General features: G+C 46.4%; 205 protein-coding genes, 6 tRNA genes, 1 pseudogene, 2 riboswitches and 1 other annotated feature (2 of these 215 running past the window's edge). Of the genes and pseudogenes, 158 read left to right on the forward strand and 54 right to left on the reverse strand.

Going from position 1 to position 230,686, the window contains the following annotated elements; all coding sequences use genetic code 11:
* The 7 genes from nikC to AC4PM4_RS08130 all read left to right on the forward strand — a co-directional run.
* Nucleotides 1–301, forward strand: partial view of a nickel transporter permease gene (gene nikC, locus AC4PM4_RS08100; RefSeq protein WP_491613310.1) — the final stretch only. Its footprint begins 599 nt before the window's first position; the window shows 301 of its 900 coding nt (coding positions 600–900); its start codon lies beyond the left edge, outside the window; it ends in the stop codon at nucleotides 299–301.
* Nucleotides 302–1,179: 878 nt separating this feature from the next.
* Nucleotides 1,180–3,060 (forward strand): molecular chaperone HtpG, encoded by a 1,881-nt coding sequence (htpG, locus tag AC4PM4_RS08105; RefSeq protein WP_063564526.1) that lies wholly within the window; start codon nucleotides 1,180–1,182, stop codon nucleotides 3,058–3,060.
* A 692-nt stretch (nucleotides 3,061–3,752) separates the two neighbouring features.
* Nucleotides 3,753–5,003, forward strand: a complete 1,251-nt coding sequence (locus AC4PM4_RS08110) for a hypothetical protein (RefSeq protein WP_491613311.1) — start codon at nucleotides 3,753–3,755, stop codon at nucleotides 5,001–5,003.
* A 609-nt stretch (nucleotides 5,004–5,612) separates the two neighbouring features.
* A complete protein-coding gene (locus tag AC4PM4_RS08115; protein WP_063564524.1) occupies nucleotides 5,613–7,028 on the forward strand; it encodes a deoxyguanosinetriphosphate triphosphohydrolase family protein in 1,416 nt (471 codons plus the stop codon).
* Nucleotides 7,029–7,058: 30 nt separating this feature from the next.
* Nucleotides 7,059–8,054, forward strand: coding sequence for an LLM class flavin-dependent oxidoreductase (locus tag AC4PM4_RS08120; RefSeq protein WP_491613313.1), 996 nt, complete (start codon nucleotides 7,059–7,061; stop codon nucleotides 8,052–8,054).
* A 362-nt stretch (nucleotides 8,055–8,416) separates the two neighbouring features.
* Entirely contained in the window at nucleotides 8,417–10,129 is a 1,713-nt protein-coding gene (locus tag AC4PM4_RS08125; protein ID WP_491613314.1) for a methyl-accepting chemotaxis protein, read from the forward strand.
* A gap of 44 nt (nucleotides 10,130–10,173) precedes the next feature.
* A complete protein-coding gene (locus tag AC4PM4_RS08130) occupies nucleotides 10,174–11,148 on the forward strand; it encodes a TRM11 family SAM-dependent methyltransferase (protein ID WP_491613315.1) in 975 nt (324 codons plus the stop codon).
* 137 nt (nucleotides 11,149–11,285) lie between these two features.
* Here the strand turns inward: AC4PM4_RS08130 and AC4PM4_RS08135 are convergent, their stop codons facing one another.
* The gene (locus AC4PM4_RS08135; RefSeq protein ID WP_488731201.1) at nucleotides 11,286–12,242 is read right to left on the reverse strand and encodes a D-2-hydroxyacid dehydrogenase; all 957 of its coding nucleotides are present in this window, start codon (nucleotides 12,240–12,242) and stop codon (nucleotides 11,286–11,288) included.
* A 189-nt stretch (nucleotides 12,243–12,431) separates the two neighbouring features.
* Between AC4PM4_RS08135 and thpR the strand changes: the two genes are divergently transcribed.
* On the forward strand, nucleotides 12,432–13,040 hold the full coding sequence (gene thpR / locus AC4PM4_RS08140; RefSeq protein WP_063564520.1) for an RNA 2',3'-cyclic phosphodiesterase: 609 nt from the start codon (nucleotides 12,432–12,434) through the stop codon (nucleotides 13,038–13,040).
* A gap of 130 nt (nucleotides 13,041–13,170) precedes the next feature.
* Nucleotides 13,171–14,028 carry a cell wall hydrolase gene (locus tag AC4PM4_RS08145; protein WP_063564519.1) on the forward strand — a complete coding sequence of 286 codons (858 nt, stop codon included), beginning with the start codon at nucleotides 13,171–13,173 and terminating at the stop codon, nucleotides 14,026–14,028.
* A 277-nt stretch (nucleotides 14,029–14,305) separates the two neighbouring features.
* Here the strand turns inward: AC4PM4_RS08145 and AC4PM4_RS08150 are convergent, their stop codons facing one another.
* Nucleotides 14,306–15,526 carry an MGDG synthase family glycosyltransferase gene (locus AC4PM4_RS08150; protein ID WP_063564518.1) on the reverse strand — a complete coding sequence of 407 codons (1,221 nt, stop codon included), beginning with the start codon at nucleotides 15,524–15,526 and terminating at the stop codon, nucleotides 14,306–14,308.
* A gap of 357 nt (nucleotides 15,527–15,883) precedes the next feature.
* On the opposite strand from AC4PM4_RS08150, the gene AC4PM4_RS08155 reads away from it, so the two are divergent.
* The 4 genes from AC4PM4_RS08155 (at nucleotide 15,884) to AC4PM4_RS08170 (ending at nucleotide 24,608) form a co-directional block, all read left to right on the forward strand.
* A complete protein-coding gene (locus tag AC4PM4_RS08155; RefSeq protein WP_063564517.1) occupies nucleotides 15,884–16,465 on the forward strand; it encodes a TetR/AcrR family transcriptional regulator in 582 nt (193 codons plus the stop codon).
* A gap of 209 nt (nucleotides 16,466–16,674) precedes the next feature.
* Nucleotides 16,675–18,957, forward strand: a complete 2,283-nt coding sequence (locus AC4PM4_RS08160; RefSeq protein ID WP_491613317.1) for a YhgE/Pip family protein — start codon at nucleotides 16,675–16,677, stop codon at nucleotides 18,955–18,957.
* Nucleotides 18,958–19,632: 675 nt separating this feature from the next.
* Nucleotides 19,633–24,231, forward strand: coding sequence for a glutamate synthase large subunit (gene gltB, locus AC4PM4_RS08165; RefSeq protein ID WP_491613319.1), 4,599 nt, complete (start codon nucleotides 19,633–19,635; stop codon nucleotides 24,229–24,231).
* Between the two features lie 221 nt (nucleotides 24,232–24,452).
* On the forward strand, nucleotides 24,453–24,608 hold the full coding sequence (locus AC4PM4_RS08170; protein ID WP_157258495.1) for a hypothetical protein: 156 nt from the start codon (nucleotides 24,453–24,455) through the stop codon (nucleotides 24,606–24,608).
* Between the two features lie 102 nt (nucleotides 24,609–24,710).
* On the opposite strand, the gene AC4PM4_RS08175 is transcribed toward AC4PM4_RS08170, so the two are convergent.
* Nucleotides 24,711–25,079 carry a helix-turn-helix domain-containing protein gene (locus AC4PM4_RS08175; protein WP_491613320.1) on the reverse strand — a complete coding sequence of 123 codons (369 nt, stop codon included), beginning with the start codon at nucleotides 25,077–25,079 and terminating at the stop codon, nucleotides 24,711–24,713.
* A gap of 332 nt (nucleotides 25,080–25,411) precedes the next feature.
* Between AC4PM4_RS08175 and AC4PM4_RS08180 the strand changes: the two genes are divergently transcribed.
* The 23 genes from AC4PM4_RS08180 (at nucleotide 25,412) to AC4PM4_RS08290 (ending at nucleotide 47,872) form a co-directional block, all read left to right on the forward strand.
* A complete protein-coding gene (locus AC4PM4_RS08180) occupies nucleotides 25,412–25,846 on the forward strand; it encodes a hypothetical protein (protein WP_063564513.1) in 435 nt (144 codons plus the stop codon).
* Between the two features lie 160 nt (nucleotides 25,847–26,006).
* Complete coding sequence (locus tag AC4PM4_RS08185) at nucleotides 26,007–26,756, forward strand: tyrosine-protein phosphatase (RefSeq protein ID WP_491613321.1); 750 nt, start codon at nucleotides 26,007–26,009, stop codon at nucleotides 26,754–26,756.
* A 66-nt stretch (nucleotides 26,757–26,822) separates the two neighbouring features.
* Nucleotides 26,823–27,575: a YveK family protein gene (locus AC4PM4_RS08190; RefSeq protein ID WP_063564511.1), complete on the forward strand. Its 753-nt coding sequence runs from the start codon at nucleotides 26,823–26,825 to the stop codon at nucleotides 27,573–27,575.
* Nucleotides 27,553–28,236 carry a CpsD/CapB family tyrosine-protein kinase gene (locus AC4PM4_RS08195; protein WP_063564510.1) on the forward strand — a complete coding sequence of 228 codons (684 nt, stop codon included), beginning with the start codon at nucleotides 27,553–27,555 and terminating at the stop codon, nucleotides 28,234–28,236. The genes AC4PM4_RS08190 and AC4PM4_RS08195 overlap by 23 nt, the downstream gene beginning before the upstream one ends.
* Before the next feature lie 260 nt (nucleotides 28,237–28,496).
* The gene (gene galU, locus AC4PM4_RS08200; protein ID WP_063564639.1) at nucleotides 28,497–29,405 is read left to right on the forward strand and encodes a UTP--glucose-1-phosphate uridylyltransferase GalU; all 909 of its coding nucleotides are present in this window, start codon (nucleotides 28,497–28,499) and stop codon (nucleotides 29,403–29,405) included.
* Nucleotides 29,402–30,070 (forward strand): sugar transferase, encoded by a 669-nt coding sequence (locus AC4PM4_RS08205; protein ID WP_205412004.1) that lies wholly within the window; start codon nucleotides 29,402–29,404, stop codon nucleotides 30,068–30,070. Before galU ends, AC4PM4_RS08205 begins: the two co-directional genes overlap by 4 nt.
* A gap of 33 nt (nucleotides 30,071–30,103) precedes the next feature.
* Nucleotides 30,104–31,066 (forward strand): SDR family NAD(P)-dependent oxidoreductase, encoded by a 963-nt coding sequence (locus AC4PM4_RS08210; RefSeq protein ID WP_063564509.1) that lies wholly within the window; start codon nucleotides 30,104–30,106, stop codon nucleotides 31,064–31,066.
* 25 nt (nucleotides 31,067–31,091) lie between these two features.
* Nucleotides 31,092–32,285 (forward strand): glycosyltransferase, encoded by a 1,194-nt coding sequence (locus tag AC4PM4_RS08215; protein ID WP_072734353.1) that lies wholly within the window; start codon nucleotides 31,092–31,094, stop codon nucleotides 32,283–32,285.
* A gap of 113 nt (nucleotides 32,286–32,398) precedes the next feature.
* Complete coding sequence (locus AC4PM4_RS08220; RefSeq protein ID WP_090953118.1) at nucleotides 32,399–32,725, forward strand: hypothetical protein; 327 nt, start codon at nucleotides 32,399–32,401, stop codon at nucleotides 32,723–32,725.
* A gap of 5 nt (nucleotides 32,726–32,730) precedes the next feature.
* Nucleotides 32,731–33,885: a glycosyltransferase gene (locus AC4PM4_RS08225; RefSeq protein ID WP_491613323.1), complete on the forward strand. Its 1,155-nt coding sequence runs from the start codon at nucleotides 32,731–32,733 to the stop codon at nucleotides 33,883–33,885.
* Entirely contained in the window at nucleotides 33,800–34,960 is a 1,161-nt protein-coding gene (locus AC4PM4_RS08230; protein ID WP_491613325.1) for a glycosyltransferase family 4 protein, read from the forward strand. Before AC4PM4_RS08225 ends, AC4PM4_RS08230 begins: the two co-directional genes overlap by 86 nt.
* A 39-nt stretch (nucleotides 34,961–34,999) precedes the next feature.
* Nucleotides 35,000–36,145 carry a glycosyltransferase family 4 protein gene (locus AC4PM4_RS08235; protein ID WP_063564505.1) on the forward strand — a complete coding sequence of 382 codons (1,146 nt, stop codon included), beginning with the start codon at nucleotides 35,000–35,002 and terminating at the stop codon, nucleotides 36,143–36,145.
* A 31-nt stretch (nucleotides 36,146–36,176) separates the two neighbouring features.
* Entirely contained in the window at nucleotides 36,177–37,073 is an 897-nt protein-coding gene (locus AC4PM4_RS08240; protein ID WP_063564504.1) for a glycosyltransferase, read from the forward strand.
* Nucleotides 37,073–38,458 carry a lipopolysaccharide biosynthesis protein gene (locus AC4PM4_RS08245; protein WP_090953120.1) on the forward strand — a complete coding sequence of 462 codons (1,386 nt, stop codon included), beginning with the start codon at nucleotides 37,073–37,075 and terminating at the stop codon, nucleotides 38,456–38,458. Before AC4PM4_RS08240 ends, AC4PM4_RS08245 begins: the two co-directional genes overlap by 1 nt.
* On the forward strand, nucleotides 38,451–39,416 hold the full coding sequence (locus AC4PM4_RS08250; protein WP_491613326.1) for a polysaccharide pyruvyl transferase family protein: 966 nt from the start codon (nucleotides 38,451–38,453) through the stop codon (nucleotides 39,414–39,416). Before AC4PM4_RS08245 ends, AC4PM4_RS08250 begins: the two co-directional genes overlap by 8 nt.
* 47 nt (nucleotides 39,417–39,463) lie before the next feature.
* Nucleotides 39,464–40,852, forward strand: coding sequence for a sugar phosphate nucleotidyltransferase (locus AC4PM4_RS08255; protein ID WP_063564502.1), 1,389 nt, complete (start codon nucleotides 39,464–39,466; stop codon nucleotides 40,850–40,852).
* Nucleotides 40,849–42,180 (forward strand): UDP-glucose dehydrogenase family protein, encoded by a 1,332-nt coding sequence (locus AC4PM4_RS08260; RefSeq protein WP_079695232.1) that lies wholly within the window; start codon nucleotides 40,849–40,851, stop codon nucleotides 42,178–42,180. The genes AC4PM4_RS08255 and AC4PM4_RS08260 overlap by 4 nt, the downstream gene beginning before the upstream one ends.
* Before the next feature lie 39 nt (nucleotides 42,181–42,219).
* Nucleotides 42,220–43,137, forward strand: a complete 918-nt coding sequence (locus AC4PM4_RS08265; RefSeq protein ID WP_269053630.1) for an LCP family glycopolymer transferase — start codon at nucleotides 42,220–42,222, stop codon at nucleotides 43,135–43,137.
* 38 nt (nucleotides 43,138–43,175) lie between these two features.
* Nucleotides 43,176–43,742 carry a VanZ family protein gene (locus AC4PM4_RS08270; protein ID WP_491613327.1) on the forward strand — a complete coding sequence of 189 codons (567 nt, stop codon included), beginning with the start codon at nucleotides 43,176–43,178 and terminating at the stop codon, nucleotides 43,740–43,742.
* 87 nt (nucleotides 43,743–43,829) lie between these two features.
* Nucleotides 43,830–44,348, forward strand: coding sequence for a hypothetical protein (locus AC4PM4_RS08275; RefSeq protein ID WP_491613328.1), 519 nt, complete (start codon nucleotides 43,830–43,832; stop codon nucleotides 44,346–44,348).
* A gap of 528 nt (nucleotides 44,349–44,876) precedes the next feature.
* Nucleotides 44,877–45,785: an ABC transporter ATP-binding protein gene (locus tag AC4PM4_RS08280; RefSeq protein WP_064640101.1), complete on the forward strand. Its 909-nt coding sequence runs from the start codon at nucleotides 44,877–44,879 to the stop codon at nucleotides 45,783–45,785.
* Nucleotides 45,778–46,572, forward strand: a complete 795-nt coding sequence (locus tag AC4PM4_RS08285) for an ABC transporter permease (protein ID WP_488731215.1) — start codon at nucleotides 45,778–45,780, stop codon at nucleotides 46,570–46,572. Before AC4PM4_RS08280 ends, AC4PM4_RS08285 begins: the two co-directional genes overlap by 8 nt.
* A gap of 202 nt (nucleotides 46,573–46,774) precedes the next feature.
* The gene (locus AC4PM4_RS08290; RefSeq protein ID WP_063564495.1) at nucleotides 46,775–47,872 is read left to right on the forward strand and encodes an AI-2E family transporter; all 1,098 of its coding nucleotides are present in this window, start codon (nucleotides 46,775–46,777) and stop codon (nucleotides 47,870–47,872) included.
* Between the two features lie 352 nt (nucleotides 47,873–48,224).
* On the opposite strand, the gene AC4PM4_RS08295 is transcribed toward AC4PM4_RS08290, so the two are convergent.
* Nucleotides 48,225–49,568 (reverse strand): hemolysin family protein, encoded by a 1,344-nt coding sequence (locus tag AC4PM4_RS08295; RefSeq protein WP_063564494.1) that lies wholly within the window; start codon nucleotides 49,566–49,568, stop codon nucleotides 48,225–48,227.
* A 376-nt stretch (nucleotides 49,569–49,944) separates the two neighbouring features.
* Between AC4PM4_RS08295 and cls the strand changes: the two genes are divergently transcribed.
* Together cls and AC4PM4_RS08305 are read left to right on the forward strand one after the other, a co-directional pair.
* On the forward strand, nucleotides 49,945–51,384 hold the full coding sequence (gene cls, locus AC4PM4_RS08300; protein ID WP_063564493.1) for a cardiolipin synthase: 1,440 nt from the start codon (nucleotides 49,945–49,947) through the stop codon (nucleotides 51,382–51,384).
* 347 nt (nucleotides 51,385–51,731) lie between these two features.
* Complete coding sequence (locus tag AC4PM4_RS08305; protein ID WP_053783466.1) at nucleotides 51,732–52,640, forward strand: YitT family protein; 909 nt, start codon at nucleotides 51,732–51,734, stop codon at nucleotides 52,638–52,640.
* Between the two features lie 59 nt (nucleotides 52,641–52,699).
* On the opposite strand, the gene ligD is transcribed toward AC4PM4_RS08305, so the two are convergent.
* The 5 genes from ligD to ku all read right to left on the reverse strand — a co-directional run bounded on the left by ligD (nucleotide 52,700) and on the right by ku (nucleotide 58,107).
* Nucleotides 52,700–53,590: a non-homologous end-joining DNA ligase gene (ligD, locus tag AC4PM4_RS08310; RefSeq protein WP_491613330.1), complete on the reverse strand. Its 891-nt coding sequence runs from the start codon at nucleotides 53,588–53,590 to the stop codon at nucleotides 52,700–52,702.
* 79 nt (nucleotides 53,591–53,669) lie between these two features.
* Nucleotides 53,670–54,635 carry an ATP-dependent DNA ligase gene (locus AC4PM4_RS08315; protein ID WP_491613331.1) on the reverse strand — a complete coding sequence of 322 codons (966 nt, stop codon included), beginning with the start codon at nucleotides 54,633–54,635 and terminating at the stop codon, nucleotides 53,670–53,672.
* Nucleotides 54,636–54,703: 68 nt separating this feature from the next.
* Entirely contained in the window at nucleotides 54,704–55,801 is a 1,098-nt protein-coding gene (locus AC4PM4_RS08320) for a GerAB/ArcD/ProY family transporter (protein ID WP_063564490.1), read from the reverse strand.
* 218 nt (nucleotides 55,802–56,019) lie between these two features.
* Nucleotides 56,020–56,889 (reverse strand): VOC family protein, encoded by an 870-nt coding sequence (locus AC4PM4_RS08325; RefSeq protein ID WP_090808093.1) that lies wholly within the window; start codon nucleotides 56,887–56,889, stop codon nucleotides 56,020–56,022.
* A gap of 306 nt (nucleotides 56,890–57,195) precedes the next feature.
* Nucleotides 57,196–58,107: a non-homologous end joining protein Ku gene (ku, locus tag AC4PM4_RS08330; protein ID WP_072734330.1), complete on the reverse strand. Its 912-nt coding sequence runs from the start codon at nucleotides 58,105–58,107 to the stop codon at nucleotides 57,196–57,198.
* A gap of 196 nt (nucleotides 58,108–58,303) precedes the next feature.
* Between ku and AC4PM4_RS08335 the strand changes: the two genes are divergently transcribed.
* The 8 genes from AC4PM4_RS08335 (at nucleotide 58,304) to AC4PM4_RS08370 (ending at nucleotide 64,524) form a co-directional block, all read left to right on the forward strand.
* A complete protein-coding gene (locus AC4PM4_RS08335; protein WP_063564487.1) occupies nucleotides 58,304–58,600 on the forward strand; it encodes a hypothetical protein in 297 nt (98 codons plus the stop codon).
* A gap of 2 nt (nucleotides 58,601–58,602) precedes the next feature.
* Nucleotides 58,603–58,779 carry an H-type small acid-soluble spore protein gene (locus tag AC4PM4_RS08340; RefSeq protein ID WP_053783520.1) on the forward strand — a complete coding sequence of 59 codons (177 nt, stop codon included), beginning with the start codon at nucleotides 58,603–58,605 and terminating at the stop codon, nucleotides 58,777–58,779.
* Between the two features lie 193 nt (nucleotides 58,780–58,972).
* Nucleotides 58,973–59,455 carry a tRNA (adenosine(37)-N6)-threonylcarbamoyltransferase complex ATPase subunit type 1 TsaE gene (gene tsaE, locus AC4PM4_RS08345; RefSeq protein ID WP_063564486.1) on the forward strand — a complete coding sequence of 161 codons (483 nt, stop codon included), beginning with the start codon at nucleotides 58,973–58,975 and terminating at the stop codon, nucleotides 59,453–59,455.
* 2 nt (nucleotides 59,456–59,457) lie between these two features.
* The gene (tsaB, locus tag AC4PM4_RS08350; RefSeq protein ID WP_491613415.1) at nucleotides 59,458–60,306 is read left to right on the forward strand and encodes a tRNA (adenosine(37)-N6)-threonylcarbamoyltransferase complex dimerization subunit type 1 TsaB; all 849 of its coding nucleotides are present in this window, start codon (nucleotides 59,458–59,460) and stop codon (nucleotides 60,304–60,306) included.
* Nucleotides 60,307–60,323: 17 nt separating this feature from the next.
* Nucleotides 60,324–60,845 (forward strand): ribosomal protein S18-alanine N-acetyltransferase, encoded by a 522-nt coding sequence (gene rimI, locus AC4PM4_RS08355; protein ID WP_063564485.1) that lies wholly within the window; start codon nucleotides 60,324–60,326, stop codon nucleotides 60,843–60,845.
* Nucleotides 60,842–61,897, forward strand: a complete 1,056-nt coding sequence (gene tsaD / locus AC4PM4_RS08360) for a tRNA (adenosine(37)-N6)-threonylcarbamoyltransferase complex transferase subunit TsaD (protein WP_491613333.1) — start codon at nucleotides 60,842–60,844, stop codon at nucleotides 61,895–61,897. Before rimI ends, tsaD begins: the two co-directional genes overlap by 4 nt.
* Nucleotides 61,898–62,241: 344 nt before the next feature.
* Nucleotides 62,242–62,391 (forward strand): hypothetical protein, encoded by a 150-nt coding sequence (locus tag AC4PM4_RS08365; RefSeq protein ID WP_170867863.1) that lies wholly within the window; start codon nucleotides 62,242–62,244, stop codon nucleotides 62,389–62,391.
* A 17-nt stretch (nucleotides 62,392–62,408) separates the two neighbouring features.
* Nucleotides 62,409–62,753, forward strand: a binding site (T-box leader).
* 214 nt (nucleotides 62,754–62,967) lie between these two features.
* Nucleotides 62,968–64,524: a 2-isopropylmalate synthase gene (locus tag AC4PM4_RS08370; protein WP_491613334.1), complete on the forward strand. Its 1,557-nt coding sequence runs from the start codon at nucleotides 62,968–62,970 to the stop codon at nucleotides 64,522–64,524.
* Between the two features lie 523 nt (nucleotides 64,525–65,047).
* Here AC4PM4_RS08370 and AC4PM4_RS08375 read toward each other — a convergent pair.
* Nucleotides 65,048–67,006: an ABC-F family ATP-binding cassette domain-containing protein gene (locus AC4PM4_RS08375; RefSeq protein WP_491613416.1), complete on the reverse strand. Its 1,959-nt coding sequence runs from the start codon at nucleotides 67,004–67,006 to the stop codon at nucleotides 65,048–65,050.
* Nucleotides 67,007–67,284: 278 nt separating this feature from the next.
* Here AC4PM4_RS08375 and AC4PM4_RS08380 point away from each other — a divergent pair, with 278 nt between their 5' ends.
* The 10 genes from AC4PM4_RS08380 (at nucleotide 67,285) to AC4PM4_RS08425 (ending at nucleotide 74,293) form a co-directional block, all read left to right on the forward strand.
* Nucleotides 67,285–67,923, forward strand: coding sequence for a 5-formyltetrahydrofolate cyclo-ligase (locus AC4PM4_RS08380; RefSeq protein WP_072734326.1), 639 nt, complete (start codon nucleotides 67,285–67,287; stop codon nucleotides 67,921–67,923).
* A gap of 15 nt (nucleotides 67,924–67,938) precedes the next feature.
* Nucleotides 67,939–68,442, forward strand: coding sequence for a cyclic pyranopterin monophosphate synthase MoaC (gene moaC, locus AC4PM4_RS08385; protein ID WP_082935190.1), 504 nt, complete (start codon nucleotides 67,939–67,941; stop codon nucleotides 68,440–68,442).
* A gap of 36 nt (nucleotides 68,443–68,478) precedes the next feature.
* Nucleotides 68,479–68,964, forward strand: a complete 486-nt coding sequence (locus tag AC4PM4_RS08390; protein WP_024630749.1) for a MogA/MoaB family molybdenum cofactor biosynthesis protein — start codon at nucleotides 68,479–68,481, stop codon at nucleotides 68,962–68,964.
* Between the two features lie 202 nt (nucleotides 68,965–69,166).
* Complete coding sequence (locus AC4PM4_RS08395; protein WP_111620477.1) at nucleotides 69,167–69,415, forward strand: twin-arginine translocase TatA/TatE family subunit; 249 nt, start codon at nucleotides 69,167–69,169, stop codon at nucleotides 69,413–69,415.
* A 78-nt stretch (nucleotides 69,416–69,493) separates the two neighbouring features.
* The gene (gene tatC / locus AC4PM4_RS08400; protein WP_063564478.1) at nucleotides 69,494–70,276 is read left to right on the forward strand and encodes a twin-arginine translocase subunit TatC; all 783 of its coding nucleotides are present in this window, start codon (nucleotides 69,494–69,496) and stop codon (nucleotides 70,274–70,276) included.
* 87 nt (nucleotides 70,277–70,363) lie between these two features.
* The gene (locus AC4PM4_RS08405) at nucleotides 70,364–70,498 is read left to right on the forward strand and encodes a hypothetical protein (protein WP_256336542.1); all 135 of its coding nucleotides are present in this window, start codon (nucleotides 70,364–70,366) and stop codon (nucleotides 70,496–70,498) included.
* A gap of 228 nt (nucleotides 70,499–70,726) precedes the next feature.
* A complete protein-coding gene (gene groES / locus AC4PM4_RS08410) occupies nucleotides 70,727–71,008 on the forward strand; it encodes a co-chaperone GroES (RefSeq protein ID WP_024630746.1) in 282 nt (93 codons plus the stop codon).
* A 73-nt stretch (nucleotides 71,009–71,081) separates the two neighbouring features.
* Nucleotides 71,082–72,713, forward strand: a complete 1,632-nt coding sequence (gene groL / locus AC4PM4_RS08415) for a chaperonin GroEL (protein WP_063564477.1) — start codon at nucleotides 71,082–71,084, stop codon at nucleotides 72,711–72,713.
* 91 nt (nucleotides 72,714–72,804) lie between these two features.
* Nucleotides 72,805–73,041 (forward strand): hypothetical protein, encoded by a 237-nt coding sequence (locus AC4PM4_RS08420; RefSeq protein WP_063564476.1) that lies wholly within the window; start codon nucleotides 72,805–72,807, stop codon nucleotides 73,039–73,041.
* Between the two features lie 199 nt (nucleotides 73,042–73,240).
* Nucleotides 73,241–74,293 carry a flavin-containing monooxygenase gene (locus tag AC4PM4_RS08425; RefSeq protein WP_491613417.1) on the forward strand — a complete coding sequence of 351 codons (1,053 nt, stop codon included), beginning with the start codon at nucleotides 73,241–73,243 and terminating at the stop codon, nucleotides 74,291–74,293.
* A 172-nt stretch (nucleotides 74,294–74,465) separates the two neighbouring features.
* Here AC4PM4_RS08425 and AC4PM4_RS08430 read toward each other — a convergent pair whose 3' ends face one another.
* The 3 genes from AC4PM4_RS08430 to AC4PM4_RS08440 form a co-directional block, all read right to left on the reverse strand.
* Nucleotides 74,466–75,038: a hypothetical protein gene (locus AC4PM4_RS08430; RefSeq protein ID WP_090953139.1), complete on the reverse strand. Its 573-nt coding sequence runs from the start codon at nucleotides 75,036–75,038 to the stop codon at nucleotides 74,466–74,468.
* Nucleotides 75,039–75,412: 374 nt separating this feature from the next.
* Complete coding sequence (locus tag AC4PM4_RS08435) at nucleotides 75,413–75,676, reverse strand: DUF2642 domain-containing protein (RefSeq protein ID WP_064640066.1); 264 nt, start codon at nucleotides 75,674–75,676, stop codon at nucleotides 75,413–75,415.
* Nucleotides 75,677–75,885: 209 nt separating this feature from the next.
* Nucleotides 75,886–76,470, reverse strand: a complete 585-nt coding sequence (locus AC4PM4_RS08440) for a TetR/AcrR family transcriptional regulator (RefSeq protein ID WP_072734318.1) — start codon at nucleotides 76,468–76,470, stop codon at nucleotides 75,886–75,888.
* Nucleotides 76,471–76,735: 265 nt separating this feature from the next.
* Here AC4PM4_RS08440 and AC4PM4_RS08445 point away from each other — a divergent pair, with 265 nt between their 5' ends.
* The 13 genes from AC4PM4_RS08445 to AC4PM4_RS08505 all read left to right on the forward strand — a co-directional run bounded on the left by AC4PM4_RS08445 (nucleotide 76,736) and on the right by AC4PM4_RS08505 (nucleotide 95,271).
* Complete coding sequence (locus AC4PM4_RS08445) at nucleotides 76,736–77,800, forward strand: LLM class flavin-dependent oxidoreductase (protein WP_072734317.1); 1,065 nt, start codon at nucleotides 76,736–76,738, stop codon at nucleotides 77,798–77,800.
* Nucleotides 77,801–77,828: 28 nt separating this feature from the next.
* A complete protein-coding gene (locus AC4PM4_RS08450; RefSeq protein ID WP_491613335.1) occupies nucleotides 77,829–78,797 on the forward strand; it encodes an alpha/beta hydrolase in 969 nt (322 codons plus the stop codon).
* Nucleotides 78,798–79,018: 221 nt separating this feature from the next.
* Nucleotides 79,019–79,930 (forward strand): helix-turn-helix domain-containing protein, encoded by a 912-nt coding sequence (locus tag AC4PM4_RS08455; RefSeq protein ID WP_491613336.1) that lies wholly within the window; start codon nucleotides 79,019–79,021, stop codon nucleotides 79,928–79,930.
* Between the two features lie 26 nt (nucleotides 79,931–79,956).
* Nucleotides 79,957–80,445 carry a DinB family protein gene (locus AC4PM4_RS08460; RefSeq protein WP_491613337.1) on the forward strand — a complete coding sequence of 163 codons (489 nt, stop codon included), beginning with the start codon at nucleotides 79,957–79,959 and terminating at the stop codon, nucleotides 80,443–80,445.
* Between the two features lie 178 nt (nucleotides 80,446–80,623).
* Nucleotides 80,624–80,911, forward strand: a complete 288-nt coding sequence (locus AC4PM4_RS08465) for a hypothetical protein (protein WP_090808113.1) — start codon at nucleotides 80,624–80,626, stop codon at nucleotides 80,909–80,911.
* 234 nt (nucleotides 80,912–81,145) lie between these two features.
* Nucleotides 81,146–81,667 (forward strand): GNAT family N-acetyltransferase, encoded by a 522-nt coding sequence (locus AC4PM4_RS08470; protein WP_491613339.1) that lies wholly within the window; start codon nucleotides 81,146–81,148, stop codon nucleotides 81,665–81,667.
* Nucleotides 81,668–82,056: 389 nt separating this feature from the next.
* Nucleotides 82,057–82,908 (forward strand): rhamnulose-1-phosphate aldolase, encoded by an 852-nt coding sequence (gene rhaD, locus AC4PM4_RS08475; protein ID WP_063564465.1) that lies wholly within the window; start codon nucleotides 82,057–82,059, stop codon nucleotides 82,906–82,908.
* A gap of 284 nt (nucleotides 82,909–83,192) precedes the next feature.
* Nucleotides 83,193–85,010 carry an APC family permease gene (locus AC4PM4_RS08480; RefSeq protein WP_491613340.1) on the forward strand — a complete coding sequence of 606 codons (1,818 nt, stop codon included), beginning with the start codon at nucleotides 83,193–83,195 and terminating at the stop codon, nucleotides 85,008–85,010.
* A gap of 498 nt (nucleotides 85,011–85,508) precedes the next feature.
* Nucleotides 85,509–86,375, forward strand: coding sequence for a carbohydrate ABC transporter permease (locus tag AC4PM4_RS08485; RefSeq protein WP_371129256.1), 867 nt, complete (start codon nucleotides 85,509–85,511; stop codon nucleotides 86,373–86,375).
* Nucleotides 86,372–87,193 (forward strand): carbohydrate ABC transporter permease, encoded by an 822-nt coding sequence (locus tag AC4PM4_RS08490; RefSeq protein ID WP_064640050.1) that lies wholly within the window; start codon nucleotides 86,372–86,374, stop codon nucleotides 87,191–87,193. The genes AC4PM4_RS08485 and AC4PM4_RS08490 overlap by 4 nt, the downstream gene beginning before the upstream one ends.
* A gap of 293 nt (nucleotides 87,194–87,486) precedes the next feature.
* Nucleotides 87,487–88,860, forward strand: a complete 1,374-nt coding sequence (locus AC4PM4_RS08495) for an ABC transporter substrate-binding protein (RefSeq protein ID WP_063564461.1) — start codon at nucleotides 87,487–87,489, stop codon at nucleotides 88,858–88,860.
* A 487-nt stretch (nucleotides 88,861–89,347) separates the two neighbouring features.
* Nucleotides 89,348–94,903, forward strand: a complete 5,556-nt coding sequence (locus AC4PM4_RS08500; RefSeq protein ID WP_491613342.1) for an S-layer homology domain-containing protein — start codon at nucleotides 89,348–89,350, stop codon at nucleotides 94,901–94,903.
* 155 nt (nucleotides 94,904–95,058) lie between these two features.
* Nucleotides 95,059–95,271, forward strand: a complete 213-nt coding sequence (locus AC4PM4_RS08505; RefSeq protein WP_064640044.1) for an immunity 17 family protein — start codon at nucleotides 95,059–95,061, stop codon at nucleotides 95,269–95,271.
* Between the two features lie 168 nt (nucleotides 95,272–95,439).
* Here the strand turns inward: AC4PM4_RS08505 and AC4PM4_RS08510 are convergent.
* The 3 genes from AC4PM4_RS08510 to AC4PM4_RS08520 all read right to left on the reverse strand — a co-directional run bounded on the left by AC4PM4_RS08510 (nucleotide 95,440) and on the right by AC4PM4_RS08520 (nucleotide 100,688).
* Nucleotides 95,440–96,797, reverse strand: a protein-coding gene (locus AC4PM4_RS08510) for an IS3 family transposase (RefSeq protein WP_269053646.1) whose coding sequence is annotated in 2 segments (ribosomal slippage) — nucleotides 95,440–96,344 and nucleotides 96,344–96,797 — 1,359 coding nt in all. Because the reading frame shifts where the segments join, the coding sequence is not laid out codon by codon here.
* A gap of 104 nt (nucleotides 96,798–96,901) precedes the next feature.
* Nucleotides 96,902–99,493, reverse strand: coding sequence for a glycine betaine ABC transporter substrate-binding protein (locus AC4PM4_RS08515; protein ID WP_090953153.1), 2,592 nt, complete (start codon nucleotides 99,491–99,493; stop codon nucleotides 96,902–96,904).
* Nucleotides 99,459–100,688, reverse strand: a complete 1,230-nt coding sequence (locus AC4PM4_RS08520; protein ID WP_063564457.1) for a quaternary amine ABC transporter ATP-binding protein — start codon at nucleotides 100,686–100,688, stop codon at nucleotides 99,459–99,461. Before AC4PM4_RS08520 ends, AC4PM4_RS08515 begins: the two co-directional genes overlap by 35 nt.
* A gap of 497 nt (nucleotides 100,689–101,185) precedes the next feature.
* Between AC4PM4_RS08520 and AC4PM4_RS08525 the strand changes: the two genes are divergently transcribed.
* Nucleotides 101,186–101,758 (forward strand): GbsR/MarR family transcriptional regulator, encoded by a 573-nt coding sequence (locus AC4PM4_RS08525; protein ID WP_063564456.1) that lies wholly within the window; start codon nucleotides 101,186–101,188, stop codon nucleotides 101,756–101,758.
* Nucleotides 101,759–101,855: 97 nt separating this feature from the next.
* Here the strand turns inward: AC4PM4_RS08525 and AC4PM4_RS08530 are convergent, their stop codons facing one another.
* The 4 genes from AC4PM4_RS08530 to AC4PM4_RS08545 all read right to left on the reverse strand — a co-directional run bounded on the left by AC4PM4_RS08530 (nucleotide 101,856) and on the right by AC4PM4_RS08545 (nucleotide 106,853).
* The gene (locus AC4PM4_RS08530; protein ID WP_176854586.1) at nucleotides 101,856–103,484 is read right to left on the reverse strand and encodes a helix-turn-helix domain-containing protein; all 1,629 of its coding nucleotides are present in this window, start codon (nucleotides 103,482–103,484) and stop codon (nucleotides 101,856–101,858) included.
* Between the two features lie 198 nt (nucleotides 103,485–103,682).
* A complete protein-coding gene (locus AC4PM4_RS08535; protein ID WP_063564454.1) occupies nucleotides 103,683–104,969 on the reverse strand; it encodes a hypothetical protein in 1,287 nt (428 codons plus the stop codon).
* Nucleotides 104,970–105,121: 152 nt separating this feature from the next.
* The gene (locus tag AC4PM4_RS08540) at nucleotides 105,122–105,955 is read right to left on the reverse strand and encodes an ABC transporter permease subunit (RefSeq protein ID WP_491613343.1); all 834 of its coding nucleotides are present in this window, start codon (nucleotides 105,953–105,955) and stop codon (nucleotides 105,122–105,124) included.
* Nucleotides 105,948–106,853: an ABC transporter ATP-binding protein gene (locus AC4PM4_RS08545; RefSeq protein WP_491613345.1), complete on the reverse strand. Its 906-nt coding sequence runs from the start codon at nucleotides 106,851–106,853 to the stop codon at nucleotides 105,948–105,950. Before AC4PM4_RS08545 ends, AC4PM4_RS08540 begins: the two co-directional genes overlap by 8 nt.
* Nucleotides 106,854–107,301: 448 nt before the next feature.
* Here AC4PM4_RS08545 and AC4PM4_RS08550 point away from each other — a divergent pair, with 448 nt between their 5' ends.
* Both AC4PM4_RS08550 and AC4PM4_RS08555 read left to right on the forward strand, forming a co-directional pair.
* Nucleotides 107,302–109,137 carry an HSP90 family protein gene (locus AC4PM4_RS08550; protein ID WP_491613346.1) on the forward strand — a complete coding sequence of 612 codons (1,836 nt, stop codon included), beginning with the start codon at nucleotides 107,302–107,304 and terminating at the stop codon, nucleotides 109,135–109,137.
* Complete coding sequence (locus AC4PM4_RS08555) at nucleotides 109,137–110,201, forward strand: hypothetical protein (RefSeq protein WP_488731226.1); 1,065 nt, start codon at nucleotides 109,137–109,139, stop codon at nucleotides 110,199–110,201. Before AC4PM4_RS08550 ends, AC4PM4_RS08555 begins: the two co-directional genes overlap by 1 nt.
* A 156-nt stretch (nucleotides 110,202–110,357) precedes the next feature.
* Here the strand turns inward: AC4PM4_RS08555 and AC4PM4_RS08560 are convergent, their stop codons facing one another.
* Nucleotides 110,358–112,532 carry a serine hydrolase domain-containing protein gene (locus AC4PM4_RS08560; RefSeq protein WP_491613347.1) on the reverse strand — a complete coding sequence of 725 codons (2,175 nt, stop codon included), beginning with the start codon at nucleotides 112,530–112,532 and terminating at the stop codon, nucleotides 110,358–110,360.
* A 154-nt stretch (nucleotides 112,533–112,686) separates the two neighbouring features.
* A complete protein-coding gene (locus AC4PM4_RS08565; protein WP_491613348.1) occupies nucleotides 112,687–113,937 on the reverse strand; it encodes an MDR family MFS transporter in 1,251 nt (416 codons plus the stop codon).
* Between the two features lie 140 nt (nucleotides 113,938–114,077).
* Here AC4PM4_RS08565 and AC4PM4_RS08570 point away from each other — a divergent pair, with 140 nt between their 5' ends.
* Nucleotides 114,078–115,907 carry an ABC transporter substrate-binding protein gene (locus AC4PM4_RS08570; RefSeq protein WP_491613349.1) on the forward strand — a complete coding sequence of 610 codons (1,830 nt, stop codon included), beginning with the start codon at nucleotides 114,078–114,080 and terminating at the stop codon, nucleotides 115,905–115,907.
* Between the two features lie 42 nt (nucleotides 115,908–115,949).
* On the opposite strand, the gene AC4PM4_RS08575 is transcribed toward AC4PM4_RS08570, so the two are convergent.
* Nucleotides 115,950–117,443, reverse strand: a complete 1,494-nt coding sequence (locus tag AC4PM4_RS08575; RefSeq protein ID WP_491613350.1) for a serine hydrolase — start codon at nucleotides 117,441–117,443, stop codon at nucleotides 115,950–115,952.
* A gap of 295 nt (nucleotides 117,444–117,738) precedes the next feature.
* On the opposite strand from AC4PM4_RS08575, the gene AC4PM4_RS08580 reads away from it, so the two are divergent.
* The 6 genes from AC4PM4_RS08580 to AC4PM4_RS08605 all read left to right on the forward strand — a co-directional run bounded on the left by AC4PM4_RS08580 (nucleotide 117,739) and on the right by AC4PM4_RS08605 (nucleotide 126,407).
* Nucleotides 117,739–118,941: a DUF4367 domain-containing protein gene (locus AC4PM4_RS08580; protein ID WP_400347025.1), complete on the forward strand. Its 1,203-nt coding sequence runs from the start codon at nucleotides 117,739–117,741 to the stop codon at nucleotides 118,939–118,941.
* Between the two features lie 460 nt (nucleotides 118,942–119,401).
* Entirely contained in the window at nucleotides 119,402–120,589 is a 1,188-nt protein-coding gene (gene alr, locus AC4PM4_RS08585; protein WP_491613351.1) for an alanine racemase, read from the forward strand.
* A gap of 261 nt (nucleotides 120,590–120,850) precedes the next feature.
* The gene (locus AC4PM4_RS08590) at nucleotides 120,851–121,132 is read left to right on the forward strand and encodes a CopG family ribbon-helix-helix protein (RefSeq protein ID WP_024630715.1); all 282 of its coding nucleotides are present in this window, start codon (nucleotides 120,851–120,853) and stop codon (nucleotides 121,130–121,132) included.
* Nucleotides 121,133–121,135: 3 nt separating this feature from the next.
* Nucleotides 121,136–121,486, forward strand: coding sequence for a type II toxin-antitoxin system PemK/MazF family toxin (locus AC4PM4_RS08595; RefSeq protein ID WP_024630714.1), 351 nt, complete (start codon nucleotides 121,136–121,138; stop codon nucleotides 121,484–121,486).
* A 234-nt stretch (nucleotides 121,487–121,720) separates the two neighbouring features.
* Nucleotides 121,721–123,910: an alpha-galactosidase gene (locus AC4PM4_RS08600; RefSeq protein ID WP_491613353.1), complete on the forward strand. Its 2,190-nt coding sequence runs from the start codon at nucleotides 121,721–121,723 to the stop codon at nucleotides 123,908–123,910.
* Nucleotides 123,911–124,184: 274 nt separating this feature from the next.
* Nucleotides 124,185–126,407, forward strand: coding sequence for a Tex family protein (locus tag AC4PM4_RS08605; protein WP_090808140.1), 2,223 nt, complete (start codon nucleotides 124,185–124,187; stop codon nucleotides 126,405–126,407).
* 152 nt (nucleotides 126,408–126,559) lie between these two features.
* Here AC4PM4_RS08605 and cmpA read toward each other — a convergent pair whose 3' ends face one another.
* Together cmpA and AC4PM4_RS08615 are read right to left on the reverse strand one after the other, a co-directional pair.
* Nucleotides 126,560–126,703, reverse strand: a complete 144-nt coding sequence (gene cmpA / locus AC4PM4_RS08610) for a cortex morphogenetic protein CmpA (RefSeq protein ID WP_090808144.1) — start codon at nucleotides 126,701–126,703, stop codon at nucleotides 126,560–126,562.
* Between the two features lie 233 nt (nucleotides 126,704–126,936).
* Nucleotides 126,937–127,293 (reverse strand): hypothetical protein, encoded by a 357-nt coding sequence (locus tag AC4PM4_RS08615; protein WP_024630711.1) that lies wholly within the window; start codon nucleotides 127,291–127,293, stop codon nucleotides 126,937–126,939.
* A 120-nt stretch (nucleotides 127,294–127,413) separates the two neighbouring features.
* Between AC4PM4_RS08615 and AC4PM4_RS08620 the strand changes: the two genes are divergently transcribed.
* From AC4PM4_RS08620 to AC4PM4_RS08630, 3 genes are all read left to right on the forward strand, one after another.
* Complete coding sequence (locus AC4PM4_RS08620) at nucleotides 127,414–127,875, forward strand: SprT family protein (RefSeq protein WP_491613356.1); 462 nt, start codon at nucleotides 127,414–127,416, stop codon at nucleotides 127,873–127,875.
* Nucleotides 127,876–128,046: 171 nt separating this feature from the next.
* Nucleotides 128,047–128,122: transfer RNA gene (locus tag AC4PM4_RS08625), tRNA-Asn, on the forward strand.
* 5 nt (nucleotides 128,123–128,127) lie between these two features.
* Nucleotides 128,128–128,216 (forward strand) — tRNA-Ser (locus AC4PM4_RS08630).
* 114 nt (nucleotides 128,217–128,330) lie between these two features.
* On the opposite strand, the gene AC4PM4_RS08635 is transcribed toward AC4PM4_RS08630, so the two are convergent.
* Nucleotides 128,331–129,029, reverse strand: a complete 699-nt coding sequence (locus tag AC4PM4_RS08635) for an ArsR/SmtB family transcription factor (RefSeq protein WP_072734299.1) — start codon at nucleotides 129,027–129,029, stop codon at nucleotides 128,331–128,333.
* 101 nt (nucleotides 129,030–129,130) lie between these two features.
* Between AC4PM4_RS08635 and AC4PM4_RS08640 the strand changes: the two genes are divergently transcribed.
* Nucleotides 129,131–129,799: a flavin reductase family protein gene (locus AC4PM4_RS08640; protein ID WP_083584741.1), complete on the forward strand. Its 669-nt coding sequence runs from the start codon at nucleotides 129,131–129,133 to the stop codon at nucleotides 129,797–129,799.
* Nucleotides 129,800–130,009: 210 nt separating this feature from the next.
* A complete protein-coding gene (locus tag AC4PM4_RS08645) occupies nucleotides 130,010–130,681 on the forward strand; it encodes an MgtC/SapB family protein (RefSeq protein WP_079695276.1) in 672 nt (223 codons plus the stop codon).
* 57 nt (nucleotides 130,682–130,738) lie between these two features.
* Here AC4PM4_RS08645 and AC4PM4_RS08650 read toward each other — a convergent pair whose 3' ends face one another.
* Nucleotides 130,739–131,635: a Cof-type HAD-IIB family hydrolase gene (locus AC4PM4_RS08650; protein ID WP_063564437.1), complete on the reverse strand. Its 897-nt coding sequence runs from the start codon at nucleotides 131,633–131,635 to the stop codon at nucleotides 130,739–130,741.
* A 3-nt stretch (nucleotides 131,636–131,638) separates the two neighbouring features.
* Nucleotides 131,639–132,415: a DeoR/GlpR family DNA-binding transcription regulator gene (locus AC4PM4_RS08655; RefSeq protein WP_063564436.1), complete on the reverse strand. Its 777-nt coding sequence runs from the start codon at nucleotides 132,413–132,415 to the stop codon at nucleotides 131,639–131,641.
* A 307-nt stretch (nucleotides 132,416–132,722) separates the two neighbouring features.
* Here AC4PM4_RS08655 and AC4PM4_RS08660 point away from each other — a divergent pair.
* From AC4PM4_RS08660 to AC4PM4_RS08675, 4 genes are all read left to right on the forward strand, one after another.
* Nucleotides 132,723–132,794 (forward strand) — tRNA-Glu (locus AC4PM4_RS08660).
* Between the two features lie 113 nt (nucleotides 132,795–132,907).
* Nucleotides 132,908–132,983: transfer RNA gene (locus AC4PM4_RS08665), tRNA-Lys, on the forward strand.
* A gap of 17 nt (nucleotides 132,984–133,000) precedes the next feature.
* Nucleotides 133,001–133,083: transfer RNA gene (locus AC4PM4_RS08670), tRNA-Leu, on the forward strand.
* A 172-nt stretch (nucleotides 133,084–133,255) separates the two neighbouring features.
* On the forward strand, nucleotides 133,256–133,672 hold the full coding sequence (locus AC4PM4_RS08675) for a helix-turn-helix domain-containing protein (RefSeq protein ID WP_063564435.1): 417 nt from the start codon (nucleotides 133,256–133,258) through the stop codon (nucleotides 133,670–133,672).
* 168 nt (nucleotides 133,673–133,840) lie between these two features.
* Here AC4PM4_RS08675 and AC4PM4_RS08680 read toward each other — a convergent pair whose 3' ends face one another.
* The 6 genes from AC4PM4_RS08680 to AC4PM4_RS08705 are packed head-to-tail and all read right to left on the reverse strand — an operon-like array spanning nucleotide 133,841 to nucleotide 138,613.
* Nucleotides 133,841–134,746 (reverse strand): urease accessory protein UreD, encoded by a 906-nt coding sequence (locus AC4PM4_RS08680; protein ID WP_491613357.1) that lies wholly within the window; start codon nucleotides 134,744–134,746, stop codon nucleotides 133,841–133,843.
* Nucleotides 134,718–135,440 (reverse strand): urease accessory protein UreG, encoded by a 723-nt coding sequence (gene ureG / locus AC4PM4_RS08685; RefSeq protein ID WP_053781689.1) that lies wholly within the window; start codon nucleotides 135,438–135,440, stop codon nucleotides 134,718–134,720. The genes AC4PM4_RS08680 and ureG overlap by 29 nt, the downstream gene beginning before the upstream one ends.
* A gap of 33 nt (nucleotides 135,441–135,473) precedes the next feature.
* Nucleotides 135,474–136,172 (reverse strand): urease accessory protein UreF, encoded by a 699-nt coding sequence (locus AC4PM4_RS08690; protein ID WP_063564433.1) that lies wholly within the window; start codon nucleotides 136,170–136,172, stop codon nucleotides 135,474–135,476.
* A gap of 15 nt (nucleotides 136,173–136,187) precedes the next feature.
* The gene (ureC, locus tag AC4PM4_RS08695) at nucleotides 136,188–137,906 is read right to left on the reverse strand and encodes an urease subunit alpha (RefSeq protein ID WP_072734295.1); all 1,719 of its coding nucleotides are present in this window, start codon (nucleotides 137,904–137,906) and stop codon (nucleotides 136,188–136,190) included.
* Nucleotides 137,903–138,292 (reverse strand): urease subunit beta, encoded by a 390-nt coding sequence (locus AC4PM4_RS08700; protein ID WP_063564431.1) that lies wholly within the window; start codon nucleotides 138,290–138,292, stop codon nucleotides 137,903–137,905. Before AC4PM4_RS08700 ends, ureC begins: the two co-directional genes overlap by 4 nt.
* A gap of 18 nt (nucleotides 138,293–138,310) precedes the next feature.
* A complete protein-coding gene (locus tag AC4PM4_RS08705) occupies nucleotides 138,311–138,613 on the reverse strand; it encodes an urease subunit gamma (RefSeq protein WP_063564430.1) in 303 nt (100 codons plus the stop codon).
* A 260-nt stretch (nucleotides 138,614–138,873) separates the two neighbouring features.
* On the opposite strand from AC4PM4_RS08705, the gene urtA reads away from it, so the two are divergent.
* The 5 genes from urtA to urtE all read left to right on the forward strand — a co-directional run bounded on the left by urtA (nucleotide 138,874) and on the right by urtE (nucleotide 143,737).
* Nucleotides 138,874–140,124, forward strand: a complete 1,251-nt coding sequence (urtA, locus tag AC4PM4_RS08710; RefSeq protein ID WP_491613359.1) for an urea ABC transporter substrate-binding protein — start codon at nucleotides 138,874–138,876, stop codon at nucleotides 140,122–140,124.
* 149 nt (nucleotides 140,125–140,273) lie between these two features.
* The gene (urtB, locus tag AC4PM4_RS08715) at nucleotides 140,274–141,179 is read left to right on the forward strand and encodes an urea ABC transporter permease subunit UrtB (RefSeq protein ID WP_090808159.1); all 906 of its coding nucleotides are present in this window, start codon (nucleotides 140,274–140,276) and stop codon (nucleotides 141,177–141,179) included.
* A gap of 18 nt (nucleotides 141,180–141,197) precedes the next feature.
* On the forward strand, nucleotides 141,198–142,292 hold the full coding sequence (gene urtC / locus AC4PM4_RS08720; RefSeq protein WP_063564427.1) for an urea ABC transporter permease subunit UrtC: 1,095 nt from the start codon (nucleotides 141,198–141,200) through the stop codon (nucleotides 142,290–142,292).
* Nucleotides 142,255–143,064 carry an urea ABC transporter ATP-binding protein UrtD gene (gene urtD / locus AC4PM4_RS08725; RefSeq protein ID WP_090953183.1) on the forward strand — a complete coding sequence of 270 codons (810 nt, stop codon included), beginning with the start codon at nucleotides 142,255–142,257 and terminating at the stop codon, nucleotides 143,062–143,064. The genes urtC and urtD overlap by 38 nt, the downstream gene beginning before the upstream one ends.
* Nucleotides 143,042–143,737, forward strand: coding sequence for an urea ABC transporter ATP-binding subunit UrtE (gene urtE, locus AC4PM4_RS08730; RefSeq protein ID WP_090953185.1), 696 nt, complete (start codon nucleotides 143,042–143,044; stop codon nucleotides 143,735–143,737). Before urtD ends, urtE begins: the two co-directional genes overlap by 23 nt.
* 25 nt (nucleotides 143,738–143,762) lie before the next feature.
* Here the strand turns inward: urtE and AC4PM4_RS08735 are convergent, their stop codons facing one another.
* From AC4PM4_RS08735 to AC4PM4_RS08745, 3 genes are all read right to left on the reverse strand, one after another.
* Nucleotides 143,763–144,416 carry a nitrogen regulation protein NR(II) gene (locus AC4PM4_RS08735; RefSeq protein WP_063564424.1) on the reverse strand — a complete coding sequence of 218 codons (654 nt, stop codon included), beginning with the start codon at nucleotides 144,414–144,416 and terminating at the stop codon, nucleotides 143,763–143,765.
* Nucleotides 144,417–144,443: 27 nt separating this feature from the next.
* On the reverse strand, nucleotides 144,444–144,647 hold the full coding sequence (locus AC4PM4_RS08740) for a hypothetical protein (protein WP_063564423.1): 204 nt from the start codon (nucleotides 144,645–144,647) through the stop codon (nucleotides 144,444–144,446).
* 277 nt (nucleotides 144,648–144,924) lie between these two features.
* On the reverse strand, nucleotides 144,925–145,626 hold the full coding sequence (locus AC4PM4_RS08745) for an urease accessory protein UreF (RefSeq protein ID WP_269053667.1): 702 nt from the start codon (nucleotides 145,624–145,626) through the stop codon (nucleotides 144,925–144,927).
* A gap of 421 nt (nucleotides 145,627–146,047) precedes the next feature.
* Between AC4PM4_RS08745 and AC4PM4_RS08750 the strand changes: the two genes are divergently transcribed.
* Together AC4PM4_RS08750 and AC4PM4_RS08755 are read left to right on the forward strand one after the other, a co-directional pair.
* Nucleotides 146,048–146,130, forward strand: a tRNA-Leu gene (locus AC4PM4_RS08750).
* 71 nt (nucleotides 146,131–146,201) lie between these two features.
* A pseudogene (locus AC4PM4_RS08755) lies at nucleotides 146,202–146,300 on the forward strand (hypothetical protein); the annotation flags it as partial.
* Here AC4PM4_RS08755 and AC4PM4_RS08760 read toward each other — a convergent pair.
* Nucleotides 146,282–146,758: a glutathione peroxidase gene (locus AC4PM4_RS08760; protein ID WP_024629320.1), complete on the reverse strand. Its 477-nt coding sequence runs from the start codon at nucleotides 146,756–146,758 to the stop codon at nucleotides 146,282–146,284. The pseudogene AC4PM4_RS08755 and the gene AC4PM4_RS08760 sit on opposite strands and share 19 nt — an antisense overlap.
* Before the next feature lie 367 nt (nucleotides 146,759–147,125).
* Nucleotides 147,126–147,301, forward strand: a riboswitch (cyclic di-AMP (ydaO/yuaA leader).
* Between the two features lie 120 nt (nucleotides 147,302–147,421).
* Here AC4PM4_RS08760 and AC4PM4_RS08765 point away from each other — a divergent pair.
* Nucleotides 147,422–147,817: an HAD family hydrolase gene (locus tag AC4PM4_RS08765; protein ID WP_024629322.1), complete on the forward strand. Its 396-nt coding sequence runs from the start codon at nucleotides 147,422–147,424 to the stop codon at nucleotides 147,815–147,817.
* Between the two features lie 165 nt (nucleotides 147,818–147,982).
* Entirely contained in the window at nucleotides 147,983–148,675 is a 693-nt protein-coding gene (locus AC4PM4_RS08770) for an HAD family hydrolase (RefSeq protein ID WP_269053668.1), read from the forward strand.
* Between the two features lie 140 nt (nucleotides 148,676–148,815).
* Here the strand turns inward: AC4PM4_RS08770 and AC4PM4_RS08775 are convergent, their stop codons facing one another.
* Entirely contained in the window at nucleotides 148,816–150,111 is a 1,296-nt protein-coding gene (locus AC4PM4_RS08775; RefSeq protein ID WP_063564630.1) for an Nramp family divalent metal transporter, read from the reverse strand.
* 446 nt (nucleotides 150,112–150,557) lie between these two features.
* Here AC4PM4_RS08775 and AC4PM4_RS08780 point away from each other — a divergent pair, with 446 nt between their 5' ends.
* The 16 genes from AC4PM4_RS08780 to AC4PM4_RS08855 all read left to right on the forward strand — a co-directional run bounded on the left by AC4PM4_RS08780 (nucleotide 150,558) and on the right by AC4PM4_RS08855 (nucleotide 164,969).
* Nucleotides 150,558–150,977 (forward strand): organic hydroperoxide resistance protein, encoded by a 420-nt coding sequence (locus AC4PM4_RS08780; protein WP_063564421.1) that lies wholly within the window; start codon nucleotides 150,558–150,560, stop codon nucleotides 150,975–150,977.
* Between the two features lie 205 nt (nucleotides 150,978–151,182).
* Complete coding sequence (locus AC4PM4_RS08785) at nucleotides 151,183–151,428, forward strand: zinc ribbon domain-containing protein (RefSeq protein ID WP_024629326.1); 246 nt, start codon at nucleotides 151,183–151,185, stop codon at nucleotides 151,426–151,428.
* Between the two features lie 98 nt (nucleotides 151,429–151,526).
* Nucleotides 151,527–151,805: a hypothetical protein gene (locus tag AC4PM4_RS08790; RefSeq protein ID WP_024629327.1), complete on the forward strand. Its 279-nt coding sequence runs from the start codon at nucleotides 151,527–151,529 to the stop codon at nucleotides 151,803–151,805.
* 143 nt (nucleotides 151,806–151,948) lie between these two features.
* Nucleotides 151,949–152,371 (forward strand): thiol-disulfide oxidoreductase DCC family protein, encoded by a 423-nt coding sequence (locus tag AC4PM4_RS08795; RefSeq protein ID WP_063564420.1) that lies wholly within the window; start codon nucleotides 151,949–151,951, stop codon nucleotides 152,369–152,371.
* A 99-nt stretch (nucleotides 152,372–152,470) separates the two neighbouring features.
* On the forward strand, nucleotides 152,471–153,334 hold the full coding sequence (locus tag AC4PM4_RS08800) for a DUF6612 family protein (RefSeq protein ID WP_491613360.1): 864 nt from the start codon (nucleotides 152,471–152,473) through the stop codon (nucleotides 153,332–153,334).
* A 266-nt stretch (nucleotides 153,335–153,600) separates the two neighbouring features.
* Complete coding sequence (locus AC4PM4_RS08805) at nucleotides 153,601–153,984, forward strand: VOC family protein (RefSeq protein WP_063564418.1); 384 nt, start codon at nucleotides 153,601–153,603, stop codon at nucleotides 153,982–153,984.
* Between the two features lie 161 nt (nucleotides 153,985–154,145).
* A complete protein-coding gene (locus AC4PM4_RS08810) occupies nucleotides 154,146–155,369 on the forward strand; it encodes a nucleotide-binding protein (RefSeq protein ID WP_491613362.1) in 1,224 nt (407 codons plus the stop codon).
* Nucleotides 155,366–156,670 (forward strand): TadA family conjugal transfer-associated ATPase, encoded by a 1,305-nt coding sequence (locus tag AC4PM4_RS08815; protein ID WP_491613364.1) that lies wholly within the window; start codon nucleotides 155,366–155,368, stop codon nucleotides 156,668–156,670. The genes AC4PM4_RS08810 and AC4PM4_RS08815 overlap by 4 nt, the downstream gene beginning before the upstream one ends.
* 19 nt (nucleotides 156,671–156,689) lie before the next feature.
* Nucleotides 156,690–157,457: a type II secretion system F family protein gene (locus AC4PM4_RS08820; protein ID WP_491613419.1), complete on the forward strand. Its 768-nt coding sequence runs from the start codon at nucleotides 156,690–156,692 to the stop codon at nucleotides 157,455–157,457.
* Between the two features lie 12 nt (nucleotides 157,458–157,469).
* Nucleotides 157,470–158,339 carry a type II secretion system F family protein gene (locus AC4PM4_RS08825; protein WP_491613365.1) on the forward strand — a complete coding sequence of 290 codons (870 nt, stop codon included), beginning with the start codon at nucleotides 157,470–157,472 and terminating at the stop codon, nucleotides 158,337–158,339.
* 11 nt (nucleotides 158,340–158,350) lie between these two features.
* Nucleotides 158,351–158,545 carry a Flp1 family type IVb pilin gene (locus AC4PM4_RS08830; RefSeq protein ID WP_063564414.1) on the forward strand — a complete coding sequence of 65 codons (195 nt, stop codon included), beginning with the start codon at nucleotides 158,351–158,353 and terminating at the stop codon, nucleotides 158,543–158,545.
* Entirely contained in the window at nucleotides 158,523–159,200 is a 678-nt protein-coding gene (locus tag AC4PM4_RS08835) for a TadE family protein (protein ID WP_491613367.1), read from the forward strand. Before AC4PM4_RS08830 ends, AC4PM4_RS08835 begins: the two co-directional genes overlap by 23 nt.
* A 57-nt stretch (nucleotides 159,201–159,257) precedes the next feature.
* Nucleotides 159,258–161,408 carry a hypothetical protein gene (locus AC4PM4_RS08840; RefSeq protein ID WP_491613368.1) on the forward strand — a complete coding sequence of 717 codons (2,151 nt, stop codon included), beginning with the start codon at nucleotides 159,258–159,260 and terminating at the stop codon, nucleotides 161,406–161,408.
* Between the two features lie 185 nt (nucleotides 161,409–161,593).
* The gene (locus AC4PM4_RS08845; RefSeq protein WP_491613420.1) at nucleotides 161,594–162,505 is read left to right on the forward strand and encodes a TadE/TadG family type IV pilus assembly protein; all 912 of its coding nucleotides are present in this window, start codon (nucleotides 161,594–161,596) and stop codon (nucleotides 162,503–162,505) included.
* 8 nt (nucleotides 162,506–162,513) lie between these two features.
* Nucleotides 162,514–163,026 (forward strand): A24 family peptidase, encoded by a 513-nt coding sequence (locus tag AC4PM4_RS08850; protein WP_491613369.1) that lies wholly within the window; start codon nucleotides 162,514–162,516, stop codon nucleotides 163,024–163,026.
* A 26-nt stretch (nucleotides 163,027–163,052) separates the two neighbouring features.
* Nucleotides 163,053–164,969: a DUF6382 domain-containing protein gene (locus tag AC4PM4_RS08855; RefSeq protein WP_491613370.1), complete on the forward strand. Its 1,917-nt coding sequence runs from the start codon at nucleotides 163,053–163,055 to the stop codon at nucleotides 164,967–164,969.
* Here the strand turns inward: AC4PM4_RS08855 and AC4PM4_RS08860 are convergent.
* Both AC4PM4_RS08860 and AC4PM4_RS08865 read right to left on the reverse strand, forming a co-directional pair.
* Nucleotides 164,958–165,869, reverse strand: coding sequence for a TIGR01777 family oxidoreductase (locus AC4PM4_RS08860; protein WP_400346982.1), 912 nt, complete (start codon nucleotides 165,867–165,869; stop codon nucleotides 164,958–164,960). The two genes, AC4PM4_RS08855 and AC4PM4_RS08860, sit on opposite strands and share 12 nt — an antisense overlap.
* Nucleotides 165,870–166,026: 157 nt before the next feature.
* A complete protein-coding gene (locus AC4PM4_RS08865; RefSeq protein WP_063564408.1) occupies nucleotides 166,027–166,497 on the reverse strand; it encodes a DUF2621 domain-containing protein in 471 nt (156 codons plus the stop codon).
* A gap of 170 nt (nucleotides 166,498–166,667) precedes the next feature.
* On the opposite strand from AC4PM4_RS08865, the gene AC4PM4_RS08870 reads away from it, so the two are divergent.
* Entirely contained in the window at nucleotides 166,668–167,795 is a 1,128-nt protein-coding gene (locus tag AC4PM4_RS08870; RefSeq protein ID WP_491613371.1) for a deoxyribonuclease IV, read from the forward strand.
* 22 nt (nucleotides 167,796–167,817) lie between these two features.
* Nucleotides 167,818–168,711, forward strand: a complete 894-nt coding sequence (gene purU, locus AC4PM4_RS08875) for a formyltetrahydrofolate deformylase (protein WP_063564406.1) — start codon at nucleotides 167,818–167,820, stop codon at nucleotides 168,709–168,711.
* 79 nt (nucleotides 168,712–168,790) lie between these two features.
* On the opposite strand, the gene AC4PM4_RS08880 is transcribed toward purU, so the two are convergent.
* Nucleotides 168,791–169,291 carry a hypothetical protein gene (locus tag AC4PM4_RS08880; RefSeq protein WP_063564405.1) on the reverse strand — a complete coding sequence of 167 codons (501 nt, stop codon included), beginning with the start codon at nucleotides 169,289–169,291 and terminating at the stop codon, nucleotides 168,791–168,793.
* 433 nt (nucleotides 169,292–169,724) lie between these two features.
* On the opposite strand from AC4PM4_RS08880, the gene tkt reads away from it, so the two are divergent.
* The 5 genes from tkt to AC4PM4_RS08905 all read left to right on the forward strand — a co-directional run bounded on the left by tkt (nucleotide 169,725) and on the right by AC4PM4_RS08905 (nucleotide 175,173).
* The gene (tkt, locus tag AC4PM4_RS08885) at nucleotides 169,725–171,767 is read left to right on the forward strand and encodes a transketolase (RefSeq protein WP_063564404.1); all 2,043 of its coding nucleotides are present in this window, start codon (nucleotides 169,725–169,727) and stop codon (nucleotides 171,765–171,767) included.
* A gap of 141 nt (nucleotides 171,768–171,908) precedes the next feature.
* On the forward strand, nucleotides 171,909–172,226 hold the full coding sequence (gene ppnP, locus AC4PM4_RS08890) for a pyrimidine/purine nucleoside phosphorylase (protein WP_053781719.1): 318 nt from the start codon (nucleotides 171,909–171,911) through the stop codon (nucleotides 172,224–172,226).
* A 186-nt stretch (nucleotides 172,227–172,412) separates the two neighbouring features.
* Entirely contained in the window at nucleotides 172,413–173,768 is a 1,356-nt protein-coding gene (locus AC4PM4_RS08895; RefSeq protein WP_063564402.1) for a glucose-6-phosphate isomerase, read from the forward strand.
* A gap of 164 nt (nucleotides 173,769–173,932) precedes the next feature.
* Nucleotides 173,933–174,565, forward strand: a complete 633-nt coding sequence (locus AC4PM4_RS08900; RefSeq protein WP_072734274.1) for a YigZ family protein — start codon at nucleotides 173,933–173,935, stop codon at nucleotides 174,563–174,565.
* Nucleotides 174,566–174,570: 5 nt separating this feature from the next.
* A complete protein-coding gene (locus tag AC4PM4_RS08905; protein WP_063564400.1) occupies nucleotides 174,571–175,173 on the forward strand; it encodes a TetR/AcrR family transcriptional regulator in 603 nt (200 codons plus the stop codon).
* A gap of 193 nt (nucleotides 175,174–175,366) precedes the next feature.
* Here AC4PM4_RS08905 and AC4PM4_RS08910 read toward each other — a convergent pair whose 3' ends face one another.
* Nucleotides 175,367–175,768 (reverse strand): secondary thiamine-phosphate synthase enzyme YjbQ, encoded by a 402-nt coding sequence (locus AC4PM4_RS08910; protein WP_090808196.1) that lies wholly within the window; start codon nucleotides 175,766–175,768, stop codon nucleotides 175,367–175,369.
* A 363-nt stretch (nucleotides 175,769–176,131) separates the two neighbouring features.
* Here AC4PM4_RS08910 and cysT point away from each other — a divergent pair, with 363 nt between their 5' ends.
* The 16 genes from cysT (at nucleotide 176,132) to AC4PM4_RS08990 (ending at nucleotide 191,009) form a co-directional block, all read left to right on the forward strand.
* Nucleotides 176,132–176,947: a sulfate ABC transporter permease subunit CysT gene (cysT, locus tag AC4PM4_RS08915; RefSeq protein ID WP_063564398.1), complete on the forward strand. Its 816-nt coding sequence runs from the start codon at nucleotides 176,132–176,134 to the stop codon at nucleotides 176,945–176,947.
* Nucleotides 176,944–177,741: a sulfate ABC transporter permease subunit gene (locus AC4PM4_RS08920; protein WP_063564397.1), complete on the forward strand. Its 798-nt coding sequence runs from the start codon at nucleotides 176,944–176,946 to the stop codon at nucleotides 177,739–177,741. The genes cysT and AC4PM4_RS08920 overlap by 4 nt, the downstream gene beginning before the upstream one ends.
* Nucleotide 177,742: 1 nt before the next feature.
* Complete coding sequence (locus AC4PM4_RS08925) at nucleotides 177,743–178,807, forward strand: sulfate/molybdate ABC transporter ATP-binding protein (protein ID WP_063564396.1); 1,065 nt, start codon at nucleotides 177,743–177,745, stop codon at nucleotides 178,805–178,807.
* A gap of 56 nt (nucleotides 178,808–178,863) precedes the next feature.
* On the forward strand, nucleotides 178,864–179,928 hold the full coding sequence (locus AC4PM4_RS08930) for a sulfate ABC transporter substrate-binding protein (protein ID WP_072734270.1): 1,065 nt from the start codon (nucleotides 178,864–178,866) through the stop codon (nucleotides 179,926–179,928).
* 223 nt (nucleotides 179,929–180,151) lie between these two features.
* Nucleotides 180,152–181,759, forward strand: a complete 1,608-nt coding sequence (locus AC4PM4_RS08935; protein WP_491613372.1) for an ABC transporter substrate-binding protein — start codon at nucleotides 180,152–180,154, stop codon at nucleotides 181,757–181,759.
* 262 nt (nucleotides 181,760–182,021) lie between these two features.
* Nucleotides 182,022–182,972, forward strand: coding sequence for an ABC transporter permease (locus AC4PM4_RS08940; protein WP_064639956.1), 951 nt, complete (start codon nucleotides 182,022–182,024; stop codon nucleotides 182,970–182,972).
* A gap of 7 nt (nucleotides 182,973–182,979) precedes the next feature.
* Nucleotides 182,980–183,825, forward strand: a complete 846-nt coding sequence (locus AC4PM4_RS08945) for an ABC transporter permease (protein WP_053781729.1) — start codon at nucleotides 182,980–182,982, stop codon at nucleotides 183,823–183,825.
* Between the two features lie 101 nt (nucleotides 183,826–183,926).
* Complete coding sequence (locus AC4PM4_RS08950; RefSeq protein ID WP_090953217.1) at nucleotides 183,927–184,952, forward strand: ABC transporter ATP-binding protein; 1,026 nt, start codon at nucleotides 183,927–183,929, stop codon at nucleotides 184,950–184,952.
* Nucleotides 184,949–185,884: an ABC transporter ATP-binding protein gene (locus AC4PM4_RS08955; RefSeq protein WP_063564391.1), complete on the forward strand. Its 936-nt coding sequence runs from the start codon at nucleotides 184,949–184,951 to the stop codon at nucleotides 185,882–185,884. The genes AC4PM4_RS08950 and AC4PM4_RS08955 overlap by 4 nt, the downstream gene beginning before the upstream one ends.
* Before the next feature lie 55 nt (nucleotides 185,885–185,939).
* Complete coding sequence (locus AC4PM4_RS08960) at nucleotides 185,940–186,386, forward strand: hypothetical protein (RefSeq protein ID WP_064639948.1); 447 nt, start codon at nucleotides 185,940–185,942, stop codon at nucleotides 186,384–186,386.
* A 157-nt stretch (nucleotides 186,387–186,543) separates the two neighbouring features.
* Nucleotides 186,544–187,323 carry an MBL fold metallo-hydrolase gene (locus tag AC4PM4_RS08965; protein ID WP_491613374.1) on the forward strand — a complete coding sequence of 260 codons (780 nt, stop codon included), beginning with the start codon at nucleotides 186,544–186,546 and terminating at the stop codon, nucleotides 187,321–187,323.
* A gap of 133 nt (nucleotides 187,324–187,456) precedes the next feature.
* Nucleotides 187,457–188,323 carry an RNA polymerase sigma factor gene (locus AC4PM4_RS08970; protein ID WP_491613375.1) on the forward strand — a complete coding sequence of 289 codons (867 nt, stop codon included), beginning with the start codon at nucleotides 187,457–187,459 and terminating at the stop codon, nucleotides 188,321–188,323.
* An 18-nt stretch (nucleotides 188,324–188,341) separates the two neighbouring features.
* Nucleotides 188,342–188,923 (forward strand): ATP-dependent Clp endopeptidase proteolytic subunit ClpP, encoded by a 582-nt coding sequence (gene clpP, locus AC4PM4_RS08975; protein ID WP_062326868.1) that lies wholly within the window; start codon nucleotides 188,342–188,344, stop codon nucleotides 188,921–188,923.
* A gap of 220 nt (nucleotides 188,924–189,143) precedes the next feature.
* Nucleotides 189,144–189,524: a GntR family transcriptional regulator gene (locus AC4PM4_RS08980; protein WP_063564387.1), complete on the forward strand. Its 381-nt coding sequence runs from the start codon at nucleotides 189,144–189,146 to the stop codon at nucleotides 189,522–189,524.
* The gene (locus tag AC4PM4_RS08985) at nucleotides 189,524–190,390 is read left to right on the forward strand and encodes an ABC transporter ATP-binding protein (RefSeq protein WP_063564627.1); all 867 of its coding nucleotides are present in this window, start codon (nucleotides 189,524–189,526) and stop codon (nucleotides 190,388–190,390) included. The genes AC4PM4_RS08980 and AC4PM4_RS08985 overlap by 1 nt, the downstream gene beginning before the upstream one ends.
* Entirely contained in the window at nucleotides 190,383–191,009 is a 627-nt protein-coding gene (locus AC4PM4_RS08990; protein WP_072734264.1) for an ABC-2 transporter permease, read from the forward strand. The genes AC4PM4_RS08985 and AC4PM4_RS08990 overlap by 8 nt, the downstream gene beginning before the upstream one ends.
* Nucleotides 191,010–191,195: 186 nt before the next feature.
* On the opposite strand, the gene AC4PM4_RS08995 is transcribed toward AC4PM4_RS08990, so the two are convergent.
* Nucleotides 191,196–192,617 (reverse strand): aminotransferase-like domain-containing protein, encoded by a 1,422-nt coding sequence (locus tag AC4PM4_RS08995; RefSeq protein ID WP_491613376.1) that lies wholly within the window; start codon nucleotides 192,615–192,617, stop codon nucleotides 191,196–191,198.
* A 120-nt stretch (nucleotides 192,618–192,737) separates the two neighbouring features.
* Here AC4PM4_RS08995 and AC4PM4_RS09000 point away from each other — a divergent pair, with 120 nt between their 5' ends.
* Nucleotides 192,738–193,676 (forward strand): DMT family transporter, encoded by a 939-nt coding sequence (locus tag AC4PM4_RS09000; RefSeq protein WP_491613377.1) that lies wholly within the window; start codon nucleotides 192,738–192,740, stop codon nucleotides 193,674–193,676.
* A gap of 22 nt (nucleotides 193,677–193,698) precedes the next feature.
* The gene (locus AC4PM4_RS09005; protein ID WP_161490569.1) at nucleotides 193,699–194,022 is read left to right on the forward strand and encodes a hypothetical protein; all 324 of its coding nucleotides are present in this window, start codon (nucleotides 193,699–193,701) and stop codon (nucleotides 194,020–194,022) included.
* A gap of 111 nt (nucleotides 194,023–194,133) precedes the next feature.
* On the opposite strand, the gene AC4PM4_RS09010 is transcribed toward AC4PM4_RS09005, so the two are convergent.
* Nucleotides 194,134–194,937 carry a Cof-type HAD-IIB family hydrolase gene (locus AC4PM4_RS09010; RefSeq protein ID WP_491613378.1) on the reverse strand — a complete coding sequence of 268 codons (804 nt, stop codon included), beginning with the start codon at nucleotides 194,935–194,937 and terminating at the stop codon, nucleotides 194,134–194,136.
* Nucleotides 194,938–195,170: 233 nt separating this feature from the next.
* A complete protein-coding gene (gene lplA / locus AC4PM4_RS09015; protein WP_064639935.1) occupies nucleotides 195,171–196,172 on the reverse strand; it encodes a lipoate--protein ligase in 1,002 nt (333 codons plus the stop codon).
* A gap of 210 nt (nucleotides 196,173–196,382) precedes the next feature.
* On the opposite strand from lplA, the gene cobD reads away from it, so the two are divergent.
* From cobD to AC4PM4_RS09070, 11 genes are all read left to right on the forward strand, one after another.
* Nucleotides 196,383–197,531, forward strand: a complete 1,149-nt coding sequence (gene cobD / locus AC4PM4_RS09020; RefSeq protein ID WP_491613380.1) for a threonine-phosphate decarboxylase CobD — start codon at nucleotides 196,383–196,385, stop codon at nucleotides 197,529–197,531.
* Entirely contained in the window at nucleotides 197,512–198,339 is an 828-nt protein-coding gene (locus AC4PM4_RS09025) for an adenosylcobinamide amidohydrolase (protein WP_491613381.1), read from the forward strand. Before cobD ends, AC4PM4_RS09025 begins: the two co-directional genes overlap by 20 nt.
* Nucleotides 198,340–198,383: 44 nt before the next feature.
* A complete protein-coding gene (gene cbiB / locus AC4PM4_RS09030) occupies nucleotides 198,384–199,364 on the forward strand; it encodes an adenosylcobinamide-phosphate synthase CbiB (RefSeq protein ID WP_090953395.1) in 981 nt (326 codons plus the stop codon).
* Nucleotides 199,355–200,002: a histidine phosphatase family protein gene (locus AC4PM4_RS09035; RefSeq protein ID WP_176854597.1), complete on the forward strand. Its 648-nt coding sequence runs from the start codon at nucleotides 199,355–199,357 to the stop codon at nucleotides 200,000–200,002. The genes cbiB and AC4PM4_RS09035 overlap by 10 nt, the downstream gene beginning before the upstream one ends.
* Before the next feature lie 166 nt (nucleotides 200,003–200,168).
* Nucleotides 200,169–200,305: riboswitch (cobalamin riboswitch) on the forward strand.
* 394 nt (nucleotides 200,306–200,699) lie between these two features.
* Nucleotides 200,700–201,704, forward strand: coding sequence for an ABC transporter substrate-binding protein (locus AC4PM4_RS09040; RefSeq protein WP_371121646.1), 1,005 nt, complete (start codon nucleotides 200,700–200,702; stop codon nucleotides 201,702–201,704).
* Nucleotides 201,701–202,747 carry a FecCD family ABC transporter permease gene (locus AC4PM4_RS09045; RefSeq protein ID WP_090808224.1) on the forward strand — a complete coding sequence of 349 codons (1,047 nt, stop codon included), beginning with the start codon at nucleotides 201,701–201,703 and terminating at the stop codon, nucleotides 202,745–202,747. The genes AC4PM4_RS09040 and AC4PM4_RS09045 overlap by 4 nt, the downstream gene beginning before the upstream one ends.
* Before the next feature lie 8 nt (nucleotides 202,748–202,755).
* Nucleotides 202,756–203,565 carry an ABC transporter ATP-binding protein gene (locus AC4PM4_RS09050; RefSeq protein ID WP_072734441.1) on the forward strand — a complete coding sequence of 270 codons (810 nt, stop codon included), beginning with the start codon at nucleotides 202,756–202,758 and terminating at the stop codon, nucleotides 203,563–203,565.
* A gap of 47 nt (nucleotides 203,566–203,612) precedes the next feature.
* On the forward strand, nucleotides 203,613–204,743 hold the full coding sequence (gene cobT / locus AC4PM4_RS09055; RefSeq protein WP_274570074.1) for a nicotinate-nucleotide--dimethylbenzimidazole phosphoribosyltransferase: 1,131 nt from the start codon (nucleotides 203,613–203,615) through the stop codon (nucleotides 204,741–204,743).
* Complete coding sequence (gene cobU / locus AC4PM4_RS09060; protein ID WP_063564374.1) at nucleotides 204,740–205,300, forward strand: bifunctional adenosylcobinamide kinase/adenosylcobinamide-phosphate guanylyltransferase; 561 nt, start codon at nucleotides 204,740–204,742, stop codon at nucleotides 205,298–205,300. Before cobT ends, cobU begins: the two co-directional genes overlap by 4 nt.
* Complete coding sequence (gene cobS, locus AC4PM4_RS09065) at nucleotides 205,297–206,187, forward strand: adenosylcobinamide-GDP ribazoletransferase (protein ID WP_063564373.1); 891 nt, start codon at nucleotides 205,297–205,299, stop codon at nucleotides 206,185–206,187. The genes cobU and cobS overlap by 4 nt, the downstream gene beginning before the upstream one ends.
* A gap of 72 nt (nucleotides 206,188–206,259) precedes the next feature.
* Nucleotides 206,260–207,801 (forward strand): cobyric acid synthase, encoded by a 1,542-nt coding sequence (locus tag AC4PM4_RS09070; protein WP_491613422.1) that lies wholly within the window; start codon nucleotides 206,260–206,262, stop codon nucleotides 207,799–207,801.
* 221 nt (nucleotides 207,802–208,022) lie between these two features.
* Here AC4PM4_RS09070 and AC4PM4_RS09075 read toward each other — a convergent pair whose 3' ends face one another.
* A complete protein-coding gene (locus tag AC4PM4_RS09075) occupies nucleotides 208,023–209,723 on the reverse strand; it encodes a methyl-accepting chemotaxis protein (protein WP_269053693.1) in 1,701 nt (566 codons plus the stop codon).
* Nucleotides 209,724–210,057: 334 nt separating this feature from the next.
* Here AC4PM4_RS09075 and AC4PM4_RS09080 point away from each other — a divergent pair, with 334 nt between their 5' ends.
* Nucleotides 210,058–211,455, forward strand: a complete 1,398-nt coding sequence (locus AC4PM4_RS09080) for an L-cystine transporter (protein ID WP_491613383.1) — start codon at nucleotides 210,058–210,060, stop codon at nucleotides 211,453–211,455.
* A 259-nt stretch (nucleotides 211,456–211,714) separates the two neighbouring features.
* Nucleotides 211,715–212,398: a queuosine precursor transporter gene (locus tag AC4PM4_RS09085; RefSeq protein WP_063564370.1), complete on the forward strand. Its 684-nt coding sequence runs from the start codon at nucleotides 211,715–211,717 to the stop codon at nucleotides 212,396–212,398.
* Between the two features lie 104 nt (nucleotides 212,399–212,502).
* Here the strand turns inward: AC4PM4_RS09085 and AC4PM4_RS09090 are convergent, their stop codons facing one another.
* Nucleotides 212,503–213,594, reverse strand: coding sequence for a M24 family metallopeptidase (locus AC4PM4_RS09090; protein WP_491613384.1), 1,092 nt, complete (start codon nucleotides 213,592–213,594; stop codon nucleotides 212,503–212,505).
* 236 nt (nucleotides 213,595–213,830) lie between these two features.
* On the opposite strand from AC4PM4_RS09090, the gene AC4PM4_RS09095 reads away from it, so the two are divergent.
* Both AC4PM4_RS09095 and AC4PM4_RS09100 read left to right on the forward strand, forming a co-directional pair.
* Entirely contained in the window at nucleotides 213,831–217,304 is a 3,474-nt protein-coding gene (locus AC4PM4_RS09095; RefSeq protein WP_491613385.1) for an SIR2 family NAD-dependent protein deacylase, read from the forward strand.
* A gap of 186 nt (nucleotides 217,305–217,490) precedes the next feature.
* The gene (locus AC4PM4_RS09100) at nucleotides 217,491–218,699 is read left to right on the forward strand and encodes a PQQ-dependent sugar dehydrogenase (RefSeq protein ID WP_491613386.1); all 1,209 of its coding nucleotides are present in this window, start codon (nucleotides 217,491–217,493) and stop codon (nucleotides 218,697–218,699) included.
* 102 nt (nucleotides 218,700–218,801) lie between these two features.
* Here the strand turns inward: AC4PM4_RS09100 and AC4PM4_RS09105 are convergent, their stop codons facing one another.
* Together AC4PM4_RS09105 and AC4PM4_RS09110 are read right to left on the reverse strand one after the other, a co-directional pair.
* Nucleotides 218,802–219,533, reverse strand: coding sequence for an MBL fold metallo-hydrolase (locus tag AC4PM4_RS09105; RefSeq protein WP_072734250.1), 732 nt, complete (start codon nucleotides 219,531–219,533; stop codon nucleotides 218,802–218,804).
* Between the two features lie 70 nt (nucleotides 219,534–219,603).
* On the reverse strand, nucleotides 219,604–220,149 hold the full coding sequence (locus AC4PM4_RS09110; RefSeq protein ID WP_491613387.1) for a hypothetical protein: 546 nt from the start codon (nucleotides 220,147–220,149) through the stop codon (nucleotides 219,604–219,606).
* A 129-nt stretch (nucleotides 220,150–220,278) separates the two neighbouring features.
* On the opposite strand from AC4PM4_RS09110, the gene AC4PM4_RS09115 reads away from it, so the two are divergent.
* A complete protein-coding gene (locus AC4PM4_RS09115) occupies nucleotides 220,279–221,142 on the forward strand; it encodes an SDR family oxidoreductase (RefSeq protein WP_491613388.1) in 864 nt (287 codons plus the stop codon).
* 116 nt (nucleotides 221,143–221,258) lie between these two features.
* Here AC4PM4_RS09115 and thrS read toward each other — a convergent pair whose 3' ends face one another.
* From thrS to AC4PM4_RS09130, 3 genes are all read right to left on the reverse strand, one after another.
* Nucleotides 221,259–223,238: a threonine--tRNA ligase gene (gene thrS, locus AC4PM4_RS09120; protein WP_491613389.1), complete on the reverse strand. Its 1,980-nt coding sequence runs from the start codon at nucleotides 223,236–223,238 to the stop codon at nucleotides 221,259–221,261.
* Nucleotides 223,239–223,716: 478 nt separating this feature from the next.
* On the reverse strand, nucleotides 223,717–225,477 hold the full coding sequence (locus tag AC4PM4_RS09125; protein WP_491613390.1) for a sensor histidine kinase: 1,761 nt from the start codon (nucleotides 225,475–225,477) through the stop codon (nucleotides 223,717–223,719).
* Nucleotides 225,474–226,241, reverse strand: coding sequence for a response regulator transcription factor (locus tag AC4PM4_RS09130; RefSeq protein WP_274570079.1), 768 nt, complete (start codon nucleotides 226,239–226,241; stop codon nucleotides 225,474–225,476). Before AC4PM4_RS09130 ends, AC4PM4_RS09125 begins: the two co-directional genes overlap by 4 nt.
* Nucleotides 226,242–226,458: 217 nt before the next feature.
* Between AC4PM4_RS09130 and AC4PM4_RS09135 the strand changes: the two genes are divergently transcribed.
* Nucleotides 226,459–227,607, forward strand: coding sequence for a M23 family metallopeptidase (locus AC4PM4_RS09135; protein WP_274570080.1), 1,149 nt, complete (start codon nucleotides 226,459–226,461; stop codon nucleotides 227,605–227,607).
* 100 nt (nucleotides 227,608–227,707) lie between these two features.
* Nucleotides 227,708–228,211, forward strand: a complete 504-nt coding sequence (locus tag AC4PM4_RS09140) for a GNAT family N-acetyltransferase (protein WP_063564362.1) — start codon at nucleotides 227,708–227,710, stop codon at nucleotides 228,209–228,211.
* An 86-nt stretch (nucleotides 228,212–228,297) separates the two neighbouring features.
* Here AC4PM4_RS09140 and AC4PM4_RS09145 read toward each other — a convergent pair whose 3' ends face one another.
* Complete coding sequence (locus AC4PM4_RS09145) at nucleotides 228,298–228,798, reverse strand: DinB family protein (protein ID WP_175383772.1); 501 nt, start codon at nucleotides 228,796–228,798, stop codon at nucleotides 228,298–228,300.
* Nucleotides 228,799–229,079: 281 nt separating this feature from the next.
* Here AC4PM4_RS09145 and AC4PM4_RS09150 point away from each other — a divergent pair, with 281 nt between their 5' ends.
* Nucleotides 229,080–229,493: a hypothetical protein gene (locus tag AC4PM4_RS09150; RefSeq protein WP_063564360.1), complete on the forward strand. Its 414-nt coding sequence runs from the start codon at nucleotides 229,080–229,082 to the stop codon at nucleotides 229,491–229,493.
* A gap of 2 nt (nucleotides 229,494–229,495) precedes the next feature.
* Nucleotides 229,496–230,686 carry the 5' portion of an ammonium transporter gene (locus AC4PM4_RS09155; protein WP_079695329.1) on the forward strand. The gene runs 99 nt beyond the window's last position, so only the first 1,191 of its 1,290 coding nucleotides appear in the window; it begins with the start codon at nucleotides 229,496–229,498; the stop codon falls past the right edge of the window.

Raw genomic sequence — 230,686 nt, forward strand, 5'->3', positions numbered from 1 at the left:
CAATATGCGAATTCTGTTCCGGCACATCTTGCCCAATAGTCTCACCCCGCTCATCGTACAAGGCACACTGGGGATTGGAACAGCGATTATTGAAGCAGCTGCGCTTGGGTTCCTCGGCATGGGGGCGCAACCCCCAGACCCGGAATGGGGCAAAATGCTGTCGGATTCCCGCCAGTTTCTGCAAAAAGCACCGTGGACGCTTATTTTCCCCGGGCTTTCCATCATGTTCACAGTGCTTGGTTTCAACTTGCTCGGGGACGGCCTGCGCGACACCCTTGATCCAAAGACGGCCAAAAAATAGAGGTTGCATCTCTGGTTGCTCTTCTAGTTTCAGCTCTAGTTGCATCTCTAACTAAGTCTACAACTCTGTTCCAATCTAACGAACCTAGGATGCCTTATTCTGCGATTTCTTGCCAATGCTGCCCGTACTCATTACAATTTGTATCCAAGCCGGTTCGAACTTTGGTTCGAGGCGGCTTTTGTATTGCATGATGTATTGAGCTAAAATGGGTAGAGATGCGCAAAACTTAAAGTGTTATTCGATGATTTTGTTAAAATAACCGCCTTCGTATTGACACCCAATTTTCCCATATGTTATATAAAAGGAAAGGGTTTAGCACTCCAATCATCAGAGTGCTAATAAATGATGTTTTTACTACACGACTACATATGGAATGATTGTGTTTTTGAATATGGATTAATTTAACTTTGAATAGGACATGAGAGTGGAATGAGCTAGAAAAGGCCTGGCATGCGAAAGATTGATCAATAGATTTTCAATTGAGAAAATCTCAATGTTTAAAATCAGTTCCTGATCAGATGCAAAAGTAGTGGAGGGGACGAAATCGATTTGGAGGAAGCGAAGCGTTCGCCTAAAAGCTTTCTGAAGGAAAGCTGCTACGGAAGCATACGCTATCCCCTAATTTCTCCCTTTTTAAAAGGAGATCAAGGAAATTAGGGGATAACAGCGATCGAAAGAACGATTCGTAACCGGAACGGCTAGACCGCACAAAATCATGCGCTTATTTTAAATGAGGAATAGAGTGAATCAAAAAAATCTGATCAAAGCGATTGAGGGCTTGCCTAGTAACGTAATATTCTGCATAGGAGTATTCAAAGGTTTACTTTCTATATTCAACCCAATCATTCTATCCCCAATTTGAAAGGAGACACCCATTCATGGCTAAAAAAGAATTTCAGGCTGAATCCAAACGCTTGCTAGATATGATGATCAACTCCATTTACACCCAAAGAGAAATCTTTTTGAGAGAACTGATCTCCAACTCCAGTGACGCCATTGACAAAATATATTACAAAGCACTGACGGACGACACACTCGTCTTCAACAAAGAGGACTACTATATCAAGCTCACTATCGACAAAGAGAACCGTACGCTCACACTGACCGATACAGGAATCGGGATGACGCAGGAAGAGTTGGAGAACAATCTGGGCGTTATCGCGAAGAGCGGCTCGCTGGCGTTCAAGAAAGAGAATGAAGCCAAAGACGGCCACAACATCATCGGACAATTCGGGGTTGGTTTCTACTCCGCATTTATGGTGGCGGACAAGCTGACGGTAACGAGTAAAACGCTGGGCAGCGACGAAGCATGGAAATGGGAATCCGAAGGTGCGGACGGATACACGATCTCTCCAGCCGAGAAAGATTCCGTGGGTACGGAAATTGTCCTGACGATCAAACAAAATACCGAAGAAGATTCGTATGACGAATTTTTGGAAGAGTACCGCCTGAGATCCATCATCAAGAAATACTCCGACTTCATTCGTTACCCAATCAAGATGGATGTGACAGGTCAGCGTGCAAAAGAGGGTACGGAGAACGAGTTCGAGGAGTACAAAGAAGAGCAAACCGTGAACAGCATGGTGCCGATCTGGCGTAAAAATAAAAGCGAACTGACCGAAGAAGACTACAACAACTTCTATATGGAAAAACGCTACGGTTTTGATAAACCGCTCAAACACTTGCACATCAGCGCTGATGGCGCAGTGGTATATAATGCGATCCTGTTTATTCCGGAGAACACACCGTTTGATTATTATACAAAAGAGTATGAAAAAGGGCTTGAACTGTACTCTAATGGTGTATTGATCATGGATAAATGCGGTGATTTGCTGCCAGATTACTTTGGATTTGTAAAAGGTATGGTCGATTCCGAGGATCTGTCTCTGAACATTTCCCGTGAAATGCTCCAACACGATCGTCAACTCAGTCTGATCGCGAAGAACATCAAGAATAAGATCAAGAGCCAACTGCAAAGCTTGCTCAAGGACGAGCGTGAGAATTACGAGAAATTCTATCAAGCGTTTGGCCGTCAGCTGAAGTATGGCGTATATAGCGACTATGGCGTGAATAAGGATACCCTGCAGGATCTGCTCTTGTTCTCTTCTTCCAAAGAGAAGAAGCTGGTTAGCCTGGACGAGTACGTTTCCAGAATGCCTGAAGATCAGAAGTACATCTACTACGCATCGGGTGAATCCATTGAACGGATTGAGAAGCTGCCACAGATCGAGGGTGTACTCGACAAAGGTTATGAAGTATTGTACTTCACCGACGACATTGATGAGTTTGCAATCAAGATGATCACGAATTATAAAGAGAAAGAATTCAAATCCATCTCCAGTGGTGACCTGGGCATCGAGGACAGTGCAGACAAAGAAGAGACGGACGCACAGGACAACGACAACAAAGAGTTGTTCGAAGCGATGCAAGCGCAGCTTGGCGGCAAAGTAAAAGCTGTTAAAGCTTCCAAACGCCTGAGAAGCCACCCAGTATGTTTGTCCACTGAAGGTGAGCTGACGATTGAGATGGAGAAAATTCTGAAAGCCATGCCGAACAGCGAAAATGTACAGGCAGATAAAGTGCTGGAGATCAACGTAAATCACGATGTCTTCAAATCCCTCAAAGACGCATTCGCACAGGATAAAGAAAAACTAAGCCTTTACACAAGCTTGCTGTATCATCAAGCATTGCTGATCGAAGGACTACCAATTCAAGACCCGGTAGAGTTCACCAACGATATCTGCAAGGTTATGGTCTAAAATCCGCAATACTGCAGTAATACAACCGGTGTAATAAGAAAGCAGGATTACAACATTTTACGTAACGTAAGGGTTTAAGGTACGGTAGAGTTCTTCTGTAACCTGCAACGGCCTAACCCTTGCAACCACCATCTGCACTCCGACAGGGTATTTCCTTCCTGTCGGTTTTTTTTATTGTATCTTACCTCAGGGGAGGGGACGTGAGAGACAGAGAATCATTGAAGTAATAAATGACATCAAGATTTGTTAATAAGAAACAGCGGAAGTAATGAAGGGATGGAATTGATTCTGGAGACAAAAAATGATCGGAAGAACGATCCGTAACCGGAACGGCCGCCGATGCACATTAAGCAATAATATTTCATGTGTTTGAACTGTCTGAATATGAACTTTCATAGTGGAACTGTCGTACCTCATTTTACAATTCGTAATAATAACAAAATGAAGCTATGTAGGTAAGTCATTTGTTATAAATAATGGTTCCTCCAGATGTAATTTTCAAAAAAATGAATGGAACTATTTTTTACTGAAAAATTACTTTGGCATTGATACAAACCGTTGGCCGTGATACAATTTGTATCAAAAGCGATGTTGAGAGGTGAAAGTATATTAAAGCATTATTCGCACCTAAACCTTTTGATAATTATTTTAAAATTTGGGCCGTTGTTTTACCTATAAATTCTTGGGTTTTAATGCCTTCAAATCCAGGAACCACGCCGGGGTTACTTTTATCCTTGTTATCAGTTGTTTTTGTGCTTTTATTTGCTATTAGTCTAAAATTCAAAAACAATATGGAAGTTAAACAGGTAACAAATTATTTTTATAGAGATATAATTATTTTCGTTTACGTGTTAACGCTTTTTAACGGTTTAGCACAATTAACTGTCTTATTCAAAATGAATGAAGGATATGACTACAACTTTGTGCACAATGTTATATTAGTTAACGAAAATGGGCATGTATTTTTAAGAACTAGCCTATTTACTCAATCCATATATCTTATTGCTGCTTCAATAATTTGCTTTTACACTAAGTATTTTTACAAGAAAGAGTGGAATAAGTACATATTCATAGGTACTTCTATATTTCTTATTTATGGGTTTTACGAATGGATTTATTATTTAGTATTTGGAACAACTGGAGACTTTTTAAGTAACAGAGTATTTGCTTTAGATATTAACGGTGATCCTAGATTGGGGAGCATGAGTCAGAGAACTGATGCTTTTGGAATAAACACACTCAGAATGAAGAGTCTAACAGGAGAGCCAAGCGCTTTCGCGCTAACTGTATTACCTCTCTGGGTATTCGCAATACATTTACGCAAACCTTTATTCCATATCCCCATGCTAATAGCATTAATTTTATCTACCTCATCAACCGCATTTTTAGGAATACTGATTTATTTCATCTATAGAGTTTTGCGTTATCATTTAAAAGATAGGTATTGTCAAATACTAATATATTTTTCCACAATTTTAGTTATCCTAAATTATAAAAGGGTTGCATCTGTTCTTGAATTCTTACTATTTAATAAGATTGATTCCCACTCTGGAAACCAAAGATCCTCTTCTATGTTCATACATCTAGAATATTTTTCTCATATGCCATTTTTCAATAAGTTGTTCGGGCTTGGATTTGGATATGTTCGCTCTACCGATTTTTTCTCAACATTATTGGTTAATAGCGGTATATTTGGATTTATTTTCTTTAGTATATTTTTCTTATATCCAATGTTCAAATTAAAGAGAAACTATTTTAATGATGGTCTTAAAATTTCTTTGCTAATAATTTATGTATCCTTAATGATATCCGTCCCAGAATTTTCCTACTTGACTACATGGTTATTTTTGGGGATAAGTTACAATCAGCTAGCTAGAGAAAAAAAATCAACCATTCTTCATAATTTGAATCCCGCAAAATTTCAATCATCAAAAGTAATGTGAGTATGTAGGGACTTAGAATTAAATGTTCGGTAAAGTAGATTTCTCATTCTTTGAGGGATACTTTACCGAACTTTTTTTTAGAGAATTTAATCAATGGAATACGTTGTACTTATTAACTCAACTTTCGCACCTAGAATGTTAACTTAAACCCTTAAAGGCGTAAGTAAGAATTCAATACAGTTACTCCTATTGACAAAAAAACACCTCGCATCTTTGATTCATGGAAGTATTGAGCAACCATGAAAAGAAAGGTGTATAAACCTATGTTACAACAACATTCCTTGTCCAAACAACCTCGTTTTTCTAAACTTTTTTCTACGCTTCACATCGTGAAAGCCCTCAGGCATGCAGCTATTTCCAAATCGTTTGCCCTTTCAATTTTAGCGATTTTTAGAGCTGAGAAAATTTGAGTAAATTGTGATTTCATTTTATATCATTATCATTTAGGTGCACGGATGATAGTCTGGCAGGGTATAATAAGAGAAGACGACTGTGCATCACAAGTTGATGTGAGAAGAGATGACAATCGCAGACAGGTTTTGCTTTTCGAAACTGCAGAATATGTGTATAATCACTCAAAATAGAGACAGTCGGCTAGGAGTGATCAACATGCAATGGAACGATCTGAGAGAACATAGACAATACCCTGAACTAACGAAACTGGACGGGGCTCGTGCAGCCTATGAGCGCGACTATTCCAGACTGATACATTCACCGACTTTTCGTCGGCTGCAAGGCAAATCGCAGGTGTTTGGCGCAGGAACGGGCGATTATTATCGCACACGATTGACCCACTCCCTGGAGGTGGCGCAGATTGCGCGAGAAGCAGCAAGAAGCTTGCTGCGTCGCTACCCGGAGGTGGAGTTGAACCAGGCGGACAGCCCTGGACTGATTATTGATTCGGAAGTGGTGGAGTGTGCCGCGATTGCGCATGACTTCGGTCACCCGCCTTTTGGGCATAAAGGGGAAGAAGTGCTGGATGGCATCCTCGATGATCTCATCAACACAGAGGTCAAGAAAATCATGAAGAAAAATCGCGGGGCCAAATCACCTCAACCGGAATCGGAAATTCGTGCAGAGCTCAAGCGGAAGTATGAGCACTTTGAAGGTAATGCGCATAACTTCCGTCTCATTATGTATTTGGAAAAACGGGAAGATATCGATGGGTTAAACCTGTCGGATGCGGTGCTGCTGGGCATCAATAAGTACCCGTATCCTGGTACGGAGAGCAAGAAAGGCATGTATCATCATGAATGGCAGTATATCCGCGAAATTCGCGATCGTTGGAACATTCCTGCTGGCAAAAAGACACTTGAAGCGCAGCTGATGGACCTCTGCGACGATATTGCGTATTCCGCACATGATCTGGAAGATGGCATTAAGGCAGGTAAAATCGAAGTACACGAGCATTTCCTGCAAGATCCACATATCAATCGATTGATTGTGGATAAGATTACCACACTGGAGGATCTGTTCTGGAACGGATGGACAAGGGAAGCGATTGGGAAAAAAGTTGAAGAAGTCCTCGCTTCGTTCCTGCGCATCTGGAATGAAAAGATGCCTTTCTGCGAGCATGATTACTCACGTACCCGCCGTGAGGTCAAGGCTTACTGGGTCAGCCTTTTTGTTGCTAGCCTGGGGGTTATTGATAACGGAGACTGGAAAAAGGTGACGTTTGTCCGTGAAGGAGCCGAGGATCTCGATATGCTGCGCACGGTGAGTGTGCTTAAGAGCTTTGCCTGGGTGACCATGATTCGTGACCTTCGTGTGCAGAGGTTGCAAAAGCGCAGTGAATGGATGATCAAGCGTCTGTGGGATGCTTTCCTTGACCCGGAAACGTCCAAATCCATTATTCCATCCGATTGGCTGCAACGCTATGAGAAGGATCAGGCGAAGGCGAATCCGATCTGGACTTGGGAGCATATGGTGATTGATTATATTGCCGGGATGACGGATGCTTTTGCCGAGAAAATCTACAATGAACTTTATGGTCTCAAGGTCGGTTCCATCTACGATCTGGATTAGAGATAAGCGATACGAAGGGAGATGAGACGCTTGGGTGCGAACATCAGTGGAAAATACAATCTGGGCGTACTTGACCTTGTTCCAAGGTTGAACGGCGTCACAGCAGAACAGGCGCTGCAACAATCCGTTAGACTTGCGCAGCATGCTGAAGCGTGGGGCTATTCAAGGTACTGGACGTCGGAGCACCATGACATGGACGAACTTGCATCAGCATCACCGGAAGTGCTGCTTGCCCATATTGGCGCGCGAACGAATACGATCCAGCTTGGCTCCGGTGCCGTACTGTTACCGCACTATAGCCCGCTTAAGGTAGCGGAGTCGTTCCGACTGCTGGCGGCGCTCTACCCGGGGCGCATTGAGTTAGGCTTGGGACGTGCTCCTGGGGGAGGTCCCCATGCAACGATGGCCTTGAGTGGCAATTACTTGCAACATGTGTCCAAGTTGCCTGAGTCGCTCGCTGCACTGACCGAACTGCTGGAAGATCGTTACACTTATGAGGAACATCCGGTGACGGCCCGTCCGATTCCGGAGCTTCCATTATCCTTATGGATGTTGGGTACCAACGTGAAGAGTGCTGAGTTTGCCGCTCGCTTCGGTATGGGGTATGTATTCGGACAATTCATGAGTGATGCGGATGGTACGGAGGCTGTGCGGCGTTATCGGGAGGGCTTTATCCCCAGCGCCAATAGGAAAGAGCCGGAGGTTATGGTTGCTGTAAGTGTGCTGTGTGCGGAGACGCAGGAAGAAGCGTTGTCCTGTAGCCGCGAAATGGCGGAGAAACGCAGAGCTGTTGGGAAAGAGATTCCAACGCAATCTGACAACATCAACACAAGTACCAGCGCCAACGCCGATACCGATGCCAATGAGAATGAAGTACATCGACATTACGCCGGTACACCTGAACAGGTCTGGAATCAGTTGCAGCAGGTGTGCCAAAGGCTAAATACGGATCGGCTGCTTGTGGTGACAACTGGACCGGATTACGAGCGAAGGTTGGCCTCTTACAAGCTACTGGCGAACGCATAAGAGGGCGACTGTTAGTCGTTATGATACAAAGAATGGCTGGTTTCATACCCGCCATCTGCATGGAGTCAAATCGTAAGAGCTGCAGATCGGATATTTGCCGTATGCTGCAGCTCTTTTTTGCTTCATTTTAGTCTTGATTTTACATCATTCGATTCCGTTCAACAGATGATGTGAAATAATCACAAGATTTTACAAAATAAAGCATGACTAAAACAAAAGAATGTTATAATACTTTACGTCTCTTTTCCTATAGATATAATATAGAAAAGAGTGTTTTGCAAGATGCCAAAAGAAGGGTAAAACAACGACAAAAGCACCTAAAATACGGAAGTGGCCGAAGATGGGCACAAGGGGGAAATCACATGTTCAGCAGATTCAGGATCAAGAGTATCGGTCTGCGTATCAGCATCGCGTTCTATCTATTAATCCTCTGTTTAATTCTTCTTAGTGTCACGATTGTTACACAAATGAACTCGATGGAAAAAAACACGAATATGATCACCAATAACTGGATGCCCTCCATCCAGCAGATTAACCGATTGAATTATACAACAGAACATATTCTGTCATTGAGCTATCGTCACTTTGATGCACAGGCAGGGGCTAAAGCGGACCTTGCTGAAGAGCGCACCAAATACATTCGCGAAACGGCTCAGGCTATTAAAATATATGATCAACAGCAAAAGACGGCTGAAGAAAAAGAACATTGGGAAGCATTAAAGACCAAGTGGGAAGCTTACCTCAAAATCAACACGCAATCCATCAAGCTGAGTGATGAAGGTCAGGAACAACTGGCTAAGGAAGTATCTGAAAAAGGGGCGGCCTCCTTCGATGCCATGCAAGTCCATCTGGACTATCTGGTAGATTACAATCAGGAGCAGTCCGATCTCGCTGCGGCTCAGACGATCAGATCCGTCCAGGATGGCCGAATCATTATCGTCATTGGTGTTCTCGTGATGATTATCATTACAGCAATTGCGATCCCTATTATCCGTTCACAAGTCGTTAAACCGCTGCTTCGGGTGATCAGTGCCGTGAAGCTGATTGCGGAAGGTCAATTGAATGTCCAGGACATACATACCAAACATGAAGACGAAGTTGGTGTACTTGCCAAAGCCGTGAATGACATGAAAGGTAATCTGACCTCGATGGTATTGAATGTCAGACGAATCGCTGAAGCCGTCAATCGTCAAAGCAGCGAACTGGCCATTTCCTCTGAAGAGGTTAAGATCGGCAGTCGCCAAATTGCCATAACGATGGAAGAGTCGGCAAAAGCGGCAGAGAGTCAGGCGGAAACGGCTGTTGAATCCGCCCGTACCGTCGAGGGGCTGAACGCAAATATTCAGCAACATTCGGAACAGGGGACTCAGCTTCGACTGATGTCAGAACTGATTCTTAAACAAGGACAGACAGGTCGCGAGTCCATGGAGCAATCCGTGAACCAAATGCTACAGATTGCTGGCGCAGTTTCCTCTTCCATGAACAAGATGGAACAGCTGGACCGCAAAAACGAAGATATATCGCAGTTGGTTCAAGTTATTCATGACATTGCGCGCCAGACCAACCTGCTCGCATTGAATGCTTCCATTGAAGCTGCCCGTGCAGGAGAGAGTGGACGCGGATTTGCAGTTGTTGCAGCAGAAGTGCGGAAGTTGTCCGAAGCCGTTCGGACTTCTGTAGAAGAGATTACCGTCATCACCGAGGATATCCAGAAGGATTCTCAGGGTGTTGTTGAGGAATTGCGAACAGGTGTACTGGAAACAGAACGAGGGCAGCAGCAAGTACGTAATTCCGGCAATCTGTTCCGTACCATTAATGAGTCGGTAGAGGGTATGGTTCAAGTCATTGGTACAATGACGGATGGTCTGGAAGGCATGCAGGAAGCGAGCGGACGCATGAATGATTTCAGTCAACAAATCTCGGCAGTGTCAGAGGAATCCGCGGCAAGTGTTGAGGAAGTGTCAGCGTCAGCCGAAGAACAGGTGAGTTCAATGGAAACGATTAGCGGCAATATTCAATCCCTAAAAGATCTGTCCGAGGATCTGCTTTCTTCCATTGAAAAATTAAAAATATAAAACCTCTTCTTATAATAGAAGAAACATGAAGGACGGCTACCATATTGAGCTCTACAAACAGCAAAGATTCAGTTGTCGGAAGTTACGTATATACCTTCGCTTGCCATGAGAATGAACGTGCCCTATGTGAATTGGAATTGGAAACGATGCTCGTTCCTGGGACAGATATTGGTTCAGGAGATCACGCCTATGTTTGCTCCAATATTTGCATTCCACCAGGTAGAAGTCCGTTTGTCCGGGGCAGACTGGATGTGATGGCCGAAGCGGATACAGTGGCAGGTCTGAAACCTGTCGCTTCACAAATCGACCTGTCATCTGGTGAAACGTTCAAGGTTGTCTGCTTGAAAGAGGGCGATGACATGCCGGATTATGCGCATTCCCGTCTGCTGGAAAAAGAGCTGGGCATGTGCATTCAAGGCAAAGCTATGATGAAACAGCCTGACGTGACTTTTGGACTAATGCTATTGAATGGAAAATGGCTCTTCGGTCAATGGACAGAAGCCGATCGCTCGTGGCAAACCCATCATCAGAAGCCGCAAAATTACTCCACAGGCCTTGGTGTTACGTTAGCCAGAGCGTTAGTCAATATTGCTATTCCGCAAGTGGAGGGGCATCAATTGCTCGATCCATGCTGCGGAATGGGAACCGTTGTAATTGAGGCATTGTCGATGGGAATTGAGGCCAAAGGAAATGATTTGAACTCTTTGGCAGTACAGGGTGCTCGCATTAATCTTCCTCATTATGGGTATGATTCAGCCAGAATTGCCCTCGGGGATATGAATGATCTGGACGGTTTCTACGATGCAGTTATTCTGGACATGCCATATAATCTCTGTTCTGTTCTTCCGGATGAGGAACAACTTACCATGTTGACAAGTTTGAAGAGACTTGCAGGACGGGCAGTGATCGTTTCCACCGAATGGGTGGAGGGGCACATTCTGGATGCCGGATGGAACATCGATCAGTATCGAACGGTGAGCAAAGGTACGTTTATACGTCACATTTGGCTATGCACTTAGAACGACTGCGCTGAAAATAACTGAAAAAAACCTCCGTACCGGAAAAAATCCATTTTCCGGTACGGAGGTTTTTGATTTTCGTAGGGAAACTACCTTACATGAATTTGTACAATTTCACATAGGAACATCTAGCGTTTTTAGTATTTATGACTATAATTCACCAGATTGAGCGGGAGGGTTTTTCCGGCGATATATGCTTCCAAATTTTGAATAAAAATATCAAGTGCCCGCTCGGTGTATTGCTCTGTACTGCCTGCAATGTGCGGCGTAATCAAGACGTTATCCTTACCCCATAGTGGATGGTCGGCAGGGAGCGGCTCCTCCTCGAATACGTCAAGTGCAGCAAAGGCAACCTGTCTACTGTCCAGTGCACCCAGCAGAGCTTCCGTATTCACGCTTGGGCCACGTCCCACGTTGACGAAACAGGAACCGGATTTGAAATGCTCAAATGCAGTCTGATTATAGATATGATGGGTTTCATCTGTGAGTGGCAAAATATTGATAACGTAATCGCCTTGCCCCAGTGCTTCATGTAGGCCGGACATATTGTACATTTGGTCTACATTTGGAACGTCTTTTCCGGAGCGCCGAACCCCAATGACGTTCATGCCCAGTGCTTTGAGAATGCGCGCAGTTTCTGATCCAATCTCTCCCACACCGACGATAACCGCTGTTTTGCCATGCAGTTCAGGAAGTGGTTTGCCTGGGGATTTCCACTCTGCCTGCTGCTGGTGCAGCATTGCTTGTCTGAGCCAGCGGCTGTGGGACAACATCATGCCCAGAATAATTTCGGTAATGGGAATGGCGTGTACGCCATTAGCACTGGTTACCAATATACTTTTTTGTTCCAAATCTGAGAAAGGAAGGTTGTCCACACCTGCGGACCAGACCTGAACCCATTTCAATGGGCTGTTTTCTTCAAGTGCATGTTCAGTTACCAGAGGAGACCAGCCTAAGATAATTTCGGCTTCTTTTAACTCCGATGTGTCAATCTCTTTGGCTTTGCCAACCGTAAGTGTATAACCTGGTGCTGCATCCAGAATACGGTTTTGCTGCTTTGTCGACAAGGATGGAAAACATACAATTTTACCCATAGTTAGTGGCCTCCTGAATTGAAATAAGTTGTGGTATTAGTGTAGCAGAAAAGAAGGTGATGTGCGTAAAAGGCAGGAATACAGCCTCTTGTGCAAATCCCAAAAATTGTGTCACTCTATACTTAACCAGCTTGAAACCATAGAGACGACTGTGAAATAATAAAACGAACTTTAGATGAGGTGTATACTATGAATAACTATTTACATTCACATACGGATCTTCCATCCCGACGGGAACGATTATTTATTGCACTCCGGGTGCCTGCACATATTCAGAATTCACTTCGGATGTCTGCGGAACAGGTGCAAGGAAAGCTAGATTTTCGCAAATGGACGGACTACCGGGATTATCATATTACATTGCAATTTCTGGGAGATATCCTTGTTAGTGACATTGGACAACTTCGGAAAGCGCTGCGTTCGGTAACGGCCGGGTTCCAGCCTTTTGAACTGCAATTATCCGGTTGGGGAACGTTCGGTTTGGAAGAGGCGCCAAAGGTGCTGTGGAAAGGTGTTGAAGGAGAAACTGATCAACTTCATCTTCTGCAAAAACGGATCGTCGACGCAACTTCCTCCCTTGGATTCGAGGCCGAATTAAGACCTTATTCTCCTCATATTACGATTGCGCGTAAATTTCTGGGTCAGGACCCAGGAAATGAAGATAAAGGGATATTTAAAGTGCTTCCAGGACAATTTTTAGGTGTTAATTCTTGGATGGTGCAAGATTTTGTGCTTTATGTGACACAGCCAGGTCAGGCGCCGATGTATGGGGTTGTGGATACGTTTTCTTTTTCCTGAAACTCATTGATATGACATAAAATCACATTGACATTACGTTATTCCCTATGTAATATTAGCCATCGTTATTCAAATTCTTTTTTTGTGGTTACTTAGATTAGGGAATTGTTTCGACAGGAGGAATCTTCGAATGGATATTATAAGCAAGAATCGTTGGGTGGCACCGATGTTATCTGTGCTGCTTGTATGTATAGTGGGGGCTAACGTCGTTCAGGCGACTGGTAAGTGGAATGAGGCAAGTGATAGCAAACAGATGACCGAACTTGCGGCATCTGCAGAAAATAGCGAAAATTCTTTTAGCGGAGACAGGCGAATGATGGAAGACGGGACAAGTCTATCTACTGATGCGTCTATTCAGACTGATAACTGGACCAATTCGCTCCCGGCCAAGAACTGGCTGACGGCTGCCCAAGAAGAGCAGGAACAGAAAGAAGCCAAGGCTAAACATGCGGCCCGAGCTGCAGCTGCGGCCAAAGCGAAGAAAGAGGCTGCTCTGAAATTGGCCAAGATCGAGCATGCCAAAGCGTTAGCTGCAATTACGACTCCCCCCCAAAAACTTTACTTTACACGGACCAAACTCCTGAACCAGGAAGACTCGAAACTTGCAACCTGGTCATACAGTGTGTCCGATAAAGAGCTGCTTCTGCTGCAAAAAATCGTCATGGCAGAGGCGGAAGGTGAACCGTACGAAGGCAAAGTGGCAGTTGCCAATGTTGTCTTAAACCGGCTGCGGTCAGCCAATTTTCCCGATACCATTTACAAAGTAATCTACCAGAAATCTCAATTCAGTCCTGTAGCGAACGGGCGCTTGAAACGTGTTACTCCTAATGAGGACAGTATCAAGGCAGTTAATGCAGCGTTGAATGGGAAAAAGGAAGTCGCCGATGATACGTATTATTTCTTGTCATTGACGCTTGCGGATGATCTGACAGTGGCTCGCTCCCAGAAAAAAGTAAAAACGATCGGGCATCATACTTTTTACAAGTAATTGACCTGTAAATTCTGCAAACAGGCAGGGTAGTTAACTATGTATTCGCTACATTGACCTTGAAAAGCCCTGTAATGCAGTTTTATTTCGTCGTTTTTAATTTCATTGGTGATGAGAGTTTGTTATTTAAATTACCCTTTTTTGCAGCAAATCATACGTATATATGAATGAAATAAAAGAAGGTTCCCTTCCGGATCATTGGAGGGGAACCTTCTTTATGCATGTCCTTAAGAGATAAAACATCCTCGTAGAACGACTATAAGGGGTCATAGAGCTGCTAGAATGGGATTCGGGTACCTGACAGCGAAGTTGCCCCAAATCCGGCTGTGAGGCGTTCCTTAGGTGCGGATGTGACTTCCGCTGTAGCCGGGAACAATAAATCATGGACAGCCTGGGCACAACACGTTGGATCGTAGGTGTTTCTGCTCCCTGGTTTGTGGACTGATTTCAGCTGGCTTTCAGCTTCACGTGGTGCATAGATCTGCTCACACAAATGCCTGAAGCGATCGGCGATAACGTCAGCAGAGTGAATGACTTGGCCGTATCCGGCTTGTACAAAATATTCACAGTTCTCTTCTTCCTGTCCCGGCAATGGAGGTACGAATAACATCGGCAGGCCTTTAGCCAATGCTTCTGTACAAGTCATGCCACCTGGTTTCGTAATGAGAACATCGGATACGTCCATCAGTTTACTGACCTCACGGGTATACCCAAGAATGCGTATATTCGGATGTTGGAAGCAGGACATTTCCTTCAGCTTGGCAATCATTTTCTCATTGCTTCCCAGACAGAACAGCAGCTGTACACGATCCGCCCATGATGTGAGGGCCTTCATGTGCTCTTCATCAAAGGAAAGACCCCATCCGCCACCCATTAGCAGAGCAGTGGGCATGTTCTGAAGCCCCATTTCCTGTCGGAGGCTTACCTTGTCTCCTGCTTCCCAGAAGTCAGGATGAACAGGAATACCGGTGATTTGGATGCGAGAGGGTTCAACACCCCTGATCTCAAGCAGAGCCTTTACCTGAGGTGTGGATACCAAATATTTGTTGACCTCGGGATTAATCCACGTTGCATGTACGTCGTAGTCTGTGACCAGCGTATATAGTGGAATATTAAGTCCCTGACGTTTCAGCCGTGAGATGACCGCATTCGGAAATGGATGGGTACAGATTACGGCATCGGGTTTCAATTGGGATACGACTTGAGCCGTCTGTGTATAGAAAATCCGGTGCAAGGCCAGTTTCGTAAATCCGTTTAGTGATTTGTTATATTGTGTCCGATACAGCAGACTGACCAGCTTGGGCTGAACGGTTAGTGTCTTGCGGTATGCGGACAGAATAAGCGGAGCCATGGTTGGATTTAAAAATTTGCCGAGCTCAATGACCCGACTATGCACATGTGGACTGACTTTCTTAATGCCGCTTGCGAGCGCATGGGCGGCCTGGGTGTGACCGGTGCCGAAACCTTCGGATAACAAGAGCACTCTTGGTTTTCGCATGAGTTCACCTTTATTCATCAATTTAAATTTAACATTCACAGTTATACCGCACGTTGCATTACTACAAGAATATACAGCGAAGCGGAAAATCATGTTCATTCGTTACATATTTACACTATAGTTAATGTTCTGATACATTAAAACTTCGTCTTTATCCGTGTTATTGGAGTCATCATACACTATAGACGACGATAGAAGCAGTTTCCACTGCATTTCGGTTAAAAAAAATTAACACAATTTTTTAATGTTAGGGTTGCAATCTGATGATGAGAGTGGTAATCTTGATTTTGACCGAATGACCGAATTGTATTTTTGGTCATTTAAAGAGGACGATCAACGAAAACGAGGAGGGATATGATGGCTCCGATTGACAGGAGACAGCAGGTCATTCATGCAGCTGCGCAGTCTTTTGCCATGTTTGGATACAAGGCAACCACGATGGATCAGGTAGCGAAGATTGCGAATGTTGGCAAGGGAACGATCTACACGTTCTTTACGAATAAGGAACAATTGTTTGATCAGATTTTGGTGGAAGTAATCCAGGAAATGAAAAACATTGCTCATCGTGAAGTTCATCAGGAAAGTGCTTTTTTTGATAATCTGTTTCGTGTACTAGATTCATTGCTGGAGTTTCGTCGTGATCACGATTTGCTGGTTAAATTGTCCCAGGAGCTTAAGGATTTTGGAACTCTTCAGGCCAAGGAAGGTTTGGAGAAAGTGGAGAAAGTCATCTCCGATTTTCTGGCTCGGGAGCTTGAGAAGGCAAGAGACAACGGAGAGATTCGTGAGTGTGATCCACAGGTAGTAGCTTTTATGATGATTCGTTTGTACATTGCCCTCACCTCAGATTGGAGCAAGCAACACGAACCGCTGAGCAAAGAGGAAATCAAGAATTACTTTCGCCTTTTCTTAATGGAAGGAATTGCTGCAGCAACGTAACCCGAATTTATTCTTACTATAATATGGGTTAGTCATACGATTACAGGCAGTGAGGCTTGTCGAGAGACAGGTTTGTTTTTTTGCTCTAAAGTGACCGTTTGAGGAAAGTGGTCACTTCGTGTTTCGGTAAATTTTCCGGAACGCATCAAAATTAATTTCATTATGGTTATTCTGCTTGGAAAGCAGAGAGAACAAGGGGAGAAAATGACATGAAATCTTTATCCGTGTTTTTCAAGGATGTGGGATCGGCCGTGAGAAACCCGAAGGTGTTGATCCCCGTTATTGCAATTTTGTTTATACCGATTCTATATAGTGGTATCTATTTGGCTGCCTACTGGGACCCATATGGTCATGTCGATGAAATGCCCGTTGCGGTTGTTAACCTTGATAAAGGTGCAGAGCTGGAAGGCAAATCATTGCATGTCGGTAGTGACCTCGTTGATGAGCTGAAGAAGAATGCAGATTTTAAATGGGATTTTGTCAGTGCCAGCCAAGCTAAAGAAGGCATGGAAAACGACAAGTATTATATGCAAATTACGATCCCGGAAAACTTTTCTTCCCAGGCAACGACGTTGCTTGATGACAAGCCAGAGCCGGCTGATCTAATCTACGAACCGAATGGTAATTACAGCTTCGTGGGTGCGCAGATTGGCAAAACGGCCATCAAAGATCTGAAAGCTAAGGTTTCGGCCAAAGTAACGGAATCCTATGCGGAGACCCTGCTCGACAAGTTTTCCGAAGTATCGGACGGATTGGCTGAAGCTGGCGATGGCGCAGGAGACTTGAATACGGGCGCAGGCAAGCTGGATGATGGAGCTGTGAAGCTCAAGGATAATCTGGCGAAGCTGGCATCCGGTACATTGGAACTTCAGGATGGCTTGTCTCCATTAAGTGACGGTGTCAATGCACTGCACACGGGTGCAACCAAACTTGAAAGTGGAACATCGAATCTGGTATCCGGTTTGCAGCAGCTTCAAGCGGCGGCAACAAGCCAGCTTCAGAGCGGAGCAGACCAGCTGAAGGACGGCAGTGCCAAGCTGGAAACTGGACTGAAGTCTTCCGTAGACGGAGCAGGCAAGCTGCAAGCGGGTCTACAATCGTCTGAGCAGGGCAGTGCGAAGCTGTCCGATGGTCTGCAAAGTGCAGTGCAAGGCAGCGGCACATTGGCCACTGGCCTGCAATCTGCAGTAGACGGCAGCAGCAAGGTTGCTGACGGTGCTCAGGGCGTTGCTGACGGGTTGAAGCAGCTAGCTGCATCCAACCCTGAACTGGCAGCCAGTGAGGATGTACAGAAGCTGCTGGCAGCCAGTGCAGCAGTCGCTGAAGGCAGTAAGCAATTGCATGAGAGCGAACAGAAGCTTGCGCAGGGTGCAGATCAATTGCACCAGGGCAATCAGCAATTGGCATCAGGTGCATCCGAGCTGCATGGAGGCCAAGAGCAGCTTCTGACGGGTGCGAACCAGTTGGTGGATGGTCAGCAGCAATTGCTGGCGGGCGCTGGACAGCTTAGCCAAGGCGGAGCGAAGCTCTCCGATGGTCTGAAGCAGTTTAGCGGCAAGTTGGGTGAAGCTGCAAGTGGTGGCACATTGCTGGCAGATGGAGCCAAGCAGCTGGGCTCGGGAACCACAGCCCTGCAAACGGGTGTAGGTAAACTGAGCGGTGGCGTGAGTTCACTAACGGATGGCTCCAAACAACTCGGTGATGGGGCAGGCAAGCTGGCAGATGGTTTAACTGAGCTGAAAGACGGCTCAAGCGAACTGGCTACCAAGCTGAACGATGCAGCTCAGAAAACGTCAGAAGTCAAGAAAACGGACGATGTGGTGAATATGTTCGCCGAACCTGTGAATACGTCCGAGAACACAACAGAGAACGTGAGCAATTACGGTACAGGGTTGACTCCGTTCTTCCTGTCCATCGGTTTGTTTGTTGGATCACTGATTTCAACGATTGTTTTGAAAATGCGGGAAACTTCCGTACCGGGCGCAACGGGTTGGAACCGTTTTGTCAGCCGTACACTCGTATTCGGTTTTGTGAGCATTATCCAATCCGTAATCGTGGCAAGCTTCATGCTGTACGGTCTTGGACTGGAAACGCACAGCGTACCGCTGTTCTATCTGTTCACGATCTTTACGGGACTAACCTTTATGTTTATTGTTCAGGCCCTCGTAACTTGGCTTGACTTGCCAGGTCGTTATGTTGTCATCCTGTTATTGGTCTTCCAGCTTGCAGCCAGTGCGGGAACCTTCCCGGTAGAGCTGATTCCGTCATGGCTCCAGTCATTTAGCCCTTGGCTGCCAATGACGCACAGCATCATGGGCTTCAAAGCAGTTGTATCCAGTGGCAATTTCGATGTGATGTGGCATCAGGTCGGTATTCTGTCAATCTATGCAGGTATATCTGTGCTGCTGACCTTGGCCTTCTTCCTTTGGAGCGGCAAACGTCGCAAAAAAGAAGCTGAAGTGGCTGAATCCGGTCAAGTGGTGACGGCATAAGCCGAATTGAACCGGAATAGGACAGAATAGTGAAAATAAACTTTGAACTCAAGTATCAAAATTATGCAATATAGTAGTCAAATAGTGCAAAGAGTCTGTGACCCGAAAATGGGTTGCAGACTCTTTTTGTATACAAATGCATAAGGATGAAGATATTCGCTGGAGCATGGTATGAGAAATTGGCCCAACTATGGTTAAATGCAGGCCACATATGGAATGATTTTCTTTTGTCAGCAATTAAAATTAGTTGTACTCTGACATAAAATGTGTATAATTATTCGAAAAAGAGATGAATTTTAGCGTCATCACACTAAAGCTGTACTGCAAAACATTTCTTATCGGAGGTATTAAAAAGTTTAAATTGCGCTGATGTTAGGTCGGTGTTAAAATAATAGAACTATATCAAAAAACGTCGCTCCATATCAGCGGCCGTGCCAGCGGTTGCGTGTTGTTATACCAAGCTGTTTACCGGGTGATCCGGACCAGCTCATCTCATGGATGGCCTCTGCCGCAATAGCAGCAATTATAAGATTGACAGCCCTTATTGCTGTCGACCTCGTCTCATCTAGCAGGTGTTTATTTATATTGAAATGCCCGCTCCTTCCGTTTCATTGTTGCTTGTTGCCTATGTTCTTGATCTTTCCGAAATACTTCACTATAGAAAGGTTGCGTTCCATGAGACACATCGGATTACCTCCTAAACAGGGTCTGTACGACCCACAGTTCGAAAAAGACGCATGCGGAATGGGTTTTGTTGCCAACATCAAAGGAGTACCTTCACACGACATCGTTAGTCAGGCACTGACCATGCTCAGTAACATGGAACACCGCGGAGGACAGGGCAGTGAGCCGAATTCCGGTGACGGAGCCGGTATCTTGATCCAGATTCCACATCGCTATTTTGCACAGGAAGCGGACCGTCTTGGTTTTGCATTGCCTGAACAGGGCTTCTACGGCGTAGGGATGCTGTTCCTTTCACAGGACCCTGTCATTCGGAGAGCGCATGAAGAGAGCCTTAAGAAGATCATCGAAGAAGAAGGCCAGACGTTCCTGGGTTTCCGGGATGTGCCTACGTTTGATGAGATGCTGGGACGTTCTGCGCTTGCAGCGAAGCCTTATGTGCGTCAGGTGTTCATTGGAAGATCGACAGATGTTAAGGATGAATTGGGATTTGAACGGAAATTGTACGTCATTCGTAGACGTGCGGAGCTGGCTATTCGTTATTCGGCGGATGAAGCAGAAGGTGGTTCATTCTACCTGCCAAGCTTGTCCTGTCGCAAAATTGTCTACAAAGGCATGCTCACAACGGAACAGGTGGGACAGTTCTATCTAGATCTTCAGGAAGATCTCGTGGAATCAGCGATTGCGCTTGTTCACTCCCGTTTCAGTACGAATACATTCCCAAGCTGGGAACGTGCTCACCCGTATCGCTTCATGATCCACAACGGTGAGATCAATACGATGCGTGGTAACGTGAACTGGATGCATGCCCGGCAGTCGCTGTTTGAGAGCGAATTGTTCGGTAACGACATCTCGAAAGTAAAACCGGTTATCAATCCGGATGGTTCGGATACAGCGATGTTTGATAACACGCTGGAGTTCCTGTATTTGAGCGGCCGTTCATTGCCACACGTGGCCATGATGATGGTTCCTGAGCCTTGGAGTACAGATGAGGGAATGGACCCTGCCAAAAAGGCATTCTATGAATACCACAGCACGATGATGGAGCCTTGGGATGGACCAGCAGCAATGGCCTTTACGGACGGTTTGCAGATTGGTGCAACTCTTGACCGTAATGGTCTGCGTCCTGCACGTTACTATGTAACGAAAGACGATCGTATTATTTTGTCCTCCGAGGTAGGGGTACTTGATATCGCTCCTGAAGAAATTCTCTATAAAGATCGTCTGCGTCCTGGACGTATGCTGCTTGTCGATACACAACAAGGACGGATCATCGCGGATGAGGAAGCGAAAGCTCTCATTGCGGCCGAGAATCCGTATCAGGATTGGCTCGATGAGCATCTGATGGATCTGAATGAGCTGCCGGATGCACCGGAACTGCCTGATCCAAAACATGATAACGTAACCCAGCTTCAGCTGGCGTATGGATATACATTTGAAGAATTGCGCAAAGTGTTGGAGCCCATGGCTTCAACAGGTATGGAAGCTACAGGCTCCATGGGTTATGATGCGCCGCTTGCGGTTCTTTCGGATCGTCCACAGCGTCTGTACAACTATTTTAAGCAGATGTTTGCACAAGTTACCAATCCACCGATCGATGCGATTCGTGAAGAGATTGTAACGTCTACGGCAACAACGATCGGACCTGAGCGTAACCTGCTGAATCCTGAACCGGAGAGCTGTCGTCAGATTCGTTTGGATACACCGGTACTTTCTAATGAGGATTTTGCAAAGATTCGCCACGTTCGTCGTCCGGGCTTCCGTTCCATGACGATTCCGATCTTCTTTACAGCAAAAGAGGGCGCAGAAGGACTTCGCAAAGCGATGGAACTGCTCTTCGAAGCTTCAGACCGTGTCATTGACAAAGGTCACAACATTTTGATCCTGTCTGACCGTGGTGTGGACGCCGAGAATGCGGCTATTCCAGCATTGCTGGCTGTAGCAGGTTTGCATCACCATCTGATTCGTAAAGGAACCAGAACCAAAGTTAGCATTTTGCTGGAATCGGCAGAGCCGCGTGATATTCATCACTATGCCTTGTTGCTTGGTTACGGTGTAAGTGCGGTGAACCCTTATCTGGCGTTTGAAACGCTGGATGACATGATTCAGCAAGGCCTGCTGCGTGGCATCTCACATGAGAAAGCCGTGAAGAACTATATTAAAGCGGCTACGAAGGGCGTTATTAAAATATTGTCCAAAATGGGAATCTCGACGATTCAATCCTATCGTGGAGCTCAAATCTTTGAAGCGGTGGGTCTGAAATCAGACTTCGTTGATCGTTACTTTACCTGGACGCCTTCGCGAATTGGCGGAATTGGTCTGGAAGAAGTGGCTGCCGAAGCATTGACTCATCACAACCGTGCCTTTACGGACAAAGATGGCAATGACAAAGTACTGGATTCAGGCGGGGAATACCAATGGCGTAACGACGGAGAAGAGCATCTGTTCAATCCGCAAACGATCCATACGCTGCAACATGCAGTACGTACTGGCGATTACAAACTGTATAAAAAGTATTCCAAACTCGTACAAGGCGAAAATGATCAGTTGCTGACCATTCGCTCCATGCTGAGACTGAAACCGGTAGGTCCTGCGATTCCTTTGGAAGAAGTAGAATCCGTCGAAGACATTATGCGACGTTTCAAAACAGGGGCAATGTCCTTCGGTTCAATCAGCAAAGAGGCACACGAAGATCTCGCTATTGCGATGAACCGTGTTGGTGGTAAATCCAATACAGGTGAAGGCGGCGAAGATCCGGCTCGCTTCATTAAAGATAGTAACGGTGATTCTCGTCGTAGTGCGATCAAACAGGTGGCATCCGGACGTTTTGGTGTAACATCCAACTATCTGGTCAATGCTGACGAGATTCAGATCAAGATGGCACAGGGAGCAAAACCGGGTGAAGGTGGACAGCTGCCTGGACGTAAGGTATACCCTTGGGTTGCTGAGGTTCGTGGATCAACACCGGGTGTAGGTCTGATCTCTCCGCCACCGCATCATGATATCTATTCGATTGAGGATCTGGCTGAGTTGATCTACGACTTGAAAAATGCCAATCCACGTGCAGAGATCAACGTTAAATTGGTATCCGAAGTCGGCGTTGGAACGATTGCTGCTGGTGTAGCTAAAGGTCGTGCCGACATTATCCTAGTAAGCGGTTATGACGGTGGAACAGGTGCTTCTCCACAAGGTTCGATTCGCCACGCGGGTATGCCTTGGGAGCTGGGACTTGCAGAAACGCATCAAACGTTGATGCTGAACAATCTGCGTGACCGTGTCGTGCTGGAAACTGACGGCAAAATGCTGAATGGTCGTGACTTGGCCATTGCTGCTTTGCTGGGAGCTGAGGAGTATGGATTCTCTACAGCACCACTCGTTGCACTCGGCTGTATCATGATGCGTGTCTGCCAGATGGATACATGTCCGGTAGGTGTAGCAACACAAAACCCTGAATTGCGTAAAAATTACACGGGAGATCCTGCTCATGTCGTTAACTTCATGCGTTTTGTCGCTGAAGACGTTCGTGAAATCATGGCTGATCTTGGTTTCCGTACGATTCAGGAAATGGTGGGTCGTACAGATTGCCTTGAAACAGTAGAGGCTGTAGACCACTGGAAGAAGAAAGGTGTAGATCTGTCCGTATTACTGCATGTGCCTGAAATGCCGGAAGGCTCTGCACGTTACCGTACACAGCATCAAAACCACCAATTGGAGGAGACGCTGGATATGCAGCAGTTGTTGCCATTGGCGCAACCTGCGCTTGAATCTGGTCAACCGGTTGAAGCGGTGCTTCCAATTACCAACGTTAACCGTGCAGTAGGAACCATTTTGGGTAGTGAAATCACGCGCAAATATGGAATTGCAGGATTACCGGAAGATACGGTTCAATTCAAATTTGTCGGCTCCGCTGGACAAAGCTTTGGGGCCTTTGTACCTAAAGGTATAACATTGACCGTTGAAGGGGATTCCAATGACTATGTAGGTAAAGGGTTGTCCGGAGGTAAACTGATCGTCATGCCTTCACCAAAAGCCACATTTGATGCCGAAGATAACATCATCATTGGTAACACGGCTCTATACGGGGCAACCAGTGGTGAAGCTTATATTCGTGGTATTGCTGGGGAGCGGTTTGCTGTACGGAACTCGGGTGCCAAAGTGGTTGTTGAAGGTGTAGGCGACCATGGTTGTGAGTACATGACAGGTGGCCGTGTCGTCGTTCTGGGTGATACAGGTCGTAACTTTGCAGCCGGGATGTCCGGAGGTATTGCTTATGTGTATGATCCAAAAGGCACATTCCTGAAACGTTGTAATCTGGAAATGGTACTTTTGGAGCGTATCGAAGATGTTTCTGAGAGTGCAGATCTGCGAGGCATGATTCAACGTCATGTTGCGAATACAGGTAGTGCGGTTGGTCAGCGCATTCTGGATAACTGGCAGCAATCTGTAGATCAATTTGTTCGTGTTATTCCGAAGGACTTCAAACGAATGACCGAGCAAATCGAACGGATTCAGGCAACGGGCCTGAGCGGAGAGGCAGCTTTGCTGGCTGCTTTTGAAGCCAACATGCGTGAACTTGCACGTACAGGAGGTTAATATATTCCTGTCCGATTGCATGAACGGGTTGTATTAAGAATAATAGGAGCTTTATGGCGGCCAAAACGGCGCTGTAGAGCTCCTATTTGGTTTTCGACAAAATTAGAACCCGCACAAAAAACGCTATCGCCATGAGACGACAACATTGAAGAACTTTCTCAAGTATAATTAGGCTAGTTTTGGAGTGCAGGGAAAGTATAAAGATAAGAGAGGTTAGCGGAATGAATATGAAGCAACCAAACAGGGGCGATCGTAAGCCGAAAGGTAAACCAGTCGAAGCAACCCAGATGGACATCATGAAAGTTTTACTGCAATGCGGAATCGACCCGGAGCGTTGGAACCATTTCGTATCCTCCGACAACAACAAGCGCGCTTGACAACACATCGACAAGCCTAGAATAGATGGAGGGAAATCAAGACATAAAAAAGCCCAGCAACCGGAGAGTGATGTTTTCTCGGTACTGGGTCTTCTTTGCGGTTTAATCCATACTGCGCTCCATGCGGACGAAAGCAATAAAACGACGTGCCTCTTCTTCTGTTAAGGGTTTGCCATCAATCATCAGGCCGAAGCGTTCCAGCACTTCCTTATCTGATAATTCAAGGGCGTCCACGAACTCCCTTACGTCCTCATCCATTACGACATCATTTTGTTTCGTCCGTCCAATGAGATAATCAATAGATACGCCAAAGATGTCAGCAAGTCTCGTTAACACTTCGAAATCCGGTTTGCGTCGGTTTTTCTCGTAGTGGGAGAGAGCAGCTCTTGTAATATGAATGGGGCTCGCAAGTTCTTCTTGAGTAAGTCCCCGCTGTTCCCTTAATTCAGCAATGCGATTTCCGTAGCTCATATGCTATTTCCCCCTGAACGCCATCAAATATATATTGAAACAATCCTGAGCCAAGTGTTTGATCAGGGCAGCTTTCCTGCATCATCGTAACGCCTTAGTAGTCCTAGTTGTATATAGGTCTGTCTAAGGACATCTCATATTGTCGTAAATCAAAAGAACCATGTCCAAATACTGCTTGACATGATACAAAATGTATCGTGAATTGGACGTATGGAGTTACAAAATGTATCATTTGGGATATTTTAAGTATGACCACGTTGCCTAGCCAATATACCTGTGAGAAGGAGTATAGGCAACTCTTGCAAGCTAATCCATTCTAAAGGAATGAAGCCATGAATTCAATGATTCAGGAATGGGCGGATCTCAAATTAAATGTCCATATGTACATTCAGGAGTTTCATGGCAAATTGGTAGACCGCAAAAGACGCCCCGTTCTGCTGCTAGGTATGGACACAAGAGCGATCACCTTCCTGAGCGACCTGGACTTGCCGATATCACCAGAGATGCTAATTGGTTTGGATGTAGAAGATAGCCATGTATGTGTGCGACTCCACGCAAAGCTGCAATGGAAACAGCCCTTCGGTGAGCTCACATTGTATCATTCAAACTTGCATATTCAGCAAGAGCAGACACTATATATAACGGGACAGTTAAATACAATGATTCGAGAAGTTCAGTTTCCGACCGTTTCCCGGTTTCAGTATGAGAAGGCATCGGAACAACCTAACTTGCAGGAAACCTATCATTACATTGATTTTACCATATGAAATGAACACATTCTAAACATATTCTGAACAAGCATGTACTTAACGCCATTTTACTATATTTCATAGCGTTATGCATTAGTTCTTTAACACCAAAAGCATTTGCGCAATGAATAAAGGGGCGAGGGGGATCATACATTGAGGAAGTTTGGATATGGTTGAAATGCACTGCCACATTTTATCCGGTCTGGATGATGGCCCTGTTCATATGGAGCAGTCCATTGCGATGGCTGAGAAAGCGGCAGCCTCAGGAATTACCTCGATTATTGCTACTCCGCATCACCTGAACGGGCAGTACAACAATCAACCCAACGTGGTCAATCAGGCAGTGGACCTGCTACATGCAGAACTTCGCAAACGCAACATTTGCTTGGAGATCCGTCCCGGACAGGAGATCAGGGTGCATGACAACCTGATTGCAGACTTATACGCAGGAAAGTGCTGCACACTCGCCGGGAGCCGATACATGTTGCTGGAATTGCCCTTTGGTCATATCCCCTCGCAGTTCCCCGGGATACTCCAAGAACTTAAGTTGGCGGGTATCATTCCTATTATTGCTCATCCCGAACGAAATCGTCTAATCCAGAACAATCCCGATTTATTGGTTGAATATCTTGGGCAAGGTGCTTTATGTCAAATCACGGCTCAATCGGTCATAGGACTTTTCGGGCGAAAAGTTCAGAGATGGTGTTTTCATTTTTGCAAAGAAAACGGATTTCATTTCATTTCATCAGACGCCCACAATATGGAAGGAAGAACATTTTCAATGAAGGCCGCATATCACCTGCTTGAACGCCGATTTGGAGATCGTCTAGTTCAAAATTTGCAAAATAATGCGTGCTCGGTATGGAACAATCAATTCGTAGAGCCGGAAGAACCCACGATCATGAAGCGTAGATTGTTGTTCTGGTAACAGCCAAATTATATATAAGACACCGTTCTTCATCATAATTGCTGATTTAAATGGGAGGAATACGAGATGGAGTTAAAAGAGTATATGCACATTTTACGTAAACGTTTTTGGATCATCGTAGCCTTTGTTGTTGTTGCTTGCATCGGAGCAGGTGTTAAAAATTATTTTTTTACCGTACCTGTTTATGAGGCAAATGCTAAATTAATCGTTAATCAGGCATATAACGCAGAAGGTTTCCCCAATCTTGATATTGGTTCAATCCAGTCCAACATTAAGGTAATCAACTCTTATATAGAAATAATTAAATCTCCAGCAATTCTCGATAAAGTTTCTGCTAAATACCCCGATCTAGGCATGAGTGGGAGCCAACTGGGGCAGAACATTCAGGTCACTACTGCCAAAGAATCCCAGGTTATGAGTTTAACCGCCATAGGTATATCTTCCGAAAAAGCGGCCAAAACGGTTAACGCCGTTGCCAAAGTGTTCAAATCCCAAATCCCCGCAATTATGAAAGTTGATAATGTAACCATTCTAAGTGAAGCGAAGACTACGGATTCCTCGAGACCCATTAATGTAAATCCTTCTTTAAACATACTCGTCAGTTTTCTTGTAGGACTTTTACTGGCTATAGGTTTTGTATTTCTTTTGGAATACTTGGATGACACCTTAAAAACTGAAGATGAATTAGAGAAAGAACTGGGTATTCCGGCACTCGCTGTTATATCCAAAATTAAGAAAGAAGAAGCTCGCATCTCTAAGCAGACAACATCTCAAAAGCAGGTAGGTGATGGCCAATATGCCACGGTTAACCAAAGATAAAGGGAGTCTAGTTACAATGGCTAATCCCAAGTCTAGTTCATCAGAGGCTTATCGGAAGTTGAGAACCAATATCCAATTTTCATCCATTGATAGTCAGATTCAAACGATCATGATTGCTTCTGCTTTGTCTGGTGAAGGAAAAACAACAACGATAGGCAATCTTGCAGTTGCCTATGCTCAAGAAGGAAAAAAGGTTCTGCTTATGGATACGGATTTACGTAAGCCTGCTGTGCATCGTATGTTTAACTTACCCAACCATGTGGGTCTGACCAGTGTTTTGTCAAGTCAATATAAAGTTAAAGAAGTCTTGAGGGAAACGGATGTGGAAGGATTGCAAGTCCTGTCTTCGGGTCCTATACCGCCCAATCCTTCGGAGATGATTGGTTCACGTAAAATGACGGCTCTGCTCCAGGATCTGAAAGAAGAATATGATGTGATTTTATTTGATACCCCCCCTGTTCTTGCGGTTACAGACGCACTAATTATTAGTTCACTGTGTGATGGCGTAATTCTGGTAGTGAGCGCAGGCAAGGTTAAGAAGGATCTGGTCAAAAAAGCAAAATCACATCTTGAACATGTGAACGCACGAATTCTTGGAGCGGTATTAAACAATATCCAGGTGCCGAAGGGTAGAAATGCTAACTATGGAGAAGATGCATAAAGATTAAGGGGATTGAAGTCAAATAATAAAAGCTTCAAGGTCATGTCTACTATACCTTTATCAATGTAGGCACTCGGTCACACTGTGGGTAGTGTACCTTAGACGTATATCGTCAAGGGTGTGATGTGAGGTTGGGTTTAATGCCCTTTTATGAAATTAAAAGTAAGAATTGCATCAATTTATTTCATGGTTTCATGGATTTAAATGATCCAACTCATGCTTTTAAACATAAAAAAATAATAATGGATAGGGTGGTATTTATGACTAAAGTGAGGAAAGCAATCATTCCCGCAGCCGGATTGGGAACCCGATTTTTACCCGCTACAAAGGCAATGCCTAAAGAAATGCTCCCTATTGTGGATAAACCGACCATTCAATACATCGTTGAAGAAGCTGTAGCTTCCGGGATTGAGGACATTATTATTGTAACGGGCAAGGGAAAACGTGCGATTGAAGATCATTTTGACAGCGCGTTTGAACTGGAGCAAAATCTGCTCGAAAAAGGAAAGCTCAGCTTACTGGAAGAAGTCCGGAAGTCCTCCAACGTTGATATTCATTACATAAGACAGAAGGAAGCGCTGGGACTTGGGCATGCTGTCTGGTGTGCTCGAAATTTTATTGGAAATGAACCGTTTGCTGTATTACTTGGTGATGATATTGTGGTTTCTGATGTGCCGTGCACGAAGCAGTTAATTCAGCAATATGAGAAGGTCAAACAATCAGTACTCGGTGTGAAAACCGTGAGTCCAAGTGAAACCTACCGCTACGGAATTATTGATCCATTGCATACAGAGGGGCGTTTGTCTTCTGTAAACAGCATGGTTGAGAAGCCACCATTGGGTACAGCACCTTCCAATTTGGCAATTATGGGTCGTTACATTTTGACACCTAAAGTTTTTGAGTATCTGGAAGAGCAAAATGTGGGTGCAGGTGGTGAGATCCAACTCACGGATGCGTTGCAAATGCTGAATCGGGATGAAGGAATTAGTGCTTATGATTTTGAAGGCTCACGTTTTGACGTGGGTGAGAAGCTGGGGTATATTCTGACCACACTTGATTTTGCTCTCAAAAATAAAGAATTGCGTGCGCCAGTCCTAATGGCTATTGAAGAGATTTTGATGAAGGAACAATTGAACCAAATGCTTGTAGCAGGAGGGGATAGTCTGTGAAACTTTCGAGACCGGAATACTTAGGGAGTGGAGATGCCCTGGCTAAGGATGGCACTTCGGCAGTATTGGAACAGCCTTACTCGCAACGTGTTGGCGGATATGCTGACGTAATAAAACCGTTTATCGATTTTATTATTGCGGCTGTGCTGTTGCTGATTACATCACCGGTCATGCTTGTTGCAGCGATTATGATTAAACTTGATTCCAAAGGACCTGTGATATTTAGACAAGAACGTTACGGGAAAAACGGAGTTAAATTTAGTATCTATAAATTCAGAACGATGCGTACGGATGCACCGAAATATAGCATATCGCCAACGACAAGCGATGATCCCAGAATTACCAGACTAGGAAGATTACTTCGGAAGACTAGCCTGGATGAGCTGCCTCAATTGCTTAATATTATCAAAGGAGATATGAGCTTCGTAGGTCCGAGACCTGAAATGAAACGAATCGTAGAAGAAAGCTACACGGATCTGGAGCGCAGACGTTTTCTGGTAAAACCAGGAATTACCGGGCTGTGGCAAGTAAGTGATGTTCGCAAGGAACCGATTCACCATAATCTGCAATATGATTTTCATTATATCTCCAACGTCTCTATGAAGATGGATATTATTATCATTTTTAAAACCGTTGGCGTTATGATCAAAAGTAATACATTTTAACCTACTCATTAGATAATATGGAGTGTGATCGCATTGAAACATGTTGTAGTGACTGGCGCGGCCGGTTTCCTAGGCTCACATTTAGTCAAATCATTAATTGATCAAGGACATCAGGTTACCGGAATAGATAACCTTTCAACAGGCGTTTCTAAAAATCTGCAAGAGGTGGCTAACAGCCCCCTCTTTTTTTTCCGTGAAGCTGATGTTACGTTGTCCGACTCACTGGATTTTCTGGTAGATCAGCCAGTAGATGAAGTCTATCATCTGGCTTCACCCGCTTCACCCAAGTTCTATCAGGCAGATTCGATCGGAACGATCTGGGTGAACACTCGAGGAACCTATCATTTGTTGGAGCTCGCCCGTACCAAAGGAGCAAAGTTCCTATATTCGAGTACGAGTGAAGCTTACGGAGATCCCGAAGTTCATCCGCAGCCTGAGAGTTATCGAGGTAACGTGAACACTTGGGGGCCTAGAGCTTGTTATGATGAGGCCAAGCGTTTGGGTGAAGTGTTTTGTTATGAATACTACACGAAACACGGTGTTTCCGTGAGGGTAGCACGTATTTTTAATACGTATTCATCAGGGCTTCGGAACGATGATGGCCGTGTTATTTCTAACTTTGTGACACAGGCACTTACGGGGCAGGACATTACCGTTTATGGGGATGGCTCGCAAACTCGTTCGTTCTGTTACGTAGATGATAATATTCGTGGTCTGCAAAAATTGATGGAAACGGAAGAAGCGAATGGAGAGATTATTAATATCGGAAATCCTACAGAGTACAGCGTGCTTGAAGTGGCGTATTTGGTAAAAAAGTTAGCCCAATCGGACAGCAAGTTGGTGTTCCTGCCTTTGCCTCAGGATGATCCTAAAGTTCGCCGCCCTGTTATTCAAAAGGCACAGGAAGTGCTCGGTTGGTATCCGGAAATTTCACTAGAAGATGGATTAAAACTAACGATTGAGAACGTTCGTGCCACGTTGCAGGAAACTCCGTGAAACCAATCAAAGTGAGATGAGATGAGTGCAAAAAATATTAATTGCCCACAGTTTGTATCCGCCGGATGTTATTGGCGGGGCTGAAATATCAACGCAAATTCTCGCTCAAACCCTCAATCCCACTTATGACGTTAAAGTCATTACCGTTGGGGGGCATAAGGAAGGAGAATTGCGGATAGATAAGGTCAATGAAATTGAGATATTGAGATTACCATTTAACAATCGGTACTGGATTGGTGACTCGGCCAAGCAATTATCAACTCCGGATAAAGTGCTATGGCGAGTTAAGGATATTTTTAACGTCAGGCAATATCAGCAAATTAAACGTTATCTTACGCAGACTCGTCCGTCTGTAATCCATACTCAGAACATTCCGGGGCTTAGCCTGGCGATCTGGAAAGCGGCGTATGAACTGGATATCCCGGTGGTGCACACGCTTCGAGACTTCTCTTTGATTGAGCCTATTAAGATCGCAGCCTACTCCAAAATGTACAGACAAATTTCCAAGAGATATAGCCGAATGATCTCTGCGGTTATTGGTATATCAGGGCATATTCTCCGGACGCATACAGTGATGGGGTTCTTCGAACACTCCACCAAACATGTGATTCATAATATTGTGGAGAAGAACGAAGTAGTTCAGGATCTGTATGCAAGCAAAGAGGTTCATCATAATCTGCCGCTGGATATTGGATATTTCGGGCAGCTGACCGAAGTGAAGGGTGTTCAGTATTTGATCAATGCAGTAAAACGAGTGGATGAAAAGATTGCGGGAAGATTATTTGTTTTTGGGGATGGTCCCATGCTGGATCAGTTGAAGGAGATGGCCGGTTCGGACACACGTATTATCTTTATGGGGAAACTGGACAAATCGCAAATTGCCCAAAAGATGAAAGACATGGATCTGACCATAGTACCTTCCACATGGAATGAACCGTTCGGCAGAGTGGTCATTGAGTCTTATCAGGTGGGTACGCCAGTCTATGCTTCAAGGGTTGGGGGGATGCCAGAGATTCTATTGGACGCTGAGCAATTTTCATTTGCTTCCCATAGCGTAGAGGAGATTATCAAGGCTATTTTCCACTATTACAATCTGTCTGGACCCGCCAAAAGAGATTTGAAGCATCAATGTTTTGCGCATTGCCAGTCCTTTAATGCAGATTATCTTCTTAAGGAACATAGTGATATCTATGAGAGGTTAATCACGCGTGGAGGTTAAGTTAACACCCAAATGATTTCACTGAATGACAGATCTCATCCATTCGTTCAGGTGAGATCAGAGTCTCCATCTGCTGTTTATGGTATCGCTGAGCTGCCAGCCGACGAACGCACATGATCGGGTTGAAATCGAATAACTTTGCAGTGGATAATCAATATTTTTCCTTTTACGAACAGACAGGGTGGATTGATTTAATATACTTTGCTGTCTTGTTTGTTTCGCTCGCTGTAGCGCTTGTTCGTAAAAAGAATATGCTGCCTAGTTTAGATGAGTTCCGTTTGCGGCAGGTGGCCATTGCACTACTGGCTGGAATTGCAGCTGCAAGTCTTACAACTAATGTACTTGAAATATTTCCTGCCAATGTGTTCTTATGGTTTGTTATTGGTAAGGCTCTTGTACAGTCTCGTGATGAATATGATAAGCCACAGAAAGCGGGGTGAGCACAGTGAAGATTTTGCATATTGGGGAATACGTTGTTGGTGGTATGGCAACCTATCTCAATGAGGTTGTTGCATACCAGCGGCAACATTATGATGTCTATTTGCTAATGAGCGCAAATAATAGCGCCACAAGTTTTGATTTGGAGCAGGATCATATTTTTCAATACAAATACAAGCGTCATCCTAAGTACTTTCTCTCAGCGATGTGGCAGATTTACCAGACTATACGTAAATTGAAACCGGATATTATTCACATTCACAGCTCATTTGCGGGATTGCTCGTAAGGGGCTTGTTTTTTGTTCTGCCAAGGAAGGCCCATATTTTTTATTGTTCTCACGGATGGGCATTTCTTATGGATACGAAGCCGTTATATAAGAAGGGCTACTTGTTTATCGAGAAATTGATGTCATATAAAACGGATGTAATTATTAATATTTCTAAACATGAGCTCGAAAGTTCTATAAAGCTGGGGCTGTCGGCCTCCAAGTCCAAGTTGGTGTATAACGGTGTGCGAGAGCGTGAAAGTGTCAATTTTAACTTATGGAATGAGGCAGACAGAGAGCCTGAAATCGTTCGGTTATTGTTTGTAGGCAGGTATGATCGGCAAAAAGGACTGGATGTGCTGCTGCAAATATTGAATGATCATCCTGAATTGCAGAATTATATTCGTTTATATGTTATTGGGGATAGCGTGTTGGAGAATAATGAATGGAACTTTCCAGACAATGTTATTCGTTTGGGTTGGGTGAATAATGCAGATATCGATCGTTATTATCAGCAGTGTGACGCAGTAATCATGCCTTCTCGTTGGGAAGGGTTTGGACTGGTCGCTGTGGAGGCTATGAAAAACTTCAAGCCTGTTATTGCAAGCAATCGCGGAGCTCTGCCTGAACTGGTTGAGCACGGAAGAAGCGGATATTTATTTGACATCGAACATTCTCATGAACTGCTGCAGATTCTCAAACATCTTAATAAGGATGAACTGAAGAGGATGGGTGAAGCAGGATATGCCTTGTATAAGACAAAGTTTAGCGCTGAGGGAATGAATGAAGAGATTGTAAGTCTCTATCATCATGCCTATGCAGGAAGTTCATCCCAGGGAGGGGCTGCAACGGGTCGTTTGGAACTTTCAAAGAGAGCTGGAGATGTTCATGACTAAAATATATATTAATGCCCGGTTTCTCACCCAAACTATTACTGGAGTGCAACGATATGCACTTGAACTTGTGAAAGAGATGGATGAGATGATTGATCGGGGAGAAATCGATCCTGCAAAGTACGAGTTTTGTCTGCTGTCACCTTCCAACATAGTCACTCAGCCTGATTTCAAGCATATTCATCACAAAGAAGTCGGTAAGCTGAAAGGACATCTATGGGAACAACTCGAGCTCCCCTTTCATGCGAAAAATGGGCTGTTAATCAATCTATGTAACACAGGGCCAGCTTTTAACAAAAATCAGATTGTAACCATCCATGATGCCGCTGTGTTCAACTACCCAAAGGCTTTTTCTTTTGCTTTCCGTGCTTGGTACAAATTTTTGATGGTTCGACTGGGGAAAACGTCCAAGAAGATTATTACTGTATCTCACTTCTCCAAAGGAGAACTGATGCAGCACTGTAAAATAGCGGAGCACAAGCTCGTGGTCACTCATCTGGGTATTGATCACATTCATCGAAAAAAGGCAGCTGCAGGAACGATCGAAAAATATGGTATTCAATCACCTTATGTCTTAGCCGTGAGTACGATGAATCCCTATAAAAACTTCAACTTGATTTTTGAAGTTTTACCTGAGATCGAAGCTCACAATCTGAACGTTGTTATTGTTGGGTCTAAAAACAGTAAAGTTTTTGGTGAACAGACATGGGCCAAATCCGATGCAGTTAATTGGGTGGGCTATGTTACAGATGAGGAATTAAAGGCGCTTTACGAGGATGCGGCTGGGTTTATATTCCCTTCCTTGTATGAAGGCTTCGGCTTGCCGCCTTTGGAAGCAATGGCGGCAGGTTGCCCGGTTATTGTATCTTCTCGTGCATCCATTCCAGAAGTTTGTGGGGATGCTGTTTTGTATTTTAATCCAGATAGTCCGAAAGAAGCAGCTTCACAATTGATTGAAATTACATCAAATCCGGAATTGAGCAAGCAAATGTCTTATAAAGGAAAAGATCACTCGGGTCTGTTTTCCTGGAACAAATGTGCTAAAGACACGGTGAACATCATTATGAACACGATGTAGATACTCTTTCCATAAGACCTCTCAAGGGAGATAAAATGTATGAATAAGGTATTTGTTGCTATTGATTTCCCGCCGGAAAAAGGAGGGATTCATGATTATGCTTATGGACTTATATCTCAGATTTCGGCAGAAGAGACCACGGTTCTAACGAATAAAATAAAGGATGTTGCAGCGTCCGAACAATTTGACCAGAAGACCGATTTCGAGATTATCCGGAAACGAATCTTTTGGAATTCCAATAAGCTCCTGCTCATCGTATCGCAGCTTATCCTAGTCTTCCAGCTTATTATTCTGAAATGGCGCAAAAAGGCCGACGAAATACACTTTGTTAACATATTCCCAGTAGGCATCGCCGGCCCGTTTATGAAAACTTTTTTTGGGGTTAAATATTTCCCTTATGTTCATGGCCTGGATGTTATGGGGATGGTGAACAGCAAGTTATTCCCACTCCTGTTGTTCATTTTGAGGCGGTCTGACAAGGTGATTGCCAATAGCCAGTATACCAAGTCAAAGCTGGTGGAGCTCGGCATTCCGGAGATGCAGATTGTCATTATTCCACCAGGGTTAAACGTAAGCAAACTAAACGGTGGTTCTGATTTCAATGAAGACATTCGCGATAAATATGATCTGCATGGCAAAAAAGTGATGATAACCGTCTCTCGTTTGGTTGAGCGCAAGGGACATGATGTCACTCTTAAAGCTATTAGTCATGTAATCAAGCGGATTCCTAATCTGAAATATCTAATATGTGGAGATGGTCCATACAGAGGCGAATTGGAACGTCTGGTGAAGCAGTACGGGTTAGATTCTGTAGTCGTATTCACAGGCGGTATCACTGACCACGAGCTGCATCAGTTATATGAAGGTTCTGATCTGTTTGTCATGCCTAGCCGTGATATTAAGGAAAAAGGTGATGTGGAAGGTTTCGGAATTGTATTTCTTGAAGCCAATTACTACAGATTACCTGTGATTGCGGGCAACAGCGGCGGAATTCCTGACGCAGTAAAGGACGAGATAACTGGTTATCTTGTAAATCCTCTGGATGAAAAGGAAATTGCCAATCGTATCGAAGAATTGATTACAGATGAAGGACTGGCCAGAACGATGGGAAATAACGGTCATGACTGGGTTATTAATCATTGCTTATGGTCGCATCGCGGACAGCTGTTGAAGCAATTAGCCTGAACAAATAAAACTGTATATTTGGGGTGAGATAATGAGGGCTTCAGTATCCATTTGCACACACAACAGAGCAATAGACACGATGCAAGCTGTTGAAAGTGTTTTGAATGGGGACACGGGTAGTGCTGATTACGAGATTCTGGTTATTGATAATAATTCAACGGATAACACAAAAGAATTATTCGACTCTCTTAACATGCCAGCGCATGTTCGCTATATTTTCGAGCCTCAATTAGGATTATCCTATGCAAGAAATAGAGCGATACAGGAAGCGAAGGGAGAGTTTATTTTATTCCTGGATGATGACGCACTAGCGTGTTCTACCTGGATTAAAGAAGTCATTAAAATTTTTGATATGGATTCCCAAATTGGTTGTGTTGGTGGAAAAATAGTACCTATCTGGGAGGGGGGGAAACCTGATTGGATACCACATGATATCGTTAGTCTGTACACGCTGATGGATTTTTCTAGCGAAATTGTGGAAATGCAGGCGCCCTCTATTCCTTTTGGAGCTAATGTAGCTTTCAGGATGAGTATTTTTCAGCAGATTAAACCATTTAGAGAAGATTTGGGACGTGTAGGTAGCAATTTAATGTCAAGTGAAGAAAGCGAGCTAATTGGTCGAGTTCGTCTAGAATATAAAGTTTTTTACAGTCCATACGCTATTGTAGAGCACAAAATAGCAAAAAGTAGGCTAACTAAACGTTGGTTACTGCGAAGAGTTTATTGGCAAGGCATTAGTGATGCAACACGTTATAAGAAGAGTGGATGGGGAATATTCAAGCATACTATTAGGATTGTTCAGGCGGCGTTATTAATATTAATCTCATTTAATAATGTCCAAAAGGTAATGAGTGAAATGGCAAAAATATCTTATCGTAACGGAACGATCGTAGGGTCTTTCCGGAACAGCAGAGGACTGAACACCTGATGAATATGGCAATTGCCAAAAAGCCAAGGCAGCTTAGCATGGTGCAGACCATTTTTATGACCAGTGTTGCCAATATTCTTATTATGGCTGTGACGACTCTCACTTCTATTATTACAGCTCGAATGTTCGGGGCAACAGGTAAAGGTGAACTTGCTGCTGTACTGTTTTGGCCCGCCTTTATATCTGGTCTAGCTGCATTTGGTCTACCAACCTCGTTAATCTACAATGTGAAAAAAAACATAAATCAATTACCAACATACATCAGCATGAGCTTTGCGGTTCAAATTCCTATCAGCTTGATAGCTGGGATTGTAAGTTGGTTTGGCATCTCTTTCTGGCTCTCCGGATATTCGGAATCGGTCGTTTCCATTGCGCGCTGGTATACCGTATCCATGGTTCCTGTAATGCTGTTTATGGGAGTGCTTGCAGCAGCCGCCCAAGGAACGGATAAATTCCATATTTATAATCTATCAAGGTTGTTTGCTCCCTTATTTAATCTTGTTGGTCTGGTACTGCTGTGGATAACAGGCATATTAACAGTGGAAAGAGCAATCATTGTTAGTTTTGCAGCTAATATACTTGTATTAATCTGTTACATGTATGCCATGAGGCAGCAAATATTCAGTTCAGCAAGCAAGCTGGTGAGTCAATTTAGAACCTGTATTCACCTATTCAGTTATGGTATTCGAGTATACGGTGTGGAGCTGCTTGGTACTTTGTATAACCAGTTTGATAAAATAATTATTTTGGCTTTACTTACACCCAAAGATTTTGGGTTGTATTCGGTTGTTTTTGCCCTCTCCCGAATGTTTAACGTAGTTCAGACTGCGATAACGAATGTGATCTTTCCAAAGGTCGCAGGCATGGAGCAGCAGAAGGTACTGACTCTTGTAGGCAGAGCCTTCCGTATTAGTATGGTTCTTATGACGATCATCATCATACCTAGTATGCTGATTGGTCGTTTTTTTATTGGAATACTGTTCGGACCGGAATTTCTTGAAGCTAGCGGTGTGTTTTATTTGTTATCTCTGGAATGCATTGTTGGCGGAGGATCCTGGATTCTGGCTTCGGCGTTTAATGCGTTGGGAAGACCTGGTGTAATCGTACTCCGGCAGATTGTAGCATTGGCAGTGACGATTACTTTATTTTTTGTGCTCACTCCACTACTGGGCTTATACGGAATAGGGTTAGCATTATTGCTAGGTTCCTTTGTTCGCATGTTGATGTCACTTGCATCCGTATCCATTATTTTCAAAATGCCTATGCATAAGATGCTGTACAACAAGGAAGATATTACTTTTCTAAAGGAAAGATTGAGAGAGAAAAATATACTCAAAGGAGCCGGAAAAGATGCCAAACGTGCAAAGGATTCATCCCATGGATGAGTTAAAAAAGCGGCTTGAATTGATATTGGAGATCGTACCTCCTAAATCCAAAATTTATTATATTGATTATCCGGTTTATAGTAACGGCGGCGATATATTAATAATGAAAGGAGCAGAGGCTTTTTTTAAGAGCAACCACATTCACGTTTCAGCAAGATATAGCGTGCATGATTTTCATGAAAACATTCATATCCCAGAAGACCACATTATTGTTCTTAGTGGGGGAGGTAATTTCGGGGATTTGTATGATGCTCATCAGAAGGTGAGAGAAACAGTTGTTCAGAATTATCCTCGACACAAAATAGTGATTTTGCCTCAGACTATCTTCTATAAAGAGGAAAGCAATATTCTTAAAACAGCAGCAATTTTTAATAAACATACAAATCTCCATTTATATGTGCGAGATGAGTCATCTTATCTGTTGGCATCTACGTATTTTATAAATTGTCATGTTGCTCTTCTTCCAGATATGGCGCATCAACTTTGGCCAATAGAAGTGAAGATTAACCCAAGCAAAGAGAGACTCAATTTTTATAGAACCGATATTGAAAAAAATTCAGAACAAACACAGATGGAAGTACAAGGCGATAATCAGGATTGGCCAACATTATATAACAGATATGAAAAGAAACTTATTTATTACATCAGTAAAGGACTGAAAAAGCGGGCGTCACGAGCCATTTCACAGTTTTTATGGATGAAATATAGTGATTATCTGGTGAATAAGGCTATTCGTTGTTTCGCGGATTATCGCATGATTCATTCTTCCAGATTACACGGACATATCTTATCCTGCCTTATGTCAAAACCCAATGTACTGATTGATAACTCCTACGGGAAAAACTCGGGATATTATCGAATATGGACTCATGAAGTAAACACGGCAAACATGGATACCTCCTCAAAAACGATCTCTCAACCTACACCTAAGTATATGGAAACAACCGCAACAGTTTAAAAAAATGGGCTCAATGTGTGTAAAATATAGAGAGTGGAGTGATAACCATGAGAATCGTACTTCTCTCCGGTGGATCAGGCAAGAGGTTATGGCCCTTATCCAACGATACGAGATCGAAGCAGTTCTTGAAAGTACTGGAGGGCCCTGAAGGGCAGACGGAATCCATGGTTCAACGGGTATGGAGGCAACTGCAGCATACGGGATTAAGCGAACAGGCCACGATTGCAACGAGTAAGCCACAGGTGGAGATTTTGCGGAGTCAACTGGGCGATGAGGTTGATCTTGTCGTAGAGCCGGAACGCAGAGATACCTTTCCCGCAATTGCCTTGGCAGCTGTTTATCTGTACTCGGTACAGGGCGTCAGTCTGAACGAAACGGTTGCTGTACTTCCCGTTGATCCATATGTGGAGGAATCCTTTTTCTATAAAGTTACAGAGCTTGAAGGAGTGTTGGATGAGTCTGGTGCGGAGCTCGCACTAATCGGGGTAAAGCCCACTTATCCTTCAGAGAAATACGGTTATATTATTCCTGATCCACATGAAACCGAAAAACATAACCATTACGCCAAAGTATCACGTTTTCAAGAAAAACCCTGTGAGACTGAAGCGGCAGAGATGATAGAGCAATCTGCCCTTTGGAATTGCGGGGTTTTTGCATTCAAGCTGAACTATCTGATTAATCTGCTGATCTCCCTTGAACTGCCAATTCAGTATGAAGAGATGCTCAAACAATACGGAAGATTACAGAAAATTAGCTTTGATTATCAAGTAGTCGAAAAAGCCAGTCACATTGTGGTTACACCTTATGAGGGATATTGGAAAGATCTCGGTACATGGAATACGCTGACGGACGAAATGAGTACTCATATTGTGGGCAAAGGTGTAATGACGAATAGCTCGGTAAACACACATCTAATCAATGAGTTGAATATTCCGGTGTGTGTGCTGGGAGTATCCAATCTTATTGTTGCGACGAGTCCGGATGGAATTCTGGTTAGTGAGAAAGAGGCAAGTCCACAGATTAAAGAGATTCTTAAGGATGATAATCAACGTCCTATGTATGAGGAACGCCGCTGGGGTTGTTACAAAGTGCTTGATTACACGCGTAATGCCAGAGGAGAAGAGGTATTAACTAAACGCATTATTGTTGAGGCAGATAAGAATTTTTCTTATCAATACCATCTCAAACGAAATGAAGTATGGACAGTTGTTTCGGGACAGGGCGAACTGATTCTGGATGGTGAACTGAGATTGCTTAATCAAGGGGATGTTATCTCCATCCTGGCAGGTAGTAAACACAGTGTGAAAGCCGTAACCGAACTTGAAATCATTGAAGTTCAGATGGGCAGTGAGCTGGTGGAAGAGGATATTGTGCGAATCGAGATGGAATGGACAGATATTATCCAAAATTGCGTGAATTGGGGGAAAACAAGATGAATATTGCGGTGATTGGAACAGGGTATGTAGGTCTTGTATCGGGAGTATGCTTTTCGGAGATCGGCAACCAAGTCATCTGTGTGGACAACAATGAGGCCAAAGTAGAGATGCTCAACGAGGGCAACGTGCCCATCTATGAGCCTGGCCTCAAAGAGTTGATGGCTTCCAACATGCAAGCAGGCAAACTATCATTCACCTCCAATATTGCTGAAGCGATTAGCCAGTCGGATATTATCTTTATCGCTGTAGGCACGCCTTCTCTTCCGAGCGGAGAAGCCAACCTGAGCTATGTGGAGCAAGTAGCTATAGAGATTGGAAGTCACATTGAAAGCTACAAAATTATCGTGACCAAAAGCACCGTTCCTGTAGGCACCAATGATCGTGTCCGTGAGCTGATTAGCAGTATTTCATCTCAGCCTTTCGATGTGGCTTCTGTTCCCGAATTCCTCCGGGAAGGATCTGCGGTCAAGGATACGCTGAATCCTGACCGGATTGTCATTGGAACAGACAGTGATCGGGCGATTAAAACACTGAAGAAACTTCATCGGCCATTGACCGAGAACCTGATCATTACGGATATTCGATCAGCCGAAATGATTAAATATGCTTCCAATGCATTTCTCGCAACCAAAATCTCATTCATTAATGAAATCTCGAATATATGTGAAAAAGTAGGAGCCGACGTTACAAGAGTAGCCGAAGGCATGGGCTATGATAAGCGTATAGGAGCTTCCTTTTTGAAGGCAGGCATTGGTTATGGAGGTTCATGCTTTCCAAAAGATACACAGGCTTTAATTCAGATCGCAGGCATGGTCGATTATGATTTCAGACTGTTAAAATCCGTTGTCCAAGTAAACCAAGATCAGCGTTTACATGTCATTCACAAACTGGAAGAGGCGCTGGGATCTTTAAAAGGAAAAACAATTGCTGTCTGGGGGTTAGCTTTTAAACCGGAGACAGATGACGTGCGGGATGCTCCAGCGATCGATATCATTCAGCATTTAAGTGATGCTGGAGCAGTCATTAAGGCCTACGATCCCATCGCAACTGCGAATTTCCGTAAAGAGGTAGATGTCGCCTCCATCACGTGGGAAGAGCATCCACTTCACGCTGCGGAAGGAGCAGACGCTTTGTGCGTTTTGACTGAATGGAAGGAATTCGCTCATATCGATTTGAATGAACTGGTCAAAATCATGAAGGATCCAATTATGATTGATGGTCGTAATTTGTATAGTGCTGAACAGGTGCAGGCGTCTAATCTTCAATATTATTCGGTAGGTCGTCCGGGTTTGACGAAGCTGGAAGGGAAAGCGGCAGCAATCATTTAACCGCTATTCATCATCTTGAATGTGAGTGAGGAAGAACACATGAAAAAGTGGATGAAAGTTACCATCTGGATTGTTTCCTTGTTTGTAGTTGTTGTGTTTGGTTATGCCATATATCTCTATCAATCCGTTAAATCAACCGCTGACCAAATCTATGAGCCCCGGAATCCTGTAAGGCCCGTCTCGGTCACAGATAGCAGAGGTGGGCTACCAGTGGATATCAACAGTAAAGAGCCTTTTAATGCACTTATTCTTGGCGTGGATGAGCGTCCTAATGATCGAGGGCGCTCGGATACGATGATTGTACTGAGTGTGAACCCAGGGAAAAAACAAGTGCTCATGTTTAATATTCCAAGGGATACAAGGACAGACATTGTGGGACACAATACAGTAGATAAGATCAATCATGCTTATGCCTTCGGAGGCGTGGACATGTCGGTAAATACCGTCGAGCAATTTTTGGGAGTCCCCATTCATTATTATATGAAAGTGGATATGGAGGGCTTTGCCAAAATCATTGACCTGGTCGGAGGCGTGGATGTAAATAATCCTTTTGCATTTGATTATGAGGGCCAGAGTTATGATCAAGGGAATATTCATCTGGACGGTGTTGCTGCGCTCGGTTTTTCAAGAATGCGCTATGATGACCCGAAAGGGGATTTGGGTCGTAATGATCGACAGCGTGAGGTTCTGAAGCAGATGCTTAAGAATACGATGCAATTCTCCAGTGTACTTCATATCCAGAATATGCTTGATGAACTAGGTACTCATGTCAGAACGGATGTTACTTTTGATGAGATGAAGGAACTTCTCCTTGATTATCGTAATGATCTGGAGAATGTAGATACGGTGGAGATCAAGGGTAAAGGCGAGAAAATCAATGGGATTTATTATTACATCGTGGATCAGCAGGAAAAAGATCGCATTCACGGAATAATTGAAGAACATTTGGAGAAATAAATAATGAAAGGCTTATGAAAGTGGTGAGGACCTTGCTTATGGAGGAGGATTACGGGAAACGAAGGCATAAGCATAGACGTAAACAACGACCTTTTGTTTATATCTTGTCACTGCTGCTGATTGCGGCCTGGGTTTTGGTGATTTGGCACTTTTCGACCCAATCTTATCAGCAGCAGACCATCCAGCCTTGGCTGCATAAATGGTCTGAAAAGGTGAAGATCGGATTTGCACTACCAGATGTGAAATTCACATACGGTGAGCTTGATTATTCCTTAAGACAACGACCGTATGATTTTGTTGAGTTCATATTTCGGAAAAGTGCACATTTATTTGTATATGCTGTGCTGGCGGTGCTTATCTATGGTGGGCTGAGATACAGGAAAATGCGGATGTTCACTTGTATCGCTGCTGCCCTGGCCGTAGTAGCGGTTATCGCCTCCATTGATGAATATATTCAGCAGTTCAGCCCTAACCGGACGAGTTCAATCCGTGATGTCGGCGTGGATCTGCTTGGCGGATGTGGCGGAATTGCCTTATATGTGGGGGTTAATGTCGTTTTCAGAAGATTCAGGTCTCCAAGGCGATCGTCAGTCAAAAGAAAGTGATTTCCCAGGAAATGCTGCTCGCCAGTTCCCGCTTCTACTTGCTTGCCATCCATCATAAGTATGGAAGTAGGACAAGGGGGACGGGGTATGCTGCGAAGAAGGAACCGGAATGCGTTACTTAAAAAGATCGGATTCATAGTACTTGTGCTGCTGCTGTTGTGGCTCATAGGCAGAACCATCCCATATCTGTTTCGTGCAGATGCACCAGATGAAGCTGCTGCCATTGCCCAGGAGTTTTACAAATATGAGCAGACGGGTGATTTCGGCAGTTCATGGGAATTGTTTCATCCATTGATGAAAGAACGTTTTCCCAAAAGTGCCTATTTACAGTCGAGAGCGCATATCTTCATGCAGCATTTTGGGGTGGAAACCTTTGATCTGGAGATGGAAAAACCAGAGCGAGAGTTTGACGTTACGGTAATTGATGGCGTTAAGCCATTTGCAGAGGCATATCGCATTGGTGTTACCCAGAAGTTTACGGGAACCTTTGGTCAATTTAAAATCGTGCAGAATTGTTATATCGTAAAGGATGGGGACGATTGGACATTGCTTTGGTATTATCCGAAGAATGGAGATACCGAGACTGAGCATGACAAAACTGAATGATAGTATTAACCCATACTATGTGCCGAATTGTATCATTTGTACTTGAAAAGGCTCTATGAATGCGAGACTTTAGTCGCATTTATAGAGCTTTTTTTGCATTTCATTTCTTTTTAAACCTTTAAGGGGTTGACATTAGTCCCGGTGTCAAGTAAATTACGAGTTAGATACAAAATGTATCAAAATTCAGCGTCTAACGACAAATAACAGGGACTTCAATGCTCCTTGTGATGGGGAAGGAATATCATTGATTGAAACGGACCGCTTTTACTGTGTCAGTTGTGGGATGATTGTGTCGGTCGCTAGGGGCTCTGTCGAACTAAAGGAAGAGGACTGTGGAGGCAATCACGTATTTCGCACCGGATTTTATCGGAGTGAGATGCCGCTTGGATGCTGTGAAGCGTGTGTAGTTCAAACGAAACGTCAGGGGAAATCCCAGTTTGCGGGACAATATACTAAAGATTATGATACACTATCTTCATATGAGAAGCGGGCATGATGTGAATGCCCGTTGATGAAGGAGGAAATGGAATGCAGCAGGAGCCGGTCGTCCGTCTTCAGGGCGTCAGTAAAATCATCTCCTCCCGATCATTGGTCAGTGACCTGACTCTGGATATTTCTCCGGGGCAGGTTTTTGGTTTTTTAGGACCCAATGGGGCGGGGAAAACAACAACGATTCGAATGATGGTAGGGCTGATGTCCATCAGTCAAGGAGATATCATCATCTCGGGACACAGTGTAAAGAATGAATTTGAACAGGCCATCGCTCAGGTTGGGGCTATTGTCGAGAATCCAGAAATGTACAAGTTTCTGACCGGATATCAAAATCTCGTTCACTTTGCCCGGATGTCACCTGGTATTACGAAAGAACGCATTGCCGAGACGATTGAACGTGTTGGGCTTACAGCACGCATTCATGACAAGGTAAAGACCTATTCTCTGGGTATGCGCCAGCGTCTGGGCGTGGCCCAAGCCATATTACATAAACCAAAGTTGTTGGTATTGGATGAACCCACCAATGGGCTCGATCCACAGGGAATACGGGAACTTAGGGATTATTTGCGTCAGCTCTGTCAGGAGGAAGGGATCACCGTCTTTGTATCCAGCCACTTGTTGTCGGAGATGGAATTGATGTGTGATACCGTTGCGATTATCCAAAATGGCAAATTGATTGATGTGAGAAATCTCAGAGCTGAGGCGGGAGCAGACGTACTTACTGAAGTTGCTTTTGAGGTAAATGATGCTCCACGTGCAGCCGAACTAATTAGCGAAGCTACAGTTCAGGGCAATGCCATTGTGATTCGTTTATCCCGTGAGCAGATTCCGGACTTGAATGCGAGGCTGGTCAGTGAAGGGTTCCAGGTATACGGTATCCGTAGCGTAACCCATACGCTGGAAGATCAATTTTTGCAGGTGACTGGGGGCGGAAGCATTGGGTAATTTCGGCAATCTCATTATGAATGAAAACATGAAAATTTTCCGTCGTCCGCGTACTTGGATTATGTTATCTATTCTGGCATTAATTTCGCTGTTGATGCCGGTTCTGCTCAATGAAGGCATGGGGTCCAGTGAAGTTCCATACTGGCAAGCAGCTATTACTACCGTTCAGGTCGTCTTTTTCCTGAATACTATCTTCTGTGTCGTCATTGCAGCCGAAGCGGTGGCCGGAGAGTTCACTTGGGGAACCATTAAACTACTGTTGATTCGTCCGTGGTCACGCAGCAAAATACTGGCATCCAAATATTTGTCCGTGATTGGATTCAGTATTCTGAGTACGTTACTTGTTGTTATTATGGCAACCGTAATGTCGTATATGCTGTTCTCCCATTCCTTAACTCCGGATGGAAGCGGTGCTTCTGCATCACACGCATTTGCACTATGGGGATATCTGTACGTGGACTTGTTTATTACGCTCGCTATTGCCTTTATGGTCTCCTCCGTGTTTCGTTCGGGAGCTCTGGCCATCGGTTTGTCTCTATTTATCATGTTTACACAGAATTTGTTCTCATTGATCTTCAATCCCGTTCGTTATGAATGGGCCAAGTATGTTCTGTTCAATAACATGGATCTCAGTCGGTATATGGATCCAGTGACGGACTTTAGTATGTTTGACGGTGGGAATACAGGCATGACACTTGGCTTTTCTGTTGCTGTGCTAGCTGTATATTATGTTGTTTTCATGTTGATCTCATGGGTTGTATTCAACAAAAGAGATGTGGCAGGCTAATCGCCTGCTTCTTTTTTTTACCCCATTTCTCCTCCAGGATGGAAAAGAGAGTATATTCAGCATTCGCTGTGGCATGACTAGCATTTAAGGGTACATATAATCATACATAAGAATACGGCTTGGAATGGAACACGCTGTCCAAGCTGTATTAAGTTGCATGACATACATATTATCGCCGCAGTCGTATTTGGCAGAGCAGCGTATGGAGGGATCACGTTTCTTGATAAACAACAAGTTTTACCGTATATGTACAGCAATTATTTTGCTGCTGCTCATCGTGTATTTGGGGGATAAAGTCAACTTTATTTTCAGCCCCCTGACCTCGCTGATTCACATCATCATTATTCCGCTGCTGATTGCTGGTTTCTTCTATTATCTGCTGCGTCCGCTCGTCGACTATATGGAACGGCACAAAATGAAACGTGCACTGTCAGTCCTTATTATTTACGTGGTAATTGCGCTGATTATGGCAGGATTCAGTGTGCTTGTATGGCCTTCACTGCGTGAACAACTGTTGAATTTTGTGGAGAATGCCCCGGTACTGGTTACATCGCTCAGTGATCAGTTGGCTGAATTCGAAAAGAGTGGTTTCCTTTCAAAATATATACCTGAGGATTCCGATCTGTTCTCACGCTTCTCCGATTTTCTAAGTCAAGGCATTGCCCAGGTAACGGATTATGTATCCGGATTGTTTTCTGTCGTATCTAATCTGGTCATCATTCTGGCGACGTTCCCGATCATGCTGTATTACATGCTCAAGGAAGGCAGCAAATTTGGAACTAATCTTACACTGTTGCTCCCGAGACGTTACCGTAAAGATGGAGAAGAGACGGTACATGAAATCGATGAAGCTTTGAGCAGCTACATTGTAGGTCGTGTCATTGTCAATGTAGCCTTGGGCATCCTGATGTATATTGGTTTTCTCTTTCTCGGTTTGCCATATGCATTACTCCTGACGGCCGTATCCATTATCCTGAACTTCATTCCTTATGTAGGGGCTTTGCTGGCAGCCATTCCTGTCGTCATTGTGGGGTTCATTGAATCACCTTCAATGGCGATCTGGTCGCTTGTCATCATTGTTATCGCTCAGCAAATTCAGGATAATCTGATCTCTCCTTATGTCTATGGCAAACAGTTGGACATTCATCCGTTGACTACCGTCATCTTACTGCTTGTAGGTGCAGACCTGGGGAACATTCTTGGGATGATTATCGTTATTCCGTTATATATGATCATCAAAATTATTTTCCGGAAGATTCAGAATCGAATCGTCGAAGACAAGGCAGATCCAGCCAATTAATTCACACGATAAGGTGCTAACAACTCTAGGCACCTTATCGTGTGAATTAGCATGAGTGGCCAAGGCTAACGAACTTCAGGGTCTCTTTTACGCCGGAAAAATGCGAAAGGACCAGCAGATCAAGGCATTAGAGTGTCTGCGATTCGTTAAGCTGTTGTAACAGTGAAAATAGGGCTAATAGAACGTGCTCGATTCGTTAGATATTCGCCGCGAGAGCGAACTATGCTAAACAGCAAGTATCGCTAACCGCGACTCATCCCAATACGCCTGCCATATGAAAAAGGTGGTGTCCATCATCTTCACGACGATGGACACCACCTTTTAGTGTATCTATATTGAAGAAGCGAGTTTATTAATTCGTCTCGTCTTCATCAGTGTAGTCGGACATGGTCAGTGGTTCCTTAGGAACAACGGCGACTTTGTAGAAGCGATTTTTGTCTTTTTCCAGCAACACGAAGGTGAGATTCTCGAACTCATATTCTTCCTGTTCATTCATCTCTGGACGATGGCTATAAAGCCATCCGCCAATGGTATCCCATTCGTCCGCATCCAGGTTTGACGTGAACATATCGTTTACTTTGGACAAGGACACCTTGCCATCCATAATGACATAGTTTTCATTGATAACCTGAATATCCTCCACTTCGTCTGCGTCGAACTCATCCCGAATTTCTCCGACAATCTGTTCAAGCACATCCTCAATCGTTACAATCCCGGACGTACCTCCATACTCATCGACCAGCACGGCAATATGCACGCCATCCTTCTGCATTTTCTTGAGCAGGTCCTTGACCGGAGTCGTTTCGTGAACAGCCGATACCGGCTGAATGAGGGAAGAGAGATCGACAGGTTCTTCGTTCCCGTACAACTCCAGGAAAAATTGTTTGGTATTTATGATACCGATAATATCGTCTTTGCTCTCATTTACTACTGGAAAACGGGTGTATTGTTCTTGACGGATAATATCCAGGTTTTCCTCGTTCGATCTATTGACATAAAGGCAGACCATATCAGTCCGGGGTACCATGATTTCTTTGGCAAGCATCTCATCAAAAGCAAAAATTCGGCTTACATATCCGAACTCGGCTTGGTTGATTTTGCCGCTCTCAAAGCTTTCATTAATGATAAACTGTAATTCTTCTTCGGAGTGTGCATCTTCATGCTCCGATGCAGGTTTGATTCCGAACAACTTGACCAGTTGATTCGCTGAGCTGTTTAACAGCCAGATAAAAGGATACATAATTCGGTTAAACCAGATGATAGGTGTAGACGTCAGCAGAGCAACGGCTTCGGCTTTACGGATTGCAATCGTTTTAGGTGCAAGTTCGCCAACTACCACATGCAAATACGTGATGGCAACAAACGCAATAACAAACGATAAGAATGAAGAAACTGCCTCAGGCATGTTCATGCTTTCGAACACAGGGTGGAGAATTTTCTCTACCGTGGGTTCTCCCAGCCAGCCCAGTCCCAGAGATGTAATCGTGATACCCAACTGACAGGCGGACAAATATCCATCCAGGTTGGCAACGGCTTGTTTAACAGCCAAGGCACGCTTGTTTCCTTCTGCAATCATTTGGTCAATCCGGCTCGGACGAATCCGTACCAGAGCGAACTCCACTGCAACAAAAAACGCCGAAAGTCCTATCAAAAATGCAACCAATACTAAATTTAACGCATACCTCTCACTTTCCATTAACTAGTCTTCTCCTTTAAGTAATAAGTTTTTAACGAATATTATATCTAATTTTACGTAAGAAGACCACCTTCCAATCAAGAAAAGAGGAAGAGTCTGGAAGGCAGAGTATGCGAAATGGCGATGGAGTGCTGATCCGCAGACTGGAATGAATCATATGTAGAGGGGAACACAGTCAGAATATACAACGCCAAAGCATGGCAAGAACTGGCTGAGCACTGTTACAGATGCGCTGTGTATGTAAAATTTTATCTAAGCAAACGTTACGAACAGTGCATACATTGGGTATCTAATGATTAGCTAAAGGCTTTATCGTCAAAGCTTGTACAGTGAGAGAGAACGGCAAGGTTACACCTTGCCATGAGGAGGAAGCCGAATGTTTTGGCTGGTCATTATATTGCTCGTATTTACTTTTCAGGCAGCCACCATTCTGTTGCTGGAATTCCGTAATCCGGCGAAAGCTGTGGCATGGCTTTTTATTTTATTCTGTGTACCCTTGATCGGCTTTGTTGTGTATTATTTTGTCGCCCAGGACTACAGCAAACGAAAGAAGGTCCGTAAGGGCGGTTCGCGAATTTTTCGGGAAATACGGGAAACGATCTGGGAGCAGGCTCATATTGTCGAGCATGCCGATCAGATGTCTGGCAGCCGATACAATCATCAGCATCGTTTGTTCAACCTGCTGTCACACCTGTCTGAGAGCCCAATTACAGGTTGCAATCGGAGTCAAGTACTGACGAATGGTGAAGAGACATTTGAAGCCATGTTGAGGGCCATGGAACAGGCAGAGCACCATCTGCATGTTGAATTTTATATTTTTCGGGATGATGTCATCAGTACAAAGTTTCAGGACGTGATGATTCGCAAGGCGAAAGAAGGCGTCAAAGTGCGTTTGATCTGCGATGGACTCGGCAGTCACAAGATGAGCTGGAGCTTTATCCGCAAGTTTCAGAACGCAGGCGTGGAGTTTCATTATTTTCTGCCGCCGCTCATTGCAACGATTGACCGAAGGGTGAATTACCGGAATCACCGTAAAATTGTTGTGGTGGATGGAAGGATTGGATTTGTGGGTGGAATTAATATAGGTGATGATTATCTCGGACAATATCCGGAGGTTGGATTCTGGCGCGATACCCATGTACAGATTGAAGGAGATGCCGTATATTTCCTGCAAAATACGTTCTTGAACGACTGGAAACTTGCTTCCGGCGAGCAGATTACAGAGCCTCAACTGACAGAGCTGTTCCCTCCACATATTTGCAGCGGGGAAGAGCGGATTCAGATTCTGGCCAGCGGGCCGGATCAGGACTGGGATGCCATTCAAGAAATGTGCTTTGGGGCGATTTCCGTGGCATGCGAACGCATATACATCACAACACCCTATTTCATTCCGGACCCCGCATTGTATGAAGCGATTAAGACGGCTGCCGTGAGTGGGGTAGATGTGAAAATCATCATTCCGTATCAATCGGATTCCCGGCTTGTGCACTTGGCCTCATTGTCCTATGTCGAAGAACTGTTGCGTGCGGGAGTGAAATTCTATCAATATCGCAAAGGTTTTGTGCATGCCAAGGTCCTGATTGTGGATGATTTGCTTGCGACGGTAGGCACAGCCAATATGGATATGCGGAGCTTTTTCTGCAATTTCGAGTTGACCGCTGTGTTATTCGAAAAATCATCCATGGAACGGCTGACCGAGGATTTTGAACGTGATTTGGATGAATGCAGCCAGATTGACGTGAAGGTGTTTCAGCAGCGTTCACGGTGGCAAAAAGGGGCAGAAATGCTTTCTCGCATGCTTTCTCCGCTGCTTTAGCCGTTATAGGGCGGATTTCTCAAGATAAGTTCACTTTTTGTGAATTTATCTTCTTTTTGCTAACTATTTTGCTCAAATTTGATCTTTTATGATATAATGTTTATATAAATTATGTCTTGGCGAAGGAGGGGAGTCTGCGGGAAAACAGGCTCCCTTTTGCTCTCTTTTGGAAGTGTCAACCGGAATTAAGACATACTTGAATACATTTCATATAGCCTTTAGGTGCTTTTATAACGGGGTGCATATAGCGTTGGGACGGCGTTGTTCCTCTGTATGTAGGGTTCCTCTGGGGTACTTAAATGATTTATGAAATGGATTCACATCTTGATCAAAACGGGGGGGATACCATGTCCAATGTATCGGTTAAAGAACTAACATCCAAGCCGGACCGCAATGTGAAGAGTTCGGTGTTTTCACTGAAGCTTCTGCAGCGCATCGTGATGATTCTGGTCGGTGCTGCACTGATGGCTGTGTCACTCGAAGTATTTCTCGTGCCGAATGGCGTTATTGATGGGGGAATAACAGGGATCTCGATTATGGTGTCAGAGCTTACACATCTGCCACTCGGAATTTTCCTGACCTTGCTGAACTTGCCTTTCCTGATTCTGGGGTATAAACAAATTGGTAAAACGTTTGCGCTATCTACACTGCTCGGGATCGTCGTAATGTCCATTGGAACGTCATTGTTACACCACGTTCCTGCACTGACGCCAGGTGAACCACTGCTTGGAGCTGTATTTGGTGGATTGATCTTGGGGGTTGGTGTTGGTCTCGTCATTCGTTCTGGCGGTTCACTGGATGGTACGGAGATTGTAGCCATACTGTTGAGTGAGAAATCACCATTGTCTGTAGGTCAGATCGTATTGTTCATTAACGTATTTATTTTTGCAGGTGCAGGTTTTGTGTTTGGCTGGCCAAACGCCCTGTATTCCATGATTGCTTATTATATTGCAATGAAGATGATTGATATTGTGAATGAAGGATTGGATCAATCCAAATCGGTATGGATTATCAGCGAGAAGTATCGTGATATTGGTTCAGCCTTAACCGACCGTCTGGGTCGTGGCGTCACTTTCCTGGATGGAGAGGGTGGCTTCAGCGGAGACGAGAAGAAAATTATCTTTGTGGTTATTACTCGTTTGGAAGAAGCTAAACTGAAGTCCATTGTTGAAGATTGGGACCCACATGCCTTTGTGGCGATTGGTAACATTCACGATGTGAAGGGCGGACGTTTCAAGAAAAAAGGTATACATTAGCGAATCTCATCGCGCGTAAACGAAAAGATAGCCGGTACCCTTGGTTTGAGGGTGACCGGCTATTTTTGTTTTAAATGCTGGATGATCAGTTCAACAGGCTGGGGTTCGACAGCTGCGATCAGATCCCCGGTCTTCGTCAGGCGTTCCACGATGTTCATCAAGTGGTAATCCTTGATCGAAACGTTGTTCCGCACTTCATCCCATGTGAGTGGAGTAGACACAGTGCCACCTGGCTTGGCGCGGGGAGTGTAAGGAGCTGCCAGCGTTTTGCCACCATAATGCTGGAGGTAATCAAAATAAATGCGATCCCCCCGGTCTTTTTTTAGTCGTTCCAGTGTAAATAGATCCGGATGTTTTTGAGTGACGTATTTGCCTACAAAATAACCGATGTCTCTTAATTCATCGAAGGTTACACCTTGGCGAATCGGAACAATAATCTGTACACCTGTGGCACCGGATGTTTTCGGTACCGATCTCAAACCAAGCGAAGTTAGCGTTTCCCCCACGATTAAGGCCGCCTGCATAATGCGAGGTTCTTCTTCCTGCGAAGGATCGAGATCAATCATCCACTCGCAAGGCAGATGGTTGCCTACGGCATGCAAGGAAGGATGAAACTCCAGAGCGGCCAGATTGCCAAGCCATAACAGATCAGGGAGGTCGTTCATCACCACATATCGTATCCCGTCATGCATCTCGGTTCGCACAAACTCCGGAACGGGCTCTGGGGCATTTTTCTGATAGAAAAACTCGCCGCCTGCACCATGCGGATAACGTATCGTGGTGAGCAGCCGATTACGGGTGTAAGTAAGTAGGTAGGGAGCCAGTGCCGCCAACTTTTGCAAATAGATAGCCTTGGTTACACCTGCTTCGGCCCATAACAACTTGTCTGGATTAGTCACAGTAAGTTCCATTCCATTAATCGTTATGGTGCCCTTTATTGTATGGGCCATGAATAACACCTCCTCTGGGGAACAAGTATAATTTAAAAGGAAAGCCTTTTTACTTTTTCAGGTGGATGTAAAAATTAGTTTATCGTTCAGGGATAAGATGACTGATCTGGCTGATCTCACACTCATCTCGCTTTACCGAAGCAAAAGCCTGGATGCTTGGGTGACGTAGGGTAAGATGGTGGGTGAGTTCCATGAATTGCACTTTGACTCCGATCTGTGGTTCAACCCATGTCGTCTCCGCGCTTCTCTCAGGTATGTTATGGAATGGTCTATCCTTTCGGATGAGAGGCTGTACTTCTTCGGTTAGTTTACGCCAGGAGTCCGAGTTCAGTTTACCCGTGCCGACATGACCAATATAGACAAAGTTTGGCCCATCATATACACCAACTGCGATTGCATTGACGATACCACTGCGGTAGGTGACCCCGCCAATCATCGCATATAGATCGTGGAAAATCTTGACCTTCTGCCAGCGTTGATCCTTACCGTTGATTCCATAGGTACTGGAAAGGTCTTTACATACAATTCCCTCCATCTGGTGCTGTCTCATCACAGTGAGCAGGGTGTCCGGATCTGACGTGTTGGTCACCTCCTGAACATGGGGAGCAGGATTCAGAACGTGATGCAGCAGACGCTGACGTTTTGCAAGTGGTTGATCTGTGACCCATACCCCATCGCAGAAAAGAATATCAAATACCATATAAGTCACCGGAATCTGGTTTACAGCTTGGGCAATGCCATCCGGTCTGCTCATGCGATCTCGCCGCAACACGTGATAGAAGGACGGTTTTCCCGTATCCGGGTCAAGGGCAATAATCTCTCCATCCAAAATATAAGAAGGGACGGAGCACAGATTGCGTGGCTGAACCAGCTCAGGATATTGCGCAGTTCGGTTGTGCAATCTGCGATTAATTAATTGAATTCCCTGTCCGTCCTCGTAAGCAAGCATGCGGACCCCATCCCATTTGATTTGGGCAATCCAGTTTTGCCCGCTAGGGATCACATCTCGGGATATAGGTTCAAAAGGAACCAGAGGATTGAACATGTGCCTAAAACTCCTTTCCTCTTTCAAATCTGCCTGGAGGTTGATGCCCTAAGTTGACTGTCGCAAGTTTAACTCTTCCGCAGCCGTACCCTTAGTTTATGTACCATAATGAGCAGCAAAGGAATTGCAATGCCACAGGTCAGGTCCCAATCAATCCAATATGGAATAACAACCTTGAGATAGAAATTTTCGTTTGGAGCTAGAACAATGGACATGGCCAGAACCAACAGGGCACCAGGCAAAATGAGTGGACGATAGCTGGACAATTTGAAGAGATGAGTAATTCCGAGTACAAAGCTATAGAAAAACAGAATGCTTTTGAAAAAGACGGCAATAATCCAGACGGAAGCCATAAAGGCTTCGATTCGTTGCAAAGAGTTGCCTATGTTAATCTTCAGCGACAGATTAAATGCTGCGAACCAATGGTGCTGCGTCATAAATGGCCCCATGACCAGCAGACAGATGGTTAGCGTTAGGGTAAGCATCAATCCGCCTATAATGGCTGCCAGCAGGATATCCTTTTCCCAATGAGCTTCCTTTTTGGCATAAGGAAAGAGCATAAGAAAGATGCACAATTCACAATAAGGATAGGTAAGCACAGCGACAAAGCCTTTAAAGGGATTCAGAAATCCTTCTCCAAGAACAGGCTTGATGTTGTCCAGATGTGATTGCGGGAACAGACAGACGGTCAGAATGAGCAGAAATAGCACAATCAGGGGAAGAAATACCTCGGCGCTCCTGCCTATGGGTTCCAGACCAGATAAGAGCCCCCAGACAAGAGTGAAAACAAAGAGCAAATTCACAATGAAGAGCGGGGATTCGGGCAAGATCTGGGTCGTCATGAAATCCCCAATTTCTCGTATAAACGCGGAGGTACCCATTAGAAAATAGAATAGATAAAAACAGCTGATGAAGGCCCCGATCCAGGGCCCAAGAGTATGCAAAGCATGTTGAATCAGATTCATCCGGGGCTGCAGTTTGTACACAACGAGCATAATGGACAGTATGCCTGCTCCTCCAGCAACGCCCAATAATGCGGACAACCATGCATCCTGATGCGCATATGAAGTGATCATCGAGGGGAAGACGATAATCTGTTCACCAATCGTGCATAAGAACATCAGCGAGCCCAGTTGTCTTACAGTTAAACGCCCCTTTTCAATCATGTGGGTTCTCCTTCGCATGTCGATCTAGATATTTGGTTAGGATACGCCAATTGCACCAATTTTATTAGGAAATGGATAAAGGCATATATCAACATAAAAAAAAGGTAGGCAAAAAAGCCCGGACAACTGAATTCCCTATATGGAGCGAGGGAATTTGTGTCCGGGCTAATCAGAGTACTCAATTTAATACACAATATTCACGTCACGGATTTCCCGTGTTAGCTCGTTGTGGTCAAACGAATGCGAATATTCTGTGGGTCTACAGTAAACCAGTCCTTACCTTGCTGTTCGATAGATGCGTTCGACTGACGCAGTTGCTCTACAGCTTGTTCCAATTGTTCTTTCTCGTCATAAACGATGGTGAAGTAGTCAATGCCTGTCGCATTGTCAGGATTTACAGGGGCGCCTGTACCAGCCCAAATGTTCAGCCCGATGTGATGGTGATAACCGCCTGCGGACACAAACAAGGCGGACATATTGGCGAAGTTACCAACGATGTCGAAACCAAGGACTCCTGTATAAAAACGGCGCGATTCTTCCAAACCACGTACGTGGAAATGAACATGACCAATGACGGTTCCGGCGGGTAATCCCTGCCAAGGCTCGTTTGCGGCCAGAGCGAACAGGCTGTCTACATCAACAGGATCACTTGACATAATGTAGTTATTATCTGCATCTCGCTTCCAGGTGTCGCGGGCGCGGTCTGCATAGATTTCGATACCGTTCTGATCCGGATCTGAAATGTAGAATGCTTCACTGACCAGATGATCACCCTGACCAATTTCAATGCCGGATTCAGCCAGATTACGGAGGGCAAGGCCCAGCGATTTACGGTCAGGCAGCAGGATGGCGAAGTGATATAGGCCTGAAGTGGAGCGAACAGGCATCGTCACGGCATTGGTCAACTGCTCAAGGCGTAGAAGCGAATGCTTTCCATCGGCAGTCATGGTAGCGACTTTTTCACTGCGTTCAAGCAGTTTCAGTCCGACCACCTCGGTATAAAATTGAATGGATCGCTCCAAATTGCTGATACGCAGACTTACTTCACCCAGATGGGTTGTAGCAGGAATTTGATAAGTAGAAGTCATAAGGATTTCCTCCTGTAAACAAGTTTAGTTGGTTTGTTGCGGTTCGCTCATTGGCAATGGTATAGGGCTATTGTAATGTCATAGCTCATGTAGATATGAGACTCAACTGTACATTTATAAATAAGTTACTTTTCATAAGTTAATATAAAATATAAATCAACTTTCGTCAATTGTATTTTCGATTTTGGTGTAGTCATTTTTGGTTGAATATTACTTCTATTATGGAATACAAAACAAAAATCCGGCTTCATGGCCGGATCTCCAATGTTGATGTTGTGACAAACGAATCTCTTTGTTGTTTGCCGCTTAAGCCTTAGGCTTAGGCGCAGCCTTCTTTCTTTTCGAAGGAGCAGGAGCCTCTGCCTCTCCTCCAGCCACTGCTTGGACCGAAGTTTTCTTAGGAGCACGTTTTTTGGGTTTGGCTGTGGTGGTTCCGGGATCGGTTGGAATGGGCTTCACAGCTTCAATACTTGCTTGCAGCGCTGCCATGAGATCCATGACATTCGCTTCAGGCTTGGCAGGGGCAATTTTGATTTCTTCACCGGCTACTTTGTGATTGATCAGATCCAGCAATTTGGCGCGGTAGTCGTCTGTATATTTACCAGGTTCAAAAGGAGTGGATAACTGATCGATCAGCAGTTTCGCCATCGTCAACTCCTTCTCGTTTACGTTCAGGACCTCGGGCAGGTTGGGAACCTGAGAGACGGGACGGATTTCGTCTGGATAGAAAATGGTTTCCATAGAGAGGCAATCGTCCAGTACACGGATCGCGGCCAAACTGCTTTTGGAGCGAATGGATATCTTGGCGATGCCAATCTTTCCTGTATCCCGCATGGCAGTCATTAATAGCTGGTAGGCGTTTCCTCCCGCTTGATCGGGGGAGAGGTAATACGTTTTTTGAAAATAAATCGGATCGATCTCCGTTAAATCTACGAAGTCCAGAATGGTAATGGTTTTGCTGCTGGAATCATTTAACGCTTCAAGCTCGTCCTTCTCGAACAAGACGAATTTGCCTTTCTCATATTCATATCCTTTGGTGATCTCTTCCCATTGAACCTCAACTTCGCAGGAAGGACATTTACGTACATAAGCGAGTGGGCTGCCGCAGACTTTGTGAATGTAACGCATGGAGATGTCTTTGTCTTCGGTGGCCGAAAACATTTTGACAGGAACATGAACCAGACCAAAGCTAATTGCACCTTTCCAGACCGTATGCATGAACGGCTCCTTTCCGAGAACATTTTAGGTATAGTATGGGCATTTCACGGGCGGGATAACCCTATTTTCCCGGATCGGTATGCTTCAGAAAGAGTGGGGGATGATAACAGAAACATCCTTAAGATCTGTGCTGTATGGCGCTGGTTTTGGAAGAGGATGATGTTAGTTATTAACTATCACGTCAGGAGGCACCCCTATGAAGAACAAACGAGACGAAGCTGAAGCTCACGCCCATACGTTCTCTCCGTATCCTCGTGCCGAGTCGGAAGGGTCTGAAGGTTTTCATACACCTGCAACAGCGGTTAACTGGGAGGCTATCACATCAGAAGAGCTGCCGCTTGACCGGGAGTCGTTCATGCTGGACATTGACCGGATGGTGAATGAGGGTCTGGGCGGTGGACAAGTCACGGAAGATAACGGTTATATCGGTGAAAGTACGACAGATAGCATGGTGCGGGAATCGCATGATGATCCGGAAGGGGAGTATGAATAATGTTGGATGTGAAACGCGCGAAAGCCATTTATGATTCCAAAGATACGATTGCAGTTACATTGGAAGGAGATCCGGTCTGGATCGAAAATGTGGATGAAGCTAATGGCATGGCAACGGTGCAGGTGGGCAGCAGACCGGGGAATACTCAGACGGTACGTGTAGACCGTTTGGAAGAGTAAAAGGCAAAGTGCTGGTGAAGGATGTCTAGGAAGGCCGGTGCCGTCAGGTACCGGTTTATTTGTCGTTCGTGTGAATGGTGGCCTGTCTTCCGTACTGCTTCTGATCCTTCGATGTTGCGGGGGGAGAATGGGACCGATATAATAAAGTTCAAAGTGAACTCAGGCGGCTTGACCGCCAAAGGTGGGGCGTATATTGAATCAGACGCATGAGCAGTGGGTGTATCACTCCCATGGCATTACAGATACAGAAGTACTCGCGTCCGCACTCGCTGAACAGGCAACCGCCGGCATGGTGATTGCATTGGACGGTGATCTGGGCGCGGGCAAAACGGCATTTTCACAAAAGTTTGCCTGGCATTTGGGTGTACGTGATGTGGTCAACAGCCCCACGTTTACACTGATCAAGGAATACGAAGGGCGTCTGCCCTTATATCACATGGACGTGTATCGCATATCGCTGGAAGAAGCGGACGAGCTTGGACTGGATGAGTATTTTTATGGAACAGGAGTCAGTCTGGTTGAATGGTCCAGCATCATTCCCGAATTACTGCCGCAGGAACACTTGCATGTGCAGATCGAGACGACGGGTCCAGAGGATCGAACGATTACGCTGGATGGGTATGGCGAGACTTATGCTGCCATGTGCCGACAGTTCAGACAGAATGGAGTTAAATGATGATGGAAGATTTACAAAAACAGCCGCGCCAGCGGTTTTTGGCGTTGGATACATCGACTGCGGTGATGGCAGCCTCAGTTATGGAAGGCCACGCCCTTCTGGAAGAACGGAATGAACGGGCAGAACGCAACCATTCGGTACACGTCGTGCCTGTAATGGAGCAGCTGCTGGAAGCTAGCAGCACGCAGCCGGGACAGCTGGACGGCATTGCCGTGGGCATTGGCCCGGGCTCGTACACGGGCATCCGCATTGCGGTGACCGCGGCGAAAACGTTAGCCTGGGCGTGGGACATCCCGGTTGTCGGGGTGTCCAGCCTTCAGGCCCTGGCCTGGGGCGGCTGGCACAGTGGCCTAGCCGCCAAGGCCGAAGCTGCGGCAGAGGATGCCGCAGCAGGGGCTGGCGGAACGCCATCCGCGGACCAGGGTGGCACAGGTGCCGCCTCTGTCCACTGGATCGTTCCGCTTGTGGATGCACGGCGCGGTCAAGCCTATACCGCGCTGTTTGCCTCCGCCGGGAGCGCTGCGCCCCGGCGGCTGGCGCCAGATGCCATCCGTATGGTGGACGGATGGCTGGAAGCCCTCGCCGCCCGCATGGCGGAAGCGGCGCCGGAAGAGCGGCCCGCTGCCGTCTGGATTGTCGGCGAGACGGGCCCGCATGCGGTAGCAGCGGCTGAGCTTCGCTGCCCCGCAGGAACGGCGCTCCAGCTCGTACCCTATGAGCTGGAGGGCCGCTGGGTTGGGCGTTTAGGCGCCGAGGCGCTGCTTGCAGGTCAGCGAGACGACGTGCATGCGCTCGTGCCTAATTACACTCAGCTGGCTGAAGCGGAAGCCAACCTGCTACGCAAAGGCTAAAGGGGGAGGGGAAGCAGATGGACAACGTGGAGAATGATGAGCAGGAAGCAACGCTTCAGTTCAGGTTCATGACTCTGGATGATATTCCCGATGTCATGATTATTGAACATGAAGCCTTTACCCTGCCCTGGACGGAAGAAGCATTTCAAAATGAATTGACACACAATCATTTTGCTAAATATATGGTCATGGAATTGGAAGGTACAGCGATCGGCTATGCCGGCATGTGGACAATCATGGATGAAGCCCACATTACCAATATTGCAGTCCGGGAAGCTTATCGTGGGCGCAAGCTCGGTGAGAAGCTTCTGGACGAATTGATGAAAACGGCGGCTTATCTCGGGATGGAACGAATGACGCTGGAAGTCAGGGTTTCGAATCGGATTGCCCAGAGCTTGTATCAGAAAAAAGGGTTTGAATCGGCTGGTCTTCGCAAAGGGTATTACTCCGACAATGGGGAAGATGCGATGATTATGTGGGCGAATTTGCCGCCTGCGAGCCGGAGCGGCGAAGAGGAAGGAAGCGTAACGGATTCATGAAGGATTTCAATGAAAAGGTAAGTTCAGCACCATCTTATATATTGGCCGTGGAGACAAGCTGTGATGAAACATCCGTAGCGGTAGTCAAGGATGGACGGGAAGTGCTGTCCAATCTGATCTCCAGTCAGATCGAGACACATAAGGCATTTGGCGGAGTTGTACCTGAAGTGGCTTCGCGTAAACACGTTGAAGTCATTACACTGATGTTGGAACAGGCTATTGAACAATCTGGCATCCGTCCGCGTGATCTGAGTGCAATCGCCGTGACGCAAGGGCCTGGACTGGTTGGTGCATTGCTGGTCGGTATCGTCGCGGCGAAAACCATGGCCATGGCACTTGGCAAACCACTCATTGGCACACATCATATTGCGGGACATATCTATGCCAACAGACTTACCCATGAGCTGCAATATCCAGCGATGGCACTGGTGGTTTCAGGTGGTCATACCGAGCTTGTGCATATGGAATCCGAAGGCAAGTTCAAACTGATCGGCCGTACGCGGGACGATGCTGTAGGCGAGGCTTATGACAAAGTAGCGCGTGCACTGGGTTGCCCCTATCCGGGAGGACCGCATGTGGACCGGATGGCTGCTGAAGCAGAGCAGGCGGTACCTTTGCCACGCGTCTGGCTGGAAGCAGATTCGTATGATTTCAGCCTGAGTGGTCTGAAGTCTGCTGTGTTGAATGTGCTGAATCAAGCCAAAATGCGCGGAGAAACGCTTGAACCATCGGCTGTGGCACGGGGCTTCCAGGAAGCTGTCGTCGAAGTGCTGGTAGAAAAAGCAGTAAGGGCTGTCCGTGAGTATGGATCACGTCAGTTGCTGTTATGCGGTGGCGTTGCGGCAAACCGGGGATTGCGTTTAGCTTTGCAGGAGCGTTGTGCGAAGGAAGGGCTCGAATTGCTGATCCCGCCGATGGAATATTGCACGGACAATGCAGCGATGATTGGAGCTGCGGCGTATTTGAAATGGCAGCGGGGAGAAATCTCGGAATTTGATGCCAAAGCTGATCCTGGACTTTCACTTGAGGCATGGTCTGTACAATCGCTATAAAATGATTCATGTATATGAAGACTTGACAGCCTCAAGTGAAGACTGTATATTAATTACAAATTAAAACAGGAATTATGATTCCTGAACTAAAAACGCAATGAACAGGAACAGTAGGGTATTTCCCGGTCTTAGAGAGCTGCGGTGTGGTGCAACGCAGTCGAAGGAAACCTGAAACTCACCTGGAAGCGGAACGATGGAACACGGTAACTCCTCGGGAGAAGCCGAAGGCCGATGATGGCCCAAAGTACATGGTTACGGGTTGCCTCCGTGAATGGGCCGTTGTTGATGGAATCCGGATGACATATCGGTAGAGATCAACAATAACTGAGGGGGCTTTTGTCACTTTGGGCAATGATAACGGTATGGACGCATACAGGATCAGCTCGAAGGAAATGAAAGTCAACAAGAGTGGTACCGCGAAGGTGAACAGCCTGTCGTCTCTTGCATTATTGCAGGAGATGGCAGGCTTTTTTGATTTTCAAAATGGTGATTAAATTCATGGTCACATATCATAAATGTAATGAACGGGAGCAGTAAAACGATAAAGCGCACAGAGAGCTGCGGGGTGGTGCGACGCAGTGGCTGGAATCGTTCGAATCTCGCCCGGGAACGGAGCTGTGGAAGCAGTGAGACGATGTCTCATACCTTGTCCTTGTAACCAAAGGACATCGTGGTACACAGCAACGGCTAACCTCCGTTATATGGTGTTTCTCCGGCTGGATCGGTTGTTATTGTTGCGTCTACGCAGCTGCAATGGATCTGGGCCGAAGACGACGAGGTGGATGGTGCCTGGCGCAAGCCCGGCCCATCAAGCAAGAGTGGTACCGCGGAGGGATAATAACCCGCCGTCTCTTAGATGAGATGGCGGGTTATTTGTGTTTGCTGCCGGCAGCAGGGTGGGCGATGGGAATCCATAATCATGGTTTAGAAAGAAATAAGACTGGCGTGCAAGTCGACGTGCACGCCGGCATGGAATGCAAAATGAATAAACATAGAAAACGGGAAGTGAACCCCCTCGTTCCGATCCCAAAAATCCAATATACATTCAAATTTGATGGAGGTTGATGAATATGACAAAGAACAATAACAAACGGATGATTGAGATTTTTGATACAACACTGCGCGATGGAGAACAAGCACCGGGAGCGAGTCTGCAGCCTGAACAAAAAATTGAACTGGCACATCAATTGGCTTCTCTGGGCATTGACGTCATCGAGCCTGGATTCCCGATCTCAAGTCCAGGTGAGTTCGCGGCGGTTCAGGCGATTTCCAGACAACTGCAAAACGTGGAGATTTGCGGATTTGCGCGTGCGGTCAAAGGGGATATTGATGCAGCCGTTCGAGCAACGGCTGACGCAGCGCGCCGCCGGATTCACTTGTTTATTTCCTCTTCGGACATTCATATTGAGCATCAATTGCGCCGTCCGCGCAGCGAAGTCGTAGCTACCGCCCGGGAGATGGTCTCCTATGCACGTCAGTTCACGGATATTGTGGAATTCACTGCCATGGATGCGGCTCGCACAAAGATGGATGATTTGATCGAGATGGTCGAAGTAGCCATTGAAGCGGGAGCAAGTATTATCAATTTGCCAGATACGGTTGGGTACGCACTGCCACATGAATATGGAGAGATGTTCCGTCAGGTACGTGAGGGCGCAAGAGGCGGAGATAAGGTTCGATACAGCGCCCACTGTCATAATGATTTGGGCCTTGCGGTTGCCAACAGTCTGGCTGCGATTGCCAACGGTGCTTCCCAGATCGAAGTAACCATCAACGGTGTGGGCGAACGGACGGGTAACTGTGCATTGGAGGAGCTGATTATGGCTCTGGAGACGCGGGGAGATGTTATTGGCGCAACGACAAATATCAAACTGAACCAGATGTATGAGACATCCCGTCAGATTAGCCGTGCGATGCATTTCCCAATTGCATACAACAAACCGGTGGTAGGGCGCAATGCCTTCCAGCATGAGTCTGGTATTCATCAGGATGGTCTGCTTAAGAATCGGAGTACGTATGAGATTATGGACCCGGAAGCGCTGGGAATTCCACGCAGCATGATTATTCTGGGCAAACATTCCGGTCGTCACGCTTTGAAAGATCGGGTTCGTAAATATGGCTTTGAACCGGATGAGCAGCAAATGGAACAGCTGTATGAGATATTTAAAGAAACTGCCGATCAACAGAAAGTGGTCAGTGATGACCAGTTATTGCAGATGGTGAGCCAGACCATGAATATTCCTGCCCAGGATTATGAACTGGTTGAATTGCAGGTTACGGCCGGCAGCATGACGGATCGAATGGCAGCAGTTCGTATTCGCACGAGCGCAGGGGAGCAATCCTATTCTGCGGTTGGCGGTGGTCCGGTAGATGCAACGATTCGTGCGATTGGTCAAAGTATCTCGGACGACATTACTTTTGTCGATATGGAAATGCACGCACTGAGTGGAGGAGAGGCTGCGAGTGCAGAAGCTGCAGTTACTGTGGAACGTGCAGGACGTGAATTCAGAGGAACTGCCACGCACAATGATATTGTCATGGCAGCCGGTTTGGCTTATGTAGCAGCTTGCAATGCGGCCGGACTGAAGGCGGAGTCTTCCGAAAGTGATGAATCAGTGCACGCGTAATAGTACTCCAGTAAATCACATAACTTTATGTCAAAAATAAACCAGAGGCAGGCCTTGAATACAGAGGTCTGCTTTTGTCCTTTTATAGGAGAAAAATTTGAAAGAACGAATGTGTTTGTCAAGGTGTGATTATAGTTATCCACATATTCAGTGTAAATTGTGGGTAACTATCTCAAAGTCAAACCAGTAATGTTTTCGAAAATAAAAGGCTTTAGGGGATAAAATGGTCGAGTTATATTCACAAAGTTGTGGATAATGTGGATAACTCGGTGGATAAATATGGTTTTTGTGCAAAAAAAGCTATTCTACCGCCGTATAATTAAATGAATTGGATTGCTTGCTATCTTGCTTTCTTGTGGATAAATTAGAGGCTTTACAACGTAAAAATATTTTACTTGATTCGAGTGGATTTGACAAATAGGGAATCATCCTACTCAAATCTGTCTCGCTTTATTCTCAAAAAAAAGCCAATCCCGTAAGGAATCAGCTTTTGATATAAAATCCAGTCTATTTTGTTTTTTTCTTATTCCAAAGCTAATTCTTCCCACTCTTCATAAGCCTTGGCAAGTTGAAGCTTGTGATCCTCCGCTTTCTCCTGAAGCTCTTGCAGCTTCATGTAGTCCTGATATATTTCAGGCAGAGCCATCTGAGCCTCAAGCTCTGTAATCTCCGTTTCCAGCTTCGCAATCTGTTGTTCCAGAGCTTCCTGCTTGCGTTGCCGGTTACGTTCTTCGCGCTTGGCCTGCTTGTCCGCTTCGAATGAGGCGGCACCGGATTTTTCGGTTGCGGATAGACCTGGATCAGATTTGGCTGAGTTTTTGTTAGAGGCCTGGCGTGCTTCAGCAGCTTCGCGCGCAATATCTTCAAGCTCCTGTTTCTTCTCTAAATAATCATCATAATTGCCGAGGTAATGCTCTGTTCCGCCGGGATGCAGCTCGACAATACGTTCAGCCATTTTATTGAGGAAATACCGGTCATGCGAGATGAACAGCAATGTGCCCTCATAGTCCATCAGCGCCGCTTCAAGCACTTCTTTGGCGAACAGGTCGAGATGGTTCGTAGGCTCATCCAGAATGAGCATATTGGCTTCCTTGAGCATGAGCTTGGAGAGGGAGACACGAGCTTTTTCTCCACCGCTAAGAGATGAGATCTTTTTGAGTACATCATCTCCACTGAACAGGAAGTTGCCTAGTACCGTACGAATCCGTGATTCTTCCATACCTGGATATGCGCTCCACAGTTCTTCCAATACGGTATTGGAAGGATTAAGTCCCGTCTGCTCCTGATCATAATAGCCAATCTGCACCTTGGTACCCCATTGGATCTCACCGCTTACAGGGCGCAAACTTCCGGTGAGGCATTTGAGCAAGGTAGATTTTCCGATACCGTTCGGACCGATCAAAGCAACCGTTTCCCCGCGTCTTAGATCAAAAGATACATTGCGGAATAACGGCGAAGCCTCATCGTAGGCAACGGAAAGCTGATCCACACGGAGCACTTCCTTGCCGGACATCACAGCCGGTTCGAACGAGAAATGAGCTTTCTTCAAATCTCCCATCGGTTTGTCGAGTCGATCCATCTTGTCGAGTGCCTTGCGGCGGCTCTGTGCCCGTTTGGTTGTTGAAGCACGGACGATATTCTTCTGAACAAACTCCTCCATCTTGGAGATTTCATCCTGTTGTTTCTCGTATTGCTTCATCTGGCTTTCGTACTCGGCAGCTTTCAGTTCCATGTACCGGCTGTAATTGCCCGTATATTTTTTGGAGCGGTGCCGTTCGATCTCCACGATGTTCGTTACAAGCCGATCAAGGAAATACCGGTCATGAGATACAACCAGCAGGGCGCCAGAATAACCTCTCAGGTAATCTTCGAGCCACGTCAGGGTGGCGATATCGAGATAGTTGGTAGGCTCGTCCAGCATGAGCAGATCAGGGGCCTGAAGCAAAATGCGAGCAAGCGCAAGACGTGTCTTTTGCCCGCCGCTCAGTGTGGCAATCTGGGTATCTGGTGAGAATTCACCGAAGCCCATCCCGTGCAGTACACTGCGAATGCGGGTTTCCATTTCATAACCGCCATGATCCTTGAACCAGTCCGAGCGTTTCGCATAACGCTCAAGCAGATCGGCATACTTTTTTTCATCTTCCATTTGCGCGGGATCAGCAATATCCTGTTCCATCTGACGCAAATCTGCTTCCGCCTGAGTCAGGTGGCCGAATACGTTCATCATTTCTTCCCATATGGAGCGATCGGATTGCAGTCCGCTGTTCTGAGCGAGGTAACCAAGCGTTGTTTCCTTGGATTTGAAAATTTGTCCACCATCGTAGGACATTTCTCCAGCCACAATTTTGAGTAAAGTGGATTTCCCTGCGCCGTTAACACCAACGAGTCCGATGCGCTCGCGTTCTAATATTTGTAAGTTCACGCCGTCCAGGATTGGATCGACACCAAAACGTTTGATAATTCCGGATACTTGCAGCAGCATAAAATTAAGTTCCTCCATAGGTCCAGTTCTTGATATGACAACTATATCCCAGTTTACATGAAATACAGAGCAAATGCACCGATTAGGAGTGCTTGGGGCGTGTAGTCTTTTTGGTCAATCAATGATAAACTGAAAGAAGGCATGTTAATACATGAGGATTTTGCAGAAAATGAATCATTTTAACGATTCCAACACGATGACAACTGGTGCATAACATATAAATGGTTTTAATTGAGAGCTAGTTTACCTTCCCGATCAACAGGAGGTTATTCAAGGACATGCAGGATCATACGGAACAGAAAATCCGTCTTCGTTCCAAGCTGAGACAGAGCCGGGATCTGATGGATGAAAGCATGCGTCAGCAGGCGATGAGTGAGATTAATGATGTGACGAAACGGGAGCTGGAGCGCCTTAGACGGGACAAATGGAAGCTGGGGAACAAGCGGCTTATGATTTTCAGCTATTTGTCTTATGGAAGCGAAGCATCTACAGCTTTTTTATTTGAAGAAGGCTGGAAGCATGGAGATCAGATGCTCGCGCCGAAAGTGCTGACGAATCCGGCTCGCATGGAATTGCGACGTGTCATGGGTGAACAGGATATTCAGCCGGGAATATGGGGGATACCTGAACCCAAGGATTCCTCTGAAGTGCTGCAACCTGAAAGCTGGCCGGATATTGATCTTATCATCGTACCGGGGCTGGGATATGACCTTCATGGAGGGCGCATTGGTTATGGCGGCGGTTATTATGATCGTTTTGCAGAGACACTTGCAGCGAAATGTGCGATGACGGACAAAAGGCCACGGATGGCTGCATTGGTATTGCCAGGCCAGCTACAGGATGAAATTCCGATGGACCCACTTGATCTGCGAATTGATCTGTTGATAACAACCGAAGGTATATTACATATCGAATAAAGGGTTGTGATGTGATTGAATTCAGAAACGAATAACGACCAGGCTTCGGGCAGTAAACTGACTCATTTTAATGAACAGGGTCGAGCTCGGATGGTTGATATTTCGGGTAAGGAAAGTACCGTGCGCACAGCTGTGGCGGTATCCAAAGTGACGATGAATCCGGCTACGCTTGAAGCGATTCGTGAGGGTCGCATCGGCAAAGGTGACGTTCTGGCTGTGGCTCAAATTGCGGGCATTCAGGGCGCCAAGAAAACATCGGACTGGATTCCGATGTGCCATCCATTGGCATTGACGGGTGTGGATATTCGTTTTCATGACAACGGTGTCGATGAATTGCAGATTGAAGTTACGGTCAAAACCGAAGGAAAGACAGGTGTCGAGATGGAGGCGCTCACGGCGGCGTCGGCTGCGGCACTGACGATCTATGACATGTGTAAAGCCATGCAAAAAGATATGATTATCGGTCCAACCATGCTTAATTCCAAGAGTGGTGGCAAAAACGGCGATTTCAGCCGATAAGGACATTTATTTTCATAGAGGAGAAGGGTGATCTTTATGGTGTGGAGAACAGCAATCCTGACAGCCAGCGACAAAGGGGCCCGCGGGGAACGTGAGGATACGAGTGCCCAAGTGATCCGGGAACTTGTGGAAGAAGAACTGGGTGGGGAAATCGTGGAGTACCGCATCGTTCCGGATGAACCCGATGAGATTATTGCGGCTTTGATTGAAATGACAGATTATTTTCACGCTGATTTGGTATTGACCACTGGGGGAACGGAGCTTGCGATTCGTGATATTACTCCAGAAGCGACAAGGCGGGTTATTGAACGGGAAGTTCCAGGCATGGCTGAAGCCATGAGATACAGTGTTATGGGCAAGAATCGTTCTGCCATGCTGTTCCGCGGCGTATGCGGCATTCGCGGACGTACATTGATTGTCAACCTGCCAGGTACACCGAAGGGCGTGCATGAGCATTTGGCGGCCATCATGGACCAGCTTCCGGAAGCGTTGCTGATGGTTACGGGGCAGTTCAAGCAATAAGGGTTAAACAGCTATAGTAGCAGGTGTGAATTAAGCAGGAAAAATGATTGGATGTCGAGGTCTCTTTTGTGAATAATGTGGGTTATGTAAGTGGTTACATCTATGGTATGATTGACATAATTCAAAATGAAGCAAAGACATCCATGACCTTATGGCCTAGCGTGTGCATCTTTGAAGCTTGAAACGAGGAGGAATAATATCAATGTTTAGTTCCATTGGACCAACAGGTTTTATTTTGCTGGCCGTTATCGCGTTGCTTTTGTTTGGACCTAACAAGCTTCCGGAATTGGGGCGGGCAGTCGGACGCACTTTCCGTGAATTCAAAGAAGGCGCACGTGAGATTATTTCGGATGATGATTCATCCAGTCGCAAGGAGCAGGAAAAGGCGAAGCCGCTGGCATCTGATACGGCATCTGCAGACAAGCCTGAGGATAAACGCCTGCCGGAATAACTTTGACGGCAATGAAAGAGAAATCCCTTCCTGCCGGAAGGGTTTTGTATTTTAAGCTGGCAACAATGGGGGGCAGGCATGACGCAGCAGAAGGAAGAAATGACGCTTACAGAACATTTGAGTGAGCTGCGCAAGCGGTTGATTTATGTGTTGAGTATTTTTATTTTGGGGCTGGTGGCAGGCTTTCTGGTGGCGGACCCGGTGTATCAATATCTGACGAAGGCAGAGACTGCTCAGGGGTTTGTGCTGCATGCATTCTCGTTCTGGGACGGGATTGGCATCTACATGAAGATTGCCGGTCTGTTCTCACTGGTCATCACGCTGCCGTTTACGGTGTTTCAGCTCTGGAAGTTTGTCAGTCCAGGTCTCAGGCCGCGTGAGCGAAAAGCCACGTTGAAGTATGTACCTTATGTATTTCTGTTATTTCTGATCGGGTTAGCTTTCTCCTATTACGTTGTTTTCCCGATGGCACTTTCTTTTACTTCATCGATTACGGAAAAAATGGGGCTTGTCGAGACTTACGGAATGAAGCAGTATTTCAGTTTTTTGTTTGGCATTGTACTGCCGGTATCCCTGTTGTTCGAACTTCCGTTAATCATTATGTTCCTGACAGGACTGCGCATATTGAATCCCATCCGGCTTCGCAAAATGCGCAGAGTCGCTTATTTTGTCCTGATTTTCATTGCGGTTGTGGTTACACCGCCTGACTTTATTTCCGATTTTCTTGTGATGATTCCTTTGCTCCTGTTATATGAGATCAGTGTGTTTCTGTCTGGCTTTGTGTATCGCAAACAGCTTGCAGCTGATGCAGAGGCTGAATCCCGTTACATCCGTGCCGAGGATAAGCAGAGCGCAGTATAACAAGAGAGATTCCATAGGATTTTTGTAACTGTGATAATCTTGTATGGTGCCCGTCCCGGGATAAGGCGACCAGTTCTTACCCGGGAGATGAAGGGCGACAAACTTTTACGGTTATATATTCTGATGGACGGGACAAGCAGGCATATTATGTTCAACAATGGATACAATGGAAAAGGGTTGCCTGAGAACGATGCAGGAGGACTTACGGATTCTGTGGAATAAGTTAATGAGGTATTATGGCATTTACGCAGGCCAATCGGGAGTTTTTTGGCTGGGTTGGTGTAAATACAACGTAAAATCTCGTAGGAATTCATGAAAAGGACTTGAAATCATGCTTCAAGTTGAAGTATCATAAAGTTGGTTGTTAGCACTGAACACTGTCGAGTGCTAATACATATGGCTACAACCTACAATGTAACGTTATATAATTTCAAAAGGAGGCTATTTTTCATGATCAGACCTTTAGGTGAACGCGTATTGGTAGAACCACTGGAGCAAGAGCAAACAACTTCTTTCGGGATCGTACTTCCGGACTCCGCTAAAGAAAAACCGCAAGAGGGTAAAATTATTGCTGTTGGCGCAGGAGTATTGAAAGACGGAGTACGTGTAGCTCTGGAAGTGAAAGAAGGAGATCGCGTTATTTTCTCCAAATATGCCGGTACAGAAATCAAGTTCGAAGGTAAAGAATATTTGATTATGAAAGAAAGCGATATTCACGCGATTCTCGACTAATTCAAATTTAATCGGTTAACCGAACCATATAGCAACACTATTTTACACAATATACTAGGGAGGTTTTCTTACCATGGCTAAAGACATTAAATTCAGTGAAGACGCTCGTCGTTCCATGCTTCGTGGTGTGGACGCATTGGCTAATGCAGTTAAAGTAACACTCGGTCCTAAAGGCCGTAACGTGGTTCTGGAGAAAAAATTCGGAAGCCCGCTCATCACGAATGACGGTGTAACGATTGCTAAAGAAATCGAACTGGAAGATGCATTCGAGAACATGGGTGCACAACTGGTTAAAGAAGTAGCAACCAAAACAAATGATGTTGCCGGTGACGGTACAACAACTGCAACTGTATTGGCTCAAGCGCTGATCACAGAAGGTTTGAAAAACGTAACTGCAGGCGCTAGCCCAATCGGTATCCGTAAAGGGATCGACAAAGCGGTTAAAGCTGCTGTAGCTGAACTGCAATCCATCTCCAAACCAGTTGAAACCAAACAATCCATCGCACAAGTTGCGGCGATCTCTGCAGCTGACGAAGAAGTAGGCGAACTGATCGCTGAAGCTATGGAAAAAGTGGGTAAAGACGGCGTTATCACTGTTGAAGAATCCCGTGGATTCGCTACAGAGCTGGAAGTGGTTGAAGGTATGCAATTCGACCGCGGTTACATCTCTCCATACATGATCACGGATACGGACAAAATGGAAGCTGTTTTGGACAACCCGTACATCCTGATCACAGACAAAAAAATCTCCAACACGCAAGAAATCTTGCCATTGCTTGAAAAAATCGTTCAACAAGGCAAACCGCTTGTATTGATCGCTGAAGATATCGAAGGCGAAGCACTGGCGATGCTGGTTGTGAACAAATTGCGTGGTACATTCAACGCTGTAGCTGTTAAAGCTCCTGGCTTTGGTGACCGTCGTAAAGCAATGCTGCAAGATATCGCTGCCCTCACTGGTGGCCAATTGATCACGGAAGAACTGGGTCTGGACCTGAAATCCGCTGTTGTGGAACAACTGGGTACAGCTCGTCAAATCCGTGTAACGAAAGAAAACACAATCATCGTTGACGGTGCTGGTAACAAATCCGATATCGATGCACGTGTAAGCCAAATCCGTACGCAACTGGAAGAAACAACTTCCGAGTTCGACAAAGAGAAACTGCAAGAGCGTCTGGCTAAATTGTCCGGCGGTGTAGCAGTAATCAAAGTCGGTGCGGCTACTGAAACAGAATTGAAAGAACGCAAACTGCGCATCGAAGATGCCCTGAACGCAACTCGCGCTGCGGTTGAAGAAGGTATCGTATCCGGTGGTGGTACAGCGCTCATGAACGTATACAACGCGGTTGCAGGCGTAGCCCTGTCCGGTGACGAGCAAACAGGCGTAAACATCGTCCTGCGCGCTTTGGAAGCACCAATCCGTACAATCGCAGCTAACGCTGGCGAAGAAGGTTCCGTAATCGTGGAACGTCTGAAAAAAGAACAAACTGGCGTAGGCTTCAATGCTGCGACTGGCGAGTGGGTTAATATGATCGAAGCGGGTATCGTTGACCCTGCGAAAGTAACACGTTATGCATTGCAAAACGCTGCTTCCGTAGCAGCAATGTTCCTGACTACTGAAGCGGTTATCGCTGACAAACCAGAACCTGCAGGCGCTGCTGGCGTTCCTGACATGGGCGGTATGGGTGGAATGGGCGGCATGATGTAAGAAAGGTGTAAAAACCTTTTGTAATGCCGATAGATGAAGGCTCCCGAAAGGGAGCCTTTTTTCATTTACTAAGATCGAGGGAGGAAATCATTTGAGAAAGGGTACGAAGTGGACATTGTGGATTCTGGGCTTGATGCTCGCTGCAATTTTTATCAACTTCTATATGAATCTATATAGCTTTGCTTATGCGCTGATTACCGTACTTTTACTTGTATTTATGGGATGGGGGTTCTTAGCCAAGTTAAAGAACGACGTTCGACAGCATGAAGATCATCATAGAAGAGAGCATCAAACTGCGATTGATGACATCGATCAATACACCAGGTAAAACTAACCAGCATATTAGGAATAGCATTAAAGATACGTTACAAGTAAACTAGGATTAAATGAGTAAAGGCTCCCGTGAGGGAGTCTTTTTAATTTTGATTAGTATGATGATAGTCTCTACTATTGCTAAATAGACAGTAGTTAATTAAAATAAACATATGAATAATTGCTCATATATTGATACATAAGCGATATTGGAGATGATACATATGTATGATGTATTAGTTATCGGGGCTGGGCAAGCAGGCTTGGCGGCAGGTTACTATCTTCAACAGTCGGGGTTAACCTTTTTAATCGTTGATGCTGTCTCATCTGTCGGGGAATCTTGGCGTAAACGGTACGACTCCTTGCGTCTTTTTACCCCACGAATGTATGACGGATTACCCGGAATGCCTCTTAGTGGAAATAAAAATAGCCTGCCAAGCAAGGATGAAATTGCAGATTATTTTGAAAACTATGCTAAACAAATGGAGCTTCCAATAAAGTTAAACTGTTCAATCTCTCGTCTCTCGAAACGAGATGAGATGTTCTATGCTGAAACCAATGATGGAATGATAGAAGCGCGCAATATTATCGTTGCGACGGGACCTTTCCAGACCAAGAATGTTCCTCATTTTGCGAAATCATTATCCGAGAATGTAATTCAACTTCATTCATCAGAGTATAAAAACCGCTCTCAATTGCTTCCTGGAACAACAGTAGTCGTAGGCGGAGGGAATTCAGGCGCCCAAATTGCTGTAGAGTTAGCATCAGATGATAGACAAACCGTATACATATCCATAGCTCGAAATATAACATTTAGACCTTTGCATATCATGAAACGAAGTATATTCTGGTATTTCGAAAAGCTCGGAGTATTACGTGCAAGTGCAGATCGTATGGTCGGAAAATGGTTACGAAATCAGCCTGAGTACGTATATGGCTATGAGTTAAAAGAGTTGATCACTAAAGGGAAAGTTAACAAGCGTCCACGTGCTATAAATGCAATAGATAACCGCATCCTATATGAGGATGGGAGTGAGGCACCAATAGACAATATTATCTGGGCTACTGGGTTTAAACGAAATGATGATTGGATTGATATCGCTACTGCTTTTGATTCCCAAGGTGAAATTTTACACGAGAGAGGAGTATCACCGGTTGCTGGACTATATTTTGTAGGGCTGCCTTGGCAAACATCACGAGGTTCAGCACTGTTGGGATGGGTTAAATACGATGCTCAGAGAATCGTTAATCATGTGATTCAAAGGTAAGACACATCATGCTAGAGCAGATGCTAGGGATGATTAGCGAATATCATAAGTCACATTTTTGGGTATATTCCTAAAAAGAGGAGATCACAATTACAAACACTGAACTATCCAAACAGTACATATCACACGTTAGGCCGTTCCTTCATGGAGCGGCCTCTTTACACATTGGGTCTTATTTCGCAACAGTTATTTCAAAAGTAGAGTGATCATGATCCTGTATGCTGAAGCGATATTCAAATCCATTTCGAACCGTTGCTCCATCAAAATTACTCTGACTTACATCGCGATCCAATATGCCGATATCCTGAATCACGTCTTGCGCATCATTATACGTGTACTCGCTATTGGTTGTCAGAATGAGTGTAGCGATAGCGGTCAAAAAGATTCCACCCGTTGGTTCGCTGACATCACCATTCTCGTACAACCTGACTTCTTGTACTTTTTGATCTGAATTTAATGTACCAACCAATCGTAATTTATCATTGAATACATACTCGAAAGCGCCAGTGCCCTGCTCGGAAGAGTCTTTCATATCCAAGCGGGTAATACTCAAACCATTTAGTCGGTATTTGCCCACGGCGCCATTAAACTTGTTTTTGAATTCCTCCGTTGTCATATGGAAGCCAGAGGCATTCGTTTGAGTTAGAGGTGCGTGATCTTCCTCTGTTGTAACAGCGCCAGATTCTTGTTTCTCCGTCTGATCTGTCCCAGATGATTGCGGAGGATTTGAAGGTAAAGCCAGCATACCATACATTCCTATCGAAGCAATTGCAAAACATGCCGCCGTTAGCAAAACATGCTTTATCGGTATCCGGTTATGTTTTCGTATGGATAAGACCATCAAAACAATAAATACGAAGAAAGCCATAAAGCCTAGGATGAATAGTATTGTAAACAGATATTGCAAATTCTCACCTCGTAATGCATCGTTATTTCGTACTCTCATTATAATGTTCCTTCGAGAAACTTTAAACCTGTACTCGTCTCTTTAAAAAAATATGAACAGCGAAGGCGAGCGGACGAAAAAAGATGACCCCTGTGCAGTACAGGAATCATCTCTTAAGTGTGGTCTAATCCCCCTGTTAAGAGGCGTTCGGTTCGTTAGCCCTCAATCGGTATTTAGTCAGGCATAATCCAGACGATTTCGGCAATGCGCACGAAGAATTTTCTATTTCTTTCCTCTAGTACAACATGGTCATGTTTAACAGCGACCACACATCCATCCAGTCTACCGCGAGTCGTTTCCAGGATAACCACTTTTCCCACCAGGGACATTAGACTTTCGACTACGCAATGATCCACTGGATGAACGACAATGTTATGGGGCATATGGGGCACATAATGTGAGTTAGCCATTGGATGCATCATTTGATAATTATTCAAGAAAAAACCTCCCAAATCATTTATACGGCATCCTATGCGATTGCCCACGCGAACGACTGGGCGTTTGACCAAAGTATATACTTTTGGAAAATCCGAATGAGGTATTATGTTTGTCAGCCAATCGCAGAGGGTCAAGTTTACAGTGAAATGAATGAAGCACTGCCGGCGTTTTAGCCAGCAGTGCTATTTTTTCTTATCATCACTTGGACTTAATCCAGCAAGGAAAGTGTGACTCGAATCGAGTTTTCTATAAATGAACGATTGGGACGGGACTTCATGAAAACGGTCAGTCCAATTAGGGATACAATAAGTGCTTGCGCGACAGCCTTAGCGTCCAGGGAGGGGTTAAGTTCCCCTGATCGCATTCCCCGCTCAATATTTTCTTGAAAGATGACCGACAGGTACATCTGATGTTCCCGGGTGAGAATTTCAAATTTCTCATCATGGGGTGCAAGCTCAACCATCGTATTGATGCAAAAGCATCCACGACTGAGTCGCTCTGCGTTGTATTCTTCGTCCACGATTTCTGCAAAAAAAGTACGAAAGGCCTCTTTAACCGATGTAATACCCGCCAGTCTGGTTCGCATCTCTGCGGCACGAGCCATCGTGTATTTCCGTAGCGAAGTTTCGAACAGTTCTCTTTTATCTCCAAAAGTGGAATATATACTGGGTCTTTGGATGCCCATTCTTGAAGTCAGATCACTTAATGAAGTGGCTTCATATCCTTTTTCCCAAAAAAGCTGCATCGCTGCATCCAGCACTTTCTCTTCGTCAAATTCGCGAGTTCTCGCCATAATAAATACTCCTTGTTACTTATATTTTCTCAAGTATAGATATTTCGTACTCATCAGTATGATATATAATATATAACTCTCAATAATTTGTCAAACCAACGTCTTTTTGATGATTTATTTAAGAAATGAGATACATATTTAATCAAAATAAATAAATTGACAGTAAGAGAAACACTGAGATATATTAACTACCTAAATAACATACCGATCGGTAATTTATTTTACGAGTAGTGATAGTCCAATTTTGAATAAGGAGAAATCAGTTATGGAAATAGGAATTACTTCTTTTGTGGAGACGACACCCGATCTTCGGACAGGTGAGGTCATAAGTCACGCACAGCGATTGCGTGAAGTGGTGGAAGAAATCGTGCTTGCCGATCAGGTGGGGTTGGATGTATTTGGCGTAGGAGAACATCATCGTAAAGATTATGCGGCTTCTTCCCCAGCGATGGTGCTGTCCGCAGCTGCATCCCTGACCAAGCGTATTCGGCTGACTAGTGCAGTAACGGTACTTTCGTCTGCTGACCCGGTACGTGTGTTCCAGGATTTTGCCACACTGGATGGCATTTCGAATGGACGTGCGGAGATTATGGCAGGGCGGGGTTCCTTTACCGAATCATTCCCTTTGTTTGGATATGAGCTAGGTGAGTATGATGAGCTGTTCGATGAACATCTGGAACTGCTGCTTAACCTGCAAAAGTCCGAAATAGTCAACTGGCGAGGTGGGCACAGACCTGCAATACATAATCTGGGCGTATATCCACGGCCTGTGCAGAGCCCTTTGCCCATATGGATTGGCAGCGGGGGCAATCAGGAATCGGTGGTTCGTGCAGGATTGCTGGGACTTCCGTTGACGTTGGCTATTATTGGCGGGAGCCCGGAAAGGAATTTTGGCCCCCTTGTACAGTTGTACAAGCAGGCAGCGGCACATGCCGGACATGACGCTTCGAAGCTTACTGTAGGGTCGCATTCGCTCGGATTTGTGGCTGAAAATACAGAGCTGGCGGCTGATCTGTTCTTTCCTTCTACCCAGGCGGGCATGAACAAAATCGGCAAAGAACGCGGATGGGGACATTACAGTCGTGCCAGCTTTGATGCTGCACGTAGCCATGACGGTGCTTTGTATGTAGGTGATCCAGAGACGGTTGCCCGAAAGATCATTCACCTTCGCAAGAATGTGGGCATTACACGTTTCATGATGTACGTACCGATTGCCACGATGCCACACGATCAGGTGATGAGAGCGATTGAATTGCTCGGAACAGAGGTGGCACCTCGAGTGCGCACAGAGTTGGCTGAGTGGGAAGCTGAGAATGGACAAAGAGCATAAAGAACATACACTGAAGGAGGAATTGCATATGAGTTTTGTAGATCGGGTGGTACCTGAATTAAGAGATGCATTGACCCAGTTTCCGGGCTTTAATTTGAAGGGGGTATTGCAGGTTAGCCGGGCGATGCTCGTGAACCCACCAATTGTGAAATCGAACGACGTACGCACCAAAAATCGAATTATTGCTGGGGCAGCAGGAGACATGTTGGTCAAACTATATGAACCGTCTGAGCGTACTGGAGATAAGCTGCCGGCGATGCTGTGGATTCATGGAGGAGGTTATGTGCTGGGACATCCGGATATGGATGATGCGTTATGTGAGCGCTTTGTACAAGCGGCTCACTGTGTAGTCGTATCGGTTGATTATCGCCTGGCTCCTGAGCATCCTTATCCAGCTGCCCTTCATGACTGCTATGCAGGTCTGGTATGGATGACGGACGAAACAGAGTCGCTCGGTATTGATCTTAGCCGGGTCGCAATTGCGGGAGCAAGCGGAGGTGGAGGACTGACTGCAGCACTTGCACAAATGGTCCGCGATAAAGGTGGGCCGAGCCTGATCTTCCAAATGCCGCTGTACCCGATGCTGGACGATCGGAATATTTCGGCTTCGAGCCACGAAATTACGGAACAAAATGCCACATGGAATCGGACGAATAACCTGGAGGCATGGAGTATGTACCTTGGAGGAGAGATGGAGGGATTGGGGGAGAACGAAGAACACAACATGCCTTCTTACGCTGTCCCAGCAAGAACTGAAAATCTGGCAGGGCTACCCCCAATGTATACGTGTATTGGCCAGCTTGATCTGTTTCGAGATGAAACTATTGAATATGTGACACGTCTTGCGGCAGCGGGAGTGGATGTCGAAATGCACCTGTATCCTGGTGCTTATCACTGCTTCGAAGTATTTGTGCCTGATGCGGAAGTTAGCCAGCGGGCTAGTCAGGATTATATCCGTGCCATGGCTAGAGCACTTAATCCTTCATGGGAGCAATAAATGTCTCCTGTGTTGCCCATAAAAATTGATGTTCTTTTCATCTTCATTTCAGATTCCGTTAAGGTAACAGGGGTAAGATAAGTCTTGTAAACCCCTTCTCGTGTTAAATAGATGTGTGACTAGCCCCGTCGGATCGTCCGGCGGGGTACTTTTTTTCTTCATTTCATCGGTTGATGGTATGATAGATAAATACATAAATGCTAGTAACGGAGGGATAGTTCGTGGACCCCAGCCTGCATCCGCTGTTCAGACCCATTCAGATGAATGGGTCAGATCGGAACACGTATTATATTGAACAAATACCTTCTATTTCCCTAATGGCTCATGTAGCCTGTTATTGGGAATCCGGTTCTATTCCGCACACAGGAGAGCAAGATCAGGAACCTATATCAGTGCCCGCTCGGGTATTACCGGATGGCTGCACGGACATGCTGATTACATACGACTCGGTCCGTTCGGCTCATTCCTATGCATACTGTGGCAATTATACGCATCCATTTGCTGTGTCCGAGGCATCCGATGTAAGTCCTTCCGCAGATTACACATTTGGCGTACGTTTTTTTCCGGGTGGGGCGTACGTCTTTCATGGTTTGCCATTGGAAGGATTTACGGACATGCGAATTCCGCTTGAGGAATGTTGGCCAGTCAGGTTAAGTGAGCTTCAGGAGCGGATAGCTGGAACAAGAACCTTTGAAGAACGGGTACAGGTTATGAATGCCTATCTGAGTCCACTATCCGTGCAAACCAATACATACGAGAATGATTTGATGAAAAACGCGCTGCATCGCATCTTTATCGATGGGGGACGTATGAGCGTCAGTGAGCTGGCAATGCGAGAAGTTGTCAGTGAACGCCAGCTGCATCGGAAGTTTGCAGAATGGATCGGAATCAGTCCGAAGCGATTCAGTGAGGTGGTTCGTTTTCATCGTGTCCTGGGCAGTATTCATCAGGGGCATACGGCGGATGGGGTAGCGCTGGCCCTGAATCATGGTTTTTTTGACCAAGCCCACTTGATTCGTCAATTCCGCAAGTTTTATGGGGAAACCCCGCTGACCGCTGCCAAGGAGTATCAACAAAGGTTGTCCGATTTGTACAATAAGTCGGTTGCCCCTTCAGATATACTGAGATCGTGAGAATAATAGTAAAGGAGATATCATATATGAATGGAACATTGCAAATTCGGGATCATCTGCTCAATGAATTGGAGACGGGAGTACGTACGGGGGCGAGTCTGATCCGCCTAATCCGTCCAGAGGATTGGGCATACCGCCCGCAGGACAATATGCGTTCACTGGTGGAACTGGTCCATCATTTTATTCAGATCACGGCATCGGACCTTGCCATTATGCAGGAGAAGAGCGAAGCCGAGGTTGGTGTGGTAGAGAATACCCTGTCAGGGATCGAGGGTATTGAAAAACTGGAGGCAACACTTTGGGGCAATTTAGAGGCCTACAAAGCTTATATTGTATCACTCAGCGAAGAAGATCTGTTGAACCGCTCAACCAAAGCTTTTTATATGGAGCACGGTCATTTGCAGGCTCAATGGCAGATTGAAACGCTAACTCACGTATTCCATCACCGTTCACAGTTGTATAATTACCTCAAACAACAGGGGCATGAGTTGAACTTTTTCATGCTGTATGCTTAAAAATCTTAGAATATGAGTTTTGTGTAATTAGCTCCGCCTAATGACTGGCGGGGCTTTTTTTTGTGTCTAGTATTCTAGCGTCTCTATTAAAATGGACGTTATCACACGGTCATTTTACCGTTACATTAATAGATTCCAAACATAGAATACTGTATCAAAGCAAAAGGAGGTGATTTCCATGGCCATCCTTTTACCGCAACAATTTTATGCCTTAGATGCAAGCGTGGGTAAATCGTATTATGAAAACCTCGCTGGAGGCACGAATGCCAGCATCACGGTGAACAATTTTGGTACTGCCCCGGTAGATCTGGTTGTGACTCGTGTTAACGCTCCAGTGATCACGTATATGATCCCAGCTGGCAACAGCCTTACGTTGTCTGTTGATTTGCTGCTCGTAGCTGCACTGCTGACTACTGCGGCAGGTGCTTCAACAGGCACGATTCAAATCGCGACATCTGATTTCTAATGAATGTAGCGTGCTTTGTGAACCTCTGTCGGACATGTTGTCGGCAGAGGCTTTTCTTTTTTTATGGATACATCATATCGATTCAATCAAGAAACAGCCTCAGAAATTGTATGTGCGACCCCAGTGATATAATAGGTTTAGATCAAATTTTTGTTTACATAGGCTACCATTCGAGTAATTTATATTTAGGAACAGAATGAAGACTGATGTTGTGAAACAGGAGGTTATTGGACGATGAAAAGACCAACGTTTCTTGAAACCGAGCGGCTTGTTTTCTCGACATGGAATGAAGAAGACCGTGCTCTGGCTTCCGCTCTATGGGGAGATCATGAGGTATCGAAGTGGATTAGCAGCAAAGGATTTCTGAGCGAGGATGAAGTGGAAGCGAGATTGACTCAGGAATTAAAAAGGCAAGAAGATGTGGGAGTGCAATACTGGCCACTCTTTGAGAAAGATTCGGAAGTGTTTGTTGGTTGCTGTGGCTTGCGCCCGTATTCTCCGGAAAAAGAGATATATGAACTGGGATTTCATCTAACCCGGGATCATTGGGGCAAGGGCTACGCCATGGAGGCGGCACGGGCGGTGATTGACTATGTATTTGGCGAACTGAAGGCTAAAGCGTTGTTTGCCGGGCATCATCCGGATAATGTAGTGTCACGTCACATGCTGTCCAAGCTGGGCTTTGAGTATGTACGGGATGAGCGTTATGAACCGACAGGACTGATGCACCCGTCCTATTTGCTGAAAAAGGAATAAATATGTTCCAAAATGCAGCACAACGTCTTTAAATATATAGCATAAATGGATGGATAGCAGCGGTGACCGTCATTTTTTGGTAAAGGGGTTTTCATCGTTTTTTTATTTCATTTTCAGCTTCTATTAAGGTAGCAGAGGTAAGATAATTCTTGTAAACCCCTTCTCGTGTTAGATAGATGTGTGACTGACCTCGCCGGACGCCGGTGAGGTATTTTTTTTGCTTATTTTTATAAATATACACAAAACAAACATAAACAAAAATAAATAAAGCAAATAACGCTGTGTATTATTGACTTATAAAGATAAACAAAGGTATAATGAATGTGAAAAAAGGAACTTACTATGTACGTGATGGGCATTCTATTTTTTATCATGAGGAGAGAATGATGATGAACGTGACCCTTACCAATGAAACAACGCAGGCTGCGGGCTTCCATATCCCATTTGTTCGTGAGATGGCGGAGATTACTCAACATATGTGGAAAAACGGGTGGGATGAACGCAATGGTGGCAATGTCAGCTATCTGCTGGGGGAAGAGGAAGTTGCCAAATATATCGATATCAACCATGTGATCCGCAAGATCAAACCAGCATTTTCGATGCATGAGCTGGCAGGCAAGTATTTTATTGTGACTGCTTCGGGCAAATATTTCAAAAATGTACTGGCTGATCCGGAGAGCAATCTGGGGTTGCTACGAGTATCGAATGATGGACAGGAGCTGGAAGTGCTGTGGGGGCTAAAGTCGGGAGCGAACCCAACGAGTGAATTGCCTACGCATTTTATGAGTCATATCGAACGTCTGAAAGTCGACTCGAAACACCGGGTTGTGATGCACAACCATGCGACCAATGTGCTGGCGATGACCTTTATACATGAGTTGGATGAAATGAAATTTACAAAGACGCTGTGGCAGATGTGTACGGAATGCGTTGTCGTATTTCCTGACGGTGTTGGTATTATTCCGTGGATGGTGCCTGGATCGAATGAAATTGGACGGGAAACGGCTGAGAAAATGAAGGAATACCATGCGGTCATCTGGCCGCAGCATGGGATTTTTGGAACAGGTACAACGATTGATGAAGCCTTTGGCCTCATTGAGACTATTGAGAAAGCGGCTCAAGTGTATATGCTGGTTGCAGGTCATGAGATCAGACAGAGAATTACGGATGAGCAGCTAGCTACATTGGCCCAAGCTTTCGGTGTCACTCCACGTCCTGGTATATTGGGCATAGAAGTTTGACGGATCGAAATCGTATAAAAGAAAGAGCTACAACACAGCCTAATATGAATGGTCTTTGGTTTATTAAACCGAAGGCCATTTCCTTTTTTTCGGCGAACAAACGCCATTTTGGTTCAAAAACGTTCAAAAAACTGATAAAGCGCGGCTTTGTTATCGATTATTGAATCGTAGAATGCATTATCACACGCTGGCGAAATTCGGGTGAAATGACGTATTGTCAATGGCTCGGCGATTTTGCATAATAACAATGCTTCACAGATGAAAGACGGAAGGAAGTTATGATCATGCTTGGCAAAATGAAGAGAATCTTAATAGGCAAGCCTATGAAATCGGCTGAATTGGATGCAGAAAAATTGGGGAAATGGAAGGCACTTGCCATCCTGTCCTCCGATGCACTATCGTCCGTTGCCTACGGTACGGAGCAGATCTTACTGGTGCTCGTTGCGGCCGGATTCGCCGCCTTGTGGTACTCTGTTCCAATCTCCATCGCCGTGTTGGGATTACTCGTCATTTTAATTTTTTCCTACCGCCAGACGATTTTTGCTTATCCAACAGGAGGCGGCGCGTATATCGTAGCCAAGGATAATCTCGGCACGGCTCCGAGCTTGATTGCCGGAGGATCTTTGCTGGTCGATTATATTCTGACTGTTGCTGTAAGTTCGTCCGCAGGGACCGATGCGATTACATCTGCCTTTCCAATGCTTCATGATTACAGCATCGTCATTGCACTGATCATGATTGTATTTCTGACTATTATGAATTTGCGAGGGGTGACGGAATCAGCTTCCGTATTGGCGATCCCCATATATCTGTTTATCTTTTCGATTGCGATTCTGATTATCTCCGGAGGTATCAAATTTCTGGCTGGTGGCATGGAAGCTGCGGCCCCAGAATTCGGAACGAGTATGTCTCATGTGAGTCTGTTTCTGCTGCTGAAGGCATTCAGCTCGGGTTGTTCGGCCTTGACCGGGGTTGAGGCGGTGAGTAACGCCATTCCGAACTTCAAGCAGCCTGCGGAGAAAAATGCAGCAGGAACCTTGAAGCTTATGGGATGTATTCTGGGAACCATGTTTATCGGGATTACGTTACTTGCTTATGGTTACGGGGTGAAGCCTGATCCGAAAGCCACAGTCATTTCCCAGATTGCCGAAGCGACATTTGGCAGGGGTACGATGTATTTTATTATTCAGGGTGTAACGGCCTTGATTCTGTTCCTGGCAGCGAATACGGCCTATTCTGCTTTCCCGCTGCTGTCCTTCATGATGGCAAAGGATAAATATATGCCACATATGTTTATGGTTAGAGGAGACCGCCTTGGCTTCTCGAACGGTATTATTTTTCTCAGTGTGATGTCTGCCTTGCTGGTTGTTGGATTCAAAGGAAATACGGAAAGCTTGATTCCGCTCTACGCGGTGGGCGTGTTCATTCCATTCACCCTGTCGCAGCTGGGCATGATGATTCGCTGGATCAAAGTCAAACCATCCGGATGGGGTGTGAAGCTGCTCGTCAATACGATTGGTATGCTGACCACACTGTCGATTACATTGATTTTTATATTCACCAAGTTCACACAAACATGGGTTATCTTTATTTTCCTGCCACTCGTCGTTTATGTGTTCATGCGCATTCACCGTCATTACTGTAACATCGCGGATGAATTGAGGATTGATATCAAGCTGGAGAAACCCGTGAGAAAGGGCAATACGATCGTCATTCCGGTGGCTGGCATTACAAGGGTGGTCATGAATACAATCTCTTACGCCCAGACGATGTCAGATCACGTGGTTGCCTTGTATATCGGGTTCGATGATGAAGCCATTCGCAAGATGGAGCAGAAGTGGGAAGAGTGGAACCCTGGCGTTCGCCTGGTTGTCATTAAATCAAGATACCGCAGTATTATGGGACCGCTCAAGAAGTTCATTGATACCGTGGAATGGAAAACAGCCGAGACGGACCATATCACGATTCTAATTCCACAGTTCATCACCAAGCATTGGTGGCAAAATGTACTACACAACCAGACCAGCTTCATGATCCGCGCTTATTTGATCAATTACAAAGACGTGATTGTCACGACTGTGCCGTATCATCTCAATCGTTAAAAGGCTTCGTCTACACTGGCCAATGGCATGAAAAGAGTATGTTATATGCTTATATGCCATCCATTTTCTTTGGGATTCTCTACCGGAAATTTTGCGTTAACATTAAATATCCAGTTTTCTGTTAAATTGATTGAGTTGATATCTAATCGTTGTTCATCTTCCCTTAACACATAAAGCCGCACGAACGTTCCCGAATCAAGGGAGTTCTTGCGGTTTTTTTGCTGTTTGCTGAGCTTGTCATGAAGTCTATTTAACATCCCTTGTTTGGTAAAGTCGCTTGTCCACGATTAACGCTGCGTTGATTCAGAACGGATGCTGCTGTGACAGTTGGCTTTTACACTAGATAATGTGGGTGATGAAGTTCACACACCGAATGCGTAGATCAAGGGGGAAGAAAATCCGATGAGTGAGCTTGACAACCGGATCGGCTTGCCTGCTGCCAGACGGCGCGTATGGGGTACAAGTCAGCGCCGGACAGCTTCGCTGCGTGTGCAGCGGATGCGGGAGAATATGCTGGCCTATGGTTTCCTGGCACCATCGCTGCTTTTATTTGCAGTGTTTCTGTTTTATCCGATGTTCAAGTCGGTGTACCTGAGTCTGCATTCCACTGACCCTACCGGACAGATTGCAGCTTATGTGGGACTGGACAATTTCAAGGCAGTATTCCAGTCCGGACTGTTCCTGCAAGGCATGAAAGTGACGTTGCTATTTGTCCTGTTTACCGTGCCAACCGGCATGCTGGCAGCTCTGATTCTAGCGGCATTAACACACAACCGTTTCAAGGGAATGCGTATATTCCAGTTTGTATTCTCTCTGCCCGTGGTATTGTCTGTCGGTTCATCGGCGGTCATCTGGAAGTTCCTGTTCCATCCGACCTTGGGCATGCTGAATTATTTATTAGGAAAAGTTGGAATCGATCCAATTCCCTGGCTGACCAGCCCGGATTGGGCCTTAATATCGATCTCCATTATGACGATTTGGATGAATCTCGGATTCAATTACATTATTCTATCCAGCGGATTACAGGGCATCCCGGATGAAATTTATGAGAGCGCGAAGATTGATGGCGCAGGTCCTTTACTTACTTTTCGCAAAATCTCGATGCCACTGCTGTCGCCAACCCTGTTTTTCGTCACAGTTGTATCGATCATTGGTGCGTTCCAATCATTTGGTCAAATCAACATTCTAACCCGTGGTGGCCCGATGGACAGCACCAATGTATTCGTATATTCCATCTATCAGGAAGCCTTTGTTAATTTCCGCTTTGGGACGGGCAGTGCGCAGGCGCTTATCCTGTTCGCGGTCATTATGCTGCTGACCCTGATTCAGTTCAAATGGGTGGAAAGGAAAGTGCATTACCAATGAGGACACCATGGACCAAAACATTGCTGTATGTGTTGCTTACAATCTGTGCGGCACTTGTACTGTATCCGGTGCTGTACACCTTTTTCATGGCGGTCATGACGCCGGAGGATGCCAGTGCGTATCCGCCTCATATCATCCCGCAATCGATAGACCTGTCCAATTTCACGGAAGTATTCGATATCGTTCCGATTGGTTCGTTTATCGGCAATACATTCCTGGTGGCAGGACTGACGATGCTTGGTCAGCTTGTTACAGCGAGTATGGCGGCCTATGCATTCGCGAAAATGGAGTTTAAAGGCAAGAACGTCATCTTTAGCATGTTTGTGGCGACGATGATGATTCCTTGGGAAGTCACCATGATCCCGAACTATCTGACGGTGCGCAGTTGGGGCTGGCTCGATACGTATCAGGGACTGACCATTCCGTTCCTGGCAACAGCGTTCGGTACATTCCTGCTGAGACAATTCTTCATGCAGCTGCCCAAGGAACTGTTTGAAGCAGCGAAGATCGATGGCTGTGGGCATATCCGGTATTTTGTGTCCCATGTCCTGCCATTGTCTCGCCCGGCACTTGGAACATTGGCAATCTATTCGTTCCTGAGCATGTACAACTCCTATCTGTGGCCACTGCTTGTTACAAATACTCCAGAGATGAGGACGGTACAGATCGGGATCTCGATGCTGGAGTTCCAGGAATCCACAGCATGGAATCTGGTGTTTGCCGGCACAGCGCTTGTTATTTTACCGTCGCTGCTGCTTCTGGTCTTCGGTTTGAAACAGCTTGTCCGCGGTATGGCCGCAGGCGCGCTGAAGGGTTGATTAAGTTAAAAGTGTATGGATTTAACGGGTTAGTGGTTTGGATACCCAGGAGCGAATAAACAAGGCCTCACTCTTGAAATAAGTTCTTTAAAGGCTGCAAAAGCAGTGGAGGGGACGAAATCGATTCTGTAGAAGCGAAGCGTTCGCCTTTATCACCGGATTTTCTCCTTTGAGGGAGATGAAAAAAATCCGGTGATAACAGCGATCGAAAGAACGATTCGTAACCATAACGGCCACCTTGCAGAAATTAAAGCACTTATTGTGACGTGAGCCCCAAAAAAAGGAGAGCGATTATGATCGGGTTTCGTTTGAAAAAAAGAGGAACATTTGCATTGATGTTGGCTGCACTTATGCTGGTATTGTCCGCTTGTGGCGGAAAAACCGAAACAACAAGCACAACGGGCGGAGCGCAGGCAGATGCTGCAGCTGCTGAACCGGTACAACTGACGTGGTGGCATTCGATGTCGGGTGCAGGGGAGAAAGCCATTAATCAACTCGCTTCCGATTTCAACGCAAGTCACCCGGACATTCAGGTGAAGGCAATCTATCAAGGGAAATATGATGAGAGCCTGAACAAACTCAAAGCTTCCATGGGATCGGACAGTGGTCCGGATATTATCCAGGTGTACGAGATCGGCAGCAAGTTCATGATCGATTCGGGCATGATTACGCCGGTACAGCAATTTATCGATAAAGATAAGTTCGATCTGTCCCAATTGGAGCCCAATATCATCCGTTATTACACCATCGATGGCAAATTAAATGCGATGCCGTTCAACACATCGAACCCGATTCTGTATTACAACAAAGATATGTTCAAAGCTGCTGGTCTGGACCCGGAGAACCCGCCTAAGACATATGAAGAGTTTGAGCAAGCAGCTAAAGCACTGGCGAAAGACGGTAAACCAGGTGCATCCATGGCCATCTATGGCTGGTTTATGGAACAGTTCTTTGCGAACCAGAATGCAGATTATGTAAACAATGGTAACGGAAGAACCGGTGCAGCGACTGAATCCATGCTGAACTCCGAAGCTGGTGTGAAGACTTTGACATGGTGGAAAAAGATGATGGACGAGAAAACCGTCTCTAATCTGGGACGCAGCACTGACGATACGACCGCTGCGTTTACCGCACAGCAAATCGGTATGACGCTGGATTCCACCGCTGGATTGCGCAAAATTGTAGAGGGTGCTGGTGGCAAGTTTGAGCTGGGAACAGGCTTCCTGCCACGTCCAGCAGATGCCAAAGAAGGCGGCGTCGTTGTTGGTGGCGCAAGCTTGTATATTATGAACAACAAATCCGAAGCTCAACAGCAAGCCGCTTGGGAGTTTATCAAGTACCTGGCTACACCTAAGGTACAAGCCAACTGGAGTGTTGCGACAGGATACTTCCCTATTACGACAGCAGCCTACGATGAGCAAGTATTAAAGGATAATATGGCGAAGTACCCGCAATTCCAGACAGCAGTCGACCAATTACACGCTTCCGCTGATTCGACAGCAACATCCGGGGCTGTAATGGGTGTATTCCCCGAAGCCCGTCAAATTGTCGAAGGAGCGATCGAGACAGTTCTGAATGGACAAGGTACACCGCAAGACGTATTGGATGCAGCAGCGAAGCAAATTACAGACAAGATTGGGCAGTATAACAGCACGGTGAAGAAGTAACTTATTTCTTGAAATAGGACAAACTTTAGGCTGGATATAGCAAAGTTGAAATGTATGGCTTAACTTAGGATTTCATAACGAGTGAGACGTATGCGATGGTCAACCCTGACTGTCGCATCGTTTTGCTGTGAAAAGATCTTGAACAAACTCGTTTTAAGGCGAATTGGCTATAGGGATATCTAGCAATATATGTCGAATACAGAGATCCACATCTTTATTATGTCAGTTTAAGTTACTCAATATAGGTTTTTATACACAGAAATTCACTATAAAAGTAATAAATCTGACATATAAAAGCTGTAAAGTAGTACTTTTTTACCTATTTTTATTTTTTGTCATCAATTTTGTGATGTTTGTGTTCTATTTTATATCATTTAAAAAGAATATTGTTTACACGTAATAGAAGTTCAGTTATCTTATATTTGAACTAATGTACAAGCTTCATGAACAAATGATTATGAATTTAAAACATGGAGGTAGGTAAAAGATGCATGTTCTGCAAATGAAGAGGTGGCTCAGGTTGTTCCTGGCCATGGTCCTGCTCATCACGGGTGCCATTCCAGCCGGATTGTTCAGCAGTAAGGCAGCCGCGGCGGATGAGCCGTTAACGGTTGCTCAGGCGATAGCTCGCAACAATGATGGACTACCGGGGACAGTAGAAGGATACGTTATCGGGTACTTTAACAATAATTCTAAAAACCAACTTCAAACCGAAGCTCCGTTTAGTGGAGGAAGTAATTTCGGACTTGCCGATACTCCAGGGGAAAGGGATTTAAGCAAGATTATGTCTGTTCAAATTCCCAGTGATACCTCCGTACGTGACATATTTGGATTAAATAAAAATCCCGAGCTGTTTGGTAAAAAAGTCAGGATAACCAATGGAACGTTAGCTTCCTATCTTTCTCTTCCTGGCCTCAAATACATTGACTCCTCTTCAACAACCTTCCAACTGATCGATGAGACTCCAGTAACTAAAGTGGCAAACGTCACAGCTAATCCTACTTCCGGCGCTGTTCCAACAGGGACCCAGGTGGCCTTGGAAACAACCACAGTCGGTGCAACTGTATACTACAAACAGAATACGGATGTTGATTATCTTCCCTACACCGTGCCCATCACGGTAAATGATGCAACTCACATTGAAACCTACGCAGCCAAAGAGGGGATCGACAATAGTGATGTTATCAGTTTTGACTACACCATCATCGACAACAGCCCTATTTCCATCTCTGATGCAAGAAAAGCAATTGAAAATACGACCGTTACCGTTCAAGGCATTGTAACTTACAGCGAATTATCCGGAAGTGTATCCAATCTGTATATTCAGGCTAACGATGCCGGGATCGTTGTGCGCGGTAATGCTTCTGGTGTGGAAGTGGGAGACCGAATTGAAGTCTACGGCCCAATTACGATCTACAACGGCCTTATCCAGGTTGAAGCAAGCAAATCGGGATTTCAGGGTGGATATATTCGGACTGTCGAAAAGTCACAGGATCTACCTTCACCTGTACCACTCAATTCTTCCCATTTTGCTTCTGGCGCGGGGGGGAGTAAGGGTTCTGGAGGGCAGTATGAAGGGATGCTTGTCGAAGTAAACAATATTCAAGTGACAAAAAGCAACACGCCCACTTACACGGCGACAGATGAACATGGCGGTGAAATGCTGATTTATGCCAAAAACAGCCCGTCTGCTCTCTCCGTTGGCAAATCTTATCATAAAGTGACAGGAGTCTTGACGTACCATTCCACTTACGGTCTGGAGTTGATTCCTCGAACGGCGTCGGATATTCTGGAGGATTTGCTCTCCGTAACAGCGAGCACACCTTCCGGTGGTATTGTAAAAGGAACGGAAGTTACGTTGTCTTCCCCTTATGTAGGTGCCCAAATTTTCTATACACTGGACGGTTCTGAACCAACTGTGAATTCAACGGAATACACACAGCCTATTACGATTAATCAAGATCAAATCATTAAAGCTGTTGCCACTGCTGATAGCAGAGTAAGCACCATTTTTTCTTTTGAGTATACTGCGGTGGATCGACTTGATGGTGTACGTATTCACGAAATTCAGGGAGCAGGCCATTATTCCATTTATGACGGACTGAAAGTCCAGAATGTAGAAGGTGTAGTTACATCTGTTGTTAACGTAGATTCATTCTATATGCAATCCATTCCTGGTCAGGAAGATGGAGATCCGGCAACTTCTGAGGGGATTTTAATCTATAAGAAAGATCATGGAATGAAAATCCAGCATCAAGTTAAGGTTTCAGGTCAAGTCAAAGAGTATGCAGCAAGCGCAACAGACCTGCCAACCACTGAAATTGTAGCTTCTGAGATTACGTTGGAACAACCCAATGTTGAATTGCCACAACCCGTAATCATTGGAAAAGGTGGTCGCGTAATACCGAATGTCATTGATTCGGATGGATTGAGCGAATTCAACCCGGACGTGGATGCCATTGATTTCTATGAAAGTCTGGAAGGCATGCGTATTCAGTTAGATAATGCTACTATTCTTGGACCTTATTCCTACAATCCTGGATTAGCAGTGACGGTAGACAACGAACCTAATAATCCATTGCAGACCCCGGCAGGAGGACTAATCTTAAGTAGAGATGGAGCTGGAGAGTTTGAAAGTTCTCTAAATCCTCAACGCTTATTCATTAATAAAAAACCTTCTCAAGCTGTGACCACGGGTGATAAATTTGCAGGCCCGATTAATGGTGTGATTTCTTATTCGAGTGGTAATTATAAGGTCACCTTGGAAGGCGATTTACCTCCGATTACATCCAGTGGTTTGAAACAGGCAACAACCTCAATTGAATCACAACAAGACAAGTTGACTATTGCTACATTCAACGTAGAGAACTTCAGTAAAAAAGATGCAGCACGTGGAAACAAAATCGGTAAAATTATCGTTAACAATCTAAAAAGCCCTGATATTATAGGGATCATGGAAGTTCAGGATAACGACGGCGCAACAGATAGCGGAAACACAGATGCGAGTGAGAGCTTCAAAACGCTTCTGGATGCAATTAAAAGCAATAATGGACCAAGTTATCAGTATACCGATATTGCACCGCTAAATAATATGGATGGTGGAGCAACTGGGGGCAACATTCGTGTAGGGTTCCTGTACAATCCGGATCGGGTATCCTTAAAAGCAGGTACCAAAGGTGATGCAATAACAGCGCTTGCCCTCGATGCAATTGGAAACTTGTCGCTGAATCCAGGGCGCATTCAACCGAATAATGTCGCTTTCAAAACTTCAAGAAAACCGCTCACGGCAGAGTTTGAATTTAATGGTGAACGTGTAGTTGTTATCGCTAACCATTTCAACTCCAAAGGTGGGGATTTAGCCCCATTTGGAAATGTCCAGCCTGCAACCCGCAGCAGCGAAGTGCAACGTGCGCAGCAAGCAACGATTGTCAATGAATTTGTAACTGAATTAATCCACAAAGACCCTGAGGTGAATGTTGCTGTTCTTGGCGACTTCAATGACTTCCAGTTCTCCAAAACATTGAATATTATCGAAGGTAATGAACTGGATAATTTGGTAAACAAACTGCCAGAGAACAAGCGTTATTCCTACATCTATGATGGAAACTCTCAGACACTGGATCATATTCTGGTGAGCAAAAATCTGTCTGAAACAGCAGCTATTGAAGCGGTTCATGTGAATGCTGACTTCGAAGATTCACATGGGCGTGTCAGTGACCATGATCCGTTGCTTGCACAGCTAAGCATTGGAAGCACAGCAGAAGAGGGTGACTTCAACCTGCGTGTGTTGCACACCAATGATACGCACGCGCATTTGGATAACATCCCGCGCCGCGTAACAGCTATTAAAGAAACACGCAATGATAACACCCTGGTGCTGGATGCAGGGGACGTATTCTCGGGTACATTGTACTTTAACCTCTTTAACGGTCTGGCGGATCTCGAATTCATGAACATGATCGGATACGATGCGATGACCTTCGGAAACCATGAGTTTGATAAAGGCCCAAGCGTACTCAAGAAATTTATTGAAAAAGCAGAATTCCCATTTGTGAGTGCCAATATTGACTATACGAAGGATGCGAGTTTGGGTGGCTTGTACAACAGTACCATCGGAAATCCAGGTAAGAATTCCCAAATCTATCCGGCCATTATCACGGAAGTAAACGGCGAGAAAGTCGGAATCTTTGGTTTGACGACACCGGATACCGTATCCCTGTCATCACCGGGAGATGATCTGAAGTTTAAGGATTACAAAGCAAGTGCGCAGGCAACAGTGAACATGCTGCAAGATGAAGGTATTAACAAAATCATCGCGCTGACGCATCTGGGTTACTCGGAAGACCTGAAACTAGCAGAAGCGGTAGAAGGCATCGACATCGTAGTGGGTGGTCATTCACACACCATTCTGAACAAACCGGTGGTTGTAGATACGCACACCGATCCGACGCTGGTCGTACAGACGGGAGAATATGACGTTTCCCTGGGTCAACTGGATGTAACGTTCAACGAAGCAGGCGTACTGACAACATGGAACGGCAAATTGCTGAACCTGGATGCAAAGGATGCCTCTGGTGCATACGTCTACGCCAATGATCCGGAAGCAGCCAAGAAATTAGAAAGCTATGCGAAACCTCTGGCTGAGTTCAAAAAAGAAGTAATCGGTAAAACGAACGTATTCCTTGATGGAGAACGCGGCAGTGTGCGTAAGCAGGAAACCAATCTCGGTAACCTGGTAGCAGACGGCATGCTAGAGAAAGTAAAATCTATTGTGAAGGAAAACAATGTTAAAGGATATGTCGCCATTCAAAATGGTGGAGGCATTCGGGAATCGTTCAAGGAGGGAGACATCACCCTGGAACAATTGCTGAAAATGATGCCAAATGGAAACAACCTGTCTGCGCTAAAAATGACAGGTAAGGAAATTACGGCTGCGCTGGAAAATGGCGTGAGTGGTGTAGAAACAGGCGAAGGGCGCTTCCCGCAAGTTTCAGGCATGCGTTTCTACTATGATTCCACGAAGCCGGGCGAGAAAGTTGACGCTATAACCAATACGGTGACCCAAGTCGGTCAACGCGTGCTCAAAGTACAGATTAAGAATGCCAATGGCACGTACACAGACATCGATCCAAACGCATACTACATCGTAGCGACGAACTCGTTTATGGCTAACGGTGGAGACTTCTATCGGTCCATGAGAGCGGCGAAGGATGACAACCGGTACTATGAACTGAACTTGGTCGATTATGAAGTCTTCCATGAACATCTGGACCGTGTAGGTACGGTAAATCAGACAACGGAAGGACGCAGTACCGATCTGAAGGGAGCTCCACTTCCGGGGGATGGCAACGGAAGCAATCCGGGCAGTGGTAATAGTGGTGGAGGTACAACGACACCAACCACACCTGTAACACCAACAGATCCAACAACTCCGACCACGCCTACAACACCTTCCGTTCCGGGGAATGGGAATGGAGGAGGTACTACACCAACCAATCCGGGTATGATTTTGAAAGATATCGGCAATCACTGGGCAGCAGTTGCCATTGAGCAAGCCATTTCCCGGGGAATTGTGAATGGATATCAGGACGGTAATTTCCGTCCAAATGGACCGGCAACACGCGCCGAATTCATTGTAATGCTGGCAAGAGCATTTGAACTTCCGGCCAGCAGCAAGGCGTTGACGTTTAAGGATGCTTCCAAAATTCCAGCATGGGCACAATCCTTTATTGCTCAAGCTGTAGAACAAGGGATCATTAGTGGCTATACGGATGAGACGTTCCGTGCATCCGGCAAAGTATCCCGTGTAGAGATGACGGTTATGCTCGTAAGAGCGCTCGGACTTCCAGTTAAATCGAATGCCACACTAACCTTTGCAGATGCAAATAAAGTACCTGCATGGGCCGTACCTTATATCGCAGCTGCATATGATGCAGGACTGGTGAAAGGTACAGGCAAGAACATGTTTAATCCACTCGTTGAAGCAACTCGTGCTGAAGTTGTAACCCTGTTGATGTCAGCGAGTGAGTTTCAGGCGAAGTAATAAGACTAGTCAATCTTCCTATGAAAAGGAAGCCAATACTCTAATGAGAACAGCTTGCAGACCTTCATCTGCAAGCTGTTTTTTACTAATTAATGACTGTTCATTTTTACCAGAGGAAGGTATAGTAGACAGGATTATATTGAAGGAGTGTTGAAATGCAAGATCAACCGGTTTTAATCGCACTATTGGCTATTGCCGCAGGGATTTTCAGTTTGTTGGGTGGAATCAATAATTGGGATTGGTTTATGAAGAGTTTTAGAGCAGGTCTCTTTGTGAAAACCATTGGACGTCAGGGTGCAAGAGTGGTGTATGGGATTTTTGGTATTGTGCTGATTACCATTGGCGTATTATTGTTGCTGATTGGGTAAGCGTAGAAAAAGAAAAGAAATTTGTAGAGTCTGAATACATAATTCAGTTTCACAGCTTTAAACACCTGATAGCTTTAACCCATTAGCTTACCTAATCAATTAAAAGTTACACTAAAAAAGACCACCGAAATTTTGAAGTGACCCCGTAAAGTTAGACACATTATATCTTTAAGCAACTTGTTGGGCATGAATCCGGTACCGTACCGGACTCATGCCTTTTAGTTTTGCCTTAATGCGTTTGTTGTTGTAATAATCGATGTATTTGGATAGTTCTTGTTTGAAATGTGAGATGTTTTCAAATTCCTTTAAATACAAGAACTCGGATTTCATGATGCCAAAGAAGTTCTCCATGACGGCGTTATCGTAACAGTTCCCTTTACGGGACATACTTTGTGTGATGCCACGTTCTTTAAGGGCATGACGATACGGTCTCATCTGGTAGTGCCAGCCTTGATCCGAATGAATAAGGAGTTTATCTTCATTTGTTAAACTGCAAAATGCTTGATCTAACATTGTGGAAACAAGCGAGTAGACCGGTCTTGAACCAATCGTATATGTAATGATTTCTCCGTTATACAGATCAAGCATGGGAGATAAATATAGTTTTTCTCCGAACAATTTAAACTCTGTAATGTCCGTAACCCACTTCTCGTTTGGCCTTTCAGCATGGAAATTGCGTTCTAATAGGTTCGGTGCGATCTTGCCAATGGCCCCTTTATACGAACGATATTTTTTCATACGCACCAAACACTTTAATCCCAATACTTTCATCAAACGCTGTACCTTTTTATGATTCACATGGTGTCCACGATTGGTTAACTCATCGCGAATACGACGATAACCATAGCGTCCCTCATGCTCCTTATAAATCGCTTGTATCATGTCTTTTAGCTCTAAATCCTTGTCTACCGTACCAAACGCTTTTACGACGTAATAATACGTGCTACGAGGGATACCTGCTAGCTGTAGAAGTGCTTTCACCGAAAATTCGTTCCTTAGTTCATAGACTACTTGAGCTTTGTCTTGTTTGGTGATTTTTCCTTGTTTCGAACTAAGGCATTCAACTTTTTTAAATAAGCATTCTCCATTTTCAAACGCTCTACCTCTACTTGTAAAGCCTCTACAGATCCTTCTACTAGTGTTTGGTCCTTCTGTGCTTTAGATCCTTTTTTCATGGATGAGCGCCCCTTTTTCTTTAATTGAAGGGCGTCTATCCCTTGTAATTCCAGGCTTTTTTGCCAACTTAAAAGGGTACTATGGCTAGGTATATTAAATATAGCAGCCGTTTCTCTAACAGACGTCCCAAATTCGTTCATATAATGAAGTACGTCTAGTTTAATCTGAGTAGGATATGATGTATAGCCCTTTATAAAAGCTTTTTCACCATGATGCTCATATTGTTTAATCCAGTTTAAAAAGACAGAATGGTGAATCCCGATCGATTTTGCAATGCTTTTCAAGCTTTCTGATCCCTTTTCATAACGCATAACGGCTTGTACTTTTTCTTCTGAACTGAATTTAGTCATAAAAAAACTGCACCTCAATTGGTAGTTGTGTCTAACAATTGGGGTGCAGTTCAAAATTCCGGTGGTCTTTTTGCCAAATTCAGGTTTATCCATCTCAATCTGGTTTAATTATCTTTTAAATCTTCAATGGAATTGATGTCCATATAGGTTGGTACAACCAGACCTGTTTTGGCACCGTCCATATTTGGACCGAGATCATCGATCTGATCCTTGTATTTGTTGAAATAATCTGCAGAGGTGAGCGGCAACCATGCAGCTGGAGTTGCATCTACATCACCATTGGCAATGCCGGTCCACATTGGACCGATCTCCACTTGAAGAGAGGTTACTTTGTAACCCAGTTTTTCTTTAAGGATGTACTCCAGCAAGTTCGTACTTGCAATCTCGGAGTCCCAAGCTACGTAACTTAGTTTAATGGAATCTCCATTCACCGGAGTCAGACCTTTGGTCCATTCAGCCACTTTGTCGCTATGCTTCTCTGCAAAAGCTGCTGCGGCTTTTTGGGGATCTTCTCCGTTTTGAATGGCAACCATGATTTCACCCATATCCTCAGGTGTCCAGGAGAAGCGATCCAGGAATTCATAAGCGACAGGTTTGTCTTCCTTTAACCCTTTACGGGCAATGGTATGAATTTGTTCTGCTTCACCGTAGACGCCTTCCGGATCGTCCAGGTATTTCAGGTCATATGCATTGAACATCCAATGCGGTGTCCAACCGGTAACGATAACCGGTTCCTTATTCTTAACCGCTTTATCCAGCGTAGCTGTCATTGCGGCTCCTGAACCTTCAACCAGTTTCCAGTCAGACAAACCGTATTTCTCAATGGCACTCGCTGTGGATTTCATAATTCCGGCACCTGGATCGATACCGATAATTTGGTGATTCACTTCATTTCCCACATTGGCATTCGCCGATGGAGTGGAGGAAGAAGCACCTGTTTCCAAATCTGCAATCGAATTAACGTCTGTCATGTATGCAGGAACAACGAGCCCTGTGCGTACACCGGTCATGTTGGCTCCCAGATCATCCACCTGGTCTTTGTAACGTTCCCAGTAGTCAGCGTGAGTCAATGGCAGCCAAGCTGCTGGAGAGGCATCTACGTCGCCTGAGGCGACACCCGTCCACATAGGTCCAGCTTCAACTTGCAGGGCGTTAACTTTATAGCCAAGTTTGCTTTCCATGACATATTTCAACAGGTTAGTACTAGCGATCTCGGAATCCCAGGCTACATAGCTAAGTTTAAATGCATCACCGTTAACTGGCGTCAGACCTTTGGTCCATTCGTCAATCTGGTCTGCATGTTTCTCAGCGTAGTCTTTTGCGGCTTCTTCTGGAGATGTACCATTTTGGATGGCACTCATCATTTCGCCCATTTCATCTGATGTCCATTGGAAACGGGACAGGAATTCATAAGCAACCGGGTGATCTCCTTTCAAGCCTTTACGTGCGATGGTGTGAATTTCTTCAGCATCACCGAAAGATTTTTCGGGATCATCCAGATATTTTAGATCATATTTGTTGAACATCCAGTGTGGAGTCCAGCCTGTAATAATGATCGGTTCTTCCGCTTTAATGGCTTTGTCCAGTGTGGCGGTCATCGCTGCACCAGATCCTTCAATCAGGGTCCAGTCCGTCAAATGATAATCTTCAATGGCTTTGGCAGCGGATTTCATAATGCCTGCACCCGGATCAATACCAATGATCTGATATTTGACTTCTTCACCTACAGCATTCGCTGGAGTGTTGTTACCGCCGGCAGAAGTACTGTTGCCGCCAACAAAGTATTGTGAGAAACCAGCTACGAGCACAACAAATGTGGCTGCAGCGGTAATCCAGGCTTTTTGTTTCGCTGAGAAGCGTGAGCTTTTCTTACGGCCTGGCATAAACAGATTTTGAGTGAAACGGTCAAGTACGATCGCAAGAACCACGACAGCCAGACCAGCTTCAAAACCTTTACCAATCTGCAACTGTGTTACCGCACGATAGACTTCCGCACCAATACCCTGTGCACCGATCATGGAAGCAATAACAACCATGGACAGCGACAGCATGATGGTTTGGTTAATCCCTGACATTACGGTAGGCAATGCGAGTGGAAGCTGTACTTTGAACAACTTTTGCATGGACGTAGAACCAAAAGCATCCGCTGCTTCGACCAGTTCGCCAGATACCTGCTTAATTCCGAGGTGAGTCAGGCGAATCGTAGGTGGAATCGCGAATATAACGGACGCGATAACACCGGGAACCACACCAAGGCTGAAGAAGGTTACCGCTGGCAGCAAGTAGACAAATGCAGGCATGGTCTGCATAAAGTCAAGCAATGGTGTAATAATCCGGGCTGCAGTTTTGCTGTATGCGAGCCAGATACCGATGGGAACACCAAGCAGAATGGAGACTAATCCTGACGTAATAACGAGGCCCAAAGTATCCATCGATTGGGACCAATATCCGAGGTTATCTACGAGCAAGAAACCGATAACTGTAAACAGGGTCAGTGGTATTCGGCCAACAAGATATGCCAATACACCGAGTATTACAATAAACAGGAGCGGATGGGGGAGCATGAACAGCCCGGAGAAAAATCCGACAACCTCCTGAATAACAACAGAAATGACTTTAAATAATCCGGAGAGCGAGGTGCTCATCCAGTCAACAATCGCTTCAATCCACGATGCTAGTGGTATTTTGGGAATCATTCACAAGTTCCTCCTTTACTGCAACTTCACCGCTTAGTGCTCCAAGCAGGGCACCGCGGACGATAACACCTTGCAGACGGCCGGTTTCGCCAACAACAGCGAGCGGCACATGGGCTGAACTTACAATTTCGAACAATTCATGAATCAGGGTTTCAGGCGCTACAGTCGGCCCATCCGTAATCAGAATATCGTTCAACACTTTGTTTTCGCGCATTGCGCGGGTTGCATCCTCTGCTGTAATAACACCAAGCAGCTTCTTCGAACGGTCAATGACAAACAGGTTGGAAATACCACGTTCGCGCATTAATTCGAGGGCAACACGAGGACCACGGTCAAGCGTAATCGTTTCAGGACGTCGCATAACATGAGATGCGGTAAGGACCTTGGACAAGTCCACGTCTTCGACGAAGCGGGCCACATATGAGTTGGCCGGTTGAATCATGATTTCTTCCGGAGTACCGATCTGCACGACTGCGCCGTCTTTCATGAGGGCAATACGATCGCCGATGCGCAGCGCTTCGTCCAAGTCATGGGTAATGAAAATAATGGTCTTTTTCATTTTATCCTGAAGCTCAATCAGCTCATCCTGCATATCACGACGAATCAGTGGATCAAGTGCACTGAATGCTTCATCCATTAACAGGACTTCCGGGTCATTCGCCAGCGCACGAGCCAAACCTACACGTTGCTGCATCCCGCCACTCAGCTCATCCGGCATTTTGTCTTCCCAGCCTTTAAGGCCAACCAGTTCAAGCGACGTTTTTGCTTTTTCCCGACGTTCATCTTTATCTACCTTTTGAACTTCGAGTCCATACTCCACATTATCAAGAACGGTACGGTGCGGGAATAACGCAAACTTCTGGAATACCATGCTGATCGTTTTCCGACGCACTTCGCGCAATTGTTCTTTGTTCATCTTACGTAGATCTTTACCATGGACAAGAATCTCTCCCGATGTCGGTTCAATCAGACGATTGAACATTCGAACAAGTGTAGACTTACCACTTCCGGACAGTCCCATGATGACGAAAATTTCACCTTCCTGAATTTCCATGTTGACCCGGTTGACACCAACCGTTATCTGTTTTTCTTTGGCCAACTTTTCTTTGCCCCAACCTTGCTCCAGTAATTGTAGACCTTGCTCGGTTTGGGGTCCAAACAGTTTACTTACATTTTTTACTTCAAGTATGGTCATGTTTTCACCCCTTCTGATGTGTTGTGCACTTCGAACGGCTTTCAGCATCCACAAGCCCATACACTTGTGCGCCCAGCCACGAAATCCGGTAATCGTTGCTTCGCTTCCCGTCTTTCTGGGTAACGTTTTGTATTCTAACAATACTTAACCCGTATAGCAACCGAATAAACAGTACATAATGTTTGTACAGTAAAAACTGTACAAAGTTTTCCGTCCATATGCTCCGTCATTCTCCTTATTCTGGCTAATAAGACACCTTTACATTTGATATCGCTTTTTCTACAATAGAAAATGTGCTGAATCTAAGCAGTTTTTTTTGGTTAAAAGATAGTCGTAGGCGTTTGCAACTTGGTCAAGCTCCCATGAAATACATGGGGTAACCTAAAGCCTGTTGGCATATAGGATGTCCTGCCGGATACTTTCCCATGTAAGCCGGATCTTAAACAGTTGCAATTATTTTGCCGAGACTGGGAATGTTGAGAATGGAGGTTGCAAGCATGAGCTTGGACCATTTACAAGAGGAACAGCAGGCAACCGTTCTTAGGATCCGTAAACGCGTCATTGAAGCCATTGGGCGTAATATGGATCTCTACGGCGTTACGCTGTCCACGGGACACTTATATGGATTGCTTTTTTTTGCAGACAAACCTATGACCCTTGACGATATGGGCCGGGAAATGGAAATGAGCAAAACGAGCATGAGTACCGGCGTACGTACACTGCTGGATCTAAAAATGGTGAATAAAGTATGGAGCAAAGGCTCCCGGAAAGACCTATATGAAGTGGAGTATGACTGGCATCAGACGTTTACGGATTATTTTGTGATTAAATGGAGAAAAGCCGTGGAGAGTAACCTTCAGGTACTGCGCAAATCCGTTGATGAACTGAATCGTTTGATTGCTGATCTGGATGAACAAGCAGATGCTGAACTTCTTCACATTCTTAAGGAAGACAAGCATAAGGTGCTTCAAGCAGAGGCCTACTACAAATGGCTGGATCGCTTGATTGATACCATGGAAGATGAAGAAATATACAAACTGGTTCCGAAGGAAGAGATTAAGGAACATTAATAACAGCAAAAGCAAAGAGCCCTTTCCGAATTGGAGAGGGCTCTTTTGTCTTGGGGGTTACGCACTTGTACATTTATAATGAAGAAAAACACATGCTTTACAATTGGCCGATTAATCCCACACGTGATAAGGTCACAAGCTGCTGAACGATCTGTTCCAGTTCGTCCATGATCTGATGGCGTCCGCTGGGGGTCCAGGATCGTACAGACCAATCGGATATATCGTGTACGTTACCTTTCAACACGGCTGGAGATCGATTCCAGGCTGTAGTTTGTTTCATACGCCGAAGCAGTTTCTCACTGGCAGGAGTATTGGAGACGCGGTTCATGAACAGATGATCCGTATCCAGCATGGGGATGCTATCTGCCGCATACTCATCTGTCATTAAGTCTGTACATATGATCTGTGCAGGGTTCAGTCCAAGTTCACCGTAGATAAGGCGATTTAATGGATGCTCGATATTTTCCTGGAGCCGGATAGACTGATTCGTAACCTGCATAAGCATAATACGTTCTTGCCCGAAATGATGCTTCAAACGGAGTCCGATATCAAGGTTGCGAAGCTCAAGCTGTTTGAAATTCTGTAAGGCCTGCTGCTCCCGTCCGACCAGTTCAGCCAAGCGTACATGATTTTCTTTCCATTCATGGGCCTGATCCATGATAACCGTAGGTGCAATACTTTTGAGCTTATCGTAAAAGGGTTGATGATAAAAGTCACCGATAATCAGGTCCGGCTTGGCCTGACGTAATTTCTCCAATTGTGTGGATAGCCGCTGCTGCTGCTCGACTTCATCAAGCTCCCGATCATGGAATCCGTCCATTGCAGCTACGGGAGACAATCCGAGCGAAGAGAGGTTCTCATGAAGTCCCATTCTGGACGCGGTAGCCACGCGAATTTGGTCTTTTTTCATATATAGGCTGGGTGCGATCCCCAAGGTTTGTTTGAATTTGCGGCTAAAATAATATTCATTGCCATAGCCAACAGATACGGCGACGTCTTTGATTACACATGTTTCCTGCTTGAGCTGTTTTTTGGCCTCGTCAATCCGTAAGCGATTCAGATAATCGGTAGGTGACATGCCCTTGGCTTTCTTGAAACTGCGAGAATAGGAGCTTGGCGTCAATCCGGCAATTTTGGCCAGTTGATCCATGCTGATACCTTCACTCATGAACCTTTTCATATACATAATGCTGCGTTCAAGCGCCGGATCGACCTTCTCATAATTTTCTTCAAGCCGGTTCTCCGAGAGATACTGCAAAAGCTCGTGCAGCTGGCTATGTATACTGATAAAGTGATCGGGGTGAACGCCGCGGTAGGCTTCATACAATTGTTCAACTCGCGCTCTGGCTTGTTGGTCATGACGAACCATCAGTCTGCCTGTCTCCCAATCCAGCGGGAAACCAGAAGAGGAGGACATTTTCCATTGGCCACGCACTTGCTGCAAACATACCGTATCCATGCTAAGTATTATAAACTCCGTAACAGCCGAGCGTGCAGCCGCCTCAATCGTTGTTCCTGGCTTAAGAACATACAGTTGATTGGCTTCGGCGGTATAGACTGTATCGTTCAAGACCAGAACACCGTCTCCTTGTAAAATAAGACAGAGCATGGGCCGGGACACCGTCTTGCCCTGCACACGGAAATGCTCCCCGCGCCGTACACGGCACATGGAAGAGAGGAGCGGTAGAGATGAGGTTTCAGAAATGAAGGAAAGCTGTTCAGTCATACGGACCATCCTTTTGTCTTATTTTCTTAATGATAACAATTATCATTCTCATATGGAAGATGTTTTTGAAAAATAGTTTTGGACATGAAAAAAAGAGGATACCCAGAGCCGTGATGGCTTTAGAGTTATCCTCTATATTTGAAACTAGAATGTTGAGATAGCTATAAGTCTCTATAAGTCTATACCCACATGCGTGGGTTAGTTTGGCACGACCAACAGGATATCATCCAGGAAAACGTCGCTTAGCACCTTTTTGCCTGTGCCATTGGCTTGCACATGATACAGCCGATAGAGATCATTTGCGTTGATGTAGAACATGCCCGGAACATCGTCATGAAGCTGGAACGTTGACCATTCCTCTCCAGCAAGCTTGGTTACTTTGAGAGCTGTGCTCACGGAATAAAGACCATTTGTACCGGATAGATATGCAATAGTTGGTGTTCCGTTGGTCAACTGAGCAGTTACGAAAGTGACACTGTTCAAATTCAGGTTGGCAGATTTGGATACCTTGTTCCCGGCGATGGTTTTGGCATACGCCTTTTTGTCTGCATCCACAACGACAACCTTATCCGTACCCAGTGGATTGACCTCCCGGATGCTCTTACTATGAATCTGAAGTGTTTTGCCAGAAGTGGTTAATGCAAAGGCTTTGCCTGTTGAATAATCATAATCCTTGTTGCTATCCAGCTTGATGCCTTTGTTGTACACATACAGATTGTTGCCCCAGCCACCAGCATAAACAGCGTTCACATCCAGCTTTGCTTTGGGATTAACTGCTGTACCTTTGCCTGTATTGTAGTTTACCTTGTACATGATAATGGCGTTGGTAGAGTAGTACTGCTCGTATGGGTCAGTGTTCACCATCAATTGCAGTTCGTTTTTGGCCACGTTCATAAAATAACGACTCTCTACTGCACCAGCAGCAATTCGTTGCACTGCTCCGCTTCCATTGGATGCCTTAGAAACGATCCATGGGTTTCCATTAACGAGCCCGTTATAATATACACGGCCTTTCGTTACGGCGAGCAGCGGGAAATCTGTATCTGCTTTGTCTGCAATTTTGGTGGCAGCGGAAGCTTCGCTATTGCCATTTCCACGATAGATCGTTCCTTTGGAATCCATATAATAGATGAACCCGTTATCCGTAAAGTAGCTCAATACATCTGTCGCATACGTTTCAGCGGAATCACTAGAACCGTCATTGGGAACGCGAAGCAGCGTTGTGGAAGACTCGGAACGAGTGTAATAGAGATAGGTTCCAGCCGCAGACAGACCATCTCCTTCAAAATCAAGCAATACCTCTGTAGTTCCGCTTCCGTCACCGGATACTTTGTACAATACACCATCGGACTCATAATATACCGTAGTTTGGCTGAGGGAAGCTGCATGAGCATTGGCTCCGCCTCCAAGCACTGCTGCCGTGATCAGTGTGAACAGCAGCAAGGTGCAAACCGTGCGATGCATACGTGTAGACCATTTGTTCATAAATCAATCGTCACCCTTCTTTTTATGTATGTAAGTAACACATTATCACCTTACGTTATATCGGTAAACTATGGAAAATATGTTACACATCTCAGTCAGATAAAAACGACAGAAGATCAGATCTTCTGCCGTTATATTCAACCATATTCAGCCTAAATCTGACTTTCAGCCAGCTGTTGACGACTGTTCCACAAAGTAACCAGACGAAGCAAAATGAAACAGATGAGCAGAAGTACTGCTCCGACCAGGATTAACATGAGAGGACTGATAAGCAGCATGCCGCTCGCCTGACCGGCAATCAGCGCAAGCAATGGAAGAACGACCAGTCCTCCGAGTTGATAGGCCTCCTGAAATCCACGTACCTTCGCCGAGATCAGTACATTTAACAGAATGACCACAAGACTGCACGTTGGAACAACCCATAGAACCAGAATGATCCAGTTCAGATTGGGAAACATCCATGCCCCGAACATGGGGTACAACAGGATATTGGCAATGATTCCGTAGATAATGAAGGTAATCCAGGATAACAGCAGGGAAGGAATAAGGGCAGCTAACACCTTGCCTTTAAACAACGTATCCATACTCATCGGAGTGAACAGAAGACTTTCCAGAGTCTTGCGCTCCTTCTCGCCTGCAAAACTGTTGGCCGTCAGAATGCTGGATGCCATCACCGGAATGATGAGAAACAGGGGTGCGAACATGTACAAGGCCAGGTAATAGACAATACGATGGTTATCCGTAGGCATCGAAGCAAGCTGCGGAATCCGCCCGGCACGGGTTAGGTTATCCAGTGTATCAAGCAGGAAACTCATATTGCCGAGGGAAGCAAGTTCCATCCTTGAGGCTGCCCAAATGAGTATCCCAGGCATGATGATCCCGATAACTAGCGGAACGATCAACATGGGCAGCCAAAGCTGCACACTGGCTGTGATAGCTCGAATATCTTTACGAACAAGTGCACGTATGGCTTGTCGGTTATTCATGATGATGTGCCTCCCTAATGGCAAAATAAATACTCTCCAGATCGCTGCCCGTAATCCGGGCCTGATAGACTTGTCCACGCTCAGTCAATTGTCGCAGTAACAACGGAATATCTTCACGGGTTTGAAGCTGAAAAACGGCTTTGTTCGCGGAAGCCATCTCCGGTGTATACCCTGTTACCGTTTGCCAGCCATTCGGCATGGTCGCGTCAACCTCAATCCGGGGTGAGGTCAGGTATCGGTTGACGATCTCCTGCTCCGTACCTTCCTCAACCTTACGCCCCTTTTCCATAAAAATATATCGATCACACACGGCCGATAGTTGGGATAACACATGAGACGATACGAGAATCGTCATATGTTCCTCTTGATTTAGCCGACGGATGATTCGGAGGACCATCTGAATCCCATCCGGGTCAAGCCCATTGGTTGGCTCATCCAGAAAGAGAATGGAGGGGCGGTGCAGCAGCACCCGCGCTAGACCTACGCGTTTTTTCATGCCTGTGCTGTAGGTACCTACTTTTCGATGTTGATATTCCTGCAATTCGAACAGATCCACAAGCTCATCAATCCGTGCTTTGGCATGTTGTACACCGAAAGCTTCAGCGAAAAAGATCAGGTTGTCACGCCCACTCATATTTTCATACAATCCACTCTGCTCGGTTAATGTGCCGCATAGGGCGAGTACGTTCTCCGTCTCACGGAAGGGATCGAGGCCGTTAATGCTCACTTGCCCACCCGAAGCGCCGAGAACGCCGTTCATGATGCGGATCAGGGTGGTTTTGCCCGAACCGTTAGGACCGATCAACCCGGTAACGCTGCCTTGTTCAACCGTGAAGCTGACATCGTTCAGTGCCTGATGCACTTTAAATTGCTTAGAAATGTTGCGAACTTCAATCATGCACATTCACCGTCCGATCTGAGTTTGGAGATTATACGTCCAGATGAGATATATCGTTCAAATGGAGGGCCAAAAAATAAAAATTATACGTCTTTAGTCCCAAACGCAAACAGCAACTTCACCCTAAAGTCCGTCGAAATCGGGTCTCAGGTTTGTTTTCACTGTGGTCTATACCATGTATTCTGGTTAAAAGGATGCAATATCTCGTTTCATTGCCATCCATAACGTGGTAATTAGACTTAAGGCCTCTTACATACCATGAATGCCTGAATATTCATCTAACGCCGGTCTTGGTTAGCCAAGGCCGGTTTAACGTCGTTACTTGGCGTATTCATCCAATGGAACGCCTCATTTCTTGTGATTACATAACTATTTCGTCTAACACATCATATGAACACTTCCAAGTAGGAAACATCAGATGTGGTTGGACCAGAGGAAGGTGAGCGAAATGACAGCATCCAATGAGTATCGCTTTCAGGTAAATCTAAGCGGTATGATCCAGATTCTATCGAACCATCTATACAGCAGCCCTAAAGTATTTTTACGTGAATTAATGCAAAATGCGACTGATGCCATTACAGCTCGAACAGAAGCGGAATCAGGATATCAGGGTGAAGTACGTGTAGAACTGACCGGAACAGGCGAGCAGTTGACCATGATGGTGGAGGACAACGGCATTGGCTTGACGGAAGCCGATATCCATGAGTTTCTTGCGATGATAGGTCAATCCTCGAAGCGCGGGCAGCAGGCCTTGCTGGATGGAGAGACTTCGTTTATCGGGCGATTCGGAATCGGATTATTGTCCTGTTTCATGGTGAGTCATGAAATCGTCATGCTGACGCAATCCACTAAGGGTGGACCTTCGATGGAGTGGCGGGGTAAGCCCGATGGAACGTATACGATTCGGCAATTGGAGACACAGTTGTCTCCTGGAACGAAAGTATATCTGCGTTGTACGCCGGACGCAGCCCATTATTTTGGAACAGAATATGTGAAAGAAGCCTTGTTCTATTATGGAGCGCTGCTGCCTTATCCAGTCATCCTGCATAGTGACGGTGTTCAACATATCGTCAATAGCGAGTCACCGATCTGGTTGATGGAGCCTGAGCTTGCACGTGGACGCAGAGCGGAAGTGCTGGCTTTTGGTGAACGATTGCTAGGAGAGAAGTTTCAGGATTTCATCCCACTGACGACGGTTTCAGGCCGTACAGGAGGCATCGCATTTGTTCTTCCGCATGCAGTTAATTTGAATGCCAAGCGTTCTCACCGGGTGTATCTGAAGCGAATGCTAATCTCGGAGAAGGCGGAGAATATTTTGCCGGATTGGGCCTTTTTCGTGAAATGCCTTATCTGGACAGACGAGCTTCAACCGACAGCTTCACGGGAACATTTTTATGAAAATGAAAAGCTGGAAGAGGTTCGCTCCGAACTTGGCGATGCCCTTCGTAAAGGATTGGCCGACATGGCTGAGCGCCAGACGGAACGGCTGCAAAAGCTGATTCGTCTGCATGCGTTGTCGATGAAAGCACTGGCTGTGCAGGATCAGGAGTTCTACGCCATGATTCACCGCTGGCTTCCATTTGAAAGCACCCGTGGTCATCGGGAACTGGGCGAGTTGATGAGTGAGGGAGAGACGTTGTACTTCACTACCACAGTGGATGAGTATCGCCAGATTCATCATGTCGCGTCAGCCCAATCGATGCTGGTCATTAACGGTGGATACATTTACGACAGCGATTTGATGGCAATGCTGCCACTAGTGGTGCAGCATGTACAGACGCAGCGGTTGCAGCCGGATGAGGTATCCATGAGTTTCACCGATGTGCCACCAGCTGAACGGAATCAGTATTATGATGCCTTGCGCCTTGCTGACTCTGCTTTGCAACGTTTCCGCTGCCGTGCAGAGGTCAAGGGCTTCAAGCCAGCTGATTTGCCGGTGCTGTTCACGCTCTCGCAGGAGTCTTCCACGCTGCGTGCATTGGAAAAAGCAAGTGAGGAGAGTACAGAATTATTCTCCTCCGTCCTTGGATCATTGTCATCCGGCATTAGTTCCGCAGGTTATTCGACCCTGTACCTGAACATCAGCAATCCAATTATTCAGCGGGTCCTGACTTCACCGGATGCCCAAATGACTCCGATTGCCATTGAGATGTTGTATGTCAATGCATTAATGATGGGGCATTATGCGATGAATCGACAGGAGCTTGAGGTGCTGAATCAGGGCATCGTTCGTTTTATTGATTGGGGTTTGCGTGCGAATACAGATCGTAAGGGGGATGCCTGATGAAGACCGAAATGGATTTTGAGGATTTGATGGATGAGGCCTATGGCCTGCCTAATGGAACAGCGAAGCTTGGCATGCTAGAGGAAGCGGCAAGAGTCGCCGATGTGAATGGCATGGAGGAGGAAGCGTACGAAGCGCGTTCAGAGATCGTGGAGACCGCGACATTCTGCGGTTATCCGATGAAAGCACTGATTGCTTTTTCCTGGCAGCTGGGCAAGTTTGATCAAGAGCCAGAACGCTATGACGAAGAAACGTTAATGTGGTCGTATAAATGGATTTTGGGTGAACTATCCAGCTTCCCGGAAGTGTCTCGCGTTAAAATGATGGAGCTGCTGGAGGACTTTGGACGTCGTTTCAAATCATTTGGATACAGTGAACGTTCGTATTGGTATTATCGATTCCGCATATCCATGGATCTTGGTGAGCTGGAGGAGGCAGGTACCAGCTATACGAAGTTCAGAAGTATGGATCGTGACTTTATGAGTGATTGTGAAGCCTGTGAGCAGGACGAGATCATGCGCTACTGGTTATTGGTAGGTGATGATGAGAAGGTATTGGAAGCGGCGAAGCCCATTTTGAAAGGGCGAATGAGTTGTGCCGAAATTCCGCACCTGACCTTATCAGAGATTTTGATGCCACTATACCGGCTTGGCAGGATTGATGAAGCTGACAAACATCAGGCGAAAGGCTATCGCATGATCAAAGGACATAATGATTTTGTGCAGAGCTTTGCTGAGCAGATGGATTACCTTGCTCGCACGAACCCGGCGAAGGGCATCGATGTTCTGGAAGAAAATATAGTGCTTGCGATGGACCATGAAGATCCGTTTGCCAAAATGATGTTTTATGCCAGAGCAGCACAACTGTTGCGCCGCTGGGCTGATGAATCTCCAGGATACCGATTGCGGCTTCCCGCTTCATTCCCTTATGAAGGAGATCCAGGAGATTTGCGTAAACTGGTCGACTATTTTGCGGCATATGCCAAAGCGGCCGCAGACAAATATGACCAGCGGAATGGCAATCAACATGTCTCTTCCATGTTGAGCGAGGTATTTAATTCATAACTTGAGAAGACCTCTTAAGTATCATCGCACCATTAAATGGTACACCAGAAGGTCACCACGCTAGCCAAAACAGGCTTGTTCAGAAGGAGGGTTATCCTCCTTTGAACAAGCCTGTTTATCGTTTTTTATACCGTGAATATAAGGTTGGTGCTCCGGTTATTCAGGAGTTACGGTTGCAGGCGCGGTTGTATCTTCCGCAGGTTCCTCATCTGAGGAAGTTTCCGATTGCGGCTGCTTTGTCATCAGGTCAGCTACGATCTTGTCGGTTGGCTGTGTAAACAGCTGGTACATAATTGCTGCTTCTTCCTGGCGAATCAGTGGTTTGCGCGCAAGGAAATCGACTGATCCATCCTCCAGCACCTTCACTTCAGGACCGTGGATGCCTAGCTTAACCATCATCTGGATCGCAGGCACAGCCCAGGCATCTGTCTGCCCGGCCAGCTTCACATCCTCGAACAGTTCATTTGGATATTGCAGCTGGAGAGTTCTCCAGATCATCACCATGGCTTCCTGACGTGTGATGACCTGATCTGGTTTGAACTGTTTCTCATCGGCACCCGCGATCATGCCGGATTCATAACCTAGCTGAATGTAACCGGCAGCAGGGTGAGTTGCCCAGTCGGTATCCGCAGGTGGCGTCGTTTTGCTGGCTTTCAGCCCGCTCATTTTAAGGACATCCTCAATGAATTCAGCCCGTGTAACGGCATTTTTGGGTTGAAAAGCTTCACTTGCATCATTGGTATAGTATCCAAGGGATTGCAAACCATAGATGGCTTCAGCATAAGGACTATTCGCCTGGACATCCCGGAAGCCTTGGGGTTTCTTCCCTTTTTTCTCATAACCCATTGGGTTGAGATAAGGTTCTTTCATATAGATGGTTCCATCAGCATTTTCCTTGAACGCCGTGAACTGGCCTGTTAATTCGTCCTTGAAGAGATTATCTTCAACCTGAATCAGGGTACGTGGGCCAAGGAAGACGTCGGAAATGCTCAATTGTCCAGGTTCTTTGCCGTCATCTTTCAGGGAACTGACAATGGTGCTCAGTCGCAGATCCGCGTATAGACCAGCGAAGCGTTGCAGCTCATCCGCTGATTGAGGTGTATATTCCTTGAATTTGACGGGCTCCGCATATTGCGGGAAGAACGTCTGGATAAAGGCCGGGTAGAAGAAATTACGAAGTGCTCCAGCCTGATTATACGTTAGGAAGACACCTGTGTTTTGCTCCGGAATTAGAAAAAGATAAGAGCTGAACCCGGGCATGTCGCCTGCTTTGGTAATGATTTTGGAATTACTACCCGCGCCAGGAAGCTGGTAAGCGGCTTCAAATCCATACGTGGTGTCTGGTAACAAGGGATGAATGGAGGAACGATACTGTTCCATGCTTTTCACAGTCGATTCCTTGAAAACACGTTCGTTATCCTTCACACCATCGTTCAGGAAAGCAAGCATGAAATTCCCAATGTCCTCTGTGGTAGACAACATGCCACCTTGAGGCAAAGGCGTTGGAGAGATCGTGTACAGATCAATTGGTTTATGTGCCGCATCATAGGCTGTTGCCAGCTGTTTTTTGAACTTGCCATCCAGCATAAAACTGCTGTTATCCATGCCCAGAGGCTGGAAGATATGCTGCTGCATATACGTTTCGAACGGTTCTCCGCTCACATTCTGCACAATCATGCCCAGCAGCAGGAAGGAGAAGTTGTCGTACATGTAGGCGCTACCAGGTTCTCGAACGACAGGTGGCATATGTAACTTGGCATAATCCTCCATCGATACACTTTTGTCAAAGTCATCATGGATGTCTTCCTGCTGCGGGTCGCGAATCTCGAATCCGGTGGTGTGTGTGAGCAGATTCTCTACCGTTACAGGTTTGTCAAAAGGATTATCGAAATCCAGTCCTTTCACATAGGTCTGGAAATCAGCCTTCAAATCCACCTTGCCTTGCTCTACGAGCTGCATGACAGCGGCTGATGTGAATGTTTTGGAGACCGAGGCGATACGAAAGGTGGTATTTTTCGGATCAACGGGCGTTTTACTCTCCAAATCGGAATATCCATACCCTTTCTCTGCCACGACTTTTCCATCTTTGACAACGACTACGGAAGCACCAACATATTGTGCTTTCGCTTCGGCGGAATCAAAAAATGTATCCAGAAAGGCTGTCGCGGACTCCGTTGTCAGCGCTGTCACTTTCCCTTTTTCATTGACCGCAGCAGGTGCAGTCTCCGCCTGCACGGCGGGTGCCCATAGACTGAGGGATAGGACAAACGCCATGAACGCCCCCGTTATGGAGGTGAGCCTGAAGCGGGCGCTTCGATTGGATAAATGCATGTAAACACTCCTTCAAAAGAAAATTTTGTAAATAGGACTCTCCTGTTATTACTGATTACTGGCCCGATAAGTTTCAAGATAGTAGATTGTGATAGACATTTCCAATAGAACTCAAAACTACCAGGTTGAAATCCAGCATAGGAAAGTCGAAAATTTAGGAGGCATCTGCACAGGGCTGTGGTTCACTTTGAACCGTTGACGGCCGAAGCGACTGCCGGAAAAATACGAGAGCGCCGATCCCCATCAAAACATACAGGCCAGCCATTGCATAAGAAGGCAAAAAGGCTCCAATCGTCAGCCCAAGACTACCCAGCAGAGCGGCTGCATTATAACTCATGCCATCAGCAGCCATATAGGCAGCACGGTCGGAGTCAGGAATCATGCCAGCAAGCATGACCTGACGTACAGGCGCATACATGAGCTCACCAATGGTTAGCAGTACAGCGGATGTAATAAGCAGCCAGGCCCAATTGCTGAAAGCGAGCACGGCAAAACCAGTAGTGTACAGACACATGCCGACAGTCATAATAAATCTGGACTGGAAACGCCCCAGCCATTTGGAGAAAGGAATGGCCATGATTACGACGAGCACAGTGTTAATCGCCATGATCAGACTGAACATCTGCAGACCTGAGATGTCCCAACGGAACAGTTGGGCGTTGAATTCACTTTTCAGACGAACGGCGATGTATTTATCCATTTGGAATTCCAGAGAGACAGCCAGCACTGTTGCGGTGAAAAACACCATAAAACGTTTGTCCCTAAATACACCGCCATACGTTTTCAGTATGTTCCTATTAATCGGGGCATCAAGCTGATTCGAGTGTTTAATATCCATTGTTTCGTGAATATATAACAAGAGAATAAATAGTGTAACCAAGCTCTCCATGCATACCAGACTGAACAAAATGAAGCGGAAGGACTCGAATAATAACCCGCCCATCAGCGCACCAATCGTAACGGCAACGTTGGTGGTCCAATATTGCAGCCCATAGACATACTGACGTTCATGTTCACTGCTCACGTCTACAATCATGGCATTGGCAATGGGTCCGGTGATACCCGAACTGATGCTGCTAAGCAGAAACATGACACAAGTTAAAGGAACGGAGTCCATCCATGGGGAGTTGGCGGCAGCCAGCCAGAACAGGGCGAATACCTGCAACATTTGGGCGATGACCATCAGTTTCTTGCGCCCGACTCGGTCAGACCAGTATCCTGCGCCCAAGCCAACGATCATGGAGGCCACAATATTAACGGTTAACAGTATACCTGCCCAGCCTGCACCAATCTGGACACTCAGATAAATCGCCATAAAAGGAATAATGGATTTCTGAGTTAGATCCGTAAAAAAATCAGTAATGATACGAATTTTGATGTTGCGGTGCAAATCAGTATATTTCATGTGCAGTTCTCTTCCTTCCCGCTGGTGTTGTCGATGTACCTGAGTATAATGGAGGAAAACCTGAAGAAAAACTGTAGAAGCGTACGGGTCAATTTCGTATTTTACTCAGGGAAGGAAAGGCAGGGATAGTTGTGGAGGTCATGGATCATTATATTCAGCTTCGCGTGGCCTTTTCGAACGTGGACGAAGAGGAAGAAATACATACAACGATTGGTGAGCTGGCGAATCATTTATGTTGTACGATGCGCAATATGAATCTGATTATGAACAAATTTATGGATCATGGCTGGATCAGATGGAGCCCACAACGCGGCAGAGGGAAGACATCGGTGCTCGTTTTTTGCCATCCTCTGTTACAGGCTGTTCAGGAACGATTTGATCGACTGTTGCAGGGAAACAAGTTGGAGGAGGCCTATATGCTGGCTTCAACAATGCCGTTTTCGATGCGAGAAATATTGATGCAAGGATTACAAGGCCAGTTCGGTCTGCGTTCCAATCACGGCGCTCGAGGTAGAGTTGATACGCTGCGAATTCCACAGGAGACTGCCTTTGAGACATTGGACCCTACCCGGGCTTACATGTGGGGAGAAGTTGGAATTGTTGCGGAGGTATTTGATCGCTTGGTGCAGTACAACGCTGAACGCCAAGTCTGTGAACCGAGTCTTGCCGTTGCATGGGAGAGCAACCCTGAGGGAACAGAGTGGATCTTTTATTTGCACAAAGGCATAGTCTTTCACCATGGCAGGATGCTTAATGCAGAGGACGTAAGATATACGTTTGAACGGATTCTTTCCGATCAGGAGAACCCTTGCAAGTCACTGTTTGGCTCCATTCATCACATAGAAACGTTCGACGAGCTAACGGTGCGCTTTGTGTTGCGGTTTCCCAACTTTATGTTCCCGGATCTGATGAGCAGCATGAATGCATCCATCTTACCCCGTGATGTGGAGCTTGACCCGATGCATCCGATTGGTACGGGGCCTTACCGATTGACACGCAATCATCCCAAGCTGCTTGTGCTGGAGGTGTTCCCTTCCTATTTCAGGGGGCGGGCTTTTATTGATCGGGTTGAAATATGGCAGCTTCCCGAGACGGGTCTAGTGGAGTCAGTGATCAAACAGGACTTGTTTCCAGACGGACTGGCTCGCTTGATTCAACATGAGGTTCAGGGCGGTGTGTTTATGACTTTTAATATGCGAAAAGAAGGCCCACAGCAGGATTTATACTTTCGTCAGGCTGTTCAGCAACTGATGGATCCACAGGAGATGATGGGGGCATTGGCACACACAGGTGTGCAGGCTGCTTATAGCCTGATTCGGGACAAGTCCAAGGAAAAGCAGATACTTGAACGAATAGAATCGAAGCCAACAGCCCTTTCTGCTGACTTATCTCTCGTAAGAGCTTCAGAGCTGTTACAACGCAGCTGCTACGCAGGCCAGATCATGAATGTGTGGGTAGAGGAAGGCGAGAAAATGGAGACAGACATGGCCTGGTTCGCACAGCGTTGTGCACTTATTGGACTGAAAGTGAGTGTTACGCCAGGTAATCCGGTAGATGCCGTATACCATGATGAATTCGCCTCTTATGATGTGATTTACACGGGTGAAGTGTTTGATGAGCATGTGACGCTGAGTCTACTAACGATGTATACGTTCCAGAATACGCTGTTCCTTATGGCAATGGATGACGAGCGAAAAAGCGAGCTGGAACGTGAATGCAGACCCGTCGTTATGATTCAGGATAGTGCTGAGCGGTTGCGTACGCTAATGACGTTGGAGGGGCGACTCATTCAAGAGGCCTTACTCTTGCCTACATACAGCTTCAGGGAAGAACATGCACACCACGTTTCGCTTCAGGATTACCGTGTCGTAGCATACGGTATGCCTGATCTGCGTCGATTGTGGGTGAAGAGAAGTCCAAATACAGCAGAAGATACTGCGAGCTATCCGGCGTACATCCCATTGTGGTAAGAGTGTAATTACTACAATGGGATAGGCCGTGGGGGATGCTTTTTATACTGAAGGTGTCTTTATAAATTCAATTGGATTCGTACTTGGTTCCAGCAGTAGCGGAATGGAGAGAGAGCTTATGGTGTCCTCTTCATCCGTCTTAAACGTAAAAGTGATTTTCAAGCCAAACAGGACAAGCTCTACGGAAAACGTATCTTTTCCAGTGTATTCCATAGGCATTTCAATGGCATTCAATGTGGCCTGTAACCCATCGTTCGTCTGTTGAATAACGATCTCGCCGTAACCCGGATGATTATAACTTCCCGCATACGCATGGATAGGACGATCATGGGGATGAACCTGAGCTTCCACTGGTTTTTCCTCAACCGAGGTTTCTGGCGTAGTTGGTGTTTCTATGGTGTCTGTTGCTGCTTCGGAATCAGTTGAATCTCCAGTCATTAATTTGGCTAATCTCCCACTCCAATCTACAGGTTCCAATTCAAGCAAACGATCAATAACGTTAAAAGAAATCGTGTAGGGAAGAATGCTTCCATTCGTATTGCAAAGGACTACAACACCGATCTGTTCCTCTGGTAAAAAGGCGACCTGTGAAGCGAATCCATCGATTGCCCCACCGTGATGAATCATGGCGTTCCCGCGATAAGAATCGATCATCCAGCCCAGACCGTACGTGCTAACAGGCAGCTCTTTACTGTGGAATGGTGAATCACAAGCCATTTGCGGGCTGTGTGTAACAGCCAACTGTTCTTTGGAAATCAGTTGATTCCCACCCTGTTGCCCTTGATTCAACTGAAATTGTACCCAGGCGATCATATCGACCAGATTGCTGTTAATGGAGCCAGCAGGGCCTACGGCATCTATTTTCCGAAAAGGTATCCGCGTATTCTCACCGTTTTGATCCATATAAGGGAAGGCGAAGTCAGGTTGATTCTGCATCTCATCAACAGAGAAGACACTTGAATTCATACCAAGTGGATTAAATAGGGACTCCTGGACAACATTCTCCCATGAAGTTCCTTTGAGTTGCCCCACCAGATAACCAGCGGCCATATACATCAGGTTCTGATATTGCCACTTGTTGCGAAAGTCCTCATTAGGCTCCAGGTACTGAAGCGCGTTTACGAGTTCTTCTCTGCTCCGTGGTGAGTTATACCACGCCATCTCGTGCCTTGGAAGTCCGGAGCGATGACAGAGCATATCGCGGATGGTCAGGCGTTCTGTAGCTACCGGATCGAACATTTTGAAGTCTTTCAAATACGTTCTAACAGGTGTGTCCCACTTCAGAATGTCCTGATCGACGAGCAGGGCAGCGGTTGATGCTGTGAAGGCTTTGGTACTTGAACCGATCGCGAATAGGGTATGGGGTGTAACTTCAAGCTGGGACTCCAGATCGCGATAACCGTATCCTTTTTGCAAAATGACTTCATCCTTGTGAATAACCGCTACCGCCACACCTACTCCTTTCCAACGTTGAAGCTGCTCTTCCACAAAATCATCCAATCCATTCAGCAATGAGTGAAGATAGGTTGTGTTCATTATTTCCCTCCAATTTAAAATAGAGTTGTACATCAATTAAGCTACATCATATGGGTATGTAATCACCGTGGTTGAGTTGTTATCTGTATTTACTATGAAGAATCTGGTTGGATTTTACATCCTACCCGAGACTGATTTTGTTACCAGATAGGGTATTGCGGCACTGATTGATGGAATGCTTGTCAAACTAGTCCGCATATATCGAACAAGTCCCTCATAACATGTACTAATCAAGTAGGGGTTCTGCTGTACGCACAATCCTGAAGTGAAAACATGTGCTAAAGGGGATGATGTCATGCGCCGAATATCATGGATGCTTGCCATGGTATTGGTCTTATCGACCTTACTTGCCGCCTGCGGGAAGAAGGATGCGGCAGCCGTGGTCAAAGATCTGAACGAAGTCGTAGGAGAAATGGAAAGTTATCAGGGGGCAGGCGTTATGACGCTGCATACCGGAGATACGCCGCAGCAGTACAAGGTCGAGGTATGGCATCAAAAGCCTTCATATTATCGTATCGCGTTAACGAATGCCAAAAAGGATGTAACACAAATTGTACTGCGCAATGATGAGGGCGTATTTGTCCTGACACCGAGTCAGAACAAAAGCTTCCGTTTCCAGAGTAACTGGCCGGATAACCAAGGCCAGGTTTACCTCTACGAGACGCTGATCCGCAGCATAACAGGTGATTCGACCCGCCAGTTTGCCGATGAGAAGGAAAGCTATGTATTCGATGTAGCTGCCAACTACAATACACATGCATTGGTCAGACAGAAAATATGGTTAAACAAAAGCGATTACGCTCCAAAACAGGTAGAAGTATCCGATTCGAATGCCAATGTGGTGGTCGATGTGAAGTTCGATAGCTTCAAATTTGGTACCGAATTTGAGAAAGACGCTTTTGATATGCAGCGTAATATGACTGCTGCTAATGAAAATGGTGGCAAGGTTGGTACTGACTCAGGCGCGGCTCCTGCTGGGGAGGGTAAAGAGACTACCAATCCTCAAGCTGCAACAGAGGAAGGTTCTGCATCCAATCCAAGCGGAACCGTTAGTGATGGACAGACGGGTGTGAGTGATAACGCCGAGCAGCAAGGTTCAGAAGATCCAGCCAGTGGGAAAGGAACGGAAGAACCGACATCGGCCGAGCCGGAAGGTACAGGAAGCTTTGGGGTTATTCAGCCGACCTATGCACCGGAAGGCGTCAAGCTAAAAGACGATCAGATCGTGGAAGGATCAGGAGACTATTCGGTTATGCTTCGCTACGAAGGAACATATAATTACACGATTTTTGAGGCCCGGCCACAGGACAGAGCCGTATCACTTGCCCCATCGCGTGTTCTGGATCTTGGATTCACCCTCGGAATGATAAGTGGAGATGCGTTGCAGACACTCACATGGATGTCAGACGGAGTGGAGTACAGGATTACAAGCGCAGATTTGCCAGATAACGAGATGATACAGATTGCGACTTCAATGCAGGAAGAGTCAGGGAAATGATTTGCAAAGTATAGTCGTCTTAACATAAGGAATGCTAAGAAGCATCGGAGATGAATTCTCCGGTGCTTTGCTGCATATACAGGTCTTCGTTCCTGTTTTATATCAGTGATTCGCAGGATTTGATTTTCAGTTGAAGCTATGTGTATCAACAGCCAATGATCCTGCGTAAGATAAGCAAGGATTAGGTCCAGTGTACTCAATAATGCAAAACACGCTTCTATGCGGGAGGAACCGGGTAAATAATACGATATAAGCAGATGAGTTACGTTATGGAGAGATAAATATCTCATTCATGGTCTGCATTATAGGTCTTATTCCGCGTTTGCTCCCGACTTCAGGATAGCGCTCCTGTATGTGTTTTGGACTACAGATCTTCCGTTCATTTGACAGTCACATGCTTGAGCATTACGATGGAGTCTGACGTGAGCCGGATTAAGATGATTAGAGAAGGTGACTTAACGTGCAAGAACAATATCGGCCGACCCAAGCGGAAATCAATTTGGATCATTTGTGCAACAACGTAGACGCTTTCCGTGAAACATTGCCGCAAGGCAAGAAACTGCTCGCTTGTGTGAAGGCTAATGCCTATGGACATGGGGCAGTGGAGATGGCCAGAGAACTGGAACGAGTTGGCGTGGATTACTTAAGTGTAGCTTTTCTTGACGAAGCGCTTGAATTGCGACAACACGGAATTACCCTTCCGATTCTGGTATTGGGCTACACGCCGCCAGAAGGCATCGCTGAAGCATGGAAACATGATGTAACCATTACGCTGTTCAGTAAGGAAGTACTCGAAGCCATTCAACATCTGGAGACGGGCACATCCTCTCGTAAGCTCAAAGTTCACATCAAAATCGACAGCGGCATGGGCAGACTTGGCCTGTTGCCTGGCGAAGAGGCAGTTGCTTTTATTCAGGAAGCAGCCAAGCTGAAGCAGGTGATGCTTGAAGGCATGTTTACCCATTTTGCCAAGGCGGATGAAAAAGACAAGACCTATACACTGGAGCAGTATCGACGGTTCCGAGGCGTGATTGATGCGCTGCGGGATCAGGGATGTGTCATCCCGATTATACATACGGCGAACAGCGCCGCTACCATTGATACACCGGAGTTGTCCTACGATATGGTACGTGTGGGAATTAGTCTGTACGGATTGTATCCTTCGGGAGAGGTGAATCATCAGGTAGTGAAGCTGTCCCCGGTATTGACACTGAAGACGAAGGCGGTTCTGGTCAAAACGCTGCCACCTCATTGGGGTGTTAGCTACGGAACCCGTTATGTAACACAAGGGAACGAACGAATAGCGACCCTGCCTATAGGCTATGCAGACGGATTTTCAAGAATGCTGTCAGGTAAAGCACAAGTACTTGTGCGCGGCCGCCGCGTTCCCGTCGTCGGTACGATCTGCATGGATCAGTGTATGGTGTCGCTACAATCTTTTGCAGCAGAAGCAGAAGAAATTCAAGCCGGCGAAGAGGTTGTTCTCATCGGCCACCAATCGGGTGCAGTCATTACTGCAGACGAAGTGGCATCTCAGCTCGGTACGATTCCCTACGAAGTGATCTGCATGATGGCGCATCGAATCCCGCGGGTTTATACCCGTAATGGAGCAGTAGTCGCCAGAATCAACCCTCTTTTGACATCCTGATAGCTCGACTGGACGCTATTACCAATAAACTTTTTTTCAGAACAGAAGGAAAACTGTCGGAGCATCTCGAATTATGAATGATGACTGGGATGAAAAATCCTGAAAAGAGATGTTTGGTCTGTACGAATATTGTTCCCCGTGTTTATAATGGAGTACAGCATACTTGATATACTCGGGGCATATATATTCCTTTGTATAAAAGTTCTGGAAAAACGTAATACTGGTTCACAATGGCGAAAGGTTTGTGGGGGTGGAAGAAAGGTGGCCAACTTGCAGAACACCAAGCGGATCATGATCAGTTTGCCTGATTATCTTTTGCAAGAAGTGGATGGCATCGTAGCGCTGGAGAATTCCAACCGCAGCGAATTGATTAGGCAGGCCATGAAGCTGTATTTGACGGAGCGTAAGAAACGTTACATCCGTGAATCGATGCAGCGAGGGTACATGGAGATGGCGAAGATTAACCTCACCATGGCATCCGAGGCCTTTCACGCGGAGGAAGATGCGGACAGCACTCTGGACCGCTTAGTTAGCGGGGTGTAGACATTGATCGTAAAACGCGGTGACGTTTTTTTTGCGGATCTTTCTCCCGTTGTTGGTTCCGAGCAAGGTGGAGTCAGGCCGGTTCTGGTCATCCAGAATGACATCGGCAACCGGTTTAGTCCTACTTGTATTGTGGCGGCGATCACCGCCCAAATCCAAAAGGCAAAGCTGCCGACGCATGTAGAGATTGATGCGGCGGCACACGGCTTTGACCGGGACTCGGTTATTTTGCTCGAACAAATACGGACGATTGATAAGCAGAGGCTGACCGACAAGATTACCCATCTGGACGAGGAGACCATGAAACTGGTCAACGAAGCCTTACAGATCAGCCTGGGTTTAATCGATTTTTAAGGCACCAGGCAGTTGTTTCTTTGTTCTGCCGTGCCATCCGTAGACAATGGATGTTCCTTGCAGGAACACACAATTTCAGACAGCAATCAGAAGAGCGTACAACAGCCTAATGGCTGGGGTACGCTTTTTTGATTAAAGCTTCATGAAAGCGTAGAACATTGTGAAGCTTTTCGTTATAATGATACCTGAGAAACCGTTTACGTTAATCGACATATATAGAGGTGGAGGAGACATATGAGCATTTATATTGATCAGGAGAAGCTTCAATTTCATCTACAGACTCAAAAGGCAAGCTATGTATTTCAGGTCCTGCCTTCGGGATATTTGGTACATTTATATTATGGCAAAAAACTGCGTGATACCGATCTGAGCTGGCTTCATGTGCGTACAGAGCGTGCTTCGTTCAGCCCAAATCCGGTGCCGGAAGATCGGACGATCTCTTTCGACACGTTGGCAGTAGAACTGCCGGTGTATGGTACAAGTGATTTCCGTAATCCGGCAATCCAATTGGAGCTTGAGAATGGTTCAACCGTTTCGGAGTTTACGTATACAGGCCATCGACTGATCAAAGGAAAGACAGCGCTTACCGGACTGCCTGCAACTTATGTTGAGTCCGACGATGAAGCCGAGACACTCATCGTTGAACTGGAGGACCGTGTTGCAGGGATCAAGATTGAACTTAGCTACACGGCCTTTACGGCCTTTAATGCGATTACGCGTTCCATGCGGATCATTAATGAGAGCGCTACCTCGGTGAATATTGCACGTGCGCTCAGCTCTTCCGTTGATTTCCCGCATGCCGATTACGAATTGCTGCAATTGTCAGGAGCATGGACGCGTGAACGGGACATCCTTCGCAGACCGCTTGCTTCCGGCCTGCAAGGCATCGAGAGTCGTCGAGGCTCAAGCAGTCACCAGCAGAACCCGTTCATTGCACTGATGACGCCGGGTACAGACGAAGATCAGGGTGAAGTCTACGGGTTCAGTCTTGTATATAGCGGCAGCTTTACAGCACAGGCAGAAGTGGATCAGTTCCACACCACTCGTGTATCGCTTGGAATCAATCCATTTGAGTTCAGCTGGAAGCTGGATTCGCAGGAGTCATTCCAGACGCCTGAGACGGTCATGGTCTATTCGGACGCAGGTCTCGATGGTATGTCTCAGTCGTATCATAATCTGTATCGCGAACGCCTTGCACGTGGCAAGTTCCGTAATGCAGAGCGTCCGGTTCTGGTCAACAACTGGGAAGCGACCTATTTCGGCTTCAACGCAGATAAGATTGAACAGATCGCCCAGGCAGGGAAGAAGCTTGGCATTGAACTGTTCGTACTGGATGATGGATGGTTCGGACATCGGGACAGCGATAACTCCTCACTTGGTGACTGGATTGTGGACAAGAACAAATTGCCACAAGGCCTGGATGATTTGGCCAACCGGGTAACCAGTTTGGACATGCAGTTCGGACTATGGTTCGAGCCTGAGATGATTTCGCCAGACAGCGAATTGTACCGTGCTCATCCGGACTGGTGTTTGCATGTGCCGGATCGTCGTCGTACGGAAGGGCGTCAACAATTGGTACTCGATTTCTCCCGTCAGGATGTGCGTGATGAGATTGTACGCATGCTAAGCGATGTGCTTGGATCTGCGCCGATCACTTATGTGAAATGGGACATGAACCGGAATATGACGGAAGTGGGTTCTGCATTGCTTCCAGCAGATAGACAGCGTGAGACTGCGCATCGTTATATGCTTGGATTGTACGAAGTCATGGAACGTATTACTTCGGCGTTCCCGAATATCCTGTTCGAGAGCTGTTCAGGTGGTGGCGGCCGTTTTGATCCAGGTATGCTGTATTACATGCCGCAAACGTGGACCAGCGATAATACGGACGCGATATCCCGCCTGCGTATTCAGTATGGTACAAGCCTGGTATATCCGGTAAGTTCAATGGGGTCACATATCTCAGCGGTTCCAAATCACCAGGTCAACCGAATTACTTCTCTAGAGATTCGTGGACATGTCGCGATGTCGGGTAACTTTGGATACGAGTTGGATTTGACTCGTTTCACAGAGGAAGAGAATGCTATTGTAAAGGCGCAGGTTGAACTGTACAAAGAAATTCGGGGAACCATCCAATACGGAACGTTCCGGCGCTTGCTAAGTCCGTTTGAGGGAAATGAAACGGCATGGATGTTTATTGCCCCAGATGGCAGCGAAGCTGTTGTATTCTACTTCCGTGTGCTGTCTGAACCGAATGCACCGCTCCAACGTCTGAAGCTGAAGGGCCTCGACCCTGATGCGGATTACCGCCTGAAAGGTGGTTCCGAGACGTTTACCGGGGATGCGCTGATGTATGGTGGGATCTCTGTAGGCCGTGCATCGGGAGACTATTGGAGTGAAATGTTCCGCTTCGAACGGGTATAATAAACTGGCGTGAATGCAGTGTTTGTCAGGGGAGACCGGAAGACGTCGGGAAGACGTTTTTCGGTCTTTTCTTATGGTTGAGATGAAGGTTTGATACGTAATCTCAATTGTAAGAACTTGTAACCTGGACGAATGCTGGAAATCTGAACGGGATTTTGTGATAATATAGGGGAGAGGAATCTGCATGAATGCAGGTTCGATACTGTGATTACAGCAGCAAAGCTGCCCTGAACAAGCTTCAACTGAACGATTCAGGAAGGAAAGAGGGATTTATTTGTCTGAACAGGAAACGGTTCTGGAACCCAATGAAGAAACAATAAAGGCAGAACGCCATGAACGAATCATCAAACAGGTAGCCAAGGAACTGTCACTGTCCTTGAAGCAGGTCCGTACAACGTCGGAGCTTCTGGACGAAGGCAATACGATTCCATTTATCGCCCGCTACCGTAAAGAAATGACTGGAGAGCTGGATGAGAACCAGCTGCGGCTCATTGAAGAACGCATCGTATACTTGCGTAATCTGGAAGACCGCAAAGTGGAAGTCATCCGTATTATAGAGGAACAAGGCAAGCTGACCGGAGAACTGAAACAGTCTATCACTCAGGCAGTTAAGCTGCAGGAAGTGGAGGACTTGTACCGTCCGTTTCGTCAGAAGCGGAAAACCCGTGCCAGTGTAGCGAAGGAAAAAGGTCTCGAACCACTCGCTGTCTGGATCTGGGGTCAACCAAAGCAAGGGAACCCTCTGGAGGAAGCTGCGCGTTATATCAATGCTGAACTTGGGGTAGAAGATGCAGAGGTTGCACTTCAGGGAGCCAAAGACATTTTGGCTGAGAATATTGCAGATGATGCTGCTATTCGTGCATGGATTCGTCGTTATACGCTCGATCATGGCATGCTGACTTCGGAAGCGAAGGATGCTGAGCAGGAGTCTGTATATGAGAACTACTATGATTATCGTGAATTAGCCAAAAAAATGCCTCCTCACCGTATTCTCGCCATTAACCGCGGTGAACGTGAAAACATTTTGAAAGTGGGTCTGGACGTGCAGCCTGAACCGGCTCACCGTCATATGGAAGGACAAATCATCAAGGGTGCATCTGCGGTCCAAGACGTTTTGCGTGCTGTGATTGAAGATGCTTACAAACGATTGATTGCCCCTTCGATTGAGCGTGAGGTTCGTGCAGAACTGACGGAAAAAGGTGAAAACCAAGCGATATCCGTATTCTCGGCTAATCTTCGTAATCTGTTGCTTCAGCCGCCGATTCATGGCAAACGTGTGCTTGGTGTCGATCCTGCCTATCGAACCGGTTGTAAACTGGCTGTGGTCGACGATACGGGCAAGCTGTTGGAAGTGGCTGTTACGTACCCAACGCCACCACACAACAAGAAGCGTGAAGCTGCTGAGGTTTTCCATCGGATGATCAAGCAATATGATATCGGGTTGATTGTTATCGGTAATGGTACCGGATCCCGTGAAACAGAACAGTTTGTTGCCGAGATTATTCAGGAGAACGGGGACGAAAGTCTCGTGTATCTGATCGTCAATGAAGCTGGAGCGAGTGTATATTCTGCATCCAAGCTGGCCCAGGAAGAATTCCCGGATCTTGACGTTGCTGAGCGGAGTGCTGCTTCGATTGCCCGTCGGGTGCAAGACCCGCTGGCTGAGCTGGTTAAGATTGATCCAAAAGCCATTGGTGTAGGCCAATACCAACATGACGTATCTCAAAAAATATTGGAAGAAAGCCTGAAGGCTGTTGTGGAATCCGCAGTTAACCATGTGGGCGTGGATGTGAACACGGCTTCGCCTTCACTGCTGTCCTATGTTGCGGGTGTAAATGCCACCATTGCCAAAAATATCGTGAAATACCGCGAAGAGAACGGCCGGTTCACGAATCGTCGCCAGTTGCAAAAAGTGCCGCGTCTGGGTGCCAAAACCTATGAGCAATGCGTAGGCTTTATGCGGATTGGTGAAGGCGAGAACCCGCTGGATCGCACACCGATTCACCCTGAATCGTATAAAGTCGTAGACCAGCTCTTTAAGGAGCTTCAGGTTGCGCTGGACAAGCTGGGCAGCAAGGAACTGTCTGTTCTCCTGTCTGAGCAACAACCGGAACAGCTGGCTGTGAAGCTGGATGTGGGTGTACCTACACTGCGTGACATTCTGGACAGCTTGCAGCGTCCGGGTCGTGACCCGCGTGAGGAAATGCCGCTACCGATCTTCCGCACGGATGTGCTCAAAATTGAAGATTTGGTGGAAGGCATGGAGCTGCAAGGTACGGTTCGTAACGTAATCGACTTTGGTGCTTTTGTTGATATCGGCATCAAGAGTGACGGACTTGTCCACATCTCACAGCTGAGCAACGGTTACGTCAAACATCCGATGGATGTTGTATCTGTCGGGGATAATGTAACGGTCTGGGTGATGAACGTGGATACCAAAAAAGGCCGTGTCGGCCTCACGATGAAGAAGCCTGCTTCTTCTAAGCAGTCTTCCTAATCCAACACAATGATTGGAGAACAGCCTTCCCTGTAATGGGAAGGCTGTTTGTTGTCAGTTATAATAGTACTGTTGCCCGTACTGTATTGTTCGAAGGAATTTTATGAATGAAGTGAGAGCTTGAAGTGGACGGAGAGAGTGGCGTCAGATTTTTAGAGTTCGCTGTCCGCGCTGCGCGGGGTGCCACTTGTCGGTTTATTTCGGTAAAAGAACCAGCATTCGTTCAGCAGCTTGATCTGTCTGCTGTCTTTTTTGTGAAATGCACGCATCAGTTGATTGCAAAGCCATTGAGGCAAGGGTATCTCCTCCTCTTGCATAATTCATCTGTACGTTAGCATATGTGGCAATAGCCTGGACTGTGCGAATTAACCCGTGATGAACTCGGAAAATTCAATATCTATACGGATATGTACTGAAGAGCGGGGCGTATGAATGTAGGGTTGAAAGAAAATGAAAAAAAGCGCAGCCCCTGTTTTTAGGAGATGCGCTTTTAGTTCCATCCTGCATTAATAATAAGTCCATAGGTGGATTAGAGTGATTCCATCTCTTCTTCATACCATTGCTCTAATTGAGCCTGAAGCGCCCGGATCTCAGTGAGCAGGGAAATCAAAGGATATTCACTCTCTCTTAGTGCTGCAAAGCTTTGTTCAAGCGCATTGATATAATCAAGGCCTCCGATGATGGAGAGTTGCTCGTCCAGAAGATCAAGATTGTCACATTCGGCGATTGCCCAAGGCAGAACAGGTACATCTGCTGCGGTAAGTTTGTCAATTTCTTTGTGCAGGCGCAGGTTGAGCGCACTGAGTTGATAAGCGTAATCGGCAGGCATTTCCACAAACTGCAATTGCTGTTCCTGCTGCAGGATGACGTAGCGCATTGTAGGCATAACGAGTAATAATCTCCCCTCATACATTCTACTTGACAGTGTAGCCTACGAAACGGTTAAAATTCAAGTATTATGGCGGAAAAACAAATGGCCCAAGAGGTGTGAAAGGAGGACAAACCGATGGGAAATGAGGAATTGCAGCAATGGATTGAGCAGGTGTCACTCGATCATTTCGGGGTTCCGTTCACTCACGAGGCGCTGTTTAACCGTCGTCTGACGACTACAGGTGGGCGTTATATGCTCAAGAGTCACCGAATAGAGATTAATCCTCATCAGCTCGAAGCCTATGGGCGGGAAGAGGTTGAAAAAATCATCAAGCATGAGCTTTGTCATTACCATCTGCACATTCGTGGACGCGGCTACCAACACCGGGACCCTGAATTCAAAGCCTTGTTGCAGAAGGTGGGCGGTTCGCGGTTCTGTCAATCCCTTCCTGATGGAAAGGGCAGAAAGCCATTACCGTATCGCTATAAGCTGGTGTGCAAGAGCTGTGGCACGGAATATTTGCGTAAACGCAAAGTTGATCCGAAGCGGTACCGCTGTGGTCGATGTGCCGGCAAGTTGGGGATTCATACCATCTGAGGTGAACGTTTTTTGGAAACAACACTTCTTACCACAAGACCACAAGACTATATGCAATATGCTCCCTGATGAGCATTTATGGGAGTATCTGAAGCTTATAAAGAAAGTCACCGGAGGCATGTTGACTTGGAATATTAATCATGATAAATTTAGGTTATTCAAGATTATTATTCCCTGATAGCTCAGTTGGTAGAGCACTCGACTGTTAATCGAGTTGTCACAGGTTCGAGCCCTGTTCGGGGAGCCATTCTTGGAGAGATACCCAAGTGGCTATAAGGGGACCCTCTGCTAAGGGGTTAGACTGCGTAAGCGGTGCGAGGGTTCGAATCCCTCTCTCTCCGTTCTGAACAAAACATAATCCCCCTCCTCAGTAACCTTTAACGGATACTCAGGAGGGGGATTTTTGATGTATCGTCATTTTGCCAATGTACAAGAAAGAATGCCCGATTGCGTCCCTATAATGAAATGCCCAATACCTCGTACAAACCCTTCTTGCCAGCTTCCGTGACTTCCACCGAACGGCTGCCTTCCTTCTGGCGGGTCCAGTCCAGCTCAGACAAGCGGCGTCCCAGTTCGTCTCCCAGTACTCCGGAGATATGGTGACGACGTTCACTCCAATCCAGACACTTGCGAGCCACAGCGCGGCGTGATCCGGCTTTCCCTTCAAGCATAATGCCAAAAGAAGTGAACCATTGAATCCCTTTCTCTGTAATGTGGTAATCCTTGGCCTGCTCATCCTCAGGTTCTTCGAGATAACCTTCCCGTAATAAAGCTTCACACAACGATATCCCCAATTTTCCGGCCAGATGCCCATAACAGGTTCGAGCAAAGCTTAGGTGTTGAAGCTGGTTGGACTGTTTGAGGGATCTCACTTGTACTGGTGCGGCGATACTTCCCATCGTCTCAATCAGAAAAGCAACCTCTTTGCCTGCGAGACGATAGTATCGATGTCGTCCTTGCTGTTCAACGACGAGCAGCCCGCCTTCTACCAGCTTGGCGAGATGACTGCTTGCTGTTTGAGGAGTAACACCCGCCATGTATGCAAGTTCGCCGGCAGGAAGCGCACGACCATCCAACAAAGCTTCCAAAAAAATAGCACGACTGGGATCAGCAATTAACGATGCAATCACAGAAATATTCGGATAGGTATTCATACTTCGATGATACCTTAACTATTGGTGTAATACAATTCAATCATGCATGAATTACAACCTAAGAGATGGAAGGGATGGATTGAAGAATGGAGGAAGAAACAATGTATACCAATGATAGAACGCAAGAAGAGTTTGGATCAGAGCATCAACGGGGCTGGACCAGCGAATTGATACAGCACGAGGTGATAAATCCAAGTATTTTGTACTATGGCACACCGGTATTGCTGCTGAGCACGTTAAATGAAGATGGAACGACAAACTTGTCGCCCCTTTCTTCATCATGGGCACTTGGAGACTGCTTGGTACTTGGAGTCGGTATTCAGGGCAAAGCCTTTGAGAACCTGAGTCGTCATCCCGAATGTGTGATTAATCTGCCGGATGCATCCATGTGGGAGCAGGTTGAGGGACTGGGGCGTTATACCGGAATATATCCCGTTCCAGAGGAGAAAAGGAGGATGGGATTTGAGTTTTGCGATGATAAATTTGCCGTCTCTGGACTGACACCCCAAAGTTCAGTTCAGGTTGAGCCGAATAAAATAGCGGAATGTCCGCTCCAGATTGAAGCCGCGGTACAACACATTCGTATTCCCGAACATACACCTTTCATGGCGATTGTGGAAGTGAAAGCGTTGAAGGTACACGCACATACCCGACTGATTTCAGGTTTGAACAAGATTAACCCAGAGAAGTGGAACCCTTTAATTTATAATTTCCGACACTATTATGGACTTGGAGAAAGGTATGGGGAGAGTTTTCGGGCAGAGAAGTGATTTGTGGATTCTGAAATAGCATAGACTACCAATAAGTAATCCAGAATATATGAAGTGGGGCCAGTTGTGGTGCTACTTCTTTCTGTCTATATGAGGCTTCATTAAGGTTTCATGCGAGTAATCAAAGAATTCGGTTATTTTATTAGGCAGGGATTGGGTAAATAGTAAAGAAAGATACATGTAAGCATATACATAAGAGGGGTGATGAACATGGAAATGGAATACTTAATGCGTGTACTCATAGCTGGCATATGCGGCGTGTTGATCGGATATGAGCGCAAGAACCGAATGAAGGAAGCGGGGATACGTACACACTTTGTTGTTGCGGTGGGTGCAGCATTGATGATGATTGTATCTAAGTATGGCTTTCAGGATCAGGCAGGCTGGGCGAATCTCTCGCTTGACCCATCCAGGATTGCCGCACAGGTGGTCAGTGGGGTTGGCTTCATTGGAGCCGGGATGATCTTCACACAGCGCCACACGGTCCGGGGATTGACGACAGCGGCGGGAATCTGGGCGACTGCAGGAATGGGACTGGCTGTGGGTTCGGGATTGTATTGGACTGGGGCTGGGGTAACGCTGCTTATTGTAGTGGCACAGATGCTGCTGCATCGGCCGACACGCTGGTTGGTGTCCGCGAGAACAGAGACGCTGACCATTCGACTGCTAAAGGAAGGGGACACCCTCAAAACCGTTTTGGCTTTGCTTGGACAGGAGAAAATCTCGGTGGTTGGGTTCAAAACAGAACAGCAAATAAGCACAGACTCCGGGGAGGAGACTGTACTTGAATTCACTCTGCAACTGCCTGGATCATATAGGGCCGAGCAATTAATTGTTTTATTACAGGATGTGCCTCACGTTCGATCCGTTGATATGAGGTGAGCCCAGGCTATCGCTGGTTCGTTATGTCGCGCAATGCCGAGCTATCACGACAATCGATTACTGACCGCCTTCAACGACGGTCTCCGGCCGGGAAACGGGCTTGCCTTCAAGAACACACTGAATGGCATGTGCGACACCATGCTCCACATTGGTCAAAGAGATAGCCTTGGCAAGCGCCTTAATCTCCGGTTCAGCATTGCCCATGGCAATACCGAGTCCTGCCATTTTCAGCATGGATACATCGTTGAAGTTATCACCAATGGCTGCTGTATCTTCCATGGAAATGTTCAGATGAGCTGCCAGTTTGCTTAAGGCGTTACCTTTGGATACATCAGGATGCTGCATTTCGAAGTTGTGTTCAGAGGACACCACCATGGCTACATCGGAGCGAGAAGCAAAGTATTCGCGTCCCTGCTGCAATTGAGCCGGATCCATTGAAAAGGCCATAATATTGTAAATGTAAGCTTCGGAAGGGATTTCCTGATGGGAGTTTACGCGGTGATAGTCTTTCTTGTCATAGTGCTTCTTAACAGCTCGAATAAGGCGTTCAATATCCTCCCCAGGACTCGAACCCAGGATGCGATCCATCTCAGCGAGCATCGCCTCGTGGCTGCTTATAGGAGCGTAAATACCCTGTTGTGTGGAGGCCTCGTAGTAGCAATGATGATCCTCCAGCCACTGCATGACGGATGCTGCCGTTTCACGCTCAAGTGGAAGATGGAATAGGCGTTCACCGTTGGCATCGTGGATGGTAGCTCCGTTGGAGCCGATGACTGGTGTGTTAATTCCGCCTTCGCTGCTTATAGTTAATACGTCGGAATAGACCCGACCTGTAGCAATCGTAATCTTCAATCCTTCTTGTTGCGCCTTATGGATTGCAGCTGCGTTTTCCGGGCTGATCTGACTATCTCTGTTCAATAGGGTTCCATCTAAATCGGTAGCAAATAATTTCATATGTTACAACTCCTTTTCAATTGTAGGTTCAGGAATGAGAATCTCGACTTGTTGCTCGGCTAGAAAAGTCCGCCAATCTTGGGAAGGCCATTGATCTGTAATTAACATATCAACGAGTGACCAGTCCGCAAAACGATAACCATAACGCTTATCAAACTTGGAATGGTCAGCAAGTACAATAACCTGTTTTGCAGCCTGCATCATTTTGTGCTTGATCTTTCCTTCTTCTTCAGAGGCACTGAAGCCATCCATCGTAATTCCGCCAATGCCGATAAAGGCTTTGTCTACATAATAATGGGAAAGAGTTTCAATCACTGAAGTACCATAGACATAACGTTGCTCCTTATCGACTTTGCCGCCCAGCAAACGAATCTCGACAGCAGTATGATTGGAGAGAAGATCAGCTGAATAAATGGAATTGGTGATGACAGTACAGGACTTGCCATTTAGATTTTCGGCACAAGTCTGCACTGTAGTGGAAGAATCCAGAATAATGTGTTCGCCTTGGCGGACGATAGCAGCGGCTAGCTTGCCAATAGCTCTTTTTTCATTGGAAATGTGGAGCAAACGATCTTTATAGGATCGGTGCTCGTCTGGTGGAACGGGGAGAATTGCACCGCCGCGCGTTCGGATAATGGCATCCTGTTCTTCGAGTTTGATCAGATCCCTTCGTGCTGTGTCCCGGGAAACGTCAAAGAGGGATACAATATCATCAGCTGAGATGCGATTGTGTTTACGCAAATGTTCAATAATCAGCTGCATGCGTTCTTCCTGAAACAAACGTGCCGCCTCCTTATACGTAGCTGACCGTGTATATAACTGATAGGTTAATTATAAGTACTAATAATGATATTTGCAATATTATAAGTGAATGTAAGTGTATTTAAGTTTTTTGATATTAATTTAACAAAATGCGAAGATTACGATGATAAATTTGTGAAAGACATTTCAGGCGTGAGCAACGCTCTTGACCTCATGGAGAAGGGGAAAAGGAGTGCATAAAAAAAGTTTGAAAAAAAGTGTTGCACATTTAAGTTGGCCTATGATATACTCATTCTTGTCGCCAAGAAAGACAACTTGTTTACAAGGCCCGTTGGTCAAGGGGTTAAGACACCTCCCTTTCACGGAGGTAACAGGGGTTCGAATCCCCTACGGGTCATTATCTTCACCACCTCAGGGATGTACAATCCTGATGAGGAATCCTCAAAAAGTCATAGCTCCTATACAAAAGAGTTACGCATGGCACACACACATTCGGTGAAGTTACAGCAAGAGCCATTAGCTCAGTTGGTAGAGCACCTGACTTTTAATCAGGGTGTCGAAGGTTCGAGCCCTTCATGGCTCACCATTTTTACAATTGAATATGCGGTCGTGGTGGAATGGCAGACACGCTATCTTGAGGGGGTAGTGGGTGTATACCCGTGGAGGTTCGAGTCCTCTCGACCGCATCACAGTAACAAACGTTATAAGATAGACTCTCATGATTATTCATGGGAGTCTATCTTTGTGTTATGAGAAATACCAGAACGTATTCCTGGGATTAAAAGGCTGAGGATTCAGGAAGGTTGTGGTATAATTTAGGTACATGTATTGATTATTACGGTTGGAAGGCGGTTCTGTATGCAGTCGATCTATGAGCGAATTGAACACCTGATTGCCGAACGAGGAATGACCAAGAAGGCTTTCTGCCAACAGCTGAAGATCAGCACGGGCAATCTGGGTGACTGGAAACGCGGTAAATCTATTCCGAGTACGAATAAACTAATTGAGATTGCTTCGTTTTTTGATGTGAGCCTTGATTGGCTCATGATTGGGCGTCCATCCAAGGAGGCGATGGTACGGGAAAAACGGGAGGATTATTTTTTTGACGTGTTGCGGCAATTGAATTGCCAAGAAAGCGAATTATCGACTGTGGAACAGTCTTTTATCAGTGAATATATTGAATTTACCCGTTATCGTAAATCCAAGGAAAGCAGAGATTCAGGCGACTTTCGTTACAAGGGAGAAGATAAGCCCAAAGGAGACGATCTGTTGTAGTACAAGTTAGTGGAAGCTACGACTTGACTGGATTATCTCCGTATATAAAAAAACCTCTGAACACATCCGAAACCCGTCGGAGAGTGGTCCAGAGGTTTTTTTCTTTGAAACTCGTTGCAACATGAACATGCGATTCCGAAAGTTGTTAGTCTGATAGACGTGTAGCCTTCACTTGCGGAATGTGAGGCTAGGTTTACCCAAAAGATCGGAGCGAAGGGTGTTCCAGATCTGAAGGCATTGCTCCTGAAGTTCCCAAGCAGCCATTCCGAGCAAACGAACACCAATCCCGCCTGTAGCGAGCAAACTAGCCCCGGCAAGCATGCGACCATCTGGGGGAAGAATGGACCGTACGGACTCCAACTGTACTGCGCCCAATCCGGGGGCAATCATCCATAAAGCTGCAGTATGGGTGTAGTTTAACAACGCTGCGGATGATTTTGGATCGTCCGACTCTGGTTCGAGCCCGAAGCGATCCCATACGGCCAATTGCTTCCCTTGCCAGATTTCTGTCAGACTGCGATATCGCTTGAACTGAAAGACTTCTCCCCGATGAATCCGTCCAGCGGACCAGATATCAGCATACGCAAGTATTGCTTGTTCACCCAGCTCAAAGGTCGTGGTGAGTGATGATGAGCTGCCTTTAAACGGGATAACGCATTCAGGGAAGTACTCCAGCACCGCTCCTTGCTCCAGTCGAAAGTGATGGTTCACAGATGACGGAACAGTAGGTGTTGGATGAAGCCTCGTGGCTGATGTACTGCTTAGCATTAAGTGAGTGTTCTGGCCCAATTGCCATTCGGATCGATAATGATCACCGTTCAGCACGCCTGGAGAGACGTCTGAGGTGTATACACATAATTCATCTCCGCCACCCGGAGGTCGAAAGGATCGACTGAACCGCAGAGGGGCGCTATAATACCGATCGGTCATGACGGTGCGCCCGCCTTGGAGGGCGAAAGTGGCCCGAAGCTCGCTGCGGCGTATCACGGCCTCTCCGGTACTGCGGTTCGGTCCATGTTCAACTCCATGTGAAGAGGAAGAAGGATTAGTGGCTGTGAGTCGTTCCGTGCTCATGAGTGTGGGTATGCAGATGCGCAGCGGAAGCATCGTCATCCATATATTGATGTTCAAGCCAATGGACGATTTCGGATACCCCTTCACCACTCATCAGGTTCGACATCACATAAGGCCGTCCTTCGCGTACCCGTTCAGTATCATCCTTCATCACTTGCAGACTTGCGCCAACATAAGGGGCGAGGTCGGTCTTATTAATCAGTAGCAGGTCAGAACGTGTAATACCTGGACCGCCTTTGCGAGGCAGTTTTTCCCCTTGAGCCACATCAATAATGTAAATGAATACGTCCGCCAGTTCAGGGCTGAATGCAGCAGAGAGATTGTCGCCGCCGCTTTCGATAAAGATCAGTTGCAAGTCCGGGAAGCGTTCAATCAACTCATCAACGGCTTCAAAATTCATTGAAGCATCCTCGCGAATAGCGGTATGTGGGCATCCTCCTGTTTCTACACCGATAATACGTTCCGGCGCGAGCGCATTCTGACGCAGCAAAATCTCGGCATCTTCCTTTGTGTAAATATCATTGGTAATAACGGCCAGGCTGTAGCGTGTACGCAGTGCCTTGGACAGCTTCTCTACTAGGGCCGTTTTTCCTGAACCTACCGGCCCACCGATTCCGATTCGCATCGGGCGACTCCGATCAAATACCTTACGTTCCCATTCCGCATGATGCGTATGATTAGCTCCTCCACACATAACAAATTCCTCCTTGGTTTTGAATTAATGTAGTTAGGACATAAACAGACGGGCTGGCAGGCTCTCGTGCCGCATAGCATAGATTTCCTGGGCAATACCGAAGCTGTGCATGTCTTCCGGGTCGTTATCCCGAATTTGAGACCATTCAGAATCAATATCATTCAAAAGTTTTTGGATAAGCATCTGTGCTTCGGTTTGCCCGATGGGCAGAAGACGCAGAGCGCTATTTACATAAGCATTAACTGAGGTGTACAGATGTCCGGTGACGGCTTCGTCCAGTCCAATTTCCAGCTGATAATTGATGTAGCCGTGAATGGTTGTAATGCCGCAAAATGCACCGTGTTCCTGTACGGCTTCATCGATTAGAGAAAAGTCCATCCACGGATATAGTGATCTCGCGAGTTTGAGTAATCGCTTACCCATCTTGTGCCCACTTTCCCGTAGTTCCCTGGGGGTTCGCTGGGCGTGTACACGTTTGTCGTAAAGGGCTAGAAGGGCGGCATCCTGTTGCTCAATGGCTTGGTAGACACCCTTGATGGCAAGACCATCAAGCCGTACGAGGCTGGAATGAAGCTGGCCGCGAATGAATTGTTCAAGCTGGGCGGTGGTCCGTATTCTACCGTCATGAGTGTATGCCTCCAGACCGAACGAGTGGGAGAACCCGCCAATGGGCAAGGCCGAATCCAGCAGTTGAACATAACGGAGTAATTTCGTGCCGCTGTGCATCATCATGCGTGTCCCCCTTTGTCAAAACATGAAATAGCGTTGTGCCATCGGTAATTCGTCTGCGGGCTCACAGGTGAGAAGCTCGCCATCAGCCCGTACCTCATAGGTTTCGGGATCGACTTCAATGATGGGTGTCACGTCGTTGTGAATCATATCCTTTTTGCTCACTGATCGGCAGCCTTTGACGGGTTCCACACGCTTGTTCAAGCCTAGCATCTCCTTGATTCCTGCATCTGCTGCGGCTTGGGAGACAAAAGTGATCGACCCTTTGGCGAGTGCACCGCCGTAAGCACCGAACATCGGTCTGCCGAATACGGGCTGCGGCGTAGGGATCGATGCGTTGGGGTCACCCATCTGGGCGAAAGTGATCATACCGCCCTTGATAACCATCTCGGGCTTTACCCCGAAATAGGCCGGGTTCCAGACGATCAGGTCTGCCAACTTGCCAACCTCCACGGAACCGACGAGATGGCCTATGCCGTGAGCGATAGCTGGATTGATCGTATATTTGGCGACATACCTTTTGATCCGATCATTATCGGACGGGGAGCCTGAGGTCAGTTCAAGTTTGCCTCGCTGCTTTTTCATCTTGTCGGCAGTTTGCCAGGTGCGAATAATGACTTCGCCAACCCGGCCCATCGCTTGCGAATCGGAACTGATGATGCTGAATACACCAAGATCATGCAAAATGTCTTCGGCCGCGATCGTTTCGGGACGAATACGTGAATCAGCAAAAGCAACGTCTTCAGGGATAGACGGGTCCAGATGGTGACAAACCATCAGCATATCAAGATGTTCTTCTACGGTATTGCGTGTGTAAGGACGTGTTGGGTTGGTCGAAGAGGGGATGACGTAAGACTCTCCGGCAGCGCGAATAATATCCGGCGCGTGTCCGCCGCCAGCACCTTCTGTATGGTAGGTGTGGATTGTGCGTCCGTTAATGGCCGCCAGTGTATTTTCGAGAAATCCGGTCTCGTTCAGCGTATCGGTATGAATGGCTACTTGAACATCATGTTCTCCGGCCGCGGTCAGACAGGCATCTATAGCGCTTGGCGTTGTGCCCCAATCTTCATGCAGCTTCAGTCCAATGACACCGGCTTCAATCTGTTCAATTAATGGAGCGGTGCTGGAACTATTGCCTTTACCTAGATAACCGATATTCATGGGAAATGCCTCTGCGGACTCCAGCATCCGGTGAATGTGCCAGGCTCCGGGTGTACAGGTGGTGGCTTTGGTGCCAGTTGCAGGTCCTGTACCGCCGCCGATCATGGTTGTTACTCCTGAAGATAATGCCGTTTGAATCTGTTGTGGACAAATAAAATGAATATGGGTATCAATGCCTCCAGCGGTCACAATCATGCCTTCTCCGGCAATGATTTCGGTCGATGCGCCAATAACCAGCGCGGGATCGACTCCATCCATTGTATCCGGGTTGCCGGATTTGCCGATTGCGCAGATGAAGCCATCGCGAATACCGATGTCCGCTTTGACAATCCCCCAATGATCGATGATGACGGCGTTGGTAATGACGGTATCAGGTGTGCCATCACTGCGAAGGGCAGATGTGGACTGACCCATCCCGTCACGAATAACCTTACCGCCACCGAATTTGCTTTCATCCCCATAGACAGCGTAATCATGCTCAATCTCCGCCCATAGTTCCGTATCCGCCAATCTGACGGCATCCCCGGTTGTAGGCCCGAACATGGACGCGTATTGTTCGCGGCTCATTCGTTTCATAAAGGGTCCCCTCCGTCCTGCATAGGGGGTGCAAATGTCTTCAGAAATGTTTCTAGTTTCTGTGGATCAGGTGGCTGATCTGCCGATCCTTCGGTTAATCCGTTAAATCCATAAATCTGACGTTTGCCACCGAATGTGGTGAGTTCGACCGGTTTTTCTTCACCAGGTTCAAAACGAACAGCGGTGCCTGCCGGAATATGCAGACGGTGCCCAAAAGCGGAAAGGCGATCAAAGTCCAGCGCAGCATTGACTTCATAGAAGTGAACGTGAGAACCGACCTGAACGGGACGGTCGCCGCGGTTCAGTACAATCAGACGCACGGTTAAGCGATCGGGATGACAGACGATCTCATCATCCTGTTTTAAGCGATATTCACCTGGGATCATGGAGTTCTCCTGCCTTTCTCAGCGTATAGGTTCGTGGACAGTGACCAGTTTTGTTCCGTCAGGAAAAGTGGCTTCCACCTGTACCTCAGGAATCATATCGGATACACCTTCCATGCAGTCTTCGCGTGTCAGGATCGTGCCGCCGTATCTCATCAACTCTGCAACACTCATCCCATCGCGTGCACGTTCCATGAGTTCGGAGGTCAACAATGCGATAGCTTCAGGAACATTCAGTTTAAGTCCACGTCCTCTGCGTTCGCGGGCGAGGTTAGCAGCCACGGTAATCAGGAGTTTTTCTTTTTCCTGCTCAGTCCAGTGCAAGGTAATCCGACCTTTCCCTTAGATAGTCTATGTCGTCATGGATCATGTTATATGTTAAATATACTCACACAGGGTGGACCCTTTGTCAATATGGTTCCAATTATATTAGCAGCATGCATGAAATGAGTATGCATAAAATAAAATTGTGTAAGCATTATTGACACGGTGAGTGTGACCCTCCATAATTTGGATCAACGAACATTTCGGACATATATGACCTTAATGTTCGTCAATAGACTAAAAAAAGGGAGTGTAGGCTATTGAAGAAGAGGACGGTCAAGTTATGGAGTGTTTTGCTCGGTGCAGTCATTGCGTTGACAGGATGTGTGGAGGGTGGAACGCCGCCGGAAGCATCGGGCTCTGGTGGGGCGGGAGAATCAACTTCGTCCAGAGAACCGATTAAGGTAGGTGTTCTTCACTCCCTAAGTGGAACGATGGCAATCAGTGAAGTGTCGGTTAAGGATGCGGAGATGCTTGCCATTGAGGAGATCAATGCAGCGGGCGGAGTTCTGGGTAAACAGATCGAGCCAGTGGTTGAGGACGGAGCTTCCGATTGGCCTACATTTGCTGAGAAAGCAGGAAAGTTGCTGCAGCAGGATAAAGTAGCCGCTGTATTCGGCGGATGGACCTCTGCGAGTAGGAAAGCGATGCTGCCAGTGTTTGAGCAGAACAAGGGTCTCTTGTTTTACCCGGTGCAATATGAAGGATTGGAATCATCCCCCAACATTTTTTATACAGGAGCCACGACAAATCAACAGATCGTACCGTCCGTAACCTGGTTACTGGAGAATAGGGGAAAGAAGTTTTATCTGCTTGGTTCCGATTATGTTTTCCCAAAAACGGCCAATCAGGTCATCAAAGCTCAGCTTGCAGCTGAGGGTGGCGAAGTCGTAGGCGAAGAATATACACCGCTGGGACATACGGATTACAGTACGATTATCAGCAAAATCAAGGCTGCCAAGCCGGATATTGTATACAACACGCTGAATGGAGACAGCAATGTCGCCTTTTTCAAACAATTAAAGGATGCCGGGATCTCTTCGGAACAGTTGACAACTCTGTCAGTGAGTGTGGCGGAGGAAGAAATTCGGGGGATTGGTGCGGATGTGCTGAAAGGGCATTTGGCTTCGTGGAACTATTATCAAACGACAGATACACCTGAAAATAAAACATTTGTAGAGAAATATAAAGAAAAATATGGAGCTGACCGGGTGACGGCCGATCCGATTGAAGCGGGATATGTGGCCGTTTATCTGTGGAAAGCAGCCGTGGAAAAAGCAGGATCAACTGATGTTGAAAAAGTGAAGGAGGCAGCCAAAGGTCTGGAATTCGATGCGCCGGAAGGAAAAGTGACGGTGGATGGAGAGAACCAGCATATCTACAAAACGGTGCGGATTGGTGAAGTGCAGGAAGATGGACAGTTCAAGGAATTGTGGAACTCCGGAGCACCCGTCAAACCTGATCCGTATCTGAAAACGTACGATTGGGGCGCTTCCCTTAGTACCAAATAGCATGGGCATCTCACGTCAGAACTGCTGAATAACAGACGAGGGTGAGACAACACACCCTCTTACAACATCACGGTAAAGCGTTGATGCGAAACGTGAATTGATGTCTTGTATAAAATTTCAGATGTTCACAGCATGAGGAGGGAAAGGCGATGGATATGTTTGTCCTGCAAATGTTCAATGGGTTAAGCATCAGCTCCATCTTGCTGCTAATTGCATTGGGACTCGCGGTTACATTTGGATTGATGAATGTCATTAACATGGCTCATGGTGAATTGATCATGATCGGCGCTTACGCTACATATGTGACGCAAAACCTGTTCATTTCGTATGCTCCGCAAGCGTGGTTCGATGTCTACTTTATTGTGGCTCTGCCTATCGCCTTTGGTGTGGCGGCTTTTATAGGCTGGTTGCTGGAAGTGGTGCTGATCAGGCATCTGTATGGGAGGCCGCTCGACAGTCTGCTTGCTACATGGGGCGTAGGTATGATGCTGCAACAATTGGCCCGAACGATATTTGGGGCGCCAAATGTAGGGGTATCCAGTCCGGCTTGGCTCAACGGAGGTCTGACCATCGCGGATGGTATTGTGTTTCCGTATAAACGTCTTTTCATTATCGCGCTGGTTTCTGTTGTACTGCTGTGCATGTATCTGTACATCTATCGGACTTCTTCCGGGAGACGGATGAGGGCCGTGATGCAAAATCGAAGCATGGCGGGCTGTCTCGGGATTTCCACCAGACGGGTGGATGGCATGACCTTTGCGATTGGTTCGGGCATTGCCGGCATCGCTGGATGTGCATTGACACTCATTGGCCCGATTGGCCCTTCGCTGGGGACGTATTATATCGTAGATGCGTTCATGGTGGTTGTACTGGGCGGTGTGGGGAAACTGGTGGGAACCGTGTGTGGTGCGCTTGGAATTGGCATGTTCAATACGTTATTTGAAACGTATACCTCAGCCTCTATCGGTAAGGTGCTGGTATTTGTCTGTATAGTAGCTTTTCTGCAATGGAAGCCGCGTGGGCTCGTTGCCATACGGACTCGGAGTCTGGATTAATGCGAAGAAGGGGGTTATATGATGTCGGCACTTCTCAAGACGGGTAGTCTGAAAATGAAGATCATCTGGGCGGTTGTCCTGATCATGATGTGTCTGGCTCCACTCATTTCCACGGAATTCCGGCTTAGTCTATTGGCGAAATTCCTGGCACTGGCCATTCTGGCGATCGGTCTGGATTTGATCTGGGGATATGGAGGGGTGCTTAGTCTGGGCCATGGTGTATTCTTCGGACTTGGTGGGTACGCCATGGCGATGTATCTGAAGCTGCAAGCCAGCGGTACAACACTTCCAGACTTTATGGGATGGAGTGGTCTTAGTGGTCTGCCGTGGTTCTGGGAGCCGTTCAGGTCATTCCCAGTGGCGCTATTGCTGGGCATTGCCCTTCCGGCATTGCTGGCCTTTGCCCTGGGGTGGTTCACGTTCCGTAACCGGATCACCGGTGTGTATTTTACAATCCTGACCCAAGCGTTAGTCCTCATTACCGTAACGTTATTTGTGGGCAAACAGGAATGGACGGGAGGGACCAATGGTATAACGGGATATAACGCGATCTTTGGTTTTACCCTTCATTCGGCAGGGACAACGATTGCTCTCTACTATATAACGCTTGCCGTTCTGGTGCTCGCCTACCTGCTTTGTCGCCGGGTTGTGAACAGCAGGTTTGGTCAGGTGCTTGAAGCTGCGCGGGATGGGGAGAATCGGGTTCGCTTTCTTGGCTATGACCCGGCAGGGTTCAAGACGCTGGCTTTCGCCCTTTCCGGAGCGTTGGCGGGAGTCGCAGGTATGTTATTTGTGCTCCAGGTAGGGATCATCTCACCTTCCATGATGGGGATCGTGCCATCAATTGAAATGGTATTATGGGTTGCCTTGGGCGGGCGTGGGACGCTGATTGGTGCGGTAATCGGAGCTGTGGTACTGAACGCAGCCAAAACGGGCATCAGTGAAGCTTATCCGGAAGGTTGGTTGTTTGTCATTGGTGGGCTCTTTGTAACAGTGGTCTTGTTCATGCCGAATGGACTTGTTGGTGTATATCGTCATGTGGTGCGCTTGCTGAAACGGAGAGGAGAGGTTGTGCATGTTCCAGTCAATCAGGAAAAACCAAAAGTCTACTGACGTTCCGGTAGTTCTAGTCGCCGAGGAAATTACGGTGGCATTTGGCGGTTTTGTTGCGGTCAAAGGTATGAATCTGAAGCTGCATGAACATGATCTGCATTTTCTGATCGGCCCCAATGGTGCGGGGAAAACAACGATGCTGGATGTGATTTGCGGCAAAACCAAGCCCTTGTCCGGTACAGTGAAGATGGCGGATGGTACGGATCTGACACGTCTGAAGGAGCACCAGATTGTTCGAAAAGGGGTAGGGCGCAAGTTCCAGGCTCCATCGATCTTTGCTGGTCTGACCGTGCAGGAGAACCTAACGCTGGCTGCGGAGACTCGTCGTTCTCCTTTACAGGCTCTGGGTATTCAACGGTATTCAAAAATAAGTCCGGCAATGGAGCAGATTACGCTCCAGATTGGTCTGCAGGACCGTGTGGACGCACGTGCAGGTGCTCTATCACATGGGGAAAAGCAGTGGCTTGAGATTGGCATGCTGCTGCTGCAGGAACCCCGTGTATTGCTGCTGGATGAACCGGCAGCGGGGATGACGGACGAAGAAACACACAAGACGGGTCGCCTACTGCAGGAGATTGCGCGAGAAAGGTCTGTTGTGGTAGTGGAGCATGATATGGAATTCGTCCGCGAGTATGCAGCCAAAGTGACGGTGATGCATGAAGGCAAACTTCTTAAGGAAGGTACGATGGCGGAAGTGCAGGAAGATCCGAGAGTGGCTGAAGTCTACCTGGGCAAAAGGAGGGATGACCATGCTGTCGCTGCAACGAATTGAGTCCGGCTATGGGGAAAGCAATGTGCTGCGCGGTGTGAATCTGGATGTCGAGCCAGGTCAGGTAGTATGCCTGATGGGACGTAATGGTGTGGGGAAAACCACCTTGATGAAGACGTTGATGGGGCTTCTTAAAACGCGCAAGGGAAGTATTCAGTGGAAAGGTCAGGAATTATCCACCCACGATCCGGCCAAACGGGCCAGGTCGGGGATTGGATATGTGCCGCAGGGGCGGGAAATATTCCCGCAGCTTACGGTAAAAGAAAATCTGCTGCTGGGTCTGGAGACAAGTGCAGCGGGTGTAAAGATGTTCCCGGAGGATGTACTTGCGATGTTTCCGGTGCTTGCCACGATGTATGGACGGCAGGGTGGTGATCTAAGTGGTGGGCAGCAACAGCAGTTGGCATTTGCCCGCGCACTGGCTGCCCGGCCGGGATTATTGCTTCTGGATGAACCGACAGAAGGTATTCAGCCTTCCATCGTAGAGGACATCCGGCAGGTCATTTTGCAAATTAAGGAAAAGGGTGAGATCTCCATCTTGCTGGTGGAGCAAAGCATTGATTTTGTACGCGGTGCTGCAGATTATATCTATGTAATGGACAAAGGGGCAATTGCACTGCAAGGAGCACCGCGAGAGCTGGATATGTCGCAGTTTGAGCACCATCTGTCTGTCTAGCTAAGGTTCATGGCGTAGGATGAGTTCAGGAGCGTTTGTCCAGAATGTTGGAGTACTTCGGATATAGTCTTCGGATGCAATCCGGGCAGATATCATGAGTGAATTCGGCATGGGTGTGCTTCTCCAAATAACTTTCAACAGAGTTCCAGCTGTCCTGTTCATCCTTAATCTGTTTGCAGACAGCGCAGATGGGAAGCAGTCCACGCAAAGTGCGCACTTCAGACAGAGCCTTCTTCAATTGGCGTTCTGTCTGTTTCTGTTCGGTAACATCCGTGTGTGCAATCAGTGCAAGATCAGACAGCAGGGATGGGTCGGCCTGAATCAATGGGGTGAGTTCCATACGGAACCATCGCTGTTCGCTGTGAGCAGTTTGAACGGAGATATCGTATGTATAACTGTCTTTAAAAGGTGCAGTGATACTTTTCAACTCCTGAACAATCTTCGCATTTTTTGCTTTCTCCTCGCGTAATGTCCACCCCTCTACAAGGTGAAGGTAATGAGGCGGTTCAGGTGCTGTTCTGGAGGGGCTTGTTACGCTCTGTTTGGGAAGCAGTTGCCCAAGTCCATGTTGCCAAGCGGTGTTGCAGCTTCGAATGATCCAGTTGTGATCGACGATGATAAGTTGGTGTTGAATGGACTGGAACGATAATCTCTCCAGATCGGATATTAAGTATCTCATGAAATGAGCTCCTCCTTGGCAGAAATCTTATCTTAAATCATCTGGAATTTCCAAGATGTCTGCGACCTGGTTCCTGAACCGGGTTGCTTTGCGGGTACCGTGAATGAGATTGGACAGACGATATGGCGGAATGCCATACTGTTCACAAAATGTCTTTTGGTCGACCTGGAGTTCGGTTAGTCGTCGTTTAATGGCCCATCCGAAAGGAGTCACAGGTTTCTTTTTGTTCAAAAGGGTTCACCCCTCGTTGGAATGTAGTGTTCAGCTGGTTATTCTTGGTGTAAAATATATAGATATGCGAGCTGTATGTTTTATTATATACGTATTTGCGTCATCTAACAATTAAAAAAGACGGAAATAAGTGTATTTTAATATGTTAAATGGCGTAAATGCGTTAAATAGACAAAATAAATGACATAAAAAACACGCCAGCAATGAGGTTGCGGCGTGTTTTTTTATATTTTACTGTGTGAGGAGGTGGGTTGTGTGAAGAAAAAGGGGATGGGAATTAGGCTCTGTATGCGTGAAGCCCTGCTCCAAGCATGTGAAAGCTTGGAAACAACGTTTTCATGGACAATGAGGTTGGTTGTACCAGTCCATCCGCAGCGGAGGCGCTGACGGTATGCCATTCATGCTCCAGGTCTGCGGCCAGGCGAACCAGCAGGTCCTGGGTTGTATCGGTGTTAAGGGGAATCATTTTGGAGGCTTCGGTTATGCAGGCACTCATGGCTGAATGCAGATAACCAAGGACCGCCTCCTCGACAGGGATTTCGAGGTGGTGGTTAATCCAGGCGTGAACAGTGGGGAGACAGCCAACAGATTCATATTTAGCCAGCGTTTGTTCGAGATGGCTAAAATCAATCCAGGGGTGTAGTGCGCGAGCTAGCTTAATTAGTCGTTTGCCCATAATGGAGGCATGTTCTCTAAGATTGACTGGGGTGCGCTGGACATGAACGAGTTTGTCGATGAGGGCTGTACGCCATGCGTCCTTGTGATCTGCGGCGGTGTATATGCCTTTAATCGCCATACCTTCCAGACGCACGATGCTGGGATGCAATTGACAGCGCATGAATGATTCGAGATCTTCAACACTACGAATGGTACCTTCAGCGATATGGGCATCCATACCGAAGGAATGGGAGAACCCTCCGACCTGGATAGAGGAATCAAGCAGTTTGACATAATCGAGCAGCTTATTCCCACGGTTCACAATCTTTCGCCTCCTACGTTCGTTAAATGTTATGTTAAATAACATTTATATTCCTTTTTGGTTCGCTTTATGTTTGTAAATCCGAATTATATGATATATATATTCACATAAATATCCGCTTTTTGTCAATAGTTTCTTTGTTTTTTGAATATTAAATCTATTTAGTGTTATTTTATATAACTTTATGAGTTACTTTATACTAAGAGGATGTGAAGGATGGTAATACAAATAAAGTAGAGTGATCGGCCTAATCGGGTATACAAACGAGATCAAATTTAATCATATGCACTTCGTAGGAGAAAATGACGAGATTATACGATTTATGGAAGGAAAAGCGCAGTTAAAATGATATTAAGAAAAATGCTTTACTTTTAAACATGAACCGGGTATAATCAATTTTGTTGCCGATTATTTACGACATGCGGTCGTGGTGGAATGGCAGACACGCTATCTTGAGGGGGTAGTGGGTGTATACCCGTGGAGGTTCGAGTCCTCTCGACCGCATCATAAGAACGATAAAGAAGAAGCTTCCCGTATGGGAAGCTTCTTCTTTTTTTGTTTTATTTACAGTACAGATGGGCCAGACAAAAAAAGGTCACCCGTTTCCCCTGAATGCATGCTCATTCTGTCTGCTGGGTCGGATGGCCTTTACTTGTTATTTAAGCAATTCTTTGATGTCCGCTTCAATTTTATCAGGTGTTGTTTTGGGAGCATACCGTTTCAGAACACGTCCGTTCTGATCCACAAGGAATTTGGTGAAGTTCCATTTGATGGCTTTGGAGCCGAGTACGCCTGGTGCTTCTTTGGTAAGGTGCTGGAATAGAGGGTGAGCGCTTGAACCATTCACATCGATCTTCTCAAACATCGGGAAGCTAACACCATAGTTCATCTGGCAGAACTCGGCAATATCATCAGAAGAGCCTTTTTCCTGTGCAAACTGGTTGCTTGGAAAACCAAGAACTTCGAATGGGGAGTCTTTAAACTTATCCTGAAGCTCTTGCAGACCTTTGAATTGAGGTGTGAGGCCGCATTGGCTTGCTGTATTCACGATAAGCAGTACTTTGTCACGATAGTTGGACATTTCAACTTCCTGACCGCGAAGGGTGTTTACTTTGTAGTCGTAGACTGACATGAAAATCGCCTCCATTTCATATTCTTCTTTCTTCTATTATATTGATTACAATTAAATAATGCAAAATTAATATTGCTTTTTTAACTCAATTTGAAGCTGTCGTGTATGATCTGTGACTGATTTGCTACCTGAATTTCGCTAAAGAGAGAATTAGAGAGCTTTGATGAGATGGGTAGAGAATGGATACGTTGTAAGCGCTATTATTGATGTGTAATGGCAAAAATCCGTCGATTCGGTGATCTGCGCAGACTTTACACCAATATGGCACGGGTGTATGATTCATATCGTAATTCCAATTTAAATTAAATTTTACATGAAAAACGAAACAAACGATAATATCGCTCTGATTAATGATTATAAAAGAACGATGTTTTAATCGCTGAGTTTCCATTCATTCATGGGTGGGAAACGGGGGAACCAACAGGATGAACTGTCCAGGACAGTAGGCATCCATGGGGTGAATTTTCCGGTGACAGCCGGAAATAGGGCGACTCTCGCGCCCGAATCCGTCAGCTAACCTCGTAAGCGTTAAAGGGAGAGGCAACAAGCCGTACGCTGGTTCATAGTGTCTTTTTGCTATGGATTATTGAAGAAGCGTCCGGGAGGCCTTGGTCCCCCACGCTTCTTTTTTGTTGTCTTTTCACGCCAAGGGAGGAACGAATGATGGATAAAGAGATGATCTTAGTGACTGCTCCAAATGAAGCAGGACGTAAATTTATCAAATTGCTGATGTACAAAAAAATGCCGTTTGCCGTTCTGACCAACAGTGCAGGGGAAGAGCGCAGGCTCCGGAGGATTGGTGTGGAGCATGTCATTCGCATGAACACAGCTGCTGCTCAGAAATGGTTTTTGCCGCAAGGTAGTGTCGGCAATGTTTTTATTTTTGAAAATAGCCTAAACCTGACCTGTCGATATTTACAGATCTGCCGCTCCTGGACATCCAAGTCCCTGTGTGTCATTACGGAACAAAGCCACCCCAAAGGGATCTATCGGGGAATGGGAGCAGACCGTATTGTATATTCCTTGAATGGGGAAGTTGGGTTTCTACTGAATGGCTAGTGGCTAGTACTATTCCTGTGATTGATCCAGTGCCAGCTGCCTGTTATAATTGAAATCATAAATAAACGGAAACTTGAGGAGACTCATGCATGTTGGTGGGTCTTCTTTTTTATGGTTTGGGAAATAGGGATATGGATTTCCTGTGGCTAACGAGGAGGAATAGGCGTGCCGGATGTACGTGGAATACAATGGTTGTTCTTTGATGTGGGGGATACGCTCGTGGACGAATGGGAGCCGGTAGATGATATTATCGGTCAGTTCGTTCGTGAAGCTTGTGCGCTTGGTTATCAGGTGGAGATGCAGACGGTGCGAGAACTATTTGCCGCCTCCTACCGAAATTACGAGCAATGGCCGATGAAATTGGCTATTCGTACCCTTATCAGCGACGAGGGGCACCGGGAACAGATACAGGAGAAGCTGAAGTTCCGCAAAGAGCTTGAGCGCCCCTTCGCGTCAGCCGACGCTGTTCTCCAGACGTTGTCGCAACACTATAAGATTGGTATCATTGCCAATCAGAGTCCGGGGACGGAAAATCGGCTGGATAGCTACGGCTTGCGCAAGTATGTGGATGTGCTGGCCTGTTCGGCTGAAGAAGGAGTGTCCAAGCCTGATCCTGAATTGTATGCTGTAGCGTTGAAACAGGCGGGATGCAAACCTGAGGAAGCGGTCATGATCGGCGACAGGATTGATAATGATATTATTCCGGCTAAGAAGCTGGGTATGCACACGATCCGGATTTTGCAGGGTTATGGCAGATTCCAGCCGGAGCTTGCGGATGCAGAGCGTCCAGACTGGACTATTGAATCACTGGAGCAACTTCTTCCTTTGTTAATGGTAACTCAAAATTCAGACAACTAAATAAGAGCAGTATTTATGAACTATTCGGTATAATTAGGCTGCTGCTCTAACATATAAAAGGCTGATCGTCTCAAGGGGTACGTTACTTGAGTTGATCAGCCTTTTTGAGTTAGACAAAATACGGCGTAATTCCGTTTAACCTAGAACAACAGAATGGTCTGGATAATCAGATACACATTCAGGACAACGATAACTCCGGCAATGATCCAGGAGATGATTTTGAGCCACAGCTTGTTGGCAAAAGCCCCCATGCTTTTTTTGTCACTCGTAAACATTACCAGCGGAATGACGGCAAAGGGTAGCTGCAGAGACAGCACAACCTGGCTAAGAATCAACAGTTCTTCTGTTCCGTGCTCTCCAGCAATGGCTGTTACGATGACGGCCGGGATGATAGCGATCAGACGTGTAACCAGTCGACGAAGCCACGCTGGAATACGAATGTTCAGGAAGCCTTCCATTACAATCTGTCCGGACAACGTGCCGGTGAGTGTTGAGTTTTGGCCTGAAGCCAGCAGGGCTACACCGAACAGGATGCTGGCGATGGTGGTTCCCAGCAGAGGTGTCAACAGATGGTAAGCATCTGTAATTTCCGCCACCTGGGTCATACCCGCACTATGAAACACGGCAGCAGACACAATCAGGATGGCTGCATTAATGAACAGAGCTAGCGTTAAAGCGATGGTTGAATCCATGGTGGAATACAGAATCGCTTCTTTTTTTCCTTTTGGCGTCTGTTCAATCTGACGGGTCTGCACAATGGAAGAATGCAGATACAGATTATGGGGCATCACGGTTGCACCGATAATCCCGATGGCGATGTAGAGCATAGCCGGATTTTGCAAAATCTCAACATTCGGTACGAAACCATGCATGACGCCACCCATATCCGGTTTAGCGAGAAACAGGTCAATCCCGAAGCAGAGGGCGATGGTAGCCATCAGTACAATTACGAGGGATTCCAATGCGCGAAAGCCTTTATTTTGCAGCAAAAGAATGACCAGTACATCGACAGCGGTAATAATGACGCCGTATAACATGGGGATGTTGAACAGCAGCTTGAGCGCGATGGCTGAACCAATAACCTCGGCAAGGTCGGTGGCTGCAATCGCAAGCTCACACAAAATCCATAACACGATTACAACAGGCATGCTAAATCGTTCGCGGCAGGCTTGCGCCAAATCCCGTCCTGTGACAATCCCGAGCTTGCCAGCGAGAGACTGTAACACAACTGCCATTAAGTTCGAAATCAGAATAACGGACAATAACGTATAACCGAATTGTGAACCACCCGCAATATCCGTTGCCCAGTTCCCAGGATCCATATATCCAACGGCAACGAGGTAACCCGGTCCAACAAAAGCAAGGAACTTTTTCCACCAAGCAGCGTTCTGAGGCACCTTCATGGAGCTGTGGGCTTCCCCGAGAGATGGGGCCATGCCCGCAGCCAATGGCTCATTTGAAGGAGTGTTGAACGGATTTTTTTTACTCATAATATAATCACCCGACTTTGAAGTATTGATATTCTATATGAAGAGGAACGGTGTCATTCCTTTGATTAAATTGGAACATTGAAACCAAAATCTTAAAAGCGTAATTAAACGACTTCAAATATGTCTAAACGTTTATGTTGATACTTACATTGTACTCCTTCAATTATTTTTGTCTAGTGCAACTTTTGTGTATGAGGACAAAATTTACCGGAGAGTGAATTGTGCCTTAGTATATTACCCAACCCTGGATAAATTACCTGTGTTCATCCCCAATGCATGAAAAAGATAAAGATGTAAAAGCTGAATAAGGAGCAACAACGTTTCAAAATGAGCCAGAAGTTTAAATTGAATTGTAGGCAACAAAAAACTTAAAGGTGAAGGAGAGATTCTTAATGGAAGCTTTATATACAGCAACAGCGACAGTTAAAGGTGGACGTACAGGTTCGGTGGCTTCTTCGGATGGCGTGCTCAAGCATGATCTGAAAATGCCAAAAGAACTTGGAGGCTCCGGTGGTGAAGGAACCAATCCTGAGCAGCTCTTTGCAGCGGGATACGGTGCATGTTATGAAAGTGCTCTTGCCAATGTGGCACGCAAAGCAGGCGTGAAATTGGAGAATGTGGTGGTCACAAGTAATGTATCCATCGGCAAAGATCCGGCAGATGATGGTTTCCAACTGTCTGTACGTTTGGATGTGAGCATGCCTGGCGTGGATCACAGTCAAGCAGAGGATCTTGCACGCAAGGCACATGATTTCTGTCCTTACTCCAAAGCAACACGCGGCAATATTGATGTGGTACTTAATGTAGTTTAAGACCTGACTCGTAGGAGTAAAGGGAACATATAGAGCAGGGTATCTTTGGATACCTGATGTTCGAGTACAAGACCCTGCTGGCCTTCGGCAGGGTTTTGTATTTTATAATACAGATGAGATGCAGGAGATTGCATGTTGAACAGCGTACTATTTTACATAATCTACTCTTGCTTGAAGTTATACATTCGAATAAGGGGGAACGACAATGAGTATTGAAGAGATGATAGAACGACGATTTGTATGTACCAAATGCAGGGGTACGGATTGCAATATTAAGGAAGTATCCATGTCAGGAGCAGGACTTAGCAAAATGTTTGATATTCAGCACAATCATTATCTCTTCGTCGCCTGTTCTTCCTGTGGATATGTAGAAGTATTCGATCCGGATGTGTTGAAAGGGAAAAAACAGGGTCAGGTGGGTACCATTCTTGATATTCTATTTGGTGGGTAAATGTGCGTGAGTTGACATCGAACTAAAATTTCTTTAATATGATTTAGTACTAAGAAGTGTCAATGCATGAACCAAATTTGAATTAACAGGTGATATCCATGTCTTATAGACCGCGTATTGCAAATTTAGAATTAGCTAGTGGCAACAAGGAAGACGGATTGTATGAATTTAAAATGAAATTGGTAGACGGTACACAATGCCGTGTATTCTACTCCCATTCCCCGGAATGGAAGCTGACCAATATCAGCCGTCTACAGAAAACACCTTGTCCGGTATGTCGCAAAGATTTCATTTGCAAATGCATGGACCAGTGGGCTGGTGACCTGCACCAACAGATGATCGACGACCAATGGATGGAAAAGGCAATTGCCGAGTAATTGCCAAAACAGATACGAGCGTGGGCATAGAGCCTGCGCTCTTTTTCTATTTTCCGTTATACTTAAATAAAATGTGAAAAAGCGACCGAGATGACTCAAAACGGGTAAGTTATGCTAATAGCACACATGAGGAGGCCGCGATTATGACAGTAAATCAAACGGATCAGCATCAGGGACACCCGATTGTGCTTGTGGACGGAGTCTGTCATTTCTGCCAAGGATTAACGAAGTGGATTATCAAGCGTGACCCTGAGGGGAAATATCATTTTGCATCACTCCAATCGGATGTAGCGAAAAAATTGCTGGAGAAGGGCAATCTGTCCACGGACAGCATGGATACTTTTGTACTCATTGAGGATGGAAAATATTATACACGTTCAACCGCAGCGCTGCGTCTGGCCAAAGGTTTGAAATTCCCTTATCCATTATTGTACGTGTTGATTATTGTACCGAAATTTATTCGAAATGCCATATATAACACTGTAGCTCGCAACCGATATCGCTGGTTCGGTAAAGATGAAGCGTGCATGCTGCCTACACCTGAAATTAAGGATCGATTCCTTTGAAAGGCTGAAGTGTGACATATTTTATCGGTGACGATTGATTAATAACGGAAATAATTGGGTAATGAGTACGGATCAACTCTATTTTGGGAGGCAAATAACTTGAAGAAGTGGACTACATTAATTATTGGGGCATTATTAGCAGTAAGCATGACAGCTTGCAGTAGCGATGCAGATAACAGTACAGCAACGCCGCCAGCTGGAAACGAAACGTCTAACGAGGGGAATACAACTGCGGAGCAGGAGACAAAGATCCCTACATTGGACGAGTTAATTGAGAAAACGAATGCAGCTACTAAAGATATGAAAAGCTTCACTACGGAAGCCAATATCGATCAAAATTTGAAACTGGTGGCTGGTGAGCAGTCCCAGGATCAACAGGTGAAAACATCACTGAAGATGGATATCATCAAAGATCCGATGATGATCTATCAGGAGATGAAAATGGAAATGTCCGGACAGGAAGCGCAGAATGTGAAGCAGTACATCACTTCGGATAAGATTTATTCGCAGGTGGGGAACCAGTGGGTCAAAATTCCTGACGAGCAAACGAAACCACTGATTGAGCAGATGCAGGCAAGCATGAATCCGGAAGGTGAGCTGGAGCAATTCAAAAAGATTGCCGAAGACACCAAAATTACGGAAGAAGGCGACAACTACGTCATTAACGCTGACGTATCCGGTGATAACGTGAAGGAACTGGCCAAAGCGGTTATGGAGCAAAATGGATCGGATGCCCAAACTCAAGCGATGCTTGATCAAATGAATATTACCAGCATGAAAATGAAATATATAATCAACAAAGAAACCTACCTGCCTGCAAGTACGGATGTCAACATGGTTATGAATATGGAGCAGGAAGGACAGAAAATCTCGATGGACATGAAGATGACCAGCACGTTCTCTAACCATAATGGCGTGAAAGAGATTAAAATCCCGCAAGAAGCATTGGATAGTGCTAAATAATAAGCGCAAGGCTAAGCGGGTGTGATTCTCTCTGATGAGAAGTTAACCTGGTAAAGTTGCTTATGATGTGGATCTTCTGGAGAAGGCACTTCTGATATGAATTTGTGTGAACCGACAGGTTCGCTGAATTCAATCAGGGGTGTTTTTCTTTTTTTGTATGCGTTGTGGTCAGAGTCCAAGGTGTTATAGTATAGTCGTGTAAGCGATTAAATTTAGAGTTGATGGGAAGTTGAAGGAAGGCTATTTCAGGCAGGAGGTCAAAAGAAATGATTGAATATGCACATATACACCATGTGAGTTTGGCTGTACGTGATTTGGAAGTTGCGAAGAAATTCTATTCCGGTTTGCTCCGTATGCAGGAGATTGAACGTCCGCCTTTCAACTCCACAGGCACTTGGTATGCCCTTGGTAGTCAGCAGCTTCATCTATTACAGCATCCGCAGGGACATACGCTTCGTGAGGCTGGCATCGATACAACAGATGGACATTTTGCGATCTGGGTGAAGAGCTACAGAGAGACTTTGGCCTGGCTGGAACAGCAGGGAATTGAATATGAGGCAAGACCAGATAGTGTTGCCGGGTTTGCACAGATTTTTGTACTTGATCCTGACCGCAATATTATTGAGTTCGATGCCCCTTATCATTCTTGAATGATTTGCGTTTGAATAAATCCCTTGCTCCTCCAGAAATTGTATGCTATATTATCCATACATTCATAGCACGTGACGGAAGCACCGTCCATACACTGCATATTTTTGCGGTTATTGGACGGTGCTTTTTTGTGCTTTTTTTTGCAGGGAGGGGAGAAGAATTGATTGTTCTTAAGGCAGTGCTGGCTTCTAAAGACAGAGAGTATATCAGCGCCTGGCTTGATTTTGTACAAGGCAGCCCGTCCGGCTCCAGTATACGATTTACCGCCTTTTCACAATGGGAAGCGTTCAGGGATCACATGAACGAACAGGAAGGCAGGGAACTGCCGGACCTGGTGATTGCGGAACCGGAATTTCTGAACAGCTGGCTGAGTCACGGTGGCGAAACCTCGGGTATTCCATGGTTGATGCTTAGTGAAGGATTAGATGAGGTGGATGAGGATAAACGGCTGATGAAATATCAACCATTGCCTACGCTGATGGATGCTGTTCTTAATGCTTGTCGGCAGCCGCGTCGGAAGAAAACCCATCGTCCAGGACAGGAGACACTTTCTATTGGAGTTGTATCAGCTTCCGGCGGGAGTGGCAAAACGGCGGTGGCGATGCATATGGCGAAGCAACTGGGGCTTGCAGGATATGCTGTTCTGTATCTCAATCTGGAGACGCTGGATAGCTCAATGCCATTTCTGGAGAAGGGTATGTCTAGAAGTGGGCAACGTATAACTGATGCAGAAACAGGGCTTTCACGTCTGCTATACGATTTGAAGGTGGGCAGGAAAGAATCAGGCAAACAGGGACAAGTGCAGTCTTCCTCCAAAGGGGTGGATGGATACGTGCTTCGTCACGAAGCGCTAAAGTCGGATGTATTCTGGCCGTTATCGAATCGGAAGGAATTGCTGCAAATGTCCCGTGAAGATACGAAGAGTCTGATCCGTTATTTGGCTGACTGTGGGCAATATGATGTGCTCATTCTCGATGGGGACTCAGGTTGGGATGGACGCAGTGAGGGGATTTTCGATGCTGCAGGTGTGTTCGTGTGGCTGGTTGAGGATGACATCTCTTCCATGCACCGCTGGGATCAATGGATGCAGCATATGGAGCGTACGTGGCCGGATCTGCATGAAAGTGTACTGGATCGTGCCCGCTTCATTGTCAACAAGTATCGGGACAGCGTCATCAATGCCTTGCCAAGACCTGATCTGCATCTGGATGCTGTACTGCCGTATATCCCTTCCTGGAAGCAGCTAAGCCAGGAGGAAGTGATGCTCAGCTCACCGATCTTTCAACGCGAAGTGAAGAGACTATGCGCCCTGATCCTACAGGATGGGGAAGAAGAACTGAAGCAGACAGGACGAATCCAGAAGGGTGATGGTTGGTCACTATGACGGATTCATCCAAGATGATACTGGGCCGTGAAGAGCAGTTTCAGATCATGCGTCGCGAGGTTAGGGCTGGCCTCGATTTAACGTCGTCTGCGGGAGACGAAGAACTGTGGCAGGGAATTGAGCGTAAAGTGCTCTCTGACCCGAAACTGGATGATCTGACCTCCGGGGAGCGTCATACGCTGGTACAACGGTTATTCGACTCCTTTCGAGGGCTGGATATTCTGCAACCCTTGGTGGATCATCCCGAAATTACGGAGATTATGATTAACAGCCACCGGGAGATTTTCGTTGAACAGGAAGGTGAAGTCAGACAGATCACGCTGGAGTTCGAGTCCAGGGAACGACTGGAAGACATTATCCAGATGATTGTATCCGGGGTGAACCGGATTGTGAATGAGTCTTCTCCAATCGTGGATGCGCGGTTGAAAGACGGCTCTCGGGTCAATATCGTGTTGCCTCCTATTGCATTGAAGGGTCCGACTATGACGATTCGGAAATTCCCAAGTGAACCGATGAGGATGTCCGATCTGATTGGTAAAGGTGCCCTGCATGAGAAAGCGGCAGAATTGCTGCAGCAGTTGGTACGCAGCAAATACAATATTTTTATCGGCGGCGGAACCGGGTCGGGGAAAACTACTTTCCTAAATGCATTATCTCAGTTTATCCCGGCGGATGAACGGATCATCACGATTGAGGACTCTGCTGAATTACAGATTGTCACGGTACCCAATCTGGTATCGCTGGAGACGCGTAATGCCAATACCGAAGGCAAGGGGCAAATATCTATTCGTGATCTGATCAAGTCATCCTTGCGGATGCGTCCAAATCGAATTGTCATTGGTGAGGTGCGGGGGGCAGAAGCGCTGGATATGTTGCAGGCCATGAACACTGGACATGATGGCTCGTTGTCCACGGGTCACGCCAATACGATCTCCGATATGATCAGCAGATTGGAGACCATGGTGCTCAGCGGAGCGGATCTTCCCATTGCGGTTGTCCGGCAGCAGATCAGCTCGGCCATTGATATCTTTGTACATTTATCCCGGCTGCGTGATCGTTCACGTCGGGTGACCGAGATTAGCGAAGTGATTGGCATGCAGGACGGAGAAGTACTGCTCAATCCACTGTTTCGTTTCCAGGAAATCGAAGAAAAAGAAGGCAAGATTATTGGCGGACTCGTGCAAGTTGGAACACTGAGACAAGTGGATAAAATTCAGATGGCTGGGCTAGCGGAATGGTTGAACGAGTACATAGAACGCAATAGTGATGAGTTGAATGGATCGGATAACAACGTGAAATAGTCGATTTTATTGGTAGGTGATGAAGTTGGGTGAGGCCAGACAAGCGTTAACGGACTACACCGTATATACGCTATCTCGAAGACAGCGGATTGTCTGCATGCTGATTAGTGGTTTGTTGTTCTTTGGTGTCGGTATTCTGTTCTATCATCAGTGGTTGGCCGGACTGATATTGGCTGCGGGGTGTATATGGGTACCAAAACACTGGACAAAAGTACTGCTGGAACGAAGAAGAATGACTCTCAGTTTACATTTTAAGCAGGCATTATATGCGTTGTCCTCTGCGCTGGCTGCGGGAAAATCAGTAGAGAACGGTTTTAAGGAATCAGTGGAGGATCTGCGCATGCTCAATCCTGAGGCGGATACAGATCTCATTCGTGAATTCACCATTCTGAGGACGCGGATGGAATATGGTCAGCCCATTGAAGAGGCGCTGCAAAACTTCTCGGATCGGGCCAAAATTGAGGATATCACAAACTTTGCCGATGTGTTCATCACATGTAAGCGAACGGGTGGAGATCTGGTCGAAGTGGTAAGGCGAACCTCGGCGGTAATTGGTGAGAAGCTGGATATTCAGCAGGACATCATGGTAGCGGTGGCACAGAAGAAGTTTGAATCTAAAGTGATGTTTGCCGCTCCATTTGTTTTTCTGATTTTTCTAAACTTTACGGCCAAGGATTTTATGGAGCCGTTATACAGCGGGATGGGATATATGATCTCCAGCGGGGCATTGGCGTTACTTGCCTGCTGTTATTTGTGGATTACACGCATTATGGATATCAAAGTATAAGGAGCTGACACGATGCTGCTTCCCGTTATTTTCGGAGGGGTGCTCGGAGCAGGGTGGCTGGTGCTTGATCGAACGCGAGGGCAGACCTACCGACATTTGCGCAAACTGGATATGGAAGGAATACGTCTGAAGAAGCTGCATGGCCCCTTTTTGTTTTTACTGGACAAGTTCGAGGTGGGCCGCAGATTGCCTGTGCTCATGTTCCGTATGCAGCATGCCATTCAGAAAATGTATGGCATACAGCATAGTGGAGAGAAAACGATGCTCTACTGTGCTGAGATGCTGACTTATTCGTGGCTGATGTTGCTCGTAGGCTGCCTTTTGGCGGTCGTTGGGGACATGGGGCTTGGGGGTATGGTAGGTGGATTGGCACTCGGTGCTGCACTGCCCTTTGCGCTCTACAAAGATCTTAACACCAAAGTACAGCGAAGAGATCAGGACATACTCATGGAGCTGCCGGAGTTATTGAACCGAATTGTTCTGCTAGTTGGTGCGGGAGAAACGGTGCAGCGTGCCATTGTTCACTGTGTAGCCAGTCAGGGAGAACGGAATCATCCCCTCTATAATGAGCTGCGAAAGACGGTCGGGGATTGGAACAACGGATACTCGTTTCAACAATCCTTTGAACAGTTCAGCCGCCGCTGTGGTGTACAGGAAGTGACGATTTTTACAACAACAGTGCTGCTGAATTTCCGGCGAGGGGGAGGTGACTTTGTATTGGCGCTGCGTGATCTGTCCCATGTGCTGTGGGAGAAACGCAAGGCCGTTAGTCGGGCTAAGGGAGAACAGGCTTCTTCCAAATTGGTGTTTCCGATGGTACTGATCTTTTTTTCGATTGTGGTGATGATCGGGGCACCTGCTTTTATGATGATGAATATGTAGGAGGAATTGGGATGCTGGAATTAATGAAAAGCAAAGTAATTGGACTTTGGAAGGAAGAGGACGGGCTGGGTACGTTGGAGCTGATTCTGATTATCGGCGTAATTATCATTATTGCATTAATATTCAAAAATCAAATAACAGCATTAATTACGAGCCTGCTTAGTAAAGTGGACACGAAAAGCAATGAATTTTTCCCGGGTAAGTAAATTGAAAAAGGAAGAAGGGAGCTTCACCATTGAAGCCTCCCTGGTCTTCCCTATTGTGTTGTTTATTCTCGTGATACTTTTATTTTTCTCCATGTACATGTATCAGAAAACATTTCTGAACCAGCATGCGTATGCAGCTTCTGAACGTGCCGCCTACAGCTGGGATAACAGCCACAAGCAGGCGATGACAGGAGAAGTTGTTGCTGGGGAACATGACAACTTGTACTGGAGACTGACCGATGATCGATTGCTCGGAGCACTGTTTGGTTGGGTGGGAGCGGACAATGAGGTTATTGTGTCAGTACCCGCAGGGGAAGGCGGAAGTCTATCGGAAAAGAAACTGTCCCAAGCGGCACAAGGTATGCCCTCTGGCATGAACGGGACAATTGAATATCAGAACTCGCTGATCCAGCGAAAAGTAACGACTAAGCTGGAGCAGGTGATTTCTTTACCGTTGCCTTCTTTTTTATTTGATTCAGGTAACAGTGTACTAACACAAGGTTCATCTGCAGTTGTAGAGCCGACGGAATTCATCCGAACGGTGGATCTGGTCCGTTATTATGCAGCCAAGTTTAAAGGCAAGGGCGGAGCCGCAGCCAGTACTGCCGCTGAAGCGGGACAGGTTGTACAGCATTTTGGCAAAACCAAAAAATGAGGAAAGGAGGAGGAAGCACTGTTCAGAAAAAAAGACGGTGAATCTGGAGCCGTAACCGTGTTCTTGATCTTGATTTTGGCTGGAATCTTTATGTTTGTTTCCATTTTCATTGATTATGCACGTATTGCTGCTTTCAAAGTACAGGCAGAACGAATGACGCATGCAGCGATGAGATCTGTGATGTCAGCCTACGATACTTCCTTGCGGGAGTATGGTCTATTTGGATACGGTGACAGCAGTGGTGACTCCATTATGGCCAAGGTGCTGAATGATAGTGTGAAGCCCTCGGCTGTGAAAGATGGGTTTCCCATTCTGGATATCCAATGGGATACGACTTCACTAAGCATGGAGCGTGAACTGGGCAGATACGATATTTTTAATCGCCAGATCCAGGAGGATATGAAATATCGTGCGCCGGTTGATTTTACCCTGGAAGTGGTCAACCGTTTTAAGCCGATGTCAGAAGAGATGAAAGAAGCTGCTCATACCGTGGATCTGCTCAAAAAATTGCAAAAACTGTATGACAAACGTGAGGAATTGCTGGACGAAGCAATAGCCAATCAGACGGAATCCGCCGATAAGCTGAAGGGTCTGCCTGCACTGATCATGAATCCGCCCTCCTCTGCCATTTACGATGAGATGTTAAGAGAGACGCCAGAGACAGCTGCCGAAGCAGCGGCGCGTTATGCGGATTATCTTAACAAAAAACAAATGGATGAAGGGCTGCCATTTAACCAGCAACAGTACATGCTAGAGCTAGCTCGTTATCGGACAGGTGTAGGGAATGTGGCGACAGGTATAAGCACGATCATACAACCAGCATTGCAGGCTCACCAGACAAAATTGGAGGAAGCCCAAGCTAAGATTGAAGAAGCTCGCAAGATCAATGAGGAAATGAAGCGGGTAATCGCTGAAGGGGAGAACCGTTCACAGAATGCCAGTTATGAAAACGTAGGCAACTCAACGCTGCCTGGGACGAGCCCTCCGTCTACCGGATCGGGAAGTGAAGCCAAGAGTACACGCTCCCTTGCTTCGGAACTTGTAAGAGCTGACACGCTGTTTGATCAGTTAAATGCACATGTACGCTCACAAAATTCGGATTTCACCAATGTCAGAAATGACAGTATGGAGCTTAATACGCAGCTTCGCACTGTTACGGTAATGAGTGGTGTTTCCATTAAACCAGGGGTTAGACAGGCTAGTCAGGTCACGGAACGATACATGGACACTTATGTAAGAAGTGGTCCCTCCAATGTTATTCTCCAAAGCAAACAGCTGTTGGAGAGCGGTCGCGGATCTGATGCCCAGCGCAAAGCGAATGATAAGGAATCCAAAGGGAAGTTGAAGGAAGTTAAACGCATATTGTCACAAATCGAAAAGGGGAGCTCCGGCTCCATGGAAGCCTTCAAACAATTGGAGGAGTACTACAACGCCAACATCGCTTTTAACCAAGCGAGCCGTGAAGAAGCCAAGAAGGCAGAGATTGCTGGAGATCCGTATGACTCCGGTGGTGACGCAATGAACGGAATGGACAGTTTGTTCGGAGGAATGTCTAATTTGCTGGATAGTTTTGGCGATGAGTTGTTCCAGAATGAGTATGCACTGGCGTATTTCAACTCCATGGATTTTGGGCAATTGTTGGGCTGGACTGAAGGCAGTGGAGATGCTGGTGAAGTGTTCAAACTGCAAAATCAGGAATTGGAGTACATCGTATATGGTTTTCATAATCCTTCGGGGAACATTGCCGCTGCGTATGCGGAGATCTTTGGCATGCGTCTGGCGATTCGAACTGCAGAAGGACTAATTGAGAATAGCAAGCTTGGGAATCCACTACTTGTATTATCTGCTGCAATTTTATACGGAATTACAAACGCTATAGCAGATATGGTGAAACTGGCTAAAGAAGGTAGTGTGGAATTGTCCAAATATATCAAAGTCAAGCTTACATACAGGGACCATCTGCGTTTGTTCCTATTAATGCATAGCAACAATGAACGCAAAATGTCCAGAATGTTGGCTTTGATCCGATTGAATACCGGCGTGAATCCGGATGAGAAGCAGACATACGCTTCAGGAAACATGCGCAGCAGTATTAAATTGTGGTTTTTACCAGGCGTCACAAGAAGTATAGGCGCTGTCATGGGTAGTGAAGATCAGGTAGAAGATGGGCGATTTTTCATTGATCGAAAGGCCGATTATTCCTATTGAGTAATCTGGATCGTTTCGGTGGAGGGATTATGGATAAGCAGCATCAGCAGGAAAAAATATTGGCACGATTACAGAGTCGACTTACACGAGTGCGTAGACTGGAAAGAATGAAGTTTCTGACTGAGCAAATACATTCTATTTCGAAAGTGCGTTTTCCAAAAAAGACGGGTTCATCAGAAAAGGAAATGGGCAGCATCGTTTTGGAAGCCTCACTGGTTTTACCTGTATTCCTGTTCTTTGTCATGTTCCTCATTTACATCGTACAGATGACGTTGGTATCAACAGCATTGCAGAGCACGGCAGGAGAGGCAGTAAAGCAGTTATCCACGAAAATATATCCGGTCTCCCTTGTATTCAGCCCCTCTGATTCCGCAGGTGGTGAAGGTTCGGAGGGTGGGTGGAAAATACCGGAGTTGTCACTGACGGAATGGGCCGAAGAGTACGCCTCTTCACTGCCAGAGCCGCTAAGTGATTGGGTACGTGCAGCTGCTGCCAGGGGTGAACAACCGTTACAGGAGGTGAAGACATCCGTTCTTGAGACAGTACTTGATCCTACCGTTAAACCGCTGCTTGAGCCTTTTATTAATACTTCTGTACTGAATGTAGAGCGTGTGCATGTTAACGGTGTTTCCATACCTGATCTCAAAAATAAAACGAATCCTTACTTCAGGCTTGAATTGAGCTATGAATTGCCTGTTAAAGTTCCCTTTCTAGGGAAGTCTTTACGCATTCAAGCGGCTGCGGCAGAACGGGTATGGATTGGAGATACCGGAGAAGGCTCCAACAGTAGTGGGGGAGACGCCGATTCTGCAGGAACAGTAACCGTGTTATCCAAGCCGGAGCCAGCATACATAGGCAACAATGCAACAATTAAGGTCAAAGTAGAGCCCGGAGCCACAGCGAACTTGACCATATTTTACAAGTCCGGTGAAAGTTCAGCCAAGCATATCGGGTGGGCGACTGCTGACGAAAATGGTGTGATTGAGTGGAACTGGTTTGTTGGTACACGTACAACGGAAGGCACATGGACATTTGTTGTAGAGACTGCGGATGGTGCCAAGACGGTGACCGAGTTTAATGTGGCTTCCAGAAAATAAGGAAGGAGATGGTGGAGGTGGAGTGGTTTTACCTGGCCTGTGGTCTGTATGTGATTGCAGCTTTTGTTACAGATGTTCGTTCGATGAAAATTCCAAATCGTTTAACTTTACCAGTGACTGTCGCTGGAGTGCTGGTCCATATTATCTGGGGAGGTTGGGAGGGGTTTCTGTTCTCCGCAGCCGGATTTGGGATGGGGTTTGGTGTCTTATTTCTAATGTATCTAATCGGGGCAGTGGGTGCAGGAGATGTGAAATTGTTTGGAGGAATTGGAGCTTGGACAGGACTGGCCTTTGGCGTTCACGTTATTATTTACTCCGTTTTGTACGCAGGGGCAATTGGATTAGTCATTCTATTGTTCCGAAGGGATTCTGCGAAGCGGATTCGCGGGATGGCAGGAAATCTTGCCGGTTTCTTCATGCTCGGTTCGCTCAAGCTGGTCAATCAGGAAAAGACATTGAAGTTTCCTTTTATGCTGGCCGTATTGCCAGGATTCATTAGCGCCTATATCTACATGATTTAACTAAGCAATGGAAAGAGAGGATTGGCATGTATGGATTAACGAGAGATTTCATTCGAAACGGCGGATCGTTTATGGTTTTGGAGAAAGCGGAAGGGCTGCGAATGGATGAACTGAGCCGTGTGCAGACGGGCATGTTGTCTTCAAATCAAATTCCCCGACTTCTTCCCGTTCATATTCGAGAGGTAGACCGAAATGTAACGTTACAATACGATATTTCAGGATATAAGATGTTACCTCAAATGTTGAAGTTGGGAAAAATCAAGCTGCGTGTGTTATATGGTCTATTGTTTCAGCTGGCAGACACGTTTACAGAGTGTAGACAATATATGTTGGATTCGCGTAAATTACAGATTCAGGAAGAGTACATATTTATCAATGGTTCACTTGAACTGGGAGAGCTTGGCTTAGTATATATTCCAATTGTCGATGCAGTTGAGGTAGATCCGACGCCTCAGCAATTCCGCGAACTGGTTATTAGGTTAATGGCCCATGTTCAGGAACTTCAGGGCGAAGGAATTCAGCGTGTCCTCCAGCTATGTGAGATTGAACAATGGGATATTAGACAACTGCGTGAACTTTTGCTTGAATTATATGCAGATGAGCAGAGTGGTTCAGGCCAGGCAACGTTTATGTCTTCACGTGGGTCATCCGGCTCAAGTGACAGTAAATTAGGAATGCCACTTTCTGCAGTTCCGGAGCAGGGAAATGATCTGTTTTCCAATAGAAGTGGGCAAGATCAGTATCGTCAGTTGGATCGAAATGGCGAAGCTGGGCAGCAGTTAAAATCAAATCATCAACCGAGGATATCTACTGCGGAGGATGACAAGCCACTTAACAAACCCTTTTCAGGATTTTCGGGCAGACGTTCACCGATAGAGTCCTCATTGCAAGCGAAAGGTGTTACGAATCCGTCACAGCGCCAAACGTTTGATTCAATACAGGACGATGATATGGAAAAGGACGAGAAGGACAAGAAGCAGGATTCTTCCAAAACGACCTATATCATTCTGGGCTGTATGATTGCCATCGCGCTGGTATGGAGATTCATCTATATGGAACAACCAGGGCAGACACAAAAGATTCTATCTGCAGCATTAAGTGCTGGCTTGCTTGGGATCGCGGGTTGGGCATGGGTGACCAAAGGGAAATTCGGAAATTCGAAATCCAATTTGCTACGCAAAAAGATGCCGAATGAAGAATATGCAGATGGCGAATTAGAAGAGGGCTCTACCAATAAGAAATCTGCTTTTTTTGGATTGGGAAGAGGCAAAGGTAAGCAGAAAGAAAGCCAAGAAGAGATGTTTCAGGAGAGCTGGCGTTGGAATGCAACTGAAATGTCACCAGAAGGTAACACCTATGGACAAGGTTACACGAGTCAACAGAGCTCTGGTGATATACAAAATGCTCAATCAGAACGGGGGCAATCTATTGAATCCAGGTCATCTGTAGCAGGAAATTCTCGCTTTCAAAATCTACATATACCATCTGAAGCTTCTGATGAACCTTTTGTTCAGCATACTGTCGAATCCGTGGCTGCAACATCGGAGCTCATTCGTCATCATGCGGCGGCTGATGCTACAGTAAATTTGCAGAGTGTTGCTGGCGGAAGCATTACGGGAGCAGGTCTAGTAGTACCTTCCTTTTATCTTGAACGCAGATCAGCAACAGGGGACAAAAATGAACGGATGGATGTCCGAGGAGCATCGTTTGTTATTGGCCGATCGGCGGACATGGTCCAGTGGGTAGATTCAGCAACCGGTGTGTCCCGTGCTCATGTGGAATTGAGCCGGAACAAATCGGGCTATGTCATTAAGGATTTGGGTTCTGTGAATGGAACCATTCTCAAGGGCGATGTTCTTGCTCCGTACAAAGAATATCCACTGGAAGATGGGGATACCTTTACGTTAGCTGAGTCTGTTTACACGTATCGATCAGTCGGATAGACCCCGGTGTTTTAGATCTTCCAGTGCATCGGTTAATGTAGGAAAGGTGAACTGGAATCCGTGATCCAACGCTTTTTGCGGGATAACCCGCTGTCCTTGAAGCAGCACGACAGAGAGTTCTCCGACCAGTGTTTTGATCAGAATTCCGGGTACGGGGAACCAGTGCGGACGATGATACACTTTGCCTACCGTGCGTCCGAATTCATCGTTGGTTACCGGGTTGGGCGAAGAGGCGTTCACCGGACCGGAGATTTCTTTATTTTGGATCGTGAAATCAATCAAACGCACAATATCCATAATATGAATCCAACTGGTCCACTGTTTGCCACTTCCCACCCTGCCCCCAACACCAAGCATATAAGGCAGTTTCATTAATGGAAAAGCACCTTTTTTATGACCAAGCACGAGGCTAACGCGGATTTTCACGAGTCTCACATGTTTGATGGCATCAGCAGCAACTTCCCATTGTTGAGAAACGCGGGATGGGAAATTCACCGATTTTTGAGGACTGTTCTCATCAAATGTTTCTGTAGGAGAGGTGCCATAGATTGCCATGGCAGATGCCTGTACGACCACCTCCGGTTTGTGTTCCAGTGAATCTATCAATTTGGCTACGCGTGCTACAGTAGTCACTCTGGATTCAACAATCTCCAGTTTCGCTTTTGTTGTCCAACGTTGATTCAACGTTTCTCCAGCCAGATTCACCAAGGCATCCATTCCCTCCAGCAAATGAGGCTGTTCCTCTACCTGTTCCCATGAGACATAAGTAAGGTTTTGGCTGGGATTATGTAAATTCGGCAGTTTGCGTGTAATAACTTTCACATGATGGCCTGTCTGAAGCCAGTAATCAACGAGTGCTCCTCCGACAAAACCGGTACCTCCGCAAATCGCAATCTTCATCTTGGCGACCTCCTTGTTATTTTGACTATGCTGACATGTAATATTGGATCGACAAACAGCCCCGGGCGGTAAGCACTGCCTTGCTGGGAATGACTTACCTTACGGAGCATGTTTGAAAATATGTAAACCTAATACATGTTCGGCTGTATTCCATTTTCTATTTATTCATCAAATGTTTATAGGGCGAATAGTCAATTTGGTTCTTCTCCAAAAATTTCACCAGAAACTTATTATCCCGCTTCGGTGTGGCTATAATGTATCCTTTAATGCAATGATCTCTGGATACTTCAGGTGCATTATTTTCGTACGCAATTTTGCCGATTTCTGCTGCAATGGAATGTTTGGCGATATCTCGAAATGGGCCAGGAACAGGCTCCACAAGCTGGTCGAGAAAAGCTTTTGCTTCATCTGTCCATAAATGACGGCTGGTTTCAACCCAGTGGTTCTGCCAATCGAGTTTCGACTTTCCGTCTGCCTTCGGAAGCACTTTCAAAAACTTGCGCATCATAAAAAATCCGCCAACACACATACTTCCAAGCAAAAGAACGGTCCAGAATGCGATCGTGTTCATAAACCAATTGCTGGGGGAACTACTAGTCAACGTCCAAGCGTAGGAGCCGAAAATCATTGCGGAGTCACCTCGGTTTATTGATTTTCACGGAAAGACGGATTCCGCCCACCCATGTTCCAAATTACAGCTGTAAAAAATAGCCTATATCCCGAATTATAGCGCATTTCTAGATTTATTTCGATAATCGCGTTAGAATAAGGGGTAATTCAGAAAAAGGGGGATTAATGATGCTTAAAATCGGCTCCCATGTGTCCTTTTCGGACAAGGGATTATTGAGTGCAACGAAGGAAGCGTCCTCGTACGGTTCCAGTTCGTTTATGATATATACGGGTGCACCGCAAAATACCCGCCGCAAGCCTATTGAGTCCATGTTTATTGAGGAAGGCAAGCTTGCGATGCAAGAGGGCGGAATGGAAGATATCGTTGTCCATGCGCCATACATTATTAACCTCGGTTCATACAAAGAAAACACGTATGAGCTGGCCGTTAGTTTCCTTCAGGAAGAGATTCGTCGTACACATGCGATTGGTGTCAAAAATATCGTGCTGCATCCCGGCGCATTTACGGACAAGGATGCTCACTACGGCATCGGACGTATTGCTGAAGGCTTGAATGAAGTGCTGGACGGTGTGAAAGAGACGGATGTGAATATCGCTCTGGAAACGATGGCTGGCAAAGGAACTGAAATGGGCTGCAGCTTTGAAGAGATCGCTCAGATCATGGAGAAGGTTACACACAATGAACGCCTTACTGTATGTATGGATACATGTCACATTCACGATGCGGGTTATGATATCGTGAACGACCTGGACGGTGTTCTTGAACAATTTGATCGTACGGTAGGGCTTGACCGCATTGCCGTAATGCATATTAATGATAGTAAGAACCCTGTGGGTGCGCACAAGGACCGTCATACCCCGATTGGCTCTGGCTGGATTGGTTTTGAGGCGATTAACCGCATCGTGCATCACGAGGCTCTTCAGGGACGTCCGTTTATTTTGGAAACGCCTTGGATTGGTAAAGAAGCCAAAACTCAGCGTCCTATGTATGAAGTAGAGATTGCATTGCTTCGCGGGGATGTTGCTGGTCGATTTGGTCCCGAGTTCCTGACAGAAGTGGAACAATTGCATCATTTCTTCAAAGGAAAAGAGATTGAGTCCCGTTCATATGTTCTGGATATCTGGACATTGCTCAAGAATGATGCCAAAGCGAAGAAAGCCGATCCACGTGAGCCGTTGGAACGTCTGTATGACCTCGTGGCTGAAGCCGCATTGTTCCCGCATTTGAATGAAGAACAACTGAATCATCGTTTGATCGCCTGGCTTGCAGGCAAAGAAATTTTTGTCACGGCCTAGTTGAAGGAGGAAAAATAACCCGATGGAGATTCACGCTAAACAAGTACGTCCTGATGTTAAAAACCGCGCCGATCGGGCGCGGATGCTCATTTCCTGTCCGGATGGACCGGGAATTGTTGCCGCAGTATCCCATTTCTTGCACCAGCATGGTGCAAACATTGTACAGTCGGACCAATACACAATGGACCCGGCTGGCGGCATGTTTTTTATGCGGATCGAGTTCGATCTTCCACAATTATCGTTGAACCTGCCTAAGCTGGAAGCTGATTTCGAAGAAGTGGCAAACCGTTTCAAAATGGATTGGAGTCTTTCTGCGGTTAGCCGCAAGAAGAAACTTGCCATCTTTGTATCCAAGGAGGATCACTGTCTGGTTGAGCTGTTGTGGCAATGGCAGGCTGGCGATCTGGATGCAGACATCGCGCTTGTTGTGAGCAATCATCTGGATATGAAGGACTATGTAGAATCATTTGGCATTCCTTATCACCATATTCCGGTTACAGCGGATACGAAGAAGGAAGCGGAACAACGCCAGTTGGACGTCATTGGTAATGATATCGACGTGATTATTCTTGCGCGCTACATGCAGATCATTTCTCCGATGTTCATTGAGCATTACCGCAATCGTATTATTAACATTCATCACTCGTTTCTGCCTGCCTTTGTTGGCGGTAAACCGTATGCCCAAGCGTACAATCGAGGTGTCAAAATTATCGGTGCGACGGCTCACTATGTTACGGAAGAGCTGGATGGCGGACCAATCATTGAGCAGGACGTTCAGCGTGTAAGCCATGGGGATGATGTAACTGAGTTAAAACGCATTGGACGTACCATTGAGCGTGTAGTTCTTGCTCGTGCTGTGAAATGGCATGTTGAAGATCGTGTACTGGTTCATGAAAATAAAACCGTTGTGTTTTAAGCTAATGCTTTAATACTGCGCAAGGTTGATTCGGAAAGATATAGTTCAGTTCTATTCCGAAAAAAGAGAAGGCGATTCCCTATTCATGTCTGAACGGGGGATCGCCTTTTTGGTCTTGCTTCTGGCTGTGCTTCCACAGATGACCGCATACCCCAACGACCACGCCAAATAACAGATGCCCTGCCAGCCAGTAAAGTATCGCTTTTATATCATATAGATCAGGCACACGACTCGACAGCTGGGAGAGTGGAATATACAGCAGGGAAGAGAGAGCGCCGATCAGGACGCCTTTGGATATCGGATGACCTGAACGCTGAATCCACCATATGTAGAAGTTGCCAATGATTATGGAAACGATAAGATGCAGCCCAAATTCAATGAACTCAGGTAGCGTGGGCGGAAGCCATGGAACAAAATCAATGTTCAGCAGCAAGGTATAGACTTTTTCACCAGTGTAAGTCTGAATAGCCTTTAAAAAGAACCCGAGCACCAGTCCGGATGTAAGACCTGTTAAAACCCCGGCTTTCCAGGGTAATATGTGTTTTAGCGATTTTGGTGACTTAGCCAAATGTTCCGGCATATGCGAATCCTCCTTTCCATATGAAGTACAGCCTGATGTGCACAAAAGTCCGATTTTTCCAATCATGATCAAGGACCATTATATGCAAAATCAACTTCGATATCTAAAAAGAGTATGGTTTTCCGCTTAAAGGTTATACTTCATCCGATGGATTTGCGATGCTGGCTGAGCTAGAAGATATGCTGAAATGCTCAGTATGACACTCTTTTTGCGCAACTGGAAACAAATCCCTCGTCATAATCAGCCGAATTTTCCCGATCTTCTAAAAGAAGGTTATGGAAAACCTTCACGCCAAGTGATACAATACAAAAGTGAATAAGTCAAAATGAAACACTCAAGCGGATTCACTTATTGTGAAATTCGGTTTGCTTGTATGATGAGAGGGATTCGCTTGCGCAACCCGACTTATCTAAAGACATGAGGAGGACAAACCATGACTGACAAGAACGAAGCGATTCAAAAGGAAGAGAACAACACCATCGACAACCTGTCGATCACTACCGTACGTACACTGGCGATTGATGCAATCGAGAAGGCAAATTCCGGACACCCGGGAATGCCTATGGGCTCCGCTCCAATGGGGTACCAACTTTTTGCAAAAACGATGACACATAACCCGGACCACCCAACTTGGGTTAACCGGGACCGTTTTGTTCTGTCCGCAGGACATGGCTCCATGTTGCTGTACAGCTTACTTCACCTGAGCGGGTATGACCTGCCTATGGAACAATTGAAACAGTTCCGTCAATGGGGAAGCAAAACTCCGGGTCACCCGGAATTCGGACATACTGCAGGCGTTGACGCAACAACTGGACCACTGGGCCAAGGTATTGCAATGGCTGTAGGTATGGCTATGGCTGAAGCTCAACTGAGCGCAACATATAATAAAGACAAATTCAACGTAATCGACCACCACACTTACGCAATCTGTGGTGACGGTGACTTGATGGAAGGTGTATCCCATGAATCAGCTTCCCTGGCTGGACGTTTGCACCTGGGCAAATTGATCATGTTGTTCGACTCCAATGACATCACTTTGGATGGTAAATTGAACCTGTCTTCTTCTGAAAGCATCGCGAAGCGTTTTGAAGCTTATGGCTGGCAAGTGCTGCGCGTTGAAGATGGTAACGATCTGCCTGCAATCCAAAAAGCAATTGAAGAAGGTCAAGCAGATACGCTTCGTCCTACACTGATTGAAGTTAAAACTGTAATTGGTTACGGTAGCCCGAACAAACAAGGTAAAGGCGGCCACGGCGGTACTCACGGATCTCCACTGGGTGCAGACGAAGCTAAATTGACTAAAGAGTTTTACAAATGGGTTTACCAGGAAGATTTCCACGTTCCAACTGAAGTTCGCGAACACTTTGCACAAGTGAAAGATCGTGGTATCTCTGCTAACAAAGCATGGGACGAGAAATTTGCTGAGTACAAAAAAGCATTCCCTGAGCTGGCAGCTCAATTCGAAACGGCAATCAATGGCGACCTTCCAGAAGGTTGGGATCGCGATCTGCCTAAATATGCAGCAACAGACAAAGCTGTATCCACTCGTGTAGCATCCGGTAATGCACTGAACGGTTTGGCTCATAACGTGCCACAACTGACAGGTGGATCTGCTGACTTGGAAAGCTCCACAATGACTCACCTGAACAACCTGGAGAACTTCTCACCTGAAGATTATTCCGGTCGCAACATCTACTTCGGTATCCGTGAATTCGGTATGGCTGGGGCAATGAACGGTATGGCACTGCACAGTGGTGTGAAAGTATTCGGAGGTACATTCTTCGTATTTACAGACTACCTGCGTCCAGCTGTTCGTCTGGCTGCCCTGATGGGTCTGCCTGTAACGTACGTCCTGACTCACGACAGTATCGCTGTTGGTGAAGACGGTCCTACTCACGAACCAATTGAGCAATTGGCATCACTGCGTATCATTCCTAACCTGACAGTTATTCGTCCGGCTGACGGTAATGAAACTTCTGCAGCATGGGCTTATGCGCTTGAGAACAAGAGCAACCCGGTTGCACTCGTACTCACTCGTCAAAACTTGCCGATTCTGGAAGGTACCGTTGAAGGTTCACGTGAAAACGTGAAACGTGGTGCGTATGTTGTCTCTGATGCAAAAGAAGGCAAAGCTGTTGCCCAAATCATCGCTACAGGCTCCGAAGTGCAACTAGCTGTCAAAGCTCAAGCAGCACTTGCTGAACAAGGCATCCAAGTTCGCGTAATCAGCATGCCGAGCTGGGATCTGTTCGAGAAACAGGACAAAGCTTACAAAGAATCCGTCCTGCTTCCAGATGTTAAAGCTCGTCTGGCGATTGAAATGGCTCACCCAATGGGTTGGGAAAAATATGTCGGCGACCAAGGCGACATTCTCGGAATCAACACATTTGGTGCATCCGCGCCTGGCGACCGTGTTATCCAAGAGTATGGTTTCACTGTGGAAAACGTGGTTAGTCGCGTAAAAGCATTGCTGTAATAGCTTGAAAAATGCTGTAGGAAGGACAGTTTAATTTCTGTCCTGCCGAGCAGCAAGTGATTTCCGGCAGAGAATGGGCGGGCAACCGCCTTGATCTGTTTTGCCTTTTGTTTTGATTAACTTCAGGGGGAGCGGGTACGCATGTCACAGTTTGATCAAGTCAGTGTAGTGAAAGAGGCCAACATTTATTATGAGGGCCAGGTAACTAGTAGAACGGTTATTTTGGGGGATGGCAGCAAGGTGACTCTGGGTATTATGCTTCCAGGCAGTTATGAGTTCGGTACAGATTCCCGTGAGATTATGGAAATACTGTCCGGCGATCTGAGAGTATTACTTCCCGGAGAAGAAGATTGGCAAGAGATTCAAGGTCAAGCTACGTTCCACGTGCCTGCCGAATCCAAATTTAAACTGGAGATACGCAGCGTTACCGACTACTGCTGTTCGTACCCGGCGGAATAATACAAGAAGGGTAACCAGAACCGCGACTCGCGGATTCGGTTAACCCTTTTTGCTTCTTAAACTCTAACGACAAAGTTCGTGCTACAAGCTTGTCAGCCCTGTGGATTTGAAGTATCCTTAGGCTAAGTTGTTTAGAATGGAAAACGGAAAAAAATACGCTACCGATATCAGGAGGTTTTATAGATCATGGCAAAAAAAGTGAAGTTTGACTACAGCACTGCCCTGCAATTTGTCAATCAACATGAAGTGGACTATTTCGCTGAACCGATTCGTTTGGCTCACGAGCAGCTCCATAACGGAACGGGAACTGGATCGGATTATCTGGGCTGGATCGACCTGCCTACCGCTTATGACAAAGAAGAGTTCTCCCGTATTCAAAAAGCGGCTGCTAAAATCCAAAGCGATTCTGAAGTACTGATCGTCATCGGTATTGGTGGATCATACCTTGGTGCACGTGCAGCGATTGAGATGCTTACGCACTCTTTCTACAACAATCTGCCTAAAGACAAACGCAAAACGCCTGAAATCTACTTTGCAGGAAACAACATTAGCTCCACGTATGTAACTCATTTGCTGGATCTGGTTGAAGGCAAAGACTTCTCCGTTAACGTTATCTCCAAATCCGGTACAACAACGGAGCCAGCAATTGCTTTCCGTATCTTCCGTGCAGCACTGGAGAAAAAATACGGTAAAGAAGAAGCTCGCAAACGTATCTATGCTACGACAGATAAAGAGCGTGGCGCACTGAAAAAGCTGGCGAATGAAGAAGGCTATGAATCCTTCATTATCCCGGATGATGTAGGTGGACGTTACTCCGTTCTGACGGCTGTAGGTTTGTTGCCAATCGCAGCAGCTGGCATCAGCATTGAAGAAATGATGCAAGGTGCGGCTGACGCCTCTAAAGAATACAGCAACCCGAACGTAGCTGAGAACGAAGCATATCAATATGCAGCTGTTCGTAACGCACTGTATCGCAAAGGTAAAGGAACAGAAATCCTCGTGAACTACGAGCCATCCTTGCACTTTGTATCCGAATGGTGGAAACAGCTTTACGGAGAGAGTGAAGGTAAAGACTATAAAGGGATTTATCCTGCATCCGTTGATTTCTCGACTGACTTGCACTCCATGGGTCAATTCATTCAAGAGGGTAGCCGGAACATCTTCGAAACTGTGATTCAGGTTGCTGAAGTATCGGAGCATATTTCGATCCAAGCTGACCCGGATGATCTGGATGGTCTGAATTTCCTTGAAGGTAAAACAATGGACTTTGTTAACAAAAAAGCGTTCCAAGGAACACTGCTTGCACACACAGATGGTCAAGTGCCAAACTTGATTGTGAACATTCCAGATATGTCTCCATATTCTTTCGGATATCTGGTATACTTCTTTGAAAAAGCATGCGGCATTAGTGGTTACCTGCTGGGAGTCAATCCATTTGACCAACCAGGCGTGGAAGCTTACAAGAAAAATATGTTCGCTTTGCTGGGCAAACCAGGCTTTGAAGAAGAGAAAGCAGCGCTGGAAGCGAGACTTTCCGAATAATTCATCGGTCTGCTCATATAGTTAAATAAGGTAATGTAATTACATTCGGGGAGTCATTGTGAAGCAATGGTTTCCCGGATGTTAAACCAAGGCAGTTCGTCCGCGTGCGCGCGGGGAACTGCTTTCTTGTAAAATGGATCAAATTGGTGGAAAGTTGGATAGGGATGATTGAACGTTATCGCACGGTTCGAGGACCGGGCAATCTGGAAATTGTAATCAAAAAGTCGCGATTTATCGGTCATATTATGCCGGTCACGACGGAAGAAGAAGCTAACGCTTTTATTGATGAAATAAAGAAGAAACATTGGAATGCTACTCATAACTGCTCAGCGTATATGATTGGTGAGCGGGATGAGATCCAGAAGCAATCCGATGATGGTGAACCAAGCGGAACCGCTGGAAAACCGATTCTTGAAGTCATCAAAAATCAGCAATTGAAAAATGTGGCTATCGTTGTTACACGTTACTTTGGAGGAATTATGCTTGGAGCAGGTGGGTTAATTCGCGCTTATACGGATGGAGCAGTTGCAGCCATAGAAGCCGGGGAAGCGATTACCAAAGTGCTCCATCGTGAAGTGTTTGTTGAACTGGATTACACATGGCTGGGCAAAGTGGAAAATGAATTAAGGAGCCGGGAAGTCCGTACAGGTGAAACTGGGTTCACCGATAAGGTTACGTTGACTTGTCTTCCGCCGGATAGTGAAACCGAGGCATTTGTGGCCTGGATCACAGATTTGACGCAAGGGCAATCCCGGATCACGGAGGGACAGCGGCTTTATTTTATTGAAGGGGAATAAAATATATGGCTAGAAGAGCAGTCGAACAGGAGTTGTCGAGGGAGCGGATACTGGAGGCGGCAAGGCATCTTTTTATTACCAAAGGATACCGTGCCATTTCGATGCGAAGCATCGGCCAGCATCTAGGCTATAGTCATGGGTCGCTGTATTATCATTTTAAGGAAAAGGCAGAGCTGTTTTATGCCATCGTGGTTGAAGATTTCAATCATCTGGGGCATTTGCTGCTGCAAGCCATGGTCAGGCCAGTCATGGGCGGCGTGAGCAAGGTGGAACATATCATGATGGAGTTTATTCGTTTTGGTTTGGAGAATCCGTATCAGTACGAGATTATGTTCATGATTCGGGATGAGGAATTGCTATCGTATTGTCGTACGGAGCAAGGAAGATGCTTTGAATTGTTCGCCTCCATTATTCGGCAATACATGAATGAAGAGGGCTGTACGGAAGAGGATATTCAATGTGTACCACGTACGCTGTTTTTGTCCATGCACGGATTCATATCGTATTATATTCAGGACCGTTTAACCTTTGCAGAGATTGAATCGGCTGCGTTATCTCATGTCAAAGTACTCTGCCGTAATCTCCAACACCAGCCTGGCGTCCAATAAGGCGCTTTTGTCGCACTCCACACTTCAGGGCGGTGAATTGTCATAACATTAATTCTTTATAACGTTGTCTCGCGAAAGTTTTTGCGCGAAGAAGATCATTACAGGCGGGTTACATCCCTAGAATAGGGTGGGCCGCCTGTTTGTTTTTTATTTCAATCAATGGCAAATCATTAGAAATGGGGTTGAAATGGAGCTAACCTTCTATGATTTTAAGAAAATATTCCCGTTGACGAGGACCATCAAATTCGCAAAAATAGATGCCCTGCCATCTGCCAAGCAGTAATCTGCCCTCATGTATAATCACCGTTTGTGATGGTCCGGTTGTGATCGATTTCAAGTGAGAAGCCGTATTTCCTTCAGCATGCCGATATTCGGGATGTTGCCAGGGGTATACCTCGTTTAGACGAAGCAGCACGTCATGTTTGACATCCGGGTCTGCATTTTCATTAATTGCAATGCCTGCTGTCGTATGTGGACAATAAATCAATACAGTCCCATTCTGCACACCGCTGTCACGGACAACCTGCTCTACTTCCCGCGTAATATCCTTCATCTCATCCCGTCGGGATGTCGATAAATTCTTCGTATATAACATATTACTCCACTCCTTCGCTCCAAATTGTTCCTCTAGATTGTACCTTAACCATTACATACCGAACAAACCACTTAGATAAAGGGGATCAAAGAAATCTGGGGATAACAGCGATCGGAAGGTTGTTCTGGCCGCGTAGTGGCGAGTGTAATTTTTATAAAATCCATCTCATAGGTACGCCGATTTTATTCAATAAAAGCATTGACGATTAGCACTGCAAACTGGTAAAGTATCAGATAAGCAAAAACCAAGTAGACTAATGGGAATAATATTAAAGTAATAAAATCCAACTTAGGAAAATGGTTGTACCAAAGCAGGAAGACTGCCGACCGGACATAGAACCGGAGGCTGGGAGGGAATGCAGCAATGAATACCGTTCTTCGTCACAAGGGATGGACTTGGGGATTCCGCAGTACCGTATTGCTATATTTTATCGTACTCATTGTACTTCCAATCATCGGTGTGTACGTCAATTCCTTCTCTGAAGGATGGAGCAACTTTATCCAAAGTATTATGGACCCAATTGCATGGAAAGCCGTGCTGTTAACGATCCGGCTGGCTGTTATAGCTACGGTGATTAACGTCATTTTGGGAACCATGATTGCCTGGGTGCTGACACGTTATCGCTTTTTTGGGAGGTCGTTCCTTAACAGTCTGGTAGATCTTCCTTTTGCTCTTCCAACAGCCGTTGGTGGCCTGATGATTATGCTACTCCTGGGTCCGATCAGTGCCATTGGCAAACTGGCGGAATCCATGGGGTTTGAAATTGTGTTTCACCAGCCTGCGATTGTGATCGCAATGACCTTTGTTACGTTTCCATTTGTCATCCGTGCGGTGCAGCCTTTGCTCGAAGAGATCGATCCTTCGGAGGAAGAGGCATCCTACACGATGGGAGCATCGAAGGCGCGCACATTCAGGCAGGTCATTCTTCCGTCCATGGCTCCGGGCATGATTAGTGGGGGAATGCTCGCATTCTCCAGAGCACTGGCCGAATTCGGGGCTGTTGTGCTGGTGGCAGGCAATATTCCGGGAAGAACATTGACGGCTTCCGTATTTATTTACGGCGAGATCGAAAGTGACAATCCAACCGGAGCCGCGGCCGTGTCCGTACTGCTCTTAACACTCTCCTTCCTGATCCTCTGGCTCATTAATCTGGTGCAGATGCGGGGGAGAAGACGATGAGGCGACTATTAATCGGACTGACGTTTGTGGTGTTCATTGTACTGCTGATCATCCCGCTTGGACGTATTTTTATTGGTGCATTTGAAGACGGGGCAGGAGGATTCCTGGATGGGCTGTTGCGCCCTGAGGCGCTGCATGCCTTGATGATGACAGGACTTGTTGTACTTGTCGTCACACTGTTAAATACATTGTTTGGCGTTATGATGGCTATCTATCTGGTCCGCGCCGGATGGCTGAGTGACCGGGTGAAAGGGCTGCTGAACAGCATTGTGGATCTGCCCTATGCCGTATCGCCCGTCATTGGCGGATTGATGATTGTACTACTGCTGGGTCCCAACAGCATTATGGGCGCTTTTTTTGAAGGAATTGGATTTAATGTGGTGTATGCCTTCCCGGGTATGGTCATTGCAACGTTGTTTGTTACTTTTCCATTGATGGTTCGAGAGGTGATGCCTGTCTTGCAGGAGCTTGGATCTCAGCAGGAAGAGGCTGCGTCAACGCTTGGTGCATACGGCTGGAGAACGTTCTGGAGTGTTACCTGGCCTTCCATCCGCTGGGCGGTTGTGTACGGTCTTGTGCTGACGGTTGCCCGCTCGCTTGGGGAATTCGGTGCAGTGCTGGTTGTATCGGGTAACATTATGAACAAAACGCAGACGGCAACAACGCTTGTATATCAGGATGTAGAGAATTTTAACGTAGCTGCCGCAAATGGTGTGGCATTGGTACTGGTTACCTTTTCCGTCGGGCTGCTGCTTATGATGGAATGGGCCAAGAAGCGAAAGGAAGTGCATTGAGATGCATGTTGAAGTCCGTGATCTGAACAAACATTTCGGTGATTTTCATGCGGTAAAAGATGTCTCGTTCGATATTGCCAAAGGCCATCTAATCGGTTTGCTGGGACCCAGCGGAGGTGGGAAAACATCCATACTGCGTATGCTGGCAGGGCTGGAGAATCCGGGTTCCGGAGAGATTCGTTTTCACGGAAAAGTCGTAAACCATCTGCCTCCGCAGGAGCGGGGAATCGGATTTGTATTTCAGAACTATGCTTTGTTCAAACATATGACGGTATTTGAAAATATCGCCTTTGGGCTCAAGGTTAAAAAGACACCCAAAGCCCAGATCCGTGATCGGGTCATGGAGCTGGTGGAATTGACGGGGCTGAAAGGTTTCGAACAGCGTTATCCACATCAGTTGTCTGGTGGACAGCGTCAGCGCGTCGCTTTTGCCAGAGCATTAGCTCCGGAGCCACAGCTGCTGCTGCTGGATGAACCTTTTGCCGCTATTGATGCCAAGATCCGTCAGGAATTGCGTTCGTGGCTGAGAGAGCTGATTGAGCGGGTAGGCATCACTTCGATCTTTGTAACCCATGACCAGGATGAAGCGATTGAAGTTGCCGATGAAATCATGATTATCAGCCAAGGGCGCTTGGAGCAGAAGGGTACGCCATGGGATATTTACAAAAATCCAGAGACGCCATTTGTTGCTACATTTATCGGGGAATCTACCGTTGTGGAGGATGCTTCACAGCTCAAGGGCTTCGAACATGCGGTGGAAGGAGAGCGCACACGTGCATTGATCCGGCCTGAGTATATCGAGATCGGTTTGAAAAACGAGTTTAGCATGCTGTCCGCTACTGAAAAGGGTACAGTCAAACACCTTCATTTCCGTGGAAGTGAATGGATGGTGGAAGTGGAAGTTGAGGGCCATAAACTCATTACGTATCGATCCCTGGAGAAAACAACGCTGCAAGTCGGCCAACAGATTCGAGTGCTTGTGCATCGGGCATATCTGTTCAATGATACCCATAGCTGGGTTGTTGAGAACCGATTGAAGGAAGATCCAATGCCGGTCATCATCTAATCAGAACATCATTTAATTCAGGAATGATCCTTATTTTTGGAAAAGAGGGGCTGCCCATGCAGACGAGGAAGAAGAAATTCAACCCTTTATATGTTGTCCTCATACTTCTGCTCGTCTGCATGACCGTTGGATGTAGCAAGCAGGAAGATGTGAGCGGACAGAACGGAACCTCGACGGACGACCAATCCAATACGCTGGTAATCGGTGCTTACAGTGTAGCCAAAGACGCCGTCGGAGAATTGCTGCCCAAATTTCAGGAAGAATGGAAGGCAAAGACCGGACAGACGGTTCACTTTCAGGAATCCTATGAAGCTTCTGGCACACAAGCCAGAGCCATTGTTGGTGGATTCGAAGCTGATGTTGCGCTACTCGCGATGGAAAGTGATATCGACAAGCTGGTCAAAGCCGATTTGGTCAGCTCCAATTGGAAGCAGGCTCCGAATAAAGGCATGATCACCCGTTCCATTGTAGTTCTGGGTACAAGAGCAGGCAACCCGCTGGGGATTCGTGATTTTGAAGATTTAACCAAGCCGGGTGTTAAAGTGCTTTATCCTAATCCCAAGACGTCAGGCGGAGCACAGTGGGACATTAATGCCATCTATGGTGCAGGGTTGAAGTTATCTGAGAAGGAGCAAGGCAAGAAAGATCCTGCCGTGGCCAAAGCTTTTCTGGAAAAAGTACATGAGAATGTCGAGTCACTGGATAAGAGTGGTCGATCCTCCATGGCGGCTTTCGAATATGGCGTGGGTGACGTGATCGTCACGTATGAAAATGAATTGCTTGCCCGGATTGCCAAGGGTGTAAATTATGACATCGTGGTTCCCAAAAACACGATCCTGATTGAAAATCCGGCAGTTGTCGTGGACAAATATGCAGGTAAGCATGGCAATCGTGAATTGGCGGAGGCTTTTGTAGCCTATCTACGAACACCGGAAGCACAGCGCATTTTTGCCAAGCATGGTTTCCGTTCGGTAGACCCTGAAGTGTTTGCAGAGACGAAGTCCTCGTTCCCAACGCCAGAAGGTCTGTTCGATATTAACTACCTCGGCGGATGGGACAAGGTACGCAGTACACTATATTCCAAACGAGGCGTATGGTACCAGGTGTTAGCCGGGTTGTAAGCCCGTACGAGCATCGTCCTGTTATTGAATTTCAGAAGATGAATTGTCATCCAAACCTTCATTTCACTACACAACGTGAGCTGGAGGTTTTTTGCATTGCTAGACAATAATGTTATTTCATTTAAACCCGATAGGTTAAGTTGGAAAAAATCGTTGCAATTTGTCGAATCCTTGCCTATACTATCTAACAGAACGTTAAATTACAGCGAGGGGAAATATCATAATGAAATCGAAAAAAATGTGGCTGTCATTGATGCTGGTTCTGGTTGTGGCAATCATGAGTGCATGCGGAAGCAGCGGTGACGGAACAAGTTCTTCGTCTAATAACGCAGAAAATACAGCAACAACGGATGATGGGCAACCGAAAGACGGAGGAAGCATCATTATTGCCGTTCAGGACGATCCTAAAGTGATGAATCCGATCTACGCGGGTGACCGTGTAACGTTGACGATTGATCAATCCTTATATGCTCCACTGTTCAATGTGAATGATGGCAAAAAAACGTATGTGCTCGCAGAAAGCGACAGCTTCTCTGATGATCACCTGACGTATACATTGAAGCTGAAAGACGGTCTGAAATGGCATGACGGACAGCCTCTGACAGCGGATGATATTGTGTTTACAATGGATAGCATCCTTGATGAGAAACAGCACAGTTCTTCCCGTAGTCAGTATGTTTTTGATGGCAAACCGGTTAAAGTAACCAAGATCGATGACCTGACGGTAGAATTCAAATTGCCGGAAGTATCTGCTGCTTTTGAAGGAGCATTGATTTCTTTCTCTCCAATCCCTAAACACATTTTCGAAGGCGAAGCCGATATTGAGAAAAGCGACAAAAACAACAACCCGATCGGTTCCGGTCCGTTCAAGTTCAAGGAATACCGTCCGGGCGAATACGTAACACTGGAACGTTTTGATGACTACTTTGCAGGCAAAGCTCATCTGGATAGCGTGACGTATCGTGTAGCGAAAGATCCAAATGCAGCGAACCTGGCTTTGCAAAACGGCGAGATTCAAATGCGTATGGTCGACACACAGGATTACAACAAATTGAACGACACAGGCAAATTCAACATGCTGACTTACCCAGAAGGCCGCTTGCAATACATGGTGTTCAACCTGAACGTGCCTTCGATGCAAAAGAAAGAAGTTCGTCAAGCCATCGCTTATGCTTTGGATAAAAATGAACTGATCACCGCTTCGTATTCCTCAGCTGATTTTGCTGAACCGGCTCCGTCCATTCTCACACCGGACACGCTGTACCAAACGGATGATGTTGAGAAATACGACTACAACGTGGAAAAAGCAAAACAATTGCTGGCTGATGCAGGCGTTAGCAACCTGAAATTGCGTCTTGCTTACACAAATACGAACAAACCACAAACAAGCCAAGCGCTGTACATACAGCAAAAGCTGAAAGACGTGGGCATTGAAGTGGAATTGCTGCCGATGGATGGAACGGCTTATGGTAACCGTACATTGGACATGAACAATACAGACTTTGAATTGTCCTTTGGTGGATACATCATGGGTTATGAGCCAGATGCTTATAAATCTCTCTTCCTGAGTGATGCGGCATACAACTACTCCCATTACAAAAATGCTGATTTCGACAAGCTGTGGAATGAAGCAGCCGTTCAAATTGACGAAACTAAACGTGGTGATTTGTACAAACAAATCCAACAAACTGTAGCAAACGAAATGACTGTATATCCAATCGCCTACACGAAAGCTGTAGTGGCTGTGGATAACACATACGGCGGCGTTGAAGATGCAAATCCAAAACCAGTCGTTATGCTTGAAGATCTGTCCAAAATTTATAAAAAATAATCATATAGAATGAACGTATTGTTTGAACCTTTGAGATTCACAAAGAACGTAGAGAGCAGAAAAAATCTGGAGAAACGCCTTTATCACTGGATTTCTTCCTCAAGAAAAGGAAATCAAGAAATCTGGTGATAACAGCGATTGGAAGATTGTTCTGCCATCGGAGTGGCCGATGTGAATCCTTTGTTCAATCCACTTGCGTTCATTCTATATAACAAGCCAATAACGCCGGCCGCGAGGCCGGCGTTGATTCGGAGGTGCCCATGTGAACAACTATATTGTCCGAAGGATCGCACAAGCGATCCCTCTTCTTTTTGTAATCTCCATCGTATCGTTCACCTTGATCAAGCTGGCGCCGGGCGATCCGGTGCTTTCCTTTGTTACCCCAAATATGGGGGCAGAAGATGTGGAGCGTATTCGGCAAAACCTCGGTCTTGATCAACCGATGTACGTGCAATATGTCGTATGGCTCAAAAATGTACTGTCTGGCGACCTTGGTTATTCACTGGTGAACCATCGCCCGGTTGCCGAAATGATTGTTGAACGCTTGCCCGCTACATTCGGATTGATGGGGGCATCGCTATTATTATCTTTGCTGATTTCTATTCCGCTGAGCATGATTGCGGGTTCGCGTCAGAACAGTCTGTTTGACCGTGGACTCAGCTTAATCTCGTATATCGGGATATCGATTCCTAGTTTCTGGTTCGGTATGATGCTGATCTATTTCTTTGCAGTAGAGCTGCACTGGTTACCAAGCATGGGTATGCGAACGGTTGGTATGGACTCCGCATGGGATATTATCAAACACGGCATTTTGCCATGTACCGTATTGACCTTCATGAACGTGTCCGTGTACATGCGGTATATTCGTTCGAATACAATCAGTCAGTTGGAAGAGGACTATGTCCAAATCCAATATGCCTACGGCGCAACCAAAGGAACGGTACTGCTTCGTCATGTGCTCAAAAATGTACTGCTGCCTGTAATCACCATTCTCGGCATGTCTTTGCCGGAGCTGATTGCGGGAGCGTTTATTACGGAGTCCGTTTTCTCGTGGCCGGGGATGGGATCTCTCGGGATTTCGGCCGTTCACGGTTTGGATTATCCAATTATTATGGGCATTACGATGATGTCCTCTGTGCTGCTGGTCGTCGGAAACCTGGTAGCTGATATCTTATATGGCGTGGTAGATCCACGAATCAAGACAACGGGGTGAGACAAAAATGAATTCAATGCGCTGGCGTAATTTACGGACGCAGTTCCGACAGCAGAAACTGGGCCTTGCGGCTGTCATCATATTGGGCATCTTTGTACTCGCATCCCTGTTTGCGTTTCTGTCTCCACATGATCCAAATGAAATTGTAGTGATGGAGCGGCTTCAACAGCCGAGTGCAGATCACTGGTTTGGTACGGACGATTACGGACGGGATTATTTGGCTCGGGCGTTATACGGAGGACGAGTGTCTCTCGCCGTAGGTTTCCTTTCGATGGCAATTGCCGTTATTATGGGAACACTGGTAGGGACGGTTAGTGGTTATTTTGGCGGCTGGGTGGATAATACGTTGATGCGTATTGTTGACGTGCTCATGTCGATTCCATCCTTCTTCCTGATGCTGATCCTGAACGCATATCTTAAGCCGGGGATCGGTACAATTATTGTTATTATCGGGGTGCTGAGCTGGATGAATATTGCCCGGATTGTCAGGGCTGAGGCGATGTCGGTCAAGCAGCGGGAATACGTACTGTATGCGCGTGTATCGGGTCAAAAGCCTGGCCGGATCATCATGAAGCACATTATTCCCAACATTATTCCAACCATTATTGTCGCAGCAACCATCAACATCGCGAGTGCGATTCTGATGGAATCGTCACTAAGCTTCCTCGGACTGGGTGTTAAACAACCGAACTCTTCTTGGGGCAGCATGTTGAATGATGCACAGGGCTTTATTAGTGAAGCGCCGTATATGGCAATTTTCCCGGGATTGTTTATTTTGCTGACGGTGCTGTCGTTTAACTTCCTGGGGGATGTGTTCCGCGTAGCCTTCGAGCCCAAAGCGAACAAGCGATAAATGTTTGAAGTTGAGTTGATCACATAGTGATCCAGTGTGAAATTAATCTTTTAACTTATATAGTCGACAACCCATATCATGTAAACAGCGGGGTGAATACAATGACAGATTTATTATCGGTCAAACAACTGAAAACGTCCTTTGCAACTCGGGAAGGTGAGGTACAGTCCGTCCGGGGTGTGAGTTTTACGTTAAAAGAAGGCGAAGTGGTTGGGCTGGTCGGCGAGTCCGGAAGTGGCAAAAGTGTTACCGCCCGTTCGCTGATTCGACTGATCCAGTCGCCGGGCCGGATTACGGATGGTCAGATTCTGTTCCGTGGAGAGGATCTGCTGACCAAGTCGGACAATGAGCTGCGCAAAATCCGGGGCAACCGCATCTCGATGATTTTCCAGGACCCGATGACATCACTTAATCCAGTGGTTCGTGTAGGCAAACAGATGACAGAGGTCATTCGTCGTCACCGGAAAATGGACAAGTCGGCTGCACGCAAGGAAGCGATTGAATTGCTGCGGCAAGTGGGCATTCCTTCTCCGGAAGAACGGATTGACCAATATCCACACGAGTTCAGCGGAGGCATGAGACAGCGGGTAATGATCGCCATGGCTCTGTCCTGTAAGCCGGAGTTATTGATCGCGGATGAACCGACGACAGCGCTGGATGTGACCATTCAGGCACAGATTTTACAGCTGATGCAGGAACTGAAAGATTCCACGCAGACATCCATTCTGATGATTACGCATGACCTTGGTGTCGTTGCTCAGGTCTGTACCCGAGTGATTGTGATGTACGGTGGACTCATTATGGAAGAGGGGCCAGTGGAGCGTATTTTCGCTCATCCCCAGCATCCATATACTCAGGGATTGCTGCGCTCCATTCCGAAGCATGGCGAGGAAGGTGGACGCCAGCGGCTGGCAACCATTGAAGGTACACCGCCCAATCTGCTTCATCCGCCAACCGGATGTCCGTTTATGGAACGTTGCCCACACGCCATGGAAGTATGCAAACAGATGCCTGCGTATACCGAGACTGCACCCGGTCATCGAGCGCTATGCTGGTTGCTGGACGATCAAGGTCGGGAACAACATCAAGTACAAACAGGAGCATCGTCAGAGGAGGTGGAGAAATGAGTACAGGAATCGATCAGCGTGAAGTACTGCTGGACGTGCGTGGTTTGAAAAAACATTTTCCGGTACGTGGTGCTGGCAAAGGCAAAGACGTCGTGAAAGCCGTGGATAACGTCAGTTTTCATATTCACAAGGGAGAAACATTTGGACTGGTTGGTGAATCCGGCTGTGGCAAATCAACGACTGGACGCAGCATCGTGAGACTCTATGATGTGACGGACGGAAGCATTATGTTTGGCGGACAGGATGTTGCGAAAATGAATGAACGCCAGTTGAAGCCTTTTCGCAAACGGATGCAGACGATTTTTCAGGACCCCTATTCTTCACTAAATCCGGGTATGAATGTCCTGCAGATTATTAGTGAACCCATGGAAATTCATAATTATGCTTCCAAAGCAGAGATGAAGGGGCGAGCGCTTGACCTGATGAACCGTGTGGGCCTGAAGCCAGAGCACGCGGAGCGTTATCCACATGAATTCAGTGGAGGGCAGCGTCAGCGGATCAGCATTGCCCGTGCATTGTCGGTGAACCCGGAGTTCATTTTGTGTGATGAGCCGTTGTCCGCTCTGGATGTGTCCGTACAGGCACAGGTGGTCAATATGCTTGAAGATTTGCAGGCAGAGCTGGGACTGACCTATTTGTTCATTGCCCATGATTTGTCGATGGTACGCCACATCTCCAATCGAATCGGTGTGATGTATCGCGGTAAGCTGGTGGAAGTGGCACCAACAGAAGAACTGTACCGTAATCCGGTACATCCGTATACCCAGGCATTGCTGGCAGCAATTCCTGTACCTGATCCAACGGTACGGAACGTTATGCCACCAATCTACAGTGGGGATACCGACCCATCCGCTCGGGGACGGGATGAAGAACCAGAGTGGATGGAAGTTTCACCAGGACACTTTGTATCCGGCTATCGAGACAGGATATAATGGATTAGGAATATCATGGAATAACGATATATAGTGACAGGAAGGTGTGAGTTGGATGAGTGCTGAGTTTAAGTTGTCCCAAAATACAGCCATTCGGCTGGAACAGGCTCGTAGCAAAGGCATGTCGGATGCAGCTTTGTTGGAAGCGATACAGGCCAAAAATGTTGCTGCTTTTGATGCCGTGTCTGAGGAGCACTACAGATATGATGATCTTTTCTCTTATGCGGATGAGCATGGCGAGAATCTGGAAGGCGCGGTTAAAGACGGCTACCGGATTACCTTTAACACTCGTGGTGGTCTGGGGATCTACTTGGAGAAGTCCTTCGGATTACAGCCAGAGAAAGACTTCACTGTTGGTGAAGGCATCGTGACCGGGTTGAAATTAAAACCGGAGCAGGCAGATGTGCTGGCAAAACGCCTTGCATCAAACTGGGTGATTACAGAATCCAAAGATGTACCTGAGGGCCAAGAGCTGACGTTGAAGCTGCGGGCTTTGGTTTAGTGAAACAACAGACTGTCCCGTTTGCAGTGAATAACTGCGGCGGGATGGTCTTTTTTTTGCAAAAATAGAGGTGGGAGATTACAATTTACATATCATTAATCGGATGGAACATAAATTTGGGATGCATTGCTTCCGGGATAGAGAGGGGACTTTCATAATGAATCAGCTAACATTTCTGGGAACCGGGGATGCGATGGGTGTTCCGCGGGTGTATTGTGATTGTGACGTTTGCACAGAAGCCCGACTTACGGGGATCAATCGCCGCAAACGTGCTGCTGTTTTGATTCATAGTGATGGCGAGCACGAACCTTTCATGATTGACTGCGGACCGGACTGGAGATCACAGATGGAAGACCAGGGGATGCGGATGGTGCAGACGCTGCTGATCACTCATGCGCATTTTGATCATATTGGAGGCTTGCCCGAATGGGCAGATGCATGTCGATGGTTGGGTGTAAAAGGGCAGTTGTATGCACCACGGGAGGTGATCACGACCATCCAGAGTCAATTTCCATGGCTCGGTCGTCATATGAATTTCATGGAAACGGATGCGGATATTGAGCTCGGTGGATGGAAGGTGCATTCCTGGAAAGTTTGCCACGGTCATAATGGCTATTCGTATGCGTATCGATTGGAACGTGAAGGATACACCTGGGCGTATTGCTCGGATGCCTTTGATCTGAAAGCTGCGGAGAAGCAGCCGCTATACGGGCTCGATCTGCTGGTACTTGGAACGAGCTTTGTTCATGAACTTGCGGAATTCTCCACACGCTCAGTGTACGATATGGTTGAGGCGCAGGAGCTGTTGCAGGATTTGAAGCCGGGTCAGACCTATTTTACACATATGTCTCACGACGTCGATGTGCGCCAGAAATATGATCTGAATCAGGGGATTACGCTGGCACTTACTGGTCTGAAGGTGAAGCTAGGTGAATAGGACAACAATGCTAAAAATTAATTCAGAAGAGCGTATCCTTTACCGGAGGTTCTTCGTTTACATAGTGCAAGGCAATTACAGCAAGTGAATTGAAGTAAGATCAATCAGGAACCAACAAAGGGGGGCCCCAAACATGGCCTTTGTGAAGTCCGTGGATTGCAGAATCAACAGACCACATAATGATAAACCTGTTGAACCATATAGCCATTCCGGTGTTCAAACCGGATATTCTTTAGAGCAAACGATTGAAGCTGCGCTTCCAAACCTGCTGGGCTCGTTGTACGCCTACTGCATGTCATTGACTGGTTCAGTCTGGGAGACTGAGGATCTGGTTCAGGATACATGTGTTAAAGCATTATCCTCTTCAGCTGCCCGAAGAACGGGAATGACAGAGGACATGAACTGGGAAGCCTATCTCATCCGCGTTGCACGCAACACCTGGATTGACGCCATACGGAAGCGTGAGAACTTGGCAAGCAAATTGGAAAGCATGAAGCCATTTATGCAAGAATTTGAGGAAGAAGAGCGATTCGAGGAAGTCGAGTCCGCTGTTCAAATCCTTGTGGATGAACTGCCACCGTGGCAGCGAGCGATATATATGTTACGTGATCTGATGGGATACACGACGGTAGAGACTGCTGAACTGTTGGACACGACGGAAGGGGCGGTCAAAGCTGCCCTGAGTCGTGCCCGCTCTGCTCTGGCGAAAGTGAGGCACAGCCTGAACGAAACGGATGCTGATCAGACCAATCAATTGGAAGAGTATCAGCAAAATCGGGAGGAACTGCGCAGCTATTTACTGGCGTTCCGCAGCGGTGATACAGCCCGTTTAATTGATTTATGCCTGAATCAGACCGATGATCCGATGGCTGTGGCGGGAACGATTTTGCAGCAGACTCTGCCGTCTCAATCGATGCAGCCAGTGATGTACAGTTATTCAAGCTCCGGTATGAGTTCAATGTCGTATGGGGGAGGATATACGGTCACCATGGTTGCGTAAACCGGGGAGGCAAAATGCATGAACGTGGTACCTTATGTTGTTGAACAGACAGCCCGCGGAGAGCGGAGCTATGATATTTATTCCCGTTTGCTGAAAGATCGGATCATTATGGTATCCGGGGAAATTGAGGATCAGATGGCCAATGCGATCGTGGCCCAGTTGTTGTTTCTGACCGCAGAGGACCCGGAGAAGGATATTCAAATGTATATCAACAGTCCTGGTGGTTCCGTGACTGCCGGATTCTCCATCTATGACACGATGCAATTCGTGAAACCTGACATTTCCACGATCTGCACAGGCATGGCAGCCAGCTTCGGTACGATCCTGCTGGTTGGTGGGACAAAAGGGAAACGGCTGGCGTTGCCAAACAGCGAAATCATGATTCACCAGCCGCTTGGCGGAACGCGGGGGCAGGCCTCGGATATGCTGATTCATGCCAACCGGATTATCCAGCACCGTCAGCGCCTCAATAAGCTGCTTGCTGATCATACGGGACAACCGATGGAGCGGATTGAAAAGGATACCGACAGGGATTATTTCCTGACCGCTGCGGAAGCCGTCGAGTATGGTCTTGTGGATAAGGTGATATCCAGTACGTAAGAAAAAAAGGTGCCATTCGTCCCAATAAACAGCGACTAAAAAAAGCAAGAAAAATGAACAACAAAGTAGCCCGGGAGGTCATTCGACTTTTCGGGCTACTTTGCTGTCTTGTCTGTATTGGGAAAAAATTGAATGATTATTGACTCAGCCCATGTATAGTGTGTATATTATATATATACACTATACATGGGCTGGATTGAAACCAGTGAGGTGAGAGAACATGAACATACTAATATCAAACGCATCAAGCGATCCCATCTACATGCAGATTCTGACCCAGATTAGACAGAGCATTTTAAGCGGGGAACTGGTTGCAGGGGAGAGTCTCCCCTCCATCCGTCAACTTGCAAAGGATCTGCAGGTCAGTGTAATTACTACCAAACGTGTCTATGAAGAACTTGAGAAAGAGAAACTGATTGATTCTGTCGTAGGCAAAGGCTCCTTTGTTTCCGGGGCCAATCAGGAGTTTATTCGGGAACAGCGGCTGAAACGAATCGAAGATAAAATGCTCGATATCCTTCGTGAGAGCAAGGAACTGGGCATGAGTGTTCAAGATGTAGTTAAGCATTTTACGTTGCTAGTTGAGGAGGAAGAAGCATGATGAACGCAATTGAGTTGCGCAACCTATCCAAAACGTACCCCTTATTCAAGCTGGATCAGATCACTTTGGATGTAAAACAAGGTTATATTACCGGACTTATCGGCCCGAATGGAGCGGGGAAAAGCACACTGATCAACCTGATCACCGGCTTGATTCATCCGGACTCTGGGAGCATCAAAACATTGGGAAAAGAGATGCCTGCTCAGGAAGTTAACGTTAAAGAACGCATTGGTATTGTTTCAGATGAATGTTTCTATTATGAGCATCTTACGATCCGTGAAATGAAAAGCATGATTGCTCCTTTTTATAAGAAATGGGATGAAAAGCAATTTAACAACTACCTGGAGCAATTCGAATTGTCTCCCAAAAAGAAGATTGAAGAACTGTCCAAAGGCATGAAAATAAAATTTTCACTGGCTATCGCTTTATCTCACGATGCTGAGCTACTCATCATGGATGAGCCTACATCCGGGCTTGATCCTGTGTTTCGGAGAGAACTGCTTGACCTGCTTGCGGATATGATACAGGACGAAACTCGATCCATTATTTTCTCGACTCATATCACGACGGATTTGGAGCGTATAGCAGATTATATTACATTCATTAATAAAGGAAAGATTGTGTTTAATGAAGCAAAGGATGATGTGCTTGAAAGGTACACGATAGTAAAGGGGGACATGAAGCTGCTTGATGCGGACACGCGAGGACAATTCGTCGGAATCCGTGAGACAGCGGTTGGTTTTGAAGGCTTGGCAGATAACAAGGCGGAGGCAGAACGATTATTTGGCAATTATGCTCTTTTACATAGACCCTCCCTCGAAGACCTTATCTATTTTACGGCCAAGGGGGAAAAGCATCATGCTTAACTTGCTTCGCAAAGATTATATCGCTTTGAAAAGCTCGCTATGGTCCATCCTTTTTTATTTTGTTGTATTCAGTGTCGCATTTATCCCGACAGTGGAAATGTCGATGTATTTTGTAGGGATCTATACCGCTTTTGGCTCGATTATGCTTGCAACCATGATTGATATCAAAAACCATAATCATAAATTTCTTGTCACGCTCCCGCTTAGTCGCAGAAACATTGTGCAAGCAAAGTATCTGTCTGCCGTTCTCTATACGCTTTTTGGAGTTTTCGCTTCGTCAGGCGCTCACTGGCTGGTTAACTTTCTTTTTCCCGAACTGAACAAGCCCGACTTTTCGGTACTGGACATCCTGATTTCGATTGGAATGGTGCTGGTTTTAATTTCGATCTATATGCCTCTTTTTTACGCCCTTAGTAAAAAGGGAGCGGGAATAATTAATACGGTTTTCATGATCGTTCTTATTATTTTAGCGCAACCTGTCGCCTCGCTCTTATATATGGCAGGCGAGAACGGAATGGGTCGTGCTTCGGTTTATGTTTTTGTTTCAGTTTGCATTCTTCTGTTGTTCATTGTCTCCTATTTTGTAACGGTCCGACTGTTTGCAAGGAAAGATCTATAGGATGGATGAAGAAGAATTTCAATAAAAAAACTTTAAAACTTACTTTGCCAGTCGAGAACAGCAGAACAGCAGCCCAAAAAGTAAAGTCGCCAAACGGCGACTTTTTGTGTTACAGAAGATTTAAAATTTGTGACCTGCCAGACAAGCTATCGTTAATCTGCAAATGCAGATTTTGCAAACGTATCATCACGTATTTTCAGCCAACGCAATGAGTCTGCTCATGCCTTCTCGGATTTGCTGCTCGTGAGCATAGGAGAAGGAGAGACGCAGCTTGCGACTGGCGTTCGCATCGGAAGGATCGAATACCGTTCCCGGCACAAAAGCGACGGAATGCTCCATGCATCGGTGAAGCAAGCGCCCCGTATCTACACCTTCCGGAAGCTCCGCCCAGATGTTGAGTCCACCCTCAGGACGAGTCCACGTCCAATTGGTTTGTTGAAGGCACTGTTCCATTACTTCCATCCGCAGTTGAATGGCGGTACGCAGCTTGGACAAGTGCTGGTGCATGCGTGGGGACTGGAAATAACGGAGGAAAAGCTTCTGGTTCAGCAGAGGTGATCCGTTATCTGTCAGTGCTTTTACGGCTTGTAATCCTGGCATGAACCGGGGACGGCACATAATGGCGGCAATCCTCAGACCCGGCACGACATATTTGCTATAGCTGCGAATATAGAGTGTATGACCTGTAGTATCGTATGTGAAGATTGGCGCGGGAGGCTTTTCCTTGAAATAGATATCATAGGTGCTGTCGTCTTCCACCAGAAAACATCCGTACTGTTCTGCCAGTTCAGGTAGCTGTTTGCGCTGCTCGGTCGGAATATTGATGCCCGTAGGGTTTTGGAAGGTCGGCGTCATATAAAATACTCTCGGCTTTTCCTGCTTCATCAGGCGTTCAATCTGTTCCAGATCGTAGCCATGAGGATGAATATCCGTAAAAATTAACTTGGCACCTTGTTTGCGGAAAATTTCCATCGCAGGGCCATACGTTGGCCTCTCCATGAGCACACGGTCACCGGGTCTGACGAGACTGCGGGAGATCACATCAATGGCTTGCTGTGCCCCGGAAGTGATCAGCACTTCATCAGCCGAGATGTAGAAACGTTCTCTCGTCGTCAGATGGCTTGCCAAGGCACTACGCAGCTCCAGATCTCCTTGAATCGTGGAATACGTCCCAAGCAGACGGGGATATAAATCCAGCAAATCCCGCATTAATTCTCCCCAATATCGGTTTGGCAGCAGGGCGGGGTCGATCAATGATTTGGAAAATTGGTATTCCGCCTCAAGGGATTGCACGCGGGCAAGTGAATCCCAATGCAACCAGGCAGAGACTGCCGGGTCATCGGCCTGATCTGTCACGGGAGAAGGGTCAGCAGGGCTGACATAATAACCGGACTTATCCTTGACGTAAACGTTCCCCCGTTCCTTTAATTCCTGATAGGCCTTAAAAACGGTGAGGCGATGTACACCGAGCAGCTCGGACAGGCTCCGCACGGACGGCAGCTTCTCATGCTCTTTCCACTCTCCGGCTTCGATCCGTACAACCAGATAATGTACCACTTGCTCATATAGTTTCAGGCTGTTATCTGTCATCAACATGGCTTTGCCCACCCGGCTCACGCTCCTTTTGAACTCCATTGTAACAGCAAACGGGAACTAACTGTTCTGTTTTATTCATTCTGTTCTGTGGACAGTGCTATATGATGGAGAACAGATGAAGGAGGGGCTAGCATGGTTGCAGTAGCATTTACCGTAATGTGTCTTATTTTTGGAACAACGTTTCTAGCGATTAAAATTGGCGTGGAGGCAGGCATGCCGCCTTTTCTGTCGGCCGGACTACGCTTTATCATTGCAGGTGCTCTAATGTTTGCATGGATGTGGATGAAAGGGAAAGTGAACTTGTCTTTATTATGGCGGAAAGAGATGCTCTTGACGGGTGCGGGACTCACGTTCGGGACCTTTGCGACTTTGTATTGGGCTGAGCAATATGTGAGCTCGGGTGTTGGCGCGATTCTGTCAGCAACAGGTCCACTGATGATTATGGTGATGCAGACAGCGCTGTTGCGTCAAAAAACGTCTGCACGCATGATTGCGGGCTGCCTGATCGGTTTTGCTGGAGTTATCCTCGTCGTGTTGCCGGGTGTATCGATTGGTGGTAGTTCCCTGTGGCTTTGGGGCTGTATTGCCGTATTGGTGGGTGAAGTCTGTTACTCGGCAGGTGCGTTGTACTCCAAAAAGGTCATTAACCAGTTTAAGGAGGCTAATCCTGTAGCGATCAATGCGGTGCAAATGATGTACGGAGGTGTACTGTTATCTGCGCTTTCGGCGGTGACCGAATCGTGGAGCACAACTGGACTGGATTGGATGCCGACGGTATCATCCCTGATCTATCTGACGGTAATCGGTTCGATGGTCGGGCACAGCTTGTTCTACTGGATCATGTCTCGTACCAACCCGTTATTCCCAGCGACCTGGTTATACATTTCCCCTCCGATTGCGGTCGGGCTTGGGGCGGTTCTCTACAATGAGCATGTAAGCTGGATTACCTGGTTGGGCGTTGCGCTGATCGTTTCAGGTTTGCTGGCGATGAATGAGAAAGTGATGGGGTGGCTTAAAAAGGGAAAACGTACAACTTCATTGGGTCAGACTTCCAAATCCATGGTGAAATAGGGAATATATATTTTACGCAGGAATGAGGCGAGTAATCCATTTAAATAGACAGGGGATCGGTGCTGTTTTATTGTTTGCGGGAATCGTGCTCTATGGCATGATCCATATTGGGACCATTATTCATTTACCGGACGTAACGATCTGGTTCAATCAATGGGGCCGTTATCTGCAAGCCACTTTTGAAACGGGTGGCATCATTGGACTTATCTTGGCCATTCTTTTATTCATTATAGGAGTAACACTCCTGCTTCCTAGGCCATTGGCCGATTTATCCAAAGGGAGAGTAATGAAGGAGATCAGTGAGCGGAATCGTGAATTTGACGAGAAGTATGGCAAAATAGAATAATTAACAGTTTTATTACAGAAACAGCCCTGCACAAGCGATTCATCACCGTGCAGGGCTGTTTCATTGTATCTTGAAATAACATGTTTTATATGGATTCGACCTCTTAAAAGCTTACTCTGCGTTCAGTACAAACTTCTCAATCACTTGCTTCACGCCGTCTTCGTTATTGCTCGCGGTAATGTAATCTGCCAGCTCTTTCAGAGCAGGGATCGCATTTCCCATCGCTACACCAAGACCAGCAACTTCCAGCATCTCATGGTCATTCCAGGAATCCCCGATGGCAATGCACTCGCTCAATTGGTGACCGAAGTGTTCTGCCAGGAAGGTTAGAGCATGGCCTTTTGTTCCTTCGCGGTGCATAATTTCAAGGAAGTATGGCTTGGACTTGGTGATGTGTACTTCTGATCCGAGCAGTTCGCGCAGGGCAACCGCAACCTCATCCAAGTAATCCGGCTCATCGATGATGAGCAGTTTCGGTGTTTTTTGCTCGATCACTTTGATGAAATCCGGTTCGATGTGGTACTGAGTGCCATTCAGTTTGGCGTAGTCACGCAGCTTGTCGTTTTCTTCACGGGCGAAAAGTTTGTCGTCAATGTACGTTTGCAGGTGCAGATTATGCTCCAGGCAGTAGTCGTACAATTTGCGGGAAGCGTCCTGTGGAACGTAGCGTTCGTAGAGTACTTTTTCGTCCAGCAAGTTTTTCACCAAAGCGCCTTGATACGTAATGATTGGCACGTTTAGCTTCGTTTGGCGAGCGAGTGCTTGTGCAGAAGCATAGGCACGTCCGGTTGCCAGTGTTACAACGACACCATGAGCTACCGCTTGTTCCAGGGCAGTCTGTGTTGCAGGCGTTACTTCCTTGTTATCGTTGATCAGGGTATCATCAATGTCAATTGCGATTAATTTGTAGGTCATCTGTGTTTCTCTCCTTTTTTATCTGTATCTATTTAATTGAACTAAATAAACTCACACAAGCACTACGATGACAGAATAACCTTCCAATCACTGTTATCCCCAGATTTTTTGATCCCTCTTATAAGGGGGAAATCCGGTGATAAAGGTGAACGCTTCGCTTTTACAGGTTTTTTCTGTCCTCTCCGTTTCAGTGATCATAGTTAGTTCAAAACATCTATATACATCTAAATTGCTTACTCCTCCAGGAAAATGAGGCCAATAAAGTCCTCCAGCTCCAGGTTTCCGAAGTAATGTTTTACATCCAGACCCTTAAGTGCAGTACGCACCTCAGATTCCTCGTAACGCTTGCCACGCAGCATATCTTCGATATCCGCCACATCGCCTACGCCGAAGAAATCACCAAAGATTTTGATATCTTCAATCCGTCCATCTTTGATATTCATGCGCAGATCAATGATGCCGACAGGGAATTTACGTGTATGCTTCACATTGCTTTCCGGGGAAAGCCCGTAGTTCCAGTCCCAATTGTTATAACGTTCAGCAGAGATTTCGTTGATTTTGTCCCAGTCTTTCTCTGTGAGTTCATATTGAGGAACGTCTTGTGGCTCCATACGGAAAATGTGGCGCAACAGCTCGTCCCGGAATTGTTCAATGGTCAGATTGCTGTCAATCAGATCACGAATATTCGCTACACGAGAACGTACGGATTTGGTGCTCTTGGATTTGAACTTCTCCGGATTAACGTTGAGTGAAGCCTGTACGTGGTCGAGGTTCAGGTTGAACATCAATGTGCCGTGACTGAACATACGGCCACGCGTAGAGAATTGGGCGTTGCCCGAAATTTTCTTCTCTCCGACTTGCAGATCGTTACGTCCCGTCAGTTCGGCATTAACGCCAAGCTCTTGCAGGGCTTCCACCACAGGCTGCGTGAATTTGCGGAAGTTATGGAAGGATTGTCCGTCATCCTTGGTAATAAAGCTGAAATTGAGGTTGCCCAGATCGTGATAAACGGCTCCGCCTCCCGAAAGACGACGTACGACTTGAACACCGTTATCCTGAACATACTCAATATTGATCTCTTCAATGGTATTCTGGTGTTTTCCGATAATAATGGACGGGCGGTTGATGTAAAACAGCAAATAACTGTCATCCATCGGCAGATGCTTCAGAATGTATTCCTCAATGGCGAGGTTTACAGAAGGATCTGTAATGCCCTGGTTATCAACAAACAGCATGGTCATTCCTCCATTAATGTATGTGAGGGATGTATATCCCTTATGTAGTGATGCTTACGGAATCGAAATTCCTTCTCTATTGTAAACGAATTGTCGAAAGGACACAAAGAAATTGAAGCCGCAAAGGGCTTGAATAGCCAAATCAGGATTGACCCCTGCCTGCCACGACATCCATAATAAAAAGGACATGCAGAAAGGATGACGGACAGGATGACCGGTTTAATTGAAGTTTTCGGGCATGGTGGTGATGTGGAGACCGCCGCGGCACGTTTTGGAGGGAATCCTGCGGATTTCCTCGATTTTAGCGCAAACATTAATCCTCTGGGTCCACCTCGGGAAGTGCTGGAGGCTCTTGAGCAAGGATTGCATACGGTACTTCGTTACCCCGATCCGGGTCATCGGGCGTTCAAAATGTTGCTTAGTGACCGACTGGGTTTAACCCCAGATCACATATCTGTGGGTAACGGGGCGGCAGAAAGCATGGCTCTAATCTTACTTGGACTCGCGCCGCGTAGAGTAGGTACGGTAGAGCCCGGTTTTTCAGAGTACAGTGCATTATCCAGACAATTTGGAGCAGAAGTCCACCATGTTCAAGGACGGGAAGAGCTGGACTGGCGAGCAGAACCGGAAGATATTGAGAAGCTGATGGAGCAGGTGAACCTGCTCTTCCTTGGACAGCCCAACAATCCTAATGGGGTACAGTATCCGGTGGACGTTCTGCAACGGCTTGCTCGTAAAGCAGAGACAACAGGCACGATATTGGTTGTCGATGAGGCATTTATCGATTTTATTGCTGAATCACAGCGGCAATCGCTGGCGTCCAGCTTGAAAGAGTATCCGCAAGTGATCATCATTCGGTCCATGACCAAGTTTTATGCGATTCCAGGCCTGCGTCTGGGTTATGCGATGGGTCGTCCCGAACTGATTCGTGCCATGACAGAGAAACAGGTCACCTGGAGTGTGAACGGGCTGGCACTGATCGCAGGTGAAGCCTGTTTACGCAGCGGGGATAATTTTGAACAGGAGACATTAGCACTGGTGTCACACGAGCGGGAGAGATTAACGGAAGGCCTGAAGGCTTTGGGATGTAAGGTGACGCGAGGGGAAGCGAACTTTATACTGGTAGCTCTGCCAGAGCCGTGGACAGCGACGTCCATCCAGGCTGCCCTCGGTGAACGCGGTATACTGATCCGAAGCTGCGCAATGTATCCCGGACTTGGGGAACGACATGTACGTTTTGCGGTCAAGGACGCGGAGGCTAACGGACGTTTGCTGGAAACGATAGGAAATGTAATTACGTCTAATCCGACAACCGGATTAGAGGCAGGGGGACAAAGCGATGGCACTGCCATTCTATAATTATTACTCCCATTTACAAAAGGACCAAAAGGACCAGAACGAATACAGATCTTCTGTGTGGCCTGGATTACACGTCTCCGCACATGAGCGGCATATTAAAGCGTCCAGTCCTTCTGCTGTAACAGCCCTTTCCAGTGCCGTGTATGGGGGCGGTATGATTGAAATTGATCGTATATTCAACATCTATGTCGACAGACATTATCGCTGTGATGATCCACCTCGTGATATTGCTGATCTGTTGAGTGAATGGCAAGAGCCACAGGATCAATGTGCCGGTCTTCTGACTGCGGTTCGATTGGAGCACACAGCGATTCAGGAATACGAAAGTGATGAGTTCGGATTACTTTGCTGCACTACAGCAGGGGTATCCAATGCTGCACGGGCAGGTTCTGCAAGAACCGTGTTCGATGCTGCGGGGAATGAGATGAGCAATGGGACGGTGTCCCAGAAAATTGGGAAGGTTTCGGCTTCAACCTATACTCCCGGTACGATCAATATCATGTTGTGGATGAATGGGCGTATGACTGCTGGAGCGATGGTGAATGCCATTCAGACTGCGGTAGAGGCGAAGGCCGCTGCGCTAGCTGATTTCGGTGTGGCGGATTCAGAGAATGGTCTGACTGCAACCGGAACAACAACGGATGCCATCGTACTCGCGGTAAGTCAGGCTGAAGTAAATAAACCGCTCATCAGTTACGCCGGGACGGCTACGGTCATGGGTGCAGCGATCGGCAGGCTGGTGTATGACACGATAACGGAAAGCCTGCAAGCCGCGCAGGAGTGGAAAGAGAGGAATAACAAGCAATGACATCTCTGCTGATTCAATGGGCTTCTTGGCCGATCTGGACGGGAATGGCTGGAGCCTGGATTATTGTAGGAGCATACATATTGGATCGCTGCATCGGAGATCCACGCTGGATTCCTCATCCGGTGATTGGCATGGGAAAGGCCATCTCTGCACTGGAGCGGGCGATAAGATCGCGGGTGGACTCGAACCAGGCTCTCAAAAGAGCGGGCGTATTATTTCCCCTTTTGATTGCAGGCGGTTCTTTTGCACTGACTTGGGGATTGATCTATGTGCTGGGTCTTATTCATCCCGCTGTTGCGGTTGTGGCAGAAGTGGTGTTAATCGCAACCACCATTGCCTCGAAAGGTTTGAAGGATGCAGGTATGGAAGTTTACCGCCATCTGAGTCAACAAGATTGGCCTGCGGCGAGACGTTCACTGGGTATGATTGTAGGACGTGATACGGCTCATCTGGATGAACCGGAGGTTGTGCGTGGGACGGTAGAGACTGTGGCGGAGAATATCGTGGATGCCATCGTCTCTCCACTGTTCTATGCCCTGATTGGTGGTGCACCACTTGCCATGGCCTATCGAGCGGTGAATACACTGGATTCGATGGTAGGTTATAAAAATGAAAAATATCTGCATCTCGGTTGGGCGTCTGCCCGTCTAGATGATTGGGCCAACTGGATTCCCGCGCGGCTTACCGCCTTGCTGTTAATTATAGGAGCTTGGTTCATGAAGCTGGATGCCAGAGGGGCAGCACACATGGTGTCCCGGGATGCACGACTGCACCCAAGCCCAAATAGCGGTTTTCCCGAGTCGGCGGTGGCCGGAGCGCTGGGCATAAGACTTGGTGGACATAACGTATATCACGGCGTTGCTTCATTTCGCGCATATATGGGCGAGCCTACAAGACGGATGGAAGCAGAAGATATTGTACGAACAACACGGCTTATGTTCTGGTCGGCAGGTTCTTTTGTTTTATTATGTTGGTTGGTCACCTTCGGGATATGGTCTGCTGGAGGTGCACTGTTATGGAGATAGAAGCTGGACATGGTGGCATGCAAAGCCGTGAGATTATTTTGATACGTCATGGTACAACGGCGTGGAACTTGGAAAAAAGGTATCTTGGGCATACTGACATCGGACTGTTGCCTGAGGCAAAGCAGGAGCTATCTTCGCTGCGTGAGCAGTGTAGCGATATCACATGCGACGCCTTGTATTGCAGTGATATGCTGCGTTGTCAGCAGACACTTTCACACATTGCATCGTCCCAAATGGGACAGGCCAAGCTTGATGCCCGACTAAGGGAGATCGACTTTGGTCAGTGGGAGGGGTTGACCTACGATCAGCTCAAGGACAATTCGCAGTACCGAGACTGGATCGATGCGCCGCATGAGGTAACGCCACCGAGTGGCGAGCCTTGGACAGCATTTGCAGCGCGGATTGATTCATTTATGGAAGAGTGTCTGATGTCCTTTTCACCAATACTGCACTCTCGCAGCATAAACGTGCCAAAAGTAGCCGTGATTACGCATGGCGGTGTTATTCGTTATATTGTGTCACGTCTCATTCCGAATCAAGATTTCTGGGATACGCAGGTAGTACCAGGACAAGCGATAAAGATCCGGCTGGCTGGCGATGGGGATAGCTGGGTTGGAACCAGATTGACTTTTCCGTAAATCGGGTTGTAAGGATGTACAATATAACCTATAATCACAACAGAAGTGTGACTTAGCAAGTGCATCATCGGATGGAGGCTCAACAAGCCCTTCCAACGATGCAGGATGCTCACTTGAATGGTTAAACAATATTAGCGACCATGGGTCCCGAGTGCATGCAGTAATGTTTCATGCTTTTATATAAGGCGATGAACGGCAAACGGGTGAAATAGGGAAGCCGGTGTAAATCCGGCACGGTCCCGCCACTGTAAATCAGGATGAATTCCTGTAAGTCAGGTTACCTGCCCTGGACGTATAAACCGGTGTTCCTTCGAGGAAAGGACAGCGTTTCGGGCAGTTCTCTGTGCATATACAGCGCCAAGCTGATCATGCGCAGATCGCCACATGCGAGACGTCATCCCTGATCCTGACCCAAGGATTAGGGATTTTATTTTTTCATATAAGATGAACCGAATATTACACGAGAACGAAGAGTGCAGAACCAATCTGAAGAAACGAAGTGTTCGCCTTTATAACCGGATTTTTCCCTTTTCAAAAAGGGGATCAAAAAAATCTGGGAATAACAGCGATCGGAAGATGGTACTGCAATCGTAGTGGCCTAGTGTAAAGTTTTATTGGTTCATCTTATATAGGAACACAAATTCAAGCGGATTTGGGACAGGAGCACTACTCATTAGAATGGATAGAGAAGGGGAGAATGAACACAATGAATTTCAAGACATGGAAAGGCGTAGCGTCACTGCTGAGCGCAGCGATGCTGGCACTGACGTTGGCCGGATGTGGTACAACAACAACGAACGAGGGTACAGGAACCTCGCAACCTGCACAGGAGCAATCCCAGGAACAGGCGAAAACAGATCTCAAAACACAATATCCACTCACGGTTACAGATGCTACGGGTGAATCATTTACCTTTGACAAAGCACCAGCCAAAATCGTATCCGTATCTCCGGCTGAAACGGAATCCCTGTTCGCACTCGGATTGGACGAGCAGATCGTAGGGGTATCCGACTATGACGATTATCCGGAAGCAGCAACAAAGAAACCAAAAATGGGCGGCATAACAAAGCCTAATGAAGAGTCGATCATTGCAGCTGAAGCTGACATCGTATTTACAGGTATCTCGATGAGCAAAGAGTCGGTGAAGAAACTGCGCGATCTGGGCATTACCATTTTCAAAACAGATCCTAAATCAGTGGATGATGTGATGAATAACATTGAAACTTTTGGTAAAATCACGGATCATCAGGAAAAAGCACAGGAGATCATCACCCAGATGAAAAAAGATGTGGCTGATGTAACTGAAGCTGTGAAGGCAGTTAAACCAGAAGAAAAGAAAAAAGTATACGTTGAATTCTCTCCAGGCTGGACTGTGGGTAAAGGCGAATTCATGGATGAATTGATCACACTTGCCGGAGGAAACAACGTAGCTTCCGACTTGACTGGCTGGAATCAGATTAATGAAGAGAACATTATTGCTTCTAACCCGGACGTCATTCTATATGCGAACGATGTCATTGATGAAAATTCCAAAACATTGGATCAAATCATCAAAGCACGCAGCGGATGGGATCAAATCACGGCTGTGAAAAACGATGCAGTCATCGGTCTGGATGCCAACCTGTTGAGCCGTCCGGGACCACGGGTAACCCAAGGTCTGAAAGAAGTAGCCAAAGCGATCTACCCTGATCTGTTCAAATGAGTAAAAAGCTGGCAGTGTACGGAACGGCCGGAATTGTGCTGCTTGTGTTAACCGTGCTCATCTGCACGGGCATCGGTTCGGTTGCCCTGCCTGTCCGGGACATTGCGGGCATCTTGCTTCATCGCATCCCCTGGCTGGGCGACTGGATTGTTCCTGACTGGAATACAGCAGCAGAACAGATTATATGGAAGGTCAGATTCCCACGTGTACTGCTTGCCGTGCTTGTAGGTGCATCGCTGGCGATTGCCGGAACTGGATTCCAGGGGGTTCTTCGTAACCCTCTGGCTGATCCGTTTACCCTGGGCGTATCGTCCGGTGCATCGGTAGGTGCGGCTTTTCTGATTTTTTTCGGATTGCAGTATGCACTGATTGGGATCTGGACTCTGCCACTGGTCGCGTTTCTGACGGGAGTAGTTACATTGTGGTTTGTGCTGGCCCTCGCTCGTGAGGGACGCAAAATACCGACACACAGCCTCATTCTGGCTGGCGTGGTCATGCAAAGTTTCCTGGGAGCCGTAGTCTCCTTCCTGTCGACCATGTCGAAGCAGACAATCAATGAAATTATATACTGGACGATGGGAAGTCTGGCACTGCGTGGGTGGTCGTATACGGCCATCCTTTTCCCGTATTTTGTGCTGGGGCTGATTTTCCTCTGGAGCCGTGCGCGTTCGTTGAATGTGCTTGCCTTGGGGGAACGACAGGCTGCTCATATCGGGGTTAAGGTGGATGGATTGAAGCTGTCGGTGTTAGCTGTGGGTACGCTGCTTACGGCAGGCGCTGTCTCCGTATCGGGCGTGATTGGCTTCGTCGGATTGGTCATTCCGCATATTCTTCGGCTCATCGTCGGACCTGATTATCGATTGCTGGTGCCTTTGTCCGCGATTGGGGGAGCCATCTTCATGGTCTGGGCAGATACGATTGCACGCTCATTGCTGGCCCCAACCGAAATTCCGCTGGGTGTGGTTACGGCTTTCGTTGGAGCGCCATTCTTCGCGTATCTGCTACACCGGAACAAAAAGCTGCGGAAGGGGATGATGCCATGAGCACATTCATGAAAACAGACCTTACCGAGAGCCGGCCGATGATAGAGGTCACGGAAGCTGGTAAAATGTATGGTAACCATCGGGCTCTGCATGCAGTGGACTGGAAAGTCAAAGAGGGTGAATGGTGGGGCGTTGTTGGTCCAAACGGCAGTGGCAAATCGACCCTGATTCAGCTACTTGCCGGAACCGAACAGCCGAACGCAGGCAGCATACAGATTGATGGACGCGACATTTCCTCATACACCCGTAAAGATTTGTCACGTATGATTGCGGTCTTGCAGCAGGATGGTCTGCCGGCCATCTCTTATCCCGTAAGAGATGTTGTCGAGATGGGACGTTACCCTTATCAGAACTGGCTTGGCAAAGAAACGTCGGATGGAGCAGCAGTAGTTGATAAGGTGTTAGAGGAGTTGGGTCTGAGTGACATGGCCGAACGACCTTTGGATGCACTGAGTGGCGGACAACGGCAGCGGGTTGCGCTTGCCAAAGTCATGGCTCAGGAACCCAGGCTATTATTGCTTGACGAGCCAACCACCTTTCTCGATATCAAATATCAATTGCAATTCATGGAGTTATTATCAGCGTGGCGTCAAAAAAATCATATTACGATTGTGGCGGTGCTGCATGATCTGAACCTGGCCGCACAATTTTGCGATCATATTCTGGCGCTGCGTGACGGGACTTGTGTAGGCAGTGGCACACCCCATTCGTTGATGACGGAAGAGAACATCCGGGAGATCTTCCGGGTGAGCCCGGCCATGGTGAATCATCCCGACAATGGATTGCCACAGCTTTTGCTAAGACGAGAGAAGAAATGAATGAACCGGGGGAAACCCCATATTTTGATAAAGGAAGTGCTGGCTGTATGAATAATGAACAGGTGTTGGAACAGTTAATGGGTCGGATCGTGGGTCCACATGAGGCAGTTGCGGCTGAAGCTTCCGCACATGTGGATGCATTGACGAAGCCACCCGGCAGTCTGGGCAAGCTTGAACAGCTGGTTATTCGTCTGGCGGGAATCACCGGTGAGGCTCGGCCTTGCTTTGATCGAAGAGCTGTCATCGTTATGGCTGCGGATCATGGGGTGGTTGAAGAAGGGATTAGTGCTTTTCCTGCTGAGGTAACGCCGCAGATGGTCCTGAATTTCCTAGCAGGGGGAGCGGCTGTCAATGTGCTTGCGCGCCACGCTGGAGCTCATGTGATCTGTGTGGATATCGGGGTGAATGCGGATCTGGATCATCCAGACCTGGTCTCCCGCAAAGTCCGCAAAGGAACAGCCAACATGGCGAAGGGTGCTGCAATGACCCGGGGCGAAGCGATTGAGGCCATTCTTGCAGGAGCTGAAGTGGTCTCCACCGAGGTTGCGAAGGGAACGCAGTTGTTTGTGACCGGAGAGATGGGGATCGGGAATACAACTGCTAGCGCTGCGGTGATGTGTGCATTAACCGGAACAGCACCTGCTTCAGCGGTTGGCCGGGGAACAGGCGTAGATGATATCGGTTTGCAGCGCAAAGCCGCAGTAGTCAGCCAAGCCCTCAGCGTGAATGCTCCGAATGCAGACGATGCACTCGATGTACTGTGCAAAGTGGGCGGACTGGAGATTGCCGGACTGACAGGCGTGATTCTTGCTGCTGCTGCAAACGGATGCCCGGTTGTCGTGGATGGATTTATCTCCACCGCTGCCGCGTTGATTGCGAGTCATCTTGCTCCGCTCAGCGCAGAATACATGATTGCTTCCCACACATCGCATGAAAGTGGACATGCAGCGTTGCTGCGTGAACTGGGCCTGAAGCCCATGCTGGATCTGGACATGCGACTGGGTGAAGGTACCGGAGGCGTGCTTAGTCTTCATCTGATTGATGCGTCATGCCGCATTTTGAACGAGATGGCGACATTTGCAAGTGCGGGTGTATCTGGTGGCACGAACGAGACTCAACCTACGGAGTCTTCATCAGCTTCTGCTGATTCCTCTGTACAAGGAGAGGTATCATCATGAGTGTACTCGTGACAGGCGGGGCGCGAAGTGGCAAAAGTTCGTTTGCCGAGCGTCTCTGTATGCAGCGATCCTCTGAGGCTTGGTATGTCGCTACGGCTCAAGCTTATGATGACGAGATGCGCGAGCGTATACGCCTGCATCAGAGCCAGCGGGATGAAGCAGGATATCTATGGCATACGGTGGAGGAACCGCTGGCATTGCCTGAGTTAATTACACGAATGGGAGAGTCCCATACAGGTACGTCTGCACCGACCGTTCTGGTCGATTGTCTGACACTGTGGCTCAGCAATGTGCTGTTAGCGCATGAACATGAACCGGTGCAGGTGCTGTACGATCATATGGATGCGCTGGTAGCGGCCATCCAGTCGTACCCGGGTCTGCTCGTGCTTGTCACCAATGAAGTAGGGGACGGTATTGTGCCGGAGTATGCGCTGGGCAGAAGATATCGGGATCTGGCGGGCATTCTCAATCAGCGGATTGCCGCGGTTTGCCGCGAAGTGTTTCTGGTGACAGTGGGCATTGCGATTGAGCTGAAAAGCAGGGAGTATCGTTTATGAGTAAAGGCGATCTTGAACAAAAACATGCGGCTGCGGCCGCTTTTCAATTTCTGTCCCGTTTCCCGGTGAAAATGCAGCTTGATTTCGTCCCGCCATTATTGCGGGAGAGTGTAGTGTATTACCCGCTGGTTGGTGCGGTCATCGGATTATGCGTCTGGCTGGGCGGAGCCCTGACGGGTGCACTGCTTCCATCGTTTCCGGCAGCGGTGTTAACCTTGACGTTATGGGTATGGCTAACCGGAGGCCTTCATCTGGATGGCTGGATGGATACGGCAGATGGGCTACTCAGTTATCGAACCCGTGAGCGAATGCTGGAGATTATGAAAGACAGTCGTGTGGGGGCCATGGGCGTAATCGCCTGTGTCCTGCTGTTGATGATGAAAGCAGCATTGATTGCTGACTTTATCGCACGTGGTAACTGGGCCTATGGAGCTTTGCTCATCCTGCCGATGATCTGGAGCCGTTGGTTCATGGTATATGCCATGGCGGCCTGGCCGAATGCCCGCAAGGACGATGGACTCGCTGTCCTGTTCAAGGGATTGGGGGAACGGAGGGAAGTCCAGCGTGCACGAAGCTCCGCGGTTGGGCTAACCATTCTGTCAGGTGTGATCACATGGGCTGCGGTATGGATCTTCCAGCCGGATACAGCCATGTTCCAGGTACTGGCGACGGAGAATGGATTGGGGACGTTACCATGGTGGCTATATCCTGTTGCAGCGATCATTGTGGTACCATTGGCTGGTTATGTGATTGGCAAATTCGTTGCCGGGCGTATCAGCGAAAGGCTGGGTGGACTTACAGGGGACACATATGGAGCCATGAATGAGCTGCTTGAGGCCGCACTGCTAACGGTACTTAGTCTGTTACAGGGATTCTTTTTGATATAACGCTGAGAGTGGAGGTGAGGGAACGTGGAAGATACTTCTGCACAAACGTCCGAACAAACGGCAGCAGTATTAATGCTGCAAGGGACGGCATCGGATGTGGGGAAAAGTGTAATTACGACAGCCTTATGCCGAATATTCAAGCAGGATGGCTTCAGGCCGGCTCCGTTCAAATCACAGAACATGGCACTGAATTCTTACGTCACGGAAGACGGCAAGGAAATCGGAAGAGCCCAAGGAGCACAAGCCGAGGCATGCGGCATTGAAGCGACAACGGATATGAATCCAATCCTGATCAAGCCGGTTCGGGATATGCATTCTCAGATTGTCGTGCACGGTGTGCCTCTTACACAGATGAGTGCGTGGGACTACCGGCAGCATTTCCTGCCCCAAGCCAAACAAACGGTCATGGATGCGCTGAATCGGTTGCGCGCGACGTATGATATTGTGCTGATGGAAGGTGCGGGAAGTCCTGCGGAGATTAATCTGAAGGATCGGGATATCGTTAATATGAATCTGGCAGGCTGGGCGGATGCTCCGGTTATTCTGATATCGGATATTGATCGTGGCGGTGTCTTTGCCTCCATTGTAGGTACTCTGGAGCTGCTGGAGCCGCATGAGGTTCAGCGTGTAAAAGGATTCATCATCAACAAGTTTCGTGGAGATCTGTCCCTGCTGCAGCCTGGGTTGGACTGGCTTGAAGAACGGACAGGCATTCCTGTATTGGGCGTATTGCCTTACATAAGTGATATTCAGATTGAAGCGGAAGACTCCGTAGTGCTGGACTCCATGCGACACGGCAAATCCGGTCAGCAGGAGCTGGACCTGGCAGTAATTCGTTATCCGCGTATTTCAAACTTTACAGACTTTGATGCCCTTTCTAGGGAGCCGGATGTGAATGTGCGGTACGTGACTTCTCCCGATGAATTGGGGCATCCCGACGCCATTCTGCTTCCAGGTACGAAGGATACGATCGGTGATCTGGCATTTCTGCGTGCGTCGGGACTGGAGCAAGCGATTGCCAGCCAGACGGAGCGTAAACATGTTCAGCTTGTTGGGATATGTGGTGGATATCAGATGCTCGGTCAGCATCTCAAAGATCCATTTGCGGTAGAAGCGAATCAGATTCAGGAAGCCCATGGATTGGGATGGCTGCCCCTATCGACAACATTTCTACAGAACAAACAAACGGTAAGAGCCTCCGGGCATGTTCACAGTCATCATCCAATTCGTTTGCCCAAGGAAAGTGATGCAGCAAACTCGTTGCCGATCCAGGGATACGAGATTCATATGGGTGTTACCGAGTGTCTTGAGCCTGAACGTGTAACGGCCTTATTCGAAATCGCCCATCCGGGAGGTCAATCCTTCAATGAAGGCTGGGGCACGATGGATGGCAAAGTGTGGGGAACGTACCTGCATGGTTTGTTTGAAAGTGATCAGTTCCGACGTTCATGGCTCAATGGTCTACGTGAAGGAAAAGGACTTGCTCCGCTACTGGAGACGTACAGCGCACGTGAACGAAAGGAAATGGAGTTTGACCGTGTAGCTGAATCATTACGTTCATCATTGGATATGCAGCGTGTGTATGAGATTATGGGCGTTCAGCCACCTGAATAAAAGGAAGCTTGGGGTAACAGCGATCGGAAGGTTGTTCGATCATCGGAGTGGAGCGTGTACATATTCATTTGTTCAATTTATATAATGTGCAGTCCAAAAGAATACCCCCATGCGTGGCAACGTTCCTTGAAACCTGGAACGATGCTGAGCATGGGGGTATTTGTGTACCTAATGTTAAAGTTTGATTCGAATATGGAAATAATGGGTTAAAGGTATTCCGGTTAGTTTATTTTGAAGTTCTTCATGGCGGATTGCAGTTCTACCGCTTGCTCATGTAGATGACGTACCGTGCTGGAATGGGAGTCCATTTCATTCAGTTGGAGATCCGCTGTAGAAGCAATCTCTTGCATGCTTTGACGGGATTTGGACGTGATCTGAGCCGTTTCTTCCACGGAAGCACTGACTTCTTCAGCTCCAGCAGATACTTGCTGGGTAGAGGCCGATACCGTCTGAATGGTCAGATTAACGTTCTGAATCAACTCGTTAAGCTGCTGGAATGCGGAGCCTGCCTGTTGAACCACGTGAGTACCTGATCCAATCTCTTGGGTTACACGGTTCATAGCATCAACCGAACGTTCGGCGTCTTCACGGATGGTTCCCAGGTAATCGGAGATTTCCTCCGTAGCTGTTTTGGATTGCTCCGCCAGTTTGCGTACTTCTCCGGCAACAACGGCAAACCCGCGTCCATGCTCTCCAGCACGTGCTGCTTCAATGGAAGCGTTGAGGGACAGCATGTTAATCTGTTTCGTGATTTCAAAAATGGATTGAACAATGGTCCCTATCGCGATCGAGCGCTCGTTCATCGTTTCGACATAACGCAGAGATTCGCTCGCGGTCTGGCCGACACGTTCCATTTGCTGAATGGCATCCTGTGCCAGACGGTTACCGTTAACAGCTTCGTTTGCAGCATCTCCGATCTGCTCGGATACTTCGGCAGAAGAAGAGGCAATATGCATAATGCCTTGCGTGATTTCTTCCATGGCTCTGGCATTTTCGGCTGCGCTGGAAGCGATACTTACGCTGCCTTTCTCGGCACTTTCTGCAGAACGACTGGAGTCTTTCACCATACCGGACATGGATTCTACCCGTTTGAGCAAATCATTGGAGCCTTCCACAACTTCATTGGATGTGGAGAGGGCACGGCTAATCATTTCTTTCAGATTATGAGTCATCGTCTGGAAGCTTGAAGCGAGCTGTGCAATTTCATCCTTACCTTTAATCTGAATTTCAGCAGTCAGATCTCCTTGTGATATCTGTTTGCTGTGTTGAACGAGCTGAATGATCGGCTTGGTTACACGTTTGATCATGCTTGTCGAGATGAGCCATCCGAGCAAAAAGACCAATGCCGTGATACCGAGGCACAACCAGAAGATCTGTGCAATTTTGTCCTGAATGAATTGGGCATCCATGCTAACAGCCATGATCATGTTACTTCCTGCGATCGGAATAAAGGCTGCTTTATGTACACCGAAGGAATCGGCATAAACCTGGCTGATTTCCATTTCTTTTTTCTCAGTGGCCTCATTCATTGCTGCTTCTACTTTAATCTCATCTCCGGCTTTCATGCCCGAGGAGGTATTTGCGATGACAACCGTAGCTTTACCATCCTGAATAGAGACAACGTATGCTCCGTCCAGATTATGCTCTTTGGCTTTGCCAGCCAAATAGGATTCCACGGTCAGTGCAGCACCCTCAGAGCCAGCTCCGCCACTCTGTACTTGCAAAATTTTAGAAGCGGATGTGTTTTTGTATATATCCTGAATGGACGTGCCCAGGACCTTGTCGAACTGTGGAAGCACGTAACTCTGCATAATATTCATGGAGACAGCATAGAAACTGATACTAAACAACAGGGAAGCAACCAGCAGTACGAGGAACAAAGTGCCTCTGATTTTACCGGCAACGGTGCGATTTCGAAACATAGGATCATCCTTTCACGTCATGTTCATTAACATTGTCGCTTTTCCGTTATCGTAAGACTAAATACCAACGAAGAAAGGCCTAATTTTCACGTTGAGAAAACTTGGGAATAAGCGGATATACCTATATTACAAAATTAACCGGAGGTTGAATACAATAATTTTCACGATTCAGTGTATTTTTTTCAGGAATAGATGAATTTATTACATGCATATTACATAATATCAATTAATACCTACCAGAATAGTTTGTTATGTGATATATTGTTGAATATCGCTTTTGAGCGAGTAGAAAACCGGAATATCCGGTTACTCACACTGAGGAGGATTTATACAGATGAATACCTTTTTAATCATTTTGAACGTAGTGGTTATGCTCGCTCTTCTGGGTGTCCTGTTCTGGATGCAGAAGAAACATATTTCCTTTACCAAGCGTGTATTTGCGGGTTTGGGCATCGGGGTTGTATATGGCGTCATTCTGCAACTGATCTACACATCTGATTCTGAAATCATTACCAAGTCGGTCGATTGGTTTAATCTGGCCGGTTCAGGATATGTTCGTTTGTTACAAATGGTCGTGATTCCATTGATCATGGTCTCTATCATATCGGCCATCATGAATCTGAAAGGCAAGCAGAATCTCGGTAAAATGAGTGTTTCGATTATCGCGATCTTGTTGATCACGACGGCTATTGCCGCAGGGGTCAGCATTGTGACAAGCTTGAGCTTCAACCTGACTTCCATTGAGATCGAAGGTGGAGACCGAGAGCTTGCACAGGGGCAGAAGATGGAGGAACGTCTCGTTGACGTGAAGGATCAGACGATTCCACAGCAAGTACTGGAGTTCATTCCGTCGAATCCATTCGCGGACATGACCGGAGAACGTCGTACATCCATACTGGCGGTTGTTATTTTCTCGGCGTTTATCGGTGTGGCGGTGCTCGGATTGGATCGCAAAAAACCACAGCAGGCGGAAACATTCCGAGGTATGGTCAATGCGGTATATGCGGTGGTTATGCGAATTGTAACACTGGTGCTCAGGCTGACGCCTTACGGGATTTTGGCACTGATTACAAAGGTAACGGCCACCACGAATGCGGATGAGATTCTGAAGCTGATCAAATTCGTGATTGCATCCTATGTTGCGTTGCTCGTCATGTTCATCATTCATCTGATTATCATTGCTCTCTCTGGGTTTAACCCACTCACGTATCTGAAAAAGGTTCTGCCAACTCTGGTATTTGCCTTTACCTCTCGTTCAAGTGCGGCAGCAATTCCGCTTAACGTGGAGACGCAGACGAAGAAACTGGGTGTATCCGACGGGATTGCGAATCTGTCAGCAAGCTTTGGGGCCACGATTGGTCAAAACGGCTGCGCCGGGATCTATCCGGCCATGCTGGCGGTGATGATTGCTCCAACGGTCGGAATCGATCCGCTGAGCTGGGACTTCATTATTACCCTGATCCTGGTTGTCATGATCAGTTCATTCGGTGTAGCTGGTGTAGGCGGCGGGGCAACCTTCGCTTCCCTGATCGTGTTGTCCACGATGAACTTGCCCGTAGCCCTGGCAGGATTGTTGATCTCGGTTGAACCGTTGATCGATATGGGTCGTACAGCATTGAACGTGAACGGGTCTATGACTTCAGGACTTGTGACCAGCAAAATTCTGAAAGAAAACGATCATGATACATTTAATGATCAAAGTCGTGATCTGGATTCAGCCGTTCAGGCGTAATTCAGATTCATAATAGGCGGATGGCAGTTACTGCCACAAGCCATGCAAGAGCAGCCGTTCTTCGGGTTAATCCGGAGGGCGGCTTTTTGCTTTTAACATCCGTTGGGCATACGGTAAATATCATCTGAAGCCAGTTGGAGTTATTTAGTGCTGTTCAAGCTTGGGGAAATGTGATAGAGTATTCATGTTTTGGCCCAGAGTCAAACCGCGGTTCGTAACCATCCCGCGTAATCAAAACTAGGAAGGCAGTGTATTTATATTGTTTAATTTAGGATGGGGAGCGCTTTTCGTTCTCGTAACGTACGGCTTTTTTCTTTTGTGTTACCGCTTGTTCGGTAAAAAGGGTCTTTATGCCTGGATTGGTGTGGCAACAGTCATTGCCAATATACAGGTGACCAAAACGATAGATATTATGGGTATCGTTCTGACGCTTGGCAATACGATGTATGTCAGCATGTACTTGACCAGTGATTTGCTCAATGAGAAATATGGACCAGGTGAGGCACGTAAAGCCGTATGGTTCGGGTTCTTCACTTTGATTATGACGACAGTGCTGATGCAGATGGTATTGTTCTTTGAGCCAGCATCGACGGACTTTGCACAGGAGTCGATGGAAAAATTGTTTGGTATGCTGCCACGTCTGGCACTCGGTAGTCTGACAGCCTATTTCATCAGTCAGTTCCTGGACGTGCGACTATACACTTGGCTGCGTAAGGTGGCGCCAGGGCGTAATCAGTTGTGGATACGAACCAACGGTAGCTCGATCATCAGTTCGTTCGCGGATACACTGGTATTTTGCACGATTGCGTTTGCTTTCATCTATCCATGGGACGTTTGGCTTGAAATTTTCTTGACCACATATGTGATCAAATTTGTATTGACCGCGGTAGGAACGCCGTTTCTATATGCTGCACGAAGCTTTAAATTCAAGGATGAAGCTTAGATTCGTAGTTAAGTTCTTCTGCAAAATGCTGAATCCAAACACAAAAGTCCCGCAAAGCCATGCATTCATGGTTTCACGGGACTTTTGCTTATGACCAAAAAGGATTAGTCCGTCAGGATTTGCAGCTCTTTCGGATATGTCGTCAGAACTTCTACACCCGTCTCCGTCACAAGTACATCATCCTCGATACGTACACCGCCTGCTCCGGTTACATAAATACCCGGCTCAATCGTAAATACCGTACCTTCCTCCAGAATGTCCATGTTCTGACCATGCAGTGAAGGATACTCATGCACGTCAATGCCCATTCCATGTCCAACTCTGTGCAGGAAACGTTCGCCGTATCCGGCTTCTTCCGTAACCTGGCGTGCTGCACGGTCAATATCCGCACAGGCGACACCTGGCTTAACTGCACGAATGGCAGCTTCGTTTGCTGCGAGCACAGTGTTATAGATGGTTTTAAGTTCAGGTGAAATGTCACCAAAGGCAAATGTGCGCGTAATATCTGATGCATACCCACCAGCGTAGACACCCATATCGAACATCAGCAGATCGCCATGCTGCAATTTCCGTTCACCTGGTGTGCCGTGTGGCAAGCCTGTTTTGGGGCCAGTGAGCACCATCGTATCGAAGGAAGGGCCGTCTGCACCCAGTTTCTTCATCTGGTATTCCATTTCGGCAACCAGTTCGATTTCGGTTACACCTGTACGAACGTGAGACAGTCCTTGGCGGAGCGTCTCTTCGATCAGATGAATGGCGTGGCGAATGCGAGCGACTTCATCCGGTGTTTTTTTCACACGCAAGGTGCGAAGCAAAGGGCCGACATCTTCAAAGTTGGCAGCGCCCAGCGCGGCGGTCAACTGTTCATAACGTGCGACAGTCACGTATTCTTTTTCGAGACCTACACGGCCCAGGCGTCCTTGATAACGCTCAAATAAAGCGTAAGGATTGTCCGTATCTGAATGCGTGGCAATGTTCGAGACCGAAGAAGCGGCTGCTACAGCTTCCTCGTCAAGTGCAGGCACGATCAACAGCGGATCTTCGCCGCGTGCAAGAACAAGCCCAAGGAAACGTTCATGCGGATTACTCGCAAAACCTGTTAAATAGTAAATATGCTTCGGATCTGTAATCAGCATGGCGTCCAATCCTTGCGTAGACAGACCAGCTTCCAGCCGGGATAAAGGAGTTTGATTCATTAGTTATATGTCCACCTTTCATTCATTCTATCTTTCTATTATAGAAGAATGTCGGGGAAATCCAAAATCCGTATATATTTTTTTGTTATAATACTTTAATTGTTTACTAGGGATTTTAACAACGCTAACAGTTGCTAAAAATGTACACCTATTTTTGTAGTTAAGTGGATATACTTTGTTGAATTGTGCTTAATGTATTATAGTTTTCTCAATACAATACAAAGGGGGATTAATTTGTGAAGGGAAATGTCGAAGAATTATTTCGCAATAAACTTGATATGTTTCCGCATTTGAAAAAGATAAGAGAGAGATTATGGTCTGATGATGGAAAAAGTAGAGTTTCAGTAATGGTCGGAGCAGGTTTCAGCTTGAATGCAAAAAAAATTGAAAATTCGTTTAAAGGAATGGCCGTATGGAACGATATTAAGAATGAACTAACAAATGATTTAAGTCATAGAAAAGACAAAACGAGTTCAGATGTATTGGAGATTGGAGAGTTATACGTTAAGGAATATGGAAGATCAATATTAGACGAAGCCTTAAAAAAAGCAATCCCCGATAACAATTACGAACCTGATCAGATCCATTTTGATTTGATAAGACTTCCTTGGAGTGATATCTACACCACTAATTACGATACTTTGTTAGAACGGGCAAATCATCAAGTATATGAAAGAAATTATCAAACAATATATGACATTAATGATATTCCAAACTCAGTGCAGCCACGAATCGTAAAACTCCATGGAAGTTTTCCATCGCATAGACCTTTTGTATTTACTAAGTCAGATTATGAAGCCTATCGAGTTAAGTTCAGTCCATTTGTAAATATGGTACAGCAGTCAATTATGGAGACTACGTTTGTACTTCTAGGTTTCTCAGGAGACGATCCTAACTTCACTAACTGGATATCTTGGGTTTCTCAAAACCTGGGTGACCATATGCCGAAAATTTATATGATTGGCTATGATCAAAAACATAGGGAGTCAGAACTGGAAAGTAAAGGAATAACACTAATTGACTTCAATGAAATATATAAAGATAAAATTAATCCTTATGGAGAAATGTTTAAGGATATTTTCGAATTTCTATCTTATAAGAGTAAAGAGAATAAATTAGAATGGCCCCATCGTGGCTTTAGTAATGCAGGAGATATAAAGTACAATCGATCAACTTATCCTGGCTGGGTTGTTGTTCCTGATATGATAAGAAGAAATCATTCTAAATCTCTTATCCATTATTGTCACAATATTTTTAAATCTAGAGAAAATATATTTATTGACGATGATCTTATTGATCATTTGAACGATATCTTATGGTTTTATGATATTTTTTCTATACCTTTGGATGTTTTTGTTCATCAAAAATTGAAGCAGGTTTTGGATTCTTGTAAGGGTAGTAATGAGCAATTCAATATTATTCCTATTTTATTTACTTTATTAAGAGAGGCACGTTTAGATTTTGATGATGATGAATTTGAGCAATATCAAACTTTACTGAAAAAAGAGGAACTTTATATTGAACAAAAACATCATCTCCAATATGAGTCTATAAAGTACTATGTCATACGAAATGACATATACAGGGTTTCAGCTCTTTTGAAAGATTGGATAGTAGAAGATGAACACTATGTCTGGGGAATTAAGAAGGGAATCATTTATTTAATGATAAATGATCTAGAATCCTCGAATAAACTTTTCAATAAATACATTCAATTTATAAGAAAATTGTTAATTGTTGAACCAGATAACTTTTATCTTCTTTCACTTGAAAGTGTTGTTATTCACAATCTTGAAAGGATTAATAAGGCTCAAGGTTTTTCAGCTAAGAGACTCAAAGAGCTTGAAAGAAATTATTGTGATACTAATAAAGAACTTATTCAAACGTTTTTATCTATTAGCGAACATGTTAATGATCTTGGAGTAACAGAATCAAGAGGCTTTGACCCAGGAACAAAGAGAATAGGTTCTAAATTTAATAATATACTTAGTCAAGAAGTAATTGATGCCTATGCTGCTATCCACTTGCAAGAAGAATATGGATTATATTACATCAGAACAAAGTTTGATCAAGCACTCGAGAATGTGAAAGGAATTTACCCTAACTATTCGTTTAATAAGCTTATCACGAATATAAATAAAGGTAGGATTGAAGAAATTTTCACAAGGACTTTTGTATATAATATTAAAGAGTCTCAGGTGCTTGCTCTCAAAACTATTACTATAAATGCTTTTAACCCGGCTGTATCTTCAATTATTGATATAAATTTAATTTTGGAAATAATGTCACGAGTATATTTTGTATATCCTCCGGAAATCCAACTAGAAATGGATAAAATAGTTTTAGAATTATTAAAAAGAAAAAATGGGTTTGGTATGGATCTTTCAGATAAAATAAAAAAACTAATAAAACGAATAATATTTGCTAAAAATTCAAAAGAGCGCAAAGAATTTTGTGAGAATCTAATCTTAATAGAAAATCACTCAAATCCGCTTGATTCATATTCATTTGTTGAACCGTTTTTAGTAATAATATCAATGAATCTCAATTTATCTTCTTTAAAAATTAATGTTTCAGAAGAGATTATTGAAGATTTACTGGTTAAATTACCCGATCAAATTGCATTAATTCGACTAACATTTCTTTATTTATCGGATAGCATAGACACAGAAAAAAAAGAAATATTCAGAGCAGCACTTCAGCAAATTAAAGAATCGAATAAAGAACAAGTGTTCAGTAAGTATCTTTTGCAAACTACTTTTGATCAGATTTTACAAGAGGACTCAATAGGGCAAAATGTTAATGATTTTACTTCTAAAGATATCCCCAAAATTGCTACTGCTGAAGGTATCATTATTGATAGTTCTAATTTAGTAGATTATTTTGTTGAATTTCGTATGTTATTTATTGAATTAGTTGAAAAGATGGATGAAGGACAGCTGAAAGTAATATATACTAAATGGTTCGAAAAATTTATCTTATGGTGGAATTCTAATAAAGAAGCTCTTTTCCTGACAGCTTCCAAAGAAAGGTTGTCTTTTATATGGAATGATAACCATTTTTTTGTACTTATATTATTTCTTAAAAATACACTCTTCCATAATATAAAAAGACATTATCTTGATAACGAAATATGGAATGATATCGATGACATAATAAAGGATATCAATCAAAGAGAGCCAGAATATCTGATATACTTAATTCCTTCTATTACAAAATTAGATTTAAGCTTGAAATATAATTCTTATCAATTTGCTGATTTACTATGGAGTATGCAAGGGGAAGTCTCTGTTAATGCATTGAAAAGTGTAGGAGATTATTTGATTTTTATAGATAAAGGGGAAATTGAAGGAGACAAATTACCCTTACTAAATGAAATTACTCAGATAATTAAATATGGTTTAGTGGAAAAGAAAATAGTAGCTTTCCAAACTATGGAACAATTGATCCGATTTTCACCGAGTGTTATTGATGATGAATATTGTAATTTGCTAACGAAAATCCTGAATGGCTATCTTCAGATATTTAAAAATGAGAGTGAATATCTAAGTCAGATTGATTTTGAATTACTAGGAAGCATATCTTTAGTAGTAACTCAACTCATAAATAAACGACCACAGGTAAAAAATCAATTAATTGAATGGAAAGAATATATAGTAACTCATCGGTTACCTGAGGTTAGGACAAACGCTGATCTATTAGAGTCTTAAAAAAAATGCTTGGTGAATCCAAGCATTTTTTTATAAAGAATAATCTTAGATTCTTCAAATACAGTAAACCTTCAATATTATCTTCACATCCTCTTCTGTCTGGATTCAATGAACTATGCTTAGGATAAATAGTTATTAATAAACAGTACCTTTTTAAGATAGTCAGATTAATGAGGAGATGTATTCATGAATAATCGACTAAGCGTTCCGTTATATGCTTCTTTACTCAGTATGGCTTTGCTAACTGCTTGTGCTTCGGGTGACCCAACGACAGAATCGCAGCAGACGTCACAAGGACAGGGTACAGGTCAGGGGCAGACAGCGGAAGGTGGTAATAACGATGCGAGTGGTGGGGAAGAGGAAACAGACGAAAATACTGTAATCCCTTACGAGGCTTCCGTGCTGGTCGACGGACTCAATGTACCTTGGGAGTTGGTAAGCGTGCCTGATGGACGGATGTTTGTAACAGAGCGACCAGGTACCATTCAGGTCATCGAGAACGGAGAGCTGGCATCTGAACCTCTGATTGAATTTACTGCTCCATTTAATGAAGAAGGGGAAGGTGGCTTGCTTGGACTTGCTGCTGATCCGGACTTTGATGATAACGGTTATCTGTATGCATACCATTCCTATCTGGAAGGTGGTGGTGACATTGCCAATCGGGTATTGCGCTTGAAGGTAAGTGACGGGAAGGCGACTATAGACAAGGAGCTGCTCAGTGACATTCCTGGTGGGGTGAATCACAATGGAGGACGGATCAAGATTGGCCCGGACAATCTGCTCTATATTACGACAGGTGAGCGGTATGAACCGGAGCTGGCCCAGAACGAAGATAGCTTGGGTGGCAAAATATTGCGGATTGGTCTCGACGGATCGATCCCAGAAGATAACCCTTGGCCAAATTCACCCGTGTACAGCATGGGGCATCGGAACGCACAGGGCCTGGCTTGGAACCCGAACAATGGCTATCTGTACGCTACAGAGCATGGTCAGCGTAATTTTGATGAAATTAACCGGATTGAAGCAGGTGAGAATTATGGCTGGCCAGAGGTAGAGGGAGACGATGATAATAATGGCACATATCAGGCTCCGCTTGCCCATAGTGGAGATGAAACATGGGCTCCATCAGGTGTAGCCTTTATAGAGGAAGGTCCGTGGGCCGGATCACTGCTTGCTGCCAATCTGCGGGGTGAACAACTGCTTAAAATTACTCTGTCCGAAGATGGTACACAAGTAACGCAGGTAGAGCCGATTTTTAAAGACGAGTGGGGACGTATTCGCAATGTGACTGCCGGAGAAGACGGGAAGTTATACGTGCTCACGAACAACCGGGATGGCAGGGGATCGCCACGCGATGGAGATGACCAACTGATCGTTCTGACGCCGAAACCGTAACATTTACAATAGAAAAGGGGTTGTCCCGCCATGTTCATGACGTATGGGACAGCCCCTTCGCTTCATTATTTACGTAAATATAGCTTAGGTTGCAGGGACCAATTAGTCCGCACTTTCCGCGAGTTCGGCAATGCGCCGACTCGGCTCATCGGTGTACTCGCCACCATGGTAACAAAGTACCTTCTCCAGCTTCAGGCCAAGTAATCTTTTCAAGCTGCGCAGTGCTTCAGGCATGTCCGGTGTTGCGGGTGGAGAAGGACCCACCAATTCATCATCGACCACACGTAATTCATCGGCAGCGAGCAGGAATTGTTGCTCCCGGAAGTACAAGCAGATATGTCCGGGGGTGTGTCCTGGTGTATGAATGACCTGGATACCACCTTGTAGAGGCAACATGTCACCGTCCTCTAACACTTTGGATATTTTGAACTCAGTCCGCTGTGAGATCAATTGTTCCGCCAGCTCCGCTATAGGTTCAGGTAGCAACGCTTTGCGTTCTGGCGTGAACTTGATCATGGGCTCTTTGCCCGTGATATACGGAATTTCATCGCTATGCGCCCAGATTTCCACTTCGGGAACAGCATTCACCAGGGCACCAAGATTACCAATGTGGTCAATATCGGAATGTGTTACAATAATGCGCTTGATATCAGATAGCTGAACGCCTTCATGCTCCAGTGCGGACTGAAGTTCGGCGAATTGGCCAATCATGCCTGTATCCACAAGCGTAATACCATCTTCATCGCGCAACATAACAGGATAGATCGGGTTTTTACCCGCAGGTGTGACAATATGAAGATTTAGAACCGTAATATCCATGGGTTGATTGTTCATATTTGTTTCCGGATCGAATCCGGAGCACCTCCTTTGTCGTGTATGACCATTTGCATGTATCATGTATTCGTCAGTTCTCTGGCTGATTATATTTCAAGTGTTTTCTATACTTCTTCACCGTATCCAGGGTGGATTCAAACTCTTGCTTTGCATCGTGATTTTCTCTAATAATGGAAGCATAAGAAAAGTTGGAGTGAATAAGTTTATTTCTCAGTTGAAACACTTTGGCTATTTCTTCTTCATATTTCTCTTCTCCCGTTTTCAGGGAAAGATGCTGATTTTTCAATTCAGCCTGAAGGATCTCGATATTGGATAATGAGCGGTATGCAGGAGTTTTCATCAACTGGATCGAATTAAATTTTTTTTGATACGTTTGCTGGTATAGTTGATTTAGCAGGTCTTCAATAATCGTGCATAATTCAATCGTCCATGAACTATATTTTCGCTCTTTCCGTTTTTGGGTAAGCTCACCAATCTCTTCATCGTTCCACAGTTTATCTTTTTCATACAGGGATGAGTCTATCTTTTGCTGGAGATTTTGAACTTCCTGTTCGATGAGTGCAATCTCAAGTTTCGCTTCTTTTTTCAGTTTCTTGAAGTCTTCTTTGGTTAGCATACGTATCCTCCCTATAAGACCAATATGTGTTCTTTCAATTATCTCATATTGACGTCAGTAGTGCTAAAAAAACAAGAAGACGAGAGTTCCAAAATATGAAGAACCTCTGGTTCAGAAGGGAAGTACCTGATGTCCATTCCAACAGCCATTGTTACGGGAGCCAATTCAGGCATGGGTCTGGCAACCACCATTGAACTTGCAAGGCAAGGGTATCACGTGATTATGGCATGCCGCAGTGAGAAGCGCGGACAGCAGGCACTGGAGGAGGCGCTGCGTCAGTCCGGCTCTACTGCGATTGAACTGATGCTGTGTGACCTGGGGTCACTGGAGAGCATCCGTCATTTTGCCCAATCCTTCCGTGAGCGTTACGACACACTTGACGTTCTCGTTAATAATGCGGGTGTCGTCATGTTGAAGCGTCAGGAAACCTCCGACGGTTTCGAACAAGCCATCGGTATTAACCATCTTGGACATTTCCTGCTTACCTTACTCCTGATCGAACCTTTGAAGTCTGCGAAGCAGGGGCGTATAGTGAATGTTTCGTCTGGTGCCTACAAAGCCGGGAAAATCCATTTCGAAGATCCCCATCTGCACAAAAGTTACAATCCAATCAAAAGTTACGCTCAATCGAAGCTGGCTAACGTGTTGTTCACCCGTGTTCTGGCCCGCAAATTAGCGGATACCCGAATCACGGTCAACTGCCTTCATCCCGGTGCGGTGGGTACAAGTATTGGCGTAGACCGCAATACCGGTTTTGGCACACGCATTATGGCTTTGGTGGGCAAACTACCGTTTTTCCTTTCACCTGAAGAAGGGGCACAAACGGCCATCTATCTCGCCACAAGCCCTGAAGTCGCCGGGGTAACCGGGCGTTACTTCTATCAACAAAAGGACCAGGAATTGAAAGCCCATGCGCTGGATGTCGCAGCTGCTGAGCGTTTCTGGACATGGAGCGAAGAGCAAGTCGGACTTAGACCAGAAGAAAAGTTGTAATTGTTGGCCGCTCGAAGCAAAAGGGGAAACATTCTTGGAACAGAATTAGAGGCAACCGTTTTCCATAATAACGGCTGCCTCTAACGTTAAGTTTCAGCCCATTCCTGATTAAGCGCTTAGGCTTTGGCCTTCACAGCTTGCTGAATCAGCTCAATAAATGCTTCAATGCGCTTAATGCCTTGATCGCCCTGACCGTATGCACGGACAGAGGCTGATGAGGCATTTTTCTCATTTTCCCCCAGTACAAGCGAGTAAGGCACTTTCTCCATCTGAGCTTCACGGATTTTGTAGCCTAGCTTCTCACTGCGCAAGTCTGTTTCTACTCGAATACCGGCAGCCCGCAGCTGGCTCTGAACTTGAAGCGCATAATCTGCGTAATGATCTGACACTGGCAGCAGCTTCACTTGCACGGGCGCGAGCCAGAGCGGAAACGCACCTGCATAATGTTCAGTCAGGATGCCGATGAAACGATCAATTGAACCATAGATGGCACGGTGGATCACGACAGGACGGTGTTTCAGGCTATCCTCGCCAATATAAGTGAGATCGAATTTCTCGGGCATTTGGAAATCGAGCTGAATTGTTCCGCACTGCCAGCTGCGCTTTAGTGCATCGAGAATGTGGAAGTCAATTTTCGGACCATAAAAGGCACCATCACCCTCGTTAATGCGGTATTTCACACCGCGCCGATCGAGTACATTCTGCAATGCGCTTTCTGCTTGATCCCACAGCTCTTCCGATCCCATGGAATCGTCCGGACGAGTGGACAACTCAATGTTGTATTCGAATCCAAAGATGTCGTACATGCGTCCGATCAATGAGATCGCCTGGTTGATCTCTTCCTCGATCTGCTCTGGCATCACATAGAGATGGGCATCATCCTGACAGAAAGTCCGCACCCGCATCATGCCGTTCAGAGCGCCTGAGAATTCATGGCGGTGGACCTGACCGAATTCCATCATACGAATCGGCAGTTCACGATAGGAATGGAGTGTATTTTTAAAAATCAGCATGTGTCCCGGGCAGTTCATTGGTTTCATGGCAAAAGTGGCATCGTCCACTTCCGAGAAATACATATTGTCCTTGTAATGCTCCCAGTGACCGGATTGCTCCCACAGACGGTTGTTCATCATGAGGGGAGTGCGAACTTCCTGATAGCCTTCCTGTAGTTGCAATTCACGGGAGAATTGCTCCAGTTCTGTACGCACAGTCATGCCTTTGGGCAGATAGAACGGCATACCGGGTGCTTCTTCGGAGAACATGAACAATTCAAGCTCTTTGCCCAGTTTGCGGTGATCCCGTTTTTTCGCTTCTTCCAGCATGTGCAGATGTTCATCCAATTGGGCTTTGCTCGGGAAAGCAGTGCCGTAGATGCGTTGCAGCATTTTATTATCCGAGTTGCCGCGCCAGTATGCACCAGCCACATTCAGCAGTTTGAATGCTTTGATCCGACCAGTGGAAGGAAGATGTGGGCCTCGACAGAGGTCGAAAAATTCTCCTTGGTCATAAATCGAAAGCTCAGCGTCCTCTGGTAAATCCTGAATGAGTTCAAGCTTATACGGGTCCTGAATCTCTCCAAAGATGCGAAGTGCGTCCTCCCGGCTAACTACCCGGCGGCTAATCTTTTCATTTTCTTTTATGATTTTGTTCATTTCTTGCTCAATGGCAGCCAAATCACTGATGGATAGAGCATGCTCCAGATCGACATCGTAATAGAATCCATCTTCAATGACAGGTCCGATGCCCAGCTTCACTTGTTCCGCACCGTAGATGCGTTTGAGAGCCTGCGCGAGTACATGAGCTGTGCTGTGTCGGTAACGATACAGACCTTCCGCGCTGTCTAAAGTAACGATGACGAGTTCGCAATCTTGCTCAAGCTCCCAGTCGAGATCGACATTCTTACCATTTACGATTCCGCCGATGGCTTGTTTGCCCAGACTTGTGCTGATGGATGAGGCGACCGCTCCTACAGTAATGCCTGCGTTGTAAGAACGTACAGCTCCGCCTTGCAGGCGAATTTCAATCGGATGCCCGGGTTGCTGTTGATCATTCTTCGATTGGTTGATGGATTGGCTGTTTTTATTCAGATTACTCATGTGAACCACTCTCCAATATTCAAATTTGAAGCGCAAAAAACACCCGTCCCGGAAAAGGGACGAGTGCGCTCAGCTCGTGGTTCCACCCTAATTTGGTTATGAATGCTCCTGAACACGACCAGCCGCCGCAAGCAAGAACATCATAACCCTCATTGGAATCCGTTATCGGGGATCAGGCGGTGAACTCTACTGACAGCTTTGTCGGGAATTCATGAAGAAGACCGAAAAGCTGAAGTTCGAGGTCACGGCTGCAGAGGGGTAATTCCGGTCCGTTCGCTGAAGAAGGTTTCACCAATCCCTTCTCTCTCTGGGCAGCACGCAAACGGAATCTTGTCTCTGGTCATCGCCAAATATGCAAAATCGATATCCATTGAATTGATCTTAATATCGTTGAAGTCCATATCAATATATTGGAACAGGTGTTATTGAGTGTCGATTATATAGATTGAAAATGAAAAGGTCAAGCGGAATGTTTTTTTTACCCATGTTCTGATTGTCCATCCCATATTAATCGAATGACAGTACCCTCACCAGAAGTCGATTGTACTTCAATACGGCCCTGCATCGCTTCAATTAACCCTTTTGTTACCGCCATACCAAGGCCTGATCCGACATCGGACGTACCTGTATCGGTCCCTCGGTAATATCGTTCAAACAGCCTCCAGACCAGTTCCGGGTCCATTCCTTGACCGTCATCGGCAAAATGAACACTGAACTCACCTGTCTGCTTACCCGGATGCACACTAACGGTCAGAGTTGACTCCGCTGGATTATGCAGAAGGGCATTAGCGGTCAGATTATCCACAATGCGTTCAAACGAAGGAATATGCACATGGCCGTATACCGGAACTTTCGCAGGCCGGAAAACAATACGTCCCTCGCCATATACCGGGTTGCGTTCTGCACGCTGGACGAGATCATGAAGTAGCGTATTTACGTCAGTGTCTTCCACAGGTGGCTGGTATCCACCGCTGCGCAATCGGTACGTCATGGCAAGGTCATTCACAAGTCGGTCCATATACATGGATTTATCCAGCATAATGCCCGCAAATTCTCTCACTTCTTCCGCGGACCAGCTATATTTCTGTGCTTCAAGCATATGCGCGTATCCCTGGATGGAGGATAGCGGTGTCTTGAGATCATGCGTTATTCCGGCGATCCATTCCTCACGCAGAGATTCGGTCTGTTTACGGAGCTCTTCATCTTGTTTCAATGTTGCGGATAATGCCTGCATGGAGCGAAGCACTTCGGCATACACGTGGTATTTCCGTTTCCATTTGCCATTTCGTCGCTGACTGCGAGGTATGCCGCCAATGCCTTTGGGTTCTTCATAATGTCCTTGTTCCAGTCGTTGGAGCCATTGGAGCATATGCAGCATGGGGGAACCGAAACGATTGGCGTACCATAGGGCCAGCAGAATTAGCAAAATGACAACGGATAGGATCAGCACGATGAGCACTGGGGTCAAAATGAAATTATAGGGATTTTCTTCCCCTGTAGCAGTTGGATCGACAGGTATACTGAGCATCCAGGTCGTGCCATTCTGTTCATCGTAAAAGGTTGCGATCGATATTCCATATCGATTGGGATAACGAATACGCAAAGCCAGTTCCTGTATGTTGTAACTGCTGGGAACGCCCATGGCAGGTTTATTATAAGAGACCAGCTCTTGACCGTAGGCATCCAAAATTTGCAGATAGGCACCTTTGGAACGGATGGCATCCTCTTGTTTGGGGAGAAGTATAAGCTCTCCATTGGTGTAATGACTGTCCTCACGGGCTTGATCGAGTAAGGATTTGGTCTGATTGCGTTCGCCGTACAGCAAGGTGAACATCTCGCCGTTTTTCTCCCGAATCAGCATGACGATCTGGTATGGGAACGGCTTCTTGGCCTCCCAGTAAGCGATCAGCTCTCCAGGCTTGTATTGCTTCGGAACGTCATCCGGTGTATTAAAATCATCAATGACGTAGCCTTTTTCATCCACAACTTGAAGCCATCCCTGATTTTTCTCGACCTGCTTCAGCAGCCTGGGATCATAGCGGACCGTCCCATCGGGCATGATTTCTGCGGTATTAATCAGTTGGTCAAGACCACTGGTAGCGAAGTCGTCCACCAGGCTTACTTCATTTACCTTTTGAACAACCCAATAGGTGGCTGCCGAACCCAACAGGATGATGAGAACGACTGCGCCAGCAAGCATACCGATAAATCGGGTCATTAATCTGCGACGAATACTCATGCGCGTGACACTTGGTTAGGCTGAATGAGTTTGTACCCCAGCCCCCGGACGTTGACGAGAAACGTAGGGTTAGAGGGATCAGCCTCAATCCGCTCACGAATACGGTGAATATGAACCATAACGGTGTTGTCATCGCTGATGGATTCCGAACCCCATACACGCTCATACAATTCCGATTTGGTGAAAATACGATTTGGATGCTTGCAGAAAAAGAGCAGCAGCTGGTAGACAAGAGCCGGACAGGTTACAGGCTGTCCTTCAACCTGAAGTTCACCGGCGTGTTCAAATACTTGAAAACGACCAAAATCATATACCCCTTCCTGCACGGCAGGAGATGACGAAGTTACGTCAGAAGAGGGTGGAGACGCCGTTGTAGTCGCCGCCATTTTGGTAGGTAAATAACGTTTCAGCAGTGATTTGATCCGGGCGACCACTTCCAGTGGATTAAATGGTTTAACGACATAATCATCGCCGCCAACGGCGAATCCGGTTAACTTGTCATAATCCGTTGTTTTGGCGGTCAGAAAAAGAATCGGTGCATCGGTCACCTGCCGCAGAAAGGGACAGATCTCCAGTCCGCTTTTGCCAGGCAGCATGATGTCCAGCACAATGCAGTGATAGGTTTTATTTTCGCAGGCGGTAATCGCCTCTTCTCCAGTGGTAACGGTGTCGATGTCTACAAATTGCTCTTTGAGCAGGACGGTTTTGAGCATATGTAAAATGGCTTGTTCATCATCAACTAGCAGTATGGAGACGTGATCCATGATGTGAAATGACCTCCTAGGGCTTCCTGTTTGTTTATTGCTAATCATACCATCCGAAAGGGCTATGTAGTGTGTGAGCTATCTTAACGGAATCTTAATTATGAAGCCATAGAAGACGCTACAGTTTAACTACATGTAAGGATGGGTTAGACGAAGGATAAGATTCATTCTGTACACTTAACAGGAAAGTATAACGAACACAGAAGGGATGTAGAGAATGGACAGTTTAAAAGAAGGATCTAAAATTCGTGCGAATCACTTAAATGGCGGGGGAAGTCTTCCGAAATCAGGATATGCTGCACATGAGAAGTTACAGAGCAAAAAGAGCTGGAAGTTGCTTGCCATTGCCCTTGGAGCCTGCGTGATGTTGTCTGCCTGCGGTAACAGTAACTCGATTACATCCGAGCAGGCGGAGCAGCAGTCCAAGGAACGGACGACAAATGCCAATGAAGCGAGTGAGAGTACCCATCAGGCAGAGAATTCAGGTACAGAGGTGAGCGCCATCATTACACCCGACAATTTCATCGATACGTTAATGAACGGTTCCAAGGATGCCATCTACAGTCAGATGAGTCCCGAGTTGAAGGAAGCACTAACGCTTGAACAGTTTAAATCGTCTGCGGATCAATTCCTTGAGGGCGTAACTTCCTTTGATCTAGTGGTGAATGCCAAAGTGAATCATTTAACTGAGCTCGCCTGGAAGGATCAAACAGGAGACAAAGGAATTCAAGCTTATTTTACCGAAGCAAATCAGATTGAAGGGCTGTTAATCCAACCACTGGAACCCCATGAAGATACGGATCAAACATTCACCAAAACAGAATTTCAATTCCCAATGAAGGGTGAATGGTATGTGTTCTGGGGAGGCAATGATGTGATGTCAAACTATCATTACGAGCATGAAACACAGCGCTATGCGCTAGATATCATTCGCACCAAAGCAGCTTTCAGTTACAACGGAGATGCAAAGGTGAACGAAAACTACTACGCTTTTGGTGAGCCGCTCTATGCAGCTGCGGACGGAACCGTAGTCGATATCAAGAATGATATTCCAGATAATATACCAGGTGTTATGAACCCGGAAGAACCAGCGGGTAATAATGTGGTCATTGACCATGGAAACGGAGAATACAGCATCACCGGGCACATTAAGGAAGGCAGTGTGGCCGTCAAAAAAGGGGATAAAGTCAAGCAGGGAGACCTCATTGGAGAGCTGGGTAACTCAGGTAATTCCAGTGAAGCTCATCTGCACTTCCAGGTATCGGACGGCCCGGATCTATTCACTTCCCGTTCTGTTAACATTCGTTGGGCGGATCAGAGCCAGCAGTTAACCCGGGGTAACACGATTCAAGGGTTGTCTGAGTAAATATGGATTTAAGCTGAATGTTGGGGGATGACGTCGACTTCATTCCTCCGTTATAATACCGTCATAAGATAGAATCGATCTGGATGATGGAGGAGTAGACATGAAGCTGGATAGTGTACAGATTGAGTATGCGAGTCGTGAGGACTTACCAAGGATTGTGGAGATCTATAATTCTACGATTGAGAGCCGAATGGTGACGGCGGATTTGGAGCCGGTGACCGTCGAGCAACGTATTCCGTGGTTTGAGGAGCATTCTTCCGATCATCGCCCACTCTGGGTGATGAGACTTGAGGGACAGGTTGTAGCCTGGGCTAGCCTGGGTTCATTTTATGGACGACCTGCGTACAATGGGACGGTGGAAGTCAGTGTGTATGTGGATCAGCAGTGCCGGGGAATTGGGGCTGGCGGACGTTTGCTGAACACCATTTTTGACGCTTGTCCTGCGCTTGGAATCAAGACGATTCTGGGATTTGTGTTTGGACATAATGAACCGAGTCTGGGGTTATTACGCAAGCATGGCTTTGAACAGTGGGGCTATTACCCTGAAGTGGCTGTGCTGGATGGCGTCAACCGGGATTTGGCGATTTTGGGCAAAAAAATATAGCATGTATCAAAATAAATGAAACCTCCAGATCCACAATGCGTGGATTGGAGGTTATTTTTGCTTACATCGAGTAAATAGGGGATGACTTAGGTGTGCGACACGCCAAGCCTTTGTTTAATATCCTGAATCTGTGCCAGATGACGCTCTTCATGATAGCTTGCAAAATCGACCCATTGAGCCAGATCCATCTCACCGAAAACCGGGTGAAGAAAGGACTTGCTTCGCAGCAGTTCAGACTCATGATCTTGTGCAACGTGCATCAATGCTTGATGTGAGTCTTCCAGGTCATGTCGTACATTCGCCAGCGTTTCTGGTTCCGCAGGAGGCTGGAGATGAGACGGGGCGCTGACAGAGTGGCTGCGATCCAGTGTAAGCTCATATGGTTTTTTGTCCACAGCAACGGTCTGTTCTTTCTTTAGAGCGGCGTGGGCTTGCTTCACAATGATGTTTTCCATCAAATTCAGGTGACGGAGAACTTGCATAATACTCCAGTGAGTAGGTGTGGGTTGGAGGTTCAATTGCTCTTCATTGAGTCCAGAGACGGCTTCCCAAATTTGGCTCCGAATGTCGTCATTACGAGTGAACATCGTGCGATCCTCTCCTTTAAATGAGTTCTATGATGTCAGCTTGTGTAAGTGCAGTGCCTAAAATGTGGATGCTTAATATACATCATAGAGGATATGAAAGGTGAATGCGAAGATGTGTTTGAATTACTTTGTTAGTTGAAGTTTTGTGCATGAGAATGAAGCTTTTTTTATAAATGGGTCATATGAAATCATGCCATCGCCAAAAAAGGATTGACGCTAAGTAGTGCTGGACTCTATAATCGATAACAAGTAACTTGATATGTAAGGAGTCCTGACATGATATGTTAGTAATTGACGAGGTGTATCACCATACAGCATTGCAAATATCATCGTCCGATTTATTGTACCTTATCCAACAGCTCAAGGTCAAAAAAGAAAATGAGATCGAAACGCTTAAACATAAAATTGAACAATTCGAACAAAAAAAACGTGCGGAAGAAGTGGCTTATCAGTCCTTGTCGACTGTACGCAAATGGTTCGCAGGCCGCCCTGCATCCCATCACCAGGCGGTGGAATATATGGTCCAGGTGAAGGAGCGTTTTCGCAAAATGGAACAAATCCGGCGGCGGATACGAGAACTGGACCGCATTGCTGAACGAATCAAGCATCCGGACAGCATCGAACGGGATGAAATCGAGCTTACGCCCGAAACGATCCGGGAGATTAGACAGCTTAGGGAAACGGAGGATGTATAAGCATGACTTTGGAGACGTTAAGCTCCGGGATGGATACGGTCTGGGTCGTACTGAGTGCAGCCATGATTTTGTTGATGGAGGGCGGATTCGCGCTCCTGGAGGCTGGCTTTGTACGTTATAAAAATAGCGTAAATATTATTATGAAGGTTTTCGCTGACATTACGATTGGAACGTTGCTTTTCTATGCCATCGGATTTGGCTTGATGTATGGCTCTGATGCCGGAGGTTTTGTAGGCATAACCGGATTTTTCCTCAATGGAGACTTGTCTCACCTGGATGTACCCGTTTCATTGGAAACATTCTGGCTGTTCCAGGCCGCGTTCACCATTGCCGTCATTTCCATCGTATCGGGTGCTGTAGCTGAACGGATTAACTTTCGTGCCTATCTGCTGTACATCATATTGATGACGGCAATCATTTATCCGATTGGTGGACACTGGGCATGGGGCGGCGGTTGGCTCAGCAAGCTGGGGATGCAGGATTTTGCCGGTTCCGCAGTTATTCACGCGTTGGGCGGGTTCTCTGCACTGGCTGCAGCGATTATTATTGGGCCGCGTAAAGGCAAATACACACCGCTTGGCGTGAGTGCCATTGCGCTTCCGAGCAATCTGCCGCTGGCATCTGTAGGTGCATTTCTGCTGTGGTTCGGCTGGTTTGGCTTCAATGCAGGAAGTACGCTCAGTGCGACTGATGTAAGGATCGGTCACATTGCCATCGTTACGATGTTATCTGCTGCTTCGGGCGGTGCGGCTACACTGCTTTACACCTTGTTCCGATTCAATCGTTCAGACGCACCATCGGTCATTAATGGCTCGCTGGCCGGTCTGGTCGGTATTACGGCGGGGTGTGCTTTTGTCAGTGATGTAGCTGCGATATTCATCGGGGCGGTATCTGGATTACTCATGATGGCTGCAACGAATTGGCTGGACCGCAGGCAGATTGATGACCCGGTGGGTGCGTTCCCTGTTCATGCTGTATCCGGGATGTGGGGAACGATTGCCGTGGGTTTGTTTGCAACCGATGGTGGCTTGTTCATGGGAGGTGGCTGGAGGCTGCTGGGTGTTCAGGCGCTCGGCCTCACGGCTTTGGTCGTCTGGGGATTTGTCATGACCTGGATTGGTCTGAAACTGATTGGTAAGATCGTTCCTGTCCGTTCCACGGAAGAAGAGGAAGATTTGGGTCTGGATATTAGC

The organism is Paenibacillus sp. MDV22-iso6 (assembly GCF_058408365.1).

Bases quoted from the DNA above. Each gene is read 5' to 3' on its own strand.
- AC4PM4_RS08765 (WP_024629322.1), top strand. From the start codon at position 147,422: ATGGATAAAGAGATGATCTTAGTGACTGCTCCAAATGAAGCAGGACGT.
- AC4PM4_RS08960 (WP_064639948.1), top strand. From the start codon at position 185,940: ATGAGTGCTGAGTTTAAGTTGTCCCAAAATACAGCCATTCGGCTGGAA.
- AC4PM4_RS08735 (WP_063564424.1), bottom strand. From the start codon at position 144,416: ATGAGATACTTAATATCCGATCTGGAGAGATTATCGTTCCAGTCCATT.
- AC4PM4_RS08855 (WP_491613370.1), top strand. From the start codon at position 163,053: ATGTATGGATTAACGAGAGATTTCATTCGAAACGGCGGATCGTTTATG.
- cobS (WP_063564373.1), top strand. From the start codon at position 205,297: ATGAGTAAAGGCGATCTTGAACAAAAACATGCGGCTGCGGCCGCTTTT.
- AC4PM4_RS08825 (WP_491613365.1), top strand. From the start codon at position 157,470: ATGCTGCTTCCCGTTATTTTCGGAGGGGTGCTCGGAGCAGGGTGGCTG.
- AC4PM4_RS08495 (WP_063564461.1), top strand. From the start codon at position 87,487: ATGATCGGGTTTCGTTTGAAAAAAAGAGGAACATTTGCATTGATGTTG.
- AC4PM4_RS09010 (WP_491613378.1), bottom strand. From the start codon at position 194,937: ATGACCTACAAATTAATCGCAATTGACATTGATGATACCCTGATCAAC.
- AC4PM4_RS08545 (WP_491613345.1), bottom strand. From the start codon at position 106,853: ATGATTGAAGTTCGCAACATTTCTAAGCAATTTAAAGTGCATCAGGCA.
- thrS (WP_491613389.1), bottom strand. From the start codon at position 223,238: ATGAGTAATCTGAATAAAAACAGCCAATCCATCAACCAATCGAAGAAT.
- AC4PM4_RS08700 (WP_063564431.1), bottom strand. From the start codon at position 138,292: ATGATCCCAGGTGAATATCGCTTAAAACAGGATGATGAGATCGTCTGT.
- AC4PM4_RS09075 (WP_269053693.1), bottom strand. From the start codon at position 209,723: ATGTTTCGAAATCGCACCGTTGCCGGTAAAATCAGAGGCACTTTGTTC.
- AC4PM4_RS09050 (WP_072734441.1), top strand. From the start codon at position 202,756: ATGAAAACAGACCTTACCGAGAGCCGGCCGATGATAGAGGTCACGGAA.
- AC4PM4_RS09135 (WP_274570080.1), top strand. From the start codon at position 226,459: ATGGACAGTTTAAAAGAAGGATCTAAAATTCGTGCGAATCACTTAAAT.
- AC4PM4_RS08520 (WP_063564457.1), bottom strand. From the start codon at position 100,688: ATGACCATACTTGAAGTAAAAAATGTAAGTAAACTGTTTGGACCCCAA.
- AC4PM4_RS08260 (WP_079695232.1), top strand. From the start codon at position 40,849: ATGAATATTGCGGTGATTGGAACAGGGTATGTAGGTCTTGTATCGGGA.
- AC4PM4_RS08955 (WP_063564391.1), top strand. From the start codon at position 184,949: ATGAGTACAGGAATCGATCAGCGTGAAGTACTGCTGGACGTGCGTGGT.
- AC4PM4_RS08760 (WP_024629320.1), bottom strand. From the start codon at position 146,758: ATGTCAGTCTACGACTACAAAGTAAACACCCTTCGCGGTCAGGAAGTT.
- AC4PM4_RS08930 (WP_072734270.1), top strand. From the start codon at position 178,864: ATGCAGACGAGGAAGAAGAAATTCAACCCTTTATATGTTGTCCTCATA.
- AC4PM4_RS08850 (WP_491613369.1), top strand. From the start codon at position 162,514: ATGGTGGAGGTGGAGTGGTTTTACCTGGCCTGTGGTCTGTATGTGATT.
- AC4PM4_RS08485 (WP_371129256.1), top strand. From the start codon at position 85,509: ATGCGGGAGAATATGCTGGCCTATGGTTTCCTGGCACCATCGCTGCTT.
- AC4PM4_RS08985 (WP_063564627.1), top strand. From the start codon at position 189,524: ATGAACGCAATTGAGTTGCGCAACCTATCCAAAACGTACCCCTTATTC.
- AC4PM4_RS08555 (WP_488731226.1), top strand. From the start codon at position 109,137: ATGAAGACCGAAATGGATTTTGAGGATTTGATGGATGAGGCCTATGGC.
- AC4PM4_RS08600 (WP_491613353.1), top strand. From the start codon at position 121,721: ATGAGCATTTATATTGATCAGGAGAAGCTTCAATTTCATCTACAGACT.
- AC4PM4_RS08820 (WP_491613419.1), top strand. From the start codon at position 156,690: ATGAAGTTGGGTGAGGCCAGACAAGCGTTAACGGACTACACCGTATAT.
- AC4PM4_RS09040 (WP_371121646.1), top strand. From the start codon at position 200,700: ATGAACACAATGAATTTCAAGACATGGAAAGGCGTAGCGTCACTGCTG.
- AC4PM4_RS08645 (WP_079695276.1), top strand. From the start codon at position 130,010: ATGGAAATGGAATACTTAATGCGTGTACTCATAGCTGGCATATGCGGC.
- AC4PM4_RS08465 (WP_090808113.1), top strand. From the start codon at position 80,624: ATGGCCATCCTTTTACCGCAACAATTTTATGCCTTAGATGCAAGCGTG.
- htpG (WP_063564526.1), top strand. From the start codon at position 1,180: ATGGCTAAAAAAGAATTTCAGGCTGAATCCAAACGCTTGCTAGATATG.
- AC4PM4_RS08370 (WP_491613334.1), top strand. From the start codon at position 62,968: ATGACAAAGAACAATAACAAACGGATGATTGAGATTTTTGATACAACA.
- thpR (WP_063564520.1), top strand. From the start codon at position 12,432: ATGAATAACTATTTACATTCACATACGGATCTTCCATCCCGACGGGAA.
- ppnP (WP_053781719.1), top strand. From the start codon at position 171,909: ATGTCACAGTTTGATCAAGTCAGTGTAGTGAAAGAGGCCAACATTTAT.
- AC4PM4_RS08470 (WP_491613339.1), top strand. From the start codon at position 81,146: ATGAAAAGACCAACGTTTCTTGAAACCGAGCGGCTTGTTTTCTCGACA.
- tatC (WP_063564478.1), top strand. From the start codon at position 69,494: ATGACGCAGCAGAAGGAAGAAATGACGCTTACAGAACATTTGAGTGAG.
- AC4PM4_RS08980 (WP_063564387.1), top strand. From the start codon at position 189,144: ATGAACATACTAATATCAAACGCATCAAGCGATCCCATCTACATGCAG.
- AC4PM4_RS08690 (WP_063564433.1), bottom strand. From the start codon at position 136,172: ATGATGATGCACAGCGGCACGAAATTACTCCGTTATGTTCAACTGCTG.
- AC4PM4_RS08880 (WP_063564405.1), bottom strand. From the start codon at position 169,291: ATGCCGGAACATTTGGCTAAGTCACCAAAATCGCTAAAACACATATTA.
- AC4PM4_RS08900 (WP_072734274.1), top strand. From the start codon at position 173,933: ATGATTGAACGTTATCGCACGGTTCGAGGACCGGGCAATCTGGAAATT.
- AC4PM4_RS08860 (WP_400346982.1), bottom strand. From the start codon at position 165,869: ATGAAGATTGCGATTTGCGGAGGTACCGGTTTTGTCGGAGGAGCACTC.
- cobU (WP_063564374.1), top strand. From the start codon at position 204,740: ATGAGTGTACTCGTGACAGGCGGGGCGCGAAGTGGCAAAAGTTCGTTT.
- AC4PM4_RS09045 (WP_090808224.1), top strand. From the start codon at position 201,701: ATGAGTAAAAAGCTGGCAGTGTACGGAACGGCCGGAATTGTGCTGCTT.
- AC4PM4_RS08275 (WP_491613328.1), top strand. From the start codon at position 43,830: ATGCTGCGAAGAAGGAACCGGAATGCGTTACTTAAAAAGATCGGATTC.
- AC4PM4_RS08255 (WP_063564502.1), top strand. From the start codon at position 39,464: ATGAGAATCGTACTTCTCTCCGGTGGATCAGGCAAGAGGTTATGGCCC.
- AC4PM4_RS08575 (WP_491613350.1), bottom strand. From the start codon at position 117,443: ATGAACACAACCTATCTTCACTCATTGCTGAATGGATTGGATGATTTT.
- AC4PM4_RS08375 (WP_491613416.1), bottom strand. From the start codon at position 67,006: ATGCTGCTGCAAGTATCCGGAATTATCAAACGTTTTGGTGTCGATCCA.
- AC4PM4_RS08145 (WP_063564519.1), top strand. From the start codon at position 13,171: ATGGATATTATAAGCAAGAATCGTTGGGTGGCACCGATGTTATCTGTG.
- AC4PM4_RS08635 (WP_072734299.1), bottom strand. From the start codon at position 129,029: ATGAATACCTATCCGAATATTTCTGTGATTGCATCGTTAATTGCTGAT.
- AC4PM4_RS09000 (WP_491613377.1), top strand. From the start codon at position 192,738: ATGGTTGCAGTAGCATTTACCGTAATGTGTCTTATTTTTGGAACAACG.
- AC4PM4_RS08615 (WP_024630711.1), bottom strand. From the start codon at position 127,293: ATGCCTACAATGCGCTACGTCATCCTGCAGCAGGAACAGCAATTGCAG.
- AC4PM4_RS08190 (WP_063564511.1), top strand. From the start codon at position 26,823: ATGGAGTTAAAAGAGTATATGCACATTTTACGTAAACGTTTTTGGATC.
- AC4PM4_RS08950 (WP_090953217.1), top strand. From the start codon at position 183,927: ATGACAGATTTATTATCGGTCAAACAACTGAAAACGTCCTTTGCAACT.
- AC4PM4_RS08815 (WP_491613364.1), top strand. From the start codon at position 155,366: ATGACGGATTCATCCAAGATGATACTGGGCCGTGAAGAGCAGTTTCAG.
- AC4PM4_RS08270 (WP_491613327.1), top strand. From the start codon at position 43,176: ATGGAGGAGGATTACGGGAAACGAAGGCATAAGCATAGACGTAAACAA.
- AC4PM4_RS08620 (WP_491613356.1), top strand. From the start codon at position 127,414: ATGGGAAATGAGGAATTGCAGCAATGGATTGAGCAGGTGTCACTCGAT.
- urtD (WP_090953183.1), top strand. From the start codon at position 142,255: ATGTTCCAGTCAATCAGGAAAAACCAAAAGTCTACTGACGTTCCGGTA.
- AC4PM4_RS09130 (WP_274570079.1), bottom strand. From the start codon at position 226,241: ATGGATCACGTCTCCATACTGCTAGTTGATGATGAACAAGCCATTTTA.
- AC4PM4_RS08560 (WP_491613347.1), bottom strand. From the start codon at position 112,532: ATGCATTTATCCAATCGAAGCGCCCGCTTCAGGCTCACCTCCATAACG.
- galU (WP_063564639.1), top strand. From the start codon at position 28,497: ATGACTAAAGTGAGGAAAGCAATCATTCCCGCAGCCGGATTGGGAACC.
- AC4PM4_RS08925 (WP_063564396.1), top strand. From the start codon at position 177,743: ATGCATGTTGAAGTCCGTGATCTGAACAAACATTTCGGTGATTTTCAT.
- AC4PM4_RS08525 (WP_063564456.1), top strand. From the start codon at position 101,186: ATGAGCTTGGACCATTTACAAGAGGAACAGCAGGCAACCGTTCTTAGG.
- urtB (WP_090808159.1), top strand. From the start codon at position 140,274: ATGGATATGTTTGTCCTGCAAATGTTCAATGGGTTAAGCATCAGCTCC.
- AC4PM4_RS08115 (WP_063564524.1), top strand. From the start codon at position 5,613: ATGCAATGGAACGATCTGAGAGAACATAGACAATACCCTGAACTAACG.
- AC4PM4_RS08290 (WP_063564495.1), top strand. From the start codon at position 46,775: ATGGAGGGATCACGTTTCTTGATAAACAACAAGTTTTACCGTATATGT.
- AC4PM4_RS08935 (WP_491613372.1), top strand. From the start codon at position 180,152: ATGAAATCGAAAAAAATGTGGCTGTCATTGATGCTGGTTCTGGTTGTG.
- ku (WP_072734330.1), bottom strand. From the start codon at position 58,107: ATGCATACGGTCTGGAAAGGTGCAATTAGCTTTGGTCTGGTTCATGTT.
- AC4PM4_RS08515 (WP_090953153.1), bottom strand. From the start codon at position 99,493: ATGATTCCCAAAATACCACTAGCATCGTGGATTGAAGCGATTGTTGAC.
- AC4PM4_RS08155 (WP_063564517.1), top strand. From the start codon at position 15,884: ATGGCTCCGATTGACAGGAGACAGCAGGTCATTCATGCAGCTGCGCAG.
- AC4PM4_RS08490 (WP_064640050.1), top strand. From the start codon at position 86,372: ATGAGGACACCATGGACCAAAACATTGCTGTATGTGTTGCTTACAATC.
- AC4PM4_RS09035 (WP_176854597.1), top strand. From the start codon at position 199,355: ATGGAGATAGAAGCTGGACATGGTGGCATGCAAAGCCGTGAGATTATT.
- AC4PM4_RS08395 (WP_111620477.1), top strand. From the start codon at position 69,167: ATGTTTAGTTCCATTGGACCAACAGGTTTTATTTTGCTGGCCGTTATC.
- AC4PM4_RS08580 (WP_400347025.1), top strand. From the start codon at position 117,739: ATGCGCCGAATATCATGGATGCTTGCCATGGTATTGGTCTTATCGACC.
- tsaB (WP_491613415.1), top strand. From the start codon at position 59,458: ATGGAAGATTTACAAAAACAGCCGCGCCAGCGGTTTTTGGCGTTGGAT.
- AC4PM4_RS08920 (WP_063564397.1), top strand. From the start codon at position 176,944: ATGAGGCGACTATTAATCGGACTGACGTTTGTGGTGTTCATTGTACTG.
- AC4PM4_RS09150 (WP_063564360.1), top strand. From the start codon at position 229,080: ATGTTAGTAATTGACGAGGTGTATCACCATACAGCATTGCAAATATCA.
- AC4PM4_RS09110 (WP_491613387.1), bottom strand. From the start codon at position 220,149: ATGCTAACCAAAGAAGACTTCAAGAAACTGAAAAAAGAAGCGAAACTT.
- AC4PM4_RS08180 (WP_063564513.1), top strand. From the start codon at position 25,412: ATGAATTCAATGATTCAGGAATGGGCGGATCTCAAATTAAATGTCCAT.
- AC4PM4_RS08315 (WP_491613331.1), bottom strand. From the start codon at position 54,635: ATGTTCAATCCTCTGGTTCCTTTTGAACCTATATCCCGAGATGTGATC.
- groL (WP_063564477.1), top strand. From the start codon at position 71,082: ATGGCTAAAGACATTAAATTCAGTGAAGACGCTCGTCGTTCCATGCTT.
- AC4PM4_RS08390 (WP_024630749.1), top strand. From the start codon at position 68,479: ATGGTGTGGAGAACAGCAATCCTGACAGCCAGCGACAAAGGGGCCCGC.
- AC4PM4_RS09115 (WP_491613388.1), top strand. From the start codon at position 220,279: ATGTCCATTCCAACAGCCATTGTTACGGGAGCCAATTCAGGCATGGGT.
- AC4PM4_RS08970 (WP_491613375.1), top strand. From the start codon at position 187,457: ATGGCCTTTGTGAAGTCCGTGGATTGCAGAATCAACAGACCACATAAT.
- AC4PM4_RS09100 (WP_491613386.1), top strand. From the start codon at position 217,491: ATGAATAATCGACTAAGCGTTCCGTTATATGCTTCTTTACTCAGTATG.
- AC4PM4_RS08195 (WP_063564510.1), top strand. From the start codon at position 27,553: ATGCCACGGTTAACCAAAGATAAAGGGAGTCTAGTTACAATGGCTAAT.
- AC4PM4_RS08325 (WP_090808093.1), bottom strand. From the start codon at position 56,889: ATGACTTCTACTTATCAAATTCCTGCTACAACCCATCTGGGTGAAGTA.
- AC4PM4_RS08990 (WP_072734264.1), top strand. From the start codon at position 190,383: ATGCTTAACTTGCTTCGCAAAGATTATATCGCTTTGAAAAGCTCGCTA.
- AC4PM4_RS08640 (WP_083584741.1), top strand. From the start codon at position 129,131: ATGTATACCAATGATAGAACGCAAGAAGAGTTTGGATCAGAGCATCAA.
- AC4PM4_RS08110 (WP_491613311.1), top strand. From the start codon at position 3,753: ATGCCTTCAAATCCAGGAACCACGCCGGGGTTACTTTTATCCTTGTTA.
- AC4PM4_RS08785 (WP_024629326.1), top strand. From the start codon at position 151,183: ATGAGTATTGAAGAGATGATAGAACGACGATTTGTATGTACCAAATGC.
- AC4PM4_RS08905 (WP_063564400.1), top strand. From the start codon at position 174,571: ATGGCTAGAAGAGCAGTCGAACAGGAGTTGTCGAGGGAGCGGATACTG.
- rhaD (WP_063564465.1), top strand. From the start codon at position 82,057: ATGAACGTGACCCTTACCAATGAAACAACGCAGGCTGCGGGCTTCCAT.
- AC4PM4_RS08380 (WP_072734326.1), top strand. From the start codon at position 67,285: ATGCAGGATCATACGGAACAGAAAATCCGTCTTCGTTCCAAGCTGAGA.
- AC4PM4_RS09005 (WP_161490569.1), top strand. From the start codon at position 193,699: ATGAGGCGAGTAATCCATTTAAATAGACAGGGGATCGGTGCTGTTTTA.
- AC4PM4_RS08265 (WP_269053630.1), top strand. From the start codon at position 42,220: ATGAAAAAGTGGATGAAAGTTACCATCTGGATTGTTTCCTTGTTTGTA.
- AC4PM4_RS08570 (WP_491613349.1), top strand. From the start codon at position 114,078: ATGGATCATTATATTCAGCTTCGCGTGGCCTTTTCGAACGTGGACGAA.
- AC4PM4_RS08945 (WP_053781729.1), top strand. From the start codon at position 182,980: ATGAATTCAATGCGCTGGCGTAATTTACGGACGCAGTTCCGACAGCAG.
- AC4PM4_RS08675 (WP_063564435.1), top strand. From the start codon at position 133,256: ATGCAGTCGATCTATGAGCGAATTGAACACCTGATTGCCGAACGAGGA.
- AC4PM4_RS08480 (WP_491613340.1), top strand. From the start codon at position 83,193: ATGCTTGGCAAAATGAAGAGAATCTTAATAGGCAAGCCTATGAAATCG.
- urtE (WP_090953185.1), top strand. From the start codon at position 143,042: ATGCTGTCGCTGCAACGAATTGAGTCCGGCTATGGGGAAAGCAATGTG.
- AC4PM4_RS08405 (WP_256336542.1), top strand. From the start codon at position 70,364: ATGAAGGGCGACAAACTTTTACGGTTATATATTCTGATGGACGGGACA.
- AC4PM4_RS08540 (WP_491613343.1), bottom strand. From the start codon at position 105,955: ATGAATAACCGACAAGCCATACGTGCACTTGTTCGTAAAGATATTCGA.
- cbiB (WP_090953395.1), top strand. From the start codon at position 198,384: ATGGCTGGAGCCTGGATTATTGTAGGAGCATACATATTGGATCGCTGC.
- AC4PM4_RS08650 (WP_063564437.1), bottom strand. From the start codon at position 131,635: ATGAAATTATTTGCTACCGATTTAGATGGAACCCTATTGAACAGAGAT.
- AC4PM4_RS09025 (WP_491613381.1), top strand. From the start codon at position 197,512: ATGGCACTGCCATTCTATAATTATTACTCCCATTTACAAAAGGACCAA.
- AC4PM4_RS08280 (WP_064640101.1), top strand. From the start codon at position 44,877: ATGCAGCAGGAGCCGGTCGTCCGTCTTCAGGGCGTCAGTAAAATCATC.
- AC4PM4_RS09125 (WP_491613390.1), bottom strand. From the start codon at position 225,477: ATGAGTATTCGTCGCAGATTAATGACCCGATTTATCGGTATGCTTGCT.
- AC4PM4_RS08870 (WP_491613371.1), top strand. From the start codon at position 166,668: ATGCTTAAAATCGGCTCCCATGTGTCCTTTTCGGACAAGGGATTATTG.
- AC4PM4_RS08235 (WP_063564505.1), top strand. From the start codon at position 35,000: ATGAATAAGGTATTTGTTGCTATTGATTTCCCGCCGGAAAAAGGAGGG.
- AC4PM4_RS08160 (WP_491613317.1), top strand. From the start codon at position 16,675: ATGAAATCTTTATCCGTGTTTTTCAAGGATGTGGGATCGGCCGTGAGA.
- AC4PM4_RS09140 (WP_063564362.1), top strand. From the start codon at position 227,708: ATGAAGCTGGATAGTGTACAGATTGAGTATGCGAGTCGTGAGGACTTA.
- AC4PM4_RS08220 (WP_090953118.1), top strand. From the start codon at position 32,399: ATGATCGGGTTGAAATCGAATAACTTTGCAGTGGATAATCAATATTTT.
- AC4PM4_RS08450 (WP_491613335.1), top strand. From the start codon at position 77,829: ATGAGTTTTGTAGATCGGGTGGTACCTGAATTAAGAGATGCATTGACC.
- AC4PM4_RS08680 (WP_491613357.1), bottom strand. From the start codon at position 134,746: ATGAGCACGGAACGACTCACAGCCACTAATCCTTCTTCCTCTTCACAT.
- AC4PM4_RS08430 (WP_090953139.1), bottom strand. From the start codon at position 75,038: ATGCTGGCTTTACCTTCAAATCCTCCGCAATCATCTGGGACAGATCAG.
- AC4PM4_RS09105 (WP_072734250.1), bottom strand. From the start codon at position 219,533: ATGAACAATCAACCCATGGATATTACGGTTCTAAATCTTCATATTGTC.
- AC4PM4_RS09090 (WP_491613384.1), bottom strand. From the start codon at position 213,594: ATGAATCAAACTCCTTTATCCCGGCTGGAAGCTGGTCTGTCTACGCAA.
- AC4PM4_RS08460 (WP_491613337.1), top strand. From the start codon at position 79,957: ATGAATGGAACATTGCAAATTCGGGATCATCTGCTCAATGAATTGGAG.
- cysT (WP_063564398.1), top strand. From the start codon at position 176,132: ATGAATACCGTTCTTCGTCACAAGGGATGGACTTGGGGATTCCGCAGT.
- clpP (WP_062326868.1), top strand. From the start codon at position 188,342: ATGAACGTGGTACCTTATGTTGTTGAACAGACAGCCCGCGGAGAGCGG.
- AC4PM4_RS08305 (WP_053783466.1), top strand. From the start codon at position 51,732: ATGTCCAATGTATCGGTTAAAGAACTAACATCCAAGCCGGACCGCAAT.
- AC4PM4_RS08250 (WP_491613326.1), top strand. From the start codon at position 38,451: ATGGATGAGTTAAAAAAGCGGCTTGAATTGATATTGGAGATCGTACCT.
- AC4PM4_RS08150 (WP_063564518.1), bottom strand. From the start codon at position 15,526: ATGCGAAAACCAAGAGTGCTCTTGTTATCCGAAGGTTTCGGCACCGGT.
- AC4PM4_RS08295 (WP_063564494.1), bottom strand. From the start codon at position 49,568: ATGGAAAGTGAGAGGTATGCGTTAAATTTAGTATTGGTTGCATTTTTG.
- lplA (WP_064639935.1), bottom strand. From the start codon at position 196,172: ATGCTGTTTGTTGATAACCAGGGCATTACAGATCCTTCTGTAAACCTC.
- AC4PM4_RS08910 (WP_090808196.1), bottom strand. From the start codon at position 175,768: ATGTTATATACGAAGAATTTATCGACATCCCGACGGGATGAGATGAAG.
- AC4PM4_RS08830 (WP_063564414.1), top strand. From the start codon at position 158,351: ATGCTGGAATTAATGAAAAGCAAAGTAATTGGACTTTGGAAGGAAGAG.
- AC4PM4_RS08780 (WP_063564421.1), top strand. From the start codon at position 150,558: ATGGAAGCTTTATATACAGCAACAGCGACAGTTAAAGGTGGACGTACA.
- AC4PM4_RS08790 (WP_024629327.1), top strand. From the start codon at position 151,527: ATGTCTTATAGACCGCGTATTGCAAATTTAGAATTAGCTAGTGGCAAC.
- AC4PM4_RS08845 (WP_491613420.1), top strand. From the start codon at position 161,594: ATGGGCAGCATCGTTTTGGAAGCCTCACTGGTTTTACCTGTATTCCTG.
- urtC (WP_063564427.1), top strand. From the start codon at position 141,198: ATGATGTCGGCACTTCTCAAGACGGGTAGTCTGAAAATGAAGATCATC.
- ureG (WP_053781689.1), bottom strand. From the start codon at position 135,440: ATGTGTGGAGGAGCTAATCATACGCATCATGCGGAATGGGAACGTAAG.
- AC4PM4_RS08805 (WP_063564418.1), top strand. From the start codon at position 153,601: ATGATTGAATATGCACATATACACCATGTGAGTTTGGCTGTACGTGAT.
- cobT (WP_274570074.1), top strand. From the start codon at position 203,613: ATGAATAATGAACAGGTGTTGGAACAGTTAATGGGTCGGATCGTGGGT.
- AC4PM4_RS09080 (WP_491613383.1), top strand. From the start codon at position 210,058: ATGAATACCTTTTTAATCATTTTGAACGTAGTGGTTATGCTCGCTCTT.
- rimI (WP_063564485.1), top strand. From the start codon at position 60,324: ATGGACAACGTGGAGAATGATGAGCAGGAAGCAACGCTTCAGTTCAGG.
- AC4PM4_RS08530 (WP_176854586.1), bottom strand. From the start codon at position 103,484: ATGACTGAACAGCTTTCCTTCATTTCTGAAACCTCATCTCTACCGCTC.
- tkt (WP_063564404.1), top strand. From the start codon at position 169,725: ATGACTGACAAGAACGAAGCGATTCAAAAGGAAGAGAACAACACCATC.
- AC4PM4_RS08550 (WP_491613346.1), top strand. From the start codon at position 107,302: ATGACAGCATCCAATGAGTATCGCTTTCAGGTAAATCTAAGCGGTATG.
- AC4PM4_RS08230 (WP_491613325.1), top strand. From the start codon at position 33,800: ATGCCTATGCAGGAAGTTCATCCCAGGGAGGGGCTGCAACGGGTCGTT.
- AC4PM4_RS08170 (WP_157258495.1), top strand. From the start codon at position 24,453: ATGAATATGAAGCAACCAAACAGGGGCGATCGTAAGCCGAAAGGTAAA.
- AC4PM4_RS09070 (WP_491613422.1), top strand. From the start codon at position 206,260: ATGCTGCAAGGGACGGCATCGGATGTGGGGAAAAGTGTAATTACGACA.
- AC4PM4_RS09145 (WP_175383772.1), bottom strand. From the start codon at position 228,798: ATGTTCACTCGTAATGACGACATTCGGAGCCAAATTTGGGAAGCCGTC.
- AC4PM4_RS08425 (WP_491613417.1), top strand. From the start codon at position 73,241: ATGATACATATGTATGATGTATTAGTTATCGGGGCTGGGCAAGCAGGC.
- AC4PM4_RS08135 (WP_488731201.1), bottom strand. From the start codon at position 12,242: ATGGGTAAAATTGTATGTTTTCCATCCTTGTCGACAAAGCAGCAAAAC.
- groES (WP_024630746.1), top strand. From the start codon at position 70,727: ATGATCAGACCTTTAGGTGAACGCGTATTGGTAGAACCACTGGAGCAA.
- AC4PM4_RS08240 (WP_063564504.1), top strand. From the start codon at position 36,177: ATGAGGGCTTCAGTATCCATTTGCACACACAACAGAGCAATAGACACG.
- AC4PM4_RS08500 (WP_491613342.1), top strand. From the start codon at position 89,348: ATGCATGTTCTGCAAATGAAGAGGTGGCTCAGGTTGTTCCTGGCCATG.
- AC4PM4_RS08775 (WP_063564630.1), bottom strand. From the start codon at position 150,111: ATGGCCCCATCTCTCGGGGAAGCCCACAGCTCCATGAAGGTGCCTCAG.
- AC4PM4_RS08505 (WP_064640044.1), top strand. From the start codon at position 95,059: ATGCAAGATCAACCGGTTTTAATCGCACTATTGGCTATTGCCGCAGGG.
- purU (WP_063564406.1), top strand. From the start codon at position 167,818: ATGGAGATTCACGCTAAACAAGTACGTCCTGATGTTAAAAACCGCGCC.
- AC4PM4_RS08335 (WP_063564487.1), top strand. From the start codon at position 58,304: ATGAAGAACAAACGAGACGAAGCTGAAGCTCACGCCCATACGTTCTCT.
- tsaD (WP_491613333.1), top strand. From the start codon at position 60,842: ATGAAGGATTTCAATGAAAAGGTAAGTTCAGCACCATCTTATATATTG.
- AC4PM4_RS08125 (WP_491613314.1), top strand. From the start codon at position 8,417: ATGTTCAGCAGATTCAGGATCAAGAGTATCGGTCTGCGTATCAGCATC.
- AC4PM4_RS08185 (WP_491613321.1), top strand. From the start codon at position 26,007: ATGCACTGCCACATTTTATCCGGTCTGGATGATGGCCCTGTTCATATG.
- AC4PM4_RS08965 (WP_491613374.1), top strand. From the start codon at position 186,544: ATGAATCAGCTAACATTTCTGGGAACCGGGGATGCGATGGGTGTTCCG.
- AC4PM4_RS08445 (WP_072734317.1), top strand. From the start codon at position 76,736: ATGGAAATAGGAATTACTTCTTTTGTGGAGACGACACCCGATCTTCGG.
- AC4PM4_RS08795 (WP_063564420.1), top strand. From the start codon at position 151,949: ATGACAGTAAATCAAACGGATCAGCATCAGGGACACCCGATTGTGCTT.
- AC4PM4_RS08320 (WP_063564490.1), bottom strand. From the start codon at position 55,801: ATGATTGAAAAGGGGCGTTTAACTGTAAGACAACTGGGCTCGCTGATG.
- AC4PM4_RS08535 (WP_063564454.1), bottom strand. From the start codon at position 104,969: ATGAACAAATGGTCTACACGTATGCATCGCACGGTTTGCACCTTGCTG.
- ligD (WP_491613330.1), bottom strand. From the start codon at position 53,590: ATGGCCCATACAATAAAGGGCACCATAACGATTAATGGAATGGAACTT.
- AC4PM4_RS08895 (WP_063564402.1), top strand. From the start codon at position 172,413: ATGGCAAAAAAAGTGAAGTTTGACTACAGCACTGCCCTGCAATTTGTC.
- gltB (WP_491613319.1), top strand. From the start codon at position 19,633: ATGAGACACATCGGATTACCTCCTAAACAGGGTCTGTACGACCCACAG.
- AC4PM4_RS08245 (WP_090953120.1), top strand. From the start codon at position 37,073: ATGAATATGGCAATTGCCAAAAAGCCAAGGCAGCTTAGCATGGTGCAG.
- AC4PM4_RS08440 (WP_072734318.1), bottom strand. From the start codon at position 76,470: ATGGCGAGAACTCGCGAATTTGACGAAGAGAAAGTGCTGGATGCAGCG.
- AC4PM4_RS08865 (WP_063564408.1), bottom strand. From the start codon at position 166,497: ATGATTTTCGGCTCCTACGCTTGGACGTTGACTAGTAGTTCCCCCAGC.
- cls (WP_063564493.1), top strand. From the start codon at position 49,945: ATGTTTTGGCTGGTCATTATATTGCTCGTATTTACTTTTCAGGCAGCC.
- cobD (WP_491613380.1), top strand. From the start codon at position 196,383: ATGACCGGTTTAATTGAAGTTTTCGGGCATGGTGGTGATGTGGAGACC.
- AC4PM4_RS08835 (WP_491613367.1), top strand. From the start codon at position 158,523: ATGAATTTTTCCCGGGTAAGTAAATTGAAAAAGGAAGAAGGGAGCTTC.
- ureC (WP_072734295.1), bottom strand. From the start codon at position 137,906: ATGAAACGAATGAGCCGCGAACAATACGCGTCCATGTTCGGGCCTACA.
- AC4PM4_RS08565 (WP_491613348.1), bottom strand. From the start codon at position 113,937: ATGAAATATACTGATTTGCACCGCAACATCAAAATTCGTATCATTACT.
- AC4PM4_RS08175 (WP_491613320.1), bottom strand. From the start codon at position 25,079: ATGAGCTACGGAAATCGCATTGCTGAATTAAGGGAACAGCGGGGACTT.